Raw genomic sequence first — 226,266 nt, forward strand, 5'->3', positions numbered from 1 at the left:
GGTGACGGTGGAGTGAGGGGGGGAGCAGGGTGGGTTTTACAACTGGTTTTGAACAATATAGCTTGACACTAAACAATGAAGCTGGACACACGTAAACATAGATTGACAAAGGCTTAAACCCCCGTATCTACGGGGGTTTTTTCTTTGCAGGCTTTACCTGTGGTCTGGATTCATCGCTTCAGTTTTCAGCGGGTGTGTAGTGGTCAACTGATCCCGGATCACTGAATTGAGCTTTTCCCCCGGCAATGGCAGGCGCCAAGCCTTCATTGACTGATGCGGTCGCCGCCAGTTGCGCCAGCGCAGCGCTCATGTAGCCCATCGTCGGTATCCATTCAGTCTTTATGCTGCGAAATTGCCGTTCCTTGGGCGCATTGTCATGGCAGTTACCGCGCCGATTCATGCTCTGTGTGAAGCGGTATCGCCATAGTCTTTGCCGGAAACTTCGGCTGCCATATTGGCTGCCCTGGTCGCTGTGAAACAATACGTTTTGCGGCCTGCCACGCTGCTCGTAAGCCATGTCCAGTGTCTTGATTACCAGGTCGGCGTCGGGCTTGGGTGAGAACGCCCAACCCACAACACGGCGGGCACAAAAGTCGATGACAGCCGTCAGATAGTGCCATCGGCCTCCAGCCCAGATGTATGTCATGTCACCGCACCAGACCTTGTTTGGAGATGCGACGGTGAATCCTCGATCAAGCACGTTCGGAATATCAGGTCGCTCCACGGTCGCCTTTTTATAGGCATGGGAACCCGGCTGTTTGCTGATCAAGTTTATCTCTCGCATCAACTTGCGTACCTTGAATCGCCCGATCTGCATGCCGTCCTCTTTCATCATCAGCATGATGCTCCTGCTGCCCGCAGCGTTTCGGCTTTGCGTAAACAGCTCGTTCACGCGGCTGCGCGCACTGGCCGCAACACCGGTGCCTCTGCAGAGAAGCCCTGCTTCCTATTCCTTCCAAGTTCAGCCGCTTTCGTGCTCGTGGCTCATGAAAATATCGTAGCTACCCCTCCTGCCAAATTCTCTGTAATATTGCTGGTTTTCATAACCGAGAAATGGAGTATTCAAGGTGTATAAAAACTTAGGACTGCATCTAAATAAATACATCCCCATCCCCACGACTCTTCAACACCCCTCAAAATTGAATGAACCTGTTCCGGAGGTTTGTTTAGATCTAGCCAACCTTTACCATCATTACTATATGGATACATATGGTGCCTGCCCGCCAAACCCCGACCCTACGAGATTTGAGCACGTCACATTCTTAATGTCAGATGACCACCTCCGGTTTCAAGGAGATGGTCTTGGAGTATCTACGGCCGCACGTAGAAACAAGTCATCGGAACTCGGCCAGGCTTTTTGTCGCTGGTTTTTGCATGAGCACCTAGGTGTAAAATATTTTGCTCACATTGGCGAAATGACAGAAGGGCGGGTTCGGAAAAAATTTAATGGGTATACCATTGAACGTTCAGACGTAGGCGACATGCCAGACTATCTATGTAGTGAAGGTACAGGTTCTGTGTTTCTGGCTGAAGCCAAGGGCAGATACACGTCAGTAAGTTTCGACAGTAAGGAATTTGAAAAGTGGCGAGCTCAATTCTCACGAGTTCGGGTGCTTGATAATTCTGGGAATGCCGTTAGGGTGAAGGGGCATATCGTAGCCACTCGATTTGCTACAGAAGAAAGATCTCGCGTCAAATCAGCGATCTATGCAGAAGATCCAGAATCAGAAGGTGATGTACCCATTGAGGGTGATACCGCAAAAAGCCTGGCTGAAACTGTCGCGGCGTACCACTACAGTAGATTGCTTGAAAAGTTAGATCAGCCACTTTTGGCTGCGTCTTTAAGAAACAACGTTCGCCTTCATGAGGATATGAGGCTACCGGTTGTTTTATGGGGATCGGCTCTCAATCCGAACTCATCTCAAATTTACGTTGGTGGCTATTTTGCTGGCCCCACAGGTGAAAACGTATTTGATTTTGTGGATGGCAAGATCCAGTCAAAACGAAATGATCCACTGAGACTTGGCATTCCCCAAGGTACGTTTGTCGGCGTTCAGTTAAAAATCTTTGAATTTTTAGTCAAAGCAGCCAGAGGCTCAAGTTTTGATTTGGATTTCATGCCTGAGGTGGACCCATTAGATTTCACCTACAGCGGTATCAGCTTGCTACAAGATGGATCAATCATCGGTCCTATAGGGCTATTTCAGCCACTGGCCGGAACGACTTATTAAGCAATAGAGGCGATCGCCAGCCAATGCTCCTGCAAATTTTGGGCAATTTCCTGGGGCTTGCTGAGTTGTTTGCAAGGTCAGAAGCCAAGGGCTATTTCCTAGGACGAAGCTCCGTAATTCTGTGCTTTGTGGTAATAGCGGATGTTGGTTGTGTCGAACTATGTTATTAGAAGGTCAGTGCAGGATTCAAAAGATAAAGGTCGCTGTGTCAATCTATGTTGCTAGTCCGGCTATCGATCCGTTTCGGTTTCTCCAATGTTTTTAGTGGGGGGCTTGTGTCAAACTATGTTGTAAACGCCCAACAACATATCCTGTCTTTAGATACTCAAAGAAAGTTTAGATGAGCGAATAAAGATGGAACAAGACCCCATGGGTTTCATAGCCATTGAAATTCTAAAGGCACAGGGCGAGCACCTCATTTTCGAATGAGAAAATTTTGGAGCGTAAAGGAGACGGATTAATTATCAGGTATCTGGTCAAGGAATTGTTTCATCAGTTATTTTGCTAATAGCACTGGCCGGCAATAAAATACATAAGTCCAGTGCGTTAATCATGAAGCTTATAGGATCATGCACCATAGTGATTGCCATTAATAAAATGAAACTAGGCGTCAGTGGTTTTTTTGCACTGATAGGTTTTGCTTGCCTAATACATACCGATTCTGTGTATGCTGATCTTGCTCAATGCTCACGAGATAGCCATATTGTCACTGCATCGGGGCAAAGAGTTGATATTCAAAAGTTATGGGGATTTCATATAAGTACCGAATTCACGGATGGAACCTGTCGCGCAGTTGCGCTGGAGGGCCTTATTTGGTGGCGAAGCGGAGAATTAGCCTCTGTGGCTCCCGAAAATAGGAATGGATGGACCCCCTTTAAAATAGCATTTGGGTTTAGTCGGGAGGTACAGGATAGCCACCTTCAGGGAAAGCGCAAAATTCAAGATAAGCCACGAGGCACTTTACGCGCTCCTCAATGGAAAGGGCAGGAAATCGCACTAGATCACTACCCAGGTCTAAAAATCAGACTAGAAGAAGGACTAACAATGACTGAGGTCTCGCATTTTAATGGGGATTTTATATTGGACAATTGGCGCGGAGCGGGAGGCAATAGAAAAATTGTTATCTGCAGTACAGTGGTTACGAATCATAAAAAACCCACCGCGTCTTTGCTGTCTGGAGAAGAATTAAAAGCGTATAGATTCGAAAATGATTACGATTGGTGTGGGCTAGAGCTACCAGATTTTGCAATGCCAAGTGGGGTGGGGCGAGTCTTGTTTTCCGGCGACAAACTCAGCGAAGCCGCTGCCGCTCTGCCAAGGATCTACGAATATATCCACTCTGCTACCGTTGAAAAGGATATTTGATTATAGTTTATGAATTCGTTCATACTGCGCTTGCAACTGGTCGATATGGTCAAGGTACGGCTGTTTGACCGAGCCCCAGACATCACCGCTCTCAACCACCGCTTTCAGCGTCGCATAAGCCTCCTTGAGATACCCAGCGGTACGCACAATGCCATCAACAGTGTCGTTCAGTCCAAGCATGGCAACTGCGCCCGTGCCTATTGCAAAAATGATGTCGTGAGAGATGTCTATCACCGTCCATTTAGTAGCAATATCTGCCCTGCACACCACACTTGGACTCATCCATCTCCTTTCCTCTCTGAGCTTTCTGCTCTTTGCTCAGGTCTGGACAGTGTTCGTCCCCGCCTGCGCCCCCGTTAGGGCACCGCTCGGTCACCGCCAGCAACTCTCCCTGCCAGCCCGCCGCCACGCCTGCTCGTCCCTTCACACCGTCCCCTCAGGCTCCACCTTCGCCAAAATCCGATCCAACCGCTCGACGATCTCCTTGTCGATCTTTTCATGCAGTCGCATGATCTCCAGCTCCGCGCGCAGGTTCACCTCGAAGTCCAGGCTCGCGGCCAGGCGGTCTTTGGCTGACTGGCGGTTCTGGCTCATCATGATCACCGGTGCCTGAATGGCTGCGACGGTGGAGAGCATCAGGTTGAGGAAGATGTACGGGTAGGGGTCAAAGGCCAGGCCGAAGTGATCGAGCACATCGGTGTTGAGCAGCATCCAGCCCAGCAGGATGATGGTGAAGGCGATGATGAAGGCCCATGAACCACCGATTGCCGCTACCCGGTCGGACAGCCGTTCACCGAAGGTGGCTACCTCGTCAGAGGCGTCACCGGCATCGCGGCTGACGGGCAGTCGTTTTCTCATCTGCTCCAGCACATGGATTTCTTCGGGTTCGAGCTGATGGGGGTGTTTGCCGAGGAAGCGTCGAGCCAGCGGTTCAAGTGGGTGCTTGGTGGCCATGGGGCAGGGTCTTCAGGTGGTGAGGAAGACAGGCACTATCCCATGGAATTCGACGCTGTTGAATGCTCGAAGCTGTGGACACTCAACCCTGCGGAATAATGGCCAGCGCGTCCGGCTCCGGGCCTGCCGGCCAGCGCGCCTGCACGGACCAGGTGGCAGTGTCGATCACGGCAATCTCGTCGCCGCCGCTGATGGCGACGAATGCACGTTTGCCGTCGGGCGCCACCACCGCGCCGATGGGCAGGGCTGCGGCGCCCAGCAAGGTTTCGCGATACACCGCGCCTTTTCGGGCCAGATCGACACGCTTGATCTCGCGCCTGTTCGCCACGTCGATCACCGACAGCTCGGCAGATTTGGCGCAGCTGACCAACGCATGGTTGCCATCGGGTGTCATGACGATGCGGATCGGGAAGCGGCCGGTCTTGATCCGATCCACCACCTTCAGCGTCTGGGTATCGACCAGCGCCACCTCGTCGTCTTCACGATTGCTCACCCACACATGCTTGCCCGACTGCTCGATGGCAATGCCCTCGGTGCTGTTACCGGTGGGCACCGAGGCGAGCTTGCGGTGCTGTCCAAGGTCGACCACCGACAGGCTGCCGCCTTTGACGTGGGTCACGTAGGCGCGGCTGGCGTCTGCCGACAGCACCACCATATGGGGCTGGCCACCGCCCACGTCGATGCGCTCGAGCACCTTGCCCTGAGCCAGGTCGACCACCAGCAGGCGTTCGCTGTCTTCGGTGGTGACCACAATGCGCTGGTTGTCGGGAAAGAAGCGTATGCCGTGGGGGCGCGAATCCTGGCCCAGGTCGATGGTGCGCAACACCTTGCGGGTCGGCCAGTCGATCACGCTCAGGCTGTTGTTGGGCTTGCCCTGGGCGCCGTAATTGCCCACCACCGCCAGCCGACCGTCGCCGGCGACGATGACCTCATGGGGGCCGGTGCCGACTGGCAGCTTCAACAGTTCCTTGCCGTTGACCATGTCCAGTGCCGACACACTGGCGCCGGCCTTGTTGCCCACCAGCAGGACGTCGGCCGCATGAGCCATCGGCAGGGCGCCGAGCAACAGCCCGGCCAGGCAGGCGCGGCGCAGAGGTGTCAGCAGCGTGGAGGTCGAGTAGGGCATGGGCTGTCTCCTGAAAGTCCGTGGGCAGGGCATGGAGTTGTGACCTGCAGGAAATCATGAGAGTTCGGATCTAGAGCGGTCGGTGAGGCATCCCTTGGCTGTCTGGGTGAAGACTGCAGTCGACGGTATGGGATTTTTTTCCCGCTCAGTGAGAATCGTCCTTCAGAATCGAGAATTTGTTCTTATAGTGCAGTCATGAACGACCCACGAACCACAGGCATCGTCGACCGTGTGCTGCAGGTGCTGACCTGTGTGGCCAAGGCCGGACAACCGATAGCGGCCAAGCGCATTGCCGCGCAGGTTGGGCTGCCGCTGAGCACGGTCTATCGGCATCTGGCGTCGCTGAAGAAGTGGGGCTTGTTACAAGAGCACATGACCACCGGGCTGTACGAACCCGGTGCGACCGGGGTGCAACTGGCCTGGGGCTTCGATCAGACGTCCCATCTGATCAGCCAGAGCCGCGACGAGATCGGTGCCCTGGCTGAACGCACGGGCGAAAGCGTTGGCCTGCTGGTGTACAGCAACGGCCAGATGGTGTGCATCGCCATGGAGGAGAGCAGCAGCTCGCTGCGTTGCTCGTTCACCAAGGGCCGCGCGCATTCCATGATGCAGGGTGCGTCGGCCAAGAGTCTCCTGGCGTTTCTGCCCGAGCCGGTGCAGCGCCAGTTGCTCGCAGAGCAAGCGCAACAGGGCGCCGTGGACGTCGCGGCGCTGGAAAAGGAGATCGTCCGAATTCGCAAGAATGGCTATGCCACCAGTGACAGTGAAGTCGATCTGGGTGTCTGGGGCGTGAGTGTCCCATTGGTTTCAGCGGACGGTGGCCTGGAAGGCACCATTACGTTGATGGCGCCGTCATTGCGCGTTGGCCCACGGGAAGCTGAGCTGATCAGCCTCACCAGAAAAGCAGCCAGCCGCATCTGCAATCGCTTCTAACTGCCGCTCAATCCATGTTTCGGGTCCTGACGGACTCACCCTTGCCAAAGGAATTTGTGATGAAAGCGTTGAAGTTGTTCACCCCCCTGGCTGCCGCGCTGACGCTGATGGCCTCGCTCTGCACCTCGGCCCAGGCAGCCGATGATGTGATGCGTGTCGGCACCGATGCCACCTTCCCGCCCATGGAGTTCGTGCAGGATGGCAAGCGTACCGGCTTCGATATCGAATTGATCGAAGCCATCGGCAAGCAACTGAACAAGAAAGTCGAATGGGTCGATATCGGCTTCAAGGGGCTGATCCCTGGCTTGATTTCGAACCGCTTCGATGTCGCTGCATCGGCTATCTACATGACCGAAGAGCGTCAGAAGGTGGTCAACTTCACCGACTCCTACTATCGCGGGGGCCTGGCTGTATTGGTCCTGAAGGAGGACGCCAGCATCGACAAGCCTGCCGATCTGGTGGCGGGCAAGAAGGTTTCGGCCCAGGTGGGCACCAAGTCCATCGACTTTCTGAAAACCAACTACCCCGCAGTGACTGTGGTGGAAGTGGAGAAGAACCAGGCCATGTTCGACCTGTTGGCCATTGGCCGGGTCAACGCTGCGGTCACTGGGCGTCCGGCGGCGGTGGAATACGCCAAGCGTCAGCCCAAGGTCCGGGTGCTGGACGAAGGTCTGACCACCGAACTGTACGGTTTCGCCATTCGCAAGAATGACACCGAGCTGCAACAGCAGATGAACCAGGCGCTGCAGACCCTGCGCAGCAACGGCGAATATGCCGCCCTGACCCAGAAATGGTTCGGCACCACCAAAGAATAAGCCGCCGCTGCAGGTCCGCGCGATGCTTGCGACGGACCTGCACATCACGCCTTCAACCGTAGCCTGTGCGGAGTACTTCATGGATCTCGACTTTTCCCCGGTCTGGGACGGCTGGCGCGCGCTCGCCTCCGGCACCCTGATCACCATCGAAATCACGGCTGCGGCATTGGTGCTGGGCTGTGTGCTGGGCCTGTTGATCGGGCTCGGCCGGCTCAATCCCGATCGCAAGATCATCTATGGGCTGTGCACCACCTACCTGACGCTGGTCCGTGGCACGCCGCTGCTGGTGCAGTTGTTCATTCTGTTCTTCGGTCTGCCGCACTTCGGCATCCAATTGCCCGCCTATGTATGCGGGATCTTCGGCCTGGGCATCTACAGCGCGGCCTACGTCTCGGAGATCGTCCGCGGGTCGATCCAGTCCGTGGAAAAGGGCCAGATGGAAGCCGCCCGATCGTTGGGTCTCCCGCACAAGCTGGCGATGCGCAAGGTCATCCTGCCCCAGGCCTTCGTGCGCATGATTCCCGCCTTGGGCAACGAGTTCATTGCCTTGATCAAGAACTCGGCGCTGGTGTCGCTGCTGACCATTGCCGACGTGATGCACGAGGGCGAGAAGATCATCAGCGTGTCCTATCGCTCGCTCGAAGTGTACCTGGCCATCGCCTTCATCTACCTGATGCTGACCAGCATCACCACCTTGATCCTGCGCCGCACCGAGAAAGTGCTGCGCGCCGACGGGAGAGTGTGATGAGCACCGCCATCATCGACATTCGGAACCTGAGCAAATCCTTCGGTACCCATCAGGTGCTGCACAACATCGACTTCAGCGTACAGCCCAGCCAGGTCGTGGTGGTGATCGGCCCCAGCGGGTCGGGCAAGAGCACCTTCCTGCGTTGCATGAACGGCCTGGAGACCGCCGAAGGCGGAACGCTGCGCGCCTGCGGTCACACGGTGGTGGAGCAGGGCCGGATGATGTCCGAAAGCAAACTCGACGCCCTGCGCAGTGAAGTCGGCATGGTGTTCCAGTCCTTCAACCTGTTCCCGCACCTCAGCGTATTGGACAACATCACCCTGGCGCCCATGGCCCTGCGCGGCAAGTCGCGCCAGGCTGCGCAAGAGCAGGGCTTGCGCCTGTTGAACAAGGTCGGCCTCGAACACAAGGCCCAGGTCTATCCCGGCACCCTGTCGGGCGGGCAGAAGCAGCGCGTGGCGATCGCCCGTGCATTGGCCATGGAACCCAAGGTCATGCTGTTCGACGAGCCGACCTCGGCACTGGACCCGGAGCTGGTGGGTGAGGTGTTGCAGGTCATGAAGACCCTGGCGAACGAAGGCATGACCATGATCATTGTCACCCACGAAATGGGTTTTGCCTGGGAAGTGGCCGATGTGGTGGTGGTGATGGACCAAGGCGCCATCGTCGAAGCCGCGCCGCCAGCCCAGCTCTTCACCGCGCCTCGCGAAGTCCGTACGCGCAGTTTCCTGCAAAGCGTGCTGTCGCGAGACGCGGCGCCTGTTCTCTGATTGCCCCCGCCTGACTCACTGCCCAGAGGTTCATGTGGATACACCCTTGGATTCACCTACCAGTCACGCCCAGAGCAGCCTGTTTGCCCACAGCGCCTTACTGCCCGATGGCTGGCAGCGCAATGTGCTGCTGAGCTGGAACGGGCTCGGCGATCTGACCACCGTGAGCATCGATGCCGTGCCTGAGGCCGGCACGCCGGTGGCGCGGGGCCCGGTGATCAGTGGCATGCCGAACCTGCATTCCCATACCTTTCAGCGCGCCATGGCCGGGTTGACCGAAACCCTGGGCGACCCGAAAGACTCCTTCTGGAGCTGGCGCACCCTGATGTATCGCTTCGCCCAGCGCCTGCAGCCGCGGCACCTGCAGGCCATCGGCCGGCACCTGTACATCGAGATGCTCAAGGCCGGGTACACCTCGGTCTGCGAGTTTCACTACGTGCACCATGGCGCTGACGGCCAGCCCTACGCCAACCCCGCCGAACTGTCCCTGCGCGTGGTTCGTGCAGCCGAGGAGGTGGGCATCGGCATGACCCTGCTGCCGGTGCTGTACCAGTACGGCGGCCTGGGTCAGGCAGAACCGTTGCCGCACCAGCGTCGCTTCATCAATTCACCCGAGTGGATCTTCGAGCTGCGTCAGCACCTGCAAAAAGCCATGCCGCAGAACGGCAACCGACGCTACGGCGTAGCGCCGCACTCGTTGCGCGCCGTGAGCGAAGCCTCCTTGTCGAGGCTGATCCAGGGCTTGGACAGTGAAGACCCGCGGGCGCCCGTGCATATCCATATTGCCGAACAAACCCGTGAGGTCGATGACTGCGTAGCCATCCTCGGCCAGCGACCGGTGCAGTGGCTGTTGGACCGCCAACCCTTGGACCCGCGATGGTGCCTGGTGCACGCCACCCACATGGACGACGCCGAATACGCCGCATTGGCGCGCAGTGGTGCCGTCGTCGGTCTGTGTCCGACCACCGAAGCCAACCTTGGCGATGGTTTGTTCGACGCGCAGCGTTTTCTGGCCGACAAGGGAAATTGGGGTATCGGTTCGGACAGCAACGTGGCGGTCAATCCTTGGGCCGAACTGCGCTTGCTGGAATACGGCCAACGCCTGTTGCATCGCCGCCGCAACGTGCTGGCCAGCGCCGAAGCGCCGGTGGTGGCGGACCGACTGTTCGCTCAGGCGGTCAGTGGCGGGGCGCAGGCCACGGGCCGCTCGGTGGGCGGCCTGGTGGTCGGCCAGCGTGCCGATCTGGTCGTGATCGATTCGGACGCCGCCAATACCGCCCCGGGCTATCCGGCACAGCTGTTGTCCTCGATGGTGTTCTGCGAGCACGGCACCCAACCCGTACGCGATGTCTTCGTCGGCGGCAGGCACGTCATCGACAACGGCCAGCACGCCCTGCAGGTGGAAGCGCTGCACGGCTACCGCGCCACCCTGGCCGACCTCCTGGAGCAAACGATATGAGTCAGCAACACACGTTCGAGCTGCATGAGGGCATCGGCCCCTTGCTGATCTCCATGCCCCATGTGGGCACTGAAGTGCCAGACGATCTGAAGGCGCATTACAGCCCGGTCGGCCAGGCGGTGGATGACACCGACTGGCATATCCATGAGCTGTACGACTTCGCGACCGCGCTGGGGGCGTCGACACTGCGTCCACGCTTTTCGCGCTACGTGATCGACCTGAATCGGCCGGCCGATGGCGCCAGCCTCTATCCGGGCCAGAACACCACTGGACTCTGCCCGCTGGCCACCTTCGACGACGTGCCGCTGTATCAACCGGGGCACGAGCCTGACGACGCTGAAATCGCCCGACGCCTGGAGCACTATTGGCAGCCGTACCATCGGGCCTTGCACCAGCAATTGCAGCGAATCAAAGCCATCCACGGGTATGCCCTGCTGTGGGATGCCCACTCGATCCGCTCGGTCATCCCGCACCTGTTCGAAGGCGAGTTGCCGGTGTTCAACTTCGGTACGGCAAGCGGCAGCGCCTGCGCGCCTGGCGTTGGCGAGCAGTTGCACGCCTTGGCCGAGCAGTTGGCTCCGCAGTTGCCAGCGGTGCTCAATGGCCGGTTCAAGGGCGGCTACATCACCCGCCAGTACGGCAGCCCGGCCCATGGGGTTCACGCGGTTCAGCTGGAGCTGGCGCAGCGTGCCTACATGCAGGAAGCGCCGCCCTACGAGTTGCAACAGGCCAAGGTCGACACCTTGCGACCGGTACTGCTTGCGCTGATCGAGCGCTTCATGGCGTTCAAGCCTGCCTGACATTTCTTTGGTAGCCGGATTCCGATGACTGATTCGTACCTGTACCGACCCGAAGCGTACACGGCCATGCCTTGGAAAAACGGGGGTGGCAGCACCTTGGAGATTGCCCGGCAGCGCTGCATCGATGACAGCGGCTATGACTGGCGCCTGTCGCTCGCCCAGATCGATGTCGATGGACCCTTTTCCGTGTTTCCCGGCTACAGCCGGGTCATCACCGTGCTGCATGGCGATGGGATGGTGTTGCAAATCAATGGGGTGGACAGTGAGGCGTTGGGTCCCCTGCAGCCGCTGAGTTTCGACGGTGGAGCGACCGTGCAGTGTCGCTTGCTGGGCTCGCCGATCGAGGATTTCAACCTGATCTACCGCCCGGATCGGATCAACGCTTCCTTGCGCTGGGTGGATTGTCATCCGGCCGTGGTGTTGGGCTCCAAGGCGACTCAGGTCGTTTTCTTCAATGCGTCAGTGGGCATCGTCAACGTCACCCACGCGAGCAGTGGACAGCGCCATGAGCTAGTCCCGCGAGCCACGCTGCGGTGCACCAACGTCGGTGGTCAGTTGCAGCGCTATAGCCTGGAGGGCGCAATGGCGCAGGTCTGTGTGGTGGAGTTGGACAGGGTGGACTGATCGCCCTGCGAGCCTGATGCTTAGCATCGTCCGCTTGCTGGCAGGACTGACTTACCGGCACAAATGTGAAAAAAAAGTAAAAATCAGGTAAACGATTCTAGTTCTTGTTTGAAATTTCCTACATTATCCCCGTCCTTTTCTTCGTCTTGGGACGCCGATCTTGAAGCCTCGTATTTCCGCCACTCTGTTGCTGGCCGGCGCCTGCGGTACCTTTCCGCTGGCGCATGCCGATGATTCCCTCACGCTGCCGTCTATCCAGGTGCAGGAATCGGCCTCCGAGGATCAGTACAGAGATCCCACCGTCAGCTACACGGCCAAGCCGTCCTCAAGCACCACCAAGCTGGGGCTGAGCAAGCAGGAAACACCACAGGGCATCACCACCGTCACCCAGGCGCAGATGGAAGACTTCAAGATCCGTGGCATCAAGGATGCCTTGCGCTCTGCGCCTTCGGTGACGGTGGAGCAGAGCGAAAGCGATCGGACCGAATTCACATCCCGCGGCTTTGAAATCACGTCGTTCGAATACGATGGGATGAGCATGCCGTTTTCCCAGGCCACCTTGATCGGCGACGTCGACATGGCTGAGTACGAGCAGATCGACGTGCTGCACGGGGCCAACGGATTGATGAGCGGGACCGGCAACCCATCGGCGACGGTAAATTTCGTGCGCAAACGCCCAACCGAGACCTTCCAGGCGCAGATCGATAGCAGCGTGGGCTCCTGGGACGGCCGCCGTATCGCCGCCGACGTCTCCGGTCCATTGACCGAGAGCGGCAACGTGCGTGGCCGTTTCATCTACGCCCATGACAAGGGCAACTCATGGATGGACCGCTACAGCCACGAACGCAACGTGGCTGCCGGCCTGCTGGCGTTCGATCTGAGTGAGCGGGATACGCTCACGGTCGGCTTCTCCCAGCACAACAGCGACTCCAATGCCAGCACCTGGGGCAACCTGCCGCTGGTGGACGACGGCGGCAACCGGTTGCACTACAGCAGCCGCAGTTCCAACGTGGGCCAGCCTTGGACCTACTGGAACATGCACACGCAGCGCACCTTCGCCGAGCTGCAGCATGCCTTCGACAACGGCTGGAATGCCACGCTGACGGTGACCGGTATTCACGAATATCAGGACACCAACATGTTCTACGTGGCGGGTCTGAACGCTGATCAGGCACGGGTCTTTGCAGCAGACACCTCCGCCACGGCCAACCAGGCCATTGGTGAAGCGAAGCTGTCAGGCCCTTTCAGCCTGTTCGGTCGCGAGCATGAACTCACCTTTGGGGCCACCTACGGACGAACGCACCAGACTGCGCGTGAATATGATTCCATTGAAGGGGGCTATTACGACGCATCCTTCGCCAGCATCCTGAACGGCACTATCGCCCGTCCGTCCTTCACTGTGACCAGCGACACCAATACCCAGAACTTCGTGGACAGCCAGAAGAGCCTGTTCGCTGGCGCGCGCTTCAACCTGACGGACGATCTGCACTGGATCGCGGGTGCACGCATGCTCAGCGCCGATGGCTCAGGTGATAGCTACGGCTCGGATCATTCCCTGCGCGAGCATGGTCGGGTGACGCCGTACACCGGCCTGGTCTACGACCTGAGCCAGCAGTGGGCGGTGTACACCAGCTGGACACGGATCTTCAATCCGCAATACGCCACCTACGGGCTGGACGGCAAGTTGCTTGACCCGCTCGAAGGCAAAAGCCTGGAGGCCGGTGTCAAGGGTCGCTTGCTCGAAAACCGTCTGGACGTGACGGCGGCGGTGTTCAAGACGCAGCAAAGCAACGTGGCCGGGGCCTTCACCCAGGTGGGTTCGCAGTACCTGTACGAGACCGAGGACTACAAGAGCCATGGGGTGGAACTGGAGGCTTCAGGCGAAGCGTACCCCGGCCTGGACGTGCTGGCCGGCTATACCTATGTCGCCATCGAAGACGAGGACGGCAGTGATGCGCGCAACTATGTGCCCACTCACAGCTTCCACGGTCTGGTCAGCTACCGTCTGCCGATGCTGCCGAAGGCTCACGTGGGCACGCGCCTGAGCTGGCAGAGCGGGGTGGAGAACGACACCAACAGTGCCATTCGCCAGAATGCCTATGCCATCGTCGATCTGATGACCCGCTATGACATCGACGACCATTGGAGCACGTCGCTGAACTTCAACAATGTCACCGATCGCAAGTACCTGCGCTCGCTGTACAGCCAGACCGCCAGCAGCTACGGCGCGCCGCGCAACATCACCGCATCGGTCAGCTGGAAGTACTGACCGGGTGCCAGCGCCATGCCCTGAGAACCCAACGGTCTCAGGGCATGGCGCTTGGCCCCTCAGCCGCGGCTCATGCTCGTGCGCATGGTCTTGGCCTTGCCGGTATCTGCACGTTTGCTCTTGACCACCCACCGACTCAGCGGCCCCTGCAACAGCCACTGCCGCGTGCGGTTGCCGATCTGCTCCTGGAATATCACGCAGATGATGATGCACAGCAGCAGCAGGATAGGGTAGTACGCCAGCGACAGCGGGTGGCCCTTGGCTTGCGCAACGCAGGCCGAGGCATTGCTGAAGCACAGCGGCACATTGATGTTCGCCAGCATTTCCAGACGACGGAAGATGATGAAGATCGGTGTGTGCAAGGCGAACATCGGCAGCGATGCCGCGCCCAGCCGGCGCGCCCATTTGATGTATCGCTCGCTGCGCGGACTCGAGGCCATGGCGCACAGTGTGATCCCGCTGAGCACCAGCGGCAGCAGCAGGCCGTTATGCAGCAGCACATACCAGTGGCTGGCACCCCGCCAGTTGACCTCGGCGGCGATCGCTACACCAAAGCCCAGGGCAATCACCGCCAGCAGTTTGCCAGGGCCCTGCAACCCGACGCCCATCAGCCGATGTTCGCGAAACAGCAGGTAGGCGACGATGCCGGCGAGGAAGACCGGTAGCCGCAGCAACGGAAAGTGGTGAAGGAAACCGATCCAGATCGAGCTGTAGTCATCGTTGAGGACCACCAGCAGCGGCGGGACCAGACACGCCGCCCAGATGATCAGCAGCAACCGCACCTTGTGTTTGGCGGCCGCCAGGCGCGGCGCGAACCAGGGGAACACGAGATAGAAGAAGAACAGTGCCGAGATCGACCACAGCGGCCCGTTGTAGGCCAGGTAGACCGGGTTCCAGGCTTGCAGCAGGGTGACCTGCAGTACGGCGTTGACAGCAATCTGAAAGTCACTGAGGTGGTATTTCAGCAGCTCGGGGGCGGTGCGCTTGAGCAGGTCATCGGATCGATAGGCGACACCCAGGTCGGTGTTGCTGTCGAACAGGCCCGTGAGCGCGATCAGGATCACGCAACTGGCAAGGCCGAACAGGTGAATAGGGTAGAGATTGGCAAAGCGCTTGGTCATGAAGGAGAGAGGTGGCTCTCGAAGTTTGTTGCCGTCCAGGTAGACGTGGGTAAGGAGAAAGCCGGATAACGCAAAGAAGCTACTGGTGGCGAAAAAACCCAGTTCGGTGAACTCCACCAATCCACTGAGCTGTGTGTACTCGCTGTAGAAAGGCAGTGTGTGAAACATCACAAGGTACACGCCGAGGAAAAAGCGCAGCCATTCCAAACCTATGAATCTTTCGTTGTCTGCGCTCATGCAGGTCCATTTCCTTGATGATGTCGAAGCCCGGGCATGGTACACCAAGCGTTTCCGATGTTTCCGGATGTGTCCTGTAGCTGCCAGCGTAGCTGATGACGTGAAAATTTAATTACAGATCGAAGGATTACCGACCCACGGCACCCGACTCGATGATCGACTGGTCATCGGGGCGCCGACTTCTGAGCTAGTCTTTTCTGCTGAATCGTTCAGACAGGGGAGAACTTCCATGCTCGCGCACCTACCGCCTGTGTTGCAAAACCTGCAGCTTCCCTTACGGCTGCGTCTCTGGGACGGACATGAACTGGATCTGGGTCCATCGCCCAGCGTCACGCTCGTACTGAAAGAGCCGCAGGTCATCAGCCAGTTTTCCCACCCGAGCCTGGATCGACTGGGTAGTGCTTTCATCGAAGGCAAGGTGGATGTCGAAGGCGAGATCGGCGACGTCATCCGCCTGTGCGATGAACTCAGCCAAGCGATTTTGCACGACGACGATGGCACTGCACCCGTGCGATCGGCACATGACAAAGACACCGATGAACGCTCCATCGCCTATCACTACGACTTGTCCAACGAGTTCTATCAGCTCTGGCTCGACCGGGACATGGCGTACTCCTGCGCCTACTTCCATACCGGTCAAGAGACCTTGGAGCAGGCGCAACAAGACAAGTTCAGACACCTGTGCCGCAAATTGCGACTGCGACAGGGTGATTACCTTCTGGATGTCGGCTGCGGTTGGGGTGGCCTCGCACGATTCGCGGCGCGCGAGTTCGGCGCACGGGTGCTGGGCATTACCCTGAGCAAGGAGCAGTTGAAGCTGGCTCGGGCGCGAGTAGTGGCCGAAGGCCTGCAACATCAGGTCGAACTGCAGCTGCTTGATTATCGTGACCTGCCTCAGGACGGACGCTTCGACAAGGTCGTCAGTGTGGGCATGTTCGAGCACGTTGGCCACGCCAACCTGGGGCTCTATTGCCAGCGCCTTTGCGGCGCTGTTCGCGAGGGAGGTCTGGTAATGAACCACGGCATCACGGCCCGGCACACGGACGGCCGTCCGGTGGGCAGGGGCGCGGGGGAATTCATCGGCAAGTACGTCTTTCCCCACGGCGAATTGCCTCACCTGTCCATGGTCGACGCGCAGGTCAGCGAAGCGGGACTTGAGGTCGTGGATGTGGAGAGTCTGCGGCTGCACTACGCACGCACTCTGCAGCATTGGAGCGCGCGCCTGGAAAACCAGTTGGAGACCGCCGCCGGCATGGTATCCGAACAGTCCCTGCGGATCTGGCGTCTGTACCTGGCCGGTTGCGCCTATGGGTTCAGTCGGGGCTGGATCAATATTCACCAGATCCTTGCCGTCAAACCCTACACCGACGGCCATACCGGACTGCCCTGGACCCGAGACGATATCTACAGCAGCTGAGACGGCTAGAGGATGGGTGAAATCAGCCGCGCCACGCGCATGCCCAACTTTTGCAGGCGGTGGGTCTCCTTGCTGTCGCGTACATCGATCTCGCGCGATTGGGCGAAGTCGTCCAGCAGCATCCGTTCGACTTCGCTGGTGAAGGCTTTGTCCACGGTCAACAGCATGATTTCGAAGTTCAGGCGGAAGGAGCGGTTGTCCATGTTGGCGCTCCCGATCGCGGTGATCTCGTCGTCGATCAGCACCACTTTCTGGTGCAGAAATCCCGGCCCATAGCGGAACATCCGGACGCCCGCACGGACGGCCTCGAAGGCGAACAGGCTGGAGGCGGCATACACCACTTTGTGATCGGGACGAGAGGGTAGCAGGATCCTGACGTCTACGCCGCGCAGCACGGCCAGCCTCAGAGCGGCAAACACCGCCTCATCGGGGATGAAGTAAGGCGTCGTGATCCAGACCCGTTCGTTGGCGGCGTGAATCGACTCGACGAAAAACAGTGAGCAGGTTTCATAGGAATCCGCCGGACCGGTCGCCAGCACCTGGCACAGCACACCGTCCTCTTCGTACGCATCCGGCAGAATCAACGGTGGCAGTTCGCGTGCCGCCCAGAACCAGTCCTCCGCGAAGGACTCCTGCAGGCAGGCGATCACGGGACCGCTGATGCTCACATGGGTATCTCGCCAAGGCGACAGCTTGGGGTTGCCACCCAGGTATTCGTCACCCACGTTATGACCGCCGATGAAGCCTTTAATACCGTCCACCACCACGATCTTGCGATGGTTGCGGAAATTCACCTGGAACCTGTTCAGCCAGCCGCTCTGAGTCGCGAACGCCTTCACGTTCACTCCGCCGTCACGCAAGCGCTCGACGTATTCACGGGGCAGGGCATGGCTTCCCACCTGGTCATACAGCACATAGACCTGCACACCTTCGGAGGCTTTCTGCAATAACAGGCCTTGCAGCTGACGGCCGATATGGTCGTCGTGGATGATGAAGAACTGTACCAACACCACCTGCCTGGCCTCGCGAATGGCCGCGAAGATGGCATCGAATGTGGCGTGGCCGTTGACCAGCAGGCCGACCCGGTTGTTGGCCAGGCAGGGCATGCGACCAAGCTTGGGCATGGCTCTGAGCGAGGCGTAGGACGTCGACTTTCGTGCAGCCAGCGCTTCCTCGATCCATGGCCGCCAATCCAGGTCGGCAATGGCCGTGTGCATTTCCTTGTTGGCATGCCGACGCGCCTCGATGTAGCCATCGAACGTGCTGCGCCCGAACACCAGATAGGGGATCAATGTGAGGTAGGGAATGAACATCAGCGACAAGGCCCAGGCGATCGACCCTTGCGCGGTGCGTACGGTAAGCACGGCATGTACGGCAGCCCCGATGCCCAGTACGTGCAGCAGGCCAAATAGATACCCAAAAAAAATCGGACTGTGATAATCCATTGCACGGCGGCTCCTTGATTCGCTGTGGTAACAGACCACGTTCAGGAGCGGTTGTCGCGTTTTTATTGCCGCGCAACTCGGGTCCGGTTTCGGCGTCAAAAGCCGAGGCGCCCGCGCTTTTCCCAACGACCTTCAGGAGTGACATCAGATGAGATTCAAATGGCCGATGGCAGCATTGATAGTGAGCCTTTCGGCGACAGGCGCTCAGGCGCAGATGTTGCAGCCAGGTCTGTGGGAAATGACCACCAGCAACATGCAGGTCGATGGCAAGCCATTGCCGGACATGCAGGTCATGCTGGGCCAGCTGAAAATGCTGCCACCCGAGCAAAGGGCGATGATGGAAGGCGTATTAGCCAACCAGGGCATTACATTGGGCGGCAATGGCATTCGTTCATGCCTGACCCCTGAGCAGGTCAAGACCAACGATATCCCGCTGCAGGACCCAAAATCGGGCTGCACGCAGAAGATCACCGAACGCAACGGCAACGTATGGAAATTCCAGTTCAGCTGTCCCAAGGCCCAAGGCGCGGGACAGGCGCAATTCCTCAGCGACCGGGAATTTTTGACCACGGTCAGGGGCACCTTCAATGCCTCGGGTACGGCACAAAAGGGCAGCATGAATACCCGTGCTGTCTGGTTGGGTAACGACTGCGGTGCGGTAAAGCCCCGTACGTGAAACATAGGGCACGTGTTCCACGTGGAACACGTGTTTTTTTGACTCATGACGACTCGGTTAAGTGACAACAGATCAACGCTGTTTATGTTATGTTATAACAACAAACACCGCGTATAGCTCGTTGTAACCGTTCCTGATGAGGTCCGTCATGCCCAACCGTTTACCCGTCACTGTGCTCTCAGGTTTTCTGGGAGCCGGGAAAAGCACCCTGCTCAATCACATCCTGCGTAATCGTGACGACTTGCGCGTCGCGGTGATCGTCAATGACATGAGCGAGATCAACATCGACGGCAGCGAAGTGCAGCGCGATGTCAGCCTCAACCGCGCCGAAGAAAAGCTGGTCGAAATGAGCAATGGCTGCATCTGCTGCACACTTCGCGAAGACTTGCTTCAGGAAGTAGCAAAACTTGCCGCCGATGGGCGTTTCGATTACCTGCTGATCGAATCCACCGGCATCTCCGAACCGCTACCCGTGGCGGAAACCTTCACCTTTCGCGATGAGCAAGGCCAGAGCCTGGCCGATCTGGCGCGGCTCGACACCATGGTCACCGTCGTTGACGGGGTCAATTTCCTGCTCGACTACCAGGCCGCGGAAAGCCTGGCCACCCGAGGCGAGACGTTGGGGGAGGAAGACGAGCGGGCGATCACCGAGCTGTTGATCGAGCAGGTGGAGTTCGCCGATGTGATCCTGATCAGCAAGATCGACCTCATCAGCCAGGCCGAACGCACCGAGCTGACTGCGGTGCTGCAAAAGCTCAACCCGGTCGCACAGGTGCTGCCGATGGTCATGGGTCAGGTACCTCTGGCGCGCATCCTGGACACTGGGCTGTTCGATTTCGAGCGCGCGGCGCAGGCGCCGGGCTGGCTGAAGGAACTGCAGGGCGAACACGTGCCCGAAACCGACGCCTACGGCATCGCCTCGACGGCCTATCGCGCCCGGCGCCCGTTCCATCCACAGCGCTTCCATGCGTTCATCGACCAACCCTGGACCAACGGCAAGCTGCTGCGCTCCAAAGGCTTTTTCTGGTTGGCCAGCAAGCCCCAGGAAGCCGGGAGCTGGTCACAGGCCGGTGGGTTGATGCGCTATGGTTTTGCCGGGCGCTGGTGGCGCTTCGTGCCCGAAACGCAATGGCCGCAGGATGCTGAAAGCATCGCTGCCATCCAGCACAACTGGAACGCCGACACCGGCGACTGCCGGCAGGAACTGGTGTTCATCGGCCAGAACATCGACTTCGCTGCCTTGAGTCGAGACTTGGACAGTTGCCTGCTCGACGACGAGGAACTGGCCCAGGGCGCACGCGCCTGGACCCGTTGGCCGGATCCCTTCGGTGACTGGCACGAACAGACGCCGGCGGTGTAGCTTCGGCTATCAGGGGGTCTCCCAGTGGCCCCCACTGTTCTGTTCGCAGAATGGCTTGAGGTAAGCGGCATCGCTGGCCACACCGTAGTAGTGGATGTCCTGTTCATAGGGCATGCGCTCCACGCGCGCGCCGCGACAGACACCGTAGGCGCCCTGCGGGCATTGCTCCAGGTGTTGCACCTCGACCTTCTGGCCCGGCAAATTCGGCTGGCAGAATCCATCATGAAACAGCTTGGGCGGTATAGTGCGATTCTGCTGGCACACTTCAACGCTCACCCGCTCGGCCTGACTGTGCACCACGCAGGCCTCGGCCCATACCTGAGTGCTGGCCAGCAGGCCCAACAAAACCCACACACGCATCGTTCAACCTCCATAGACATCCGACCATGCTGCAGAACATTCCCACCCATGTCATCGCAGGCCCCTTGGGCGCCGGCAAGACCAGCCTGATTCGTCATCTGCTGGCGTGCAAGCCAGCGGACGAACGCTGGGCCGTCTTGATCAACGAATTCGGTCTGGTGGGCATAGACGCCGCGTTGTTGGCTACAGCCGACGATGGTATCGCAATCGGTGAAATCGCCGGGGGTTGCCTGTGCTGCGTGAATGGTGCGCCGTTTCAGATCGGCCTTGCCCGCTTGCTGCGCAGTGCTCGTCCGGATCGATTGTTCATCGAGCCGTCGGGCCTGGGCCATCCGCTGCAGATCCTCGCACAACTGGGTGAAGCGCCTTGGCGCGGGGTCCTGGCCGTGCAACCGCTGGTGATGGTGCTCGACGCGCTGGCTCTCAGGGCGGGGAATGCGCTACCTGCGGTTCAGCTGGAAGCCGCGCGCACGGCGGGATTGCTGATCATGAACAAGGCATCCGGTACCGATGAGCTGTGCATAAGTACAGATTTACCCACAGCGCAAATGCTGTGGCGGGAGGTCGATGAAATCCGCCTCGATCAACTGCCGATTGTGGATAAGCCTGTCGCGCTTTTTGTGGACAAGCTGATGGACAGCCCCAATGCGCTGGGTGATCTATGGGTGGATAAGTCTCGTGGCCAATGCCAAGTCCAGGATCACCCTGATGGCTGGAGCATCGGCTGGCGTTGGCACCCACAGGTGCAGTTCGACCTGCAGACCCTGGGGCGTTGGCTGGAGGATGAAGGTTGGCGTCGGGCCAAGCTGGTTATCCACAGCACGCAGGGGTGGCGATCAAGCAACTTGCTGGCAGGACAAGTCGCCCAATGGAGAACGAGCGAGTGGCGTCGCGATTCACGGGTGGAGCTGATATTCGACACACCCCAGGACGCAACGCTCCTGCAGCAAGGGTTGTTGCGAGCACAGGTGCCGGATCCGTCGCAGGACTGACACCCTCAGGGGCGCCAGCGCTTGTGTTCCTGGCGCCACTGGCTCATTTCGATGACTTCGGCACTGGTCGGCGTCTTCACTTCGAACGGGTAGGGTGCCAGCTCGATCTGCACCGCGTGCGGCCCGAACTGCGTGGCGATGCCTGCATGGCGCTGCTCGCCGGTGACGGTGAACTCGAAGTTGTACACCCGCGCCAAGCGCTTGCGGCCGTTGGCATCGGCCAGCCAGGCAAAGCGCTTGAAGGCGACGTTGTCGTCGAGCAGTTCCAGATCGAGCTTGCCGCAATGCTGCTTGACCCGCTCCAACGCCTTCTCTCGCAGGCCATGGTTGTGCCACAACCAGGCCGCACCTGCGGCCAGTAACATCAGGATGAACATATTGCCAAGGGTCAACATCAACGTGCGCTCCAACCGGTTGCTCGCAGCTTAACTGTGTCTCCGGTCTGTCGTACAGGCTGCATTTCGCGCGATACTGCGCGCCATGAAGTCCTGTCACCGGTCCGGAATCCTTGCATGAAACGTACACCACACCTGCTCGCCATCCAGTCCCATGTCGTGTTCGGCCACGCCGGCAACAGCGCGGCGGTTTTCCCGATGCAGCGGGTGGGGGTCAAGGTCTGGCCATTGAATACGGTGCAGTTTTCCAATCACACACAGTATGGTCAGTGGACGGGAGAAGTGTTGGCGCCGCAACACATTCCCGCACTGGTCGAAGGGATTGCGACGATTGGCGAGTTGGGCAACTGCGATGCGGTGCTCAGCGGCTACTTGGGCAGCGCTGCTCAGGGGCGGGCAATCCTGGGCGTGGTACGGCGGGTCAAGGCAGCCAATCCCAAGGCCCTGTACCTGTGCGACCCGGTGATGGGGCATGCGGAGAAAGGCTGCGTGGTACCGGCCGAGGTCAGCGACTTTCTGCTCGATGAAGCCGTGGCGGCAGCCGACGTGCTGTGTCCCAACCAATTGGAGCTCGACAGCTTCAGTGGCCGCAAGGCCGACTCCCTGCAGGATTGCGTGGCCATGGCGCGCGCCTTGCTGGCCCGGGGCCCGAAAGCGGTGCTGGTAAAACATCTGGCCTACCCCGGCAAATCACCCGAAGACTTCGAGATGCTGCTGGTCACCGCCGCAGGCAGCTGGCACCTGCGGCGTCCGCTGCTGGCGTTTCCGCGCCAGCCGGTCGGCGTGGGCGACCTGACCAGTGGCTTGTTTCTGGCCAGGCTGCTGCTGGGTGACGATTGGCTGGCCGCTTTCGAGTTCACGGCCGCGGCGGTGCACGAAGTGCTGCTGGAGACCCAGGCGTGCGCCAGCTACGAACTGGAGTTGGTGCGCGCCCAGGATCGAATCGTGCATCCACGCCTGCGTTTCGAAGCCGTGGCGCTTTAAATGGGTTCTTCCTTGAGATCGCGGTAGCGCTTTTCCAGCTCCTGGCGGATCTGCCGACGCTGCTGCGCCTGGATGAAGCGCCGCGTGCCCTCGGCATCCTGTGGCTTCAAAGGCGGTACGTGGGCGGGCTTGCGCTGGTCGTCCACCGCCACCATGGTGAAGAAGCAACTGTTGGTGTGGCGTACCGAACGCTCGCGGATGTTCTCGGTGACCACCTTGATCCCCACTTCCATCGACGTGTTGCCGGTGTAGTTGACCGATGCCAGGAAGGTCACCAGTTCGCCCACGTGCACCGGCTCGCGGAAAATCACCTGATCCACCGACAAGGTCACCACATACCGGCCGGCATAGCGGCTGGCGCAGGCGTAAGCCACTTCGTCGAGGTATTTGAGCAGCGTTCCTCCATGCACATTGCCGGAAAAATTGGCCATGTCAGGGGTCATCAGCACCGTCATCGACAGCTGGGCGTTTCCAGGTTCCATAGTGAACTCACGGTTGGTTGGCAGAAGTACAGGGGCATCACCTATTCTGGCGTTGGCCACTTACGACGGGTCTCGTCCACAGGCGGACGCCGAGCGAGGCTACTCCGTCACGTCTATCGTGCCATTACATAGGGCATAGCGGCGATCTGTTTCCGCATATTGCACCGACGTTTGCCCGCAATGGGCAGTGTTAACCTGCCTCCTGAAACAATTGGTACCGTAATTCTGAATAGCAAAGGAGGCTATCACCATGCATGCCATCAGTTTCATCCAGGACCTGGCAGTGATCATGCTGGTGGCCGGTGTGGTGACCATCCTGTTTCACCGGTTGCGGCAACCGGTGGTGCTCGGCTACATCGTCGCGGGTTTCATCATTGGCCCGCATACCCCGCCTTTCGGCTTGATCCATGACGAAGACACCATAAAGACCCTTGCCGAACTGGGGGTGATCTTCCTGATGTTCAGCCTCGGGCTCGAATTCAGCCTGCGCAAGTTGTTCAAGGTCGGCGCCACGGCCTTCATCGCCGCGTTCCTGGAAATCGTGCTGATGATCTGGATCGGCTACGAGATCGGCCGCTGGTTCGATTGGGGCACCATGGATTCGCTGTTCCTGGGTGCGATCCTGGCCATCTCCTCGACCACCATCATCGTCAAGGCACTCAACGACCTGAAGATGAAGAACGAGCGGTTTGCGCAACTGATCTTTGGTGTGCTGATCGTCGAGGACATTCTGGGTATCGGCATCATTGCCCTGCTGTCAGGTATCGCCGTCAGCGGTGCGGTCAGTTCCGGTGAGGTGTTCTCCACGGTCGGCAAGCTCTCGCTGTTCATGGTGATCGCGTTGGTCGTGGGGATCCTGGTGGTGCCACGTCTGTTGGCCTACGTGGCCACCTTCGAGAGCAACGAGATGCTGCTGGTGACCGTGCTGGGCCTGTGCTTCGGCTTCTGCCTGCTGGTGGTCAAGCTTGAATACAGCATGGTACTGGGCGCCTTCCTGATCGGGGCGATCATGGCCGAATCTCGGCAGCTGCTGAAAATCGAGCGGCTGATCGAACCCATCCGCGACATGTTCAGTGCGATCTTCTTCGTCGCCATCGGCCTGATGCTCGACCCTGCCATCCTGCTCGCCTACGCTTGGCCGATCGCGGTCATCACTGTGGCGGTGGTGCTGGGCAAGATCGTCTCCTGCGGGATGGGTGCATTCATCGCCGGCAACGATGGCAAGACGTCCCTTCGAGTGGGGATGGGGCTGTCCCAGATCGGCGAGTTCTCGTTCATCATCGCAGCGCTGGGCATGACCCTGCAGGTCACCAGCGACTTCCTCTATCCCGTTGCCGTGGCGGTGTCGGTGCTGACGACCTTGTCCACGCCGTACCTGATCCGCGCGGCAGATCCGCTTTCCCATCGTCTGGGCGCTTTGGTGCCGCAGCGGATGGCGCGGGTGCTGGGGATGTATGGGGAATGGCTGCGCAGCATTCAGCCGCGCGGGCAGAGCGCGATGCTGGCGTCGATGATCCGCAAGATTCTCCTGCAGGTAGGGGTCAACCTGGCGCTGGTGATCGGTATCTTCTTTGCCGGGGCCTATTTCGCCGAGCGGATCGGTGGCTACCTGACCACATGGGTGGCCGAGCCCGGTGGGCAGAAAGCTTTGATCTGGGGCGCAGCTTTGCTGCTGTCGTTGCCGTTCCTGATCGCCGCCTATCGCAAGCTCAAGGCGCTGTCGATGCTCCTGGCGGAAATGGGCGTGAAACCGGAAATGGCGGGCAGGCACACCCAGCGGGTTCGACGCATCATTGCCGAAGTCATTCCGCTATTGTCGCTGCTGATGATTTTCGTGCTGCTGGCCGCGTTGTCGGCGAGCATCCTGCCGACCCTGGAATTGCTGCTGCTGATTGCCGTGGTGGCAGCCGCAGTGGTGGCCGTGTTGTGGCGCTGGTTCATTCGCGTGCATACGCGGATGCAGGTGGCTTTGCTGGAGACGCTGGACAACAACGTCGAGCATTGAAGTTGGGTAGGCAGGTCTGGCCTCTTCGCGGGTAGAACCCGCTCCCACAGGGTTGGCGGCGCGCCATCGAGCGGTGAAAAGGTCACACCTGCCTGTACCGATCAGCTTTCCAGCCAGACATCCCGCGCCCAGTGCCAGACCGATTCCCAGCTTTCCTCGGTCACCAACTCTTCTTCGCCCGACCACAACACGACGGTGCCGTCTTCTTCGACACAGTAGTAATCGTCGCCGTCCTGACAAATCGGGATCAGCTCGCGCGGGACGCCGAGGTCCCATGCCGTCGCCGCAACGTCCGGCAGGTAGGTGTGCGATTGCGGATCGGTCACGGTAACCGGCTCCAGGCTGCCGTACACCACGTCGCTGACGGTGAGCAGATATTCCTTGAAGACGAACGGAATGTTGATGAACAACTGCTCTTCGATCTCGACCAGCAGGTCTTCGTCTGGCAGTTCCAGGGGAACCGGTACCGGTTCGTTGGCTTCTCGGAGCTGCTCGATCACTTCTTCCACGATGTTTTCCTCTGACCAGAATACGCGCTGCGGTTTATACCTTAGCTGGAAATGGATGCAACGTTCAAAATGCAAAAGCCCCGACCAGGGCCGGGGCTTTGCAAAGCGTGACGCGTATCAGTTCTGGCGGATACCGGCCACCAGCCAAGGCTGGTTTTCGCCCTGGGCGCGTTCCATGTTCCAGCTTTCGCTGAAGGGTTCGCCCTTGTCGAAGCGCGAAGTCTTCGATACGCCAACGAATGTCAGGGTAGCGATGGTCTTCTCGGCACGATCATCCACGCCTTCCAGCTGTACATGCAGATCGTCGATGTAGGTGGACTGGAAGCCATCACCCAGCTCGGCGCGTTCCTGCTTCAGCGATTGCAGCATCTGTGGGGTGACGAACTCGGCGATCTTGTCCATTTCGTTCGCATCCCAGTGCTGCTGCAGCGACTGGAAGTGGTTGCGTGCGGCGTTCAGGAAGTTCTCTTCGTTGAACCAGGCCGGCGCATTGATCACCGGACGGGCTGCGGAAGCACCACTTGCACCACCGAAGATCGAAGGCTGGGCAGGGGCCTGGTTGATGGTTTCACGCTGGTAAGGTGCACCGGCGCCGGCCATCTGAGGGCCTTGCTGCTTGCGACGGCGAGCGGCGATGAAGCGGAAGATCAGGAAGGCGATGACCGCCATGATCAGGAAGTCGAAGATCTGCATGCCCTGGAAGCCGTCGCCCATGAACATGGAGGCCAGCAGGCCACCGGCGGCGAGGCCGGCCAGAGGGCCCAACCAGCGCGAAGCACCGCTGGCGGCAGGGGCGGCACGGCCCGGTACGGCGGCTGTGGCACCTGGGGTTGCAGGCGCGGCCTGGCGCGTCTGGTGAGTCGGGGCTGCGCCCATGCTCTTGCCGCCGCCGAAGCGTTTGGCACTGGCATCCAGGCTCATGGTCAGGCCAATGCAAAGGGCCAGAGCCATGCTGAGAAATCGTTGCATAGGTTCATTCCGTTAGGTGGATTGCACGCGAGCCATGTTGCACAGGTGTGCTGTACATAGCTAGTGACAACATGTTTCGAGCTTTTGCGTAATTGCGAAAAACGGCGTAGGAAATTTCACTGCCTGTGGAAGATGCAGTGTCGGCCTTTTCGCGGCCGCCGGGCACCGCGAAAAAGCCGTCAAGCCAACCGTTATACCGCCTCCAGTTTCGCGTACCCCAGCATCAGCCACTTGCTGCCTTCGGCGAAGTTGACCTGCACCCGCGCCTGGGCGCCGGAGCCTTCGAAGTTGAGGATCACGCCCTCGCCGAAAACCGAATGCTGCACCCGCTGGCCCAGATTGAACTGGGTTTCCGGGATGGCGGCAGCCCCGAACAGGCTGCTCGAGTTCTGTGCCTGACCCCCGCCGAAAGGACGACTCACGCTGTTGGACAGGCGCACTTCCTGAATCAGTCCGGCGGGCACTTCGCGCACGAAACGCGAGACCTTGTTGTACGTCTCGCTACCGTACAGACGGCGTGTTTCAGCGTAGGTCATCACCAGGTGCTGCATGGCCCGGGTGATGCCGACATAGGCCAGGCGGCGTTCCTCTTCGAGGCGACCCGGCTCTTCCAGGCTCATCTTGTGCGGGAACAGACCCTCTTCCATGCCCACCAGGAACACGTAGGGAAACTCCAGGCCCTTGGCACTGTGCAAGGTCATCAACTGAACGCTGTCTTCGTGCTCCTCGGCCTGGGTGTCGCCAGCTTCGAGGGACGCATGGCCGAGGAATGCGGCCAGCGGCGTGAGGTCGGCGTCTTCTTCGCTGTTTTCGAAGTTGCGCGCGGCGCTGACCAGTTCCTCGAGGTTTTCCACCCGTGCCTGGCCTTTTTCACCCTTTTCTTCTTGGTGGTAGACGATCAGGCCGGACTGCTCGATGACGGTCTGAGTCATTAGGTGCAGCGGCATCTGCATGACCTTGGCGGCCAGGTTCTCGATCAGCTCCATGAACGCGCCCAGGGCGTTGGCGGCGCGACCGGTTAGGCCCTTGTTGGCCACCAGTTGCCGCCCGGCTTCCCACATCGACAGCTCGGCGTGACGCGCATGCTGGCGGATGGCTTCGACGGTCTTCTCGCCCAGGCCTCGGGGCGGGACGTTGATCACGCGCTCCAGGGCTGCATCGTTGCCGCGCCCTTCGAGCAGGCGCAGGTAGGCCATGGCATTCTTGATTTCGGCGCGTTCGAAGAAGCGCTGGCCGCCATAGATGCGGTAGGGGATGCGCTCGCGCAGCAGCGCCTCTTCCAGCACCCGCGACTGGGCGTTGGAGCGGTACAGAATGGCGACGTCGCTGCGCGCCATCCCGGTCTTGAGGGCGCTCTCGATGGTTTCGACCACATAGCGCGCCTCGTCGTGTTCATTGAACGCGGCATATAGGCTCAGCGGCTCGCCATCGTCGCCGTCGGTCCACAGCTCCTTGCCCAGTCGCCCGCTGTTGTTGGCGATCAGCGCGTTGGCGGCCTTGAGGATACCCGCGGTGGAACGGTAGTTCTGTTCCAGGCGGATCAGCTGGGAGTCCGGGAAGTCGGCGGAATACTGGTGGATGTTCTCGATTTTGGCACCGCGCCAGCCGTAGATCGACTGATCGTCGTCACCCACCACCATCAGGCTGTCGCCACCCTGTGCCAGCAGCCGCAGCCAGGCGTACTGCACGGCGTTGGTGTCCTGGAATTCGTCGACCAGCACATGGCGGAAACGCCGCTGGTAGTGCGCCAGCAGGCTGGGGTTGTCGCGCCACAGGTCGAGGGCGCGCAGCAGCAATTCGGAGAAGTCGATCACGCCGGCCCGCGCGCAGGCCGCCTCGTACGCTTCGTAGACCGAGCGCATGGTCGCCAGGAACAGATCGCCGCCAGGCTGGATGTGCTGCGGGCGCAGGCCCTCGTCCTTCTGCCCATTGATGAACCACTGCGCCTGACGCGCCGGCCACTTCTGTTCGTCCAGGCCCAGCTCGCGCATGACCCGCTTGACCAGGCGTTGCTGGTCGTCGCTGTCGAGAATCTGGAAATTCTGGTTCAGGTTGGCTTCCTGCCAGTGCGCGCGCAGCAGGCGGTGGGCCAGGCCGTGGAAGGTGCCTACCCACATGCCGGCCGGGTTGATACCCATCAACTGCTCGATGCGCTGGCGCATCTCGGCAGCGGCCTTGTTGGTGAACGTCACCGACAGGATGGAGTGGGGCGAGGCGTTTTCGACCTGGATCAACCAGGCGATACGGTGCACCAGCACTCGGGTTTTACCGGAACCAGCACCGGCCAGGACCAACTGACGGCCGACGGAGGCGGCTACGGCCTGGCGTTGGGCATCGTTGAGGGAATTCAGCAGAAGGGAGAGGTCATCGCGCATTCCGGCATTTTAGGGTGCGCGATGGAGTTGGGGCAAACAAGAGTTGTCGGTTGCGAGACAAATCCTGCGAGTGTCGGACATAAGGTGCAGATTCGACGTGTGCGCCGAGCAATGTCCGGCCGTTTTTGCCTGCGCGGCGGGTGCTGAGACGTTTAACTGGGCGATCACCAAGGCCTGTAGTATAACTACAGGCCAGCTACATCCTGGCCCCTCGACTCCTTTAGCGGAAGCTGTCCCTTGAACCTGCTGCAACACATCGACCAGTCTCGCCACCTGCTGCGCAAATCCGAACTCAAGGTTGCCGAGCATGTGCTGCTGGACCCTGCGGCGGTGATGCACAGCTCGATGGCCGATCTGGCGCACAGCGTGGGTATCAGCGAGCCGACCATCGTGCGCTTCTGCCGCGCGATCGGTTGCACCGGCTTCCAGGATCTCAAGCTCAAGCTGGCGCAAAGTCTGGCGGCGGGGGCGAGCTTCGGCCAGTTCGCCATTCACGAAGACGACTCGGTGGCCGACTACAGCCTGAAGATCTTCGACACTACCTTGCATACCTTGATGGAAGTGCGCGAAAAGCTCGACCCCGAGGCCTTGCAGCGGGCGATCAGCGCCATGGTCACGGCGCAGCGGGTCGAGTTCTATGGTTTCGGCGCCTCTGGCGCGGTGGCGGCCGATGCCCAGCACAAGTTCTTCCGCCTGCTGCTCACCGCAGCGGCCTATTCGGACCCGCACATGCAGGCCATGTCGGCGGTGACCCTCAAGCCGACCGACGTGGCCGTGTGCATCTCGCAATCAGGGCGCTCCAAGGACCTGCTGATCACCGCCAACCTGGTGCGCGAAAGTGGCGCCACGTTGATCTCCCTGTGTCCGGGGCAGACGCCGCTGGCGGAACTGGCGACGGTCAACCTGGCGGTGGATGTGCACGAAGACACCGAAATCTATACGCCGCTGGCCTCGCGTATCGCCCACCTGGTGGTGATCGACGTGCTGGCCATGGGCGTGGCGATGGCCCGTGGCCCGGACCTGGTCAATCACTTGAAGAGCGTCAAGCGCAGTCTGCGCAGCCTGCGCCTTTCGCCCAAGTCGTTGAAGGCCCACGAGGCCCACGAGGACTGAGCGAGGCGTAGTGGGTTTAACCCGATGTTCACCGCCCCGTCGCCAAACCTTCATACACCCACGCCACCCTGTACTCCCGAACTCGAACTGGGAGACAGGCAATGGCTCGTTACGTCGATGGCTCGCAAGCGCAAGGCAACAGTGCCGCCCGCACCAAACGTCAGCAGGAAGATCAGCGCCGCATGGAGTTTCGCCGTGCGATCGAAAGCTACGCCGAGCAGCGTCGCCTGCTTCAGGAAATTGGCGACGACGCCCAGCTCAACGTCTGGCAGACGGTGCCGGCGGATGTCCGGCAAAGCGCTCGACCAGCGTCGTGATCTGCGCCCGCTCGGCACGGATGAACGCGGCGAAGGCCAACGCCACCGGCGACTGACGCCGCGCCTTGGCCTGCACCACGCACCAGCTGCGCTGCAACGGCAGTTCTGTCACAGGCAACTCCCGCAGCGTGCCTGTGGATAACTCCCGGGCGACAGCGTGGCGCGTCAGCAGCGCCAGCCCCAGGCCTGCGATCACGCATTCGCGCTGGGCTTCGGCAGATGCCACTTCCAGGGTCTGCGTGAAGTGCACGCGTTTTTCCTTGAAATATTCCTCGCAGGCCCGGCGCGTGCCCGAACCCTGTTCGCGTACCAGCAACGTATAGGCTTGCAGGTCCTGCAGGCTCAGCTGTTCGAACTGGCACAGCGGATGCTCGGGCGGGGCGACGGCGACGATCGGATTGTTGAGAAAAGGCATGAAGTCCAGGCCCATGTCCTGCGGCACCATCGACATGATGGTCACGTCGTCGCGGTTGTCGCTCAGGCGGCGGATCACTTGGGCGCGGTTGACCACCGTGAGCTGCAGATTGACCTCCGGATGCAGGGTACGGAACGCAGCGAATAGATGGGGCGTGAAGTACTTGGCACTGGATTCGACCGCCAGCTTGAGCTGCCCCTGCAGGGAGCCCTGCATGTCGGAGAGCTGCATGTCGAGGTTTTCCAAGCGACCGAAGATGTCTCGGCTGGCCGCCTGCAAAGCCTGCGCTGCTTCGGTCAGGTAAAGCTTCTTGCCCACGTAGTCGAACAACGGCTGGCCGACCAGCTCTTCCAGCTGGCGAATCTGCAGGCTCACCGCTGGCTGGGTGAGTGACATTTCTTCGGCCGCACGGCTGTACGAGCGCAGATCGCAGACTTCGTTGAATACTTGAAGCTGACGCAATGTCAGGCGCATCAGTGACTTACGCATGTCCCGATCCAATGTTCAAACGGTGATCAGCCAACTATAAGCTTTAGCTAATATGTAACCCAACAAAGATTGATTTTTATTAATCCTCGTACCGCGCTAGTTTGCAGAGGCGACCAGGAAACAACTGGTTACCCAAAAGGTCGGCCACGCACCGACCCGAATGGATTCATCGGTCGAGGAAATTCCAAGTGATAAAAAAGATCCTGATCGCCAACCGAGGTGAGATTGCCGTACGCATCGTACGAGCCTGCGCCGAAATGGGCATTCGTTCGGTCGCGATCTATTCCGAAGCCGATCGTCACGCGCTGCACGTCAAGCGCGCAGACGAAGCCCACAGCATTGGCGCCGAGCCCCTGGCCGGCTATTTGAACCCACGCAAGCTGGTGAACCTGGCGGTCGAAACCGGCTGCGATGCCTTGCACCCAGGCTATGGTTTTCTCTCCGAGAATGCCGAGTTAGCCGATATCTGTGCCGAGCGCGGGGTCAAGTTCATCGGGCCGTCGGCCGAGGTCATCCGCCGCATGGGTGACAAGACCGAAGCCCGGCGCAGCATGATCAAGGCGGGCGTGCCCGTCACGCCCGGCACCGAGGGCAACGTCGCCGATATCCACGAGGCGTTGGCCGAGGGTGAGCGCATTGGCTACCCGGTCATGCTCAAGGCCACCTCGGGCGGCGGTGGGCGAGGCATTCGCCGTTGCAACAGCCGCGAGGAACTGGAGCAGGCCTTTCCACGGGTGATCTCCGAAGCGACCAAGGCCTTTGGCTCGGCCGAGGTGTTCCTGGAAAAGTGCATCGTCAACCCCAAGCACATCGAGGCGCAGATCCTGGGTGACCGCTTCGGCAATGTGGTGCACCTGTTCGAACGCGACTGTTCGATCCAGCGACGCAACCAGAAGCTCATCGAGATCGCTCCCAGCCCGCAATTGACCCCCGAGCAGCGCGCCTACATCGGCGACCTGTCGGTGCGCGCGGCCAAGGCGGTCGGCTACGAGAACGCCGGTACCGTGGAGTTCCTGCTCGCCGAGGGCGAGGTGTATTTCATGGAGATGAATACCCGGGTGCAGGTGGAGCACACCATCACCGAGGAAATCACCGGTATCGACATCGTCCGCGAGCAGATCCGCATTGCTTCGGGCCTTGCCCTGTCGGTGAAGCAGGAAGACATCGTGCACCGCGGCTTTGCCCTGCAGTTCCGCATCAATGCCGAGGATCCGAAGAACAACTTCCTGCCCAGCTTCGGCAAGATCACCCGCTACTACGCCCCCGGCGGGCCCGGCGTGCGCACCGACACGGCGATCTACACCGGCTACACCATTCCGCCGTTCTACGATTCCATGTGCCTCAAACTGGTGGTCTGGGCCCTGACCTGGGAAGAGGCCATGGACCGCGGCCTGCGGGCGCTCGATGACATGCGCCTGCAAGGCATCAAGACCACGGCGGCCTACTACCAGGAAATCCTGCGCAACCCCGAGTTTCGCAGCGGCCAGTTCAATACCAGCTTCGTCGACAGCCATCCGGAGCTGACCCAGTACTCGATCAAGCGCAAACCCGAAGAGCTGGCCCTGGCCATCGCTGCCGCCATCGCCGCCCACGCCGGCCTGTGAGGAACACAACAATGTCCAATACTCCTGTTTCCAAGCGCATATTCGTGACCGACACCATCCTGCGCGACGCCCATCAGTCGTTGCTGGCGACCCGCATGCGCACCGAAGACATGCTGCCCATCTGCGACAAGCTCGACCGGGTCGGCTACTGGTCGCTGGAAGTGTGGGGCGGCGCCACCTTCGACGCCTGTGTGCGCTTCCTCAAGGAAGACCCGTGGGAACGCCTGCGCAAACTGCGCCAGGCGCTGCCCAACACCCGTCTGCAGATGCTCCTGCGTGGGCAGAACCTGCTCGGCTACCGGCACTACAGCGACGATGTGGTCAGGGCCTTCGTGGCCAAGGCGGCCGACAACGGTATCGATGTGTTCCGCATCTTCGATGCAATGAACGACGTACGTAACCTGCGTGTGGCCATCGAGGCGGTGAAGGCGGCTGGCAAGCACGCCCAGGGCACGATCGCCTACACCACCAGCCCGGTGCACACCGTCGCCGCCTTCGTGGCCCAGGCCAAGCAGATGGAAGCCATGGGTTGCGACTCGGTGGCGATCAAGGACATGGCGGGCCTGTTGACGCCCTATGCGACCGGTGAGCTGGTCAGGGCCCTGAAGGCCGAGCAGTCGCTGCCGGTTTTCATCCACAGCCATGACACGGCCGGTCTCGCTGCGATGTGTCAGCTCAAGGCGGTGGAAAATGGCGCCGATCACATCGATACGGCCATCTCCAGCTTTGCTTGGGGCACCAGTCATCCGGGCACCGAGTCCATGGTCGCAGCGCTCAAGGGCAGCGAATTTGACACCGGCCTGAGCCTGGAACTGCTGCAGGAGATCGGCCTGTATTTCTATGCGGTGCGCAAGAAGTACCACCAGTTCGAGAGCGAATTCACGGCGGTCGATACCCGCGTGCAGGTCAATCAGGTGCCCGGCGGCATGATTTCCAACCTGGCCAACCAGCTGAAGGAGCAAGGCGCGCTCAACCGTATGAACGAGGTGCTGGCCGAGATTCCCAAGGTGCGTGAGGACCTGGGCTTCCCGCCCCTGGTCACGCCTACCTCGCAGATCGTCGGTACCCAGGCGTTTTTCAACGTGTTGGCCGGCGAGCGCTACAAGACCATCACCAACGAAGTGAAGCTGTACCTGCAAGGCGGTTATGGCCAGGCGCCGGGCAAGGTCAACGAACAACTGCGGCGCCAGGCGATCGGCAGCGAGGAGGTCATCGACGTACGTCCCGCCGACCTGCTCAAGCCGGAGATGGACAAGCTGCGCAAGGACATCGGCGAGCTGGCCCAGTCGGAGGAGGATGTACTGACGTTTGCGATGTTCCCCGACATCGGGCGCAAATTCCTCGAAGAGCGTGCCGCCGGCACGCTGGTGCCTGAAGTGCTATTGCCGATCCCCGAGGCAGGTGCCCAGGTTGCGCGCAGCGGTGAAGGGGTCCCTACCGAGTTCGTCATCGATGTGCACGGCGAAAGCTATCGAGTCGACATCACCGGCGTCGGGGTAAAGGCCGAAGGCAAGCGGCATTTCTACCTGTCCATCGACGGCATGCCTGAAGAGGTCGTGTTCGAACCCCTGAACGAGTTCGTCGGCGGCGGCATCGGCAAGCGCAAGCAGGCCAGCGAACCGGGTCATGTCAGCACTGCGATGCCCGGCAATATCGTCGACGTGCTGGTCAAGCAGGGCGATGCGGTCAAGGCCGGGCAGGCGGTGTTGATCACCGAGGCGATGAAGATGGAAACCGAGGTTCAGGCCGGTGTGGCCGGCAAGGTGGTGGCCATCCACGTGGCCAAGGGCGACCGCGTGAACCCCGGCGAGATATTGATCGAGATCGAGGGCTGACCTCGGGCTGCAAGGTTTTCCTCTGGGGGCCGGGTGGCCCCCTTTTTTTTGAGTACGGTGATCCTGAGCCAAAGCCGGGCTGGGTACTGGCACTCTGTGTTTATCCGTAGTCGGCTCCAAAGACCCGGATCAAGCGGTATGCCTATCGGCCTGTCGATGCCAATGGTCTGGCAGGTGGCACGGCGGGTGCGAGATGCAGCCAAGTACGAGGCGACTCTTGGCCGACCCTGTCCTTGCCCGCAATGCAAACCACAGCAGGCTGCGAATCGACTTCAACCTCGAATATAGGGAATCTGGGATTGATACTTATGTAGTCTTCATCGGAGTCACAATTCAACTGTGCGGGCTCGCCGAACTTGTACCGGTAAGCTGTTATGTCCAGGTCCGGAGTCACGTCTTCCAACACGAATTTATGTGTGCGGGTTTCGGAGTGGTAAGTTCTGGTGTATTGCGGCGGGATGAGCGGTGGTTGATTGATAAGCCAGCGATAGAAGATCACAACGCTATTGGAAAAATTGGGCCGAACCGGGCCGATCAGCGTTTCCAGAGGAAGGACACAGAGAAAGGTAATGCCAGGGCCTTGAGTCATTGAATTGGAAATTGTGACCAAGCCAGTCGCAGGTATTGCATCGGAGTAGTTTTCCAGTGCTGCGCAGTCTGTCGCGGAGCGGACGTACTTGTAGCGTACGCCGGGTGCATTTACCGAAAAGGTCTGTTTCCATTGCCATGGGCCATCGCCACCTTTGATGAAGCCCAGCGGTGGTTCATCACCGAGTACGAAGGTTGTCGGCGCGCCGAGTGGACAGTTCACAGAGTCGACGGTAAATCGCCCCGCCGAAAAGCACTCGGTCAGCCCTTGAGTGCTGGAGCCATAACTGGTATTGGTTTTCTTGTTGATGACGCCATTCTCCACCTCGCAGGGATCATTGAAGCTGCATCGCGACAACTTGCTCCCCCATGTGGAGGTGTTGATCACGCCGATGATCTCATTGGTATAACGGTCCAGCATCGGCGAACCGGAAATCCCGGAGTAGATGTCATGGCACCCATTGCTCCGTTCGTTGACCCATACCCATATGTGCTCGACCACCGCTGCACTGGGCTGCTCGATGCAGGCGGACATGCGCAGGTAGCCTTCGGCGCCTTGGTGTGCCAGCGGCGCGCCTACAACCAGCATGGGAAGCTGAGCCGGCGAAGGCCCTGTTTTGAGCTTGAGGGGGGGAACGCCTGACTTTATTACGGTATCCAAGTCAGGTACCAGCTCGATGATCGAGATGTCCAACCCTCGAAGGGTGCTCCAGGTAATACGCTTGACTTTGAATACCTTGCGCTGGGCTTGCGTGTCTTGGAAATAGTTGAAAGTTATCGAGCCCTCGGCGTCCACGTCATGAATAATACTTAGCGGATCATTCAATGCATGCGTGCAGTGACCCGCCGTCAGAACATAGGCGGGTGCGTCGGACGGCGCTCCAGTTTGGCGCGTGTCCAGCAACGCGCCCGTGCAGTCCATACCTCCCTCCACGGTCAATCGACCCACCGCTTCCCATGCTGCATGCTGGCCTTGGCCATTGAGCAGGGGCCGGGAAGGTTGGAAGTTGGGTATCCCTTCTCCCCAGTCGATAGCGAATGTCGGTGCGGGTAAAAGAATAAGTGTAAAAGTTAGAACAAGAGCAAGTTTTTGAAAATGAATATTCATATAAACCTCTTTTTTGCGCCCGACAGCTACCCGCTGCAGTTGTGCAGTTGTGTTATGTAGATGACATTGTGAGCGTAGTCGTTAAATAGAGGGTGCGAAGGGTTTTTAATTATTTATCATCTTCTACTGACCAACGGATTCAAGTCAGGTCTGTATGTAGCACAAAGTATTACCCTGGCGGCGTGGTTGAATCACCGCCAGGCAGGCTCTCAAAAATGCGTGCAGTTCACCGAATGATGATTGTGGCGGCTTGGATGGACCGCTGGCCGCTAGGGCTTGGCTGCCTCATCCCGCGTCGATTAGAAGCGCAGTTGCCAGTGCCCTGCCAAAGCATGATTACGGCTGTTGCTGCCCAACTCCCCGCTGTAGCCAATCCCCACGCTCTGCCGCGCGCTCACGCCCAGATCCAGCCCGGCTTCCAGCATCAGGCTGTCGCGGTCCAGGGCGCTGCCCTCCACGTTGAAGCCACTGCCGCCGCTCAGGAAAGCCTGGCGTGTGCTGTTGCCCACATCGCCATAGGTGTGACGCCAGCCCAGGCTGCCGCGTGGCGTCAGGCTCATGCCATTGTCCAGTTGGCTCAGGTGGGCCAGACGCACACCGAAAGTGCTGGTGAAGTTGTCCTGGGATTGCGATTCCACGTCCAGCGCCGCTGGGCCGCCTTTTTCCCGGTAACCGTTGCGGCTGTAGCGCTGGTAGCCGAGGTTGGCGAACGGCTCGGCACTCAGCCGGCCACTGCCCAGGTTGTAACCCAGTTCGGCAAAGGCCTGTTGGCTGTCGGCATCGTAGTCACCCTGCGGCCGGTCGCTGAAGCCGTCGAAGCTGACCGTGCGTTTGCTGCTGCCGTCATGTTTGCTGTACGCCGCGCCTAGGCGCAGGGCCAGAGGTCCGCTCTGACGCATGGCGTACAGGCCCGCGTGCCAGCTGTCGACGTTGCCGTCCACGCCGGACGCGTCCAGGTCGGTGCGTGAGTAACCGCCCAGCAGACCTGCGCGCCACTCCGGCGTCAGTGCCCAGTCGGTACCCAGCACGGCGCCCGAGGTCCGTTGCTCAAGGCCATCGCTGCCGTGTGCGCCCTCAAGCTTGCCGTAGCTGCCCAGCGCCTGAATCCATACCCGGCCACGGGCATTTGGGTCGTTCAGGTTGCGTGCCTGGTCGGGCACGCCATTGGCCGCCAGTACCGGCGTGTCCCGCTCGTGCAGGCCCACCAGCAGGCCACCGTCGCTGCCCATCTGGCGCATGGCCGACAACATGCTTTGACCGACCTGTGCAGTACCGGCCAACGTCGCAACACCCAGGCTGGCATTGCTGCTGCCAGCTAGTTGCTCGATGGCCATCCCCGCGCTGGCAGCACGGGTGCCGAGCAACGCGTTATACAGGGCGCCGCCGCTCACGGCGGACACGCTGCGCGCAGCGTTGCCGCCATTGACAGTGGTGGCGTAGTCGGCGAAGGCGATGTCGTTGCGGGCGTAGTCGAGGTCGACGGAGGTCGCGCTGTAGCTCAGGGTCGGGGTCAGAAAGGCGTAATCGCTCGTCACCGTACCGAAGCGGCCATTGACGCTGCCGGCTTGCAACACGGTATAGCGGCTCTGCCAAGGATATTCGCCGCTGCTCGGTATGATGTTCAAAGTGGCACCGTCGAGGTTGGCCGCACCACCAATCCGCAGTGGCGCACTGCTGCCATCGGCGTTGACCCCATATGCCAACGTCGCGCTGCGTGCCAGAGTCAGGTCGCCACGGACCACGGCCGTGCCCAGCCGGCTGTTGGTCGACAGGGTTCCGTTGACGAGCAGATTGCCTACCGCGCCGCCACCGGCGTAGACCCCGCCCGGGTCCACGGTCAGCGCACCAGCGATGCTACCCTGGTTGATCAGCGTGGCACCGTTGGCAATGCGGCTCTGGGCGCTGAAATCGTCGACGCTGGTCAGGGTCCAGGTACCACTCTGCACCTCCAGCGTCTCGAAGTTGCGACTGTTGCCGAAGCTGCCGCCGGCATTGCCTTGCAGATTCACCCGGTCGCTGCCGCTGCCGCCGTCCACCAGGCCGATAAAGCGGCCCGCACTGTGTACGGTCAAGCTGTCATCGCCAGCGCCCATCTGCAGCGCTTGGCCATTGCTGCCGCCGATGGTCCCGGCGTTGATCACGGTGTCGGCAAACTCGCCATTCAATTGCACGCCGAAACCCTTGAGCCCGGTGATGCTGCCGTGGTTCTCCAGGTAGGTGGCACCATGGGCCGAACCGTTGCTGCCATCGTCGATCAGAATGGCATTGTCGGCACCACTGATGGTGGCGCCCGAGGCATTGAAGATATAGCCACCGCCCATGGCGATGCCTTCACTGGCGTTCAACGGGTCGCCGGGCTTGGCGCCGGACGCGCCGGTGCCGCGAATGGTTCCGTAGTTCTCGATATGGCCGATGTAGTCGATGTCTACGCCGTCGCCGTCGCCCACGGGTTGCAGCCCGGACACATCGCCGGAAATCAGGCCTCGGTTGATCACCGTGCCATTGCCGTCCGAGCCGTAGCCGGAGCCATTGCGGCCGATCACGGTGCCTTCGTTGTAGAGCAGCGCACCTTCATCGGTGGTCACGCCGTGGCGACCACCGCTGATCAGGCCATAGTTGTACACAGAGACGCCGGTTGCTGCGGCCACGTCGATACCGTCGTATTTATCGTCCAGGCTCAGGGTGTCGCCTGTGGATATCTCGCCATGATTGGTGATGGTGGCATTGATGCCGGTTTTCATCGCGTCGTTCTTTTCACTGCGGATCAGCCCGCCCGCACGATTGTCGAGTGTGGTTGCGATGCCAGTGCTTACCAGCGCCTCCAGATCGATGGCACGCTTGTTCAGCGAGCGCAGCGTGCCGCTGTTGTCGATCACGATGGCGCCACGGTCGAAGTCATCCTTGATGCGAAAGGCGTCGGACGAACCTTGCACCAGGCCGCCCGCGCGATTGATCAGGGTATAGCTGCGTACGGCGCCGCTGCCGGAGCTGTCGATGGCCCGATTCCCGGTGGAAATCAGTCGGCCTGCGTTATCCACCACCACGCCGGTGCCCGCTGCCGCACCCTTGAGCTTGATCGCCTCGGTGCTGGCGGTGATACTTCCAGCCTTGCCCACGATCAGCCGATCGGTGTCGCTCAGGCTTTGCGTCGCCTGGGTGGCAGTGTCGATCTGCAGGTCTTTGGCGAAGGCTGCCGACATCGGCGTGCCCAAGGTGAGCAGTGCGATGGCAAGGGCAAGGCGGTGCGGAGAGTACGGCATGAGCGGACGACCTGGAGGCAGTGAGGTCGTCCTGTATAGCGGCTGGTCTTTACAGAATTATTTAACCGGCGGCGCGAAACTGCTCCAGCGCCTTCACTTGCCCCGACGCCGGCTGGTTGTCCGCTGCCAGCCACCCCTCGAACGCGTCCTCGATCGCGGGCCATTCGCTGTCGGTGATGGAGAAGTACGCCGTGTCACGGTTGCGACCCTTGACCATCATGTGCTGGCGGAACACGCCCTCCAGCGTGAAACCGACCCGTTCGGCGGCGCGGCGCGAGCGTTTGTTGGCGTTGTCGCATTTCCATTCGACCCGGCGATAGCCCTGGCTGAAGGCCAGCTTGAGCGCCAGGTAGATGGCTTCGGTGCCCTTGGGCGTGCGCTGCATGGAGGCGGCGAAGGCGACATGGCCGACTTCCAGGCGCCCGTGCGCCGGTACGATCGACATCAGGCTGAGGATGCCCTCGGCCTTGCCGGTGTGCTGGTCGACCACGCAGAAGCCGAGTGGGTCATTGCTGATCGCATAGCCATCGAGCCAGATGTAGAACAGTTCCAGGTCGTTGAACGGGCCGTAGGGCAGGTAGTCCCACAGCTGCGCGTCGGACTGCGGCCCTTGCAGGGCTTCCCAGAGGTCTTCGCCATGGCGCTTGGGGTCGAGTTTCTCCAGGCGGATGTAGCGGCCATTCATGGTGGTCGCCACCGGTGCCTTGACAGGCTTCCAGTCGATTGCGGAGGTAGGCATGGCAGCTCCTAGAGTGTCTTGCGAAATTGAATGAAGCCGGGTTGTTCGGCGACACGCTGGTACAAGCCGATGGCAGTGCCGTTGGTTTCATGAGTCAACCAGTGCACCTTGACGCACCCGGCGGCCTTGGCGGTGGCGTAGACATATTCGATCAACTGGCGGCCCACGCCTGCGCCGCGAGCCGCATCGTCCACCAGCAGGTCTTGCAGATAGCAGGAATTTTCAATGGTCCAGCACGAGCGGTGATAGATGTAGTGGACCATACCGACCGCCACGCCGTCGCGCCAGGCGAGCGCGGCGTTGATGGGTTCGGCCTCGTCTAGCATGCGCTGCCAGGTGACCTGGGTCACGGCTTCGGGGATGTCGGTCTTGTAGAAACGCTGATAGGCCTGCCAGAGGCTCAGCCAGGTGGAATAGTCGGCAGCAGTGACAGGACGAATTGCAAGGTCGGACATGCTCGGGCTCCGGTGGTGGATGACTGCCATCTTGGCAGTTCGTCGTGTTGAACGCATCCATGTGCCCGTTCGGAAATTATCCACACAGGTATCCACAGGGTTATACCCCTGTTTATGCACAGCCTTATCCACAGATGAATCCAGTCATCTGGTTTTACATACAGTAAAATGGCTTGCGGTACGATCATTGGCTAGTTTCTGACCGGCCCCCATGAAGAACGTTGCAGTAAAGTTGTTCACAAAAGGGTAAGTGCGGCAGCGGTCGGTTTCGGCCAAGGCCTGCCGGCACGGCGGTGTATTAGCTTTTATACTGGCCGATTGTTTTTCCTATCTGGACGCTTCCATGAGCTCGACTGTTTCTGTTGCCCCACGACGCGCCATGGGCGCGCCGTTGGTGGCGGTATCGCTGCTGGTGCTCGGCGCGGTGTTTCTCGCGGCCGTGGTGGGTACTCGGCAAGTGCTGTTGTGGGTGGTCGGGGCCGCCCTGGGTCTGACGCTTTATCACGCGGCGTTCGGTTTCACCTCGGCCTGGCGGGTGTTCATCCGTGATCGCAGGGGAGCAGGGCTGCGAGCACAGATGGTCATGCTCGCAGTGGCCGTGTTGCTGTTCTTCCCGGCACTGGGCGCAGGTAGCCTGTTCGGCCAGACGGTGGTGGGGCTGGTAGCGCCTGCCGGACTATCGGTGGTCTTCGGCGCCTTCATTTTCGGCATCGGCATGCAGCTGGGTGGCGGGTGCGCGTCGGGCACGCTGTTCACCGTCGGTGGCGGCAACGCACGCATGCTGGTGACGCTGCTGTTCTTCATCTGCGGCTCGCTGATCGCCACGCACCATGTGGATTGGTGGTTCGCCCTGCCATCGCTGCCGGCGATTTCGATCGTCAAGAGCCTGGGCGTCATGCCGGCGCTGGTGTTGAGCCTGGGTATGTTCGCGGTGATCGCGCTGGTCACGGTACGTCTGGAGCGGCGTCGACATGGGGATCTGGAAACGCCCGAGACCAGCGCAAAGCCCGGTTCGAACAGGTTCATCCGCGGGCCGTGGCCGCTGGTGTGGGGGGCGGTGGCGCTGGCGTTGCTGAACTTCGCGACACTGGCGTTGGCCGGGCGTCCATGGGGCATCACCTCGGCATTTGCCTTGTGGGGCGCAAAAGTGGCCAGCGGGCTGGGGGTCGACGTGGGCAATTGGGCGTTCTGGCAGGCCGCGGCCAATGCCAAGGCGCTGGCCGCGCCGGTGTGGGAGGACATCACCAGTGTCATGGACATCGGAATCGTGTTGGGTGCATTGCTGGCGGCAGGCCTGGCAGGTCATTTCGCACCGAGCCTGAAGATCCCGCGCAGGTCACTGGTGGCTGCCGTGATCGGCGGGTTGCTGCTGGGCTATGGATCGCGTCTGGCCTATGGCTGCAACATCGGCGCGTACTTCAGCGGTATCGCATCCGGGAGCCTGCACGGCTGGCTATGGCTGGTTGCCGCGTTCATCGGCAACAGCGTTGGCGTTCGCTTGCGGCCGTGGTTCTTCCCCGGCGAAGCGCGGGTGGAAAGGCTGACTGGCTGCTGAGTGACAGCAGCACCGCAGCACGTCCTTCGCAGCCAATGACCGCTCCTACGGGATCGTAGGAGCGGTCATTGGCTGCGAAGGACATGCTTGGGATTCGATCAGGCGAGTTCGCCGCACAGGTCGAGCTCCATCAGGCGACGGACCTCTGCCACGGGCAGACCGGCACCGAGCAGGGCGTGCAGCTTGCCCAGGGCCGTCTCGCGGGTCATGCCGCCGCCGGAGAGCACGCCTGCATCGCGCAGACGGCTACCGGCTTCATACACGTCCAGTTCGACCCCGCCTTCCTGGCATTGGGTCAGCGCCACCACCACGATGCCGCGCTCGTGGGCCGCTCGCAGCGTGTCCAGGAACGACGCATTGTCGGACGGCCCGGTGCCGCTGCCATAGCATTCGAGCAGCAAGGCCTGGACCCCACTGTCCAGAACGGCCTGCAACAGCGGCGCGCCCAGACCGGGATACAGCGGCACCACGCCGATGTTGGCTGGCTGGCGTGGCTGGCGGTAATCCAGCGCCTCGGGTAACGACGCAGCCCTGGCTGCGCCACCGGTGCGGCGCAGAGCGGCAAACGGATTGCGCCCCGAGCTGCGCACCTTCGCGCAGCGCGTCGGCGGCAGCAATGCGCCGTGGAAATGCAGATGAACACCCGCCTCCAGGCCGCGGGCGAGGTCACCCAGGGCGCCGTTGACGTTCTCCCACGCATCGCTGTTCGCAACCCCGGCCGGCAGCATGGACCCGGTGAACAGCACCGGTGCCTTGAGCCCCAGCAGCTGGAAACTCATCGCTGCCGCGCTGTACGCCAATGTGTCGGTGCCATGCAGAATCAGTACGGCATCGCAACCCTGTTCATCCACCGCTTGCACCACGGCCTGGCGCAGACGCTGCCAGTAGGCCGGCGTCATGTTGGCGCTGTCGATCAGCGGCAGCAGCTCTTCGAAGCTCCATTTCGGCACCACCAGATCAGGCTGGGCGCCAAGCTGTTCACGCATGCGCGCCTCGAAGCCCGAAGCCGGAGCCAGGCCATTGGCGCTGGCCTGCATGCCGATGGTCCCGCCGGTGTACAGCACCCGTACGTGACGGGCAGGGGATGCGATGCTCATGCCGATGGCTCCTTAACGCTGGACGGGCTGGGCGGCCTGGGCCTTCTCGCTGGCGGCCGAAGGATTCGGCACCGGCCAGGCCTTGGGGTCCAGGTCGAGATCAGCGAACTGCCGGGCATCGAACACCGGTACCTTGATCCCGGCACTGCGCTGCGCATCGTAGTCGCGCAACAGGCGCAGACCGATCTTGAACAGCATCGCCAGGGCGATCAGGTTGACGAAGGCCAGCAGGGTCATGGTGATGTCGGCGAAGGCAAACACCGTCTCCAGGTTTTCGATGGCGCCCCAGAAGATCAGCAACAGCACGATCGCGCGGTACACCAGCACGGCCTTGCGGTTGTCGCCAATGAGGAAGCGCAGGCTGTTCTCACCCAGATAGTAGTTGTAGAGGATCGAGGTGAACACGAACAGCGACAAGGCGACACTGATGAACACCCGGCCCCATTCACCCACCACGTTGGCCAGCGAATTTCTGGGTCAGGGCAATGCCATCGCCTTCGAAGCCCGGCGTGTAGAAACCCGACAGCAGGATTACCAGTGCGGTACAGGTGCAGATCACGAAGGTGTCAAGGAAGACGCTGAACGCCTGCACCACGCCCTGGGCAACCGGATGCTCGACCTGCGCCACCGCGGCCACGTTGGGCGCACTGCCCAGGCCCGCTTCGTTGGCGAACACGCCGCGTTTCACACCCATGACGATGGCGCTGCCGAGCAGGCCGCCGAACACCGGGTCCAGGCCGAAGGCGCTGCGCACGATGGTGGCGAGCATTTCCGGCACCTGGTCGAACTGCAGCACGATGACGTACAGGCTGACGGCGATGTAGGCCAGGGTCTTGACCGGCACCAGCAGGTCGGCGACCGCCGCGATCCGCTTGATCCCGCCGAAGAACACCAGCCCCAGCAAGGCAGCCAGGCCCACGCCGGTCCAGGTGGTGGACAGGCCGAAGGCATCGTTCAGCGAGCTGGTGACCGCGTGCGATTGCAGGCCGTTGAAGGCGAAACCGAAGGTCACCAGCAGCAATACCGCCATGACCATGCCCAGCCAGCGCTTGCCCAGGCCATGCTGGATGTAGAACGAAGGCCCGCCACGGTACTGACCGTCGGGGTCGCAGCGCTTGTAGGCCTGCGCCAGGGTACATTCGAAGAAGCTGCTGGCCATGCCCACCAAGGCGGTGACCCACATCCAGAACACCGCGCCCGGGCCACCCAGGGTCACGGCAATGCCGACACCTGCGATGTTACCGGCGCCGACTCGACCGGCCAGGCTGAGCATCAGCGCCTGGAACGAGCTGAGCTGGTCTGAACTGTTGCGCAGGCTGTCGCGGAACACACTGAACATGTGCAGGAAGTGGCGCAATTGGACGAAGCGCGAGCGCACGGTGAAATAGCCACCGAGGCCGACGATAAGCACGATCAGGACTTTTCCCGAGAGGAAGTCGTTGATGACTTCAAGCATGGGGGTTACCTCGTCAAGTTCAAAAGGGCGGCACTATACCCATAGGTGCAAGGCCGCGCAGCTTTTTGGTGCATAGGACTGGGCATATTCATCTTGTGGGATGTCTGACCCAGGGCGTTACAGCGGCACAAAAAAAGGGCTCCGAAATTGCTCTCGGAGCCCTCAAAAGGTGAGAGGTGTCTAGTCCCTCGACCTGGTGAGCGTACGGCCGGCTCAGGCCTTCAGGGGCACGAGGCGCGGCGCGATCATGTTTTCCGGGCGCAGGATGTCGGCCAGCATGGTGTCGTCCAGCAGGCCTTCCTCACGCACCAGCTCCAGCACACCGCGGCCTGTCTGCAGGGCGACGCGGGCGATGCGGGTGGCGTTTTCGTAACCGATGTAGGGGTTCAGCGCCGTGACCAGGCCGATGGAGTGTTCCACCAGCTCGCGGCAGCGCTGTTCGTTGGCCGTGATGCCGACGATGCAGTGTTCGCGCAGCATGTCCATGGCCCGCTGCAGCAGGCGGATGGAGTCGAAGATCTTGTAGGCGATCAGCGGTTCCATGACGTTGAGCTGCAACTGACCGCCCTCGGCGGCGATGGTCAGGGCCAGGTCGTTGCCCATGATCTCGAAGGCGCACATGTTGACGGCCTCGGGAATCACCGGATTGACCTTGCCGGGCATGATCGAGCTGCCTGGCTGGCGCGCCGGCAGGTTGATTTCGTTGATGCCGGTGCGTGGGCCGCTGGACAGCAGGCGCAGGTCGTTGCAGATCTTCGACAGTTTCACCGCAGTGCGCTTGAGCATGCCGGAGAACAACACGAAGGCGCCCATGTCTGAGGTCGCTTCGATCAGGTCGGCGGCAGGCACCAGCGGCTGGCCGCTGATGGTGGCCAGGCGCGATACGGCCAGGGCCTGATAACCCGGGTCGGCGTTGATGCCGGTACCGATGGCGGTGCCGCCCAGGTTCACTTCGGTCAACAGTTCCGGCGCCAGGCTGCGCAGGCGATTGAGGTCTTCGGTCAGCGTGGTGGCGAAGGCCTTGAATTCCTGGCCCAGGGTCATGGGCACGGCGTCCTGCAGCTGGGTGCGGCCCATCTTCAGGACGTGGGCGAATTCCACGCCCTTGGCGGCGAACGCCTGGATGAGGCTGTCGAGGCTCGCCAGCAGGGCGTCGTGGCCCAGCAGCAAGCCCAGGCGAATGGCGGTCGGGTAGGCGTCGTTGGTCGACTGCGCCATGTTCACGTCGTTGTTGGGGTGCAGGTACTGGTACTCGCCTTTCTGATGGCCCATGGCTTCCAAGGCGATGTTGGCGATCACCTCGTTGGCATTCATGTTGGTGGACGTACCGGCGCCACCCTGGATCATGTCGACCACGAACTGATCGTGGAAATCGCCGCGCACCAGACGGGCGCACGCTTCACTGATTGCCGCATGCTTGGCGCTGTTGAGATGACCCAGCTGGTGGTTGGCATCGGCCGCCGCCTGCTTGACCATGGCCAGGGCTACGACGAGCTTTGGGTAGTGCGACAACGGCACGCCGGAGAGGCGGAAATTGTGCACGGCACGCAGCGTTTGAATGCCGTAGTAGGCTTCAGCCGGGACTTCGAGAACGCCGAGCAGGTCTTTTTCAGTGCGCAGTGATGCAGCGGAGGACATGATAGAGAAAGTCTCTGTAGGGGCCCGGTAACCACCGGAATGCTGGCAATCCTAGGCCTGCAGAGAATTTCCGGCTAATGCTGATGCTTGCTGGGGTATGCATAATCGGCATAATGGCTAATGTGACGTGCCAGGGCGATCCGGCGTATTCAGGTGATCCCGGTGTTGTCCGCTGACGCGGCTTGCGCCGCTGCTACAAGGGATCGCATGGGCGCGTCAGGCCGTTGCACGCGGGTGAATCCATGAAACGAGAACCGACATGAACCTGGAAAGCAAATGGCTGGAAGACTTCAGCGCCCTGGCGGCTACCCGCAGCTTTTCGCAGGCGGCCGAGCGCCGCTTCGTTACCCAGCCAGCGTTCAGCCGCCGCATCCGCAGCCTGGAGGCGGCGCTGGGCCTGACCCTGGTGAACCGGTCGCGCACGCCGATCGAGTTGACCGAGGCCGGTCAGCTTTTTCTGGTCACGGCACGCACGGTGGTCGATCAACTGGGTGAGGTACTGCGTCACCTGCATCACCTGGAAGGCGGGCAGGGCGAAGTGATGCAGGTGGCCGCAGCGCATTCGCTGGCCTTGGGTTTCTTTCCCGGCTGGATCGCCAAGCTGCGCAACGAAGGTCTGCCCATCGCTACACGCCTGATTGCCACCAACGTCGGTGATGCGGTGCATGCGCTGCGCGAGGGCGGCTGCGATCTGATGCTGGCCTTCTACGATCCCGATTCGGCCATGCAGATGGACCCGGAGATATTTCCTTCGCTGCACCTGGGCACCACCGAGATGCTGCCCATCTGCGCCAGCGACGCCCAGGGCCAACCGTTGTTCGACCTGGAAGGCGAGGGCAGCATCCCGCTGCTGGCCTACACCGCGGGGGCGTTTCTTGGGCGTTCGGTGAATCTGCTGCTGCGCCAGCGCAGCCTGCGCTACACCACGGTGTACGAGACCGCCATGGCCGACAGCCTGAAAAGCATGGCCCTGGAGGGGCTGGGGATCGCCTGGGTGCCACGCCTGAGCGTGCGCGCCGAGCTGGCTCGCGGCGAGCTGGTGGTGTGTGGCGGGCCACAGTGGCACGTGCCGCTGGAGATCCGCGCGTATCGCTGCGCGCTGGTGCGCAAGGCCAATGTCCGACTGCTGTGGAAGCGGTTGGAGGGTGCGGCGGCGGGCAGTGCCTGACTCGAGTCGGCGGTGCTGCCTTCGCGGCCACTGGCCGCTCCTACGAAAAGCCATCGCGATTCCTGTAGGAGCGGCCTGTGGCCGCGAAGCATTCACCGCCGATTTCACTGACCTCAAAGTCAATAAAATCGTGCTCCGCAGCCAGTTGACGACCGGTCAAGATGGCTGCAATAAATCTTCATTCTTACGGTATACTGCGCGGCCTTCGGCCGGTCTGCTCCGGCCATTATTCGTATAACAAGCCACGCCGGTCTTCCTGCGTGGCTTGTTGTTTTTTGACGCGCCCGCGGGCGCCCAAGAGAAGAGGCTCGACGATGAGTGCATTGGTTGGCGTGATCATGGGCTCCAAGTCCGATTGGTCCACCCTTAGCCACACCGCCGATATGCTGGAAAAGCTCGGTATTCCCTTCGAGGTCAAGGTGGTTTCCGCCCACCGCACCCCGGACCTGCTGTTCCAGTATGCCGACGAGGCCGAAGGCCGCGGTATCGAGGTGATCATCGCCGGCGCCGGTGGCGCGGCGCATCTGCCTGGCATGTGCGCGGCCAAGACGCACCTGCCGGTGCTGGGCGTGCCGGTGCAGTCGTCCATGCTCTCGGGCGTCGACTCGCTGCTGTCCATCGTGCAGATGCCAGCCGGCATTCCGGTGGCGACACTGGCCATCGGCAAGGCCGGGGCGATCAACGCCGCGCTGCTGTCGGCCAGCATCCCTGGGCGCCAAGCACCCGCAGTTCCACGCTGCGCTGAAAACGTTCCGCGCCGAGCAGACAGACAACGTTCTGGACAATCCCGACCCGCGTCAGGCCTGAGGTTCTTTGATATGAAGATCGGTGTAATCGGTGGCGGCCAGCTGGGCCGCATGCTGGCCCTGGCCGGCACCCCCCTGGGGATGAATTTCGCTTTCCTGGACCCGGCCCCCGATGCCTGTGCCGCGCCTCTGGGCGAGCACCTGCGGGCCGACTACGGCGACCAGGATCATCTGCGCCAGTTGGCGGACGAGGTCGACCTGGTCACCTTCGAGTTCGAAAGCGTGCCCGCCGAGACGGTGGCCTTCCTGTCGCAGTTCGTCCCGGTGTACCCCAGTGCCGACGCGCTGCGCATCGCGCGCGATCGCTGGTTCGAGAAGAGCATGTTCAAGGACCTGGGCGTTCCCACGCCGACGTTCGCCGACATCCAGTCCCAGGCCGATCTCGACGCTGCGGTGGCCAGCATCGGCCTGCCTGCCGTCCTCAAGACCCGCACCCTGGGCTATGACGGCAAGGGCCAGAAGGTTCTGCGCAGCGCTGCCGACGTGGCGGGCACCTTCGCCGAACTGGGCAGCGTGCCGTGCCTGCTCGAAGGCTTCGTGCCCTTCACCGGCGAAGTGTCGCTGATCGCCGTGCGTGCCCGTGATGGCGAGACCCGCTTCTACCCCTTGGTGCACAACACCCACGAGACCGGCATCCTGCGCCTGTCGGTGGCCAGCACCGCGCACCCGCTGCAGGGTCTGGCCGAAGACTATGCCGGCCGGGTGCTGGAAAAGCTCGACTACGTCGGCGTGCTGGCATTCGAATTCTTCGAAGTGGACGGCGGCCTCAAGGCCAACGAAATCGCGCCACGGGTGCACAACTCCGGGCACTGGACCATCGAAGGCGCCGAGTGCAGCCAGTTCGAGAACCACCTGCGGGCCGTGGCCGGTCTGCCGCTGGGCTCGACTGCCAAGGTCGGCGAGAGCGCCATGCTCAACTTCATCGGTGAGGTCCCGGCGGTAGCGCAGGTAGCGGCCATCGACGATTGCCATCTGCACCATTATGGCAAGGCGTTCAAGGTTGGCCGCAAGGTGGGTCATGCCACCGTGCGCAGTGCCGATCGCGCCACGTTGCGGCGCCAGATCGCCGAAGTGCAGGCCCTGATCGCGGGTTGAGGAACCATTGCCGACCCGCAACCCTCTGATGGCTGTACGCCAAGGCCGCTATCGAGCCCTGGCATCAAGCCTGTTCATATCAGAGGGAACATCATGGGAATCATCGGGACTATCTTCATCGGCTTGATCGTTGGTCTGCTGGCTCGTTTTCTGAAGCCTGGCGATGACAGCATGGGTTGGATCATGACCATTCTGCTGGGTATCGCCGGCTCCCTGGCCGCGACCTACGGTGGTCAGGCCCTGGGTATCTACCAGGCTGGCGAAGGTGCCGGTTTCCTCGGCGCCCTGGTCGGTGCGATCATCCTGCTGGTGATCTACGGCATGATCAGCAAGAAGCGCTGATCCACTGCGTTCGATGCCTGTGGCGACGCCACGGGTATCACGCCGCGGGTATTGCAGCCCCCCTCGAGTTCGCCTCGATGGGGGCTGCGTCGTATCCGGGCTGTGGGTAGAATGGCCGACCTTCCATTCTGGGCCCTGCCATGCGCCGATTTCTCCTGCTCTGCCTCGTATTCGCTGCAGCCACTGCGCACGCTGAATTGCCGGAAACCGACTGGCTGCAACTGATGCCCAAGGCCGATCAGGAGGCGTTGGAGCGGATGCCCGAAATCGACCACGACTCGCCCGAGGCGCAGGGCACCTTCACCGAAAAGGGCGGGATGAAGCAGGCCAAGGGTCTGCCCGCCGTGATGTATTCCACCAAGACGGTGGCGGCCATGAACGGCAAGGACATCCGCATCGGCGGCTACCCCGTTCCGCTGGAAAGCGATGCCAAGGGCAACAGCACGCTGTTCTTCCTGGTGCCGTATCCGGGCGCCTGCATCCACGTGCCGCCACCGCCGCCGAACCAGCTGATTCTGGTGCGCTACCCCAAGGGCTTGAAACTGGCCGATATCTACACGCCGTTGTGGGTGACGGGCAAGGTCAAGGTGGAGAAGGTCAGCAATGACCTGGCCGATGCGGCCTATGCGCTGGATGCGCAGAAGGTGAGGGTGGTGAAGGAGTCGGATTTGTGAGTTTGTGAGTTTGTGAGGTTATGAAGTTGCAGGTCTGGCCTCTTCGCGGGTAGAACCCGCTCCCACAGGTCAACGTGATTACCTGTGGGAGCGGGTTCTACCCGCGAAGAGGCCAGACCTGCCTGCAAAGATCAAAGCTGTGAAGCAGTAAACCTCACACCCATGGCACAGGCCGCGCCTGGCGCCAGTGTGACCATGTCGTCCCAGACGTTCGCCGTCTCGATGCACAGCATGCCCTGCCAGCCGTCGTCGGCCATGTCCGGCAAGGCTGCGGCCCGTGCGGTCCATGGGTTCCACACCACTGCACTGCGCGAGCCGGTGGAGGCGAGGGTTACCCGACGCTGCCAGCCCGGGTCGACGAAGCTCAGCTGCGCCGGAGTGTTCAGGTAGATCCGGTCGGTCTCGCCGGCAAACCCGAGCACGCCGGCCTGCTGGCGAGGCTGCCAGTCGTCCAGGGTTTCGATGTAGGTCAGGCCGCCCAGGCACTCGACTGTGGCCTGGCGCACGTCGCTGACGGCGAAGTAACTGTGCAGCGCCTGACTCAGGGTCACGGGATGGTCGTCCAGATTGCGGCTGTGCAAGGTGATCTCCAGGGTCTCCCCGAGCACCACGCACAGCTTGACCTCGACCTTGTGCGGCCATCCCGGCAGTTCGCCGCGAGCGGCCTGCGGTACGCTCAATTCGACCTTGATGCCCGATTCGAGCTGGTCGATGCCCAGCAACTCCCAGTCCACCGTCCGCACCAGGCCGTGAGCGGGCGCTTCGTCGGTGGCGGTACGCATGGCCTGCACCGACTCGGGGTTGCGGGCCAGATTGCCGAACCACGGCCAGCACACCGGCACGCCGGTGCGAACGGCCTTGCCCGATTTGTAGAAGGCAGCGGGGTTGGGCCAGATCAGCGGCTGCTGGCCGTGGCGCTGGTAGCTGATCACCTGGGCGCCTTGCTGCGCGATCAGCAGCTCGGCCTGATCGGTGCTGATGCGCCAGCAATTGAGTTCATCGAGCTTGACCGATTCGACCTGCGGCTCAGACATGTAGAGTTCTCGCTATGGGTTCAAAAAGTCGGGTGACGCGCTGGGGGTTCATCAGCGCCGCGGCGGTACCGCGCGGGTGCGACCGCTGCCGTCGATGGCGACGAACACGAACACGGCCTCGGTGACCTTGCGCCATTCGCTGGACAGCGGATCGTCGCTCCACACCTCGACCATCATCTGGATCGAGCTGCGGCCGATCTCCAGGGTCTGGGTATAGAAGGACAACTGCGCACCGACAGCGACCGGGACCAGGAAGGCCATGCGATCGATGGCCACCGTCGCTACGCGCCCTCCGGCGACCTTGCTGGCCATGGCCGTGCCGGCCAGGTCCATCTGGGCAACCAGCCAGCCGCCGAAAATATCGCCGAAGCCGTTGGTTTCGCGCGGCAGCGCGGTGATCTGCAAGGCCAGGTCGCCTTGGGGAATGGGATCTTCTTGTTCGAGTTCAATCATGCCGGGGGGGCCTCTGACCCGTGACGCTTTATTGGAGTGGCGCATCGATCGTCGCCAATGACAAAAGCCTACACGGCTTTTCTTTCAACTGGCGCACACAGGGTACCTCTGCGAAATCGGCTACAACGCTAGCTGCGCTTTCGCACAAAACCCTTCAATAACGCCCAGTATATAGGCGCAGAACCGCTATAACGACCGTTCGCTGTTCAATTACTGCGTTTGCCAATACAGGCCATGTGCTTTTTCTAGCAATTTGCTATCGTGCTTGCACTGCCAAACCCTAAACAGCAACAAAGCTGTGGATTTGTATATAAGAGAACATCAAATGACCGCCGCGCCTTCGAGTATCGCTCCGCCTTCGCGTCCGCTGACCCGCAGTGATTACAAGACACTTTCGTTGTCCGCCCTGGGCGGTGCACTTGAGTTCTATGACTTCATCATCTTCGTATTCTTCGCCGCCGTGGTGGGCAAGTTGTTCTTCCCCGCCGACATGCCCGAATGGCTGCGGCTGATGCAGACCTTCGGCATCTTCGCCGCCGGTTACCTGGCGCGTCCGCTGGGCGGCATCATCATGGCGCACTTCGGCGACCTGCTGGGGCGCAAGAAGATGTTTACCTTGAGCATCTTCATGATGGCCGTGCCGACCCTGATCATGGGTCTGCTGCCGACGTACGCGCAGATCGGCATCTTCGCGCCGATCCTGCTGTTGCTGATGCGCGTGATCCAGGGAGCGGCCATCGGCGGTGAAGTGCCTGGGGCCTGGGTATTCGTTTCCGAGCACGTGCCGGGGCGCAACGTCGGCTATGCCTGCGGCACGCTGACCTGCGGCCTGACCAGCGGGATCCTGCTGGGGTCGCTGATGGCCACGGCCATCAACAGCATCTATACCCCGGCCGAGGTGTCGGATTACGCCTGGCGGATCCCGTTCCTTATCGGCGGTGTATTCGGTCTGGCGTCGGTGTACCTGCGTCGCTGGCTGCATGAGACCCCGGTCTTCGCCGAGCTGCAGCAACGCAAGGCACTGGCCGCCGAAGTGCCGCTGCGCACGGTGCTGCGCGACCATCGCGGAGCGGTGGCCATCTCCATGCTACTGACCTGGTTGCTGTCGGCGGGGATCATCGTGGTCATCCTGATGACCCCGACCATCCTGCAGACCCTCTACGGCTTCACCCCCAAGCAGTCGCTGCAGGCCAACAGCCTGGCGATCGTGTTCCTCAGCCTGGGCTGCATCGGCTCGGGCGCGCTGGCCGACCGCTTCGGCGCCGGCAAGGTGTTCGTGTTCGGCAGCCTTGCCCTGCTGGCCACCTCGTGGACCCTGTTCCACAGCCTGCACGATCACCCCGACTGGCTGTTCCCGCTGTATGCGGTGACGGGCCTGTGCGTGGGCGTGATCGGCGCGGTGCCGTACGTGATGGTCAAGGCCTTCCCGGCCGTGGTGCGGTTCTCCGGCCTGTCGTTCTCGTACAACGTGGCCTATGCCATCTTCGGTGGCCTGACGCCGATGGCGGTTACCCTGCTGATGAAATCCAACCCCATGGGTCCGTCCTACTATGTGGCAGCGATCTGCGTGATCGGCTTCGTGTGCGGGCTTTACCTGATGGCCAAGAAGCGCTGATTCCGACGGCCCCGTTCGCCGGTTCTACCGGCGAAAGGGGTCCCGCCGGGGATGATGGCCATTCATCCTACTGTCACAATCCTTTCATAGAGTGTTCGCACGGCCCACCGATACTGAGCGCCGATTCAACACCCTTTTCTGGATTTGCTAGGAGCAAGGCATGAAACTCACGCGTTTGATGGCCGCCATGACCTTTGTCGCTGCTGGCGTTGCCACGGCCAATGCGGTAGCCGCCGTTGACCCTTCCATCCCTGCCTACGTCAAGACCACCGGCGTGTCGGGCAACCTGTCCAGTGTCGGCTCCGATACCCTGGCCAACCTGATGACCTTGTGGGCCGAGAACTACAAGAAGGAATACCCCAACGTCAACATCCAGATCCAGGCAGCAGGCTCGGCCACCGCGCCCACGGCGCTGATCGAGGGCACCGCCAACCTGGGTCCGATGAGCCGCAAGATGAAGGACACCGAAATGGCGGCCTTCGAACAGAAATACGGCTACAAGCCCACCGCCATTCCCGTGGCCGTCGACGCCCTGGCCGTGTTCGTGCACAAGGACAACCCGATCCAGCACCTGACCATGGAGCAGGTCGACGCCGTGTTCTCGTCCACCCGCCTGTGCGGCGCCAAGGCCGATGTGAAAACCTGGGGCGACCTGGGCGTGACCGGCGACCTGGCCAACAAGCCGGTGCAGCTGTTCGGTCGCAACTCGGTGTCCGGCACCTACGGCTACTTCAAGGAAGAAGCCCTGTGCAAGGGTGACTACAAGCCCAACGTGAACGAACAGCCAGGCTCGGCTTCGGTGGTGCAGTCGATCAGCAGCTCGCTGAACGGCATCGGTTACTCGGGCATCGGCTACAAGACAGCCAGCGTGAAGACCGTGCCGCTGGCCAAGAAGGGCAGCAGCGAGTTCATCGAAGACACCGAAGAGAACGCCCTGAACGGCAAGTACCCGTTGTCGCGCTTCCTCTATGTGTACGTGAACAAGGCGCCGAACAAGCCGCTGGCACCGCTGGAGGCCGAGTTCGTCAAGCTGATGCTGTCCAAGCAGGGCCAGGAAGTCGTGGTCAAGGATGGCTACATTCCCCTGCCCGCCAAGGTCGCTGCCAAGGCACTGGCTGACCTAGGCCTGAAGGAAGGGGCCGACGTCGCCAAGCAGTGAACGACACCCTGACTTCGTAGGAGCGGTCTGTGGCCGCGAAAAGCGCGCCGCCGTGAAACCTGATGTACCGCGGTGACCGTTTCGCGGCCACGGACCGCTCCTACGGGATTAACCTACATCTATTCGCCGACGGCCCTGTGCCGGACGGCGATTTTGTCGCGTCACCTCATTGTCATGTTTCTGTCATACAGGATCGCTAGGGTGTGCGCATGAACGATCTGGCCAATTCCCCGATGACCCCGACTTCTCCACCCAAGCGCATCGATTTCAACACCCCCGAGATGCAACGCAAGCGGCGCATTCGTGCGCTCAAGGACCGCTTCACGCGTTGGTACGTCCTGGTGGGTGGCTTGGCCGTGCTGGCGGCGATCACGCTGATCTTCTTCTTTCTCGCCTATGTAGTCGTGCCGCTGTTCAAGGGCGCCGACCTGACTGTAGAGCCGCCTCTGCATCCGGCCTGGCTGCAGGACGCCGGTAAACCGCTGGTGTACGCGCTCGAAGAGCAGAACGAGGCGGGCATGCGCGTTTCGGAGCAGGGGGTCGCGCTGTTCTTCAACGCCCAGACGGGCGAAGAGCTGTCGCGCACGTCGTTGCCCATTCCAGCCGGCGTGACCGTGACTGCCAGCGCCAAGGACCAGCCCGGTACCCCGTTGGTGGTACTGGGCCTGTCCAACGGCCAGGCCCTGGTGTTTCGCCACACCTACCGGGTGACCTACCCGGGCGGCAACAAGACCATCACGCCGGCGATCGAATACCCCTATGGCGATGCCCCCATCGCGCTCGACCCCCAGGGCCGCGCCCTGGAGCGGGTCAGTCTCAATGCCAGCGACGCCAGCCTGATTCTGGCCGGCTCGACCGGTGACCAGCTCAACGTGCTGCAACTCACACGCGAAGAAAGCATGATGACCGGCGAGGTCACCAACGAGCAGAAGCGCATCGAGCTGCCGCAGATGAATCAGGCGGTGAAGGCGATCTTCATCGACCCGCGTCAGCAGTGGCTGTACGTGATCAACGGACGTGCCCAGGCCGATGTTTTCAGCCTGCGTGACCGCAGCATGAACGGCCGCTACAAGCTCAGCGAAAACGCCGACACCCAGATCACCGCCAGCGCGCAACTGGTCGGTGGCATCTCGCTGATCATCGGCGACTCCAAGGGCGGCCTGGCGCAATGGTTCATGGCTCGCGACGAGGACGGCGAGCCGCGCCTCAAGCAGATCCGTACGTTCCAGATGGGCCACTCGCCGATCGTGCAGATCAGCTCCGAACAGCGTCGCAAGGGCTTTACCGCCCTGGACGCTTCGGGCCAGCTGGGCGTGTTCCACAGCACCGCCCACCGTACGCTGCTGGTCGAGCAAGTGGTCGACGGCCCCGGTATCTACGCCCTGTCGCCACGGGCCAACAGGCTCATGGTCGAAGCCAACGGCGCATTGCAGCCGTTGAGCCTGCACAACCCGCATCCCGAGGTGTCGTGGAGCTCGATGTGGAGCAAGGTCTGGTACGAGAACTACGACAAGCCCGCCTACGTCTGGCAGTCGACGGCGGCCAACACCGATTTCGAGCCCAAGATGAGTCTTGCGCCGTTGACCTTCGGTACCTTGAAGGCCGCGTTCTACGCGATGCTGCTCGCCGCGCCACTGGCCATCGCTGCAGCCATCTACACCGCCTACTTCATGGCTCCGGGCATGCGTCGCAAGGTCAAGCCGGTCATCGAGCTGATGGAAGCCATGCCCACGGTGATCCTCGGCTTCTTCGCCGGCCTGTTCCTGGCACCCTATGTGGAAGGCCATCTGCCGGGTATCTTCAGCCTGCTTCTGCTCACCCCGCTGGGCATCCTGAGTGCAGGCTTTCTGGTCAGCCGCCTGCCCGAATCGATTCGCCTGCGCATTCCGGACGGTTGGGAAAGCGCGATCTTGATCCCGGTGATCCTGCTGGTGGGCTGGTTCGCGCTGTACATGAGCCCGTTCCTGGAAACCTGGTGGTTCGGTGGCGACATGCGCCTGTGGATCAGCAACGACCTGGGCATCACCTACGACCAACGCAACGCGCTGGTAGTGGGCCTGGCCATGGGCTTCGCGGTCATTCCCAACATCTATTCGATTGCCGAGGACGCTGTGTTCAGCGTGCCGCGCGGCTTGACCCTGGGCTCGCTGGCGCTGGGCGCCACGCCGTGGCAGACGCTGACCCGCGTGGTGATCCTGACCGCCAGCCCGGGTATCTTCTCGGCGCTGATGATCGGCATGGGCCGGGCCGTGGGCGAAACCATGATCGTGCTGATGGCCACCGGCAACACGCCGGTCATGGAAATGAACCTGTTCGAAGGCCTGCGCACCCTCGCGGCCAACGTCGCGGTGGAAATGCCCGAGTCGGAAGTGGGCGGCAGTCATTACCGGGTGCTGTTCCTCTCGGCCCTGGTGTTGCTGTTGTTCACCTTCGTCATGAACACCGCGGCCGAGCTGATCCGTCAGCGCCTGCGCAAGAAATATTCATCGCTTTGAGAAAAGGTAGCCGGCTGTGAAGCAGAACTCCCTGAAAGGCTGGTTCAAGAGCGGCTCGCCCGGTGTCTGGATCAGCGGTGGCGCCGTGTCCATCGCGGTCATCATGACGCTGGGCCTGTTGGCCGTGATCGCTGTGCGCGGTCTGGCGCACTTCTGGCCGGCGGACCTGGTCCACGCCAGCTACAACGTGCCGGGAATGGCCAATCATCTGGTCATCGGCGAGATCGTGCAGAGGGAAGAGGTACCGCGCGAACGTCTGAAAAGCGCTGGCCTGCCGGTGCCGGACGACGGCCCCGAGTTCATGACCCGGGAGCTGGTCAAGGTCGGCAACCGCGATATCAACGGCGCCGATTTCACCTGGATCGTCGGTGATTGGCTGACCGAACAGAGCACCCCACCCGAACTGCTGGCGCTGGAACGTCGCGAGTGGGGCAATTTCTACGGTTACCTGGTCAACATCAAGGAGCAGGGCAAGGTCGTGGCCGAGGGCGAGGGTGCCTGGCCGGAGCTGCAAAGCCGCATCTTGCGGGTCAGCGACCTGGCGGACGCGCTGGGCCGACTGGAAAAATCCGACATCGGCAAGGTCAACGCCGGGCTTGAAAGGCTACGTCTGCAAAGCCGTCGCCTGGAACTCGAAGGCCAGCTCAATCCAGCCGCTCAGGCCGACATGGACGCCGAGCGTGCCGAGCTCGATGCGCGCTACAAGGACATCGAAACCCGCCTGGGCGCGCTGCATGCCCAGGTCAACCGCGACAGCATCACGGTGCGCGATGCCAACGGCAAGGAAATCGAGGTCCAGCTGGGCCAGATCGTCCACGCCTATCAGCCCAACGCCATGAGCACGCTGACCAAGCTGGGTTTCTACTTCAACAAGATGTGGGAATTCCTCAGCGACGATCCCCGTGAAGCCAACACCGAAGGCGGGATCTTCCCGGCCATTTTCGGCACGGTGATGATGACCCTGATCATGGCCGTCATCGTCACGCCGTTTGGCGTGCTGGCGGCGGTCTATCTGCGCGAATACGCGAAACAGAATACCGTCACCCGGCTGATTCGCATCGCGGTGAACAACCTGGCCGGTGTGCCGGCCATCGTCTATGGCGTGTTCGGCCTGGGTTTCTTCGTCTATGTGCTGGGCGGCTCGCTCGATCGGCTGTTCTTTCCCGAAGCGTTGCCGGCGCCTACTTTCGGCACACCTGGGCTGCTGTGGGCGTCGCTGACCCTGGCGCTGCTGGCGGTGCCAGTGGTGATCGTGGCCACTGAAGAGGGCCTGGCGCGGATTCCGCGGACCGTGCGCGAAGGCTCCCTGGCGCTGGGTGCGACCAAGGCGGAAACCCTGTGGAAGATCGTCCTGCCCATGGCCAGCCCGGCGATGATGACCGGCATGATCCTGGCGGTGGCCCGTGCCGCCGGCGAGGTGGCCCCGCTGATGCTGGTGGGCGTGGTCAAGCTGGCGCCGTCGCTGCCGCTGGACGGCAACTACCCGTACCTGCACCTGGACCAGAAGATCATGCACCTGGGCTTTCATATCTACGACGTCGGCTTCCAGAGCCCCAACGTCGAGGCGGCGCGACCGCTGGTGTATGCCACCGCATTGTTGCTGGTGCTGGTGATCGCTACGCTGAACCTGTCGGCGGTCTGGATTCGCAACCATTTGCGCGAGAAGTACAAGGCGCTGGACAGTTGAGGGGTGTGTCAGCCAGGTCCTCTTCGCGGGCAGAGCCCGCTCCCACACGCCCGCGAAGAGACCCTCACATCCTTCAGAATATTTCAACTTTGCACCGAATTTGACAGCCTTTGGAGTCTGCCATGCAGCATGAAAACCCATCCCATGGCATCAACCTGTCGGCCCTGGGGCGCGACAAGCAGAGCCTGAACCTGGCCAAGGAGACCGTGGCCATCGAAGTGCCCGGCCTGAGCCTGTTCTACGGCGACAAGCAAGCGCTGTTCGACATCGCCATGAACATCCCCAAACAGCGCGTGACCGCGTTCATCGGTCCTTCGGGCTGCGGCAAGTCGACCCTGCTGCGCACCTTTCAACCGCATGAACGACCTGGTCGACGGCTGCCGCGTGCAGGGCGCGATCAACCTCTATGGCAACGACATCTACCGCAAGGGCGAAGATGTCGCCGAACTGCGCCGCCGCGTCGGCATGGTGTTTCAGAAGCCCAATCCGTTTCCCAAGACCATCTACGAAAACGTGGTCTACGGCCTGCGCATTCAGGGCATCAACAAGAAGCGCATCCTCGACGAAGCGGTCGAATGGGCACTCAGGGGCGCGGCGCTGTGGGACGAGGTCAAGGACCGCCTGCACGAGTCCGCCCTGGGCCTGTCCGGCGGCCAGCAGCAGCGTCTGGTAATCGCCCGCACCATTGCCGTGGAGCCCGAGGTCTTGCTGCTCGACGAGCCCTGCTCGGCACTCGATCCGATCTCCACGCTCAAGGTCGAGGAATTGATCTACGAGCTCAAGTCCAAGTACACCATCGTCATCGTCACCCACAACATGCAGCAGGCGGCACGGGTGTCCGACTACACGGCGTTCATGTACATGGGCAAGCTGGTGGAGTTCGGCGACACCGACACGCTGTTCACCAACCCGGCCAAGAAGCAGACCGAAGACTACATCACCGGTCGCTACGGCTAGGGCTTCGCCGCCGTTGCTGGCATCATCCCGAGCGGACGCACCAAGGATTCGACCCATGATCAGTAAAGAAGGCCTCACCCATCACATCTCGCAGCAGTTCAACGCCGAACTCGAGGAGGTGCGCAGCCACCTGCTGGCCATGGGCGGGCTGGTCGAGAAGCAAGTCAACGACGCGGTCACCGCGCTGATCGAGGCCGACTCCGGCCTGGCCCAGCAGGTGCGCGAGGTCGACGAGCAGATCAACCAGATGGAACGCAACATCGACGAGGAATGCCTGCGCATCCTGGCGCGGCGACAGCCGGCGGCCTCGGACCTGCGGCTGATCATCAGCATTTCCAAATCGGTGATCGACCTGGAGCGCATCGGCGACGAATCCACCAAGATTGCCCGCCGCGCCATTCAGCTGTGCGAGGAGGGCGAGTCGCCGCGTGGCTACGTCGAGGTGCGCCACATCGGCGACCAGGTGCGCATCATGGTGCGCGACGCGCTCGACGCCTTCGCCCGCTTCGACGCCGACCTGGCCCTGTCGGTGGCCCAGTACGACAAGACCATCGATCGCGAGTACAAGACAGCCCTGCGCGAGCTGGTCACCTACATGATGGAAGACCCGCGCTCCATTTCCCGCGTGCTCAACGTGATCTGGGTACTGCGCTCGCTGGAGCGCATCGGCGACCATGCGCGCAACATCTCCGAACTGGTGATTTACCTGGTCCGCGGCACCGATGTACGGCACATGGGCCTCAAGCGCATGAAGCAGGAAGTCGAAGGCACCCTCGACAGCGCTAATGTTCTGGACCAACCTGACGATAAGTAAGAGGGTCCGACACGAACGCCCGGCCTTTGCCGGGCGTTTTTCGTTGTGGGGCGAAGCGAGGCAGCCGTGTGGCCAGCCCCGCCGAACGGCACGTGGCCTTCGGCGAGTGGCGATGCCTGCGCGGTTTTCAGGAGCGGTCGATGAGCAAGATCAGTGTGCTGGTAGTGGATGATGCGCCGTTCATTCGCGACCTGGTGAAGAAATGCCTGCGCAATGCCTTTCCCGGCATCGTCGTCGAGGATGCAGTGAACGGCCGCAAGGCGCAGTCGCTGATGATGCACAACAGCTACGACATGGTGCTGTGCGACTGGGAAATGCCGGAAATGTCCGGCCTGGAACTGCTGACCTGGACCCGCGAGCAGGAAAACAGCAAGACCCTGCCCTTCATCATGGTGACCAGCCGTGGCGACAAGGAAAACGTCGTGCAGGCGATCCAGGCTGGCGTGTCGGACTATATCGGCAAGCCGTTCACCAACGAGCAGCTGATGACCAAGGTCAAGAAGGCTTTGGCCAAGGTCGGCAAGCTGCAGGCGCTGGCAGCCGGTGCACCGACGCGCCAGCAGGCCGCCTCGGCCTTTGCCAACGATTCGCTCAGTGCGCTGACCTCGGGCCGTGCCGAGCCTGCGCGACCTGTGGCCCCTGCGCCTCGGCCAGCCGCTGCAGCACCGGTCAGTGCGCCAGCACCAGGCACGCGAGCCAGCGCGCCCATGGGGCGTGGACAAGGCCAGCTGCGCCTGCCCGGCGGCAGCCAGCAGTGCGTGATCAAGGCCCTGAGCCTCAAGGAGGCCTTGCTGGTGGTACGGCGCACGGCCACGCTGCCTCAAGTGCTGGAACTGGCGGTGCTGGATCTGGAGCAGGGCGAGAACGCCGAAGTGGCGCGTCTCAATGGCTATCTGCATGCCGTGGCCGCGTTCGAGCCCAAACCCGACAGCGACTGGCTGCAGCTTACGTTCCGTTTTCTCGACCAGGATGCGCAGAAGCTGGACTATGTATCGCGCTTGATCGCCCGAGGCTCGGTGCAGAAGCATTTCGTGCCAGGTGCCTGACAGGTGGCACATTGCCGCTCTGCAGATACCTGCCTAATCTGGACGCACTTTTCCTCTCAGACATTGCCGCCATGATCTATCGCCTTCTGCTGATCTGCGGCCTGTTCGCGGCCGCCCCCCTGGCTCAGGCCGCGACTGTCTACAAATTCACCAATGCCGATGGCGTCACGTCCTATACCGATCGGCCCGTGCCCGGCGCACGGGTCTTCGTGATGCGCGAGCGCATCGTCGAGCGGATCGACCGGCAGGTTCGTCTGGAAGTGAAGAAAGGCAAGGGCAGCGCCAACTTCATGGTGCGCAACGATCTGTACGCACCCGTCGAGGTCGAACTCAAACTGAGCAAGTTGCGCAACGTGCAGGGTCTGCCACCCAGCAGCATCCGCCGCGTCGTGCCCGCCCGCAGCAGCGTCAGCCTGGTGACACTGACGGCCCAGCAGGTCGGCAAGCCGCTGGGCTATGCCCAGACCCTAGTGTCGTCCATCGGCGACCCGCAGGGTGAGGCGCACGGCTACCGCTACCCCTTCCCCTGGCGCGGCGGGCCCTTCCGCCTGACCCAGGGGCCCAATGGCACCTACAGCCATTTCGGCGCCAAAGGGCGCTACGCCATGGACATCGCCATGCCCGAAGGCACGCCGATCATCGCGGCGCGCGGTGGTACGGTGATCAAAGTGGAAAACAATCAGGACAACCGCGGCGACAACCCGTCGGGCAACTTCGTGCGCATCCTCCACGAGGACGGCACCATGGGTGTCTATCTGCACCTGATGCGCGGTTCGGTGAGCGTCAAGGAAGGGCAGCAGGTCAGCGTCGGCTCGGCGCTGGCGCGCTCGGGCAACACCGGCAACAGCACCGGCCCGCACCTGCACTTCGTGGTGCAGCGCAACGTCGGCCTGGCGCTGGAATCGATTCCCTACCAGTTCGACCGGCCACTGGGCGTACTGCCCAACTTCGCCGTCGGCGGCCAATAACCCCCTTGCAGCACCCCCCCTGTGGGAGCGGGTTCTACCCGCGAAGAGGCCATCGAGCCCACTGCACATCCTGATCCCCGACGCCCCCTGTGGGAGCGGGTTCTACCCGCGAAGAGGCCATCGAGCCCATTGCACACCCTGATCCCCGACGCCCCCTGTGGGAGCGGGTTCTACCCGCGAAGAGGCCACCAAACCCACTGCGCATCCTGATCCCCGACGCCCCCCTGTGGGAGCGGGTTCTACCCGCGAAGAGGCCATCAAACCCACTGCAAATCCCAACGCCCCACTCGCAGGCAGCACTGACCTGCCACAACTCACTCGATCTTGAGCACCTTGGCCAGGATGATCTTGGGCCCCTTCATTTTCTTGATGATGATGCGCAAACCTTCCACCTCCAGCAGCTCCTCTTCCTCGGGCACCCGCTTGAGGGTCTCGTAGATCAGGCCCGCCAGTGTTTCCGCCTCGATATGATCCAGGTCCACCCCCAACAGCCGCTCGACCTTGAACAGCGGCGTATCGCCCCGCACCAGCAGCTTGCCGGGTTGATAGGCCAGAATGCCGCGCTCGGCCTTGCGATGTTCGTCCTGGATATCGCCGACCAGCACTTCCAGCACGTCTTCCATGGTCAGGTAGCCGATGATCTTGCCGTCGGCTTCTTCGACCAGCGCAAAGTGCGCGCCGCCCTTGCGGAACTGCTCCAGCAGACGCGACAGCGGCATGTGCCGCGACACCCGTTCCAGAGGGCGGGTCAGCTCGGCCAGGTTGAACGACTCGGGCAGGTGGTCGAGCGCGGCCAGTTCCAGCAGCAGATCCTTGATGTGCAGCAGGCCGACGAACTCTTCGCGCTCGGTGTCGTACACCGGATAGCGGCTGAACTTGTGGCGACGAAACATCGCCAGGATTTCCTTGAGCGGCGCGTTGAATTCCAGGCTCACCAGGTCTTCGCGCGAGTTGGCCCAGTCGACCACCTCCAGTTCGCCCATCTCCACTGCCGAGGCCAGTACGCGCATGCCTTGGTCACTGGGGTCCTGGCCACGGCTTGAATGCAGGATCAGCTTGAGCTCGTCACGGCTGTAATGGTGCTCGTGGTGCGGGCCGGGTTCGCCCTGGCCGGCAATGCGCAGAATGCCGTTGGCACTGGCGTTGAGCAGGTAGATGGCCGGGTACATGGCCCAGTAGAACAGGTACAGCGGCACCGCCGTCCACATCGACAGCAGTTCGGGTTTGCGGATCGCCCAGGACTTGGGCGCCAGCTCGCCGACCACGATGTGCAGGTACGAGATAACGAAGAAGGCGCTGAAGAACGACACGCCCTTGATGACTTCCGGCGACTGCACGCCGACGGCGCCCAGCAACGGTTCGAGGATGTGTGCGAACGCCGGTTCACCGACCCAGCCCAGGCCCAGCGAGGCCAGGGTGATACCCAGCTGGCAGGCCGAAAGGTAGGCATCGAGCTGGCTGTGCACGGTGCGTAGAATGCTGCCGCGCCATCCATGCTTCTTGGCGATGGCCTCTACCCGGGTCGAGCGCAGCTTGACCATGGCGAACTCGGCGGCTACGAAGAAGCCGTTGAGCAAGACCAGGAACAGAGCGAAAAGAATCATGCCGAAGTCGGCGAACAGTGACGAAAGGGAGATGCCTGTGGAAGGGTCCATGGTGGCGTTTTACGGTGTCCGTGTGCTGGAGGGAAGTGAGGCGATACCCAGGGTGGGTAATGTGTTTGGCAATGTAACGGCTGGACGGGCCCTTGCCTAGGGGGTGTGCTGATAAGGCAGCCATATGCAGCGTTCCCCCAACACACCGCAGCGCCTGCTTCGCGGCCGATGACCGCTTCTACAGGAACACCACAATTTCCGTAGGAGCGGTCCGTGGCCGCGAAGGGCGCGCCGCGGTTCCCCCTGCACACCGCACCGCCTGCCTCGCGGCCAATGACCGTTCGCGCGACAAGGTCGATCCCCGCGCGGTTACCGAACCACCACCTGTACCAGCGAGAAGTGACACGTGAAGATACTGCCATGACCCGGCACGCTGCTGATCTCCAGCGTCGCCCGATGGCGAAGCAGCACGTGCTTGACGATGGCCAGCCCCAGCCCGGTGCCACCGGTGTTGGAGGCCCGACTGGAGTCCACGCGATAGAAACGCTCGGTCAGACGCGGCAGGTGCTTGGCATCGATGCCGATCCCCGAATCCTGTACCCGCAGATGGGCGCCCTGGGCGTCGGTCCAGCAGCGCACCCGAATGGTCCCCTGTTCCGGCGTGTATTTCACCGCGTTGAAAATCAGGTTGGAAAACGCGCTGCGCAGTTCGGCCTCGCTGCCCTTGAGCAGCACCTCGTTCTCGATGTCCAGGCTGATCGTCTGGTTGCGCGGCCCGGACAGGGCCCGGGCGTCGCTGACGATACTGTGCAGCAGGGCCGTGACCGCCACCGGCAGGTTGTCCGAGGGGTAATCGGTGGCTTCCAGCTTGGCCAGCAACAGCAGGTCGTTGAGCAGGGTCTGCATGCGCACGCCTTGCTGCTCCATCTGCTGCAGGGCACGGGTCCAGCGCGGGTTCACGTCCTCGACGTTGTCCAGCAGGGTCTCCAGGTAGCCGGTGATCACGGTCAGCGGTGTGCGCAGCTCGTGGGACACATTGGCCACGAAATCCTTGCGCATCTGTTCCAGCTGGTGGATGCGGGTCACGTCGCGCACCAGCATCAGGTGTTCGTTGTTGCCATAGCGGGTGATCAGAAACTGCACACGCAGACGATCATTGACCGGCGAGGGAATCTCCAGCGGCTCGGCGTACTGCTCCTGGGCGAAGTATTCCTTGAAGCGCGGATGGCGGATCAGGTTGGTCACCGGCTGACCACTGTCCTGTGGGGTCTTGAGCCCCAGCAGGGTCTCGGCCGCGCGGTTCCACCATTCCAGGTTGCCGTCGGCATCGAGCATGATCACGGCATCGCGCAGGGCCGCAGTGGACTCCTGCACGCGATCGATCACGGCCTGCAGACGCCCGCGCGCGCGCTGATCGCGGCGCTGCATGTGATAGATGCTGTCGAACACCTCACCCCACAGGCCATAGCCGTCGGGTGGCGGTTGATCCGGCTGGTGCTCGCGCAGCCAGCGGTGCAGACGCAGCAGCTGCTTGAGCGTCCAGGCCAGGTACACCGCCAGACCCAGCGCCAGACACCAACCGTAATGACCGGTGATCAGCCCGACCAGCAGGCACCCCGCTACCAGCAACAGCATGTGACGCACGAGGGTGGCATACCAGTCTTGTTTCACGTATCGCGCATCCTATGCTGTGAAAACCTGCCGGCTCAGCTCTTGGTGGAAAAGCGGTAACCGGTGCCGCGCACGGTTTGTACCAGATTTTCGTAGGCGTCGCCCAAGGCCTTGCGCAGCCGACGGATGTGAACGTCCACCGTGCGCTCCTCGACGTAGACATTGCCGCCCCAGACCTGGTCGAGCAACTGCCCGCGAGTGTAGGCACGTTCCTGGTGGGTCATGAAGAACTGCAACAGACGGTATTCGGTAGGGCCCATCTCGGCGGGCTTGCCGTCGATGGTGACGCGATGGCTGATCGGATCCAGCAACAGACCACCGACCTCGATCGGCGATTCGCCATCGCTGGGGCCGGCGCGGCGCAGCACGGCCTTGAGCCGGGCCACCAGTTCGCGTGGCGAGAACGGCTTGGTGATGTAGTCGTCGGCACCGACTTCCAGCCCCTGGATCTTGTTGTCTTCCTCACCCTTGGCGGTGAGCATGATGATCGGGATATCGCCGGTCAGTTCGTCGCGCTTGAGCCGGCGCGCCAATTCGATGCCCGAGGTGCCGGGCAGCATCCAGTCGAGCAGGATGAGATCGGGTTTGCGGTCGACGATGATCGCATGGGCCTGCTGCGCGTTCTCCGCCTCGAAGCTGTCGTAGCCTGCCATTTCCAAGGCTACGGCGATCATTTCGCGGATCGGTGCCTCATCGTCGACGATGAGAATGCTCCTGCCAGCCATTGTGCAAACCTCTTGTCATTACCCTGTCATGCGCCGCATTAGATAACGCAATTATTGCAGTCGTGTGACAGCTGCTCGAGCGTATCAAGTTATTCAGACTGTACTAAGCTGTAAATCCCTGTTCATTGATGACGAGAGGCACCCATGAAGACTCGTACGACTTCGGCCTGGACGGCCCTGTGTGGCGCCCTGGCGCTGACGCTGTCCGGCCTGGCCATGGCCGCCGACCACCCGCGCCTGGAGCCGGGCAAGGCGTTCGTCGACAGCCGCGGCATGACGCTCTACACCTATGCCGAAGACGAAGACGGCAAGTCGACGTGCAACGCCGACTGCGCGAAGAACTGGCCGCCGCTGATGGCCGACAAGGGTGCCGCCGACGACGGCGACTGGACCGTGATCAGCCGCGACGACGGCAGCCTGCAGTGGGCCTACATGGGCAGCCCGCTGTACACCTACAAGGCTGACAAGAAGCCTGGCGACACCAGCGGTGACGGCAAGAAAGACAACGCCTGGCAAGTCGCCCGTCCCGTCGAAGACTGAGCTGCACACCTCGATCCGGCGCGACGGCCAGGGAGGGCGTCAGCGCAGGGCGTAGTCGAGCACGATGCCCAGAAATATCGCCAATCCTACCCAATGGTTGTGCAGGAACGCCCTGAAGCAGGCCATGCGCTCGCGCTCGCGGGTGTGCCACCACTGCCAGGCGAAACACAGCGCGGCCACCGCCAGGCCCGCGTGGAACCAGCCGCCGAGGCCGAACCGTGCGCCGGCCAGCAGCAGGCAGGCCAGGGCCAGCCCCTGCAGGATGACGATGATCAGGCGATCGGCGGCGCCGAACAGGATGGCGGTGGACTTCACCCCGATGCGCAGGTCGTCATCGCGGTCGGTCATGGCATAGTAGGTGTCGTAGGCCACCGTCCACAGCAGGTTGGCGATCCACAGCAGCCAGGCGGCCGCTGGCAACTCGCCGGTTTCGGCGGTGAACGCCATCGGCATGCCCCACGAAAACGCCATGCCCAGCACCACCTGCGGGTAGTAGGTGTAGCGTTTCATGAACGGATAACTCGCCGCCAATATCAAGCCGCCTACCGACAGGCCGATGGTCTGGGCGTTGGTGCACAGCACCAGCACGAAACTGATGCCGACCAGCACCGCAAAGAACACCAGCGCTTCCTTGCTGCTGATCTTGCCGCTGACCAAGGGCCGCGCTTCGGTCCGCTTGACGTGGCCATCGACTTTGCGGTCGGCAAAGTCGTTGATCACGCAACCGGCCGCGCGCATCAGCACCACGCCAGCGACGAAGATGATCAGGTTGGCCAGCGAAGGCCTGCCTTCCCCGGCGATCCACAGCGCCCACAGGGTCGGCCACAGCAACAGGTAGACGCCGATGGGCTTGTCCATGCGCGTGAGCTGAATGAAATCCCAGGCGCGCGGGTTCATCCGGTTCAGCGACTTGAGCAGACTCTGGTACATCAACGGCGCTCCTGGTTACGAACGGCTTGCCACACAGGCGGCAGGAAGACTTCGGCGACCAGCACCGCCAGCGACCCCCGGTCGAAACGCGAGCGTCTGGCCCACAGCCCCTCGCTGGCCTGCCGGGCGGGCAGCCACCGGGCCGGGTAGCGGCAGGTCTGAATGGGACCACGAACGAAGGCCGGGTCGCAGAACAGCAACTCGCCCAGCGAACGGTTGCCCAACGCCTGCAGGTCCAGGTCGCTGACCTGCAGGCTGCTGCGCGCCGCCACGCTGCGGGCGAACACCCAGGGCTCGCCATGGCCGAGCAGACAGACCTCGCGCACCCAACCCTGGCTGCCTGACGGCACATCCAGCGCCAGGCATTCTTCATCACGCAGTGGTTGCCAGTCCTGCAGCAGCACGCGGACGCTGAAATGGTCATCGCTGAGCTGAATCAAACGGCGGGTCAGGGAGCCTGGATCGAACAGCCAGTCGCTTACCAGCGGGTCGGCGTCGGCCAGGCATTGCCAATCGGGGGAGGGGGATCCGGAATGGGGCACGGTAGTGAATCGGGTCGGCTGGAAAGACGTCGACTTTATCATGTTTGCCGGTGCCGATTGGCCGCCCCCGCCTGATGAAGCTTGCATCGCGCGACGTTGATCAGTACAAACCGCGAGAGCCGGGCGACAACGTCTTACCATCGAGCGCCCGCCAGATCGCCTGAATACCGAGGGAACATGATGAAGAAGTGGCAATGTATCGTCTGTGGCTTGATCTATAACGAAGCCGACGGCTGGCCCGAGGATGGCATCGCTGCCGGCACCCTTTGGCAAGACGTGCCCGAAGACTGGCTGTGCCCCGACTGCGGCGTGGGCAAGATGGATTTCGAAATGATCGAGATCGGTTGATGGTGACCCGCATTCGGGTGCCGCATTGCCGATAGGCGCCGTTCTGTCGGAATAACCGGCACTTTGCCGTAACAAACCCGTGGCAGACACTGGCGCGCCCTCGTGCAGCGTGCCATTCTCACTCCGTCTGCCGCAGCGTAGAGCCTGCGGCGAGTTGGGCGTTGCCGTCCACCAGGCAGTCGCCAATAAAAACAAAAACCGCCATAAGAGGCTTCACCATGCGTAAACCAGAGCTCGTAGATGCCATTGCTGAAAAAGCGGACCTGACCAAGGAACAGGCCAACCGCGTCTTGAATGCCGTACTCGAAGAAATCACCGGCGCACTGCACCGCAAGGACAGTGTCACTCTGGTGGGCTTCGGCACCTTCATCCAACGCCACCGCGGCGCCCGCACCGGCAAGAATCCGCAGACCGGCGAGCCGGTGAAGATCAAGGCCAGCAATACCGTCGCCTTCAAGCCTGGGAAGTTTCTCAAGGACAGTGTGAACTGATGCACCCGGCACCGCGCTGCTGAGCGCCGCCCGCCATGGCACCCGGTCCGCCGGGTGCCTGCGACATACCTGCCGCCATAACGGCCAGATAGCCTGCCCCGCCGTAGCCGGACTGCCGTGACCGAGGCATTGCCGGTACACTCGCCGCCACTTTCCCGCGCCGAGACTTCGCCATGAAATTCCGCTTCCTGCTCTGGGCCATGGGCCTGATGATGGCCCGCGCCAGCCGCAACAACCCAGCCTTCGCCCAGCAGCTCAAGGACAAGGACCTGGTGTTTCAGTTACAGACACTGGACGGCAAGATCGCGCGGCACTTCATCGTCCGCGATCAACGGGTGAGCAGCCGCAGCGGCAGCGTGGAACAGCCGGCCTTCGCGATTGCCTTCAAGGACGCCAAATACGGCTACGACACCCTGCAGGCCAGCAACAAACAGCTGGCGTTCATGCAGGGCATTCAGGACAAGCACATCCAGATCAAAGGCAATCCGGCGCTGGTCGTGTGGTTCCAGGGCGCGATGAAATACCTCAAGCCCAGAAAGCGCTGAGCTCGCCGCGCACCTGTCAGTCGAACTGGTGGGCCAGCTCGCGCAGCAGCGCTTCGGCTTCCAGCACTTTACTGACTACCGCTTCGGCTTTGTCTCGGCTCAGGTCCAGGCGCTCGAACAAGGCATCCGGAATGTGCTGATCGCCGCTGCCGATGCCGCGGCTGCGCAACAGGCGAATGGCCAGGCACACCAGGTTGGCATAGGCGGCGTGCTCGCCGGTGTAGTTGGGATCATGCTGGAACCGCAGCGCCGTGCTGAGTTCTTCCGGCATTTCCCAGTAGCGCATCAGCCAGGCGCCCATCTGCTCTCGCGTCACGCCCAGCAGATGCTGCTCGATGAAATCATGCTGCAGGTGCGGATTGACCTCGAGATGACGGCAGATCAGCTGGAAGTGCGGTGGAAACAGGTGGGCGAGCAGCAGATAGCCGAAGTTGTGCAACAAGCCGGCGAGGTAGGTGAGGCCCGCTTCCGGACGGCTGGCCCGAGGCATGGCCCGGGTCAGGCCCTCGATCACCGCGGCCACGTAGATCGACTGATGCCAGTGTGGCGTGGCGTGGCGCGGCTGGTCCTTGGGCATGTTCAGGGTCTTGCCCAAGGCCAGACCCAGCGCCAGATTGATCACCAGATCGAAACCGAGCACGCGAACGATGGCGTCCTCCACCGAACGAATCTTGCCGGGTGAGGCGTAATAAGGTGATGCGGCCCAGCTGACCACCTGCGCGGCCAGCGCCGGATCGGTCTCGACCACGCCGGTGATGTCGTCGATGGTGGCGTTGGGGTCGACCCGCAGCTTGATGATCTTCTGCGCCGTGGTCGCCAGGGGAGGAATCTCGATGGTCGATTCCAGGCGCTGCTGGATACGCCGTGCGGTGAAGTTCTGCACTGCGCGGGTGATTTCTTGACCGTCGTCATCGGGACGATCCAGGTTGGGACGCACATTGGCCAAGGGTTGGCCAAAGGCGCCGGAACTGGCCTTGGTCAGCATCTTGCGGAAATCATCGCCGCCAAGTTCGAGCCACCCGCCGGGTTCACCGGAGCTGACCAGCAATGTCGGTTCGAGCAGCAAGCGCTCGTCGTACAGGCAGGGCGAACTGGTCAGGATCGGCAGGCCTGGCAGCAGGGCCAGCTTATGCTTGCCCAGCATCGTGGTCAGGCGCTCCTCGGACACGGCCGCGAGCTTGCGCCCGGTCAGCTCGGTCAAGCGGTTCAGGTCCAGCAACTGACTCTGCGGAAACAGCACCATGAGTGCCCCGACTTCATCGGCCAGCAGAACCGCCTGGATCGTGCGGCCGGCATCGGCGGCGGTCACCCGTCGCGCATCCACCGCCGTCCAGGCGATGCCCGAATCGTTGAGCATCTTCTGGATCACGGCGGGGACGGGCGAAGTGACGGCTTCCAGCGCAAGTTCATTCATGGTCTGCATCCATTGTCCTACATTCGCCTCAGTATACTCAGCTTGCCCAGGAAACCGAGACCTGTATCACACAAGTTTCTGGGGTGCTTCAGACCTGACCGTATTGTTGCCCATGCCGCAGCCAGCGCTCGAGCAGCGGGGTGACATGGCCGGGCCAGCGTTCGATGAGCACCTGGGCCGCTTCGCGCACCGCCGGCAGCAAGTCGGCGTCGCGCATCAGGTCGGCAACCTTGAACTGCAGCAGGCCCGTTTGCCGGGTCCCCAGCATCTCGCCGGGACCACGCAGTTGCAGGTCCTTTTCGGCAATCACGAAGCCGTCGTTGGTTTCGCGCATGATGCCCAGCCGTTCCCGACCGATCTGCGACAGGGGTGGGTGGTAGAGCAATACGCAGTGGCTGGCGGCGCTACCGCGACCGACGCGTCCGCGCAGCTGATGGAGCTGGGCGAGCCCCAGGCGCTCCGGGTTCTCGATGATCATCAGGCTGGAATTGGGCACATCCACCCCGACTTCGATCACGGTGGTGGCCACCAGCAGTTGCAGATCGCCGGCCTTGAACCAGGCCATGACCTCGGCCTTTTCGGCAGGCTTCATGCGTCCGTGGATCAACCCGACCCGCAGCTCACCCAAGGCCAGGGTAAGCTCTTCGAAAGTACTTTGCGCGGCCTGGCAGGTGAGCTCTTCGGACTCCTCGATCAAGGTGCAGACCCAATAGGCCTGGCGGCCTTCGGCGCAGGCGGCGCGTACCCGCTCCACCACCTCTGGGCGGCGGCTGTCGGCCACCAGCACGGTGTTGACCGGCGTACGCCCGGGCGGTAGCTCGTCGAGTACGGAGGTGTCGAGGTCGGCGTAGGCACTCATCGCCAACGTCCGCGGGATCGGCGTAGCGGTCATGATCAGCTGGTGCGGACACATCGTTCCGCCCACACCTTTCTGCCGCAACGCCAGGCGTTGCTGGACGCCGAAGCGGTGTTGCTCATCGATGATCACCAGGGCCAACCGGGCGAACTGCACCTCGGCCTGAAACAGGGCGTGGGTACCCACCACCATCGGCGCGCCGCCGGCGATACGCTCGAGTGCGCCGACCCGTGCCTTGCCCTTGAGCTTACCGGCCAGCCAGGCCACTTCGATGCCCAGCGGTTCGAGCCAGCGCTGGAAGGTGATGAAGTGCTGCTCGGCGAGAATCTCGGTCGGCGCCATCAGCGCCACCTGATAGCCCGCCTCCAGTGCCTGCAAGGCGGCCAGGGCCGCCACCACGGTCTTGCCGGCACCGACGTCGCCTTGCACCAGGCGCAGCATCGGCTCGGGCTGGCTCAGGTCGTAGGCGATTTCCGCACCCACCCGACGTTGGGCACCGGTGGGCGCAAACCCCAGGTTGTCCAGGTAGCGCACTGGCAGGTCCCGGGCCATGGGCAGGGCAGGCGCGCGTTGGGCGCGCAGGCTTTCACGCAGACGCTGCTGGGACAGCTGATGGGTCAGCAGCTCTTCGAAAGCCAGGCGGTGCTGGGCCCAGTGATGACCCACCGCAAGCTCTTCGAGGTCGGCATCCGGCGGCGGGCGGTGCAGGTAGCGGATCGCTTCATCCAGAGGGGACAGTTGGTGCTCGCGCGCCAGCTCCAGCGGCAACCAGTCGGGCAGGCTGCGCGGCCCCAGCAGGTCGAGGGCCTGCTGCGACAACTGGCGCAAACGCTGTTGGGTCAGGCCTTCGGTGGTCGGGTAGATGGGCGTCAGGTTCTGCTCGACCGGGATGTCCTGCTCCCCGGTCAGGACGCGGTATTCGGGGTGGTAGATCTCAAGTCCCGAGGCGCCGGGCCGTGCTTCGCCATAGCAGCGCACATGTGTGCCGCGCTTGAGCGCTTCCTTCTGGGCATTGCTGAAATGATAGAAGCGCAGGCTCAGCGAGCCACTGCCATCGCCCAGGCGCACCAACAGGCTGCGGCGCTTGCCCATGGACACGTCGGCACCGCTGACCACCCCCTCGATGACCGCATCCTGGCCAGGGCGCAACGCCCCGATCGGGACTACCCGGGTGCGGTCCTGATAGCGCAGGGGCAGGTGGAACAACACATCCTGGAGGTTTTCGAGACCCACCTTGGCGAGTTTTTCCGCCATCGCCTCGCCCACGCCCTTGAGCGCAGTGACCGATACCTGAGCCAGCTCGGTCATGGCGCGTCGCGGCCCACCGGCTTGGCCACCGAACACAGACGGATCGAATCGGCGAGGATCTCGATGGCCTTGGGCCGGGGAAAGCTGGCGCGCCAGGCGATCGCCACGGTGCGGAACGGGGTCGGTGGGGTCAGTGGCCGGACTTCGATGACGCCAGGCGCATAATGATGGCTGTCGACGGCCGACAACGGCAGGATCGAAACACCCAGGCCGGACGCAACCATGTGCCGAATGGTTTCCAGCGAACTGGATTCGACGGTGGTGTGCTTGGCGCCTTCCGAGCCCTTGGTCAGGGTCGGGCAGGCTTCCAGAACCTGGTCTCGGAAACAGTGACCTTCACCCAGCAGCAGCAGGCTCTTGTCGTTGAGCAGGCCCGAATCGATGGTTTCCTTGCGCGTCCAGGGGTGATCCGCAGGCATCAGCACGTAGAACGGCTCGTCATAGAGCGGCAAGGTCAGTACATCGGCTTCGTTGAACGGCAGGGCGATGATCACCGCGTCCAGCTCACCATTGCGCAGCTTGTCGCGCAGGATGTGAGTGAAGTTTTCCTCGATGTACAGCGGCATCTGCGGCGCCACGCGGTGCAGTTGCGGAATGAGGAGTGTGGGAACAGGTACGGGCCGACGGTATAGATGGCGCCGACCTTGAGCGGTGCGGTGAGCTGATTCTTGCCGGCCTGAGCCAGTTCGCGGATACCCTGGGCCTGCTCGAGCACTTTCTGCGCCTGAGCCACGATGCCTTCGCCAACGGGGGTCAGGCGTACGGCGCTCTTGCTGCGCTCGAAGATCAGCACGCCGAGCTCGTCCTCGAGCTTCTTGACACCGACCGAGAGGGTGGGCTGGCTGACATGGCAGCGCTCGGCCGCGTGGCCGAAGTGTTGCTCCTGAGCCAGGGTAACGATGTAGCGCAATTCTGTGAGGGTCATAACGTGCGTCCATGAAGTTGCGAGCCCAGCATAGCGGCTGCAACCGATAGACGCACGTTATCAACGGCGCTGAAACGCATCAAATTATGCGAATCAGCGTTTGTCCAGCGAGTAAACGAAGGGCGCGACCACTTCCAGGCTGCCATTGACCAGAATCTCGGCCGGTGGCTTGGGCAAACGGTTGCGCTCGACGGATCATCTCCATGGTCGCGCGGTCCAGTGCCGCGCTGCCCGAACCTCCTGCCAGGGAATACGACAACACACGGCCTTCGGCATCCACCACGAAGCGCAAGCGGTTGACCCCGGTCATGCCGCGACGACGCGCGTCCTCCGGATACTTCTTGTACTTGGCCAGATGGCGCAGCAGATCGCCCTGCCAGCTGGGCAACGCATTGCTGTTGGACGGCGGGCTGGGCGCAGGCGCTGCCGGCTTGGCCGGTTGTGGCGGCGCCGGACGGCTGTCCACGGTCTGCTCGGCTGGCGGCTGCTCCTTGGGCGGCTCGGGCTTCTTCTCGACCTTGGGCGGCTGCGGTTTGGGCTTGGGCTTGGGCGGCGTCGGCTTGGGCACCGAGATGGTCGGCTTGGGCGCTTCGGCCAGCTTGGGCAATGGATCCTCGACCACCGGCTCGGGCGGTGGCGGCGGCGTGACGACCTGTGGTGGCGGAGGGGGCGCAGGTTCGGGCAGCGGCGCCATCTCCACCATCATGGCCTGCGGCGGCAGCTCGATGGGCTGCGGCGCGGGCCAGTTCAGGGCAACCACGATGGCCGCAGCGTGCACGCCGAGGACGACCGCCAGGCTGGCAACATAACGCGTCGTTTTCTGGCGCGTCGTGATCATTGCTTGGCTGCCGTCTCGAGGCCGACCAGGCCTACCTTCAGGTAGCCCGCGCCGCGCAGGGTGTTCATCACTTCCATCAGGTCGCCGTAATCCACGCCCTTGTCGGCCTGGAAGAAGATGGTCGTGTCCTTGTTGCCGTGGGTCTTGGCGTCGAGGATCTGGCCCAGCTGCGTGCGCTCGACCCTGTCGTCGCCCACGTACAGGTTCTGGTCGGCCTTGACGCTGAGGAACACCGGCTTTTCGGGCCGCGGCGCCGGCTTGGCGGTCGAGGCGGGCAGGTCGACCTTGATGTCCACCGTCGCCAGGGGGGCTGCGACCATGAAGATGATCAGCAGCACCAGCATGACGTCGATGAACGGCGTCACGTTGATTTCATGGTTCTCGGCGAGATCATCGCCGCCTTCGTTCAGGTGCAGGCCCATAGGTCAGCCCACCTTGACCATCTGCGGCTGAGCTGCGCGCTCGCCTGGCTGGTGATCGAGGTCACGGCTGACCAGCAGCAGCACTTGTGCCGAAGCGTCCGAGACCTGCGCCTTGTAGCCGGCGATGGAGCGGGCGAAGACGTTGTAGATGACCACTGCCGGGATGGCCGCAACCAGGCCCAGTGCGGTGGCAAGCAGGGCTTCGGCGATGCCGGGTGCGACGACGGCGAGGTTGGTGGTCTGGGTCTTGGCGATGCCGATGAAGCTGTTCATGATGCCCCACACGGTGCCGAACAGGCCGACGAAGGGCGCGGTGGAACCGATGGTGGCCAGCACGCCGGTGCCCATGCTCATGTTGCGACCGCAGGCGGCGACCAGACGCTCGAGACGGAAGCTGACCCGCTCCTTGATGCCTTCACGTTCGCGCGCGTTGGCCGACAGGTGCATCTCTTCGAGGGCATCGTGTACCAGCAGGTTGGCCAGAGTGCCTTTGCGCGACGCGGTTTCGCTCGCCTGCTTGAGGGTGGCGGCTTTCTTCAGCGCGGCGATTTCACCCTTGAGGCGACGCTTGGCGCCCAGCAGCTCGAAGCCCTTGGCGATCCAGATGGTCCAGGTGATGATCGAGGCGATGGCCAGACCGATCATCACGGCCTTCACCACGATGTCTGCGTTCTGGTACATGCCCCACGGCGACAGGTCGTGACCCATGCCCAGGGTGGTGTCTTCGACCAGCGCCTGCTCGGCCGGCGCGGGTTGCTCGGCGCTCGGTGCAGGTGTGGCGGCGGGCTGCGATGCCGGTGCGGCTTGCCCAGGCGCTGCAGTCGCGTTACTGGCAGGTGCATTGCTCGGCGCAGTGGCGTCGGCGAATGTCAGCGGAGCGATGGCCAGGCCCAGCAGCAACGCTGCGATGGCACTCCACGCGCGTGGCTGGCTTGGCGAAGCGGAAGGGTGTTTGCGAATCATGCTGGCCGGACCTGAGAAGAGAAAGAAAAGGGGGCACGTTCTTCAAGGCCTCGCGAAAGGCCGAGAACAGATTGGGGCGGTATTATTGCAAGTAATTCTTGTTAGCAAAAGTAATAATGTAACTTATTTAATACCGCTGGCCGCAAAACCTCGGCTAAGGGTAGGCTCGGTGCCTGACTTTCAGGAGCCTTGCGCATGACTTCACCCACTGTATTGATCGCCGGTTGCGGCGATATCGGCAGCCGCGTCGCACGCCGCCTGCTGGCGTCGAACTGGCGCGTGCACGGTCTGCGTCGGCACATCGAGCAGTTGCCTGACGGTGTGCTCGGCGTCGCTGCCGACCTGCACCAGGCGCAGTGCCCCGAGGCCTGGCCACGCGAGCCCGTGGATTACCTGCTGTATTGCGTGGCCGCCACGCAACACGACGAGCCGGGCTATCAAGCCGCCTATGTCGACGGCTTGCGCCATGTATTGAGCTGGCTGGCAGAGCACCGGCAGACGCCCAGGCGCCTGTTCTTCGTGTCCAGCAGTAGCGTGTATGGACAGAGCGAAGGGGAATGGGTCGATGAGACCTCGCCGGTAACGCCCAGCGGGTTTTCCGGGCGCCTGATGCTCGAAGCCGAGCAACTGGCATTGAGCGCGCCTGAACCGGCGACCGTCGTGCGCCTGACCGGCATCTATGGGCCCGGTCGCGAGCGTCTGGCTGGGCAGGTACGCGAGGGTTATCAGGTCGCGTCGCAGCCGCCGCTGTACGGCAACCGCATTCATGCCGACGATGCCGCAGGGCTTTTGACGTTTCTGCTGGAAGCGGATGCTCGTGGCGTCGGGCTGGATGACTGCTACATAGGCGTCGACGATGCCCCGGCCCCATTGCACGAGGTGGTGGATTGGCTGCGCACGTACCTGGGCGTCACCCAGCGCTCGCAGACCCAGAGCATACGCCGCACCGGTTCCAAGCGCTGCAGCAATGCGCGTGCACGCGCATTGGGCTGGACGCCGCAGTACCCCACCTATCGGGAAGGGTATGCGGCCTTGCTGAGCCGGTAGCCTCGCCTCGTCCCGGTGCTACTTGCTGAGCAACCAGCGCCGGGTGCCGGGGACCAGGTTGGGCATTTCATCGTCCTGGGCCTGGTTGAGCGCCTGGAGGATTTCCAGCTGATTGCCCTTGCGGCGGAAGATGAAGGCATTGCCGCGCTGTTGCTGTTCCAGCCACATGCTGTCGAACTCGCCGCTCATGGCCGCGCAGTCACCCGCCAGGCACAACGCGTAGCGATCCAGGCCCGCCAGGCCATCGATGCGTCCGTCGGGCAGGAAATGAGCCACGCCGCCCTGGCCCGGGCCCTCGACGACTTTCCAGTCGCCGCCCATGTAGGCGGTGTACAGCGCCTGCTCGAAGGTCGCGCCCACCGGCGTGTCCGCACGCGCCGGGGTGGCCGACTTGCTGAACGTTTGCACCGGGGTGTTATCGCTCGCTGCTTGTTGCAGGGTAGCGCCGTCGATTTTCAGGGTGTCTTCACCGTTGCCGTAGAAGTCCACCTTGAACTGGCCATCGGCCTGGGGTACCAGCTTGCCTTCACCCTCTTCGAAGCCATTGCTGAAACGAGCCTGACCGGCCACGGTGTCGATCGACCATTCCAGTGTCGGGCCGTTGGCCAACAACGCCTGGCGCAGGCTTGCGCCCTTGGCGGCGGCATCGATGGCTTTCTGATTGATCCAGACGCCGTTGGGATCGACGTTTTCGTGGCTGGCGCAGCCGCCCAGAAGCAGGGCGGCCAGAGATAGGGCGAGCGCGTGACGCATGAAGGAAGTCCTTGCTGGCGAATGGCGCTGCAGACGATTGCCGCAGCGCGCGGGGCGGCTTATTCGATGACCAGGATAGCGTCCATTTCAACCTGCGCGCCCTTGGGCAGGGCAGCGACGCCAATGGCGGCGCGGGCAGGGTAAGGCTGCTGGAATGTAGCGGCCCATCACTTCGTTGACGGTGGCGAAATGGCTCAGATCGGTCAGGAAGATGTTGAGCTTGACGATGTCCTTGAACGAACCGCCGGCAGCCTCTGCCACTGACTTGAGGTTCTCGAACACCTGCACGGTCTGAGCCTCGAAGCCTTCGACCAGCTCCATGGTGGTAGGGTCCAGTGGAATCTGGCCGGACATGTAGACGGTATTGCCTGCCTTGATGGCCTGGGAGTAGGTACCGATGGCAGCCGGGGCCTTGTCGCTGGTGATTACGGTCTTGGTCATGAACAGCTCCTTGAAATGAAGGTTCCGCGCCTTAGGCACGCACGCGCGTGAGGCGGGTGACGCCAGCCAGGGCGCGCAGTTTCTTGATGACGCGGGCCAGGTGGACGCGATCGTGCACGCTGACCACCAGCTGGACCACGCTGATGCGGCCATCGCGTTCGTCCATGCTGATCTTCTCGATGTTGCCGTCGGCGGCGTTGACGCTGCTGGCCAGCAACGCGATCAGGCCGCGCTGGTGTTCGAGCTCCACACGCAGCTCGACATTGAACTCGCCGGTGACGTCCTTGGCCCAGCTCAGCTGGATGCACTTTTCCGGGTTGTGGCGGATTTCGCTGATGTTGCGGCAGTTTTCCAGGTGAACCACCATGCCCTTGCCCGCCGACAGGTGACCCACGATCGGATCGCCGGGGATGGGCGTGCAGCATTTGGCATAGCTGAGCACCAGGCCCTCGGTACCGCGAATGGCCAGCGGCCCTTCGGGACTGGGCAACTGCTCGCCGCCATCGGTCGCCAGGAGGCGTCGCGCCACGACATAGGCCATGCGGTTGCCCAGGCCGATGTCTTCGAGCAGGTCTTCGATCAGCTCCAGGCGGTACTCGGCCAGCATGGCTTGAACGCGCTCGGCGGGAATCTTGTCCAGCGCGCTGTCGAAACCGTTGAGCACCTTGTTCAGCAGACGTTCGCCCAGGTTCACCGATTCCGAGCGGCGTTGCAGCTTCAGGGCATGGCGAATATGGGTGCGGGCCTTGCCGGTGACCACGAAGTTGAGCCAGGCCGGGTTGGGGCGTGCGCCGGGTGCGCTGACGATTTCCACCGTCGAACCGCTCTGCAGTGGCTCGGACAGTGGGGCCAGGCGTCGGTTGATGCGGCAGGCGATGCAGCTGTTGCCCACGTCGGTATGCACCGCATAGGCAAAGTCCACCGCCGTGGAACCCTTGGGCAGCTCCATGATGCGGCCCTTGGGCGTGAACACGTAGACCTCGTCCGGAAACAGGTCGATCTTCACGCTCTCGATGAATTCCAGCGAGTTGCCGGCACGTTGCTGCATTTCCAGCACACCCTTGACCCACTGACGGGCCCGGGCATGGGTGCCCTTGGGTTGTTCGTCGTCGCTGGACTTGTACAGCCAATGGGCAGCGATGCCGTTGTTGGCCATCTCTTCCATTTCACGGGTGCGGATCTGGATTTCGATCGGTACGCCGTGCATGCCGAACAGGGTGGTGTGCAGCGACTGGTAGCCGTTGGCCTTGGGGATCGCGATGTAGTCCTTGAAGCGGCCTGGCAGGGGCTTGTACAGGTTGTGCACGGCGCCCAGCACGCGGTAGCAGGTGTCGACCTTGTCGACCACGATGCGGAAGGCGTACACGTCCATGATCTCGTTGAAGGCACGGCGCTTGCCGCGCATCTTCTTGTAGATGCCATAGATGTGCTTCTGGCGGCCGCTGACATCGCCCTCGATACCATCCACCGAGAGGCAATGGGCCAGGGAATTTTCGATCTTGTTGACCAGTTCCTTGCGGTTGCCGCGGGCACGCTTGACCGCCTGGTAGATGCGCGCCGAGCGCATCGGGTACATGGCCTTGAAGCCCAGGTCCTCGAATTCGACGCGCACGTTGTGCATGCCCAGCCGGTTGGCGATGGGCGCGTAGATTTCCAGGGTTTCCTTGGCGATGCGCCGACGCTTCTCGCCGGACAGCACTTCGAGGGTGCGCATGTTGTGCAGGCGGTCGGCCAGCTTGACCAGGATCACGCGGATGTCGCGGGCCATGGCCATGGCCATCTTCTGGAAGTTTTCCGCCTGGGCCTCGGCCTTGGTCTCGAAGTTCATCTGGGTCAGCTTGCTGACCCCGTCGACCAGATCGGCCACGGTTTCGCCGAACTGGGCACTGAGTGCTTCCTTGGCGATACCGGTGTCTTCGATCACGTCGTGCAGCATGGCCGCCATCAGGCTCTGATGGTCCATGTGCATGTCGGCGAGAATGCCTGCCACCGCCAGCGGGTGCGTGACGTAGGCTTCGCCGCTGCGACGGCGTTGGCCGTCGTGGGCTTGTTCGGCGTAGAAGTACGCTCGGCGGACCAGGTTGACCTGTTCCTTGCCGAGGTAGGTCGATAAGCGATCGGCGAGGGCGTCTATGCTCGGCAAGGGGAAACCTCCTGCCGATGTGGGATAGAACCTCGCGCCGTACAGCGTCGACCAGGCATGGACTTAGACGGCCTCGTTGGCCTCGTCTTCGAACGCTGCGAAGAGGGGTTCGTCTTCAACGATTTCAGCTTCAGCGATAGCAGCATAGTCGATCAGGCCTTCGGCGATTTCACGCAGGGCTACCACGGTAGGCTTGTCATTTTCCCACGCCACTTTCGGCTCTTTGCCGCCGGTCGCCAGCTGGCGAGCGCGCTTGGTGGAGAGCATGACCAGCTCGAAACGGTTATCCACGTGTTCTAGGCAGTCTTCAACGGTTACGCGGGCCATGGTCTTCCTCGTAGCAAATGCGATTATGCGCGCGGCCCGGATGGGCGAGCGGACTCGATAGTTTAAAAAATCACCAGCGTTTAGGGAAGCTTTGTTTTCAGGCGAGCAGTTCGGCCAGCAAAGCGCCGTGCTTTTGCTGCTGTGCCTGCTGCTGCAGGCGGTTGGCGCGAAACACCGCTTTGAGGTCTTCCAGGGCCGAGGCAAAGTCGTCGTTGATGATCAGGTAGTCGTATTCGACGTAGTGGCTCATCTCGCTGACCGCTTCGCGCATGCGCGTCTCGATGATCTCGTCGCTGTCGGTACCGCGGTTGGTCAGACGCTGGCGCAGCGCCAGTTGCGAAGGCGGCAGAATGAAGATCGAGCGTGCCGAGGGCATCAGCCGACGCACTTGCTCGGCGCCTTGCCAGTCGATTTCCAGGATCAGGTCGTGACCTTCGTCGAGGGTCTGCTGCAGATGGCTCTGGGACGTGCCGTAGAGGTTGCCGAACACTTCGGCCTGCTCCAGGAAGTCGCCGTGGCCGATCATGTCGATGAAGGTCTCGCGGTCGACGAAGTGATAGTTCACCCCACAGACCTCGCCCGGACGCATGGCGCGGGTGGTGTGCGAGACCGAGACGCGAATGGATGGCTGGGCGTCGATCAGGGCCTTGACCAGGCTGGTCTTGCCCGCGCCCGAGGGAGCCGAAACGATGTAAAGGGTGCCGGTGCTGTGGGTCATGAAAGGGTGGCCTTACTCAATGTTCTGCACTTGTTCACGCATCTGCTCGATCAACACCTTGAGGTTGACGGCAGCCTGCGTACTGCGTGGGTCGAAGGCTTTGGAGCCCAGGGTGTTGGCTTCGCGGTTGAGTTCCTGCATGAGGAAATCCAGGCGTCGGCCGGCGGCGCCGCCGGCCTTGAGCACGCGCCGCACTTCGGTGACGTGGGTGGTCAGGCGGTCGAGTTCTTCGGCCACATCGCTTTTCTGTGCCAGCAGGACCATTTCCTGCTCCAGGCGCTGCGGGTCGAGTTCGGCCTGCAGGTCGGCGCAGCGGTCGAGGATCTTCTGCCGTTGCGCGCTGAGCATCTGCGGCACCAGGCTGCGCAAGGTGGCGACCTCGCAGCTCATGGCGTCGAGCCGGTCGTTGATCAGCCGGGCCAGTTCGGCGCCTTCGCGCACGCGGCCATTCTTGAGTTCGGTCAGCGCCTGGGCGAACAGTTCGTTGGCCGCCGTGCTCAGAGCCTGGGGATCGCTGGCGTCGGCCACCAGCACGCCGGGCCAGGCCAGCACTTCCAGCGGGTTGAGCGCGGCAGGCTGCTTGATCAGGGCGGCAACGGTCTCGGCGGCGGCTATCAGTTGCGTGGCGCGTTCGCGATCGACCTGCAAGGGTTGGCCGCTGGTGTCCTCGGTGTAGCGCAGGGTGCATTCGACCTTGCCGCGCGACAGGCCCTGGCGCAGTGCTTCGCGCACCGAACCTTCGAGGTCGCGCAGGGCTTCGGGGAGGCGCAGATGCGGTTCCAGATAGCGATGGTTGACCGAGCGCAGCTCCCAGCTCAGGGTGCCTTGGGCCGCGGCTCGTTCGCAACGCGCGAAGGCGGTCATGCTGTGCACCATGGGGGAGAAACCTCGCAGACGATGGACGATGAATCGAGGCGCGGGATTGTAGCGCAACCTGGCGCCGGCTCCCAATGCTGGCGCGATCTGCGGGGGCGGGACGGGCAATTCATGGTCGAACGCCCTATAATGCCCGCCAGATTTGAGTCCAGTACAGGTATCCCGATGAAACGTCCAAGTGGTCGCGCCGCCGATCAGCTCCGCTCGATCCGCATCACTCGCAACTACACCAAGCACGCCGAAGGGTCTGTCTTGGTAGAGTTCGGCGACACCAAGGTGATCTGCACCGTCAGCGTCGAAAACGGCGTGCCGCGCTTCCTCAAGGGGCAGGGCCAGGGTTGGTTGACCGCCGAATACGGCATGCTGCCGCGCGCCACCGGCGACCGTAACCAGCGTGAAGCCAGCCGTGGCAAACAAGGCGGCCGTACCCTGGAAATCCAGCGCCTGATCGGCCGCTCGCTGCGTGCAGCGCTGGACATGAGCAAGCTGGGCGACATCACGCTGTACGTCGACTGCGATGTCATCCAGGCCGACGGTGGTACGCGAACCGCGTCCATCACTGGTGCCATGGTGGCGTTGGTCGATGCCTTGAAGATGGTCAAGAAGCGCGGCGGCCTGAAGGGCGGCGATCCGCTCAAGCAAATGATTGCTGCCGTGTCGGTGGGCATGTACCAGGGCGAACCGGTCCTGGACCTCGACTACCTGGAAGACTCCGCTGCCGAGACCGACCTCAACGTGGTGATGACCAGCACCGGTGGCTTCATCGAAGTGCAGGGCACCGCCGAAGGCGCGCCGTTCCAGCCGGCCGACCTCAACGCCATGCTGGCACTGGCCCAGCAGGGCATGGAGGAAATCTTCGCCCTGCAGAAAGCTGCCCTGGCCGAGTGACGCAAGCCTCTGTGGATGAGGATTCTCTGTGAGGCGGGCTTTTTGTAGGACTGGCTTTATGTGGGAGCGGGCTCTGCCCGCGAATGCAGACACTGCGGTGCATCAGACCAACCGCAGGGGCCTGCATTCGCGGGCAGAGGGCTCGCCGCCCGCCCCGCTCCCACAGGGGATTGCGGTGCTTTTGTAGCAGCGGCGCGAGCCGCGTCGGCGGTGCATGCGGTCTGTCTGATTCACCGTTCCCACAGTGTCCAAGCTCTGCAAGAAACCCACAAAAAAGCCGACCTCGCAAGGTCGGCTTTTTTGTGCCTGGCGATCAGATCGTCAGGGTCCAGTCGTAGTCCACGATGAGTGGCGCGTGCTGGGAAAAGCGAGGCTGGCGCGGCAGGCGCGCGCTGCGCACGAAGCGTCGCAGACCTGGGGTCAGCAGCTGGTAGTCGAAGCGCCAGCCCAGGTTGAGCATCTCGGCCTGTTCGTTGTCGGGCCACCAGCTGTACTGGTCGCCTTCGCGACTGACTTCGCGCAACGCATCGACGTAGCCCATGTTGCCGACGATTTCGTCCATCCAGGCCCGCTCGGGCGCCAGGAAGCCGGGCGACTGCTGGCTGTCGCGCCAGTTCTTGATGTCGAGTTTCTGCTGCGCAACATACAGCGAACCACAGTAGATGTATTCGCGACGCTTGCGCCGTTGCTTGTCGAGGTACTTGCCGAAGTCGTCCATGAGCTTGAACTTCTGGTTCAAGTCTTCATCGCCGTTCATGCCCGAAGGCAGCAGCAAGGTGGCAATACTGAGTTTATCGAAATCTGCCTGCAGATAACGCCCGTAGCGGTCGGCTGTCTCGAAGCCCAGCCCACTGATGACCGCCTTGGGTTGCAACCGCGAGTACAGCGCCACACCACCCTGGGCTGGAACTTCTGCATCGCACGCATAAAGGAAGTAGCCGTCCAGTTGGAAGGCGGCGTCGTCCAGTTCAAAGGCGGAAGCACGGGTGTCCTGCAAGCAGATGACGTCGGCATTCTGGGCCTGCAGCCAACTGAGCAACCCGCGCTCGACTGCCGCCTGAATACCATTGACGTTCACACTGATGATCCGCATACATGGCCCCAAAAATCTTGTGCGTGTATGATACCCGAGCTCTACCTAATTAGCTAAATCCGTGGTATCCGGGACTTTTTCGATGCAGGCCTATCAGCGCGACTTCATTCGTTTTGCAATTGATCGAGGCGTTCTGCGTTTCGGCGAATTCACCCTGAAATCAGGGCGTACCAGTCCTTATTTCTTCAATGCCGGCCTGTTCAATACCGGTGCCGCACTGGCCGAACTGGCGCGCTATTATGCCGCAGCCATCGTCGACAGCGGCATTGCTTTCGACGTCCTGTTCGGACCCGCCTACAAGGGTATTCCCCTGGCGGCCGCGACCTCGGTGCAACTGGCCGAAAAGCACCAGCTGGACATACCCTGGTGCTTCAACCGCAAGGAAGCCAAGGCGCATGGCGAAGGCGGCAGCCTGGTCGGTTCGCCCCTGGCCGGCAACGTGCTGATCATCGACGACGTGATCACCGCCGGTACGGCCATCCGTGAAGTCATGCAGATCATCCAGCAGCAGAACGCGACCGCGGCAGGGGTGATGATCGCCCTCAATCGCCAGGAGCGTGGCAACGGCGAGCTGTCGGCCATCCAGGAAGTGGAACGTGACTTCGGCGTGCCCGTGGTCAGCATCGTTTCGCTGAACCAGGTGCTGGAATTCCTCGCCGACGACGCGCAGCTCAAGCAGCATCTGCCGGCGGTCGAAGCCTATCGTGCGCAGTACGGTATCTAGTCACGTGCGCTGGCGGGCAGTGGTGATCGCAGCGTTCGGCCTGCTGCCGATCGTGGCCGTCGCCGCGCAGGCACCGGTCATGCTGCTCTATCGCTATGTCGATAGCCGCGGCGTGACGGTGCTGGATCGCCAGGGCGTACCGCCTGAGTACGTGGGCAAGGGCTATCAGGTGCTCAACCAGAGCGGTCGGGTGGTACAGACCGTGCCACCCGCGCCGACTGCCGAAGAGATACGCCTCAAGCAACAAGCCCAGGTGCAGTCGCAGGCCGATGCGCAGTTGCTCGACCGTTATCCATCGCTGGAAGAGCTGGACAAGGCCAGTGCTCGTCGCAGGGCTGAGATCGATGCCCTGATTGCCGTGGCCACGGCGAACGTGCAGACCTTGCAGGGTCAGCAGACCACACTGCAGGGGCAGGCGGCGGCGCAGGAACGGGCGGGTCAGGAAGTGTCGACATCGATGCTCGACCAGTTGCGTGATGTGCAGGCTCAGATCATCGACGCCCAAGCGCGAATCGCCAAACTGCAGCAGACACGCAGCGAAGCAGACGCCGGGTTCGCCCAGCAGCGAACCCAGTTGGTCAAGCTTCTCGAATCCCCGCTGTAACCGCGTCGGGCCTCACCGCGTTTTTCCCGAAACACCGCGTGCACTGCCGACGCGGCTTGCGCCGCTGCTACAGGGATCGTGAGTTCCGTCGTTACAGGCGATCAGGATTTAGTGGCAGCGGCGCGAGCCGCGTCGGCGGTCGTCGCGGTGCTTCTGATGCACCGCGCGGTCAGGTCAACCGATCTTCTTGTTGCTGATCAGGGTGCCGACACCGCTGTCCGTGAAGATTTCCAGGAGCACAGCATTGGGGACGCGGCCGTCGATGATGTGCGAAGTGGTCACGCCACCCTGGACCGCTTCCAGCGCGCAACGGATCTTGGGCAGCATGCCGCCGTAGATGGTGCCGTCGGCGATCAGCCCCGATACCTGCTCGGTGGTCAGGCCGGTCAGCACGTTGCCTTCCTTGTCCATCAAACCCGCGATGTTGGTCAGCAGCATCAACTTCTCGGCCTTGAGTGCCTCGGCCACCTTGCCGGCCACCAGGTCGGCGTTGATGTTGTAGGACTCGCCATCCGGACCCACTCCGATGGGCGCGATCACCGGGATGAAGTCACCGTTGACCAGCATGTTCAGCAGATCGGTATTGACCCCGCTGACTTCCCCGACGTGGCCGATGTCGATGATCTCCGGCTTGGTCATTTCAGGGGTCTGGCGGGTGACCGTCAGCTTGCGTGCGCGGATCAGTTCGGCGTCCTTGCCGGTCAGGCCGATGGCGCTGCCGCCGTGGCGGTTGATCAGGTTGACGATATCCTTGTTGACCTGGCCACCGAGCACCATCTCCACGACGTCCATGGTCTGGGCGTCAGTGACGCGCATGCCGTCGACGAAATGGCTCTCGATGGACAGGCGCTTGAGCAGGTCGCCGATCTGCGGTCCGCCGCCGTGCACCACCACCGGGTTGATGCCCACAGCCTTCATCAGCACGATGTCGCGGGCGAAACCGGTCTTGAGCTCCTCGCTCTCCATCGCGTTGCCGCCGTACTTGATCACCAGGGTCTTGCCGACGAAGCGGCGGATATAGGGCAGCGCTTCGGACAATACCTTGGCGACGTTGGTGGCGGCATCACGTTCGAGGGTCATGCGGGGCTCCAGTGAAACAAGTGGTCAGAACGGTAGGTGCAGATCGGGTGCGACTTTCAACAACTGGGTACGGAAGACGCCCTGGATTCGTTCGAGTTCCTCGGCGTCTTCGGCCTCGAAACGCGTCACCAGCACGGGGGTGGTGTTGGAGGCGCGGACCAGGCCCCAGCCTCTAGGGTAGTCCACTCGCACGCCGTCGATGAGGGTGAGCTGGGCGTCACCCCACTGAGCGCCGTGGTGCAGGGCGTCGATGATGCCGAATTTGCTGTCTTCGGTCACCGCAATGTTCAGCTCGGGCGTCGACACATCATCGGCGAATGCGGCGAAGACGTCTTCGGCACTGAGGTGTTCGCGGCTGAGGATTTCCAGCAGCCGTGCAGCGCTGTAGATGCCGTCGTCGAAGCCGAACCAGCGTTCCTTGAAGAAGATGTGCCCGCTCATTTCCCCGGCCACCAGCGCGCCGGTGCGCTTCATTTCTTTCTTGATCAGGGAGTGCCCGGTCTTCCACATCACCGGGCGGCCGCCGTGTTCCTTGATCAGCGGGCCCAGGCGGCGCGTGCATTTGACGTCGTAGATCACGTCGGCGCCGGGGTTGCGTGACAGCACGTCGCGCGCGAACAGCATCAGCAGGCGATCAGGATGGATGATGCGGCCGGTGTTGGTGACCACGCCCACACGGTCCGCGTCGCCATCGAAGGCCAGGCCCAGGTCGGCGCCCGTTTCGCTGACCTTGGCGATCAACGCCTGCAGGTTGGCAGCCTTGCTCGGGTCTGGATGATGATGGGGGAAACGCCCGTCGACCTCGCAGAACAACGGGATCACTTCGCAGCCCAGGGTCTCTATCAGCTGCGGCGCTACCACGGCACCGGCACCGTTGCCGCAGTCGACCACGACCTTGAGTCGGCGGGTGAGAACGATGTCATCGCGGATCTGCGCCACATAGCGCTCCAGGATCTCGACCTTCTCGACGCTGCCCTGGCCCTGGCTGAGGTCGTTATGCAGCAGGCGCTGGTGCAGGGCCAGGATCTGTTCGTTGGCCAGCGTGTCGCCGGCGACCACTACCTTGAAGCCGTTGTAGTCCGGCGGGTTGTGGCTGCCGGTGAGCATCACGCCGGAGCGGCCGGTGAGCACGTGGTTGGCATAGTACAGCGCAGGTGTCGGCACCAGGCCCACGTCGCTGACGTGGCAACCGGCGTCGACCAGGCCCTGGATCAACGGCTGCACCAGCTCGGGGCCGGACAGGCGCCCGTCGCGGCCGACGTTGACGTTGGCCTCGCCCATGGCCAGGCTTTGCGCGCCGACGGCACGGCCCACCCAATAGGCGGTGTCGGCATTCAAGGTGCTGCCGACGATGCCGCGAATGTCATAGGCGCGAAAGATGCCGTGGGGCAGCGCCGGCGGCATGTCGCTCGCTTCGACGACAGGGTCGGTGGCGTCGAGCTCGAGCATGTCGATGTCCTGGAAGATCGGATTGGTCCAGTCGTCCACGACCGGCGCAGGCGCAGGCGCGGCCGTGCTGCTGTCGGCCGGACGCGCGGCGCCCTCGCGCAGGGACAGGCGCGCCAGGCCTTGTGCCAGGCCGTTGAGGGGCGCCAGGCTCAGGCCGAACGCCTTGACCGCCTTGCCGCCGGACAACTCCTCGAGCAACTGCTCAAGCTGCCGCGCGTCGGCCTCGATGCGTGCATACAGTTGGCGTTGGGCCAGACGCACCGCCAGCGCGGCGCAGCCGATGGCGATCGCCGCGGCAAGCATCATCAGGCCCAGTGCACTCCAGGCAAACGGCGGCTGGAACAGCGGCCCTGGGCCGAATTCCAGGCGCCAGTTGGGGTTGGCGGTCGGATACGGGTAGCGCATGGCCGACGCATTGCTGCCTTGCTCGACCAGCACCTGCGGCGGGCTGCCCAGTACGCTCTGCTGCAGGCGCAGTTGGCCGAATTCGGCGTCGGGCAGTGCCAGGGCCTGAGTCAGGGGCTGCATCTCGAAGGCCAGCACCAGCGTACCCAGCACTGGGGATGTCGAGCTTTGCTGGACGGTGGCGACGTTGTAGATCCACCAGCGCCCATTGACCTTGTAGGCCTCGGGCGCAGTGGCAGTACCGCGTTCGGCGCGGTTGATCATGTCCAGTACGGCAAAATTGATCGGCGCAGCACCCTGCTGATCGACCTTGGCCTGCCCCGGCAGATTCAGGCGCACGCCCTGCAGGCCATCGATCAAGGGCACGGCGCCAACGGCCTGAGCGATGAGCGAAGGGTCCTGGCTGGCCAGCGCAGCCGTCAGTGCAGGTGAGTGAGCCAGAGTGGCCGTTACACCGGCCTGGCGCGCGATCACGTTGTCCAGACCTGCGGTGAAAGGCGCGGCGGCGGTCGCCTCGGCGTTCTGGAAGGCACGGCCGGCGAGCGGCGCGACAACCAGGAACCAGATCAGCAGCAAGGCGACGAGCACGCCGACGACGGCGATCAGCAGTGCCTGGTTACCGGCGGTGGTCCGCGCGTTCGAAGCCTGGCCTTGCTCGGCCGTCTTGGCATTGCGAGGAAATCCTTTCACCTGTCATCTCCGCATTGAACGCTTTGAAGCGGACGGGCATCGCCACGGCCGCCGGGTCTGCATGGCCGTTTACTGGGTGCCGGAGTGACCGAAACCGCCGGTCCCGCGCTGGCTTTCGTCGAAGCTTTCGACCAGTTCGAAGTGAGCCTGCACCACAGGAACCAGCACCAGCTGGGCGATGCGCTCGCCCACCGTCAGGGTGAACTCGCTGTCGCCACGGTTCCAGCACGAGACCATCAGTTCGCCCTGGTAATCGGAGTCGATCAGGCCGACCAGGTTGCCAAGCACGATACCGTGCTTGTGGCCAAGGCCCGAGCGCGGCAGGATCATCGCCGCCAGACCCGGATCACCGATATGGATCGACAGGCCGGTAGGGATCAGCAGGGTCTGTCCGGGTGCCAGCAGCGTGTCTTGCTGCAGCATGGCGCGCAGGTCCAGGCCTGCGGAGCCGGGTGTGGCGTAGTGTGGCAGCGGGAAGTCCCGGCCCAGACGTGGGTCAAGGATCTTGGCTTGTAGGGCGTGCATGGGTGTCGTTAAACCTGGTCGAGGCGCTTGGCGATGAAGGAAACCAGCTGGCGGGCGATCTTGCCCTTGCTGGTCTGGGCGAAAGCAGTGGTCTGCAACTGGCGGTCGATCACGCTGCAGGCATTTTCTTCACTGTTGAAACCGATGCTGGGGTTGGCGACGTCGTTGGCCACGATCAAGTCCAGGTTCTTGTCCTTGAGCTTGCGCGCGGCGTAGTCGAGCAGGTGCTCGGTCTCGGCGGCGAAGCCGACGCTGAATGGACGATCGGCGCGACCGGCGATGGTCGCCAGGATGTCCGGGTTGCGGACCATCTGCAACAGCAGGCCGTCACCACTGCTGGGGTCTTTCTTGAGCTTCTGCGCAGCCACCACTTCGGGACGATAGTCGGCCACGGCGGCGGACGCGATGAACACGTCGCAGGGCATGCCAGCCTCGCAGGCGGCGAGCATGTCGCGCGCGCTGACCACGTCGATGCGGGTGACGCGGTCGGGCGTGGGCAAATGCACCGGGCCGCAGATCAAGGTAACGCGGGCGCCAGCTTCGACGGCCGCTTCGGCCAGGGCAAAGCCCATCTTGCCGGAGCTGTGGTTGGTGATGTAGCGCACCGGGTCGATATTTTCCTGGGTCGGCCCGGCAGTGATCAACACGTGCTTGCCGGTCAGTGCCAGGTGCTCGAAACATTCGGCCGCGCACAGTGCCAGCTCGGTGGCTTCGAGCATGCGGCCCAGGCCGATGTCGCCGCAGGCCTGGCTGCCAGCGGCCGGGCCGAAGACCTTGAGGCCGCGGCTGCGCAGCAGGTGCAGGTTGTCCTGTGTGGCCGGGTCGCGCCACATGGCCTGGTTCATGGCCGGGGCGATGGCCACGGTGGCGTCGGTGGCCAGTACCAGGGTGGTCAGCAGGTCGTTGGCCAGGCCCTGGGCCAGGCGTGCCATCAGGTCGGCGGTGGCCGGGGCGATGAGGACCAGGTCGGCCCATTTGGCCAGATCGATGTGGCCCATGGCAGCTTCGGCCGCCGGGTCGAGCAGGTCCATGTGCACCGGGTGGCCGGACAGCGCCTGCAGGGTCAGTGGCGTGATGAACTCGCTGCCGCCCTTGGTCATTACCACGCGCACTTCGGCGCCTTGCTCCAGAAGCCTACGTACCAGCTCGGCGCTCTTGTAGGCGGCAATGCCGCCGCCGACGCCCAGAATGATGCGTTTTCGATACAGCCGCTGCATAGGCCTGCCTTTATATCTGGTAATAACACCACGGTGAAACCGCCTTCCGGGGCCGGATCGCCGTGCAAAAAGTTGCGCTAAGATAGCACAGCGCTCGCTATGGAACAGCGAGGCACACAGACAGGGAGTGGGGATGAGTATTCGCGATTGGCCCGAGGCCGAGCGCCCGCGTGAGCGCCTGCTGGCGCATGGTCCGGGCAGTCTTTCCGATGGCGAGCTGCTGGCGATATTCCTGCGCACCGGCGTGGCCGGGCACAGCGCCGTGGACGTCGCGCGCAACCTGCTGATCCGCTTCGGTGGCCTGCGCGCCTTGCTCGAAGCCGACCAGAAAACCTTCAGCCAGCACTTCGGCATGGGCCCTGCCAAGTATGCCCAGTTGCAGGCCTCCATCGAGATGAACCGTCGCTACATGGCCGAGCGGTTGAACCGTGGCCCGGCCATGGAAGATCCATCGTCGGTGCGCCACTACCTCAAGGCCAAGCTGCGCCATGAACGCCAGGAAGTGTTCGGTTGCCTGTTTCTGGACACCAAGCATCAGCCGCTGGGTTTCGAAGTACTGTTTCGCGGCACCATCGACAGCGCGGCGGTGTATCCGCGTGAGGTGGTCAAACGGGCCATCGCCACAAATGCGGCAGCGCTCATCCTGGCGCACAATCATCCTTCCGGAAATCCGACCCCGAGCCAGGCCGATCGCTCGCTGACCCAGCGCCTCAAGGAATCATTGGCGCTGGTGGATGTGCGGGTGCTCGACCACATCATCATCGGCGAAGGCGAGCCGTTGTCGATGGTCGAGCACGGGTGGATGTAAGGGGCGAGATTCGGCTGTGCATGCACCGGCCGCTCCTACAGGGATCCGTGGTGATACGGAAATCCACTGTGGGAGCGGGTTCTACCCGCGAAGAGGCCGGTAGTGGCAGCCTATTTCTCCACCGACACCCTGGAGAAATCCTGCCGACCGAACGGGCTGACGGTGTAGCCCTCGACCCCTTCGCGAGCCAGTACGGCGGCGGTGGGGTGGGCCAGCGGTAGCCACAGCGCCTGCTTCTGGATCTGCGCCTGGGCCTGCTGGTACAGCTTGCTGCGCTGGGCCTGATCGGTCACTGCCTTGCCGTCGCTGATCAGCTTGTCCAGGCCCTTGTCGCAATAGCGTGCGAAGTTGGTGCCCGACTGCACGGCTGCGCAGGAAAACTGCGGGGTGAGGAAGTTGTCCGGATCGCCGTTGTCGCCGGCCCAGCCCATGAACAGCAGGTCATGCTCGCCAGCCTTGGCACGGCGAATCAACTCGCCCCATTCGATCACGCGGATCTCGGCCTTGATGCCGACCTTGGCCAGGTCGGCCTGCAACAGCTGCGCACCCAGGCTGGGGTTGGGGTTGAGCAGGCTGCCCGAAGGACGGGTCCAGATCGTGGTGTTGAAACCGTCCTTCAAGCCTGCCTTGGCGAGCAACTCGCGCGCCTTGGCCGCATCCTGCTTGTAGCCCGGCAGGTCCCGCGCATAGCTCCAGGTGTTGGGCGGGTAGGGGCCATTGGCAGCCTCGGCGGTGCCTTCGAAGACGGCCTTGAGGTAGCTGTCCTTGTCGAAGGCCAGGTTGATGGCCTGGCGCACTTCAGGCTTGTCCAGAGGCGGGTGCTGGCTGTTGATGGCCACGAACGCGGTCATGAAAGCCTCGGTCTTGATCACCTTCAGGCTCTTGTCGTCGGCGGCCGCAGCGATGTCCAGGGGCTTGGGCGACAGGGTCAGCTGGCACTCGTTGCGGCGCAGCTTCTGCAGGCGCACGTTGGCGTCCGGGGTGATGGCGAACAGCAAAGGGTCGACGGCAGGCTTGCCGGCAAAGTAGTCCGGGTTGGCCTTGTAGCGCACCACGGCGTCTTTTTCGAAGCGCACGAATACGAAGGGCCCGCTGCCGATCGGCTGGCTGTTGAGTTTTTCCGGAGTGCCGGCTTGCATCAGTTGGTCGGCGTATTGCGCCGAATAGATCGAGGCGAAGCCCATGCTCAGGGTCGCCAGGAACGTTGCATCGGGATGATCCAGGGTGAACCGTACGGTCAGAGGATCAGGCGCCTCGATTTTCTTGATCAGGCCAGGCAGTTGCATCGACTGGGCGTGCGGAAAGCCGCTTTGCGCCACTTTGTGCCAGGGGTTGGCCGGGTCAAGCATGCGTTGGAAGCTGAACAGCACGTCCTGCGCGTTCAGCTCACGGTCTGGCTTGAAGTAGGCGGTGTCGTGGAATTTGACCCCCGGGTGCAGCTTGAACGTGTAGGTCAGGCCATCGGCCGACACGGTCCAGCTGTCCGCCAGGCTGGGGATGACCTTGCCGGCCTTGGCGTCGAACTCCACCAGGCGGTTCATCAGCACATCGGCCGAGGCGTTGGTAGTGGTCAGCGAGTTGTACTGCACCACGTCGAAGCCTTCGGGGCTGGCTTCGGTACAGACCGTCAGCGGTGCGGCATGCACCAGTGCGGAGGCAAACAGGGGAGCAAGCAAGAACGGCAAAGTCGCAAGACGCATGGTGTGTTCCTTGGCGTGTCGAGGGCCCATCTGCCTATGCAGTCTGGAGAAAAGTCCTACCCTAGAGATGTCGAGCGGCGTTGACTATCCCTAAATCGTTTTTCTGCGCGACGAGTGGTCATGCCGCAGCACGCCCGCCAGTGCTGTGCCTGCGCCGATGCCGGCGCAGCTGGGCGCATCGATTGTGCATCTGGAGTTGTTGCGCCGCAGGCTTTCTGGTATAAAGCAGCGCTCTTTTCTAGGGCCCTGTTCCTCTGCCTTTACGGTGAGGCGGGTAAGACCCTGAAGAAACGCGGCGCCGTGCGCCAAATGACTGAGAGATAAGCGGCCAACCCATGCCGGGTTGGGCATGTGGTTTTAGAGGGCTGAGGCATGTCGAGAGTCTGTCAAGTTACCGGTAAGGGTCCGGTGACTGGGAATAACATTTCCCACGCAAACAACAAAACCCGTCGTCGTTTCCTGCCGAACCTGCAGCATCACCGCTTCTGGGTTGAAGAAGAGAAACGTTTTGTTCGCCTGCGCGTATCCGCCAAGGGCATGCGTATCATCGACAAGCGTGGCATCACTGTCGTGCTGGCCGAAATTCGCAAAGCTGGCAAGATCTAAGGGAGCTTTATCATGCGTGAATTGATTCGTTTGATCTCGAGCGCCGGTACTGGTCACTTCTACACTACCGACAAGAACAAGCGTACTACCCCGGACAAGATCGAGATCAAGAAATTTGATCCGGTTGTTCGCAAGCACGTGATGTACAAGGAAGGCAAAATCAAGTAATTGATTTTGGCGACCAGAAAAAGGCCCGCATCGAAAGATGCGGGCCTTTTTTTGTGCCCGGTTTGGCGCAGGCCAGGCTTTCGATCTAGCGATGCTGGGCTTGGGCGTTAGGGATGGGGTTCAGGGTGGTGACAAAAACCTTGCTCAGGCGCGCGTTTCCTCCTTGTGCAACAACGCTGATGCGCTCCAATGGCGATTTCGTGTAGTACAGCGCAGTCCCTGCCGCGCTGCCTGCGGCACCGAGCAGTTCCAGGCAGGAACGATCGATCACCAGGTGCATGTCCATGGTGCGGGTATCAGGTTGGAAGGCATACGAAAACCGGTCGACGAAATAGCGCTGCTCAAAGCCTGACGCACCGTGTCGGTCGATGAACAAGCCGCCGAAAGGGCCTGCGTCGAATCCGGCCTCAAGGGTTTCTCCAGCCTCGTTGGACAGACGGACCGTCACCACGGCACCTGGCTGCAATTCGACTTCCAGACGCACCTCGATTGCCTCGCCGGCGGGCAATGCGGCACTGGCCAGCGTTGCGCTGCCCCATGGTCGGGTGTCGTCGATCAGGACCTTGCCCGCCAAGGGAGCGAGGTCGACGAACTGCTGCACCAGCCGCCAGTCCTTGCCCACGCGCCGCAATCCCAGGGTGCGTGGCAGTGTCATCATGCCTCTGGATGGTGATGCAGGCACCTCGTTGGCGTACTGCCAGTTGCTGAGCCAGGCCAGGCCCACCGGTGCCCCGGAGTGGTTGGAGAAGCTTTGAAAGGCGTAGAAGTCCTTGCCGAAGTCCATCAGCCGCGTGACGCGGTCCTCGGCGGTGAACTGCCGGCCGTCGAAGTCGCCGACGAAATACTGCACTGTGCTGCCGCCCAGAGGGCCGCCGGGATTGATGGAAAGGATCAGCACCCAACGCTCGCCGCCGTTTTCGACGGGTACACGGATCAGGTCCGGGCACTCGTAGTCGATGCCCAGCAGGCCGCTGTCTGCGAATTCACCGCGCTTGTCCCAGGATTTCAGATCGACCGAGCCGTAGAACAGCACCCGATGCGAGCGTGCTTCGACCACCACCATGATCCAGCACTGTTCCGGCGCGTGCCAGAAGACCTTGGGGTCGCGGAACTGGCTGGAACCGATGTCCAGCACCGGGTTGTAAGCGTACTCGACAAAGCTGCGCCCGCGGTCGCTGCTGACGGCGATTTCCTGGGTCTGCAGGGTTGCCGAAGCGCGCGTATAGATGGCGACGATGCCGCCCGCTCGTTCCCCGGCGTCTGGTTGTGCCTGGAACAGTCCGCTCAGGTTGTGCTGGTCAACCACCGCGCTGCCGCTGAACGCCTGACCGGCCGGGGTGTTGAACAAGGCGGTGGGCAAGGTTTGCCAATTGAGAAGATCAGGGCTGACGGCGTGTCCCCAGTGCACGTTGCCCATCGTCGCCGCTGACGGGTTGTGTTGATAGTAAAGATGATATTCGCCGTCGAAAAACACCAGGCCATTGGGGTCGTTCATGAAGCCTGTGGGCGGTGCGTAATGCACCTGGGGCGTGTAGTTGCCGCCGGTGGTAGGGCGTTTTTCGTCAGCCTGGGCGAAACGATAAAAAGCCGCACCGGTAGCCAGCAGGGCGGAGCCGATAGCGAAATAACGTCGTGTCATCAACGGTTGTAGCTCCTGGATCTAGGCATGGGACGCGGTGCTTATTTGGCTTCGAACACCACGTAGATCTTGCGGCACGCCTCCAGCACTTCCCAGGTGCCGGTGAAGCCTGCAGGGATCACGAAGCGGTCGCCGGCGCGCAAGGTCTTGCCATTGCCCTGGTCGTCACGCAATACGGAAACGCCCTGCACGATTTCGCAATATTCGTGCTCGGTGTAGTTGACCGTCCATTGCCCCACCTGACCTTCCCAGACCCCCGCGTTCATCTGTCCGCAGGGGCTCTGGTAGTGGTTGAACAGTGTCTGTTCGGGGTCGCCGCCAAGGATTTTCTCAGGCGCCGGGCGGTAGCGTTCCGGGGTGACGCTGTGTTGGGCAAAGTCGACGATGCTGGTGATGTTCATGCAGGAAACCCCTCGCTTGTTGGATAAAACGCACATCCGTGGGCCTGTGTGCGCCGGGTGTCAAATATATTGAAATGCGTCGCACCGGTGGTTTAGGGTGGTTCGATGTCACCCCGCTCAGCCTTGCACGGCCGGGCTTTGCATTCAATCACAGGAGATCCGTATGACCACTCTGACTCGCGCTGACTGGGAACAACGTGCCCAGCAGCTGAAGATCGAAGGGCGCGCGTTCATCAACGGCGAGTACACCGACGCCGTGTCGGGCCAGACCTTCGAATGCGTAAGCCCCGTCGACGGTCGACTGCTGGCCCAGGTGGCCAGCTGCGACGCTGCCGACGCCCAGCGCGCGGTCGAGAATGCCCGCGCCACGTTCAACGAAGGCGTCTGGGCCAAGGCCGCGCCGGCCAAGCGCAAGGCCACCCTGATTCGTTTCGCCGGGTTGCTGCGTGAGCATGCCGAGGAGCTGGCGCTTCTGGAAACGCTGGACATGGGCAAGCCGATCAGTGATTCGCTGAACATCGACGTACCCGGCTCGGCCAATGCCCTGGCCTGGAGCGGCGAAGCCATCGACAAGGTCTACGACGAAGTCGCACCGACCCCGCATAACCAACTAGGTCTGGTCACGCGTGAAGCCGTCGGCGTGGTGGCCGCAGTGGTGCCGTGGAATTTCCCTCTGATGATGGCCTGCTGGAAGCTGGGTCCGGCCCTGGCCACGGGCAACTCGGTGATCCTCAAGCCGTCGGAGAAATCCCCATTGACCGCCATCCGCATCGCGCAGTTGGCGATCGAGGCGGGCATTCCCAAGGGCGTGCTCAATGTGCTGCCGGGCCATGGCCACACGGTCGGCAAGGCACTGGCCCTGCACATGGACGTGGACACCGTGGTCTTCACCGGTTCCACCAGGATCGCCAAGCAACTGATGATCTACGCGGGCGAGTCGAACATGAAGCGCGTCTGGCTGGAGGCGGGCGGCAAGAGCCCCAACATCGTGTTCGCCGATGCGCCTGACCTGCAGGCCGCAGCCGATTCGGCGGCCAGCGCCATTGCCTTCAATCAGGGCGAAGTCTGCACGGCGGGCTCGCGCCTGTTGGTGGAGCGTTCGGTCAAGGAGCGCTTCCTGCCCATGGTGGTCGAGGCACTCAAGGCCTGGAAACCAGGCAACCCGCTTGACCCGGCGACCAATGTCGGTGCTTTGGTGGACACCCAGCAGATGAACACGGTGCTGTCCTACATCAGCGCCGGTCAGGAAGGCGGCGCCACCTTGCTGGTGGGCGGCAAGCGCATCCTCGAGGAAACCGGCGGTACCTACGTCGAACCGACCATCTTCGATGGCGTGACCAATGCCATGAAGATCGCCCAGGAAGAGATTTTCGGGCCGGTGCTGTCGGTGCTCACCTTCGACACCGCCGAGGAGGCGGTCAGCATCGCCAACGACAGCGCCTACGGCCTGGCGGCTGCGGTATGGACCGCGAACATCTCCAAGGCGCACCTGACGGCCAAGGCGCTGCGCGCCGGCAGCGTGTGGGTCAACCAGTACGACGGTGGCGACATGACTGCGCCGTTCGGTGGGTTCAAGCAGTCGGGCAATGGTCGTGACAAGTCGCTGCATGCGTTCGACAAATACACCGAACTGAAGGCCACCTGGATCAAGCTCTGATCCACTGCCGGTCGGGCTGGTGGATCAAAGCATCTTCTCCAGCCCGATCACTTCACTGGCCCACGCATTCAGCCGACGCCACCAGTCACCCGGTTCGCGGTACAGGGTGTGCATCTGCTGGTGGTCCTCGGTGTCCCACACTACCTGGCCATTTTCCAGGCGCACCTGGTAGCTGCGTGCAGGCGACATGCCCTCACGGGCCAGGTGGCGCATCTGCGCCGCCAGTTCCGGGCTGTCCACCAGCACGCCGACCTCGGTGTTCCACAGCACCGAACGCGGGTCGAAATTGAACGAGCCGATGAAGGATTTGCGCTCGTCGAAGATCATCGCCTTGCTGTGCAGGCTGGAATCGGAGCTGCCACTGAAGCTCAATGTGCCACCCGCATCGTCACCCGGCTGGCGACGCAGCTCGAACAGCTTCACTCCGTGCTCGAGCAAGTTCTTGCGGTAGGGCACGTAGCCGCCGTGTACCGCAGGTACGTCGGTCGCTTCCAGGGAATTGGTCAGCAGGCTGACGTCGACGCCGGCGTCGGCGCGCCCGGTGAGGTAGTCGCGGCCGGCCTTGCCCGGTACGAAGTAGGCGGAGATCAGCATCAGTTCATGCTTGACCTGGGTCAGCTCCGGAGCGAGCTGCGTGGTCAGCAGCAGGTGCGGATCGGGCTCGCCTCGGGCCAGCACCTTGGTCGGCGCATCCCACAGTGCCTGGCCCCAGGCCCAGATCAACTGGCGCCGCCAGACGTCCAGCTGCGGCGCGCTCTGGTAGGTCATCAAGCGTTCATAGAGGGCGTGATGCTGGCTTCGCGAGGTGGTCAGGGACTTTTCCAGGCGCACCCGCGACGCAGCCAGGTGTTTGGCCGTCGGCACCGTGAACAGAAAATTGGCGATCGGCTGGCTCAGCGCACTGTTCCAGTACTGATCGAAGCTGTAGCCCAGCTGCTGGGCTACCGGCCCGAAGCCGAGCAGGTCGATGTCGGTGAAATTCATGTCCGGCTCGGCGTCGAAGTATTCGTCGCCCAGATTGCGTCCGCCGACGATGGCCACGCTGTTGTCGGCCAGCCACAGTTTGTTATGCATGCGCCGGTGCTGCCGAGACAGTTGCAGCAGGCGGCCCACCGCGCGCGTGGCGCCGGTTGAGCGGCCCAGGTGGGTGGGGTTGAACAGGCGGATCTGGATGTTGTGATGCGCGGCGAGGGTGGCGATGGTCTTGTCCAGGCCATCACTGGTGGTGTCGTCCAGCAGGATGCGTACGCGCACGCCGCGGTCGGCGGCCTTGAGCAGTTCGTCGACCAGGGCGCGGGTGCTGAAACCGTCGTGGACGATGTAGTACTGCAGGTCGAGGCTGACCTGGGCATTGCGGATCAGCTCGGCACGTGCGCGAAAGGCCTCGTCACTGCTCGACAGCAGACGGAAACCCGACTGGCCATGATGGGCCTGCACCTGGGCCTGTACCGACCTGCCGAAGGCCGATTGTTCGGCCGGGAGCATCTCGCTGTATTCACGCGGCGCATTCACGCTGGCACAGCCTTGCACGGCGAGGATCAGGGTCAACAGCGGCGGTAACAGCCTGGGGCAGGGCAAAGCGATCATCCTTGCAGGGAGGGCGGGCGTGCCGTTCGACCTTGGCATGGGCTCAAAGGTCGGCATCGGAGTGCGGATTATCCGCAAGCAGCTGCCGAGCGCAGGTACCCACGGTGCGTACGGCGGCCTCGATGTCGGGCGAAGGCTTGCTGGCGAAGTTCATGCGCAGGCAGTTACGGTACTTGCCCGACGCCGAAAAGATACTGCCCACGGCGATCTGTACGCCCTGGTCGAGCAGCAGGCGGTTGAGCTTGAGGGTATCGAAGCCCTCGGGCAGCTCGACCCACAGCATGAATCCACCTTGAGGGCGGCTGCAGCGGGTGCCGGTGGGAAAGTAGCGGGTGACCCAGTCGATCATCAGGTCGCGGCTGCGCTGGTACTGGGTGCGCATGCGGCGCAGGTGCGGTTCGTAATGACCACCCTTGATGAACTCGGCGATGGCCAACTGCGGCTGCGTCGAGGTCGACCCGGTGCCGATGTACTTCATGTGCAGCACCCGCTCCAGGTAGCGGCCGGGGGCGACGAAGCCGATGCGCAGGCCGGGGGCCAGGGTCTTGGAGAACGAACTGCACAACAGCACGCGACCGTCTTCGTCGAACGACTTGATGGTGCGCGGACGGGGATAGCTGAAGGCCAGGTCGCCATACACATCGTCCTCGATGATGGCCACGTCGAAGCGTTGCGCGAGCGTCAGCAGGGCACGCTTGCGAGCTTCGGGCATCACGTAGCCCAACGGATTGTTGCAATTGGGCGTCAACTGTATGGCCTTGATCGGCCATTGCTCCAGGGCCAGCTCCAGCGCTTGCAGGCTGATGCCGGTGAGCGGGTCGGTCGGGATTTCCAGGGCCTTCATGCCCAGGCCCTTGAGGGTCTGCATGGCGCCGAAGAAGCTGGGCGAGTCCACGGCGACGATATCGCCGGGCTCGCAGATGGCGCGGATGCTGGCCGACAGCGCTTCATGGCAGCCTGTGGTGACGACCAGTTCACCAATGCCCAATCGGCAGCCGGCATCCACCAGAAGCCGGGCGATCTGTTCGCGCAGGGCCTGGGTTCCATACAGCGAGTCGTAGTACAGGCCCGGCATCGCCTGGTGCCGACTCAGGCGGGCCAGCTCGCGCAGCAACGGCCGCAGGGTCGGGCTGCTGACGTCGGGCATGCCACGGCCCAGTTGCACCACGTCATCGCGGGGCGCTGCGCGCATCAGTTCGACGACCTGGTCCCACTGGGAGATATCCACAGGACGCTGCATGGGGCGGCCCACGGCGGGCAGTGCCGGCAGTTCGCGGGCGGTGGGCACGAAATAGCCGGATTTGGGCCGGGGCGCGGCCAAGCCGTGGTCTTCTAGCTGGCGATAGGCTTGCTGCACGGTGCTCAGGCTGACCCCGTGCTCGATGCTCAGGGCGCGCACCGACGGCAGGCGATCGCCAGGCCGGTAGAGACCTTGTTCGATGCGCTGGCTGAGCAGTTGGGCGAGGTTCATGTACAGCGTCATGGGCGTGCTCGAACTGATGACCATACAGATGCGTGGAAAATACAGCATTCAGACGCACTGGTCAGCCATCTGTATGAAAAACATAAGCGCTTTTTGAATCTGTATTAAGCGGTGTCGGCTGCGGCACCATGGCCTTGCTGTCCAAACACTTCAAGGAGAAAGGCCATGAACGGCTTGAGCGATGTACGTCTGCTGCTGCGCACCGAAGAATTGCTGGAAGCGCCGAAGCTGCGCTCGCGCACGCCGTGCGCACCGGCAGGCCTGGGGCGTTGGGCGCTGATGCTGCATCACTTGCGCACGCGTCCGGCCCTACTCGAACTGGACGAGGATCAGTTGCGCGATATCGGCCTGGACGCGCAGCAGGCCCGCCGCGAAGGCTTGAAGCCGTTCTGGCGTTCGTAGCGCAGCGGTCTAGCCCAGCTCCTTGAACCGGTGCCAGAGCATGCCCAGCGCCAGCAGGGGCGAGCGCAGGTAGCGGCCGCCGGGAAAGGTCATGTGCGGCACTTTGGCGAACAGGTCGAAGCCGCGGCTGGCCTGGCCACTGATGGCTTCGCCGAGCAGTTTGCCCGCCAGGTGCGTGACGTTCAGCCCGTGCCCGGAATAGGCCTGGGCATAGAACACGTTGGGCTGCTCCTTGAGCCTGCCGATCTGCGGCAGACGGTTGGCGCCGATGCCGATCATGCCGCCCCATTGATAGTCGATGCGCACATTGGCCAGTTGCGGGAACACATCGAGCATCTTGGGCCGCATGTATTCGGCGATGTCCTTGGGATCGCGCCCCGAGTAGTGACAGGCGCCGCCGAACAGCAGGCGCCGATCGGCGGACAGTCGATAGTAATCCACCGTCACCCGCTGGTCGCACACCGCCATGTTGCGGGGCAGCAGCTGCCGTGCCTGTTCGGCATCCAAAGGCTCGGTGGCGATGATGTAGCTGCCGGCCGGCAGCACCTTGCCGCTCAGCTGCGGGTTGAGGTCGTTCAGGTAGGCGTTGCAGCCCAGCACCAGGAAGCGTGCCGGCACCTGGCCTTGAGCGGTGTGCACGCGCACTTGCGGGCCATATTCGATACGCGTCACCCGTGAGTGCTCGAAGACCTGCACACCCAATTGCCGGGCCACTTCGGCCTCACCCAGGGCCAGGTTCAACGGATGCAGGTGGCCGGAGCCCATGTCGACCAGGCCGCCGTGGTAGCGGTCCGAGCCGACCACGCTGTGCATGTCCTGTGCCTCGACGATTTGCAGCTCGTGAGCGTAGCCCAGGCTGCGCAGGGCTTCTGCGTCTTCGACGAACCCCTGCAGCTGGGCCGGCTTGTTGGCCAGGTCGCAGTAGCCCCAGGTCAGGTCGCACTCGATACCATGGCGGTCGACCCGCTGGCGGACGATCTCGACCGCTTCCAATCCCATCAAGGTCAAGTCGCGCACACCGTCGTCGCCAATGATCTTGCGAAACTGTTCCAGATCGTGGCCGACGCCGCGAATCAGTTGCCCACCGTTGCGCCCGCTGGCACCCCAGCCAATCTGGTGGGCTTCGAGCAGGGCCACGCTGAACCCCCGCTGCGCCAGTTCGATCGCGGTGTTCAGCCCGGAGAAGCCACCGCCTACCACACACACATCGACGCTGACCTCGCCCTGCAAGGGCGGGTATACCGGCTGCCGATGCAGACTGGCGGCGTAGTACGAGGCGGCGTGCTCGGCGCGAGCGTTCATGTGAGTGGTCCTGGTAGCAATGGTTTGAAAGGGGTGTACGGAAAAATTCGACGCAGCATAAGCCGGGGTTTCCCATGGCGGCAACCGCGCGGCACAATGGCGCCTCGTCCACGCGGTGACCGTCATGAGCTTCAACAGCCACAAGCTTCGTTTCCTGCGCGAGCAGATTCCTTCGTTCGAATGCGTGCCGGGATGCCATGACTGCTGCGGGCCGGTGACCACTTCATCCGAGGAAATGGCGCGCCTGCCGCGCAAGACGGCCGCTGAACAGGAGGCCGCGCTGGCCCGGTTCGACTGCGTGCACCTGGGGCCGCAGGGTTGCACGGTGTATGAAGAGCGCCCGCTGATCTGCCGGCTGTTCGGAACCACGCCCACGCTGCCATGCCCCAATGGGCGACGCCCGGTGGAGATGATCGACCCCGCCGTGGAGCATCAGGTGCACAAGCTGATCGCCAGCACTCGCCAGGTGCTGGTCTGAAGCATTGCCGGGTCAGTCCGGCACCGGCAGGTTCAAGCTCTCCTTCACTTCTTCCATGACGATGTAGCTCTTGGATTCGCGCACATGGGGCAGTTTCAAGAGGATGTCGCCCAGCAGCTTGCGGTAGGAGGCCATTTCGGAAATGCGTGCCTTGACCAGATAGTCGAAGTCACCCGACACCAGATGGCACTCCAGCACGTGGGGCAGTTTGAGCACCGCGCGGCGAAATTCCTCGAAGGTGTCGCCCGACTTGTAGTCCAGGCTGATCTCGACGAACACCAGCAGGCTTCCGCGCAAATGCTGCGGATTGAGCCGGGCGTAATAGCCCATGATGATGCCTTCGCGCTCCAGACGGCGGACCCGTTCGGTGCAGGGTGTGGTCGACAGGCCAACCTTCTCGCCCAGTTCGGTAAATGACATGCGCCCGTCGGCCTGCAGGATGCGCAGGATATTGCGGTCGATCTTGTCGAGTTCGCGTTTGCTCTGGTGCTGGGTACGCACAGGCGATGCCCCTCCGTTAAAGCGTCAATGGCCGAGAATTGTCGCCAAATATAGCCTTGCATACAGTGAAAAGCACTGGCTGGACCTTTTTATACTGCCCACATCTTCGGACCTAACATCTTACGTCAGCGGATTTCCGCGATGAGGGCGACACACATGCGCGTTCTGGTACTCGGTAGTGGTGTGATCGGCACCGTCAGTGCCTATTATCTGGCCCGGCAAGGCATGGAAGTGACCGTGGTCGATCGCCAGCCGGCCGTCGCCATGGAAACCAGCTTCGCCAATGCCGGGCAGGTTTCGCCGGGCTATGCGTCGCCCTGGGCGGCGCCGGGCGTGCCGCTCAAGGCCATCAAATGGCTGCTGGAACGCCATTCACCGCTGGCGATCAAGCTGACCGGCGATGTCGACCAGTACCTGTGGATGGCGCAGATGCTGCGCAATTGCACCGCCAGCCGTTATGCGGTGAACAAGGAGCGCATGGTGCGCCTGTCCGAGTACAGCCGCGACTGCCTCGACGAGCTGCGCGCCGAGACCGGCATCGCCTACGAAGGCCGGACCCTTGGCACCACCCAGCTGTTCCGCACCCAGGCGCAACTGGACAACGCCGCCAAGGACATTGCCGTGCTCGAGCAGTCCGGCGTGCCCTACGAGCTGCTCGACCGCGAAGGCATCGCCCGCGTCGAACCGGCCCTGGCCTCGGTCACTGGCATTCTGGCCGGTGCCCTGCGGCTGCCCAACGACCAGACCGGTGACTGCCAGATGTTCACTACCCGCCTGGCGCAGATGGCCAGGGATCTGGGTGTGCAGTTCCGCTTTGGCCAGGCCATCGAGCGCCTGGACTTCGCCGGCGACCGCATCAACGGCGTGTGGATCGACGGCAAGCTGGAAACCGCTGACCGCTACGTGCTGGCACTGGGCAGCTATTCGCCGCAGTTGCTCAAGCCGCTGGGCATCCGGGCACCGGTGTACCCGCTCAAGGGCTACTCGCTGACCGTGCCGATCACCGATGCGGCGATGGCGCCGACCTCGACCATTCTCGACGAGAGCTACAAGGTGGCGATCACTCGTTTCGACAACCGCATCCGCGTCGGCGGGATGGCCGAGATCGCCGGTTTCGATCTGAGCCTGAATCCACGTCGTCGCGAAACGCTGGAAATGATCGTCAATGACCTCTACCCGCAGGGTGGTGATCTGACTCAGGCCAGCTTCTGGACCGGGCTGCGGCCGACCACCCCGGACGGCACGCCGATCGTGGGTGCCACGCCATTCAAGAACCTGTTCCTCAATACCGGCCATGGCACGCTGGGCTGGACCATGGCATGTGGTTCCGGACGCTTGCTTGCCGACCTGATCGCGCGTAAAAAGCCGCAGATCAGCGCGGCCGGCCTCGACATATCGCGCTACGGGCAGCCGCATGAAACGGTTCGCCAGGGTCAGTCCGCGCCAGCCCATTCGTAACCGTTGGCCCTGGATCGCCGCCCAGCGCGGCGATCCCTCGACCTTTTCACCCTTCAAACCTTGCAAAAGAAGCCCGCCATGCGTCCAGCCCGCGCCCTGATCGACCTTTCCGCCCTGCGCCACAACTATCGACTGGCACGCCAGATGAGTGGAGCCAGGGCGTTGGCTGTGGTCAAGGCCGATGCCTACGGGCATGGCGCGGTGCGTTGCGCCCAGGCGCTGGAAGGCGAGGCGGACGGGTTTGCCGTGGCCTGCATCGAGGAAGCCCTGCAGCTGCGTGCGGCCGGTATCACCGCGCCAGTGTTGCTGCTCGAAGGCTTTTTCGAAGCCAGCGAACTGCCGTTGATCATCGAGCATGGGCTGTGGTGCGTGGTGCATTCGTTGTGGCAACTGGAAGCCATCGAGCAGGCACGCTTGAGCCAGCCGTTGCAGGTCTGGTTGAAACTCGACTCGGGCATGCACCGTGTCGGCCTGCATCCCAAGGATTACCAGGCCGCCTATCAGCGCCTGCTGGCCAGCGGCAAGGTGGCCAAGATCGTGCTGATGAGCCATTTCGCCCGCGCCGATGAGCTGGACTGCCCCAGCAGTACCGAGCAACTGGCCGTGTTCGATACGGCGCGCCAGGGGCTGAGCGCCGAGATCAGCCTGCGCAACTCTCCGGCGGTGCTCGGCTGGCCGCAGATTCCCAGCGACTGGGTGCGCCCCGGCATCATGCTCTACGGGGCCACACCGTTCGAAACCGCGACCCCTGCCAGTGCCCGATTGCAGCCGGTGATGACGCTACAGTCCAAGGTCATCAGCGTGCGTGAACTGCCTGCCGGGGAGGCCGTGGGCTACGGCGCGCGCTTCGTCACCCAGCGGCCGAGCCGGATCGGCGTGGTGGCCATGGGTTATGCCGATGGTTACCCGCGCCTGGCGCCCAATGGCACGCCGGTGCTGGTCGACGGCGTGCGTACCGTGCTGGCGGGACGGGTGTCGATGGACATGCTCAACGTCGACCTGACCGATGTGCCTCAGGCGGGTGTGGGCAGCACGGTCGAGCTGTGGGGCAAGCAGGTGCTGGCCAGTGACGTTGCCCAAGCGGCTGGCACCATTGCCTACCAGATCTTCTGCAACCTGCGCCGTGTGCCCTTGCAGTACGTTTAGCCTGACGTTTAGGCGCGCCATGCGCCCGGGCCGACCCATCGCCCGCCAATGTGTTGTAAATCCCGAACGCTGTTGCCATGATACCGGCCATCATGAACTGCACAGCATTCCAGGAGGCTTTCGCATTGGACGTCGGCGAACGACTGCAAGCCATTCGCAAACTCAAGGGTTTGTCCCAGCGTGAACTCGCCAAACGGGCGGGCGTCACCAACAGCACCATTTCCATGATCGAGAAGAACAGCGTCAGCCCCTCGATCAGCTCGCTGCGCAAGGTGCTGGGCGGGATTCCGATGTCCATGGTGGAGTTCTTTTCCGAAGAGCTGCAGGCCGAGCGGCCAACTCAGGTGGTCTACAAGGCCAACGAGCTGATCGATATCTCCGACGGCGCGGTGACCATGAAACTGGTCGGCAAGGCCCACCCCAGCCGGGCCATCGCCTTTCTCAGCGAGGTCTATCCGCCGGGTGCCGACACGGGCATGGAAATGCTCATGCACGAGGGCGAGGAGACCGGCATCCTGGTGGAAGGGCGCCTGGAGCTGGTGGTCGGTCAGGACACCTACGTGCTCGAAGAGGGCGACAGCTACTACTTCGAAAGCAGCAAGCCGCATCGCTTCCGCAACCCGTTCGATACGCCCGCCCGCTTGATCAGCGCCGCCACGCCGGCGAATTTCTAAGGAGCCTGCGCATGGTCCACCGATGTTCCATCGAAGCGGCCGTGGACCAGGTGCTGCAGCGTTTGCCCACGCATATCCACATGGGCATGCCGCTGGGCCTGGGCAAGCCCAACCGCTTCGTCAACGCGCTGTATGCCCGAATCAAGAGCCTGCCCGAACGACGCCTGACGATCTACACCGCACTGGTGCTGGGCCGCCCGCCCTTGGGCGACGGCCTGCAGAAGCGCTTGCTCGAACCCTTCGTCGAGCGCGTGTTCGGCGATTACCCCGAGTTCGACTTTCTCGCCGACCTGCGCCGTGACGAGCTGCCCTCCAACGTCAGCGTGCAACAGTTCTTCATGCAGCCGGGCAGCCTGCTGGGCAGCACGACGGCGCAGCAAAGCTACATCAGCAGCAATTACAGCCACGCCGCGCGCGACATCAATGCCAAGGGGCTGAATCTGGTGGCGCAACTGGTCGGCCAGCACCCCGAAAATGCCGAACGTCTGAGCCTGAGCTGCAATCCGGACATCACCCTGGACCTGCTGCCGATGATCGAAAAGCGTCGTGCGGCCGGCGAGACCATTCTGATTCTGGGCCAGGTCCACGAAGCGCTGCCGTTCATGCCCGGCAGCGCCGAAATCGACAGCCAGGCGTTCGACCTGCTGATCGACGGTGCCGAACAGTCGACGCTGTTTTCCACGCCGAACATGCCGGTCGGTGTGCAGGATCATTTCATCGGTCTGCATGCCAGCACACTGGTGCGCGACGGCGGTACGCTGCAGATCGGCATTGGGGCGATGGGCGATGCGCTGAGCGCCGTCTTGCTTGCGCGTCAGGCCGACAATGCCGGCTACCGGGCGTTGCTCGATGAACTCGACCTGTCGCCCTGGCAGGCGTTGATCCAGGCAGAAGGCGGCGTCGAGCCCTTCGCTGCCGGCCTGTATGGCTGCAGCGAGATGTTCGTCAACGGCCTGCTGGCCCTCGCCGAAGCGGGGGTGATACGCCGCAAGGTCTACCCGGACGTGGCACGCCAGGCCGCGGCAAACGCCGGTGTGCTGCACGCCGATGAGGACCAGGACGGGGTGGTGGTACACGGCGGTTTCTTTCTCGGGCCGAACAGTTTCTACGAGCGCCTTCGCCAGATGCCTGCGGCAAGCCTGGCCCGCTTCGACATGACCGCGATCAGCTACATCAACGAGCTGTATGGCGACGAGCAACTGAAGCGCCTGCAACGACGCGATGCGCGGTTCATCAATACCGTGTTCACGGCTACGGTGATGGGCGCGGCCGTGTCGGACCAGCTCGAAGACGGGCGGGTCATCAGCGGCGTGGGCGGGCAGTACAATTTCGTCGTCCAGGGGCACGCCCTGGAGGGCGCACGTTCGGTGCTGATTCTGCGCAGCTGGCGTGAGTCGGCAGGCGTCATCAGCTCCAACGTGCTTTGGGACTACGGTCACTGCACGATTCCGCGGCACCTGCGCGACATTGTCGTGACCGAGTACGGCATTGCCCAGTTGCGCGGGCGCACCGATGCCGAGGTGATTGAGGCGATGATCAACATCAGCGATTCGCGCTTCCAGCCCAGCCTGATCGACGAGGCCCAGCGCGCCGGCAAGTTGAGCAAGGATTTCGTGCTCGATCCGCGCTTTGCCGACAACACCAGCGAGCGTTTGCAGGGCATTCGCGAACGGCATGCGTCGCTGTTTCCTGAGTATCCACTGGGGTGCGATTTCACCGACGAGGAAAAGGACCTGCTGCGCGCGCTGAACTGGCTCAAGAGCAAGTTCAAGCTCAGCGAGATGCTCGAGCTGGGCAAGGCGGCGCTGGAGGCACCCGAGGCCAGCCGCTACCCCCTGCACCTGCAGCGCATGGGGCTGGACCAGCCGCAGGGGTTGCGCGAGGAACTCTACCAGCGCCTGGTACTGGCTGCCCTGCAGGAGACCGAAAACCCGGCGCGCTAGGCGCTACACCGCGTGGCTTCCTTCGCGGCCGATGACCGCTCCTACGGCGAGCATCATCGGTCTGCGTAGAAGCGACCCATGACCGCTTGGCTGGCATCATCGGCCTGCGTAGGAGCGGTCATCGGCCGCGAATGGCTGGATGCGGTGGGTCAGGTCACTCCACGAAGGTCACGACGCCATTGGCCAGCGACTGTACCCGCGCCAGGGATTCCACGCGATAGCCTTGCGCGTCGAGTTCGGCGCGGCCGCCCTGGAAGGACTTCTCGATGACGATACCCAGTCCGGCCAGTTTGGCGCCGGCCTGGTTGATGATCGAAATCAGCGCCTGCGACGCCTTGCCGTTGGCCAGGAAATCGTCGATCACCAGCACGGTGTCGTTGCTGTTCAAATGCCGTGGCGAAATGGCCACCGTGCTTTCCGTCTGCTTGGTGAACGAATACACCGAGGCCACCAGCAGGTTTTCCGTCAGCGTCAGCGACTGGTGCTTGCGCGCGAAGATCACCGGCACGCCCAGGCGCAGACCGGCCATTACCGCCGGGGCGATGCCCGAAGCTTCGATGGTGACGATCTTGGTGATCCCGGCATCGGCGAACCGGCGGGCGAATTCGTCGCCGATCTGCTGCATCAAGAGCGGATCGATCTGGTGGTTGAGAAAGGCATCGACCTTCAATACCTGATCGGAAAGCACGATGCCTTCTTCGCGAATCTTTTTGTGCAGAGCTTCCACGGTGGTTCCTCGATGTACCAATGTGCGCAGGCCGGCTGTGGCCCGGGCAGGGTTGAATTCAGCGTTTGAGCATGGCGCGTATATCGGCCAATGCGGTGTTGCCGCGCACGGCTTTGACTTCCGTGGGCGTGTCGTCGTTACCTTCCCAGGCCAGGTCGTCGGGCGGCAGTTCATCGAGAAAGCGGCTGGGTGCGCAATCGATGATCTCGCCGTACTGCTTGCGCTTGGCGGCGAAGGTGAAGGCCAGGGTCTGCCGCGCGCGCGTGATGCCCACGTAGGCCAGGCGGCGTTCTTCCTCGATGGTGTCGGCTTCGATGCTGGAGCGGTGCGGCAGGATTTCCTCTTCCATGCCCATGATGAACACGTAGGGGAATTCCAGGCCCTTGGACGCATGCAGGGTCATCATCTGCACGCCCTCGGCGCCGTCCTCTTCTTCCTGCTGCCGTTCGAGCATGTCGCGCAGCACCAGCTTGCCGATCGCTTCCTCGACCGTCATGGCGCCGTCTTCGTCCTTTTCCAGGGTGTTCTTCAAGGCCTCGACCAGGAACCACACGTTGCTCATGCGGTAGTCGGCGGCCTTTTCACTGGAACTGTTGGTGCGCAGCCACTGCTCGTAATCGATGTCCATGACCATGCTGCGCAGCGCCCCGATCGGGTCTTCGCCGGCGCACTGTTCGCGGACCTTGTCCATGTAGCGCTTGAAGCGGCTCAGGCGATCGGTGAAGCGCGCGTCCAGATGCTCGCCCAGGCCGATCTCGTCGGTGGCCGCGTACATCGAGATCTTGCGCTCGGTGGCATAGTTGCCGAGCTTTTCCAGGGTCGTGGAGCCGATTTCCCGGCGTGGCACGTTAATCACGCGCAGGAAGGCGTTGTCGTCGTCCGGGTTCACGATGAGGCGGAAGTAGGCCATCAGGTCCTTCACTTCCTGGCGCCCGAAGAAGCTGTTGCCGCCACTGAGCCGATAGGGGATCTGGTGATGCTGCAACTTCAGCTCGATGAGCTTGGCCTGGTAGTTGCCCCGATAGAGGATGGCGAAATCGCTGTAGGGCCGGTCGGTGCGCAGGTGCAGGCTGAGAATCTCGACGGCCACGCGCTCGGCTTCGGCATCCTCGTTGCGGCAGCGGATCACGCGGATTTCATCGCCGTGCCCCATCTCGCTCCACAGCTGCTTCTCGAAGGCGTGCGGGTTGTTCGAAATGAGTACGTTGGCACAGCGCAGGATGCGGCTGGTGGAGCGGTAGTTCTGCTCCAGCATGACCACTTTCAGCGACGGGTAGTCGTCCTTGAGCAGCATCAGGTTTTCCGGGCGCGCGCCACGCCAGGCATAGATGGACTGGTCGTCGTCGCCGACCACGGTGAACTGGTTGCGCGTACCGATCAGCAGCTTCACCAGCAGGTACTGGCTGGCGTTGGTGTCCTGGTACTCGTCCACCAGCAGGTAACGGACCTTGTTCTGCCACTTCTCGAGGATGTCCGGATGTTCCTGGAACAGCTTCACCGGCAGCAGGATGAGGTCGTCGAAGTCCACCGCATTGAACGCGCGCAAGGTGCGCTGGTAATGGCTGTAGACGATGGCTGCGGTCTGTTCCTTGGGGTTGCGCGCCTGCTCCAGGGCCTGGGGCGGCAGTATCAGGTCGTTCTTCCAGGCGCCGATCATGTTCTTGATCTCGTCGACGCCGTCCTCGCCCGAGTACTCTTTTTGCATGATGTCGGTCATCAACGCTTTCACGTCGGCTTCGTCGAAGATCGAGAAGCCCGGCTTGAAGCCCAGCCGCGCGTGTTCCTTGCGGATGACGTTGAGGCCCAGGTTGTGGAAGGTCGACACGGTCAGGCCCCGCCCTTCGCCGCTGCGCAGCAGGGTGCCGACGCGCTCCTTCATCTCGCGCGCAGCCTTGTTGGTGAAGGTCATGGCGACGATGTACTGGGCACGAATGCCGCAGTTCTGGATCAGGTGGGCGATCTTGCGGGTGATCACGCTGGTCTTGCCGGAACCTGCACCGGCGAGCACCAAAAGAGGGCCGCCGACGTAGTTCACGGCTTCTTGCTGCCGGGGATTGAGTCGGGACATGACGGGAGTCACTGACGAAATGGCCGCGCATTTTAGCACCGCTGGTGCAACTGTGCCGCGACCGCAGATCCATTAAAATTTGCCGGTTTGTCGACTTTGCAGCAGGATGTGGTTACACGTTGACACGTACTTTGGATTGGGTCTGGCCCGAGCTGTTGCCGAGGCCGTTTTTAAGCGCTATCGAATGACTGTGAAACTGTCCCAAGGAGCTCGTTTGTCTACGCCTGTCGAACCCGCGCGGCTGTTGCTGCTGGCCCAGGATCGCACCTGGGCCACGTCGTTGCGCGAGTGCCTGGCGGCCCTTGGCGATGTGGCCACGTTGATCGAAGCGTCCTCCTGGGACGCGGTGGCCGGGCAGTTCGACAATCAGCCCGGCACTCTGTTGCTGGCGACCCCCGAGCGGCTGCCGGCACCCGGGCGCTGCGCGCTGCCGGTGGTGCTGCTGCTCACCGAGGAGCCTACGCAACCGCCGCCCGGCGCCAGCGACTGGCTGGTGCTGGGCGAGCTCAACAGCGATACGTTGCGCCGCTGCCTGCGCCATGCGCGCGAGCGCGGCGTGCTGCAGGACACCCTGCAACGCCTGGCCGAACAGGATCCCTTGACCGGCATCGCCAACCGTCCCGGTTTCCAGACCCTGCTCACCGCCCGCTTGGCCGAACAGGAAGGCCGTGGCGTTGCCCTGGGCCATCTGGACATGGACAACTTCCGTCATGCCAACGATGCGCTGGGACACCAGGCCGGCGATCGGCTGATCCTGCAGGTGGTGGCGCGTCTGAAGAAGCAGCTGGAGGCGGGTGATCAGGTGGCCCGCCTGGGCAGCGACGAGTTCGCCCTGCTGCTCGACACCCGCCGCGACCCGTCACGGGCCGAGCGCCTGGCGGCCAACATCATCGAAGCCATGGCCGAACCCTATTACGTCGACGGCGAGAGCCTGCTGATCGGCTGCAGCCTGGGCATCGCCCATGCCCGCGCGGGCGCCGGTGCCGATCCACTGATGTGGCATGCGCACATTGCCATGCAGCAGGCCAAAAGCACCCAGGGCTGCAGCTACCATCTGTTCAACGAACGCATCAACCGCCATGCGCGCAGCCTGGCCGACCTCGAAAGCGAGCTGCGCCGCGCCCTGCGGCGTGACGAGCTGGAACTGCACTACCAGCCACGGCTGGACCTGAGCGGCAATACCATCGTCGGTCTCGAGGCCCTGGTGCGCTGGCGGCATCGCGAACGTGGCGTGCTCGCACCCGGCGAGTTCGTGCCGCTGGCCGAGCAAAGCGGGTTGATCGTGCCGATGGGCTACTGGGTTATCGCACGGGCCCTGCGCGACATGCAGACCCTGCGCGAAAGCGGCTTCGAACCCTTGCACATGGCGATCAACCTGTCGTTCCGGCAGTTTCAGGACAGCCAGTTGCTCAGCACCCTGGGACGATTGATCGCCGAGCGCGGCATCGATGCCGGCTGGCTGGAGTTCGAACTCACCGAAACCGCGGTCATGCGCCGCAACGATCTGGTCAAGCAGACCATGGACGCGCTGGGCCGTCTGGGTGTGCGCTTTTCCCTCGACGATTTCGGCACCGGCTTCTCTTCGTTCGTCCACCTCAGCAGCCTGCCGATCGCCTTGCTCAAGATCGACAAGAGCTTCGTCAGCGGCATGGAGCAACGTCCTGAAAACAGCAAGCTGGTGCACGCCATGATCAACCTGGCGCACAACCTGGACCTGAACGTCGTGGCCGAGGGTGTCGAGACGCCCGAGCAGTTGGCGTTGCTGCGCGATTTCGGCTGCGACCAGGTGCAGGGCTATCTGATCAGTCAGCCCTTGCCCCTGGAGCAGCTGCAGGCATTCCTGCGTTTCGGCCAGGCTCAGGCCGTCAGGTCGCCAGCGCCGTAGGCGTGGCCAGCCGACGCAATCGGCGCATGCGCCACTCGAACGCCAGGGTCAGGGTAACGGCCGAGCACAGCAGACCCAGCGCCAACCCCCACCAGACGCCCACCGCGCCGAGTTGGAAATGGAACGCCAGGCTCCAGGCTGCGGGCGCACCGATCGCCCAGTAGCAGAACAGCCCGACCAGAAAGGTGGTCTTGGCGTCCTTGAGGCCACGAATGGCCCCCATGGCGATGGTCTGGATACCGTCGAACATCTCGAACCAGGCCGCCACGGCCAGCAGACTGATGGCCAGCTCGATGACGCCGCGGAAGGCCGGATCGGAGCGGTCCAGAAACACCCCGACCAAAGGCCCCGGCGCGAGCCAGAACAGCAGGGCGAAGCCCAGCATCACCACGGCGCCGAGGCTGATGCCGACCCGCCCGGCCAGGCGCGCGGCCAGCAGGTGCCCGGCGCCGTAGTGCTGGCCGATGCGCATGGTCACCGCATAGGACATGCCCGCCGGCACCATGAAGGCCACTGAAATGATCTGCAGGGCGATCTGGTGCGCAGCCAGCGGCGTGGTGCCCATGGTACCGATGCACAGCGCGGCGAAGGCGAACAGGCCGACCTCCACGGCATAGGTGCCGCCGATCGGCAGGCCCAGGCGCCACAACTCGCGCAGGGCGTTCAGGTTTAGCCGGGCCAGCCCCTTGAGCAGCGGGTAGGGCGCATAGGCACGGTGAAAGCGAATGTACAGAGCCAGGGCAATCGCCATCAGGGTGCTGATGATCGCCGTGACCATGCCGATGCCCACCAGACCGAGCTTGGGCAGGCCGAACATGCCTTCGATAAACGCATGGTTGAGCAGGTAGTTGGCCACTGTGGCGATGATGCTGATGACCATCACCGGCGTGGCGCGACCCAGCGCGGCGGTAAAACCGCGCAGCGCCATGAAGCTCAGGTTGCCCGGCAAGGCGAACGGCAAGAGCAAGAGGAACTGGGTAGCGAAGGCGACGTTGGCCGGGGTCTGCCCGAGCATGGACAACACCGGCCCCAGGTTCCACAGCAGCACGGCCGCCACGGCCGCCATGGCCCAGGCCAGCCACAGCCCGGCCTGGGTCAGGCGGGCCACGCCTTGCTGATCGTCGGCACCCTTGCGGATCGACACCAGGGTACCGACCGCAGCGATCACGCCGATGCAGAAGATCGACACGAAGGAATAGCTGGCCGCCCCCAGGCCGCCGCCGGCCAACGCCTCGGGGCTCAGGCGTGCCATCATCAAGGTATCGGTCAGGACCATCAGCATGTGTGCCAATTGCGAGGCGATCAGCGGCCCCGCCAGCCGAAGCAGGGCTCGAAGTTCGATACGGATGGAGGCGTGCATGATGAAGCTCGGTCGGCGGGGAGATGGGACGCTGGATTCTCGGCCTTGTGGCAGCGCAACGCAAATGTACGTGCGCCGGCCTTGCCGCAGTATCGTGCTCAAGTATTCGTTCGGATCGCCGATGTAGCAGTACCAATAAGATCAAGGATGACAGGTGCTCGACAAGTCTGGACCATCCCTGGCACTGCCGTCCGCACACGATTCTCAGGAGCTTCACATGTCGCAACCTCGCGCTCGTATCGCCACGCAACTGGGCATCGCCCTGGCCGTGATTCTCGCGATCGTCATCACCGGTAGCACGGCCTTCGCCTTGCGCTCACTGGACATCGCCAACCTGGCCATCCGCGAGCAGCACATGGCCAGCGAGGCGAGGTTGCTGGCCGACCAGCTCAGCACGTTTCACAGCACGTTGCGCGACAGTACCCAGCGCTTGAGCGGGCTGTTCGAGAAGCGCTTCTCTGGTGGTCTGAGCGTGGACACAGGCACGCAGGTCACCGTGGGCAACCAGCAGACGCCAAGCCTGCGCCTGGGCAGCCAGACGCTGAACAACGATTTCACGGAAGTCGACGACTTCAAGCAGCTCACCGCGGGCGTTGCCACGGTCTTCGTGCGCAGCGGCAGCGAATTCGTGCGCATCAGCACCTCGCTGACCAAGCAGGACGGCAGCCGCGCCATCGGCACCGTGCTCGACCATGCCCATCCTGCCTACAAGCGCTTGCTCGACGGCCAGAATTACATCGGTCGCGCGGTTCTGTTCGAACGCTCCTACATGACTCAATACACCCCGGTGCGCGATGGCTCGGGCCAGGTGATTGCAGTGCTCTTCGTCGGTTTCGACTACACCGATGCGCAGAATACCCAGTTCGCCAACCTGCAACGCTTCCGCATCGGCGAGACCGGCTCCCTGGCCCTGCTCGACGAGCAGAACCGCTGGCTGGTGCCGCCGGCCAACGTCAACGACTCGGACGCCGCAGCCAAGACCCTGGCCGATCTGGCGCTTCTGGATGGCAAGGGTCGGCTGTGGAACGACGGCAAGCAGGACATCTTCTCCGAAGCGGTGACGTTCACGGGGGGACCCTGGAGTGTGGTGGCGAGCATGCCCAAGGCAGAAATCAATGCCGTGACCTGGAACGTCGGCACTCAACTGGCGATCGGCAGCCTGCTGGCGATGCTGATCGCGGTGGGTGCAGCGATCTGGCTGTTGCGCAGCAAGCTGCGGCCGCTGGGGGAACTGGTGCGCCAGGCCGAAGCGCTGGGTGCGGGCGATCTGGATGCCCGTCTGAAGGTGTCCAGCCACGACGAGATCGGCCAGCTGGCCAGCAGTTTCAACCACATGGGTGAAGCCCTGTCGAACATGGTGGTGCACATTCGCAACGCCGCCCATGAAGTCAGCGGTCGCGCGCAAACGTTGTCGAGCCTGTCGGCGGGCGCCTATGAAGGCATGGAGCACCAGTCCGGCGAGATTTCCAGCATGGCCGGCGCGGTCGAGGAATTCAGTGCGACGTCCCTGGACATCGCCGACAACATGGGCCACACCCAGCGTCTGGCTCAGGACAATGCCCAGCAGACCCGCATCGGCCGCGCCTCGATGGACGAGGCATCCAATTCGCTGGAACAGATTGCCGGCGCGCTGAACAGCACCGCTGGGGTCATCAACACCCTGGGGCAGCGCTCGCAGGAAATCGGCGGCATCGTCGGGGTGATCACCTCGATTGCCGAGCAGACCAACCTGCTGGCCCTCAACGCCGCGATCGAAGCCGCCCGTGCCGGCGAGCAGGGCCGTGGCTTCGCCGTGGTCGCCGACGAGGTGCGTAGCCTGGCCTCGCGCACGCGCCAGGCCACCGATGAAATCTCCGGCATGATCGGTAGCATCCAGAAGGAAACCGCCAACGCCATCAGCACCATGGACCAGGGCAACGTGCTGATGCGCGAAGGCCTGACCCGCAACGCCAAGGTCGCCCAGGCGCTCGCCCAGATCGATGAGCAGAGTCGGTCGGCGGGGCATCAGTTCGATGCGATCAGCACCGCGACCCAGGAGCAGAGCAGCACGGCCACCATGCTCAGCAGCAACCTGCAGAGCATTGCCATGACCAATGGCGAGCAGCGCGAGGTGGTCTCCAACCTGGCGCAGACCGCTCGCGAGCTCGAAGGGCTGGCGGCGGAACTGCGTCAGGAAGTCAATCGCTTCCGGGTGGGCGGCGCCCGCTAGCGGCAAGATCAGCCTAGCGAGGGGAGGCCCAGTGCGCGAGCGCAGTCGTCCAGCGACCGCTGCTGGGTCTGGGCGTACAGCGCGAGCTCATCGAGCACCGCGCGCCCCAAGGCCTGATGAAACGCCTCCTGGCTCGACCCCAGACCGTATTCGGCCTGGGCATCGTCGCCCAGGTTGGACTGAAAAATGCCGGCGGCGCTGACTGGCAGGAAGTCTTCGTACACCAACGGCTCGCAGCGGATGGCACCATTGTTCAGCAGCCCCTGCAGTGTTGTTTCGCCCGCACTCGGCTGGCCGCTGACGAAGTAGCGGAAGAACGCCAGGTCCTGCTCGCGCATCTGCGTCAGGTCATCGGGAAACTCAACGAACTGCTCACCCAGAAGGTGCATGTAGTCCGAGGCGTTGGTCTCGCTGGGAAACCCGGCCAGTGCGGTGCGCGAAGCGTTCAGCAGGCGGTCGTACAGTTCGCGTCCCTTGGGCGTCAGTGCCGCGCCGCGTTGCTCGATCTCGCCGAAGCGCGCGGTGTGGCTGCCTTCGGCGCCAGCCGTTGGGTCGGTGAACGCGACTTTTTCCTGCAGCGCCTTGAAGCTGGTCTGACGCAGCAGAATGGCATGACGACGTGGTGGCGGTCCTTCGATGACGGCCTTGGGCGTGATCCCGCGCGCCGGCATCAGCGCCTGCACCGTGTCGATGTCCAGCGTACGCGGCGTCAGGTGATTGATGTGCGGCCCCTTGAAGGCCACCACGTCAGCGATCAGGCGATGGGCGTCGTGCAGGCTTTGATACTGGGCTGCGGTCACCGTGGCGTCGTGGTGCCAGCGGAAGGTTTCCAGTGCCTGCTCGACGAAGGCGTCGGAGCTGGCCTGATCGAGGCCGCCATCGCGCTCGAAGCGCTCGATCAACGCCAGGCACGGCTGGGTGAAGATCTGCCGCTGTTCCAACAGTTGCCGGGCCTGTTCGCGTAGCGCCGCGTCTTCGATCAGCTCCAGGCGCAGCAGCGAGGTGAACACGCGAAAGGGGCTCACTTGCAGTGACTGTTCGTGGACCGCCCGAAAGGCCGTCGAGTGCACCGGTACACCGGCCGACGTCAGGTCGTAGTAACCCACCGGCTGCATGCCCATGACCGCGAAAAGACGGGCGATGGTCGCCAGTTCAGCAGCGGTGCCGACCCGAATCGCGCCATGGCGCTCGGCATCCAGGCGCTCGATCTCGCCGGTACGGGCCAGGGATCGGGCCAGCTCCGGCTGTTGCTCGAGGCACTGACGATTGACCTCGCCGACCAGGCTCATCAAGTCGCCGTACAACGGCACTTCTTTCTTGTACATCTCGGACATGGCGCGGGAAAACGCGGCACGGGTCTGGTCGGGACTGACGAAGGGCATGGCGGACTCCAGGCGCAAAGGGCTGGGAGTATGAAAGCGGGGAATGACCTGAACGATCAAGCGAAAAAAAGTGCGGGGGTCATTCCTGCAAGTCGGCATTGGCTCTGATCCGCTTGGGTTGTCAGGACGGGATCTGCTCGAGGATCCAGTCGACCAGCGCACGCACTTTTGGGGCTTCCGCCGCATGCTCGGCAAACGCCACGAAATGCGCGCCCTGGCTGCTCATGGTGTGCGGCCAGGGCATGACCAGATCGCCGTTGGCCAGGTGGTTCTCCACCAGATAACGCGGCACCAGCGCCACGCCACAGCCGGCAAGCGCTGCGCTCAGGCACATGTAGAAGGTATCGAAACGGGGACCGTGATAACTGTTCTGGGCGCTCAGGCCCTGTTCCAGAAACCACTCGTGCCACGCTTCGGGCCGCGACGTGCATTGCATCAGCACCTGCTCGGCCAGTTGCTCGGCGTTGCTCAACGGCTGTTCCAGCAGGTCGGGCGCACACACCGGTACCACCTGATCGTCGAACAACTCGATGCAGGTCGCCCCGGGCCAGGTGCCCTGGCCGAAGAAGAAACCCACGTCCGCCTTGGCCTGCAGCAACGCGAACGGCTCCAGCTCGTTGCGGATGTCCAGATGAATATTGGGGTGCGCCTTGCCGAAACCCTTGAGCTTGGGAATCAGCCAACCCACACCGAAGCTGGGCTGGGTGGCTACGGTCAGCACTTCGGTTTCATCGCCGTAGGACAGGATGTAGCGGCTGGAAATGTCCACCTGGGTGAGGATCTTGTTCACCTCGGCCAGATACAGCGAGCCCGCCGGGGTCAGTTGCAGACGTCGGCGAATGCGCAGGAACAGGTGATGGCGCAACATGTCTTCGAGCTGTGCGACCTGCTTGCTGACCGCACTCTGGGTCAGGTGCAGTTCTTCCGCCGCGCGGGTGAAGCTCAGGTGGCGGGCGGCCGCTTCGAAACACTGCAGGGCCGTCATCGAAGGAACAAGGCGTTTTGACATGAAGGCATCGGCTCAAGGTCATGAGGTGAGGGAATGATATATGGAATATTGCTCCGTTGTGGTGGTCTGGCCCGCGGATTAATACTGATCTCAATTCGTTCTTATCGTTAAAGCCTTGTGAGGAGAAAACAATGGTCGATGGCCTGCTCGAAAGCCTGGGTGTTGCGGCGAGTGCATTCAAGGATGGCAACCATCCCGTGCATACCCCGATCGATGGCAGCCAGATCGCCTCGGTGAGCCTGGAATCCAAGGCGCAGGTCGTCGACAAGATCGCTCTGGGGCACGAGGCGTTCCTGGCCTGGCGCACCGTGCCGGCACCGCGTCGCGGCGAGCTGGTGCGCCTGTTCGGTGAAGTCCTGCGCGCCCACAAGGCTCAGCTCGGCGAGCTGGTGTCGATCGAAGCCGGCAAGATCACTCAGGAAGGCCTGGGTGAAGTGCAGGAAATGATCGACATCTGCGATTTCGCCGTCGGCCTGTCCCGTCAACTGTACGGTCTGACCATCGCCTCCGAGCGCCCTGGCCACCACATGCGTGAAACCTGGCAGCCGCTGGGCGTGGTGGGCGTCATCAGCGCGTTCAACTTCCCGGTGGCGGTGTGGGCGTGGAACACCGCCCTGGCCCTGGTGGCCGGTGACTCGGTGATCTGGAAACCGTCGGAAAAGACCCCGCTGACCGCGCTGGCCTGCCAGGCACTGTTCGACAAGGCCCTGCAACAGTTCGGCGATGCACCCAAAGGCCTGGCCCAACTGATCATCGGTGATCGCGAAGCCGGCGAAGCTCTGGTCGACGACCCACGCGTCGCGCTGGTCAGTGCCACCGGCAGCACCCGCATGGGCCGCGAAGTCGGCCCACGCGTCGCCGCGCGCTTCGGCCGCAGCATCCTCGAACTGGGCGGCAACAACGCCATGATCCTGGCCCCCAGCGCCGACCTCGACCTGGCCGTGCGCGGCATCCTGTTCAGTGCCGTGGGCACCGCAGGCCAGCGCTGCACCACATTGCGCCGGGTGATCGTGCACAGCTCGATCAAGGACGAAGTGCTCGCTCGGGTCAAGGCGGCTTACGCCAAGGTGCGTATTGGCGATCCGCGCAAGGACAACCTGGTCGGCCCGCTGATCGACAAGCCATCCTTCGACGCCATGCAGGGTGCTCTGGCCAAGGCGCGTGACGAGGGTGGCGAAGTGTTCGGTGGCGAGCGTCAGTTGGCCGATCAATACCCGAACGCCTACTACGTGGCCCCGGCCATCGTCGAAATGCCGGGGCAATCGGACGTGGTGCGCCACGAAACCTTCGCGCCGATCCTGTATGTCTTGAGCTACGAAGACTTCGACGAGGCCCTGCGCCTGAACAACGAAGTGCCCCAGGGCCTGTCCTCGTGCATCTTCACCACCGACCTGCGCGAAGCCGAGCGTTTCCAGAGCGCGGCCGGCAGCGACTGTGGCATCGCCAACGTCAACATCGGCACCAGTGGTGCGGAAATCGGCGGCGCTTTCGGTGGCGAGAAGGAAACCGGTGGCGGTCGCGAATCCGGTTCCGATGCCTGGAAAGCCTACATGCGCCGCCAGACCAACACCGTCAACTACTCGCGCGAGCTGCCGCTGGCCCAGGGCATCGTGTTTGATTGATTGATGGTTGAGTGATGTGGTGGCGGGGCTGGCGCTATTGCGGGTGGAACCCGCTCCCACAGGGATCTTTGCTGCAATGGATATCCCTGTGGGAGCGGGCTCTGCCCGCGATGACGACGGCGCGGTCCGAACCCGATTTCCCTGGCTTGGAATGAGTCATGAGCGAACTACGGCAACAATGTCTTTGGGAACACATCACCGCCAGGCCCCCTCACACGGCAGCTCTGGCCAGTGCGGTAAAGGCGGATGTCTGCGTGATCGGCGGCGGTATCACCGGGTTGTGCGCGGCCATCGAATTACTGGAGCAGGGCAAGCGCGTGGTGCTGCTCGATGCCAGTGAAATCGGCACCGGCGGCTCGGGGCGCAACGTCGGGCTGGTCAACGCCGGCACCTGGATCCCGCCCGACGAAGTCGAGCAGACCCTGGGCAGTGCCGTGGGCGGCCGCCTCAACACCGTGCTCGGCGGTGCACCGGCCGAAGTCTTCGCGCTGATCGAACGCTATGGCATCGACTGCCAGGCCCACAACGACGGCACCTTGCACATGGCCCACAACGCCAATGGCGTGGCCGACCTGAAATCGCGCTGCGAGCAATGGCAGCGGCGGGGCGCCGACGTGGAGCTTCTCACCGGAGCGCAATGCGTCGACTACTGCGGCACCGAAAAGATCGAGGCGGCCCTGCTCGACCGCCGCGCCGGCACCATCAATCCCATGGCCTACACCCGTGGCCTGGGCGCGGCGGTTCAGTGTCTGGGCGGGCAGGTGTTCCAGCACTCGCCGGTACTGGGTCTGGAACAACAAGCCGGGGGCTGGCTGGTGAAGACCGCCAACGGCGAAGTCAACGCCGACAAAGTGCTGATTTCCACCGGTGCCTACACCGAAGGCGACTGGTGCAACCTGCGCGGCCAATTCTTCCGCGGCTACTACTATCAGGTCGCTTCCAAGCCCCTGCATTCGGCAGCCGCCGATGCCGTGCTCAAGCATGGCCAAGGTTCCTGGGATACCCGACTGGTGCTGAGCAGCATCCGCCGCGATGACGACGGCCGTCTGTTGCTCGGCAGCATGGGCCGCGTGGACAACAAACCCGCCTGGTTCATCCGCCGCTGGGCCGACCGCATCCAGACCCATTACTTCCCGCAACTGGGCAAGGTCGACTGGGAGATGCACTGGACTGGCTGCATCGACTTTACCCCCGACCACCTGATGCGCCTGTTCGAACCCGCTCCAGGGCTGGTGTCGGTGACCGGCTACAACGGCCGCGGCAACACCACCGGCACCGTCGTGGGCAAAGCCTTGGCGCAGTTTTTGTTGCATGGCCAGGCCGACAAGCTGCCCCTGCCGTTCTGCGCGGACAAACCGGTGTCGGCAGCTGGTTTGCGTACCGGCGTCTACGAAACCGGCTTCTCCCTCTACCATGCCGGCCAGGTCCTGCGCGTCGTTCTGTAACCCCAAGCCCCGCAGGGCCTGACCGCGTCCCGACAGATACACCGCACCCACCGCCGACGCGGCTCGCGCCGCTGCTACAGGGGTATCCCAATCCTCCACCGACGTGGTGAGCCACGAACACCGCATCCATGGCCGACGCGGTGACGCACGAACACCGTGTCCATGGCCGACGCGGTAATGCATGAATGCCCGATCCCCTGTAGCAGCGGTGCAAGCCGCGTCGGCGGTATCCCCGATGGGCCTGCTGAAACGCAATCATGCTTCTCGCTACACTGCACATCCCCCGTCACGGCTCACTGCGCCGAAGGCCGATACTGCAACGCTTCCGCAACATGCGCCCGCTCGATATCTTTCGCCTGCTCGAGATCCGCCAAGGTGCGGGCCACCTTCAACAATCGATGCGCTGCGCGCAGCGACAGCGTCAACCGCTCACACGCGGTTTCCAACCAGCGCTCGTCCTCGGACGACAACCTGCAATGCTTGCGCAACCCCGGCAGATCGAGAAACGCATTGGCACAACCCTGACGCCGATTCTGCAACTCACGCGCCTCGGCCACCTTGGTGGCAGCACTGGCTGTGTTTTCACCCGCCTGTGGCTCATGACTCAGGGCCGTCGCCTCCCGCGCCACCGTGAGATGCAGATCGATCCGATCCAGCAACGGCCCGGACAGCTTGTTGCGGTACCGCTGGATCTGATCGCTGCCGCACTGGCATTTACCGCTGGGGTCACCCAGATACCCACAGGGGCACGGATTCATCGCCGCCACCAATTGGAACCGCGCAGGAAAACGAATCTTGTCCCGCGCCCGCGCAATTCACGATCTCGCCGCTCTCCAAGGGTTCGCGCAAGACCTCCAGCACCTTCCTGTCGAACTCCGGCAATTCATCGAGAAACAGCACGCCATGGTGCGCCAGGGTGATTTCCCCTGGCTGCGGCCGACTACCGCCGCCCACCAGCGCCGCACCCGATGCCGAATGATGGGGATGCCGAAAGGGCCGCTGCGGCCAGTTCTTCAGCGGCACATGGCTGGCTACCGACTGAATGGCCGCTACCTCCAGCGCTTCGCGCTCGTCCAGCGGCGGCAGCAATCCGGGCAATCGACTGGCGAGCAAGGTCTTGCCTGTTCCCGGTGGGCCACTGAACAACAGATTGTGCGCGCCAGCGGCGGCCACCAGCAACGCGCGCTTGGCCGCGACCTGACCCTGTACTTCGCTCAAGTCCGGATAAGGCTTGCTCACCAGCAGCAGCCCATTGGCATTGAAGGGGCTGATCGGGTTGCGCCCGTTGAAGTGACTGACCAACTGCATCAAATCGTCCGCAGCGATCACCGTCAGGTTCGAGGCCAGCGCCGCCTCTTCGGCGTTATCCCTGGGCACGATCAGCGTGCGTCCCGCGTCGCGAGCGGCAAGGGCAGCGGGCAACACCCCCTGCACCGGCCGCACGGCACCCGAAAGCGCCAGCTCGCCCAGACATTCCACATTATCCAGGGTGATCGCCGGAATCTGCCCACTGCCCGCCAGGATGCCCAGCGCAATGGCCAGATCGAACCGCCCACCGTCTTTCGGAAGATCCGCCGGCGCCAGGTTCAACGTGATCCGCCGCGCCGGAAACTCAAGCCCCGAATTGAGGATCGCGCTGCGCACCCGATCCTTGCTCTCCTTGACCGATGCCTCCGGCAACCCCACCAGAGTCAGCGCCGGCAGCCCATTGGCCAGATGCGCCTCGACCGTGACCGCAGGCGCACCCACACCCACCTGAGCCCGGCTGTGAACGATAGCGAGAGACATGCGTGCTCCATGCGTTGAAAGATGAACCGCTTCCTGCGGTGGTGGTGCGAGGGTAGTGGATGAGGGCGGGTATGCCAGTGGGGAAATGATTCACGGTGCTACGGAAGAAAGCAGTATGTGATCTCTCGCGAGGATCTGGTCACCTGGGCCATATTGGCCATCGCGGGCAATCTGAGCCCGTCGCCATGGATAGCTGATAGCCCATCGGAATGGCGCGGCTGAGATAGGTATGGCTGTGCACAAGGGATCTGCCATCCGCCATTCAACCGCCCTGGTCGCTGGACTATTGGCCGTCGGGCTCGGCGTAGGCTTCTGCAAGAAGGGCCTGAGCATGAACTTCGAGGAAATCAAAAACCTCCTCTTGGATATACCCGTTGTATTGCTTGCGCCGGCCTTTTGATACGACCCCGTTCTGGTCTAAACACTGCATAATCAGCTTACTCAACAGACTGCCGCGCACGTCATAGTTGTCATTAACCACCTTGAACAGCGTGTCGTACCGTTGCAGATACTCGGTTTCTTCCCTCAGCTCGACTTCCAGCGCACGCCTGGCCATTTCCAGCGTAAAGGCCACGCATTCAGTCGCATCCCAGTAGCGGTATAGGCTCGGGTCGCCCGTGAAGTTCAGCGCCATGTTGTCGGCATCGATCCAACTAACGTCCCAGAATTGCCTTGCAGGTTTCGAGAAACTTTGGAGCGCTTCAAGATAGCGTTGCTCCTCTCGTTTCATCGCCACAGATACAGGAAGTAACAAACCGTTCTCCAGCGCGCCGCTGCAGCACAATGCCTGGTGTATCAGGAAGCGTGACAGTCGCCCATTCCCATCCATGAAGGGATGCAAGAACACGAATCCGAATGAAGCAATGCCGGCGGCCACCAGCGGGTCGAGCTCCAAGGGTGCGCGGTTTGCGAACGCCATGAGTTCGAACATCAGTTCCCGGCAAAGGTCTGGAGGAGGGGGAATATAGGTGATCCCCGCCGCCCCTCGAAAGGAGTTGGTCAGGTGGTTTTGTTCGTGGCGGAACGCCACCGCCCATTCGAGCGGTTGGGAAATTGCACTGTTTTGCAGACAGACCAAGTAGTCTTCGGTGAGCGGCTGGCGGTTATGTGCCTGGCGCAGCAACTGAACAAAACGCTCTGACTTTTGCTCGCTGGGTGCTTCCTTTTCAATCGCAAATGAAGAATCTGTTTCGCTCAGGTACGCCCAGTTTATGGCGCGATCCATCATTTCCTTGGGCAAGGAAGCAATGAACTCTTTCGAACGTCCAAGAATGTCGTATTCAAGCAAAGCCTGGACCTCAGGCGTGCGTTCAACCGTCACGCAATATTGGAGCGTTCCTAGCCCATTGAAGTCCACGCGCCAGCGGCTGTTTCGCACTGACGGACCCGTGATGTAACGCTCTGGATCAAACAACATGACGCCGGGGCCACGGGGCTTTTCCGTGTAGTCCAATAAACGGTTTGAATAGGCTTCCCAGAGGAAGCAGACTTTGCGCAGATAACCGCTGCTGGGAGATTGGTCTATGGCCTCGACAAGAAGTCGGCCCTCGATGCGAGGTACAGCCTGCGCCAAAATAGACAGGTTGACGCCCTCATGTTTGAGGGCAAAGATGATGTGGGCGAGAAAATCCCCAGCCTCCGGTGCAACCGCCTGTGGCACTGCAAGTGCGCCATTGATCCGCTCAATACGGGTGATAGGTTGAACGAGCGCAGGCTTCCTTACCCCGATAGCCTTCAGGCCCATCGCATCGATCAAATGGGCGTAACCCACCAGATTTCCCATTTTGCCCCCTGTCTTCGGTCAGATTTTCTTAACGCAGCCAAGATTTTTTTAAAATATGCGCCAATCGCTCAGAAAATCTTAACCGGAAATGGCTCGCCTTCACTAAAAAGCAACAAGCCAAACCAACGCATCCCCAATCCCTACACCACCCCACCCCGATCCCCCATGAACGCCTCCAACCGTGACCTCAACCACCGCTCCGCGGGATCGGTATCGGTGATGCTCAACCACACCATCGACAGATCCAGAGTGGGCGCATCGAACGGCAGCGGTTCGTCGAACAGATTGCCATGGGCGGCCATGGCGGTTGCGGCGTAGTCGGGCAGGCCAGCGAGCAGGTCGGTGCCGGCGAGCAGGGCGGGGAGGGAGCTGAATTGGGGCACCGACAGTACCACCTGGCGTGTGCGACCTATTTCGTGCAGCCACTCGTCCGCAATGCCGCTGGTGTGCGCGGTAGGCGACACCAGCACGTGGGGGCGCGAGCAGTATTCGTCCAGGGTCAGCGGCGTGGCGGACTTGTCGGCGCGCAGTACGCGCGGGCGCATGCGGCGCAGCAGTTTGCGCTTGGCGTTGGCCGGCAGGCCGCGGGTCTGGCTGATGCCCACGGTGATGTCGCCGGAAGCGAGCAGGTCGGGGATGCGCCAGTAATCCACATGCTGCACCACGATCACCACCTTTGGCGCCTCGGTGCGCAAGGCGCGCAGCACTTGCGGCAGCAGGCCGAACTCGACGTCGTCGGAGAGCCCGATGCGGAAGGTCATGGTGCTTACGGTCGGGTCGAAATCGTGGGTCAGGCTCAGCGCGACGGACATGGCGTCCAGCGCGGGCGAGAGGTGCCGGATGATTTCCTCGGCGCGCGCGGTGGGCTCCATGCGATGGCCGATGCGGATGAACAAAGGGTCGTTGAACAGGGCGCGCAGCCGGTTCAGCGCCGAGCTGACGGTGGGCTGGCCGAGGAACAGCTTTTCCGCGACGCGGGTGACGTTGCGCTCGAGCATGAGCGCTTCGAACACCACCATCAGGTTGATATCGGCCTTGCGCAGCTCGTTGCGGTTCATCGAAGCACGTCCCTGCCGTTCAATAACATGTTCAATGGCAATGCCTGGGAGTGACGCAAAGCGGTGCAGTCGCCCCAGCGACGTGCTGCACCCCTGATGTCAGTCGGCCTTGGGTGCAGCTTTGGCTTCCATCTCGGCGACTTTGGCTTCCAGGCTCTCCAATCGCGCACGGGTACGCGCCAGGACAGACCATCTGGCTGTCGAATTCTTCGCGGCTGACCAGGTCCAGCTTGCTGAAACCGGACTGCAGCAAGGCCTTGAACTGGCTTTCGAGTTCGGCGCGCGGCTGCGCGGTGTCGCCGCTGAGCAGGCGGGATGCGTGGTCGCTCAGGGCGTCGAGAAAAGCTTTGGGCGCGAGCATGGAAAATATCCTGAGGCAGAGTGGGTTGCAGTGTATCACGCAGCCCCATGCTGAAAAGCAGGCCGGCCGCGCACGGTTTTCGAGCACGAGCGTGCCCATGGCTGCACCCTTGTTGTGCACCTGCCGGCGCGACCTGCCGGCGGAGTTGCACAAAAGCCGGGCAGGGCGGCGAAATCACGCGGTTTGCGTGACATGGCAAGCTTTCTGCTTAGAGCCAAGTGACCCAGGCACTGATGGACTCGCCGTGACGAGAGCAGTGCTGAGCTTCGCAGGATGTGTTTCGTCAGGAGCAGTTTATCTGGTGTCGGTCCGGGGCTGCGGGGTCGACGATGCGTTACAAAGCCAGGCACTGCGCTTAGACTTGATCCGGGTTTGTTTTCCTGGGGCAAGTCCACCAATTCGGGAGAGAGTTTCATGAAGCTAGTCACTGCCATCATCAAGCCATTCAAGCTGGACGACGTCCGCGAGTCGTTGTCGGAAATCGGCGTGCAGGGCATCACCGTAACCGAAGTCAAGGGTTTCGGTCGGCAGAAAGGCCACACCGAGCTGTATCGCGGCGCGGAGTACGTGGTCGACTTCCTGCCCAAGGTCAAGATCGACGTTGCCATCGACGACAAGGATCTGGATCGCGTCATCGAAGCCATCACCAAGGCCGCCAACACCGGCAAGATCGGCGACGGCAAGATTTTCGTGGTCAATCTGGAACAGGCGATTCGCATCCGTACCGGCGAAACCGATACCGACGCAATCTAAAAAAAAGCCGACACAACCCAACGCCCCAGGAGTAAACAATATGACTCTGCGTCAATTCGCAGGGCTAGGAGCCCTGTTGTCCCTCGCAATGCCTGGCCTTGCCTTGGCGGACGAGGCGGCAGCCCCCGTTCTCAACTCCGGCGATACCGCCTGGATGTTGACCTCGACCGCCCTCGTGCTGTTCATGACCATTCCTGGCCTGGCGTTGTTCTACGGCGGCATGGTGCGCTCCAAGAACGTGCTCTCGGTGATGATGCAGTGTTTTGCCATCACCGGCCTGATCAGCATTCTGTGGATGGTCTACGGCTACAGCCTGGCCTTCGACACGACCGGCATGGAACAAGGCGTCGTCAACTTCAATTCCTTCGTCGGCGGCCTGTCCAAGGCGTTCCTCAGCGGCGTCACCCCAAGCAGCATCACCGGCCCTGCGGCGCTGTTCCCCGAAGCGGTGTTCATCACCTTCCAGATGACCTTCGCCATCATCACCCCGGCGCTGATCGTCGGTGCCTTCGCCGAGCGCATGAAGTTCTCCGCGATGCTGATCTTCATGGCCATCTGGTTCACCCTGGTCTATGCACCGATCGCGCACATGGTCTGGTCCGGCAACGGCGGCCTGATGTGGGATTGGGGCGTGCTGGACTTCGCCGGCGGCACCGTGGTGCACATCAACGCCGGTGTGGCGGGTCTGGTTGCCTGCATCGTGCTGGGCAAGCGCAAGGGCTACCCAACCACGCCGATGGCGCCGCATAACCTGGGCTACACCCTGATCGGCGCAGCCATGCTGTGGGTCGGCTGGTTTGGCTTCAACGCCGGTTCCGCCGCTGCCGCCAACGGCACCGCCGGCATGGCGATGCTGGTGACCCAGATCGCAACCGCCGCCGCTGCACTGGGCTGGATGTTCGCCGAGTGGCTGACCCACGGCAAGCCAAGCGCGCTGGGCATCGCTTCGGGCGTGGTCGCTGGCCTGGTTGCCATCACCCCGGCTGCCGGCACCGTCGGCCCGATGGGCGCCCTGGTGATCGGCCTGGCGGCAGGTGTCATCTGCTTCCTCTGCGCCACCACGCTCAAGCGCAAGATGGGCTACGACGACTCCCTGGATGCCTTCGGTGTACACGGTATCGGTGGCATCGTCGGCGCCATCCTGACCGGTGTGTTCGCCGCTCCCGCACTGGGTGGTTTCGGCACCGTCGAAGACATCGGCGCGCAGGTCTGGATCCAGCTCAAGGGTGTCGGTTTCACCGTGGTCTACACCGCGATCGTGACCTACGTCATCCTCAAGGTTCTGGATGCGGTGATGGGTCTGCGAGTCAACGAGGAAGAAGAGGCCGTGGGCCTTGACCTCGCGCAACACAACGAGCGCGGCTACAACTTGTAACCGTTCGGAAAAAAATGCCCGGCTTGCCGGGCATTTTTTTGCCTGCGATTTGTCATCTGCTTCAGTCCCTGCGGGTTTACCGCCGGGGCGGCCCTTTGCCGTAGCGATCGAGGACGGCGGCTCACTGCAAAACAGTCACGAACAGGCTCTTTGCTTTTTCCCAGAGCGCGCTAGAATGCGCCCCGAACGGACGAGAACGGTATGTGGCAGCAGACCCTCATCACCTTGCGAGCCAGGCCTCGCGGGTTTCATCTGGTGACTGACGAGTTGCTTGCACAACTGCCGCGCCTGCGCGAATGCCGCACAGGCCTGCTGCACTTGTGGCTGCAACACACCTCGGCATCGTTGACCGTCAACGAAAACGCCGATCCGGCCGTTCGCCGGGACTTCGAGCGCTTCTTCAACCGTCTGGTGCCACAGGGCTCGGACGGTTTCGAACACAACGACGAAGGCCCCGATGACCTGCCTGCGCACTTCAAGGCCAGCTTGCTGGGCTGCCAGGTGACCGTTCCGGTTACCTCGGGAAGGCTGGCGACAGGTACCTGGCAAGGTATTTATTTGGGCGAGCATCGCGATCATGGCGGCGCGCGTCGGGTCCTTGCCACGCTGTATGGCGAGGACGCTTGACCGCTGGTTATCAGTGGATGTGAATTTTTTCCGGCAGCCGTCGACATAAGGTAAAGCTGGGCTATAAATAATCTGCTTTCGCAAGTCATGAGGTAGAACATGAGCGACGATGATCTGGAAAACGACGACCTCGAAGTAGGCGAAGAAGACGATACCGAGGAAACCCTCGAAGCCGCTGCCGAAGACGTGGCGGACGACGAAGGTGGCGACACGCCCGCACCTGCAGCCAAAGGCAAGGCGAAGGCCGCGGTGTCGGTGGATGAACTGCCGAGTATCGAAGCCAAGAATAAAGAGCGCGATGCGCTGGCGCGGGCGATGGAAGAATTTCTTTCGCGCGGCGGCAAGGTGCAGGAAGTCGAGCCCAATGTGGTGGCCGATCCACCCAAGAAGCCCGACAACAAGTACGGCAGCCGTCCTATCTGACGGTCTGCTGCGCTTGGCGCGCTGACGAAAAAGCCCGCGGTCGCTGCGGGCTTTTTTGTGGGTGTGAGGTGGGCAGTTTGGGCCTCTTCGCGGGCAGAGGGCTCGCCGCCCGCCCCACTCCCACAGCGCTGACTAGGCTAGCTGGGTTAGCAGCGCGGGCAGTTCGGCCAGGCTGGCCACTTCGGCGTCGGGTTTGCCTTCGGCGGTCCATGGCTTGCCCTGCGGGTTGTACCAGATGGCTTTCATGCCTGCCTTCTGCGCGCCAGCGATGTCATCGCCCGGATGATCGCCGATGTGCACCGATTCATGAGCGCCTGCGCCGCCCAGGCGCATGGCTTCCAGAAAAGGCCGCGAATCCGGTTTGCCCACACCCAGGTCTTCGGCGCACAGCGCGAAGGTGAAGAAGTCGGCCAGGCCCAGCCGGCGCACATCGGCGTTGCCGTTGGTGACCACGCCCAGGGTGTAGCGCTGACAGAGGATTTCCAGGGTCGGCTGGGCCTCCGGGAAGATCTCCACCTGATGCCGGGCATGCAGGAATACCTCGAAGGCCTTGTCGGCCAACGGCCCGGCTTCGTCTTCCGGGTAGCCGGCCTCCTGCATGGCGTGCAGCAGTACGCGGCGGCGCAGCGCGCTGATGCGATGCTTGAGCGAAGGATCGGCATCGACCAGGCGTTGGCGGATCTTGAACAGGTGTTCCACCGGCACCGGTCCCAGCTTCGGCGCCTGATCGGCGAGCCAATCACGCAGGATGGCCTCGGCGCTGACGATCACCGGGGCCGTGTCCCACAGGGTGTCGTCGAGGTCGAAGGTGATCAGCTTGATGCTCATGAGTCGCCGCCTTTGCGTTTGGCCCGTGGATGGGCACTGTCATAGACACTGGCCAGGTGCTGAAAGTCCAGGTGGGTATAGATCTGCGTGGTGGCGATGTCGGCGTGGCCGAGCATTTCCTGCACGGCGCGCAGGTCCTGGGATGACTCCAGCAAGTGGCTGGCGAACGAGTGGCGCAACATGTGCGGATGCAGGTTCTGCCCCAGCTCGCGCTCGCCGGCGGCCTTGACCCGCACCTGGATGGCGCGCGGTCCGAGACGTCGGCCCTGTTGGCTGACGAACACCGCGTCGTCGATCGGATTACTCATCGGGCGCATGGACAGCCACTGCTCCAGGGCTGCGCGCGCTTTGCGCCCGACGGGCAGCACGCGGGTCTTGCTGCCCTTGCCGTGCACCTGCACTAGCCCATCGGCGAGGTCGAGCTGGCCCAGGTCGAGGCTGGTCAGCTCTGACAACCGCAGGCCCGAGGAATAGAACAGTTCAAGAATGGCCTGATCGCGGTGAGCCAGGAAATCATCTTCCACCGCTCCTTCGAGCAGCTGCAGGGCCCGATCGGTGTCCAGCGTCTTGGGCAGGCGCCGTTCGCCTTTGGGCGGGGCCAGGCCATTGGCCGGGTCGTGGCTGCAGAGGCCTTCGCGATTGAGATAGCGGTACAGACCGCGCACCGCCGAAAGCAGGCGCGCCAGACTGCGTGACGACTGTCCCTGCTGATGCTGGCGCGCGATCAGGCGCCGCAACTGCTGGATGTCCAATGCCTGCCAACTGGCCAGGCCTTCCTTCTCGCAGAACTCGACGACTTTCGTCAGGTCACGCCGATAGGCATCCAGGGTATGCACCGACACCTGGCGCTCACTGCGCAGGTGCGTGCAGTAGGCGTCCAGCTGTTCACGCACTTCAGCGCACCGAGCGCAAGGCGCCGGTGTAACGCGGCAATACCCGGCTGAGCACTTCGCCGATGTGGCTGAGGAACAGCGTGCCCACCGAGCTTTTGTAATGCGCAGGGTCGCGGCTGCCGATGGCCAGCACGCCGTGCAGGCCCTGGTGCAACAATGGCACCAGCGCGGTCGAGCCGACCTGCGAGGCCTGATCGCTGCCGAACAGGAACGCCAGTTCGTGTTCGCGCAAGGCGCCACTGAGCGACTTGCCCTCCGACAACAGGCCGCCGATGGCTTGCTGGGCTTCGCCGCTGGTCACGCTGCGACCCACTGGCGCAGGGATGTCGTTGAACAGGATGAGGCTGACGAACGGCACCTGGAAGTCTTCGCGCAGGCTGTCCTCGACGCTGATCACCAACTCATCCAGGGACGCGGCATCGAGCATGGCCAGAATCAGTCGTCGAGTCTTCTCGAACAGGCGGTCATTGTCGCGGGCGACTTCCATCAGGTGCGAAAGGCGCTGGCGCATCTCGCCGTTGCGCTCGCGCAGCAGAGTCATCTGCCGCTCCACCAGCGACACCGTGTCACCGCGTTGGTGGGGCAGGCGCAGTTGGGTCAGCAGTTCTTCATGCTGCTCGAAGAAGGCCGGGTTGGCGGCGAGAAACTCGGCCACGGCCGAAGCCTCCAGGAGCTCCGCAGGCGCGGGTACTTGAGGCTGATCGGTCATTGGCTGTACTCGCTCATAAACGCACTTGTCCTTCGAAGACCCGCACCGCAGGGCCGGTCATGATCACCGAATGGCCTGGCCCGGCCCATTCGATGGACAGGCGCCCGCCCGGCAGATCGAGCAGCAGCGGGGAGTCCATCCAGCCCTGGCTGATGGCCGCGACTGCGGCGGCGCACGCGCCGGTACCACAGGCCTGGGTTTCACCGGCGCCACGCTCCCAGACACGGAGCTGGGCGCGGGTACGATCGACGACGTGCAGAAAGCCCACGTTCACCCGTGCCGGAAAGCGCGGATGATGTTCGATCTTCGGCCCCAGCGTGTGCACCGGTGCGTTGTTGATGTCGTCCACGCGCAGCACCGCATGGGGGTTGCCCATGGACAGTGCCGCGATATCGACGCTCTGGCCATCGACCGACAGCGCATAGCTGTGCGCCTGGACGTCAGCCTGGAACGGGATATCGGCCGGCAGCATGCGCGGCGGGCCCATGTCGACACTGATCTGGCCATCGCTGCGAACGTCCAGGGTGATGATGCCGCCCTTGGTTTCCACGCGGATGGTCTTCTTGGCCGTCAGGCGCTTGTCCAGCACGAAGCGGGCGAAGCAGCGCGCGCCGTTGCCGCACTGTTCCACTTCGGAGCCGTCGGAATTGAAGATGCGGTAGCGGAAGTCGACGTCCGGATTGCTCGGTGCTTCGACCAGCAGCAGTTGATCGAAGCCGATGCCGGTATGGCGATCGCCCCATTGCTTGGCATGCTTGGGCAGGATGTGGGCATGCTGGCTGACCAGGTCCAGCACCATGAAGTCGTTGCCCAGGCCATGCATCTTGGTAAAACGCAGTAGCATGGGATTACTCCGGCAACAGGCTTTCGCCGGCGAAAAGCTCAGCCACGGTTTCGCGGCGGCGGACTTCGAACGCCTGGTCGCCATCGACCAGCACCTCGGCACAACGGCCGCGCGTGTTGTAGTTCGAGCTCATGACGAAACCGTACGCGCCGGCCGAATGCACCGCCAGCAGGTCGCCTTCGGCCAGCACCAGTTCACGGTCCTTGGCGAGGAAGTCACCGGTTTCGCAGATCGGACCGACGATGTCGTAGGCGCGCGCCTGACCTTCACGCGGCTTGACCGGAGTGACGTTCATCCACGCCTGGTACAGGGCCGGACGGATCAGGTCGTTCATGGCCGCATCGACGATGGCGAAATCCTTGTGCTCGGTGTGCTTGAGGTATTCGATCTGGGTCAACAGCACCCCGGCATTGGCCACGATGAAACGTCCCGGCTCGAACACCAGCGTCAGCTCGCGGCCGTCCAGGCGCTCGCGCACGGCCTTGATGTAGTCGGCCACCAGCGGCGGCTGTTCTTCGCTGTAGCGCACGCCCAGGCCACCGCCCAGGTCGATATGGCGCAGGTAGATGCCGCAATCGCCCAGGCGATCGACCAGATCGAGCAGACGGTCCAGCGCGTCGAGAAACGGCGCCAGGGTGGTCAGCTGCGAGCCGATGTGGCAGTCCACGCCCACCACGTCGAGGTTGGGCAGTTGCGCGGCACGCACATAGACGTCTTCGGCTGCCGCGATGTCGATGCCGAACTTGTTCTCTTTCAGACCGGTGGAAATGTACGGGTGGGTGCCCGCGTCGACATCCGGATTGACCCGCAGCGACACCGGAGCCCGCACGCCCAGTTCGGCGGCCACTTCCTGCAGGCGCTCCAGTTCGTCGGTGGATTCGACGTTGAAGCAATGCACGCCCACTTCCAGGGCGCGGCGCATGTCGGCGCGGGTCTTGCCGACGCCGGAAAACACCACGCGATCGGCGCGCCCGCCAGCGGCGAGCACGCGCTCAAGCTCTCCACCCGAGACGATGTCGAAACCGGCGCCCAGACGCGCCAGGACATTGAGCACGGCCAGGTTCGAGTTGGCCTTCACGGCGAAGCAGACCAGCGAGGAGGTGCCCTGCAGGGCATCGGCGTAGGCGTTGTACTGCGCCTCGATGTGGGCGCGCGAGTAGACGTAGGTCGGCGTGCCGAAGCGCTGGGCCACGGCAGACAGCGCTACGCCTTCGGCGAACAGTTCACCGTCGCGGCGTTGAAAAGCGTCCATGGTGTTCCCTTAGTAATGCTTGTGCGGTTGCGACGACTTGGCTTGGTCTTCGGGGGATTTGCTGTCATCGGGCAAGTACAGCGGGCCCTTCTGACCGCAGGCGGACACCAGGCAGGCAACGGCGACGAGCGCGGCCAGGGAAGAGATCAGGCGCTTCATGGCGAAATCCTTTGTATAAGCAGTAATTGCGCCCGAGTATACCCAGCGCCCGGCATGGTGGCTATGCAGGTGGGCTGCCGGTAGTGCCATCGATCCAGACGGGTGCATTATGCTTTGCATAAACCGCTGGCTGCTCGTATCTTGCCGCCCGTAGCGCGCACAGACACTTTCCGAGGTTCCTGCAATGAGTTTGACCGAAGCCCGTTTCCACGACCTGGTCGATGCCACCCAGCAGGCGCTGGAGGAGTTGCTCGAAGGCCACGCCGACGACATCGAGATTTCCGCCGGCATGATGACCATCAAGTTCGACAACGGCAGCCAGCTGATCATCAGCCGCCAGGAGCCGCTGCGCCAGCTGTGGCTCGCCGCACGCTCCGGTGGCTATCACTTCGACTACGACGAAGAGTCGGGCAAGTGGAGCTGCGAGAAATCCGAGGAGTTGCTGGGCGAAGTGTTGGCCCGGGCCACCAAGGAACAGGCCGGCGTCGAGCTGGACTTCGAAGAGATCTGATGCCTGTGAGCCAGCCTGCACGCGCCCCCAAGCCGCTCTACAGCAATGTCAGCCCCTCGGTACAGTCGCCCTGCGTGAGCTTGTGCCGACTGGACGAAGAGCGGGTCTGTCAGGGTTGTTTCCGCCACGTCGAGGACATCAGGGCCTGGCGCTCGGCCGATGACGACACTCGGCGCGAAATCATCGCGGCTGCCGAGCAGCGCCGGTTGCAGGCGCTGTCGGCGCCTGCGGACGATCGATAAAGCCTCTGCCGCTCAGGCAGGTTCGGCCACCGTCAGGATGGTCAGCAACGACTGCGCGTGCTCGGCCGCTTCATGGCCCAGGCTGGTCAGGTAGCCGCCGTCAGGCTTGGTGATCAGTTCCTTGTCATGCAGGCGAGTGGCGGCTGCGATGGCCGCGGGCGACGCGGTGTGGTGGATTTTCAGACCTTCCATGGTGTTGCCGAGGTTGAACAGGGCAAGGATTTCCAGCTCGGCAACCAGTTCCGGGGTGTAGGACGACATAGGCGCTCCCGACTTTCTTATGGAATGAACGACAGCGCCGAATGGCGCTGTGCGCTGTACCCCTGATGCGGTGGCAACGGGGTTTTTCCAGTGTAGTCAGCCCTGGGCGAACGCGCCTGTGCAGCGTCAGACTTTTTCCGGTGGCAGCTCGGGCAGGGCGCGCAGTGCGGCTTCGTACCAGGCGGTGTCGAAGGGCCGGTCCTGCTCCAGGATGGCGTCGATCTCGATCGCCAACACATGAGCCATCATGTTGAGGATGTCCTCGCGCTCGTAACCGACCAGCGTCAGCTTGTTGAACGTGGCCTTGGCAGCCGGCGGGTTGTCGCTTTCGATCTGGTTCTCGATGGCCTGGGTGAGGGTGGCCTCGGCGAACGCTTCGTCTTCGTCTATCAGGTTGTCGCTCATGGCATGTTCTCGATGGGGGTCAATGTCGGGTTCTGTGGGGCGCCCTTCGCGGGCAGAGACCCGCTCCCACAGGATGTTCAACACCTACTGTGGGAGCGGGTCTCTGCCCGCGAAGAGGCCGGACCTGCCAGGCACACTTAGCGAGCCGCCAGCAATTCCCGGCCACGAGCCACGGCTGCACGTACCTGAGCCGGCGCGGTGCCGCCGATGTGATCGCGGGCGTTGACCGAGCCTTCCAGGGTCAATACCTCGAACACATCCGCTTCGATCTGGTCGCTGAACTGGCGCAACTCTTCCAGGCTCATTTCCGCCAGGTCCTTGCCGGTGTCCACACCGTGCTTCACCGCATGCCCGACGATCTCGTGGCAATCGCGGAACGGCAGGCCACGGCGCACCAGGTAATCGGCCAGGTCGGTGGCCGTGGAGAAGCCACGCAGCGCGGCTTCGCGCATCATGGCGTGCTTGGGCTTGATTGCCGGGATCATGTCGGCGAAGGCTCGCAGCGAGTCGCGCAATGTGTCGGCGGCGTCGAACAAGGGTTCCTTGTCTTCCTGATTGTCCTTGTTGTAGGCCAGCGGTTGGCCCTTCATCAAGGTCAGCAGGCCCATCAACGAACCGAACACCCGGCCACTCTTGCCACGCACCAGTTCCGGTACGTCGGGGTTCTTCTTCTGCGGCATGATCGAGCTGCCGGTGCAGAAACGGTCGGGCAGGTCGATGAACTGGAACTGCGCGCTGGTCCACAGCACCAGCTCTTCGGAAAACCGCGACAGGTGCATCATCGCGATGCTGGCCGCAGCGCAGAATTCGATGGCGAAATCACGGTCCGAAACGCCGTCCAGCGAGTTGCCACCGACCGCTTCGAAGCCCAGCAACTGACAGGTCAGCTCGCGGTCGATGGGGTAGGTGGTGCCGGCCAGCGCGGCGCTGCCCAGGGGCATGCGGTTGGTGCGCTTGCGGCAGTCGACCAGGCGCTCATGGTCGCGGCTGAGCATTTCGAACCAGGCCAGCAGGTGATGCCCGAAGGTCACCGGCTGGGCCGTCTGCAGGTGGGTGAAGCCCGGCATGATGGTGTCGGCTTCGCGCTCGGCCTGCTCCAGCAGGCCTTGCTGCAGGCGGGTGATTTCGTCCAGGATCAGGTCGATTTCGTCACGCAGCCACAGGCGAATGTCGGTGGCGACCTGGTCGTTGCGGCTGCGCCCGGTGTGCAGTTTCTTGCCGGTCACGCCGATGCGATCGGTCAGGCGCGCCTCGATGTTCATGTGCACGTCTTCGAGGTCCACGCGCCAGTCGAACTGGCCGGCCTCGATTTCCTGCTCGATGGTGCGCAGGCCGTCGACGATGGTGTCGCGCTCCGCATCAGTGAGCACGCCGACCTTGGCCAGCATGGTGGCGTGGGCGATCGAGCCCATGATGTCATGGCGGTAGAGGCGCTGGTCGAAGTCGACCGATGCGGTGAAGCGGGCGACGAAGGCGTCGACGGGTTCACTGAAGCGGCCGCCCCAGGACTGGTTGGTCTTGTCAGTGCTCATGAATAGGCTCGTGCAAGGCGTGAACGGGAAATTGCCGCGATAATAACAAATGCGGCCTGGGTCTGTTGGCGGCATAGTGCAGATGTCTATTGTCTGCGTTGATCTCTTCGCGGCCGCTGACCGCTCCTACACGTGATCTGCGCGGATTCCTGTGGGAGCGGTGAGCGGCCGCGAACAGGCTTGATACCTTAGCCAGAGCCAGGAATCCCCCCATGTTCAGCAAGCCGTCGAACCCTCCCGAGCCGGACTTTTTCCTGCCCGAGCTCTGCCTGCCCCAGGCACTGCTGATGCTGATCGTACTGGCGCAGTTGCTGGTTTTCGTGCTGGTGCTGGCCGAGCCCATGAATCCGGGCTTCAACTGGGTGCGCTTGGCACTGACGTCGTTGTTCGTGCAGTGGATCGTCCTGCTCTCGGCGGGCCTGCTCTGTACCCTGCGCCCCTGGCTGGCGCGGCTGCGCCCGGGCATGGCAGGTGGCCTGTGCTGCGCGTTGGTGGTGGGGCTGACCCTGACAGGCACAGCGGTGATCGACTACTTTCAATTGGGCGGGCTCGACACGCCGACCGTGGAGGTCAACCGATACCTGCGCCATGCCCTCATCGGGCTGATCATGTCGGCACTGCTGCTGCGTTACTTCTACTTGCAGAGCCAGTGGCGGCGCCAGCAGCAGGCTGAACTGCAGTCGCGCATCCAGGCCTTGCAGGCGCGCATTCGTCCGCACTTCCTGTTCAACAGCCTGAACAGCATCGCCAGCCTGGTGGTCAGCGATCCGGTGAAGGCCGAGCAGGCGGTGCTCAACCTGTCCGACCTGTTCCGCGCCAGTCTCGCCCAGCCCAACAGCCTGGTCATGTGGCGGGACGAAGTTGAATTGGCCAAACGTTATTTATCGATTGAGCAATATCGTCTCGGCGAGCGTCTACAGTTGCACTGGAGGATCGAAACAATCCCGGATGATCTGCCGATCCCTCAACTAACCTTGCAACCATTGTTGGAAAATGCGCTGGTGCATGGCATCGCCCCATTGATCTCGGGCGGGGTGGTCAGCGTGGAGGCCGACTATAAAGGGGGAGAGTTCATATTGACCATCAGCAATCCCTACCAGGAGGCCGCCGCAGGGCACGCGTCAGGCGGAACCCAGCAGGCACTGGCAAACATTGGCGCTCGACTTGCGGCACTTTTCGGTCCGCGCGCAAGTCTTAGCGTGAATCGCCGTGACGGTCGTCACTTCACTTGTCTACGTTATCCATGTGCGAGACTCACGCAGGAATCCAGCGCTATATGAATGTCCTGATCGTTGATGACGAACCCCTTGCCCGCGAGCGCCTGAGCCGATTGGTTGGCGAGCTCGAGGGTTATCATGTGCTCGAACCCGGTGCCAGCAATGGTGAAGAAGCCCTGAGCATGATCGAGGCGCAGAAGCCCGATGTGGTCTTGCTCGACATTCGCATGCCTGGCCTGGATGGGCTGCAAGTCGCCGCCAAGCTGTGCGAGCGCGACACGCCTCCAGCGGTGGTGTTCTGCACCGCCCATGACGAGTTCGCCCTGGACGCATTCCAGGTCAGCGCTGTGGGTTATCTGGTCAAGCCGGTGCGCTCCGAACATCTGCTCGAAGCGCTGAAAAAGGCCGAAAAGCCCAACCGTGTGCAGCTGGCTGCACTGACTCGTCCTGCTGCCGAGGCCGGTACCGGTCCGCGCAGCCACATCAGTGCGCGAACCCGTAAAGGCATCGAGCTGATTCCGCTGGACCAGGTGATCTACTTCATCGCCGACCACAAGTACGTGACCCTGCGCCACGAGGGCGGCGAAGTGCTGCTCGACGAGCCGCTCAAGGCACTGGAAGACGAGTTCGGCGATCGTTTCGTGCGCATTCACCGCAACGCCCTGGTGGCCCGCGAGCGCATCGAGCGTCTGCAGCGCACACCGTTGGGCCACTTTCAGCTCTACCTGAAAGGTCTCAACGGCGATGCGCTGATCGTCAGCCGCCGCCATGTCGCCGGCGTGCGCAAGATGATGCAGCACCTCTAGGGCTCCAGTGGCCGGCCCAGTCTGGCTGACTGGGCGCGGCCTGCCGCACAGCTGGTATCATCGTCCGCTAATCTTCATACGGATCGATTCATGCCCATTCGCGAAATCCGCATCGCCACCCGTAAAAGCGCCCTTGCCCTGTGGCAGGCCGAGTACGTCAAGGCTCGACTGGAGCAGGCCCATCCCGGTCTTCAGGTCAACCTGGTCCCGATGGTCAGTCGCGGCGACAAGCTGCTCGATTCGCCCTTGTCGAAGATCGGCGGCAAGGGACTGTTCGTCAAGGAACTGGAAACCGCCTTGCTCGAAGGCACGGCAGACATCGCCGTGCATTCGATGAAAGACGTGCCAATGGACTTTCCCGAAGGGCTGGGTCTGTACTGTATCTGCGAACGTGAAGACCCCCGCGATGCCTTCGTTTCCAACGCCTGGGACAGCCTGGAAGCGTTGCCGCCCGGCAGTATCGTCGGCACCTCCAGCCTGCGTCGTCAGACCCAACTGCTGGCGCGCCGCCCCGACTTGCAGATCCGCTTCCTGCGGGGCAACGTCAACACCCGGTTGGCCAAACTCGATGCCGGTGAATACGATGCCATCATCCTTGCCGCAGCCGGCCTGATCCGTCTGGGCTTCGAAGACCGCATCACCACCAACATCAGCGTCGAGGACAGTCTGCCTGCGGGCGGTCAGGGCGCGGTCGGTATCGAATGCAGGACGGGCGACAGCGAGATCCACGCGCTGCTGGGGCCGTTGCATCATCGCGATACCGAGTTCCGCGTCAGCGCCGAACGCGCCCTGAACAAGCACCTCAACGGTGGCTGCCAGGTGCCCATCGCCTGCTATGCGGTGCTCGAAGGCGAACAGATCTGGCTTCGCGGCCTGGTGGGTGATCCGGCCGGGCAGCGCTTGCTACATGCCCAGGCACGGGCACCACTGGCCGATGCGCAACAACTGGGCGTACAGGTGGCCGAGGCGTTGCTGGAGCAGGGCGCCGACGACATCCTGCGTGCGGTGTACGGCGAGGCAGGTCATCCTTGAGCCATTGGCGAGTGTTGCTGACACGGCCCACCGACGAGTGCGCGCAGCAAACTCAGGCGCTGCGCGAGGAGGGTGTGTTCGCAGCAAGCTTGCCGCTCCTGGCAATCGAGCCTCTGCCATCGAGCGATAGCCAGCGGCAACTTCTGGCCAGCCTCGATCAATACGACGCGGTGATCGTCGTCAGCAAGCCCGCCGCCCGCCTGGCGCTGGAACGAGCGCCCACCAGCCTCGGCCAGACTGTCTGGTTCAGCGTCGGCGCTGGCACGGCGGCCATTCTCCAAGACCGCGGGCTGCACGTGACGTATCCTGAAACAGGAGACGATAGCGAAGCCCTGCTGAATCTGGCCCAATTGCGCACCGCTTTGAGCGGTCCCCATCCACGGGTGCTGATCATTCGTGGCGAGGGTGGACGCGAGGCGCTGGCCGAACACTTGCGCGACCAAGGCGCAGCGGTGGAGTATCTGGAACTGTATCGACGCAGCATTCCGGTCTACCCGCCGGGTACGCTGGCGACCCGTATCGCATCGGAACGCTTGAACGCCGTGGTGGTCAGCAGTGGGCAGGGTTTTCAACACTTGCACCAGTTGGCAGGTGAGCAGTGGCTGGCGATCCGCGCCCTGCCACTGTTTGTGCCCAGCCCGCGAGTGGCGGCGCTGGCGCGTGACGCCGGCGCTTTGAATGTTGTGGATTGCCGAGGTGCCAGCACTTCGGCGTTGCTGGCGGCGCTGCACACGCAGACCGCACCCAGATCGTAAGGCGCGACCGCCAGCCAGGCGAGCGCGCCCCTATGCAAAGGATGGACACGTGAGCGAAACAGCCTTGCCCAAAGACGAGACGCAGAGCGCCCCGAAGGCGCCTTTCGAACAGCCAGCCGCCGTGCCGCCTCAGCGCTCGGCCAATGGCAATGGCTTGGCGATCATCGCGCTGCTGCTGGCCGCCGCGGGCCTCGCTGCCGCAGGTTGGGGCGTGTGGCAGGTGCGCACGCTCACGGCCGGTCATCAGCAGCAGTCGCGAGTGATCGAAGGGCTCGCCACGCAGACGCTGACCCTGGAGCACAACGAACGGCAACTCAGCGCCGACCTGGCGCAGTTGCCCGATGCCAACGAACTGGAAGATCGCCGCCGTCTGGTCGCGCAGTTGCAGGGCGATCAGCAGCGCTTGAGCCAGCGCCTGGAAACCGTGCTGGGTGCCAGCCGCAAGGACTGGCGCCTGGCCGAGGCCGAGCATCTGCTGCGCCTGGCCAGCCTGCGTCTGTCTGCGCTGCAGGATGTCACCAGCGCGAAGGCCCTGGTGCAGGGCGCCGACGAAATCCTGCGCGAGCAGGACGACCCGCAAGCCTTCGCCGCCCGCGAACAGTTGACCCGCAGCCTGGCCTCGCTGCAAGGCACGACCCAGCCCGACCGCACCGGCTTGTTCCTGCAGTTGAGCGCACTGCGTGAGCAGGCAACGCAGTTGACGGCCCTGGCCCCGGAATTCCAAGCCGCCGCCGACGCCGCGCAAGGCACTTCGCCTGAAGGCGAGACCCGCTGGCGTCAGTGGTGGAACAAGATTTCCGGGTTCTTCCGCGTCGACTTCAACCCCGATGACAGCATCCGTCCGTTGCTGGCCGGGCAAAGCCTGAACCAGGTTCGCCTGGCCCTGAGCCTTGCACTGGAACAGGCGCAATGGGCCGCGCTCAACGGTCAGGGCAAGGTCTATACGCAAGCGCTGGATGACGCACGCAGCATTCTGATCGCAGGGTTCAACCGCGAAAACGGCCACACCCAAGCCATGATCGAACAGCTGACCGCACTCAAGAGCCAGCCGGTGTCGGTCACCACACCTGATCTGGATGCCAGCCTCAATGCCATCCAGGCCTACCTGCAGCGCCGTCACACACCGGTCGAAGGCCTGCAGAAATCGACCGAAGTCACGCCAGGCGCTACGGAGAGCCAGCCATGAAACGGTTCTACGTGATCCTGTTTCTGGTGATCGCCGCCATGGTCGGGCTAGGCCTGGCCGTGGCCAAGCACCCAGGCTATGTGCTGATCGACTACCCCCATGTGATGCGCTACGAATCCGGCCTGTGGACCACGTTGCTGGCCTTGCTGGTTCTGGCGTTGCTGGTATTCATCGTCTATCTGCTGATCAGCGTGGTGGTTACCTCCGGCCGCGTGGTCAATCCATGGTCGGGCCGTAACCGCAATCGCCGTGTTCAGGCTGCCATCGAAAAGGGCCAGTTGGACCTGGCCGAAGGACGCTGGGCCAGCGCTCAGAAGCACCTGCAGCACGCCGCCGAACATGAACGCCAGCCCCTACTGTATTACTTGGGCGCAGCCCGCGCAGCCAACGAACTGGGCCGCTACGAAGACAGCGACAGCCTGCTCGAACAAGCCCTGGCACGTCAGCCACAAGCCGAATTGGCGATTGCCTTGAGCCATGCCCAACTGCAGAGCGATCGCGGTGACAGCGACGGCTCATTGCAAACCCTGCAGGCCATGCACGAGCGTCATCCGCGCAACGTGCAGGTGTTGCGTCAACTGCAACGCGTGCATCAGCAGCGTGGAGACTGGGCAGCCGTCGTCAAGCTGCTGCCACAATTGCGCAAGGACAAGGCGTTACCAGCGGCCGAACTGGCCGAACTGGAGCGACGTGCCTGGGGCGAGAACCTCAGTGTGGCCGCGCACGTATCGGCGCCGGATCAGGGTCAGGGCGAAGCGGGCCTGGCTGCACTCGAGCGCGCATGGCAGGCACTGAGTTCGGCACAGCGTCAGGAGCCTGCCTTGGTCCTCGCCTATGCAGAGCAACTGCGGCAGGTAGGCGCGCAAACCCAGGCCGAAGAAGTCCTGCGTACGGCGCAGAAGCGTCAGTACGACACGCACCTGGCTCGCCTTTACGGCCTGGTCATCGGCAACGATCCGGCGCGCCAGTTGCAGACCGCCGAAGGTTGGCTCAAGCAACACACCGATGACGCCGGGCTGTTGCTGACACTCGGCCGCCTCTGCCTGCAGAACCGCCTGTGGGGCAAGGCACGCGATTACCTGGAAAGCAGCCTGCGCCTGCAGCGCAGCCCGGAAACCTGTGCGGAGCTGGCGCGCCTGCTGGCCCAGCTCGGCGATACCGAGCGCAGCAACCTGCTGTTCCAGGAAGGTCTCGGGCTGCTCGACGAGCGCCTGTTGGCCGCGCCGCTGCCGACCACGGTTCGCCCGCTCTAAAGCACTTTCAGGCCTAAGTGCTCAGGGTGATGCGCCCCTGTTCCGCGACATGTTCGTGAAACAGGGGCGAGGCCCGCAAATCCGGCATTCGTTACGGTATTGCCACGATTAAACACTTGTATGAACTTTATCCGATGCGTACCTTGATGCCACTGGCGCACGGGCATAATCTCCCCCTGCACGTACATCGACATTCGCCATCACAGACGGCGAATCGGTCCGAGCCCTGCTTCCTGTGATACAGGAGTGCGACGCCGGGCATGACCCACAAGGGAAGCACTCATCATGTTGGAAAGCTGCAAGAATGCCCAGGAACGCTGGGGCGGAGTTCACCTGCTGATCGATCGCTGGCTGCAGGAACGCAACGAGCTGATCAAGGCTTTCGACGCACTGGGCGACACACCTCAGGCGCTGGTCGAGGATCGCAAAAGGCTTCAGGATTTCTGCGGTTTGCTGGTCGACTACACCTCCGCAGGCCATTTCGAGATCTATGAGCAACTGACCGACGAAGCCAAGGCATTCAACGACAAGCGTGGTCTGGAGCTGGCCGATACGATCTGGCCACGCATCGACGAGATCACCCAGAAAGCCCTCGACTTCAACGACTACTGCGACAAGGGCGACTGCTCCGATGCCGCCGTCATCCTGGAAAAGCTCAAGGAACTGGGAGGCTTGTTGCACGAGCGCTTCGAGCTCGAGGATTGCCTGATCGAAGTGCTGCACAACGCCCACAAGGAGGAATCCGTCGCTCAGGCGTGATTCGTCCCAGGTACGGCCCTATGGGGCCGTGGCCAACAGTTGGATATCAAAGGTGAGTGGCGTATAGGGGGGGATCAGATCTCCTGCGCCTTCCGCACCATAGGCGTGGGCCGAGGCAATCACCACGCGCCATTTCGCACCCGTAGGCATCTGTTGCAGTGCCGTACGCCAGCCTTCGATGACGCTGTTCAAGCGAAACCACTGCGGCTGGTTGCTTTGGTCGAACACGCTGCCGTCAGGCAACCTCCCCACGTATTGAACCTGCACGCGCCCATCGGCTGTGGCAGCGCTGCCTGCCCCAGGTTCGAGTACGGTTGCCAGCACCCCGTCCGAGATCTCCCGCACACCAGCCTTGGCCCGCTCGCCGGCCATGAAGCGACGCTCGGCCGCCTGCGCCTTTTCCGTATCCGCGCCGGTGTCAGCCTTGTCCGCCTGCGCCTGGTATCGAGCCAGCAGCTGGCCCATGCGCTCATCGCTCAAGGCCAGCGGCTCCTGTCGGTAGGCTTGCTGCAAGCCCTTGACCAAGGCGTCCAGTTGAAGGCCGGGGGCGTCCTGGCGCAGGCGTTCGCCCAAGCTGGCACCCACACTGTAGGCCAGATCGTGGCCATCATCCGGTGTACCCTGCGCAGCCTGCGCGTGCGACCACACCAGCGACAACGGCACCAAGGACAACGACAGCAGCAGGCGAGACAGCATTGGGTTCTCCAGAACAAGACAGACCGAGCATCGAGCGATTATGCCACCGAGTGCGCAACGGGCGCTGGCAGACATGGTCAACATGTTCTGGCGGCTCTACGGTCTCAGGTCTAGTATGAGCCTCAACCCATCGGCCCGGAGGTAACCCATGTCGGCTAACAAGAAGCCTGTAAACACCCCGCTGCATTTGCTGCAACAGCTGTCCGGCAGTTTGCTCGAGCACCTTGAAAGTGCGTGTTCCCAAGCCTTGGCCGATGCTGAAAAACTGCTCGCCAAGCTCGAGAAGCAACGTGGCAAGGCTCAGGAAAAACTGCACAAGTCGCGCACCAAAGTGCAGGACGCCGCGGCCGCTGGCAAGAAAAAGAAACAGGCCAAGGCGCATGATTCGGTAAGCGAACTCGAGGAGCTGCTCGACGATCTCAAGGAACGCCAGGCCGAAACCCGCGCCTACATCGTCGAGCTCAAGCGCGATGCCCAGGAGAGCCTGAAGCTCGCAGCCGGCGTGGGCCGTGTCCGCGAAGCGGCCAGCAAGGCCATCGAAACCCGTTCGACCAAGCCCAAGGTGACCACGGCATCCGTCACCCAGCCTGCCAGCTCGGCCGCCAAGCCTGCTGCTCGTACCCCAGCCAAAACCAGTCCGACAGCTTCGACCGCGCGTGCCGCAGCCAAGCCGGCAGCGAGCAAGACCACCCGAGCCGCTGCCGCCGCCACTGCAAGCAAACCGGCTGTTTCGCGCAGCACCACGCGCAAGGCTCTTGCCGCGCCAGGCGCAGCGGTCAAGCCCGAGGCGAAGGCACCTGCCAAGCCTGCCGCCCGGCCTGCAAGGAAGCCTGCCGCCGCCAAGTCGCTGGCGGCAGCCGTTCATACGAGCGCGACCGAGTCGGATACCCAAGGCGTGGCTGGTCAGCCAGACAAAGGTGGCGCGTCGTCCAGCGAGGCCTGAGTCTCGCGGGCTGCCACGCTCAGTGTCCGCAATGCGTCGCTGACGCCTGCAGCCGGCGCCGGTAGCAGGGCGGGCAGCCAGGTCATGTTGGACTGTTCCGCGGCAAGGAGCCACGGAGCGGCTTGGCGGTGCAGGCGCTGCAGCAACTGGTGCTCGGCATTGAGTTCCAGCGCCTTGATCGATTCACGCAGCGGCATCAGCTCGGGATCATGCATGGCCTTTGCGCGCCACTGCTGGCGAAGGTCGCGCAGAGGCCGCACGACCTCATCGTGCCAGGGCGTGGCGATCGCCTGCAGCAGCATGACGCGCTCATGCGAACAGGCCACGCCTCTGGCACCCAGCCAGGCGCCGCACAGCAGCAGGCACACATTGGCGCCTTCTGCCTGCAACTGCAGGCAGGCGGCCTCGATGCCCGGTCGGGCATAGAGCTTCAAGGCAAACTCCCACAATTCATCGTGCATCGTGCTACTCGCGCCAGTGGGCAAGGAAGCTGGTAGACTTCGCCGCCATTATGATCCGACTTCAGAACCTCACTTTACAGCGTGGCCCGCAGCGTCTGCTAGAAGACGCCGAGCTGACGCTGCACGCCGGTCAGAAAGCCGGTCTCATCGGTGCCAACGGTGCCGGCAAATCCAGCCTGTTCGCCCTGTTGCGCGGCGAGCTTGCGCCCGACTCGGGCGATTGCTACCTGCCCGCCGACTGGCGCATCGCCCACATGCGCCAGGAAGTCGATACCCTCGAACGCATTGCGGTCGACTACGTGCTCGACGGCGATGTACGTCTGCGCGAAGTGCAGCATGCCCTGGCCGACGCCGAAGCCCGGCAGGATGGCGCCGCCCAGGCCCGTCTGCATGCCGAACTCGACAGCGCCGATGGCTATACCGCCGACGCCCGCGCCCGCAAGCTGCTGGCCGGGCTGGGCTTCAGCAACGAGCAGATGGATCGTCAGGTCGGGGATTTTTCCGGCGGCTGGCGGATGCGTCTGAGCCTGGCGCAGGCCTTGATGTGTCCCTCCGACCTGCTGCTGCTCGATGAGCCGACCAACCACCTGGACCTCGACGCCATCCTGTGGCTCGAAGACTGGCTGAAAGGCTATCCCGGCACCTTGCTGCTGATCTCCCACGACCGCGACTTCCTCGACGAAGTGGTCGATCACGTAGCGCACGTCGAACAACAGAAGCTGACCCTGTATCGCGGCGGCTACAGCGCCTTCGAACGCGCTCGCGCCGAACGCCTGGCGCAGCAGCAGCAAGCCTACGAGAAGCAGCAGGCGCAGCGGGCGCACATGGAGAAGTACATCGCCCGCTTCAAGGCCCAGGCGACCAAGGCGCGCCAGGCTCAGAGCCGGATCAAGGCCCTGGAGCGCATGGAGGAGCTGTCGGCGGCGCACGTCGACTCACCCTTCGATTTCGTCTTCCGCGAGTCGGTGAAGATTTCCAGCCCGTTGCTCGACCTCTCCGAGGGTCGCCTCGGCTACGGCGACAAGGCTGTGCTGGAGAAGGTCAAGCTGCAATTGGCGCCCGGTGCGCGCATTGGTTTGCTGGGCCCCAACGGCGCCGGCAAGTCGACCCTGATCAAGAACCTCGCCGGTGAGCTGACGCCCATCGGCGGGCGTCTGGTGCGTGGCGAGAATCTGGTCGTGGGCTATTTCGCCCAGCACCAACTGGACTCTCTGGACAGCAAGGCCAGCCCGCTGCTGCATCTGCAACGCCTGGCGCCTACCGAGCGGGAGCAGGTGCTGCGCGATTTCCTCGGTGGTTTCGATTTCCGCGGTGCGCGTATCGACGAGCCGGTGCTGAATTTCTCCGGCGGTGAAAAAGCTCGCCTGGCGCTGGCCTTGATCGCCTGGGAGCGGCCCAACCTGTTGCTGCTCGACGAACCGACCAACCACCTGGACCTGGAGATGCGCCTGGCCCTGACCATGGCCCTGCAGGAATTCAGTGGCGCGGTGCTGGTGGTGTCCCACGATAGGCATCTGCTCAAGAGCACCACGGACGACTTCCTGCTGGTGGCCGACGGCAAGGTCGAGACGTTTGATGGCGATCTGGACGACTACGCGCGCTGGCTGGTGGATTATCGTCAACGCCATGCCCCGGTCAGCAACACCCCGGTCAATCCCGACAAGACCGACAAGAAAGCCCAGCGCCAGGCTGCCGCTGCCTTGCGTCAGCAGTTGGCCCCGCACAAGCGCCAGGCCGACAAGCTGGAGCGCGATCTGGGTGAGGTGCACGAGAAGCTGGCGAAGATAGAAGCCGCCTTGTCTGACAGCGCCCTCTACGAGGCCGCGCGCAAGGATGAATTGCGCGACCAGCTTGCCCAGCAGGCCAGACTCAAGGTCCGCGAGGGTGAGTTGGAGGAGCAGTGGATGGAAGCGCTGGAGCTGCTCGAAGACATGCAGGCACAACTCGAAGCACTGGGCTGACACTGCGGCGCGATGCCGGGCCGCCGTCACAGGCCCATAGCCAAATTCGCTGCGCCGCTTTACCTTAGGCTGTCCCTATTCGAGCGTCGAGGTCCGTATGTTGCTGGAAACCTGGTTGGCCTTTTTTGCTGCGTGCTGGATCATCAGCCTTTCACCGGGTGCCGGGGCCATCGCGTCAATGTCCAGCGGCCTGCAGCACGGTTTCCTGCGCGGCTACTGGAATGCGATTGGCCTGCAGCTGGGGCTGCTCCTGCAGATCGCGATCATCGCCGCGGGCGTCGGAGCCGTGCTGGCGGCGTCCGCCACGGCGTTCCAGGCCATCAAGTGGTTTGGTGTGCTGTATCTGCTCTATCTGGCCGTCAAGCAGTGGCGTGCATTGCCTGCCGACATCAGCGAAGAGACCGAGCAAAAGCCGACAGGCAAAGCGTCCAGTCTGGTTCTTGCGAGGCTTTCTGGTGAACGTCGGCAATCCCAAGGCGCTGGTGTTCATGCTTGCCGTGCTGCCACAGTTCATCAATCCGCACGCGCCGCTGCTGGTTCAATACCTGACCATTGCAGCGACCATGATCACCGTGGACCTGATCGTCATGGCCGGCTACACCGGGCTTGCGGCAAAGGTGCTGCGTCTGCTGCGCACACCGCGTCAGCAGCGACGCATGAACCGTACCTTTGCCGGCTTGTTCGTGGCCGCTGCCACGTTGCTCGCGACCCTGCGCCGGGTGCCGGCTTGAGGGGCTGTCAGGCCTGAGTGAGTTCGATCACCCGATCTACCAGCTTGTTGATCCCGGCAGCGGCCTCACTGATGGTCTTGGCGCTCATGTAGGCAGGCGTGCTGACCAGTTTGCGCGCGGTGTCCTCGACGATCTCGGTCACTTCGCACTCCTGGTGAGTGCCGCCCATCTTCTCGATGGCCTGCGCCGTGTCGGCATCGGTGCCGATGGTGCAGATCACGCCGGGTCCGTAGATCTTGGCGGCCAGAGCCGGCGAGATGCAGATCAGGCCGACCGGCTTGCGTGCTTCGGCGAAGGCCTCGGCCAGTGCCTGCACCTGCAGATTCACCGAGCAGGCGGCGCCGTCGGTGGCGAAGGAAGACAGGTTCTTTGCCGCGCCGAAGCCGCCGGGGACGATCAAGGCATCGAAGTCGTCAGCGTTGGCCAGGGCGATGTCCTTCACCTCGCCACGGGCGATCCGTGCCGATTCCACCAGCACGTTGCGTGATTCGGGCATTTCCTCGCCACTGAGGTGGTTGATCACGTGCTTCTGGGCAACGTCGGGGGCGAAGCACTGCACTTCGCAGCCGCGTTGGTTCAGGCGCAGCAGAGTGATTACGCTTTCCTGGATTTCGCTGCCGTCATAGACGCCACAGCCGGAAAGGATCACCGCGATTTTCTTGGTCATGTCGAACTCCGATTCTGTCCGCTGTTTCAGTAGCATGGATCCCGATCGGCGTCGCGTGTTCAGTTCGAGTCGGCGATCAGGGCTGTTCGTCGCTGGGCGCAGGCGTGACCGCAGGGGGTTGCAGGCGAGCCTGGCGGGCGATGCGGGCCGCTTTGATGCGGCGGCGTATCCACAGCAAGGCGCCGATCAGTACCAGCGCACCCAGCACCCACAGCTCGTATTTCTTCACGTTGCCCAGCATGTGTTCCAGGAACGAGCCGAAATGATAGGCCGCCAATCCCAGTGCGGTGGCCCACACCGCCGCGCCAATGCCATTGAGCAGCAAATAGCGTCGCGGGGGATAGCCCGACAGGCCGATGGCCACCGGCATGACGGTGCGCAGACCATAGACGAAGCGGAAGCTCAGGACCCAGATGTCCGGATGCCGGCGGATATGCTCCAGCGCGCGGTCACCCAGCAACTGCCAGCGAGGTTTGCGCGCCAACAGCTTGCGGCCATGCTTGCGGCCCATGAAATACCAGAGCTGGTCGCCTGCGTAGCTGCCGAAGAAGGCCACCACCACAACCATGTTGATATCCATGTAGCCACGGAACGCCAGGAATCCGGCCAGGACCAGAATGGTCTCGCCTTCGAAGAACGTACCGAGGAACAGGGCGAAGTAGCCAAAATCGTTCAGGAATTGTTGGAGCATTTTATCGATGCTGGCGAAGTGAATGCGCAGCCTAACCCTTCATGGGCATACATGAAAGTGTCCAAATGTGTCTTGTCGTGAACAATGCTTGTCAACCTGAGATCGTAGACAGCATGTGTATGCGGCCAGGCCTGTCATGCGAACGTCATAATCGATGCTTATAACTGTCGCGCCCCCCTTCCAAGCGTGCAGGCGCCAATGGCATCCTGACGCATTACGCGATCCGTGCCGCTCAATTGCAGAGGGCAGTTACGCCCCCGGGAACGCCAGATGAACAACGAAGCCCAGACGCAAGTCGCTCTCACTCAAGACCAGCCGGTGGTCGAAACCCCGGTAGAAGCGCCGTTGGTCATAGAAGCCATCGTCGAACCCGCGCACCCGAGCGAGGCCCTCGCGCCGGCGCCGCACATCGTCGTGCCGGGGCTGGACGACAGCAGCCTGTACATCCACCGCGAGCTGTCGCAGTTGCAGTTCAACATCCGCGTGCTGGAGCAGGCACTGGATGAATCCTATCCGTTGCTCGAGCGGCTCAAGTTTCTGCTGATCTTCTCCAGCAACCTCGACGAGTTCTTCGAGATCCGCGTGGCGGGCCTGAAGAAGCAGATCACCTTCGCCCGTGAACAGGCCGGGGCCGATGGTCTGCAGCCTCATCAGGCGCTGGCGCGAATCAGCGAACTGGTGCATGGGCACGTCGATCGCCAGTACGCGATCCTCAACGACATCCTGTTGCCGGAGCTGGAGAAGCACCAGGTTCGCTTCATTCGCCGTCGGCACTGGACGACCAAGCTCAAGACCTGGGTGCGTCGTTATTTCCGTGACGAAATCGCCCCGATCATCACGCCGATCGGGCTGGACCCCACACACCCGTTCCCGCTGCTGGTGAACAAGAGCCTGAACTTCATCGTCGAGCTCGAAGGCATCGACGCCTTCGGCCGTGACTCGGGCCTGGCGATCATACCGGCGCCGCGCTTGTTGCCACGGGTAATCAAGGTGCCCGAGGACGTCGGTGGGCCAGGCGACAATTTCGTCTTTCTGTCCTCGATGATCCATGCCCACGCCGATGACCTGTTCCAGGGCATGAAGGTGAAGGGCTGCTACCAGTTCCGCCTGACCCGCAACGCCGACCTGTCCGTGGACACCGAAGACGTCGAAGACCTGGCGCGTGCCCTGCGCGGCGAGCTGTTCTCGCGGCGCTACGGTGATGCGGTGCGCCTGGAAGTGGCCGACACCTGTCCCAAGCATCTGTCGGACTACCTGCTCAAGCAGTTCAACCTGTCCGAGACCGAGCTCTATCAGGTCAACGGGCCGGTCAACCTGACGCGTCTGTTCAGCATCACCGGTCTGGACAGCCACCCAGAACTGCAATACCTGCCGTTCACGCCGCAGATCCCAAAACTGCTGCAGAACAGCGAGAACATCTTCAGTGTGGTCAGCAAGCAGGACATCCTCCTGCTGCACCCTTTCGAGTCGTTCACGCCGGTGGTCGATCTGCTGCGCCAGGCCGCCAAGGATCCCCATGTGCTGGCCGTGCGGCAGACGCTGTATCGCAGCGGTGCCAACTCCGAGATCGTCGATGCGCTGGTGGATGCCGCGCGCAACGGCAAGGAAGTGACCGCAGTCGTCGAATTGCGCGCGCGCTTCGACGAAGAATCCAACCTGCAGCTGGCCAGCCGCCTGCAGGCTGCCGGCGCGGTGGTCATCTATGGCGTGGTGGGGTTCAAGACCCACGCCAAGATGATGCTCATCCTGCGCCGCGAAGGCGGTGAGATCGTGCGTTATGCGCATCTGGGTACCGGCAACTACCACGCCGGCAACGCCAAGCTGTACACCGACTACAGCCTGCTGACCTCGGACGATGCGCTGTGCGAAGACGTCGGCAAACTGTTCAGTCAGTTGATCGGCATGGGCAAGACGCTGCGCATGAAAAAGCTGCTGCATGCACCCTTCACGCTGAAGAAGGGCATGCTCGACATGATCGCGCGCGAAACTCAGTACGCGCTTGATGGCAAGCCGGCGCACATCATCGCCAAGTTCAACTCGCTGACCGATCCGAAGATCATCCGCGCGCTGTACAAGGCCAGCCAGTCCGGCGTGCGCATCGATCTGGTGGTGCGCGGCATGTGCTGCCTGCGGCCGGGGATTCCCGGGGTGTCGCACAATATCCATGTGCGCTCGATCATCGGGCGCTTCCTGGAGCACACGCGGGTGTTCTACTTCCTCAACGGTGGCGAGGAGCAGATGTTCCTGTCCAGCGCCGACTGGATGGAGCGCAACCTCGACAAGCGTGTGGAGACCTGTTTCCCGGTCGAAGGCAAGAAGCTGATCATGCGGGTCAAGAAGGAGCTGGAGAGCTACCTGACCGACAACACCCATTCCTGGATCCTGCAGGCCGACGGGCGCTACGTGCGCAACACCCCGACCGGCAACCAGAATGCCCGCAGCGCGCAGGACACCCTGCTGGAGCGGCTGAGCAACCCGATCCTGCCAGTGCGCTAGCAGACATCACGATCGGCGGCGCCCCCTTCGCGGGCAGAGACCCGCTCCCACAGGGATCGCATTCCAATGTGGGAGCGGGTCTCTGCCCGCGAAAGGGCCTGCGCGGTCTTCAGCGAACGGTCAGGGTAAAACCCACCTCCCACAGGGATCGCATTCCAATGTGGGAGCGGGTCTCTTCCCGCGAAAGGGCCTGCGCGGTCTTCAGCGAACGGTCAGGGTAAAACCCACATCCCACAGGGATCGCATTCCAATGTGGGAGCGGGTCTCTGCCCGCGAAAGGGCCTGTGCGGTCTTCAGCGAACGGTCAGGGTAAAGCCCACGCGGGTCAGCCATTCGGCTTCCTGGGCGAAATCGGCCTGGGTCAGTTGGTTGTTTTCCAGCCAGCCATCGGGGAACACCACGTCCAGGCTCTTGGCCTTGGCATGCAGGGAAACCGCCGGCATCGTCTGCGTGCCGCGAATGTGGTGGAACAGGATGGCGAAGCGCAGCAGCACGCACAGGCGGATCAACTGCTCACCGTCATCACCGAACTCGGCGAACTTGTCCTTGGGGATGTTGCGTCGGTGGCCACGCACCAGCAGCGCGAGCATCTGCTGGTCTTCACGCGAGAAGCCGGCCAGATCCGAGTGTTCGATCAGGTAGGCGCCGTGCTTGTGGTAATGGTAGTGGGCGATGTCCAGGCCGATCTCGTGGACCTTCGCCGCCCAGCCCAGCAGTTCGCGCCAGACCCCATCTTCCAGCCCCCAGTCCGCTGCCACCTGGTCGAAGGCATGCAGGGCCTTGCGCTCCACGCGCTCGGCCTGCTCGACGTCGACGTGATAGCGGGTCATCAGCGAACTCAGGGTGCGCTCGCGCACGTCCTCGTGGTGGTGACGACCCAGCAGGTCGTACAGCACGCCTTCACGCAGGGCGCCATCGCAGTGGTCCATGCGCTGCAGGGCGAGCGCATCGAAGATCGCTTCGAGAATCGCCAGCCCCGCCGGGAAGATGGTCCGCCGATCCGGCTTGATGCCGTCGAAATCGATCTTGTCGACATCGCCCAGCTTGAACAGCTTGCGCTTGAGCCAGGCCAGCCCGTCGGCGTTGACCTCGCCGCTGCCCTGACCGCCGGCCTTCAGTGCCAGGCCGATGGCGCGGATGGTGCCGGAGGAGCCGATGGCCTCGTCCCAACTGAGCCGATGCAGAGCGTTTTCGATGCTCATGATCTCCAGGCGCGCCGCCGTGTAGGCCTGGGCATAGCGGGCAGGTGTGATCTTGCCGTCGCGGAAGTAGCGCTGGGTGTAGCTCACGCAGCCCATCTGCAGGCTTTCGCGCAACAGAGGTTCGAACCGCTGGCCGATGATGAACTCGGTGCTGCCGCCGCCGATGTCGGCAACCAGGCGCTTGCCCGGGGTGTCGGCCAGGGTATGGGAAACGCCCAGATAGATGAGGCGAGCTTCTTCGCGGCCGGAGATGACTTCCACCGGATGGCCCAGGATCTGCTCGGCGCGGACGATGAATTCATTGCGGTTGCGGGCTTCGCGCAGGGCGTTGGTGCCCACGATGCGCACGGCACCCAGGGGCAGGCCGTTGATCAGCTGGGCGAAGCGCTTGAGGCAGTCCAGGCCGCGTTGCATCGACTCTTCGCTGAGCTTGCGCTCCTCGTCGATGCCGGCGGCAAGCTGGACCTTTTCCCCCTGACGTTCGAGGATGCGGATTTCATTGACGTGGGCCTTGGCCACCACCATATGAAAGCTGTTCGAGCCCAGGTCGATGGCGGCGATCAGGGACAGGTTCTTGGCTTTGGTCTGCGGCATGGTCAAAGGATCTCGGTCGTTAACCCCCGCATCGTGCCACGATCAGGCGACGGCGCCAACGCGCCATCCTGATCTTTGCCCCCAGGCTCGAGCTCTGGCGAGCCCCAATGGCCTTCAGGCCGGCTGCATGCCGATGAACTGCGCCAGCTCGGGTGTACGCGGATTGGCGAACAAGTCCTTGGGGTCGCCCACTTCGTGCACCTTGCCGTGGTGCATGAACACCAGCTTGTCACCGACTTCGCGGGCGAAGCGCATTTCATGGGTGACCATGATCAGCGTCATGCCATCCTCGGCCAGCTTGCGCACCACGCTGAGCACTTCGTTGACCAGTTCCGGGTCGAGCGCCGAGGTAATCTCGTCGCACAGCAGCACCTTGGGCGACATGGCCAGGGCCCGGGCGATCGCCACCCGTTGCTGCTGGCCACCCGACAGCCGATCGGGGAACGCATCGAACTTCTCGCCCAGACCGACGCGTTCGAGCATCTCGCGGGCCAGTTCGCGGGCGCGGGTCTTGGGCGTCTTCTGCACCACCTGCGGGGCGAGCATGACGTTCTCGCCCACGCTCAGGTGCGGGAACAGGTTGAACTGCTGGAACACCATGCCGACCTTCTGGCGCAGACTGCGCAAATCGGCGCGCGCGGCGTCCAGGTATTCGCCATCGACTTCGATGACGCCGTCATTGATCGATTCCAGGCCGTTCAGGGTGCGCAGCAAGGTGCTCTTGCCCGAACCACTGCGGCCGATGATCGCGACCACCTGACCTTCGTCCACACTCAGGTCGATGCCCTTGAGCACATGATGATCGCCGTAGTACTTGTGCAGGGCGGAAATCCTAAGCAGCGGCATGCAGCCTCCTTTCCAGATAACGGGCACTGAGCGACAGCGGGTAGCACAGGGCGAAGTAGCCCAGGGCGACGAAGCCGTAGACCATGAAGGGTTCGAAGGTGGCGTTGGCCAGCATGCTGCCGGTCTTGGTCAGCTCGGTGAAGCCGATGATCGAGGTCACCGCAGTGCCCTTGACCACCTGCACCGAGAAGCCCACGGTCGGCGCCACGGCGATGCGCAAGGCCTGGGGCAGGATCACGTAGCGCAGTTGCTCGGTCCGGGTCAGCGCCAGGCTGGCCGAGGCTTCCCACTGGCCATTGCCGATGGACTCCACGCAACCGCGCCAGATCTCGGCCAGATAGGCGCTGGTGAACAGCGTCAGGGCCAGGGCTGCGGCCACCCAGGGCGAAATGTCCACGCCCATCAGCGCCACGCCGAAGAACACCAGAAACAGCTGCATCAGCAGCGGCGTGCCCTGGAACACTTCGATGTAGCAGCGCGCTACGGTGCGCAGCGGGTGCATGGGGGAGATGCGCAGGGTCATCACCAGCAAGCCGATCAGCCCGCCGCCGATGAACGCCACCAGGCTCAGGGCCAGGGTCCATTGCAGGCCGGTGAGCAGATTGCGCACGATGTCCCACAGGGTGAAATCCATCAACTGTTCCTCATGATGAAACGCCGACCCAACCAGTTCAGCAGCATGCGGATCAGGATCGACATGACCAGGTACACCAGGGTGGTCAGCAGATACGTCTCGAACGCGCGGAAATTACGTGACTGGATGAAGTTGGCGTAGAAGCTCAGCTCCTGCGTGGCGATCTGCGAACACACCGCCGAACCCAGCATGACGATGATGATCTGGCTGCTCAGCGCCGGCCAGACCTTGGCCAGCGCGGGCTGCAGGACTACGTAGCGGAAGGCTTCGAACCGGCTCATGGCCAGGGCCGCCGACGCTTCGAGCTGGCCCTTGGGTATGGCTTGGATACCGGCACGGATGATCTCGGTGGAGTAGGCCCCCAGGTTGACCACCATGGCCAGCACCGCGGCCTGCCACTCGCTGATCTGCACACCCAGGCTGGGCAGGCCGAAGAAGATGAAGAACAGCTGCACCAGGAAGGGCGTGTTGCGGATCAACTCCACGTAGACCCCGAACAGGCCGGCGAACGGCTTGATCTGCCAGGCCCGCACGGCGCCGCCGACGATGCCCACGGCCACCCCGAGCAGCGCGCCGATGGCGGTCAGCTCAAGGGTGAACAGTGCACCCTTGAGCAACAGGTCGGCCTGAGCGAGTACTGGAGCGAAAGCAAACTGATAGGCCATTGCGTACGCTCGACAATCAGAGATCGGCGGGCAGCGGCTGCTTCAGCCAGGTCTGCGCATTCTTTTCCAGGCTGCCGTCTTTCTTGCCCGCAGCGATGATCTCGTTGACCTTGGCCAGAAGCTCCGGCTGTTGCTTGTTGATGCCCACGTACACGGGCGAGTCCTTGAGCTTGATCTTCAGGGCCGGAATCCGCTTGGGGTTCTTTTCCGAGATGGCCACCATCACCACGTTGCCACTGGCGATCAGGTCGGTCTGGCCGGCGAGGTAGGCGGCGATGGTCGAGTTGTTGTCCTCGAAGCGCTTGATGGTGAGGCCTTCGGGGGCGACCTTGCTCAGCTCGATGTCTTCGATGGCGCCGCGGGTCACGCTGATGGTCTTGCCCTTGAGGTCATCCAGAGTGGCCACCGGTGCTTCCGGCGGGCCGAACACGGCCAGGTAGAAGGGCGCGTAGGCACTGGAGAAGTCGATGACCTGTTCACGCTCGGCGTTCTTGCCCAGGCTCGAGATCACCAGATCGACCTTGCCGGTGGTGAGGTAGGGAATGCGGTTGGTGGAGTTCACCGGGGTGAGTTGCAGCTTCACCTTCAGTTGATCGGCGATCAGCTTGGCGGTGTCGATGTCCAGGCCACGCGGTTGCATGTCGGGGCCGACCGAGCCGAACGGTGGGAAGTCCTGCGGCACGGCGACACGCAAGGTGCCGCGTTCGGTGATGTCGCTCAGGCCGTCGGCGTGAACGGCCTGAGCGAGCATGAAGCTGGCGGCCAGGGCAGTGAACAGCAGTCTGCAGCGCGAAATCATGGCAGTACTCCGATTGCGATCGAGTCGAGGTTGCCAGGGGTGGTAGCACAGCGCGTGCCAGAATGGGGCAGGGCGCGGATTGCGCTGGCTTGCCATGGGTATTGGCGTGTGGAGGCTGCCCATCCGGGGGCACGGCGCGCACCGTTGCGGAGCGCCCTGCACCGCACCTGCGGTCATTCCTGGTGCGTCAGGCGGGGTTCCATTGGCTGTATCACCGATGTTCATAGTGATGATCAATGATCATCGGCTTCCTGTGGCGGCGCTGTGCCGCTATGATGGGCCACGTTTTTCTTTCCGAATATGACCACGGAGACACTCCATGAGCAGCGACCTTATCAAGCACGTCAGCGACGCCAGCTTCGAAGCAGATGTACTGAAGGCTGACGGTGCTGTACTCGTCGACTACTGGGCCGAGTGGTGTGGCCCGTGCAAGATGATCGCCCCGGTACTCGACGAGATCGCCGAAACCTACAAGGGCAAGCTGACCGTCGCCAAGCTCAACATCGACGAGAATCAGGAAACCCCGGCCAAGCACGGCGTGCGTGGCATCCCGACGCTGATGCTGTTCAAGAACGGCAACGTCGAGGCGACCAAGGTCGGTGCACTGTCCAAGTCGCAGTTGGCAGCCTTCCTGGACGCCAACATCTGACACCCGAAAGGCCCCGCATTCGTCGGGGCCTTTTTCTGGCCGGGATACTGGACGCCTGCAAATCCAGGTGTTACATTCGGCCTCGCATTGGTTTCTCCTCTGCCCCCTGCAAGCCGTCGCCGACGCACTCCTACTCGAATCAGTACGCGATCCTGTCGCCTTCTCTGCGGCGCGGCCTCATTAAGCCCAAAGCTTAATTTCTCCCCTCCATACACGATTACGTCATTCCCTTATGAACCTGACTGAACTCAAGCAAAAGCCGATCACCGATCTGCTCGAAATGGCCGAACAGATGGGCATAGAAAATATGGCCCGTTCGCGCAAGCAGGACGTGATTTTCTCCCTGTTGAAGAAGCACGCCAAAAGCGGTGAGGAAATCTCCGGTGATGGCGTGCTGGAGATTCTCCAGGACGGCTTCGGCTTCCTGCGTTCGGCTGACGCCTCGTACCTGGCCGGCCCAGACGACATCTATGTGTCGCCTAGCCAGATCCGCCGCTTCAACCTGCGTACCGGCGACACCATCGTCGGCAAGATCCGCCCGCCGAAGGAAGGCGAGCGTTATTTCGCCCTGTTGAAAGTCGATACCATCAACTTCGACCGTCCGGAAAACGCGAAAAACAAGATTCTCTTCGAAAACCTCACGCCGCTGTTCCCTACGGTGCGCATGAAGATGGAAGCCGGCAACGGTTCCACCGAAGACCTCACCGGTCGTGTCATCGACCTGTGCGCACCGATCGGCAAGGGCCAGCGCGGCCTGATCGTCGCTCCGCCGAAAGCGGGCAAGACCATCATGCTGCAGAACATCGCGTCGAACATCACGCGCAACAACCCCGAATGCCACCTGATCGTCCTGCTGATCGACGAGCGTCCGGAAGAAGTGACCGAGATGCAACGCACCGTGCGCGGCGAAGTGGTCGCCTCGACCTTCGACGAGCCGCCAACCCGCCACGTGCAAGTGGCCGAGATGGTGATCGAGAAGGCCAAGCGCCTGGTCGAGCACAAGAAGGACGTGGTCATCCTGCTCGACTCGATCACCCGTCTGGCGCGTGCCTACAACACCGTGATCCCGAGCTCCGGCAAGGTCCTGACCGGTGGTGTCGACGCCCACGCCCTGGAGAAGCCGAAGCGTTTCTTCGGTGCTGCGCGTAACATCGAGGAAGGCGGTTCGCTGACCATCATCGCCACCGCGCTGGTCGAAACCGGCTCGAAGATGGATGAAGTGATCTACGAAGAGTTCAAGGGTACCGGCAACATGGAACTGCCCCTGGACCGCAAGATCGCCGAAAAGCGCGTCTTCCCGGCCATCAACATCAACCGTTCCGGTACCCGTCGCGAAGAGCTGCTGACCGCCGACGACGAACTGCAGCGCATGTGGATCCTGCGCAAGCTGCTGCACCCGATGGACGAAGTGGCGGCCATCGAGTTCCTGATCGACAAGCTCAAGCAGACCAAGACCAACGACGAGTTTTTTCCTGTCGATGAAACGCAAGTAACGTCTGCTGTTCAAGAAGAGCGCCCGCGAGGGCGCTTTTTTTTGTCCCGCATTGTTTGCATCTGGATTGAAGTTTGCGCGGCTGATAACTTCGCGCCTCCAAGGAACTCTGTCTCGAGACCAGGTAAGGTTTTTTCATGCACACGTTTGGCAATCGCCGTGATATCGACGGACTACGGGCGCTGGCGGTTATCCCCGTCGTGCTGTTTCATTTTGGATTCGATGCATTCAGCGGCGGTTTCGTCGGCGTGGATGTGTTCTTCGTCATCTCGGGGTTTCTGATCACCTCGATTCTATTCCGCGAAATCAGCGCCGGGCGCTTCAGTTTCGTCGACTTCTGGGCACGCCGCGCGCGCCGCATCATTCCAGCCTTGAGCGTGGTCATTCTGGCGACCCTGGCGATGGGTTGGCTGTTGCTGACGGCGAAGGATTTTTCCGAGCTTGGCCGAACCGTGCGGTATCAGTCGCTGTTCATCTCCAACATCCTGTTCATGCGCGAGCACGGCTACTTCGAGCCCGCCTCGGATCTCAAGCCACTGCTGCATACCTGGTCACTGGCGGTCGAAGAGCAGTACTACATCTTCTTTCCGCTGATCATGGTGGTGATGATCCGCTTTTTCAGGCAATGGCGCTGGATCTTGCTGGGCTTGTTGCTGGTTTCATTCGGCCTGAACATCGCCTTCATCGAGCACAAGCCGGCATTCACCTTTTTCTCGCTGCCCACCCGTGCCTGGGAGCTGCTCTGTGGCGCCATGCTCGCGGTAATGCCTGTGCCCAAGCGGGCTGTGCGGCCTTGGGTCTACCAGCTGGTCGGGCTCGCCGGGATGGTGGCGGTCCTGCTTGCCGTGTTCACGTTCGATCGGTCTACGGTGTTTCCCGGTTGGGCGGCCCTGCTGCCGGTTCTGGGTACCACTGCCCTGATCTGGTCCGGGGCGCAGGGTCCGGGCCCGGCGGCACGGCTGCTGAGCCTGCGGCCGCTGGTCTGGGTGGGGTTGCTCTCCTATTCGCTGTATCTGTGGCACTGGCCGGTCTATGTGTATGCCAATGCCATTTCCATCGACGGGATCCAGCCGTTCGAGGCACTGGGCTGGATGGCCCTGGCACTGGGTCTGGCCTGGCTGAGCCTGCGGTATGTCGAATTACCGTTTCGAGAAAAACGTCTGCTGGCAGGGCGCACATCCATATTGGCAGGCGGCTTGGCGGCCATCGTCGTACTGGTGACGATCGGTTCGGCGATTCGCTCCGCCGATGGCGTGCCGGGGCGTCTGAGCGGCAAGGCCCTGGAGTACGCGCAGACCCGTGAATGGCGAGCCGGGCAGATGAAATGCATGGTGGTGACGCAGGACAAGTCGATAGACAAGGCGTGCCTGGTCGGCGGAGAGCAAGCCAAGCCGCCGACCCAGGCGTTTTGGGGTGACAGCCACGCCGCCGCATTGATGCCGGCCATCGAGCGCAATGCCCGGGCTGAAGGACGGTCGGTGTGGCTGTTCAGCATGAGCGCCTGCCCACCGATTCTGAGTGACGAGCCGCGTCAGCGCTGCAAGGACTTCAACCAACAAACCATGGACAAGGTGCTCAGCCTCGGTATCAAGGACGTCGTGCTGGCGTCCAACTGGAGCCTGTACGTCTACGGGCGCGAGGACGGCGACAAAAAGGTCCTGCTCAATGCCCACGACGATACCGCCCAGGCCGAGCAACGCATGGCCGCCGCCATCAAGGCACGTGTGGCTGCCTTGCGAGAGGCAGGGGTGCAGGTCTGGTTGTTCAAGGAAGTGCCGCTGCAGCGCAAGGGCATCATCGATCGACTGACCAGTCTGGCGCGAATAGGGCGTTCGGCCGATGGCCTGGGGCGTCCGCTCCAGGAGCATCTGGCGCGGCAGCGCTTCCTCGGCGACTTGTTCGCGTCCCTGAGCAAGGCCGATCCGGGTGTCCACGTCATTGATCCTACGCCGATGATGTGTACCGATGGTGTCTGCAGCATAGAGGTCAACGGAGCTTCGCAGTACAAGGACGAAGATCACTTGTCCGACGCAGGCGGCGCGCGGCTCAGCCCACTGTTTGCGCCCGTGTTGCTGGGCACGAGCCAAAACTGAGCGATGCCAGGCACTGACGGGCTGCTGTTTGCCCGTCAGAGCAGGTAGGATGTACGCTTATTTTCTAACTGGCATGGTCGATGAAATTCAAGGATCTTCGGGATTTCGTGCAGCAGCTTGAGCAGCGCGGAGAGTTGAAACGCATTCAGGTGCCCATCTCGCCGGTGCTCGAAATGACCGAGGTGTGCGACCGCACCCTGCGCGCAAAAGGGCCGGCGTTGCTTTTCGAAAAGCCCACCGGCTTCGATATCCCGGTGCTGGGCAACCTGTTCGGCACGCCCGAGCGGGTGGCCATGGGCATGGGCGCCGAATCGGTGAGCGAGCTGCGCGAGATCGGCAAGCTGCTGGCGTTCCTCAAGGAGCCCGAGCCGCCCAAGGGTCTGCGCGATGCCTGGTCCAAGCTGCCGATCTTCAAGAAGATCATCGCCATGGCGCCCAAGGTGATCAAGGACGCGCCCTGCCAGGAGATCGTTGTGGAAGGCGACGACGTCGACCTTGGCATGCTGCCCGTGCAGCACTGCTGGCCCGGAGACGTCGCGCCGTTGATCACCTGGGGCCTGACGGTCACCAGGGGGCCGAACAAGGAACGTCAGAACCTGGGTATCTATCGTCAGCAGGTGATCGGCCGCAACAAGGTCATCATGCGCTGGCTGAGCCATCGCGGCGGCGCTCTGGATTACCGTGAGTGGTGCGACAAGCATCCGGGTCAACCTTTCCCCGTGGCCGTGGCCCTGGGCGCCGACCCTGCGACCATCCTCGGTGCGGTGACGCCGGTCCCCGACAGCCTGTCCGAATACGCCTTCGCCGGACTGCTGCGCGGTAACCGCACCGAGTTGGTGAAGTGCCGCGGCAACGACCTGCAGGTGCCGGCCACCGCCGAGATCATCCTGGAAGGGGTGATTCATCCGGGCGAAATGGCCGATGAAGGACCGTACGGCGATCACACCGGCTACTACAACGAAGTCGACAAGTTTCCGGTCTTCACGGTGCAGCGCATCACCCATCGGATCAAGCCGATCTACCACAGCACCTACACCGGCCGACCACCGGATGAGCCCGCTATCCTGGGCGTGGCGCTGAACGAAGTGTTCGTGCCGATCCTGCAGAAGCAGTTCCCGGAAATCACCGACTTCTACCTGCCGCCCGAAGGCTGCTCCTACCGCATGGCGGTGGTGACCATGAAGAAGCAGTATCCGGGGCACGCCAAGCGGGTCATGCTCGGGGTGTGGTCGTTCCTGCGCCAGTTCATGTACACCAAGTTCGTCATCGTCACCGACGACGACATCAATGCCCGGGACTGGAACGACGTGATCTGGGCCATCACCACGCGCATGGACCCCAAGCGCGACACCGTGATGATCGACAACACCCCGATCGACTACCTGGACTTCGCATCGCCGGTGTCGGGTCTGGGCTCGAAGATGGGCCTGGATGCCACGCATAAATGGCCAGGCGAGACGACGCGCGAATGGGGGCGGGTCATCGTCAAGGACGAGGCCGTGACCCGACGCATCGATGAACTCTGGAATCAGTTGGGAATAGATTGATGCGTGTGACCTTGCAACCTTCGGGCGTGGTGCTGGAAACCCTGCCTGGCGAGCGGATCCTGGCTGCCGCGCAGCGCCTGGGCTACGAATGCCCGCAGAGCTGCCGCAACGGCAATTGCCATGTGTGCAGCGCGGTGCTGGTGGAAGGCAGCGTTCGCGAGGAAGGCGTCGTGATCGATCATGGCGAGTTTCACACCTGCATCGCAGAGCCGTTGGAGGACTGCGTGATCCTCTGGGACGGTGTGCTGGCCAAGGGCGAGCTGCCGGTGCGCAGCCTCGCCTGCCAACTGGTCGACTGCGTCGATATCGGCGGCGACGTCTGGCGTGTGCGCCTGCGCGCGCCGGCTGGCAAGCCGCCGCGCTACCACGCCGGGCAATACCTGATGATCGAGCGTGACAACGGCGAAAAGTCCGCTTTTTCCCTGGCTTCCGCGCCTCATAGCGGGCGCGATCTGGAGTTGCACGTGCTGGTGCGCGAGGCCAGCGCACAGAGCCTGATCGAGCAGTTGCAGCGCAATGGCATGGCCCGTGTGCACATGCCCTACGGCGATACGCACCTGTCCGAGTTGCCCGACGGGCCGTTGGTGCTGATTGCCGCGGGGACTGGCATGGCGCAAATGAACAGCCTGATCGAGCACTGCCGTTCCCAGGGCTTCAAGCATCCGGTGCATCTGTACTGGGGTGTGCGTCGCCCCGAGGATTTCTACGCGCTGGAACATTGGGAGCAATGGAAGCAGTTGCCCAACCTGTTCCTGAACAAGGTGGTGAGCGACCTGTGCGGTTGGGAAGGGCGCTGCGGCATGCTGCACGAAGCGGTCTGCGAAGACATCGCCGACCTCGGCGGGGTGCATGTCTATGGCAGCGGCTCACCGGCGATGATCTATGCCACGCTCGATGCCCTGGTCGAAGCCGGCATGGATGCGCACCAGATGCGTGCGGATGTCTTCGCCTACGCGCCGCGCCCACTCTAGTTTCTTCGCCACTGCTTCATTTCGTGGCTTGAACTTCTTCACTGCATGGCCGGCGTCGAATACGACGCCGTGTAATCGTGCACGGAGTTTTATGCCTGTACCGCTTTGGTGCTTATAACCAATCTATTTGAAGTTGATTATAAGCGCTTGTATTTATTGACCAATCTGCCATACGGTAGGGGCGCGACAGTTGCAATGCGTTAGAGTAAGGGTTCATTGCAATCTTACGGGGATAACAGGCGACTGCTTATGTCGGTACTCGAAACTGCGCACTTGAATGTGGTCTATCCACCGTCGCTCGATCTCGGGCCGCAACTGACCCACGAGCAACTTCTTCACTCACTGAATACGACGATGCGACGTCATCGTGGTGGTCCGGTCTGGCTGTTCGCCTACGGCTCGCTCATCTGGCGGCCTGAGTGCAGCGCTGCAGAGCGGCGCCGCGCTCGAGTCCATGGCTATCACCGGGGTCTGTACCTGTGGTCCCACGAGCACCGAGGCACGCCCGAGCGGCCGGGCCTGGTGTTCGGTCTTGACCGTGGCGGCTCCTGCGCCGGGTTCGCCTACCGCCTGCCGCAGGAAAATCTCGAAGACTCGCTTTTGGCGCTTTGGCAGCGTGAAATGCCCTATCCCTCCTACCGCCCGCACTGGCTCAACTGCCGTCTGGAAGACGGCACCAAAGTACAGGCGTTGGGTTTCGTGCTGGAGCGGCATTTGCCCAGCTATGCCGGCAACCTGCCCGACAACCTGCTGACACAGATTCTGGACAGTGCCAGTGGGCGCTTCGGCAGCACTCGTGATTACGTCGAGCAGACCGTCAGTGCCCTGCGCAATCACGCAATGCCGGACAAGAACCTGGAAGCCAGGCTCAAGCGTTGCCATCAGGGCAGCTGCACTCAGGCTTCGCAGCAATTCCTGCCCTGACGGCGTAGCCTGGGTCAATCAGGCATGGCGCTCGGCGCTGGCCACCTGCTTGTGCCAGAGCGTGGGGATCAGGAAGACGATTGCCAGCAGGCAGGCGCCGATCAGCAGGACGAAACCACCGTCCCAGCCGAAGTGATCCACGGTGTAGCCCATCGCGGCGCTGGCGGCGACCGAGCCACCCAGGTAGCCGAACAGGCCGGTGAAGCCGGCGGCGGTACCTGCCGCTTTCTTCGGTGCCAATTCCAGGGCCTGCAGGCCGATCAGCATCACCGGGCCGTAGATCAGGAAGCCGATCGAGAACAGCGCGATCATGTCCACGGTCGGGTTGCCTGGTGGGTTGAGCCAGTACACCAGGGTGGCAACGGTCACCAGGGCCATGAACACCACACCGGTCAGCCCGCGATTGCCGCGGAAGATCTTGTCCGACATCCAGCCGCACAGCAACGTGCCGGGAATGCCGGCCCACTCATAGAAGAAGTACGCCCATGAGGTGGTGTCCACGGTGAAGTGCTTGGCTTCCTTGAGGTAGGTCGGCGCCCAGTCAAGTACGCCATAGCGCAGCAGGTAGACGAACACGTTGGCCAGGGCGATGTACCACAGCATCTTGTTGCGCAGCACGTATTTGACGAAGATTTCCTTGGCGGTGAATTCTTCTTCGTGGCTGGCATCGTAGCCTTCCGGGTAATCGTTCTTGTACTGCTCGATCGGCGGCAGGCCCACCGATTGCGGCGTGTCGCGCATGGTCGCGAAGGCGAACAGGGCCACCAGCAACGCCACCGCGGCAGGCACGTAGAATGCCGCATGCCAATCGTTGAACAGGCCCATGCCGAGCAGGAACAGGGGGCCGATCAGGCCACCGCCGACGTTGTGCGCCACGTTCCACACCGACACCACGCCGCCACGCTCCTTCTGCGACCACCAGTGCACCATGGTTCGCCCACTGGGCGGCCAGCCCATGCCCTGGGCCCAACCGTTGATGAACAGCAATATGAACATCATGGTGACGCTGGACGTTGCCCAGGGTGCGAAGCCGAACACGAACATCACGCCGGCCGAGATCAGCAGACCGAACGGCAGGAAGTAGCGCGGGTTGGAGCGGTCGGAGACGATCCCCATGAGGAACTTCGACAGGCCGTAGGAAATGGCGATGGCAGACATCGCCAGACCCAGCTGGCCACGGGTGTAGCCTTGCTCTTCGATCAAATAGGGCATGGCCAGCGAGAAGTTCTTGCGCAGCAGGTAATAACCGGCATAACCGATGAATATCCCGGCGAAGATCTGCCAGCGAAGGCGGCGGTAGGTGCTGTCTATCTTTTCATCGGGCAGGGCGGCGCGATGAGGGGCGGGGCGGAAGAAGGCGAACATGCACAAGCTCCATTTATTGTTATTTGCTGCGGATTCGAATGTTACAGTTTCATTACCGAAAACAAAATCGATTACCGCCCAGTGGAGTGCGCGAAAATGTTGCAATGCGAACTCAAACGGTTCAGTTCTGCTCGTCATGTGGTTTCGTTTGTGGGAAGAACCGTTTCAGCTCTTCGGATTCGTATGAGCTATTGAATTGTCTATCCTGGCCGATACAGACAGGTAACAGCACTGGCCGGCACGACAGCCCGGCCAGGACACGACCTTGCGGAGAAATCAAAGATGAAAGCCTGGGTATCCATAGTGCTGGCGTTGGTCCTGCCAACCGCCGTGATGGCCAATGAGGCAGCCAAAGAAGGTGAGAATGCCGCGCCCAAGGTGGCCTATATCGGCATGACCCCACCGTTCGTGGGCAACTACGCTCTGGATGGCGGCCCCAAGCTGCACGTATACAAGGCAGACATCGCCTTGAAGGTGACCGGGACGGAGGCGGAGGCTGCGGTGAAGCGCCAGGATCCGCTCTTGCGCAATCAACTGGTGGCCTTGTTCGCGCAACAGACTTCCGACTCGATGAGCAATGTCGAGGGCAAGGAAAAGCTGCGCCAGGAAGCCCTCAAACAATTGCAGCAAGTGATGAACGACGAAGAGGGCAAGCCCATCGTGGAAGACTTGCTGTTCAATAACTTGATTGTGCAGTAACAGCGCAGACGGTCAGTCGGCACTTAAGCGACATCAATTTCAGAGTAGGCCACGGCCTATTCGAATGTTCAGCGCAACTGCATTACCAGCGCCCACTGTTCTGCCGTCACCGGCATCACCGAAAGGCGGCTGCCTTTTTGCACCAGGGGCATTTCGGCCAGACCTGCTTGCTGCTTCAGATAACCGAGCCCGAGCACTTTGCCAAAGGTCTCGACGTGCACGACGTCGACCGAGGTCCAAGGGTTCTTCTCGGCGCTGGCCTTGGCGTCGAAGTAGGGGCTGTGCGGGTCCAGGCCGGTGGGGTCTGGATAGTCGGCGGCCACGATTTTGCCTACACCGGCTATGCCAGGTTCGGGGCAGCTGGAGTGATAGAAGAAGAATTCATCGCCCACCGCCATGGCGCGCAGAAAATTGCGCGCCTGGTAGTTGCGCACACCGTCCCAGCGCGTCTGGCCAAGCGTGGCCAAGTCCTGGATGGACAGTTCGTCAGGTTCGGATTTCATCAGCCAGTAGGCCATGACAGGGGTTCCTCAGTGATACGAAATGGCCAGCTTTTTGGGGGTGGAAAAGTAGCCGACAATTGGTTGCGCACAAAGTTTGCTTGTCGTTGAAGCTTGCCCCAGAATGCGCGCAAATTTAAGCCCGGCGCTGCTGTTCGGCAGGCCAGAATACCGTTCCGTTGATTCTTGAATTGCCTTGTAGGGGGGCAGCGTCGATGCGCCGTAAGCCGGATTTGTTGTGGACATTGGTGATCTTGTTTGGTCTGGGTGTGGTCACCACCGGATACGCGCAGAGTCTGTGGGCGAGCAAGGCGGATACGGGTGTTGAGTTGACCGTGGTGCAGACTTCGGTGGTGAGCTCGCGGTAACGGCGGCGCGGCTTTCGCGGCCACTGACCGCTCCAACAGGTTTCAAGTCAGATACCAAGCCCTGTCCGTGACCGTGCCCTGCAACGGTACATCCCAACTGGCCTGCGCCAGGCGCTCCACCTTCTGGCATTCATGGGCCAGCCCCAGCAGCACCGGGGCCTGCCAGGCCGTGCGCCGAGCGCGATAGGCCAGGCTGCGGTCGTAGAAGCCGCCGCCCATGCCCAGGCGTCCCCCTTCGTCATCGAACCCCACCAGCGGCAGCAGGATCAGATCCAGCGCCCAGATGGTGCGTTGGCGGGCGCGCTGGATACGGGGTTCGGGGATGCCAAAGCGGTTGGGACGAAGCTTTTCGCCTCGGCGTACCTGCTGAAACACCATTTTAGTGCGCGGCCAATCGCTGAGCACCGGCAGGTAGGTCCGCTTGCCGCGCCGCTGGGCCTCGCGCAGCAAGGGCCGTGGGTCGATCTCGCCGTCGTTGGGCAGGTACAGCGCAATGTGCCGGGCACGCCGAAACAACGGGTGCTGAGCCAGTTGCCGATAGAGGCCCTGGGCAGCCTGACGCTGTTGTGCGGGAGTAAGGGCGCGACGCGCGGCACGCAGTTGGCGCCGCAATTGCTGACGAGACGGTTGTTGACGAGGCAGCGGCGCGGAGGCGGTCATGGGCGCGGTCGATCCTGATCACGGACGCCACCGGGGCTGTGCTGCCCAGCGACAAATGAAAAGCCCACGCCGAGTCGAGCTGGCATGGGCTGGAAATTCAGGTACTCCCCGACGAACCGCTGTCGGTGTAGCCCTTGAACCCGAAAGTTCAAGGTGGAGATCACAGGAGGTTTTAAGGCTTTCCGTCGAGCGGACATGCACACCAACCCCACGTGCAACCCCCGTGGTTGTGCGTATCGGCTCAGGGACATGACCGACTGGCAAGCACTCCAGGGAGTGGCGCCAGTATACAGAAAAGCTTTGCGGATTTCAGCCCTTGGGCGTTTCCGGATCGTTGGCAAGCACCAGATCCACGCGTTCGAGCAGATCACGGACCTGTTCGCGGGTGTTGTCATTGACCGGGAGCGGCGGTGTGTCCTGGCGGTGCAGCAGGTCGTGAGTGATGTTCAGCGCGGCCATGACAGCAATGCGGTCGGCACCGATCACCTTGCCGCTGCTGCGGATCTCGCGCATCTTGCCATCCAGGTAACGGGCGGCGTTGACCAGATTGCTGCGCTCCTGCGGCGGGCAGATGATCGAGTATTCCTTGTCCAGGATCTGAACGGTGACGCTATTGCTTGAACTCATGAGTCTTGCTCCAGGGCCTTGAGGCGCGAAATCATGGACTCGACCTTACGCCGGGCGATTTCATTCTTTTCGATGAGACTTGCGCGTTCCTCGCGCCAGGTCTTTTCCTGCGCTAATAGGAGTCCGTTTTGTCGTTTAAGTTGCTCGACTCGTCCGATCAATGATTCGAGTCGGCTCATCAGCGCTTGCAGGTCGTTGTGTTCCATGGAGTCCCGGTAGGTACGGTTGGAAAAAGTCGCCTGCCGCTGAACTGGCAGGTCCGGTGAAGATGAACACGTAGTTGGCCGCGTCGATAGTCTGGCGCGGTTGCCGGTGCTAGGATACAAGGCCTTCATTCTAGTCATTGCGCCGTCTGGCGCCTAGTTGCCCATGCCTATTCAGAATTCCCCCTATCACGCCTTCGCCACCCTGCTCAACAGCAGCGGCCACACCGTTTCGCCTGCCGAACTGCACGGCCTGTTGCTGGGGCGCAGTTGCGCCGGGGCCGGCTTCGAGGTCGAGCCATGGCTGGTCGATGCCGCCGACCTGCTCGGCGCACCCGCCGAAGACAATGTTCGCCAGGCCTTGATCGGCCTGCAGGAAATGGTCAAGGGCGAGCTCACCAGCGACGACATGACCGTGGTACTGCTGGTCCCCAGCGACGAGTCGCCTTTGCCCGAGCGGGCTGCCGCCCTGGGCGAATGGTGCCAGGGTTTCCTGGCTGGTTTCGGTCTGACCGCACGCGACACGGCGTTGAGCACCGAAGCCATGGAAGTGCTGCAGGATCTGGCGGCCATCGCCCAGGTGCAGGACGCGCTGGAAGAGTCCGAAGACGGCGAGACCGACTACATGGAAGTCATGGAATACCTGCGGGTCGCGCCGCTGCTGCTCTACACCGAGTCGGCCAAGCACCCGACCGCGGCCAGCGCCAAGCCGTCTCTGCACTGACCTGACCCCGGAGCCTGCGCCTGCCCATGAGCCACATCCCGAAATCGGAATATGCCCGCCGCCGCAAGGCACTGATGGCGCAGATGGTGCCCAACAGCATCGCCATTCTGCCCGCGGCCGCGGTGGCCGTCCGCAATCGCGACGTGGAGCACGTCTACCGCCAGGACAGCGATTTCCAGTACCTGAGCGGCTTTCCCGAGCCCGAAGCGGTGATCGCCTTGATTCCGGGGCGCGAGCATGGCGAGTACGTGCTGTTCTGCCGCGAGCGCAATCCGGAGCGCGAGCTGTGGGACGGGTTGCGGGCCGGTCAGGAAGGGGCAGTGCGCGATTTCGGTGCCGATGACGCCTTTCCCATCAGCGATATCGACGACATCCTGCCCGGCCTGATCGAGGGACGCGACCGCGTCTACTCCTCGATCGGCAGCCACCCGGAGTTCGATCGGCACCTGATGGACTGGATCAACAGCATCCGCTCCAAGGCGCGCCTGGGCGCCCAGCCGCCCAATGAATTCGAAGCGCTGGACCACCTGCTGCACGACATGCGTCTGTACAAGTCGGCGGCCGAGATCAAGGTCATGCGCCGGGCCGCCGATATTTCTGCGCGCGCCCATGTCCGTGCCATGCAGGCCTGCCGCGCCGGGCTGCACGAGTACAGCCTGGAAGCCGAGCTGGACTACGAGTTTCGCAAGGGCGGGGCGAAGATGCCGGCCTATGGCTCAATCGTGGCTGCGGGTCGCAACGCCTGCATCCTGCATTACCAGCAGAACGATGCGGTGCTGCGCGACGGCGATCTGGTGTTGATCGACGCCGGTTGCGAAATCGAATGCTATGCCAGCGACATCACCCGTACCTTCCCGGTGAGCGGTCGCTTTTCGCCCGAGCAGAAAGCCATCTACGAGCTGGTGCTCGAGGCGCAGCAGGCCGCCTTCGCCGCGATCGGTCCCGACAAGCACTGGAACCAGGCCCATGAAGCCACGGTCCAGGTCATAACCCAGGGGCTGGTGCGGCTGGGTCTGCTCAAGGGCGAGGTCGACGAGCTGATCGCCCGCGACGCGCATCGCGCGTTCTACATGCACCGCGCCGGCCATTGGCTGGGCCTGGATGTGCATGATGTCGGCGAGTACAAGGTCGGTGGCGAGTGGCGGGTGCTCGAACCCGGCATGACCCTGACCGTCGAGCCCGGCATCTACATCGCGCCCGACAACCTCAGCGTTGCGAAGAGGTGGCGGGGCATTGGCGTACGAATCGAGGACGATGTAGTGGTGACCAAGAAAGGCTGCGAGATTCTTACCGGGGCGGTGCCCAAGTCGGTCGCCGATATCGAGGCGCTGATGGCGACCGCGCGGGCTGAGGCATGAGCCGCTTCAATCTGGCCATCATCGGTGGCGGACTGGTCGGCGCGAGCCTGGCCCTGGCATTGCAGGCCGGTGCCAAGGCTCGCGGTTGGAACATCGTCCTGATCGAGCGCTTCGCCCCCGGGGACGCCTACCAGCCCAGCTATGATGCGCGCTCCTCGGCGTTGTCCTACGGCACCCGGCAGATCTATGAGCGCCTGGGCTTGTGGCCGGCGATCAGCCAGCGTGCCGAAGCGATTCGTCAGATCCATGTGTCCGACCGCGGTCGCTTCGGCACCGCGCGGCTTCGCGCCGAGGACGAAGGCGTACCGGCCTTGGGCTATGTGGTGGAGAACGCCTGGCTCGGCCAGTGCCTGTGGCAGGCGCTTGACCGAGAGGTGGTGAGCTGGCGCTGTCCGGCGGAAGTCACCGGCACCCAGGCCTTGGCCGACGGTTACGCATTGACCTTGAACGACGGCACCCAGGTGCAGTGCGACCTGGCCGTGCTGGCCGACGGTGGTCGTTCCGAGCTGCGCGAACAGTTGGGCATTGCCGTGCAGCACACGCGCTACGATCAAGACGCCTTGATCGCCAACATCACCCCCGGCAATCCGCATCAGGGGCAGGCGTTCGAGCGCTTCACCGATGATGGGCCGATGGCCTTGCTGCCGTTGCCCGACAACCGTTGCGCACTCATCTGGACCCGTACGCCCGCCGATATCCGCCGCCTGCAGGGGCTGTCCGATGATGCGTTTCTGCAGGAGTTGCAGGGGGTGTTCGGCTACCGCCTGGGCACCTTGCAACGCGTGGGCGCCCGGCACGTCTATCCGTTGTCGCTGGTACGGGCCGAGGAGCAGGTGCGTTCCAATCTGGTGGTCCTGGGCAACGCGGCGCATGCGTTGCACCCCATTGCCGGACAGGGCTTCAACCTGTCGATGCGCGACGTGCAGGCACTGGCCGATGCCTTGCTCGCCAGCACCGGCCATGTGGGCGAGCTGTCGCTGCTGCGTGGCTATGAGCAACGCCAGCGCCTGGATCAGAACCTGACCGTGGGCTTTTCGGACCAGCTGACGCGTTTGTTCGCGACACCCGATCCATGGGTCGCGGTGGGCCGCAATCTGGGCCTGCTGGGGCTCGATCTGCTGCCGCCGGCCAAGCGCTGGTTCGCACGCCAGGCCATGGGCCTGGGCACTCGGTCGGACATCAAAGGGCAATGAATACAGTGACCCATACCAACGAATTGCGCGCCGACCTGGTCATCGTCGGCGCTGGCATGGTCGGCAGCGCCCTGGCGCTCGCCCTGCGCGACAGCGGCCTGGACATCCTGCTGATCGACGGCGGGCCGCTGACCGGCAAACCTTTCGACGCACTGGCACCTTTCGAAGCGCGGGTCAGTGCGCTGTCCATGGCCAGCCAGCGCATCCTTCAGCGCCTGGGCGCCTGGGACGGTATCCAGGCGCGGCGTGCCAACCCCTATCGACACATGAGCGTGTGGGACGGCAGCGGCACCGGGCAGATCAATTTTTCCGCCGCCAGCGTGCATGCCGACACCCTGGGGCATATCGTCGAGAACCGCGTGGTTCAGGACGCCTTGCTCGAACGCCTGCAGGACAGCGGGATCCGGCTGCTGGCCAATGCGCGACTGGAGCAGCTGCGCCATTCGGGTGACGATCGTCTGTTGACCCTCGCCGGCGGTCAGACCGTACGCACCCCGCTGGTGATCGCCGCAGACGGCGCGCACTCGGCGGTGCGTCGACTGGCTGGCTGCGAGACACGCGAATGGGACTACCTGCACCACGCCATCGTCACCAGCGTGCAGTGCAGCGAGGGCCATCGCGATACGGCCTGGCAACGTTTCACCGACGAGGGCCCGCTGGCCTTTCTGCCCTTGCAACGCGGTGATGGCAAGCATTGGTGCTCGATCGTCTGGTCGACCACGCCGGAGCAGTCCGAACGCCTGATGGCCTTGGACGACGCGGCCTTCTGCCGAGCGCTGGGCCAAGCCTTCGAGGGACGTCTGGGCGAGGTTCTCGCTGCCGATCCTCGCTTGTGTGTCCCGTTGCGTCAGCGACATGCCAAGCGCTACGTGGAAACCGGTCTGGCGCTGATCGGCGATGCCGCGCACACCATCCATCCACTGGCCGGGCAGGGGGTCAACCTGGGCCTGCTCGACGCGGCGGTGCTGGCCGAAGAACTGATCCATGCCCGGCAGCGCGGCGAGCGGTTGGCGGGCATGCCGGTGCTGACGCGCTACGAGCGCCGACGCATGCCACACAACCTGGCACTGATGGCGGCCATGGAAGGCTTCGAGCGTTTGTTCCAGGCCGATCCGCTGCCGCTGCGCTGGTTGCGCAACACCGGCTTGAAGTGGGTGGAGCGAGTGCCGGAAGCCAAGGCGTTGTTCGTCCGCCAGGCGCTGGGCCTGACCGGCGATCTACCTGAGCTGGCGCGCCTCTGAGACAGCTATATGCCTGCGCTTGCCTGCAACATTTGGTAACGGCTGGCCCCCGAGTTCGGTTGAGAAGGTAAATGTGATTCACTACCATTTCGGCCTCACTCCAACGGCAAGGTTTCCCTCATGATGGTGCGCAAACGTCTTCTCGCTGCACTGGCGCTCTGTCTGCTGGGTGGCAACGCCCACGCTGCCGATGAAGTGGTCGTCTATTCGTCGCGCATCGACGAGCTGATCAAGCCGGTTTTCGACGCCTACACCGCGAAAACCGGGGTCAAGGTCAAGTTCATCACCGACAAGGAAGCGCCGTTGATGCAGCGCATCAAGGCCGAAGGGCAGAACGCCACGGCCGACCTGCTGCTCACCGTCGATGCCGGCAACCTGTGGCAAGCCGAGCAGATGGGCATCCTGCAGCCCATCCATTCCACCGTCATCGACGGCAACATTCCCCCGCAATACCGTGCCGCGTCCCACCAGTGGACCGGCCTGAGCCTGCGCGCGCGGACCATCGCCTACGCCAGCGAGCGCGTCAAACCGCAGGAGCTGAGCACCTACGAGGCGCTGGCCGACAAGCAATGGGAAGGACGCCTGTGCCTGCGTACGGCGAAGAAGGTGTACAACCAGTCCCTGACCGCCACCTTGATCGAGACCCATGGCGCGGAGAAGACCGAGCAGATTCTCAAGGGCTGGGTGAACAACCTGTCCACCGACGTGTTCTCCGATGACATCGCGGTGCTGCAGGCCATCGATGCCGGGCAGTGCGACGTGGGTATCGTCAACAGCTACTACTATGGCCGCCTGCACAAGCAGCAACCGGACCTGGGTGTGAAGCTGTTCTGGCCGAACCAGGGCGATCGCGGTGTTCACGTGAACCTGTCGGGCATTGGCCTGAACAAGTATGCGCCGCACCCTCAGGCGGCCATCGCTCTGGTGGAGTGGATGACCGGGCCGCAGGCGCAGGAAATCTTCGCCGGGGTGAACCAGGAGTTTCCGGCCAATCCGGCGGTCGCTCCCTCTGCGGAAGTCGCCAGCTGGGGCAAGTTCAAGGCCGACACACTGCCCGTGGAAGTGGCGGGCAAGCGTCAGGCCGAAGCGATCCGGTTGATGGACCGTGCCGGATGGAACTGAGCTGATATCGGTGGTGCCGCCTTCGCGGGCAGAGACCCGCTCCCACAGAAGAACAGGCGCTTTTGTGCTTTCAGTGTGGGAGCGGGTCTCTGCCCGCGAAGGCGCATGAGTAGCCCGCAATCTGAAAACCACGAGTGAGCCCATTGTCCTCTTCCGTCCAACGCCGTTGGTATCCGCTGGTCTTGGCCGTGGTCGGGCTCGTGCTCTTGCCGCTGAGTGTGCTGGCGCTGTCCTGGCAAAGCATCGACCTGCAGATCTGGTCCCATTTGTGGGACACGCAGATGCCGCGGCTGCTGGGCAACACACTGACTCTTGTGGTGGGCGTAGGTACGGGTGTGACGGTGATCGGCGTCAGCCTGGCGTGGCTCACCAGCCTGTGTGAATTCCCCGGGCGGCGCTGGCTCGACTGGGCGCTGATGCTGCCGTTTGCCATCCCTGCCTATGTGCTTGCCTTCGTGTTCGTAGGGCTGCTGGATTTTGCCGGCCCCGTGCAGAGCCTGCTGCGCGAGTGGTTCGGCAACGGCCTGCGCCTGCCGCGGGTGCGCTCCACGGGCGGGGTCATCATCGTGCTGGTGCTGGTGTTCTACCCCTACGTCTATCTGCTGGCACGGACCGCGTTCCTGGCCCAGGGCAAGGGTTTGATGGAGGCGGCGCGCATGCTTGGCCAATCACCCTGGCAGGCCTTCTGGCGGGTCGCCCTGCCGGTGGCCCGGCCCGCCATCGGGGCCGGTGTGGCCTTGGCATTGATGGAAACCCTGGCGGATTTCGGCGCCGTGGCGGTGTTCAATTTCGATACGTTCACCACCGCCATCTACAAGACCTGGTACGGCTTCTTCAGCCTTTCCAGCGCGGCGCAGTTGGCCAGCCTGCTGTTGCTGGCCGTGATGCTGGTGCTCTATGGCGAGCGTCGCGCCCGTGGCCAGGATCACGCGGCCAGTGAGCGCCCGCGCGGGCAGGCGCTGTATCGGCTGAGCGGATTCAAGGCATGGCTGGCCAGTGGCTGGTGCGCGCTGGTGTTCGCCTGCGCCTTTGTCGTGCCCATGGTGCAGTTGGTCGCATGGTGCTGGCAGCGCGGACGCTTCGACCTCGACGAGCGCTATCGTGAGCTGATCCTGCATACCCTGTACCTGGGCGCCATGGCCGCGCTGATCACCGTCGCGGTGGCGTTGTTGCTGGCGTTCGCGCGGCGTCAGGCGCCCACGCCGGGCATTCGCGCCGGTGTGGCGATCGCGAACCTTGGCTATGCCCTGCCGGGATCGGTGCTGGCGGTGTCGCTGATGCTGGCTTTCAGTTTTCTCGACCGCGAACTGGTGGTGCCAGTGTCCAGCTGGTTGGGCGGCGCCGGTCGGCCGTTGCTGCTGGGCAGTGTGGCGGCGCTGCTGGTCGCCTACCTGGTCCGCTTCATCGCGGTGGCCTACGGGCCCCTCGAAAGCAGCCTGGCGCGGATTCGCCCGTCCTTGCCCGAAGCATCGCGCAGCCTGGGTGTGGGCGGTGCGCGGCTGTTCTTCAAGGTCTACCTGCCACTGTTGCTGCCTGGCACGCTCAGCGCAGCGCTGCTGGTGTTCGTCGACACGTTGAAGGAGATGCCGGCCACTTTGCTGATGCGTCCATTCGGCTGGGATACGCTGGCGGTGCGCGTCTTCGAAATGACCAGCGAAGGCGAGTGGGCTCGTGCTTCGCTGCCGGCCCTGACCCTGGTGCTGGTCGGCTTGCTGCCGGTCATCGGGCTGATTCGACGTTCGGCGCGCCAGCTGGGTCGAACTCACTGATCCAAGCTTCAGATATCACCACCGCGACCTTGTCGCTACAGATATCACCACCGCGACCTTGTCGCGTCGGATGTCATCACGCGACCTTGTCGCTACAATGCGCCGCATCCGGCGCAGGCACCAAGGACAATCCGCCTGCGCTTTCGCCACGCCCGGAAGGAGAAACCCATGGGACAGCGTACGCCTCTGTATGACCTGCATCTTGCCCTCGGTGCAAAGCTGGTCGATTTTGGCGGTTGGGACATGCCCCTGCATTACGGCTCGCAAGTCGAAGAGCATCATCAGGTACGTCGCGATTGCGGCGTCTTCGACGTGTCGCATGTGACCGTGATCGATATCCACGGGCCGGATGCCCGGGCGTTCCTGCAACACCTGCTGAGCAACGATGTGGGCAACCTGACCGCAACCGGCCAGGCCTTGTACAGCGCCATGCTCAATGAGCAGGGCGGGGTGGTCGATGATCTGATCGCCTACCTCACCGAGGATGGCTATCGCCTGGTGGTCAATGCCGCCACCCGCGACAAGGACCTGGCCTGGCTGAGCGCTCACTCCGATGGGTTCGATGTGCAGTGGCGCGAGCGTCCCGAGTTGGCGCTGCTGGCAGTGCAAGGGCCCGAGGCGCGGCGCAAGGTCGCCGATCTGTTGGGCAGCCAGCGCCGCGAATTGCTGCTGCGATTGGAACCCTTCGAAGGGCGCCACCAAGGCGACTGGTTCATTGCTCGCACCGGCTATACGGGTGAAGACGGCATCGAAATCGTCTTGCCTGCGGCCCAGGCCGCCGACTTCTTCAACGAATTGATCGGTGCCGGCATTTCGCCCATCGGCCTGGGCGCGCGCGATACGCTGCGTCTGGAAGCAGGCATGAATCTGTATGGCCAGGACATGGACGAGGCGAACTCGCCATTGGCGTCGAACATGGCCGGCAGCGTGGCGTGGCAACCGATCTCGCGAGCTTTCATCGGGCGTGAGGCGCTGGAGCGCGAGCGGTCAGTCGGGCCGGCGATGAAACTGGTCGGCTTGGTGCTCGAGGAGCGCGGCGTGCTGCGCGCGCATCAGGTGGTGCGGATCGCCGGAGTTGGCGAAGGGGAGATCACCAGTGGTAGTTTCTCACCTACGCTGAGCAAGTCGATTGCGCTGGCGCGTGTACCCATGGCGACCGCTGACCGTGCGGAAGTCGAGATACGCGGCAAATGGTACCCGGTACGGGTGGTCAAGCCGACCTTCGTCCGGCATGGTAGCACCCTGATCTGAATCGTATGGCGGGCTGGCCGCTGACCCTTGTTGAGGACAATGATATGAGCGATATCCCTGCTGAACTCCGTTTTGCCGAAAGCCACGAGTGGGCGCGCCTGGAAGCTGATGGCACGGTGACCGTAGGCATCAGCGACCACGCCCAGGAAGCCTTGGGTGACGTGGTGTTCATCGAGCTGCCGGAAGTCGGCAAGGTGTTCGCCGCTGGTGATCAGGCCGGTGTGGTGGAGTCGGTGAAAGCAGCGTCCGATATCTACTCGCCGGTAGGCGGTGAAGTGATCGCCATCAACGAGGCACTCGCCGACGCTCCCGAGAGCGTCAATGGCGAACCCTACGGCGCCTGGTTCTTCAAGCTCAAGCCCAGCGCTGCCGGTGAGCTGGACAAGCTGCTCGATGCCGCAGGCTACAAGGCTGCCATCGGCGAATGATGGTCAGCGGGGGTGGCCATTGCCACCCCCGCCCGTTCAGAACGGTCGATCCCCCAATATCGTCGCACGATGCATCACGCGTCGCTGCGGTCGGTAGTCGTCGATCGCGTAATGCTGGGTCACGCGGTTGTCCCAGAATGCCACATCCCCTTGACGCCATTGCCAGCGCACACAGAACTCCGGTCGCGTGGCGTGGGCGAACAGCAAGTCGAGCAGCGCCCGACTTTCCGCCGCCGACAGCTCGTTGATACGGGTGGTGAAGCCATCATTGACGAACAATGCCTTGCGCCCGCTGACCGGATGGGTCCGCACCACCGGGTGCGACAGCGGCGGATGCTGCTGCCGGGTCTGCTCCCAGCGTGCCAGGGCCTGGGCATCGTTGCCGAAGCGTTCGAGCGGGAACGACTTGGCGAAATCGTGGGTGGCGGTCAGGCCGTCGAGCAGGGTCTGCAAGGGCGCGGACAAGACCTCGAACGCGGCGATACCGTTGGCCCAGCAGGTGTCGCCGCCAAAGGGCGGGACCTGTTGGGCCGTCAGTATCGCGCCCATTGCCGGTTCCGCGAGAAAGGTGACATCGGTGTGCCATATGGCATTGTCGCGCACATCGGTCACGGCGGTGTCGAGCACCAGCACTTCGGGTTGCCCCGGCACGCTGGGGTAGATCGGATGGATGTGCAGGTCACCGAACTGGTGCGCCAGCCGAGCCTGCTGGGCCGGCGTCAGTGGCTGGTCGCGCCAGAACAAGACCTGGTGGGCGAGCAGCGCAGCGTCGATCTCGCGTTGCTGCGCCGGGGTCAGTTCCCGGCTCAGGTCGACGCCTTCGATGACCGCGCCGATGGTGGGGCTCAAGGGGGTGATGTGCAGAGTCATGTTGGTCAGCTCTGTTGGTGAAATCGGTGATTCAGTGGCTCTGGCCGTGCCAGGGCACCAGCCGTCGTTGCAGGGCGCGCAAGCCCATTTCCAGGCCAAAGGCGATCAGCGCGATCACCAGGATGCCAGTACCACCACATCGGTGACCAGAAACTGCGCGGCCGACTGCACCATGAAACCCAGGCCGCTGGTGGCGGCAATCAACTCGGCGGCGACCAAGGTCGACCAGCCGACGCCCAGGCCGATGCGGATACCGGTGAGGATCTCCGGCAGGGCGCTGGGCACGATCACGTGACGAATCAGCTGCGCGCGTGTGGCGCCCAGCGACTGCGCGGCGCGCAGCCGGGCTGGATCGACATTGCGCACGCCGGTGGCCGTGGCAATGGCGATCGGAGCGAAGATCGCCAGGTAGATCAGCAGCACTTTCGAGGTCTCGCCGATACCGCACCAGATCACGATGAGCGGCAGGTAGGCCAGCGGTGGAATGGGTCTATAGAACTCGATCAGCGGATCGAGGATGCCTTGGGCAATGCGGTTGTGGCCGATGGCGATGCCCACCGGAATGGCGAACAAAACGGCAAAGACCAGGGCCAGGCCGATGCGCCCCAGGCTGGCACCCAGGTGCTGCCACAAGGTTGCGTCCATGTAGCCCTGGGTTGCCAGCAGCCAGGCTTTGTCCAGCACGGCGCCCGGCGAGGGCAGGAACAGCGGTTCGATCAATTCGGTGGCGGTGACCGCCCACCAGAGCAGTAGCACGCCGGCCAGGGTCAGTGTGCTGATGGCTCGCGTACTCAGACGCCAGGGTCGGCGCGCAGCGGGCTTGCGCGTGCGGTCGATGGCTTCGGTCGGATAGTGGCTCATGCCAGTGCCTCGCGCGCGGTGGCGCCCTGTGGAGAAACACGCTGGGCGAACTCTCGTTGTGCAGACTCTCGTTGTGCAAATACCTGAGCCAGCACGTGCTCGCGGGTCTCGATGAATCGGGGGTCGGACTTGATCGCCCGGGCGCTCTCGCCGGCGGCGTAGCGCAGGCCGAAGTCCAGGCTGAGGCGCTCCTCGACATGCCCCGGATCGGGTGCGAGCAGAATCAGGTCGGTGGCCAGAAACACCGCTTCTTCGATGTCATGGGTGATCAGAAATACTGGCTTGGCGGTCCGTTGCCAGACCTGCAGCAGCAGTTCCTGCATCTGCTCCCGCGTGAACGCATCCAATGCGCCAAAGGGTTCGTCCATCAACAGCACCTGCGGATCGGCCGCCAGCGCTCGGGCCAGGCCCACGCGTTGCCGCTGACCACCGGAGAGTTGCCACACCTGCCGCTCGGCGAAACCGGCCAGATCGACCAGCGCGAGCATCTCACGCGCCCGCGCTTCACGCTGCGGCCGGGCGATGCCCGCCAGTTGCAGACCGAAGGCGACGTTGGCCAGCACGTCCTGCCAAGGCAGCAGGGCGTCATCCTGAAACACCACGCCACGGTCCGCCCCCGGACCTTTTACCGCGACCCCGTCCAGGGTGATGCGGCCACTGCTGGGCGGCACGAAACCGGCGATCAGGTTCAACAACGAGGTCTTGCCGCTGCCCGAGGGACCCAGCGCCACGCACAGTTGCTGTGGACCCAGGCTCAGGGAGATGTCCTGCAACACCGGCTGCGCAGCGCCCGGGTAGTGGGCACCGATACGGTCGAGAATCAATTGGGCCACGGTCGTACTCCGTTGGGCGTGCGCGGGATCACTGAACGAACTTGGCGCTGACGTAAGGCGTGTAATCGGGCAGCACGGCTTCCAGCTTGCCCTGTTCCTTGAGGAACTCGGCCGTCTTGGCCACCGCCTTGGCAGTACCGCCACTCAGCAGCGCGTCCGAAGCCTGGGCCTCGGCGTCGGGGTAGGTGGAGCCGGCGAGCAGGTCGGGGACATCCGCGGCATTGGCGCCCGTGAGCTTGGCGATCTTGCGCACCGGCTCGGAGTCGGCGGTCCACTGCGCCTGGTTCTTCGCGTAGTCGGCAAAGGACTCCAGGGTGACCTTGGCGAATTTGGCGATCACTTCAGGGTGCTTCTCCGCGTAATCCTTGCGCGCCACCCAGACCTCGAAGGTCGGTGCGCCCCATTGGCCGACCTGCGCGGCATCGGTCAAGGTCTTGCCACTCTTGCGGATCTCGCCCAATGCCGGTGACCAGACGAAAGCACCATCGATGTCGCCGCGCTTCCAGGCGGCGGCGATTTCGGCCGGCTGCAGATTGACCACCTTGACCTTGCCTTCCAGGCCCCAGTGCTTCAGCGCGCCGAGCAGGCTGTAGTGAGACGTGGAAACGAAGGGCGTGGCGATGGTTTTGCCCACCAGTTGCTGGGGATTGTCGATACCGCTGCCGTTGCGCACCACCAGGGCTTCAGCGGAATTGATCTGCGCCGAAACGATGAAGGCGACGATGGGCAGTTTGCGTGAAGTGGCAGCCGCCAGCGGACTCGACCCCAGGTTGCCGATCTGCACATCACCCGAGGCGATGGCCGTGACCACTTCCGGACCGCTGTTGAAGCGGCGCCAGTCGATCTTCGCGCCGATGGCCTTTTCATAGACGCCATCGGCCTGGGGCACCTTGCTGGGGTCGATGCCGGTCTGGTAGCCCACGGTCAACGGGGCGGCCTGGATGCCCATGGCCAGGCCCGTCAGGGCCAGAGTGGTGAACAGTTTTCGTACGAAGCGCTGCTTGGCCATGGTGGTTGCCTTTGCAAGAGTCAGGGGGGCGGTGAGCGTCCAGCACACGCTTCTGGCGCGTGAAGTGAGGTGCCGGATCGGCGAATGAGAAGAATCTAAACGATATAAGAAACGGCTTTGAAATACCGTTTGGGAATTAGCTTATGTTTGACAATCGGATTGAACTTTTTTGTTTGGAAGGTTGCAGTTGTTATGCAATTAAATTCTAAAAAAACTTGAAACAATTCTTTTTGGTTTTGTGAAAATTTCGTTAATCTCGGCACCCAGAGTTTGGCTTAGACCAAGGTCTCGAATCGGCTTGTAAACATTGACTAACTGGTCACGCTTTAGCGCTAATCGCGCATCGGCGAACAAGGGGCATCAGACCCCGACCAAAGACACCACAAAAATTAGAAACCAGAGGAGCATCACATGTACAAGCAGTCGCTCGCCGTAGCCATCGCGCTCGCCAGCATCTCCACCAGTGTTTACGCCGCCGATCCGGCACCCTCGGGTTTCCTCGAAGCCAGCAAAGCAACGCTGAGCTCGCGGACCATGTACTTCCGCAACGATACCCGTGAAGGCACAGCGAACGACCAGGAAGAATCGGCCCAAGGCTTCCTCTTCAACTTCATCTCTGGCTACACCCCCGGCACCGTCGGCTTCGGTCTGGACGTACAGGCCATGAGCGGTATTCACCTGGACGGCGGCCGCGGTCACCACCCGAACAACAACAGCTTCTTCCCGAGCGATACCGATGGCTCGGCCGAGAAGACCTGGTCGCGTCTGGGCGCGAACGGCAAGGTCAAGTTCGCCAAGTCCGAACTCAAGGTGGGTAGCGCACTGCAGCCCAACCTGCCGATCCTGGTATCCAACGATGGTCGCCTGCTGCCTGCTACCTACCAGGGCGGTATCCTGACTTCCAAGGACCTGGACAACTTCACCTTCACCGTTGGTCGACTGAACAAGTCCGCGGGTCGTGCTACCAGTAACTACTCGGGTCTGGGCGTCGGCGGTGCCACTCAAGACACCAACAACTTCCAGTTCGCCGGTGTGGACTGGAAAGCGACCAAGGACCTGACTCTGCAGGTCTACCACGCGCAACTGGAAGACTTCTACAAGCAGACCTTCCTGGGCGCCGTGCACGTGTTGCCACTGGGTGAAGACCAGTCGTTCAAGACCGACCTGCGCTACTTCGACAGCCGCTCCGACGGCAAGAACGGTGACGTGGGCTACCGCTTCAACAACAACAACGGCTACGCCAGGACCCCAGGTGAAATCGACAACAAGACCTGGAGTGCCATCTTCACCTACAGCATCGCTGGTCACGCGTTCCTCGCCGGTTACCAGCAAGTGGGTGATGACGGCGGCATGCCGTTCATCAACAACGGCAGCGTGGTCGATGGCAACGGTCGCAACGAGGGCAACGGCGGTTCCAGCGTCTACCTGTTCACCGACAGCATGATCAACTCGTTCACCCGTGCTGGCGAGAACACCACGTTCGCCCAGTACTCCTACGACTTCAGCCGCGTTGGCGTACCTGGCCTGAAGGCTTCGATCGCCTACCTGCATGCCGATGACATCAAGGCAGCCGGTACCGGTGATTCGGACAACTCCGAGTGGGAACGCGACATGCGCGTCGACTACGTGATCCAGAGCGGTCTGCTGAAGAACTTCGGCGCCACCCTGCGTAACGGTACCTACCGCAGCGACGTGGGCACCAACACCGATCAGACCCGTCTGATCTTCAACTACACGTACGCTTTCAAGTAATACGTGCCGTTGGAAAAAGCCCGCCTCGTGCGGGCTTTTTCGTTTGTGGCGCAGCGTTATTCCAGATTCGCCTAGCACCAGCACCATCCATTCTTTTTGTTTCCGCGGCCGCTCGGTGCACAGTCATGCGCACAACAGTCCAGGAGCAGCACCATGACCATTCGACTCGGCGACATCGCCCCCGACTTCCAGCAGGAATCCAGCCAGGGCAGCATCAGTTTCCATCAGTGGCTGGGTGATCAATGGGGCGTGCTGTTTTCGCACCCGGCCGACTTCACACCTGTCTGCACCACCGAACTGGGCTTTACCGCCAAGTTGGCCGACGAGTTCGCCAAGCGCAACGTCAAAGCCATTGCCTTGTCGGTGGATCCGGTCGAGTCCCACCAGCGCTGGATCGGCGACATCGACGAGACCCAAGGTACTACGGTGAATTTTCCGATCCTGGCCGATGCCGACCGCAAGGTGTCCGAGCTTTACGACCTCATCCACCCCAATGCCAACGACACCCTGACCGTGCGCTCGCTGTTCGTCATCGATCCGAACAAGAAGGTCCGGTTGACCATCACCTATCCAGCCAGTACCGGGCGCAATTTCCACGAGATCCTGCGGGTGATCGATTCGCTGCAACTCACGGACAACCACAAGGTGGCGACTCCGGCCAACTGGCAGGATGGTGACGATGTGGTGATCGTGCCTTCGCTCAAGGACGAAGAAGAGATCAAGCAGCGCTTTCCGAAGGGCTACAAGGCGGTGAAGCCATACCTGCGCTTGACCCCACAGCCCAACCGCTGAGTACTGACCCTGTAGCAGCGGTGCAAGCCGCGTCCGGCATTTTGCGGTGCGTCTGATGTACCGCGTTTACAGCCGACGCGGCTTGCGCCGCTGCTACAGGGGGTGAGGTGACGTGGTTATGTTTTTATAGAATAACCAAATGAATAAATATGATTTAAAGATATAAATCCTGCCTGTTACTGTTCCCTTCATTCCGGCGACTTCTCCAGAAGCGCTCCGACTTCGCTATTCAAGGATTTGCCCCATGCTGGTCGTATCTCTGGGCGGCAGCCCAAGCGTGCGCTCGCGCTCCGGTGTACTGCTGGAACGCGGCAAGCAGTGGCTGCAGCGTAAAGGCGTCGAAGTGGTGACGTTCCAGGTACGGGACTTCCCGGCCGAAGACTTGCTGCACGCCCGTTTCGACAGCCCGCACGTACTGCATTTCATCGAGTTGGTCGGCAAGGCCGACGGCCTCATCGTGGCAACGCCGGTGTACAAGGCCTCGTTCTCCGGTGCGCTGAAGACGCTGCTGGACCTGCTCCCCGAGCGCGCCCTGAGCAACAAGGTGGTGCTGCCCGTCGCCACCGGCGGCAGCATCGCCCATATGCTGGCGGTGGACTACGCGCTCAAGCCCGTGCTGGCCTCGCTCAAGGCGCAGGAAATGCTTCAGGGCATCTTCGCCGACGACAGTCAGATCGCCTACGGCGAAGGCAGTGTCGCGGCCCAATTGGCACCGGCCCTCGAGCAGCGGCTGGAAAGCGCCCTGGAGGAATTCCACGCCTTCCTGCTGCGTCGACCCCAGACCCATGACCCGGCCTTGCTCACGCAAAGCCTGCGCAGTGCCCGCTGGAGCATCTGAACCGAACTGCCGTATCCACCTTACTCGCCCGCCAACGGGCAAGCAGGTGCAACCCAATTCCCTCTGCAAAAGGAGAGTGCCATGCGCACCCTGTTCTTGCGTCGTGGTGTGGTCGCACTGTTTGTTGCGGCTGTGTCGTTCGGCGCCATTACCCAGGCCCAGGCTGAAACCCTGCGCATCGGTTATCAGAAATACGGCACGCTGGTGCTGCTCAAGGCCAAGGGCACGCTGGAGAAGCGTCTTGCGGCACAGGGCGTGGACGTCAAATGGACCGAGTTTCCCGGCGGGCCGCAATTGCTCGAAGGCCTCAACGTCGGCTCGATCGATTTCGGCGTGACCGGAGAAACCCCGCCGGTGTTCGCCCAGGCCGCCGGTGCCGATCTGCTGTATGTGGCCTACGAGCCGCCAGCCCCGACCAGCGAAGCGATCCTGGTGCCCAAGGATTCGACCATCCGCTCGGTCAGTGAGCTCAAAGGCAAGAAAGTCGCGCTGAACAAGGGCTCCAACGTGCATTACCTGCTGGTGCGCGCGCTGGAAGAGGCGGGGCTCAAGTATTCCGACATCCAGACCGTCTACCTGCCGCCTTCCGACGCGCGCGCCGCCTTCGAGCGCGGCAGCGTCGATGCGTGGGTCATCTGGGACCCCTACCAGGCTGCTGCGGAACAGCAGTTGCAGGCCCGCACCCTGCGTGACGGTCAAGGCATCGTCGACAACCTGCAGTTCTACCTCGCGACCAAGCCCTATGCCCAGAAGCACCCGGAAGTGATCACCGCCCTGGTCGAAGAAGTCCGCGCGGTGGGTGAATGGTCCAAGGCCCACCCCGAAGAAGTGACCGCCCAGGTCGCGCCGCTGCTGGGCCTGCCGGCCGACATCACCCTGACCTCGGTGAAGCGCCAGGGTTACGGTGCGCAGTTTCTCAACCCGCAGACCGTTGCCGCGCAGCAGAAGATCGCCGACAGCTTTCACCAGCTCAAGCTGATCCCCAAGCCGCTGCGCATTCACGATGTGATCTGGACACCGCCGGCCAGTGTAGCCAAGGCGCCCTAAATCGCCCTGTTTCAACCACCGCACAATTCCACCGATGCCCCGGCACCGGTTTCGAGCCACGTCAGGAGACAACTCCATGAGCCTCAACATTTTCTGGTTTCTTCCCACCCACGGCGACGGCCATTACCTGGGCACCGCCGAAGGCGCGCGGGCGGTCGACCATGGGTATCTGCAACAGATCGCCCAGGCCGCCGATCGCCTGGGCTACGGTGGCGTACTGATTCCGACCGGGCGTTCGTGCGAAGACTCCTGGCTGGTGGCGGCCTCATTGATTCCAGTCACCCAGCGCCTGAAGTTTCTGGTAGCCCTGCGTCCGGGCATCATTTCGCCCACCGTGGCGGCGCGTCAGGCCGCGACCCTGGACCGGCTGTCCAATGGCCGCGCGCTGTTCAACCTGGTCACCGGCGGCGACCCGGACGAGCTGTCCGGCGACGGGCTGTTCCTCACCCATGAGGAACGCTATGAAGCCTCGGTGGAATTCACCCGTATCTGGCGTCGTGTGCTGGAAGGCGAAACCGTCGACTACGATGGCAAGCACCTCACCGTCAAAGGCGCCAAGCTGCTTTATCCCCCGGTGCAGCAGCCCCGTCCGCCGCTGTACTTCGGCGGCTCTTCCGACGCCGCCCAGGACCTTGCCGCCGAACAGGTGGAGATGTACCTGACCTGGGGCGAACCGCCGGCGGCCGTGGCCGAGAAGATCGCCCAGGTGCGCGAGAAGGCGGCCAAGCTCGGCCGCACCGTGCGGTTCGGGATTCGCCTGCACGTGATCGTGCGGGAAACCAACGAAGAAGCCTGGCACGCCGCCGAACGGCTGATCGCCCATGTCGACGACGACACCATTGCCCGTGCCCAGGCCTCGCTGGCGCGCTTCGACTCGGTAGGCCAACAGCGCATGGCTGCGTTGCATGGCGGCAGCAAGGACAAGCTGGAGGTGAGCCCCAACCTGTGGGCCGGCGTCGGCCTGGTTCGTGGCGGCGCCGGCACCGCGCTGGTGGGTGACGGTTCGACCGTGGCCGAGCGGGTCAAGGAGTACGCCGCGCTGGGCATCGACACCTTTATCTTCTCCGGCTACCCGCATCTGGAAGAGTCGTATCGCGTGGCCGAGTTGCTGTTCCCGCACCTGGACGTGCAGCGCCCCGAGACACCGACCGGCGCCAATTACGTCAGCCCCTTCGGTGAGATGGTGGCCAATGACATCTTGCCCAAGGCCGCGGCCAAGCGCTGAGAATCTGTCATGAGTACATCAAGCAAAATCATCCACCGGCTGGCGCCCTGGGCGCTGCCAGTGGGCCTGCTGTTGATCTGGCAGGTGGCGGTCAGCGTCGGCTGGCTGTCGACACGTATCCTGCCGGCGCCCAGCGCGGTGTTCGAGGCGGGTGTGGCGTTGTTCAAGTCCGGGGAGATCTGGACGCATCTGGCCATCAGTGGCTGGCGCGCCGGCATCGGCTTTGCCATCGGTGGCGGCATCGGCCTGGTATTGGGGCTGATCAGCGGCCTGTCGCGCTGGGGCGAGCGCCTGCTCGATACCTCGGTGCAGATGATCCGCAACGTGCCGCACCTGGCGCTCATTCCGCTGGTGATCCTGTGGTTCGGTATCGACGAGTCGGCGAAGATCTTTCTGGTGGCCTTGGGCACGTTGTTCCCGATCTACCTGAACACCTACCACGGCATCAAGAACGCCGACCCCGCATTGGTGGAAATGGCACGCAGCTATGGCCTGTCCGGGTTTCGCCTGTTCTGGCAGGTGATTCTGCCCGGAGCCTTGCCTTCCATTCTGGTCGGCGTGCGTTTCGCCCTGGGTCTGATGTGGCTGACGCTGATCGTGGCGGAAACCATTTCCGCCAGCTCGGGCATCGGCTACCTGGCCATGAACGCGCGTGAATTCCTGCAGACCGACGTCGTGGTCCTGGCCATCGTGTTGTATGCGATTCTCGGCAAACTGGCCGATCTGGCGGCGCGTGGGCTGGAACGGGTGTGGTTGCGCTGGCATCCGGCCTATCAAACCAAGGGAGGTGCGGCATGACCGTGTTCAAGGAACAACCGCAGAACCTGCGGCGCGGGATTCCCCTGGCGGTTCGTCAGTTGCGCAAGACCTTTGGCGAGCGCGAGGTGCTGCGCGACATCGACCTGAACATCCCGGCCGGGCAGTTCGTGGCCATCGTCGGTCGCAGCGGTTGCGGCAAGAGCACCTTGCTGCGCCTGCTGGCGGCCCTCGACCAGCCCACCAGCGGCCAGTTGCTGGCCGGCTCGGGTCCGCTCAGCGAGGCGCGCAACGATACTCGGCTGATGTTTCAGGAAGCTCGCTTGTTGCCGTGGAAACGGGTCATCGACAACGTTGGCCTGGGGCTTTCCGGCAACTGGCGCGAGCAGGCCCTGCAGGCGCTCGAAGCGGTGGGGCTGGCCGAACGTGCCAATGAATGGCCGGCGGCGCTGTCGGGGGGGCAGAAGCAGCGTGTGGCCTTGGCGCGGGCGCTGATCCACAAGCCGCGGCTGTTGCTGCTGGATGAACCCTTGGGTGCTCTGGATGCCCTGACGCGGATCGAGATGCAGCAGTTGATCGAGAACCTGTGGCGCAAGCACGGCTTCACCGTGTTGCTGGTGACCCACGACGTTTCCGAGGCGGTGGCGATTGCCGACCGGGTGATTCTGATCGAGGAGGGGCGTATCGGTCTGGATCTGGCCGTCGAGCTGCCGCGGCCGCGGGCTCGCGGTTCTCATCGCCTGGCGGCGTTGGAAACCGAAGTGCTCAATCGGGTATTGGCGTTGCCCGGCAATCCACCGGAGCCAGAGCCCCCATCGCCATTGCCGACCCAGTTGCGCTGGGCGCGTTGAACCGGACGCGGTACGTCAGGTAGTCCGCACGTACCGCCGACGCGGCTCGCGCCGCTGCTACAGGGACTGCATATCCAGAAGATACGGTGCTCCCCTGTAGCAGCGGCGCAAGCCGCGTCCGGGGACGACGGGGTATACCTGCTGCACCGCAGCCCAGCAAATGCGTTCGTGAACATCGCGGTATGGCAGGCATACCGCGGCACCCCGCCGTTACACCGTGTGCAGGTACCAGTTGTATTCCAAATCCGAGATGGAGTGTTCGAACTCTTCCAGCTCGCTTTCCTTGCAGGCCACGAAGATATCGATGTATTTCGGATCGATGTACTTGGCCAGCACCTCACTGTCGTCCAGCAGGCGCAGGGCATCGCGCAGGTTGGTCGGCAGGCTCTGCTCGTTCTGCTCGTAGGAGTTGCCTGTCACCGGCTCGTTGGGCTCGACTTGGTTGGTCAGGCCATGGTGCACGCCGGCCAGAACCGCAGCCATCAGCAGGTACGGGTTGGCATCGGCACCGGCGACGCGGTGTTCCAGGCGCACGGCATCCGGCGTCCCGGTGGGCACGCGCAGCGCCACGGTACGATTGTCCAGGCCCCAGCACGGGGAGTTGGGCACATAGAACTGAGCACCGAAGCGGCGGTACGAATTGACGTTCGGGCACAGGAACGCCATCGACGCGGGCAGGGTCTCGAGCACACCGCCGATCGCGTGACGCAATGCGGCGTTCTGCTCGGGATCCTCACTGGTGAAAATGTTCTTGCCGTCCTTGTCCAGGATCGAGATGTGCACGTGCAGACCGTTGCCCGCCTGGCCTGGGTAGGGCTTGGCCATGAATGTGGTGTCCATCTCATGGTCGTAGGCGATGTTCTTGATCAGGCGCTTGAGTAGCACTGCGTAATCGCAGGCCTTCATGGCGTCGGCGACGTGGTGCAGATTGACCTCGAACTGCGCCGGCGCACTTTCCTTGACGATGGCGTCGGCCGGAATGCCTTGTTCCTTCGCCCCTTCCAGAATGTCCTGCAGACAGTCCACGTACTCGTCCAGATCGTCGATCAGATACACCTGGGTCGAATGCGGACGCTTGCCGGAAATGGGTGAGCGCGGTGGTTGAGGGCGACCGTTCACGTTCTCCTGGTCGATCAGGTAGAACTCCAGCTCGAACGCGGCGCAGATGGTCAGGCCCATGGCGTCGAATTTCTCGACGACCTGGCGCAGCACTTCACGCGGATCGGCGAAGAAGGGTTCGCCTTCGAGTTCGTGCATGGTCATCAGCAGTTGCGCGGTAGGGCGCTTCTGCCAAGGCTCGTTGCACAGGGTGTCGGGGATGGGATAGCAGATCCGATCGGCATCGCCGATGTCCAGGCCGAGGCCGGTGCTTTCCACGGTGGAGCCGTTGATGTCCAGAGCAAACAGCGAGGCGGGCAGGTTGATGCCTTTCTCGTAAACCTTGTGGAGGCTGGTGCGTTCGATGCGCTTGCCGCGCACCACACCATTCATATCTGCAATCAGAAGGTCGACGTACAGAACCTCAGGATGTTCCTTAAGGAATGCGTTCGCTTCGTTGAGCTGAACGGCACGCGGGGGTACCGACATGATGCAACACCTTTGTTGTTAAAAATATCAATCATTGGGTTGAGCAGGTTTCAGTCAATCCGAAAGCCAACATGAAGTCAAGCGAGCCGGGCTTTGCCCTGAAAGGGCGCTGTTGAGCCTCTTTTGCTGCATATCAGGGCGCGTGTGACAGGCAATTAAGGCGCTTTGCAACTTCATGAAAAGTGCACGATGAAGTTTGCAGGTCGAGAGTTGTGGAAAAAAATGAACAAGGCTAAGCTCGTTTTCAACCCGTCATTTCAATAAGACCGAGGGTGAATCATGGCACGCCTGCCATTATCTGATTTCAGTCGCTGCAGCCGCCGGTTGCCAGCGGCCAGAATAATTGACAGCCCACGGCGTTGCGTCTCTGTTTTTTTGTCCGTCATGTACTGCCTTTGCCCCGAAACCGCTACCCTGAGCCTCACGTTCCGGCCGGGTATCGAAAGGCCGGGCGGGCATCGTGGTGCCCTCGCTTGACCGCTTTTCCAACGACGCCCATGCGTCAACAAGTGCCTGGCTCGCCGCGAGCCGGGTTAATGGCCTCCTGAGGTATTTATGAGTCCCAACCTCGACCAGCTCACCGATTGGTTGAAAGAACACAAGATCACCGAAGTCGAATGCCTGATCGGCGACCTCACCGGGATCACCCGCGGCAAGATCTCCCCGACCAACAAGTTCATCGCCGAAAAGGGCATGCGCTTGCCGGAAAGTGTTTTATTGCAAACTGTGACCGGCGATTATGTAGAAGACGACATCTACTACGAGTTGCTCGACCCCGCCGACATCGACATGATCTGCCGCCCCGACGAGAACGCGGTGTTTCTCGTTCCCTGGGCCATCGAGCCCACCGCGCAGGTCATCCACGACACCTACGACAAGCAGGGCAACCCCATCGAGCTGTCGCCGCGCAACGTGCTCAAGAAGGTCTTGAAGCTGTACGCGGACAAGGGCTGGCAGCCGATCGTGGCGCCGGAGATGGAGTTCTACCTGACCAAGCGCTGCGAAGACCCGGACTTCCCGCTGCAGCCGCCGATCGGCCGCTCCGGGCGTCCCGAAACCGGTCGACAGTCGTTTTCCATCGAGGCGGCGAACGAGTTCGATCCGTTGTTCGAAGACGTCTACGACTGGTGCGAGGCGCAGAACCTGGACCTCGACACGCTGATCCACGAAGACGGCACGGCGCAGATGGAGATCAATTTCCGACACGGCAATGCCCTGCACCTGGCCGACCAGATCCTGGTGTTCAAACGCACGATGCGCGAGGCCGCGCTCAAGCACAACGTGGCCGCGACCTTCATGGCCAAGCCCATGACCGGCGAGCCCGGCAGCGCCATGCACCTGCACCAGAGCATCGTCGATTCGGCCACCGGCAAGAACATCTTCGCCAACGAAGACGGCTCCATGAGCCAGCTGTTCCTGCACCACGTCGGCGGCCTGCAGAAATTCATTCCCGAACTGCTGCCGCTGTTCGCGCCCAACGTCAATTCCTTCCGCCGCTTCCTGCCCGACACCTCGGCGCCGGTCAACGTCGAGTGGGGTGAGGAAAACCGCACCGTGGGCCTGCGCGTGCCCGATGCGACCCCGCAGAACCGGCGAGTCGAGAACCGCCTGCCGGGCGCCGATGCCAACCCGTACCTGGCCATTGCCGCCAGCCTGCTGTGCGGCTACATCGGCATGGTCGAGGGCTTGAACCCGAGCGCCCCGGTCCAGGGCCGTGGCTATGAACGTCGCAACCTGCGTCTGCCGTTGACCATCGAGGATGCGCTGGAGCGCATGGAAAACTGCAAGACGGTGGAGAAATACCTGGGCAAGAAATTCGTCGTCGGCTATGTCGCGGTCAAGCGCGCCGAACACGAGAACTTCAAGCGCGTGATCAGCTCGTGGGAACGTGAGTTCCTGCTGTTCGCGGTGTGAGAAAAAGGAGCGACAGATGAGCAACAACAACCCCCAGACCCAGCATTGGCAGGACTTGAGCAGCGCCCATCACCTGGCGCCTTTCAGCGATTACACGCAGCTCAAGAACAAGGGTCCGCGGATCATCACCAAGGCCGATGGCGTGTACCTGTGGGACAGCGAAGGGCACAAGATTCTCGACGGCATGGCGGGCCTGTGGTGCGTGGCGATCGGCTACGGTCGCGAAGAACTGGTGCAGGCGGCCAGCGCGCAGATGCGTGAACTGCCGTACTACAACCTGTTCTTCCAGACCGCTCACCCGCCTGCGCTGGAGCTGGCCAAGGCCATCGCCGACCTGGCGCCCGAGGGCATGAACCATGTGTTCTTCACCGGCTCCGGCTCCGAAGGCAACGACACCGTGCTACGCCTGGTGCGCCATTACTGGGCGCTCAAGGGCAAACCCGAGAAGAAGGTGATCATCAGTCGCGTCAATGGCTACCACGGCTCCACCGTGGCTGGCGCCAGCCTGGGCGGTATGTCGGGCATGCACGAGCAAGGTGACCTGCCGATCCCGGGTATCGTGCACATCGCCCAACCCTACTGGTTCGACGAGGGGGGCGACATGACCCCCGACGAGTTCGGTGTCTGGGCCGCCGAGCAGCTGGAAAAGAAGATTCTGGAAGTGGGCGAAGACAACGTCGCGGCGTTCATCGCCGAGCCGATCCAGGGCGCCGGTGGGGTGATCATTCCGCCCGACACCTACTGGCCGAAGGTCAAGGAAGTGCTGGCGCGCTACGACATCCTGTTCGTCGCCGATGAAGTGATCTGTGGCTTTGGCCGTACCGGCCACTGGTTCGGCAGCGACTACTACGACCTGGCGCCCGACTTGATGACCATCGCCAAGGGCCTCACCAGCGGTTACATCCCCATGGGCGGGGTGATCGTGCGCGACGAGGTGGTCAAGGTGATCAACCAGGGCGGCGACTTCAACCATGGCTTCACCTATTCCGGGCACCCGGTCGCGGCGGCAGTGGGGCTGGAAAACCTGCGCATCCTGCGCGACGAGCACATCGTCGACAACGTCAGGACCGAGGCGGCACCGTATTTGCAAAAGCGTCTGCGGGAGCTGCTGGACCATCCACTGGTGGGCGAGGTCCGCGGTCTTGGCATGCTCGGGGCGATCGAACTGGTCAAGGACAAGGCCACGCGCAGCCGTCACGAGGGCCGGGGTGCCGGCATGATCTGTCGGCAGTTCTGCTTCGACAACGGACTGATCATGCGCGCGGTGGGTGACACCATGATCATTGCACCGCCGCTGGTCATCAGCCATGCCGAGATCGACGAGCTGGTGAGCAAGGCACGCCTTTGCCTTGACCTGACACTCGAAGCGCTAGGTGGCTAAATGCTAGGCTTGCCGAGGCTGACGAATTGATGCCTGCCCCTGAAGGAACAGGCTCTGCCCGCGAATGTTCGTACCCCTTGTGGGAGCGGGCTCTGCCCGCGAATGGCCGCGACACCGATTCACGCCGTTCGCAGACAGAGCCAGCGCCCACAGGGCATCGGCAGCTTCCCCAGTAATCTCGACATCGGATTTCGATAAAATTGGAGCACAACGCATGAAGATATTTGGCAAGACCCTCCTCGCCGCGGCCCTGATGGGGGCGATGGCCAGTGCTGCGCAGGCGGACGACAAGGTTCTGCACGTGTACAACTGGTCGGACTACATTGCGCCGAACACGATCAAGCAGTTCGAGGAGGAGTCGGGGATCAAGGTCGTCTACGACGTATTCGACAGCAACGAAACCCTGGAAGCCAAGTTGCTGGCCGGCAAGTCCGGCTACGATATCGTCGTGCCTTCCAACAACTTCCTGGCCAAGCAGATCAAGGCCGGCGTATACCAGGAACTGGACCGCTCCAAGCTGCCGAACTGGAAGAACCTCAACCAATCGCTGCTCAAGGCAGTGTCGGTGAGCGATCCGGACAACAAGCATGCCTTCCCGTACATGTGGGGCTCGATCGGCATTGGCTTCAATCCCGACAAGGTCAAGGCTGCCCTGGGCGCCGACGCGCCGACCAACAGCTGGGACCTGCTGTTCAAGCCTGAAAACGCGGCCAAGCTGAAGTCGTGCGGCATCAGCTTCCTCGATTCGCCGACCGAGATGTTGCCGATCGCCCTGCATTACCTGGGCTATCCGACCGACTCGCAGGACAAGAAGCAGCTCGCCGAAGCCGAAGCGCTGTTCCTCAAGGTGCGTCCTTCGATCGGTTACTTCCACTCCTCCAAGTACATCTCCGACCTGGCCAACGGCAACATCTGCGTGGCCGTGGGTTACTCGGGTGACATCTACCAGGCCAAGTCGCGCGCCGAAGAGGCCGGCGGCAAGGTCAAGGTCAGCTACAACATTCCCAAGGAAGGTGCTGGCAGCTTCTTCGACATGGTCGCCATTCCCAAGGATGCCGAGAACGTCGAGGGCGCCTACAAGTTCATGACCTTCCTGATGAAGCCGGAAGTCATGGCCGAGATCACCAACAGCGTGCAGTTTCCCAACGGTAACCAGGCTGCAACGGCATTGGTGGATAAAGCCATCAGCGAAGATCCAGGTATCTACCCGCCACGCCGACGTGCAGGCCAAGCTGTACGCCATCGCCGATCTGCCTGCGGCAACGCAGCGCATCATGACGCGCAGCTGGACGAAGATTAAGTCGGGCAAATAAGCCGGGCGCGTATTGCGCTTCGTCATTCGCGGCCGATGACCGCTCCTACGGGGGATATGAACAGTCTGTAGGAGCGGTCCGTGGCCGCGAAGGGCGTAATTCGATCTCGGCCCAGGTGAATCAGCAATTGCGGCGTGCGCGCATGGGCTGTAAGTTGCGCGCCGGTTTGTCTTATAGAACAAACGCTTGAGAGGACCTCCACTTGTCACACTCTTTGTTTCGCAAGGCCATGCTGATCGGTGCGGGTCTGACCCTGGCGCTCAATGCCCAAGCGGCAGGCACCGTGCACATCTACAACTGGTCCGATTACATCGGCGAAAGCACCCTGGCGGATTTCGAAGCCGCGACCGGTATCAAGCCGATCTACGACGTGTTCGACTCCAACGAAACCCTGGAAGGCAAGTTGCTGGCGGGCCACACCGGCTACGACGTGGTAGTGCCGTCCAACCATTTCCTGGGCAAACAGATCAAGGCCGGGGCTTTCCAGAAGCTGGACAAGACCCAACTGACAAATTACGCCAACCTGGATCCGGTGCTACTCAAGCGCCTGGAAAAGAACGATCCGGGCAACCAGTACGCCGTGCCCTACCTGTGGGGTACCAACGGCATCGGTTACAACGTGGACAAGATCAAGGAAGTGCTGGGTGTCGACAAGATCGATTCCTGGGCCATGGTGTTCGAGCCTGAAAACATCAAGAAGCTGTCCAAGTGCGGCGTCGCTTTCCTCGACTCGCCCGACGAGATGTTTCCAGCCGTGCTCAACTACATGGGCCTGGACCCCAACACCACCGACGAGAAGCTGTACAAGAAAGCCGAGGAGAAGCTGCTCAAGGTCCGTCCCTACGTGACCTACTTCCATTCCTCCAAGTACATCAGCGACCTGGCCAACGGCAACATCTGCGTGGCCGTGGGCTATTCCGGCGACGTGTTCCAGGCCAAGTCGCGTGCCGAGGAAGCGGGCAAGGGCATCAACCTGGCCTATTCGATTCCCAAGGAAGGCGGCAACCTGTGGTTCGACATGCTGGCCATCCCCGCCGATGCGCCGGATGCCAAGCAGGGCCTGGCGTTCATCGACTACCTGTTGAAACCGGAGGTGATTGCCAAGGTCAGCGACTATGTCGGCTATGCCAACCCCAACCTCAAGTCCGGCGAGTTCATGGATCAGGATGTGCGCAACGACGAGTCGGTCTATCCGCCACAGGCCATTCAGGACAAGCTTTACGTCAACGTCGAGCTGCCGCCCAAGGTGCAGCGCTTGATGACCCGCAGCTGGACCAAGGTCAAGTCGGGCAAATAAATACCCAGGGCGGCCCGATCCAGAGCCGCCCTCACTCAAGTTTGGGAGTTTCGTGAATGGCTGTTGCCTCCAGCGCCTACAAAAAAGCCCTAGAAGGCAGCCAGCAACCGAAGAAGGTGCTGGTCCGGATCGAAAAGGTCACGAAGAAATTCGACGAAACGGTGGCCGTGGACGACGTGTCCCTGGAAATCAATCAGGGTGAGATCTTTGCCTTGCTGGGCGGTTCCGGCTCCGGCAAGTCCACCTTGCTGCGCATGCTGGCAGGCTTCGAACGGCCGACCGAGGGGCGTATCTTCCTCGATGGCGTGGACATCACCGACATGCCGCCCTACGAGCGGCCGATCAACATGATGTTCCAGTCCTATGCGTTGTTCCCGCACATGACGGTGGCGCAGAACATCGCCTTCGGCCTCAAGCAGGACAAGCTGCCGGCCGCCGAGATCGACGCACGCGTGGCGGAAATGCTCAAGCTGGTGCAGATGACCCAGTACGGCAAGCGCAAGCCCCATCAACTGTCCGGCGGCCAGCGTCAGCGCGTTGCGCTGGCCCGCTCGCTGGCGAAGAAGCCCAAGCTGTTGCTGCTCGACGAGCCGATGGGTGCGCTGGACAAGAAGCTGCGTTCGCAGATGCAACTGGAACTGGTGGAGATCATCGAACGGGTCGGTGTGACCTGTGTGATGGTGACCCACGACCAGGAAGAGGCCATGACCATGGCCCAGCGCATCGCCATCATGCACCTGGGCTGGATCGCCCAGATCGGCAGCCCGATCGATATCTACGAAACCCCCACCAGCCGCCTGGTGTGCGAGTTCATCGGCAACGTCAACCTGTTCGAAGGCCAGGTGGTCGAGGACATGGAAGGCTACGCGTTGATCAGCAGCCCGGAGCTGGAACGCAGCATCTATGTCGGCCATGGTGTGAGTACCGCCGCCGAAGACAAGAACGTGACCTACGCGATTCGTCCGGAAAAGATGCTGGTGACCACCGAGCAACCGGCCACCGAGCACAACTGGTCGCGCGGCAAGGTCCATGACATCGCCTACCTGGGCGGTCATTCGGTGTTCCACGTGCAGTTGCCGTGCGGCAAGCTGGTGCAGTCGTTCGTGGCCAACGCCGAGCGCCGCGGCGCCCGCCCGACCTGGGACGACGAAGTGTTCGTCTGGTGGGAAGACGACAGCGGCGTGGTACTGCGCTCATGAAGCTGCGCAAGATCAAACGCAAGCTCAAGCGGATCATCCCCGACGGTCGCCAGATGGTCATTGGCGTACCGTTCCTGTGGCTGTTCCTGTTCTTCATGCTGCCGTTCTTCATCGTGCTCAAGATCAGCTTCGCCGAAGCCGACGTGGCGATCCCGCCGTACACCGAAATCTGGAGCTACGCCGAACAGAAATTCCAGCTGGTCTTGAATTTCGCCAACTATGCGCTGCTCACCGAGGACGACCTGTACATCTCGGCCTATCTGGGCTCGTTGAAGATGGCTTTCTTCAGCACGCTGATCTGCCTGTTGGTCGGCTACCCCATGGCCTATGCCATCAGCAAGGCGCGCAAGGACCTGCAGACGGTGCTGTTGCTGCTGATCATGATGCCGACCTGGACCGCCATCCTGATTCGCGTGTATGCCTGGATGGGCATCCTGAGCAACAACGGTCTGCTCAACGCCTTTCTGCTGTGGCTGGGGGTGATCGATCAGCCCTTGCAGATCCTCAACACCAACCTGGCGGTGTACATCGGTGTGGTCTATGCGTACTTGCCGTTCATGATCCTGCCGTTGTTCGCCAACCTGGTGAAGCATGACAACAGCCTGCTGGAAGCGGCCTCCGACTTGGGCTCCAGCACGTTCAACAGCTTCTGGAAGATAACCGTGCCGCTGTCCAAGAACGGCATCATTGCCGGTTGCATGCTGGTATTCATTCCAGTAGTCGGCGAGTTCGTGATTCCCGAGCTGCTCGGTGGCCCGGAAACCCTGATGATCGGCCGTGTGTTGTGGCAGGAGTTCTTCAACAACCGCGACTGGCCCGTCGCCTCGGCGCTGGCGGTGCTGATGCTGGCGATTCTGATCGTGCCCATCGTGCTGTTCAACCGCAGCCAGGCCAAAGAGCTGGAGGGCAAGGCATGAAGCGTTTCGGGTTCTCCAAACTGATCCTGATACTGGGGCTGATCTTCATCTATGCCCCGATGTTGATCCTGGTCATCTATTCCTTCAACGCCTCGCGTCTGGTGACGGTGTGGGGCGGTTGGTCGGTGCAGTGGTACGTCGGCCTGCTGGACAACGCCCAACTGATGGGTGCCGTCATGCGCTCGCTGGAAATCGCCTGCTACACGGCGGTGACAGCTGTGGCGCTGGGCACCATGGCGGCGTTCGTGCTGACCCGTATCAGTCGCTTCAGGGGCCGCACGATGTTCGGCGGCCTGGTGACCGCGCCGCTGGTGATGCCCGAGGTGATCACCGGTCTGTCGTTGCTGCTGCTGTTCGTGGCCATGGCGCAAGTCATCGGCTGGCCGCAGGAGCGCGGCATCGCCACGATCTGGATCGCCCATACCACTTTCTGTGCTTCGTACGTGGCGGTGGTGGTGTCCTCGCGGCTGCGTGAACTGGACCTGTCGATCGAAGAGGCCGCCATGGACCTGGGCGCACGGCCGTGGAAGGTGTTCTTTCTGATCACCATCCCGATGATCGCGCCATCGCTGGCGGCCGGTGGGATGATGTCGTTCGCACTGTCGCTGGATGACCTGGTACTGGCCAGCTTCGTATCCGGACCGGGCTCCACGACGCTGCCGATGGAAGTGTTCTCGGCGGTGCGCCTGGGCGTGAAGCCCGAGATCAACGCGGTGGCCAGCCTGATTCTGCTGGCGGTGTCGTTGGTGACATTCCTGGTCTGGTACTTCGGTCGTCAGGCTGAAGAGCGGCGCCGCAAGGCGATCCAGCAAGCCATCGAGGAAAGTGCGGCGAACTCCTGGCAGCAGCCCAAGGCACAGCGGCCGGTGGCGTCGGTTTGATGGGGTAGGGCGCTGGATCTTCACCGCCCTTGAGGGCCTCTTCGCGGGCAGAGGGCTCGCCGCCCGCCCCGTTCCCACAGGTACAGTGCGGGTTTATTGTGGGAGGGGGCCTCTTCGCGGGCAGAGCCCGCTCCCACAGGTACGGTACAGCGCGGGTTTATTGTGGGAGGGGGCTTCTTCGCGGGCAGAGCCCGCTCCCACAAGTACGGTACAGTGCGGGTTTATTGTGGGAGCGGGTCTCTTCGCGGGCAGAGCCCGCTCCCACAGGTACGGTACAGCGCGGGTGTATTGTGGGAGGGGGCTTCTTCGCGGGCAGAGCCCGCTCCCACAGGTACGGTACAGTGCGGGTTTATTGTGGGAGCGGGTCTCTGCCCGCGAAGAGGCCGGCCTGATCAGCACTCGTATTGCCTTGGAACAATCATCCATGCCCTCTGCATTCCATCCCGACACCCTACGCAATTCCCTGCCACCCTTGGCCACCCGACAGCCGCTGTCCGATGAGGCTCAGGCCTACCAGCGCTTCTATCAGCTAGACCTGCCGGTACAAAGCTGGCTGGGTCGTTTCAGCGCTGCCGGCTTCGATTTGGTGGCCCAAGTCTGGCTGCCGCAACGACCCATTGCCACGCTCTTCGTCATGCACGGTTTCTACGACCACATGGGGCTGTACCGGCACGCTGTGCAATGGGCCTTGGGACGCGGCTTCGCGGTCATTTCCTGCGATCTGCCAGGTCATGGCCTGTCCAGCGGAGAGCGGGCCAGCATCCACAACTTCGCCGATTACCAGGCGACCCTCGATGGCCTGTTCGCCGAAGCGAGCCTGCTGCAGTTGCCCCAGCCATGGCACCTGCTGGGCCAGAGCACCGGTGGCGCAATCATCATCGACCATCTGCTGTACCACGGGGCACGGTCACCGGCACAAGGGCAGGTGCTGTTGATGGCGCCGCTGGTGCGGCCGGTGGCGTGGGGCCTGTCCAAGCTCAGCTATCGTCTGCTCAAGCCTTTCGTCAACGGCATTGCGCGGCGTTTCAGCGCCAATAGCAACGACGTGGATTTTCTGCCGTTTCTGCAGGCCGATCCGTTGCAACCCCGGCGCCTGCCAACGGCATGGGTGGGTGCGTTGGTGCAATGGGTGCGACACATCGAAGCCGCGCCGCGCAGTCCGCGGACGGTGGTGATCGTGCAGGGGGATGACGATGACACCGTGGACTGGCGGCATAACCTCAAGGTACTGCGCGGCAAGTTCGATGAGGTGCATGTGTTGCAGGTGGAGGGGGGCAAGCATCATCTGGTCAATGAGGTGCTGCCGATTCGCACGCAGTGTTTCAAGTTTTTTGACAAGAATCTGTAACCCCGTCGATCCATTCGCGGGCAGAGCCCCGCTCCCACACAGGCATTAGTGGATCCGGTGGGAGCGGGGCGGGCGGCGAGCCCTTTGCCCGCGAATAGGCCCGCATGGCCACGCTAAGCCCCAGGCCGGCCCTGTGCCTGGCCGACCGCCAATCCTGCCCGTACCGCCTCCAGGGCGGCCTGATAATAAGCCTGCCCGGCGGCAGACTCGGCGAAGTCGACGAACTCTTCCAGCTCCGGATCGGACAGATCGCGGTACACGTACAGCAGCGTGTTGTTCAAATCGATGCCGATCTGCTGTTGCAGTCGCTCGCGCTGGCCATCGAGCAAACCCGCGGCCTGACCGCCTCCCAGCAGGCCTGGAATCATCGAACTGAGGCTGTCGGCGGCTACCCCGGCGATCGCCAGGCTGACCTCTGCACCGGCCTGGCGGGCGGGCAGGGCCTGGGCCAGGTGGCCGATCAACAGCGCGCGGGTGGATTCGACCTGCAGTTTCGGCAAACCTTGGGCGTTCTTGGCCAGTTGGTCACTGCGGGTGGCGAGCAGTTCGGCGGCGACGATCTTGCGGCCCAATGGCGACTCGAAGAAGGCGAGGGCAGGCTTGGGATCGGCCAACCCCTGGCGCAGCCGCGCTTCAGCACGCTGGTCCATGGCCTGGGCCGCAAAGCGTTGGTCGCTGTTGCTCACCAGTGCCTGAAACACGGCCGGTGGCAGGCTGCTCTGGTAACGCTGCTGGGCCGCCTTGAGGGCATCGCTGAAATGCGCCCTTTGTTCAGGCCAGCCGGCAGCCTTGTACAGCAAGTCGTGGTCGTCGGCCCAGGCAGGCGTCGTACTGAACATCATCAAGAACACAAGGACGCGGCGCATAGGGACTCCTGTCGGCAAGGGGCCATTGTCCGTGGCATTGCCAGGCTTTGTCGAGATGTGACACAGGCATCGCGCCTGGATGCATCGACACTGTGCAAGCCTCTGTCGGTTTTGCGGGCGTATGGATACTATGCCGGGCATGCAAATACCTTCTGACCATCCGCTGCTGCTGCGCATCGTCGACGACCTGGCCGAGCAGGGTTGGTCGCAGCAGGAACTCTTCGTGCCCCAGGCTTTGACCCTGGCGCTGGCGGCTGAATGTCGTACCCGTCATGCCCAGGGCGAGTTGGCGCCAGCGGCGGTCGGGCGTGGCCCGTCCCAGGAGATTCGCGAAGGCATTCGTGGTGATCGCATCCAGTGGATCGAGCCGGGCGAAGCGCTGCCGTGCGACACCTACCTGGCGGTCATGGACAGCCTGCGTGAAGCCCTGAACCGGGGTCTGTTCCTGGGGCTGGAAGACTTCGAATGCCACTTCGCCCTGTACCCGCCGGGCAGCGTTTACCTACGTCATCTGGACCGGTTTCGCGACGATGACCGGCGCATGGTTTCAGCGGTGCTGTACCTGAACGATGCGGATTGGAGCGAAGCGGACGGGGGGCAATTGCGCATGTACCTGCAAGGCGACACGGCGTACGACGTGCAGCCGATCGGTGGCACGCTGGTGGTGTTTCTTTCCGGAGAGGTGCCGCACGAAGTGATGCCGGCGCAGCGCAATCGGCTGTCGCTGACCGGCTGGTTTCGGCGGCGAGGCAATGAGCCGTTCTGATACACCGCCTCGCCTGGTTCGCGGCTACCAGCCGCTCCTACAGGAGATCTGGGTTGATTGCAGGAGCGGCTAGCAGCCGCGAACCAGACGACGCGGTGTGCCAGGCACACCGCAATCCGGTCGCTATCAGAACAGTACGCGGCAACGAATGGTCCCGGTGACCTGTTGCAGTTTTTCCTGCGCAAGATCCGAGTATTCGGCGTCGACGTCGATCACCACGTAGCCGACCTTTTCGTTGGTCTGCAGGAACTGGCCGGAGATGTTGATGGCGTTCTCGGCGAAGACCTTGTTGATCTCCATCATCACGCCCGGCACGTTTTCGTGGATGTGCAGCAGGCGGTGCTTGCCCGGGTGTGCCGGCAGGGCCACTTCGGGGAAGTTGACCGACGACACCGAAGTGCCGTTGTCGCTGTACTTGACCAGCTTCTCGGCCACTTCCAGACCGATGTTGGCCTGCGCTTCGGCCGTGGAGCCGCCGATGTGCGGGGTCAGGATGACGTTGTCCAGGCCACGCAGCGGGCTTTCGAAGACGTCGTCGTTGGAGCGTGGCTCGACAGGGAACACGTCGATGGCGGCGCCGATCAGGTGCTTGTCCTTGATCGCCTCGGCCAGTGCGTCGAGCTCGACCACGGTGCCGCGCGCGGCGTTGATCAGGATGCCGCCCTTCTTGATGGCGCGGATTTCCTTCTCGCCGATCATCCACTGGGTGGCGGCGGTTTCAGGCACGTGCAGGGTGACGATGTCGCTCATGCCCAGCAGGTCGGTCAGGCTGCCGACCTGAGTGGCGTTGCCCAGCGGCAGCTTGGTCACGGTGTCGTAGAAGTACACCTGCATGCCCAGGCCTTCGGCCAGGACCGAGAGTTGGGTACCGATCGAGCCATAGCCGATGATGCCCAGCTTCTTGCCACGGATCTCGAAGGAATTCGCCGCGCTCTTGATCCAGCCGCCACGGTGGCAGGAAGCGTTCTTCTCGGGGATGCCGCGCAGCAGCAAAATGGCCTCGGCCAGTACCAGCTCGGCCACGGAGCGGGTGTTGGAGTACGGCGCGTTGAACACGGCGATGCCGCGCTCGCGGGCAGCAGCCAGGTCGACCTGATTGGTGCCGATGCAGAAGCAGCCCACGGCCACCAGTTTCTTCGCGCAGTCGAACAGCTCTTCGGTCAGCTGGGTGCGTGAGCGAATGCCGATGAAGTGCGCGTCGGCGATCTTTTCCTTGAGTTCGGCTTCGGGCAGCGACTTGGTGTGGTACTCGATGCTGGTGTAGCCGGCAGCCTTGAGGACGTCCACGGCGGATTGGTGGACGCCTTCGAGAAGAAGGAACTTGATCTTGCTCTTGTCGAGGGAAGTCTTGCTCATCTGCGTAAACCTGTGTCCCGAAAAAAATGGCAGGAAGTGAAGCGGCGCGCACCGGGCCAGAGCTCGATTGGCGGGGTGCGTATGCTAGCATAGCCTCCCTGTCGTACGCCCATCCTGGGTCATGAGCCGTTCTCAGGGTGACTATGAATGGTTCGAGGTTTGACGGGCCGCGAACCGCTCGATTCGTGAAACCTTCACTTCCAGAGTCGCGTCCATGAACAGCCACGCCCTGATCGATGAACTCAAGACCCTGCTCGAGCCCGGCAAGGTCCTCACCGATGCCACCTCCCTCGACACCTACGGCAAGGACTGGACCAAACAGTACGCCCCGGCCCCCAGCGCCATCGCCTTTCCCAAGACCATCGAACAGGTCCAGGCCATCGTTCGCTGGGCCAACCAGCGCCAGGTCGCGCTGGTGCCCTCCGGCGGCCGCACCGGTCTGTCGGCGGCAGCGGTGGCGGCCAACGGCGAAGTGGTGGTGTCGTTCGACTACATGAACAAGGTGCTCGAATTCAACGCCACCGACCGCACCGTGGTGTGCCAGCCGGGTGTCATCACCAAGCAGTTGCAGAATCTGGCCGAAGAAAACGGCCTGTACTACCCGGTGGACTTCGCCTCGTCGGGGTCCAGCCAGATCGGCGGCAACATCGGTACCAACGCTGGCGGCATCAAGGTCATCCGCTACGGCATGACGCGCAACTGGGTGGCGGGCCTCAAGGTCGTCACCGGCCAGGGCGATCTGCTGGAACTGAACAAGGACCTGGTCAAGAACGCCACCGGCTACGACCTGCGTCAGCTGTTCATCGGTGCAGAGGGCACCCTGGGCTTCATCGTCGAGGCCACCATGCGCCTGGACCGCGCGCCGAAGAACCTCACCGCGATGGTGCTCGGCACCGCCGACTTCGACGCGATCATGCCGGTGCTGCACGCGTTCCAGGGCAAGCTCGACCTCACGGCGTTCGAGTTCTTCTCCGACAAGGCTTTGGCCAAGGTGCTGGGCCGCGGCGACGTGCCGGCGCCGTTCGAAACGGCCTGCCCGTTCTATGCCCTGCTGGAATTCGAAGCCACCACCGACGACATCGCCGACACCGCGCTGGCCACCTTCGAGCACTGCGTGGAGCAGGGCTGGGTGCTGGATGGGGTGATGAGCCAGAGCGAGCAGCAGTTGCGCAACCTGTGGAAGCTGCGCGAGTACATTTCCGAAACCATTTCCCATTGGGTGCCGTACAAGAACGACATCTCGGTGACCATTTCCAAGGTGCCGGCCTTCCTGCGCGAAATCGACGCCATCGTCAGCGAACGCTACCCGGCCTTCGACGTACTGTGGTACGGCCACATCGGCGACGGCAACCTGCACCTGAACATCCTCAAGCCCGAGCACATGGACAAGGACGCGTTCTTCGCCGAGTGCGCGCTGGTCAATACCGAAGTCTTCGAAACCGTACGCAAGTACAACGGCTCCATCTCCGCCGAGCATGGCGTGGGCATGGTCAAGCGCGACTACCTGCAATACAGCCGTTCGCCGGTCGAAATCCAGTACATGAAGGCCATGAAGGCCGTGTTCGACCCCAACGGGGTCATGAACCCGGGCAAGATCTTTTCCATTTGATGCGTTCATCTGAGCAGAGGTTCGAGCAATGAGCTACCAGCACCAGTACATCGATGGCACCCGTATCCACTTTCCGCTGGGCAAGGTGGTGTGCATCGGCCGCAACTACGCCGAACACGCCAAGGAACTGGACAACCCGATCCCGACCGAACCGCTGCTGTTCATCAAGCCCAGCAGCTGCGTGGTGCCATTGCAGGAAACCTTCAGCATTCCCACCGACCGCGGCGCGGTGCACTACGAGGCCGAGATCGCGGTGCTGCTGGGCAAGTCCCTGAGCACCCGGCCCAGTGTCGAAGAAGTCATCGATGCCATCTCCGGCTTCGCCCCGGCGCTGGACCTGACCTTGCGCGACGTCCAGTCACGCCTGCGCGAGAAAGGCCTGCCGTGGGAGATCGCCAAGTCGTTCGACGGCGCCGCGGTGATCGCACCCTTCGTGTCGGCGGCAAGCTTCCCTGACCTCACCAACATCCCGATACGCCTGACCATCGACGGCGAAGTGCGCCAGGACGGCAACAGCAGCCTGATGCTCAACCCCATCGTACCAATGATCCAATACATGGCCGGATGCTTCTCGCTGCAGGCCGGCGACGTCATTCTCACCGGCACCCCGGCCGGGGTCGGTCCGCTCGAAGTCGGCGCGGATATCGTGCTGGAACTGCCGGGTGTCAGCCGCTTCGAAAGCCGCGTTCAGTAGTCGCGCCGCGCCTCACTTTTTTTTGACATTCGATCTGGATAATGCCCCCACCCCAGTGGGTGCATCGTCCAGATGTGCCCGCATGAATCCATCTCCAGCAAGGGTACTCCATGGTCCGCGCCGCGCTGCATTCATCCCGCCCCCTGTACAAACGTTGGTACCTGTGGACCCTGCTGGTGCTGCTGATCGGCTACATCGTCGCCGTGATCCTGCACTGGGACGACCGGGCCGAGCTGTGGGTGCAGGAGTGGACGCAGAACAGCGCGCAGCGCAAGGCCAGCATCTGGTTGCCCGACTACAAGGCCGTGATCGACGGCAAGCACCTGCCGGGCATGGAAGGCGACGAGGCTTCGGATATCACCTATCACTCCGGCACCCGCACGCTGTTCGCGGTCATGGGCAAGAATCCCTACCTGACCGAACTGAGCCTGCAGGGCGACGTGTTGCGCAAGATGCCACTCAACGGCTGGAAAAATCCGGAGGCGGTCACGGCGCTGCCCGACGGGCGCCTGGCGATCATCGACGAGCGCCAGCACCAGTTGACCGTGGTCAAGGTCGACGCCGATACCCGCGAGCTGAACATCGCCGATTTCGCATCCTTCGACCTCGGCCCTTCGACGGACCAGAACAAGGCTTTCGAAGCGGTGGCCTGGGATCCGCACAACCAGCGCCTGCTGCTGGGCGAAGAGCGCCCGCCCGCGCTGTTCTCGCTGAAGCTGGGCAGCGATGGCCAGCCCACCGGCGAGAAGCAGCGCCTCGATGCGCCCGACCTGGACATGCGCAACCTCTCGGCGCTGGCAGTGGATCCTCGTACCGGCCACCGCCTGCTGCTGTCGGCCGACTCGCACTTGCTGATGGAATACGACGAAGCAGGCAAGCAGTGGAGCTTCATGACCCTGCTGGGCGGCATGAACGGCCTCAAGGACACCATTCCCCGCGCCGAAGGGGTAACCATCGATGACGAGGGCACCCTGTACCTGGTGAGCGAGCCGAACCTGTTCTACGTGTTGCGCAAGCAGTGAGCCTCTGGGCGTGTTTCTCGGTCCCGTGATATGGGAATATTTCCTACACGTTTATCAGTCGAAACTTAAGCTTGGCTTCATCGTTTAGTGGTTTGATGCGCACACTTCATTCAAGAGCCCGACGCAATGCGTTTCTTCGTCCGACCCATTCACCTGCTGCTGATCGCGGCACTGATCGCGCTGATCTGCGCCTTCGCTGCACTGCACCACTTTCGCTGGCTCGAACGCGCCAGTTTCAACGTAGAACGCTGGCTCGGCGGGCCCTTGCCGGGCGCCATCGATCTGGACAGCTATCAGGTGGACATCGAGGCCAAGGTGATCGAAGGCCTGGACGACGACATTTCGGCGCTCACCTTCGACCCATCGCGCAAGACCCTGTTCACCGTCACCAACCAGCGCTCGGAGCTGATCGAACTGTCGCTGCAGGGCAAAATCCTGCGGCGGATCGAGCTGGTCGGGTTCGGTGACCCGGAAGCGGTCGAGTACATCAGCCCCGGTGTCTATGTGATCACCGACGAGCGCCAGCAACGGCTTATCAAGATCAACATCGACGACACCACGCAGGTCCTCGATGCGCAGCACGCCGAGCAGTTGAGCCTCAACTTCGGCGGCCGCAGCAACAAGGGTTTCGAAGGGCTGGCCTACGATTCGGCCGGCAAGCGCCTGTTCGTGGCGCGTGAGCGCGACCCCATGCTGATCTACGAGGTGCAGGGCTTTCCGCGGGGGGTGAGTGACAAGCCGCTGGACGTGCAGGTCACCCAGGACCGCCGGCGCGATGCCGGGCTGTTCGTGCGTGATCTTTCCAGCCTGCAGTACGACGAGCGCAGTGGTCACCTGCTGGCACTCTCGGACGAGTCGCTGCTGGTGGTCGAACTGGACGTGCAGGGGCGGCCCCTGAGCACCATGTCGCTGCGCAAGGGCCACCAGGGTTTGAGCAAGAGCGTGCCGCAGCCCGAAGGCATCGCCATGGACGACGATGGCAACCTGTACATGGTCAGCGAACCGAACCTGTTCTACGTGTTCCGCAAACGCTGAGCGGTATTACCGCTCGGGGTGCAGGAATTTATCGAGAAACTGCCGGGTCCGCGCCTGCTGCGGGTTGGCGAACAGCTCACGGGCCGGACCCTGTTCCACGATCACGCCCTGGTCGAAGAACACCACGCGGTTGGCCACGTCCCGGGCGAACTGCATCTCGTGGGTGACGATGACCATGGTCCGCCGTTCCTGCGCCAGGCCTCGAATGGTCGCCAGCACCTCGCCGACCAGCTCCGGATCGAGCGCCGAGGTCGGCTCGTCGAACAGGATCACCTGCGGCTGCATGGCCAGTGCCCTGGCAATCGCCACGCGCTGCTGCTGGCCCCCCGACAGCCGTCTCGGATAGGCGTCCTCCTTGCCGGCCAGACCCACCTTTGCCAACAGGCTGCGGCCCAGTTCGACCGCTTCGGCCATGGCCGTTTTCTTGACCACCACCGGCCCTTCGATGACGTTTTCCAGTGCAGTGCGGTGGGGGAACAGGTTGAAGTTTTGAAAGACGAAGCCCACCTGCTGGCGCAGCTCGCGAATCAAGCCTTGCTGCTGTGCCACGCGGGCACCGTCGATTTCGATGTCGCCCACGCGGATGCGGCCGCTGGTGGGTGTTTCCAGCAGGTTCAGGCAGCGCAGGAAGGTCGTCTTGCCCGAACCGCTGGGGCCGATGATGGCCACCACTTCGCCGGCGGCGATCTCCAGATCGATGCCCTTGAGCACCGTGTGACCATTGAACTGCTTGGTCAGGCCCTTTACCACGATCATTGCTTCACGCCTCTTGGTCGTGGCGGTTGACCCGCCGTTCCAGATGATTCTGCAGGTGCGCCAGAATGCTTGCCAACAGCCAGTAGATCAATGCGGCCGCCAGGTACATGGTGAAGATCTCGAACGTGCGTGCTGTGATCAACTGCGCCTGACGGAAAAGCTCCGGTACCTGGATGGTCGCGGCCAGCGCGGTGTCCTTGACCAGCGAGATGAAGCTGTTGCCCAGCGGCGGCAGGGCGGTGCGCATGGCCTGCGGCAGGATGGCCCGGCGCAGGGTCTGCGCGCGGGTCATGCCGATGCTGGCGGCCGCTTCCCACTGGCCGCGCTCGATGGATGCGATCGCTGCGCGCAGGATTTCACAGGCATAGGCTGCCATGTTCAGGGAAAACCCAATCAGCGCCGCCGACAGCGGGTCCAGCTCGATACCGACCTGGGGCAGGCCGTAATAGATCACGAACAGCTGGACCAGCAACGGCGTGCCACGGAAGAACGACACGTAGACCCGCGCCGGCCAGCTCAGCAACCGGCTTCTGGACAGGCGCATGAGCGCCAGGCCGAAACCCAGCAGCAAGCCGAAGAACATGCCACCCAGGCTGAGAAATATCGTGTAGTAGGCACCCTTGAGTAGAAAGGGCGCCGAATCGAGCATCAGCTGCAGGCTGCTCTCGATCATTGGGTGACGTCAGCGCTGAACCATTGCTTGGAGAGCTTGGCCAGGGTGCCGTCCTTGCGCAGTTTCTCCAGAGCGTCGTCGATGGCCTTGAGCAGCTCCGGTTCGCCTTTGCGTACGGCGATTCCGGATTCCTGACGCGAGAAGGCGTCGCCGGCCAGGGCCAGGGTCTCGTTGGTCTTGTTGATCAGGTCGAAGGCCGCCAGGCGATCCACCAGGATGGCATCGATGCGGCCGACGCGCAGGTCCTGGTACTTGGTGGGGTCATCGTCATAAGTCTTCACGATGGCGCTCGGTACGTTTTCCTTGAGCCACTGCTCGTAGTTGGTGCCCAGGCCCATGCCGACTTTCTTGCCCCCCAGGTCCGACGCCTGCTTGATGCTGTCGGCGTTCTTCTTGGCGACCACCGCCTGGATACCGGAAATGGTGTAGGGCGTGGAGAAGTCGTACTTCTTCTTGCGCTCCTCGGAGATGGTCACCTGGTTGACCACGATGTCCAGGCGCTTGGAATCCAGCGCCGCAAGGATGCCGGCCCACGGGGTCGCCTGCAGTTTGACCTTGACGCCCAGCTCCTTGGCCAATGCCTCGGAAAGCTGCACTTCGAAACCGGTCAGCTTGCCGTTTTCATCGACGAAGCTGAACGGTGGATAGGTGCCCTCCAGGCCGACGTTGATGACACCGGCGTCCTTGATCTTCTGCAACTGTTCGCCGGCGACCGCCTGGCCCAGCAGCGAGCTGCCCAGAACCAGGCCGGCGATCAGCAGGTGTTTGCGCAATGCGGGAAAATTCATGGCGAATCCTTGTTGTAATGGATGATCGTGATGAAGGAGGGGCGCGATCGGAAAACAGGACTATAGGCACCGCCACGCTGGCCCACAAGTCCCAACGGTAGCCACGGAACGTATGACCCCGGCTTATGTTCAGATGCTCCACGATCGATCCAAAGCGTTCTTTTTGGTGCCAGGATTTTTCCCGTATGGTGGGCGCCTATCGGCGGCCATCGCTGTTTTCGCACAGGGCAGGACATAACCGTGAACGACATTCCTCAGGCACGCAAAGGCCATTGGCAGTTACAGTCCATCGTCGGCCAGTTGCATGAGGCGCGGTCCGATTGGCGTCGGCAGAACGGGCGCAGCTGCGGCATGCAGGGCGGTCGCGAGCTGCCTTCGCGCGAGGCCATGGCCCAGGTGCTCGAACAGTTGTGCGGTGCGTTGTTCCCGATGCGCCTGGGGCCGGTGGACCTGCGCGAGGAAAGCGAAGATTTCTACGTCGGCCACACCCTGGACGCCGCGCTCAACGAACTGCTGACCCAGGCTCGCCTGGAGTTGCGTTACGCAGCGCGCAACGGTGACTGCGACTTGCCAGCCGTCGACGCCAAGGCGTTGGAGTTGATCCAGAACTTCGCCGCCGCTCTGCCGGGCCTGCGGCGGTTGCTCGATACCGATGTCCTGGCGGCCTACCACGGCGATCCGGCGGCGCGCAGCGTCGATGAGGTGCTGCTCTGCTACCCCGGCGTGCTGGCGGTGATTCATCATCGTCTGGCTCACCATCTGTATCTGGCCGGCCTGCCGTTGCTGGCGCGCATCAGCTCGGAGCTGGCCCATTCGGCGACCGGTATCGACATTCACCCCGGCGCGCGGATCGGCCCGAGCTTCTTCATCGACCATGGCACAGGCGTGGTGATCGGTGAAACCGCCGTCATCGGCGAACGGGTGCGCATCTATCAGCAGGTCACCCTGGGCGCCAAGCGCTTCCCGGCAGACGAGTCCGGACAATTGCAGAAAGGTCATCCACGCCACCCGATCGTCGAGGACGATGTGGTCATCTATGCCGGGGCGACCATTCTGGGTCGCATCACCATCGGCAAGGGCTCGACCATCGGCGGCAACGTGTGGCTCACGCGCACCGTACCCGCTGGCAGCAACCTGACCCAGGCCAATCTGGTGCAACACGACAGCAGCCAGAAGTAAGCGTACACGGCGCATGGCCAGCGGCCTGTTCAACAGGACCGTTTGGCCCATCAATTGGCCATCTACCCATCACTCGTGTTTTAATTGAACGCTCGTTCAATAAAACCATGGATCGCGATTCGCGTTCAACAGGAGGCCATCCCTTGCTGAAAACGCCCAGTTTCTTCCATTTCCGAACGTGTGGAGTGCACAACGCATGAGTGCATCTTCATCGACACCCAGCGGCAACGTGCGCATGAACCCTCCGGTGTTCTACTTCGCCGCCAGCTTCATCCTGATTTTCGGCATCGTTGTCATTTCCTTCCCGCAGGCGGCCGGCCAATGGCTGCTGGCCGCGCAGAGCTGGGCGGCCAACACCGTTGGCTGGTACTACATGCTGGCCATGACCCTGTACCTGGTGTTCGTGGTGGTGACCGCGCTGTCTGGCTACGGCAAGATCAAGCTGGGGGCCGATCACGACGAGCCCGAATTCAGCTACCTGTCCTGGGCCGGCATGCTGTTCGCTGCCGGCATCAGCATCACCCTGTTCTTCTTCTGCGTGTCCGAACCGCTGACCCACATGCTGCAACCGCCGCAGGGCGAGGCGGGTACCCAGGAGGCCGCGCGCCAGGCCATGCAGCTGCTGTTCCTGCACTGGGGTCTGCACGGTTGGGGAGTGTTCGCCTTCGTCGGCATGGCCTTGGCCTATTTCGCCTATCGTCACAACCTGCCGCTGGCGCTGCGCTCGGCGCTCTACCCGCTGATCGGCAAGCGCATCAACGGGCCGATCGGCTACGCCGTGGATGGCTTCGGCATCATCGCCACCATCTTCGGCCTGGGTGCCGACATGGGCTTTGGCGTCCTGCACCTCAATTCGGGCCTGGATTACCTGTTCGGTGTGGCCCATACCCAATGGGTTCAGGTGATCCTGATCACCCTGATGATGGGCGCAGCCATTCTGGTGGCGGTCTCCGGCGTCGACAAGGGCGTGCGGGTGATGTCCGACATCAACATGCTGCTGGCCTGTGCGCTGCTCCTGTTCGTGCTGTTCGCGGGGCCGACCCAGCACCTGCTCAGCACCCTGGTGCAAAACGTCGGCGACTATCTGGGCGCGCTGCCCAGCAAGAGTTTCGACGTCTATGCCTATGACAAACCCAGCGACTGGCTGGGCAACTGGACGGTGTTCTATTGGGCCTGGTGGATTGCCTGGTCGCCGTTCGTGGGGCTGTTCATCGCGCGCATCTCGCGCGGACGCACCATTCGCGAGTTCGTCTTTGGCGTGCTGCTGATTCCACTGGGTTTCACCCTGGCCTGGATGTCGATCTTCGGCAACAGCGCCATCGACCAGGTGATCAACCACGGCATGGCCGCGATCGGCCAGTCGGCCATCACCGACCCGTCGATGACCCTCTACCTGCTGCTGGAAACCTATCCGTGGGCGCGGACGGTGATCGCGGTCACTGTGTTCATCAGTTTCGTGTTCTTCGTCACCTCGGCCGACTCGGGCACTGTCGTGCTCTCGACGCTGTCCGCACGGGGTGGCAACCCGGACGAAGACGGTCCGAAATGGCTGCGGGTATTCTGGGGCGCGATGACGGCGCTGGTCACCAGTGGCCTGCTGTTCGCCGGCAGCATCGATTCGTTGAAATCGGCGGTGGTGCTGACCTCGCTGCCGTTCTCGATCATCCTGCTGGCGATGATGTGGGGGCTGCACAAGGCGTTCCACATGGAAGGCCAGCGCAAGATCGCCCAGTTGTATTCGCTGGCCCCGGTTGCCAGCTCGCGGCCCGGACGCGGTGGCTGGCGACAGCGCCTGAGCCAGGCCGTGAGCTTCCCCTCGCGTGACGAGGTGTACCGGTTCATGGACACCCACGTGCGCCCGGCAGTGGCCGAAGTGACCGCCTCGTTCGCCGAGAAGGGCCTGGATGCGGTGACCCAGGAGGACACCAGCCACGACAACGTGACGTTCGAAATCGGGCATGGCGAGGAGCGGCCATTCATCTACCAGGTGCAGATGCGCGGTTACTTCACGCCATCCTTCGCCCGTGGCGGGATGGGCAACCAGGAGCTCAAGAACCGCCGGTACTACCGAGCCGAGGTGCATCTGTCCGAAGGCAGCCAGGATTACGATCTGGTCGGCTACAGCAAGGAGCAGATCATCAACGACATCCTCGATCAGTACGAACGGCACATGCAGTTCCTGCACCTGGTGCGTTGACGGTCATGGAGGGGCCATAGGGCCCCTCGCGCCACCCTGGACAGAAAGCTGCACGCATAAAAAAACCCTCGCACCGTTGTGCGAGGGTTTTTTCATGGCCGCGCTGTCAGTTATCGGCGACGGCGTTCTTGGCCAGGATGGCGTTGGCCAGGTCCATGTCGGACGCTTCAAGACCAGGGTTCTGCGCACGGACTTTCTGGATCGCCGCTTCCAGATACGGGCCGCGGATACCGCCTTCGCTGGCCACGAAGCTACCGGCATCGTCCTGTGCGGCGATGATCAGCTTGTGATCCTTGAAGGTCAGGTAGGAGGAGCCGGTTCGTGGCGCCCGAGGAAAGCACGTTGCGCCAGAAGGGATCGGCCATGGCCGAGCTGACGGGCAGGGACAGCAACGCGAGGGTAGCAACAGCGGTTTTGAGGCGCATGATCGAGACTCCACAGTGTGATCCGGTACGAATGTGATCCGGGGCAGTTGTCGTTCTGCTCGTTGGATAGGGTCAACGTCATTCAAGTTCCCCGGGGCGGTCGAGCGGCCCGCAGCAGCGGCTTCACATCGAGTCGATGCGCGGGGTCACGCGCAGCACTTCCTCGAGGGTGGTCAGGCCGGCAGCGATCTGCCGTGCACCTCCCAGGCGCAGGCTGCGCATACCCTCCTTGCATGCCTGACGTCTGAGCGCGGTGAAGTCGGTGTTGGCGTCGATGCAGGCTTTCACACCGTCGCTGAGCAGCAGCACTTCATACACACCGGCCCGCCCGCAATAACCGGTGTCACGACAGCGCGGACAGCCCATGGCGCGCTGCGCACCTTCCGGGATGGCCATGCGCCAGGGCGCGATGAGCGCTTGCCAGCTCGTCGGGTCGACGCGCGTCGGCGCCTTGCAGTCCGCGCACAGCGTGCGTATCAGGCGCTGCGCCATGACGCCCAGCACCGTGGCCTTGATCAGGTAATGCGCGACGCCCAGTTCCAGCAGGCGGGTGATCGCACCCACGGCATCGTTGGTGTGCAGGGTCGACACCACCAGGTGACCGGTCAGCGCCGCCTGGATCGCCATCTCGGCCGTTTCCAGATCGCGGATCTCGCCGATCATGATGATGTCCGGGTCCTGCCTCATCAGCGCCCGCAGGCCGCTGGCGAAATCCAGATCGATGTTGTGCTGCACCTGCAACTGGTTGAAGGCCGGTTCGACCATCTCGATCGGGTCTTCGATGGTGCACAGGTTGATCTGCGGCGTCGCCAGTTGCTTGAGGGTGGTGTACAGCGTGGTGGTCTTGCCCGAGCCGGTGGGACCGGTGACCAGCACGATGCCATGGGCCTGGTTGGTCATCTGCCGCCAGCGATGCAGATCGTCGCCCAGCAGACCAAGCTGGGCAAAATCCTTGAGCAGCACCTGCGGGTCGAAGATGCGCATCACCAGCTTTTCGCCGAAGGCCGTGGGCAGGGTGGACAGGCGCAACTCGATCTCCTGACCCTCGGGCAGGCGAGTCTTGATCCGCCCATCCTGAGGCTTGCGCTTCTCGGCGACGTTCATTCGGCCCAGGCTCTTCAGGCGGCTGACGATGGCCAGTGTCACCTGTTCCGGAAAGCGGTACACGCAATGCAGCAAGCCGTCGATGCGAAAGCGCAGCACACCGATGTCTCGCCGTGGCTCGACATGGATGTCGCTGGCGCGCTGCTCGAACGCATATTGAAACAGCCAGTCGACGATGTTGATCACGTGCTGGTCGCTGGCGGCAGGGGCGACCACGTCGCCCAACTGCAGCAGTTGCTCCAGATTGCCCGTGATGCTGGACTGGCCCTGGACCCTGGCGCCGCTGACCGAGCGGGCCAGTTGAAAGAACTGTTCGGTAAAGCGCTGGATATCGACAGGATTGGCCACCACGCGCCTGATCGTGCGCTTGAGCACCTGCGCCAGGTCGGCTTCCCAGTGGCGTTGCCAGGGTTGCGCGCTGGCGATGGTGACGCTGTGTTCGTCCACGGCCACGGCAAGAATGCCATGGCGCTGCGCGAAGGCCTGGGGCATCAAGGCCACCACGGTGGGTACGTCGATGCACAATGGATCGATGCGCAGGTACGGTTGGCCGGCACGCTGCGCCAGCCATTGGGTCAGGGCTTCGAGGGTCAGCAACTGTCCGGGTTGGCGGGGATCGGGCAATCGGTAGTCGGCGAGCCGTTGCAGGGGGTGAGTCTGAAGCGGCTCCTTGTAGTCGAGGCTGTCGCACAGTGCCTGGGCGCGGTCCGGCACGATGAGGCCATCAGCCAGCAGATCGTCGACCAGCTCGCGCAAGCACAGGTCGCAGTCATGGCGATGCCGCAGGGTCGTGGCGACGAGGGTCATGCGGGGGCCTCCTTGGCGGTGCGCGATCGGTCGTGCCACACAGCCTAGCCCCGTTCCGAAAATTGCCGTCATGGCAACCGTTGCCGCATTTGTCACCGACTCAAGCGTATGACGGCACCTGAACCGGATGCTGGGCATCAGCAAGTTGCACATTGAGGACACTGACCAGATTGCGCATCTTTTCCGCAATCACCTGCGCACGATGCCAGCTCAGCTCGCTCACCTGCACCTGGATTTCCAGATTGTCCGCCACCTGCCGGGCCGAAAGCTCACAGGGAATCAGGTACTGCATGGCAAACAGGTTGAGCACCCGGCACAACACGTCGGCTTCGATCTCGGCGCTCAGGTTGAACTGCACGGTGGCGGTCAGATTGCCAGCGGCCCAGACATCCGGGCGCAGCGGGGTCAGCAGTTCGAAAGCGGACATGGTTCATCTCCGTGGTTGATGCGGGAAAGCTTCCCACGTCCTTGACGGTATTTCTTACCTGAATTTTCGGATTATTGAGCTATCTTGAATCAGAAAATTTCGCAATCTGGATAATGGAGAAATAATTATGCACAGCCCGCTGGATGCTTACGACCGGCGCATTCTGGCGTTGCTGCAGGAGGACGCCACGCTGTCCAGCGCGCAGATTGCCGAGCAGGTGGGGTTGTCGCAGTCGCCGTGTTGGCGGCGCATCCAGCGGCTCAAGGAGGAGGGGGTCATCCGGGCGCAGGTGACGCTGCTGGATCGCAAGAAAATCGGCCTGAACACACAGATATTCGCCGAGGTGAAGCTCAACGCCCACGGCCGCTCGAATTTCACCGAGTTCACGGAAGCGATACGGGGCTTTCCAGAGGTGCTGGAGTGCTATGTGCTGATGGGCAACGTCGATTTCCTGCTGCGCATCGTCACACCGGACATCGAGGCCTACGAGCGTTTCTTCTTCGAGAAGCTGTCGATGGTGCCGGGCATTCAAGAGGTGAATTCGACGGTGGCGCTGTCCGAAATCAAGTCGACCACCAGCCTGCCGGTGGATCGGTGACTGGCGAGATCAGCCGCTCCTACAGGTTCATAACACCCTGTAGGAGCGGCTAGCAGCCGCGAAGAGGTCAGAACAAACACCACAAAGCTTACTTGCGCAGTAACAGTTTCCACGCGCGATTCTGACTCACGGCGATGGCCTGTTGCATCCGCGCATCCAGCACTTCATCAGTGATGTCCAGACTGGCCAGGGCGTGCAGCTTGTTCAGCTCGCCGAACAGGCGGTCGACTTCCGGCACGTCCAGCACGCCACGGGCCAGGTGCAGCCAGCTCTGGATCCGCTCGATACGGGGCAACTGCTCGGCCAGATCCTCGGGTTGCTGCTGGTAACGCGGCAGTTGCAGCGCTGCGCCTTCCTCGGCCAGCAGGTGGCCCAGCCAGCTTTGCAGCTGGGCGGCGCCCTGACGGTTGCCGCGGTTGTTGCGCTCGACCGTCCACAGGCGGCCCATCAGCCAGCGCGAGGTGTTCAGCGAGAACAGGCCCCAGCGCACGTCCAGCAGCTCTTCGGCGAACTGCTCGGGCGCGGCCTTGCGCACGTCTTCGTCTTCCTGCCCGGCCTGCACCAGAGGGCGCCAGTCTTCGAGCAGGGCGTCCAGGGCAGTGCGCAGTTCGTTGCTGCTGGCGCGCGGCGCGGCCTGGCCCAGGCTGCCAACCAACCCGCGCAACTCGATGAGCTGTTGCACCCAGTCCTGCAGCAGGCGCCAGTGGCCGTTGAAACGGTACTGCTCGGCCAGGCGCTGGCTGTTCGCCAACAGGTGCCAGGCCAGGGCGGTGAAGGCATCGTCGAGCGTCGTCTCGGCGCCCAGCTCGGGGGCGGGCAGGCTCAGCGCGTAGCTGTCCGGATCGCTCAGGCGATAGCCGCGCTCGGCCTTGCTGATGTCGCAGGGCATCAGGGGCAGTTTTTCGGCCAGCTCGGCGGCCAGCTCCAGCAATGCCGCCGGCTCGCCTTCACGCAGCTCCAGCTCCAGTTCGCAGATCTCTTCGGACTGCTTGCCGACGATGACCTTGCCCAGGTCCAGGGCCGCTTCGATCACCACCCGGGCCTTGCCGCGGCCCCAGGCGATTTCCGCGCGCTCACGGACGAAATCGGTGGTGAATACCGGCTTGATGGTCTTCTTGTCCAGCCCGGCCAGTTGCTCGGGCCAGCATTCGCCGTCGAGCTTCTTCAGGTCGAGCTTAGCCTTGGGCAGGTTCCAGTCGTATTCGTTGCGCTGCGACAGCCCGGCCACGCTGCTGCCACGGGTCTTGAGGGTCTGGATGACCTCTTCGCCATCGCGGCGCAGGCGCAGGGCGACCTTGGCCGCTGCCAGTTCGCGTGCAGGCGTGTCGAAGTACTGGTTGAACAGCTCTCGGCGCTCCCAGCCACTTTTGTTGCGCTTTTTCAGCAGGGGATGCTCACGCAGAGCAGCGAGCGTTTCGCGGCTGACGCGCAGTTTGATTTCAGTTTCTTTGTGCATGAGGGGGCAATCCAAGCGCTGGCGGACAACAACGCGCTGATGACTAGATAAGGCCGTGCAGTGTACAGCAGTCGTGCCGCGGCGGTTTATTCTTGGCGCCCGATGGCTCTATGATGGGGCTCGCCTCGGGAGGATCGCCATGCCATTGCCGTCCATGCAGGAACAATTCGCCGCCCTCATCGCGGCGCCTTCGGTCAGTTGCACCCAGCCCAGCCTGGACCAGTCCAACGGCCCGGTGATCGATCTGCTGGCCAACTGGCTGACCGAGCTGGGCTTCGCCTGCGAGATCCAGCAGGTCGAGCCCGGCAAGTTCAACCTGATCGCCACGTTCGGCAGCGGCCCTGGCGGTCTGGTGCTGGCCGGGCACAGCGACACGGTGCCTTACGACGAGGCGCTGTGGAACACCGACCCGCTCAAGCTCACTGAAGTCGATGGACGCTGGGTCGGGCTGGGCAGCTGCGACATGAAGGGCTTCTTCGCACTGGCGATCGAGGCGGTGCGTGGCCTGATCGATCAGCCGTTCAAGCAGCCGTTGATCATCCTCGCGACCTGCGACGAAGAAAGCTCGATGTCCGGTGCCAAGGCGCTGGCCGCCGCCGGCCGGCCGCTGGGCCGTGCCGCGGTCATCGGCGAGCCGACCGGGCTCAAGCCGATCCGCCTGCACAAGGGGGTGATGATGGAGCGCATCGACATCCTTGGCCGCAGTGGCCACTCCTCGGACCCAAGCCTTGGGCACAGCGCCCTGGAGGCGATGCACGGGGCAATCGGCGAGCTGATGAACCTGCGTCGGCAATGGCAGCGCGAATACAACAACGCGCAGTTCAGCGTGCCCCAACCGACCCTGAACCTGGGCTGCATCCATGGCGGCGACAACCCCAACCGCATCTGTGGGCAATGCTCGCTGGAATTCGACCTGCGGCCGTTGCCGGGCATGGACCCACAGGTCCTGCGCACCGCCATTCGCAGCAAGCTTGCGCCGTTGGCCGAGTTGCACCAGGTGAAGATCGACTATGCCCCGCTGTTCGCCGAGGTGCCACCCTTCGAGCAGCGTGCCGACACCGAGCTGGTGCGGGTTGCCGAGCGGCTGACGGGGTACACGGCGGCGGCCGTGGGCTTCGGTACCGAGGCGCCGTACTTCCAGAGCATGGGCTGTGAAACCCTGGTACTGGGGCCAGGCAACATCGCCTGTGCGCACCAGCCCGGCGAATACCTGGAAATGTCACGTTTGCAGCCTACCGTGCGTCTATTGCGTGAACTGATCGGGCATTACTGCCTCGAATCGGTGATTGCCTAAATCGGCGTGCCTGCGGGCCGTCATCCCTGCAAGGAGTGCGCGCGTGTTGCCAAGCCTGTCACGACGATAACCCTCATACCGCTGTGCGCCGAGTGATGCTTTTCGTCCCACTTTTCTACAGGCTTCTGCCGTTATGCCCGACTACGTGAATTGGCTTCGCCACGCTTCTCCCTACATCAATGCCCACCGTGACTGCACCTTCGTGGTGATGCTGCCCGGCGAGGGCGTTGCCCACCCCAACTTCGGCAATATCGTCCACGACCTGGTGCTGTTGCACAGCATGGGCGTGCGCCTGGTGCTGGTCCATGGGTCGCGCCCGCAGATCGAAAGCCGTCTGGCCGCGCGCGGCCTGAGCCCGCACTATCATCGCAACCTCAGGGTTACCGATGCGGCCACGCTCGAGTGCGTCATCGATGCGGTGGGCCATCTGCGGATCGCCATCGAGGCGCGCCTGTCCATGGACATGGCGTCCTCGCCGATGCAGGGCTCGCGGTTGCGCGTGGCGGGCGGCAATCTGGTCACGGCGCGGCCGATCGGCGTGGTCGAGGGTGTCGACTATCACCACACCGGTGAGGTGCGTCGGGTCGATCGCAAGGGCATCAACCGCCTGCTCGACGAACGCTCGATCGTGCTGTTGTCGCCGCTGGGTTACTCGCCTACCGGCGAGATCTTCAACATTGCCTGTGAAGACGTGGCAACACGGGCCGCCATCGACCTGGCGGCCGACAAGCTGCTGCTGTTCGGTGCCGAGCCGGGGCTGCTCGATGAAACCGGTCACCTGGTGCGCGAACTGCGCCCGCAGCAGGTGCCGGCGCACCTGTTGCGACTGGGCAACGATTACCAGGGGGAATTGCTCGATGCGGCCGCCCAGGCGTGCAAAGGGGGCGTCAGCCGCGCGCACATCGTCAGCTACGCCGAAGATGGCGCATTGCTCACCGAGCTGTTCACCCGCAATGGTGGCGGTACCCTGGTGGCGCAGGAGCAGTTCGAACAGGTACGCGAAGCCAACATCGAAGACGTCGGTGGCTTGCTGGACTTGATCAGCCCGCTGGAAGAGCAGGGCATCCTGGTACGCCGCTCCCGCGAGGTGCTGGAGCGCGAGATCACCCAGTTCAGCGTAGTCGAGCGTGAAGGCATGATCATCGCCTGCGCCGCGCTGTACCCGATCGCCGATTCACAGACCGGCGAGCTGGCGTGCCTGGCGGTGAATCCGGAATACCGCCATGGCGGTCGTGGCGACGAGCTGCTCGAACGTATCGAAGAGCGGGCGCGGGCGTTGGGGTTGAACACCTTGTTCGTGCTCACCACCCGCACGGCGCACTGGTTCCGCGAGCGCGGCTTCGTGCCCAGCGGCGTCGAACGCCTGCCAGCGGCACGCGCTTCGCTGTACAACTACCAGCGTAATTCGAAGATCTTCGAAAAGGCGTTGTGATAGGGCTTCTGGGAGATCGGCGGCGCCTTCTTCGCGCGCAGAGCCCGGCTCCCACATGGGATAAGCACATATCTATTGTGGGAGCGGGCTCTGCCCGCGAAAAGGGCGCTGCGGTGCAGCAGAGATACCGCAGGGTATTCAGCGCGGTCAGTTGCTGATGGCCAGGATGCTTGCCTGATAGGAACCGACGAACACATCGAAATCGCCCACTTCCTCGGCCTCGAGCGTTGCCTGGGCGGCCAATGAGTCGCGAGCCTGTTGTTCGAAGCTCGCCTGATCCTGGGGACTCAAGGGCTGCTGGCGGAAGTACTCGGCATGAGCCTGGCTCTGACTGAAGGAAAACTCGGCGAAGCTCTGTTTCTGCTCGGCCATCTTCGCCAGGACCTGCGCCGACGGCGTCAGCGAAGGGTCGCTGACTTTGGCGCGTTGCGCCGCCATCGCCTGGGCATGCTCATCGGTACCGGTACTGCGATCGAGCAGTGCAGCGACCGCGTCGATACGCTCCAGCAAATCGCCGGCCCACGTCTTGAGCTCGACCGCCTCGCCGTTGCGCTGCAATTGCAGGCCCGGCCGACGACCTTCCTTGACCGTGCTGAGGAAGTTGCCGGTACAGGCCGCGCACTCGTTGCTGTCGATCTGCGGGCTGCTTTCCAGCGCACAGAACAGCAGGAACGCATCGAGGAAGCGCGACTCGGTCAGGTCGACCCCGGTGGGCAGGAACGGGTTGATGTCCAGGCAGCGCACTTCGATGTACTGCACGCCACGCGCCATCAATGCCTGGATCGGCCGCTCGCCACTGTAGGTCACCCGCTTGGGACGAATGTTGGAGTAGTACTCGTTCTCGATCTGCAGGATGTTGGTGTTCAACTGTACCCATTCGCCATCCTTGTGCGTGCCCACCTGCACATACGGCGGATACGGCGTGGCCACCGCCTTGCGCAGGCTGTCGGTGTAGCTGGCCAGATCGTTGTAGCACGGCGTCAGGCCGGCCTGGGCATTGCTCTGGTAACCCAGGTCGCTCATGCGCAGGCTGGTGGCGTAGGGCAGGTACAGGGTCTGCGCATCCAGCTGCTCGAGCTGATGGGCGCGCCCGCGCAGAAAGCCGGCATCCAGTGCCGGCGAGGCGCCGAACAGGTACATCAGCAACCAGCTGTAGCGACGGAAATTTCGAATCAGCGCGATGTACGCGGACGACTGGTAATCACGATCGGTGCCGACATAGCCATCAGCCTGCTTGAGCACCGGCCACAGCTGCTCGGGCAGGGAGAAATTGTAGTGAATGCCGGCAATGCACTGCATGGTGCGGCCGTAACGCAGGGACAGGCCCTGGCGATAGACGTACTTGAGGCGGCCGATGTTCGAGGTGCCGTAGTAGGCCAGCGGAATATCTTCCTCGGCCGGCAACGGGCAGGGCATGGAGGGACTCCACAGGTACTCGCTGCCCAGCTTGCTGTACACGAAGCGGTGAATCTGCTCCAGGCTGTGCAGGGTCTGTGCAGGATCCTCGAGTGCGGGCGTGATGAATTCCAGCAGCGATTCGGAGTAGTCCGTGGTGACCTGTTCGTTGGTCAGC

Annotated in this window: 199 protein-coding genes, 1 other RNA gene and 16 pseudogenes (2 of these 216 cut by a window edge); 115 read left to right on the forward strand and 101 right to left on the reverse strand. The window is 62.6% G+C overall.

Going from position 1 to position 226,266, the window contains the following annotated elements:
• Window positions 1-16: pseudogene (gene glmS / locus ABMD26_RS11660) on the forward strand (glutamine--fructose-6-phosphate transaminase (isomerizing)); it begins 1,821 nt to the left of the window's first position.
• 162 nt (window positions 17-178) lie between these two features.
• On the opposite strand, the pseudogene ABMD26_RS11665 reads toward glmS, so the two are convergent.
• Window positions 179-901: pseudogene (locus ABMD26_RS11665) on the reverse strand (IS3 family transposase); the annotation flags it as partial.
• A gap of 166 nt (window positions 902-1,067) precedes the next feature.
• On the opposite strand from ABMD26_RS11665, the gene ABMD26_RS11670 reads away from it, so the two are divergent.
• Window positions 1,068-2,231, forward strand: a complete 1,164-nt coding sequence (locus ABMD26_RS11670; protein WP_354309650.1) for a hypothetical protein — start codon at window positions 1,068-1,070, stop codon at window positions 2,229-2,231.
• 579 nt (window positions 2,232-2,810) lie between these two features.
• Window positions 2,811-3,596 carry a hypothetical protein gene (locus ABMD26_RS11675; protein WP_354309652.1) on the forward strand — a complete coding sequence of 262 codons (786 nt, stop codon included), beginning with the start codon at window positions 2,811-2,813 and terminating at the stop codon, window positions 3,594-3,596.
• Here the strand turns inward: ABMD26_RS11675 and ABMD26_RS11680 are convergent, their stop codons facing one another.
• The 3 genes from ABMD26_RS11680 to ABMD26_RS11690 form a co-directional block, all read right to left on the reverse strand.
• Window positions 3,597-3,878, reverse strand: a complete 282-nt coding sequence (locus ABMD26_RS11680; RefSeq protein WP_354309654.1) for a hypothetical protein — start codon at window positions 3,876-3,878, stop codon at window positions 3,597-3,599. It abuts the gene before it with no gap.
• 141 nt (window positions 3,879-4,019) lie between these two features.
• Complete coding sequence (locus tag ABMD26_RS11685) at window positions 4,020-4,550, reverse strand: DUF1003 domain-containing protein (RefSeq protein WP_049860436.1); 531 nt, start codon at window positions 4,548-4,550, stop codon at window positions 4,020-4,022.
• Between the two features lie 82 nt (window positions 4,551-4,632).
• Entirely contained in the window at window positions 4,633-5,676 is a 1,044-nt protein-coding gene (locus ABMD26_RS11690; protein ID WP_354309657.1) for a YVTN family beta-propeller repeat protein, read from the reverse strand.
• Between the two features lie 195 nt (window positions 5,677-5,871).
• On the opposite strand from ABMD26_RS11690, the gene ABMD26_RS11695 reads away from it, so the two are divergent.
• From ABMD26_RS11695 to ABMD26_RS11730, 8 genes are all read left to right on the forward strand, one after another.
• A complete protein-coding gene (locus ABMD26_RS11695; RefSeq protein ID WP_354309659.1) occupies window positions 5,872-6,609 on the forward strand; it encodes an IclR family transcriptional regulator in 738 nt (245 codons plus the stop codon).
• Window positions 6,610-6,668: 59 nt separating this feature from the next.
• Window positions 6,669-7,424, forward strand: coding sequence for a transporter substrate-binding domain-containing protein (locus tag ABMD26_RS11700; protein WP_043192067.1), 756 nt, complete (start codon window positions 6,669-6,671; stop codon window positions 7,422-7,424).
• A gap of 79 nt (window positions 7,425-7,503) precedes the next feature.
• Window positions 7,504-8,169: an amino acid ABC transporter permease gene (locus tag ABMD26_RS11705; RefSeq protein ID WP_043192069.1), complete on the forward strand. Its 666-nt coding sequence runs from the start codon at window positions 7,504-7,506 to the stop codon at window positions 8,167-8,169.
• Between the two features lie 11 nt (window positions 8,170-8,180).
• Window positions 8,181-8,942, forward strand: a complete 762-nt coding sequence (locus tag ABMD26_RS11710; RefSeq protein WP_502948341.1) for an amino acid ABC transporter ATP-binding protein — start codon at window positions 8,181-8,183, stop codon at window positions 8,940-8,942.
• A 46-nt stretch (window positions 8,943-8,988) separates the two neighbouring features.
• Entirely contained in the window at window positions 8,989-10,401 is a 1,413-nt protein-coding gene (locus ABMD26_RS11715; protein WP_354309664.1) for a formimidoylglutamate deiminase, read from the forward strand.
• Entirely contained in the window at window positions 10,398-11,201 is an 804-nt protein-coding gene (gene hutG, locus ABMD26_RS11720) for an N-formylglutamate deformylase (protein WP_354309666.1), read from the forward strand. The genes ABMD26_RS11715 and hutG overlap by 4 nt, the downstream gene beginning before the upstream one ends.
• Before the next feature lie 24 nt (window positions 11,202-11,225).
• Window positions 11,226-11,825 (forward strand): HutD/Ves family protein, encoded by a 600-nt coding sequence (locus ABMD26_RS11725; protein ID WP_354309668.1) that lies wholly within the window; start codon window positions 11,226-11,228, stop codon window positions 11,823-11,825.
• Window positions 11,826-11,985: 160 nt separating this feature from the next.
• The gene (locus ABMD26_RS11730) at window positions 11,986-14,094 is read left to right on the forward strand and encodes a TonB-dependent siderophore receptor (RefSeq protein ID WP_354309670.1); all 2,109 of its coding nucleotides are present in this window, start codon (window positions 11,986-11,988) and stop codon (window positions 14,092-14,094) included.
• 59 nt (window positions 14,095-14,153) lie between these two features.
• Here ABMD26_RS11730 and ABMD26_RS11735 read toward each other — a convergent pair whose 3' ends face one another.
• On the reverse strand, window positions 14,154-15,452 hold the full coding sequence (locus tag ABMD26_RS11735) for an acyltransferase family protein (protein ID WP_354309672.1): 1,299 nt from the start codon (window positions 15,450-15,452) through the stop codon (window positions 14,154-14,156).
• A 229-nt stretch (window positions 15,453-15,681) separates the two neighbouring features.
• On the opposite strand from ABMD26_RS11735, the gene cfaB reads away from it, so the two are divergent.
• Complete coding sequence (cfaB, locus tag ABMD26_RS11740; protein WP_354309674.1) at window positions 15,682-16,869, forward strand: C17 cyclopropane fatty acid synthase CfaB; 1,188 nt, start codon at window positions 15,682-15,684, stop codon at window positions 16,867-16,869.
• A gap of 5 nt (window positions 16,870-16,874) precedes the next feature.
• Here cfaB and cls read toward each other — a convergent pair whose 3' ends face one another.
• The gene (gene cls, locus ABMD26_RS11745) at window positions 16,875-18,314 is read right to left on the reverse strand and encodes a cardiolipin synthase (RefSeq protein ID WP_122743038.1); all 1,440 of its coding nucleotides are present in this window, start codon (window positions 18,312-18,314) and stop codon (window positions 16,875-16,877) included.
• A 148-nt stretch (window positions 18,315-18,462) separates the two neighbouring features.
• On the opposite strand from cls, the gene ABMD26_RS11750 reads away from it, so the two are divergent.
• Both ABMD26_RS11750 and zigA read left to right on the forward strand, forming a co-directional pair.
• On the forward strand, window positions 18,463-18,990 hold the full coding sequence (locus ABMD26_RS11750) for a DUF3617 domain-containing protein (RefSeq protein ID WP_134722087.1): 528 nt from the start codon (window positions 18,463-18,465) through the stop codon (window positions 18,988-18,990).
• Between the two features lie 148 nt (window positions 18,991-19,138).
• A complete protein-coding gene (gene zigA, locus ABMD26_RS11755; protein WP_049860416.1) occupies window positions 19,139-20,350 on the forward strand; it encodes a zinc metallochaperone GTPase ZigA in 1,212 nt (403 codons plus the stop codon).
• A gap of 9 nt (window positions 20,351-20,359) precedes the next feature.
• Here zigA and ABMD26_RS11760 read toward each other — a convergent pair whose 3' ends face one another.
• Entirely contained in the window at window positions 20,360-20,710 is a 351-nt protein-coding gene (locus ABMD26_RS11760; protein WP_049860415.1) for a hypothetical protein, read from the reverse strand.
• Window positions 20,711-20,736: 26 nt separating this feature from the next.
• Here ABMD26_RS11760 and ABMD26_RS11765 point away from each other — a divergent pair, with 26 nt between their 5' ends.
• Window positions 20,737-21,702: a CobW family GTP-binding protein gene (locus ABMD26_RS11765; RefSeq protein ID WP_354309678.1), complete on the forward strand. Its 966-nt coding sequence runs from the start codon at window positions 20,737-20,739 to the stop codon at window positions 21,700-21,702.
• A 5-nt stretch (window positions 21,703-21,707) separates the two neighbouring features.
• Here the strand turns inward: ABMD26_RS11765 and ABMD26_RS11770 are convergent, their stop codons facing one another.
• Window positions 21,708-22,097 carry a DUF3301 domain-containing protein gene (locus ABMD26_RS11770; RefSeq protein ID WP_049860413.1) on the reverse strand — a complete coding sequence of 130 codons (390 nt, stop codon included), beginning with the start codon at window positions 22,095-22,097 and terminating at the stop codon, window positions 21,708-21,710.
• Between the two features lie 117 nt (window positions 22,098-22,214).
• Between ABMD26_RS11770 and pdxY the strand changes: the two genes are divergently transcribed.
• Complete coding sequence (gene pdxY / locus ABMD26_RS11775) at window positions 22,215-23,081, forward strand: pyridoxal kinase PdxY (RefSeq protein ID WP_122743034.1); 867 nt, start codon at window positions 22,215-22,217, stop codon at window positions 23,079-23,081.
• Here pdxY and ABMD26_RS11780 read toward each other — a convergent pair.
• Window positions 23,078-23,563 carry an acyl-CoA thioesterase gene (locus tag ABMD26_RS11780; RefSeq protein WP_049860411.1) on the reverse strand — a complete coding sequence of 162 codons (486 nt, stop codon included), beginning with the start codon at window positions 23,561-23,563 and terminating at the stop codon, window positions 23,078-23,080. The two genes, pdxY and ABMD26_RS11780, sit on opposite strands and share 4 nt — an antisense overlap.
• 250 nt (window positions 23,564-23,813) lie before the next feature.
• On the opposite strand from ABMD26_RS11780, the gene ABMD26_RS11785 reads away from it, so the two are divergent.
• Window positions 23,814-25,568, forward strand: a complete 1,755-nt coding sequence (locus ABMD26_RS11785) for a cation:proton antiporter (protein ID WP_056844823.1) — start codon at window positions 23,814-23,816, stop codon at window positions 25,566-25,568.
• A 101-nt stretch (window positions 25,569-25,669) separates the two neighbouring features.
• On the opposite strand, the gene ABMD26_RS11790 is transcribed toward ABMD26_RS11785, so the two are convergent.
• From ABMD26_RS11790 to uvrD, 3 genes are all read right to left on the reverse strand, one after another.
• The gene (locus ABMD26_RS11790; RefSeq protein ID WP_049860409.1) at window positions 25,670-26,077 is read right to left on the reverse strand and encodes an SMI1/KNR4 family protein; all 408 of its coding nucleotides are present in this window, start codon (window positions 26,075-26,077) and stop codon (window positions 25,670-25,672) included.
• A 117-nt stretch (window positions 26,078-26,194) separates the two neighbouring features.
• On the reverse strand, window positions 26,195-27,046 hold the full coding sequence (locus ABMD26_RS11795; RefSeq protein WP_049860408.1) for a Tim44 domain-containing protein: 852 nt from the start codon (window positions 27,044-27,046) through the stop codon (window positions 26,195-26,197).
• 191 nt (window positions 27,047-27,237) lie between these two features.
• The gene (gene uvrD / locus ABMD26_RS11800) at window positions 27,238-29,421 is read right to left on the reverse strand and encodes a DNA helicase II (protein WP_049860407.1); all 2,184 of its coding nucleotides are present in this window, start codon (window positions 29,419-29,421) and stop codon (window positions 27,238-27,240) included.
• A gap of 237 nt (window positions 29,422-29,658) precedes the next feature.
• Here uvrD and hexR point away from each other — a divergent pair, with 237 nt between their 5' ends.
• Window positions 29,659-30,534: a transcriptional regulator HexR gene (gene hexR / locus ABMD26_RS11805; RefSeq protein WP_049860406.1), complete on the forward strand. Its 876-nt coding sequence runs from the start codon at window positions 29,659-29,661 to the stop codon at window positions 30,532-30,534.
• A 101-nt stretch (window positions 30,535-30,635) separates the two neighbouring features.
• The gene (locus ABMD26_RS11810; RefSeq protein ID WP_134722084.1) at window positions 30,636-30,851 is read left to right on the forward strand and encodes a PA3496 family putative envelope integrity protein; all 216 of its coding nucleotides are present in this window, start codon (window positions 30,636-30,638) and stop codon (window positions 30,849-30,851) included.
• On the opposite strand, the gene ABMD26_RS11815 is transcribed toward ABMD26_RS11810, so the two are convergent.
• Entirely contained in the window at window positions 30,793-31,755 is a 963-nt protein-coding gene (locus ABMD26_RS11815; protein WP_134722083.1) for a LysR family transcriptional regulator, read from the reverse strand. The genes ABMD26_RS11810 and ABMD26_RS11815 overlap by 59 nt on opposite strands.
• A 188-nt stretch (window positions 31,756-31,943) precedes the next feature.
• Here ABMD26_RS11815 and ABMD26_RS11820 point away from each other — a divergent pair, with 188 nt between their 5' ends.
• The gene (locus ABMD26_RS11820) at window positions 31,944-33,359 is read left to right on the forward strand and encodes an acetyl-CoA carboxylase biotin carboxylase subunit (protein WP_043192108.1); all 1,416 of its coding nucleotides are present in this window, start codon (window positions 31,944-31,946) and stop codon (window positions 33,357-33,359) included.
• A gap of 11 nt (window positions 33,360-33,370) precedes the next feature.
• Window positions 33,371-35,194, forward strand: a complete 1,824-nt coding sequence (oadA, locus tag ABMD26_RS11825) for a sodium-extruding oxaloacetate decarboxylase subunit alpha (protein ID WP_056844818.1) — start codon at window positions 33,371-33,373, stop codon at window positions 35,192-35,194.
• A 142-nt stretch (window positions 35,195-35,336) separates the two neighbouring features.
• Here oadA and ABMD26_RS11830 read toward each other — a convergent pair whose 3' ends face one another.
• From ABMD26_RS11830 to ABMD26_RS11845, 4 genes are all read right to left on the reverse strand, one after another.
• Window positions 35,337-36,890, reverse strand: coding sequence for a trypsin-like serine peptidase (locus tag ABMD26_RS11830; RefSeq protein ID WP_354309685.1), 1,554 nt, complete (start codon window positions 36,888-36,890; stop codon window positions 35,337-35,339).
• A 299-nt stretch (window positions 36,891-37,189) separates the two neighbouring features.
• Window positions 37,190-40,150 carry an autotransporter outer membrane beta-barrel domain-containing protein gene (locus ABMD26_RS11835; RefSeq protein ID WP_354309687.1) on the reverse strand — a complete coding sequence of 987 codons (2,961 nt, stop codon included), beginning with the start codon at window positions 40,148-40,150 and terminating at the stop codon, window positions 37,190-37,192.
• A gap of 61 nt (window positions 40,151-40,211) precedes the next feature.
• Window positions 40,212-40,889, reverse strand: a complete 678-nt coding sequence (locus ABMD26_RS11840; RefSeq protein ID WP_134722080.1) for a GNAT family N-acetyltransferase — start codon at window positions 40,887-40,889, stop codon at window positions 40,212-40,214.
• 8 nt (window positions 40,890-40,897) lie between these two features.
• Window positions 40,898-41,344, reverse strand: a complete 447-nt coding sequence (locus tag ABMD26_RS11845; protein ID WP_122743028.1) for a GNAT family N-acetyltransferase — start codon at window positions 41,342-41,344, stop codon at window positions 40,898-40,900.
• Window positions 41,345-41,687: 343 nt separating this feature from the next.
• Between ABMD26_RS11845 and ABMD26_RS11850 the strand changes: the two genes are divergently transcribed.
• Complete coding sequence (locus ABMD26_RS11850) at window positions 41,688-42,899, forward strand: YeeE/YedE family protein (protein ID WP_354309690.1); 1,212 nt, start codon at window positions 41,688-41,690, stop codon at window positions 42,897-42,899.
• A gap of 98 nt (window positions 42,900-42,997) precedes the next feature.
• Here ABMD26_RS11850 and ABMD26_RS11855 read toward each other — a convergent pair whose 3' ends face one another.
• From ABMD26_RS11855 to ABMD26_RS11865, 3 genes and pseudogenes are all read right to left on the reverse strand, one after another.
• Window positions 42,998-43,996, reverse strand: a complete 999-nt coding sequence (locus ABMD26_RS11855; protein WP_134722079.1) for an asparaginase — start codon at window positions 43,994-43,996, stop codon at window positions 42,998-43,000.
• Window positions 43,993-45,452, reverse strand: a pseudogene (locus ABMD26_RS11860) (alanine/glycine:cation symporter family protein). Before ABMD26_RS11860 ends, ABMD26_RS11855 begins: the two are co-directional and overlap by 4 nt.
• A gap of 213 nt (window positions 45,453-45,665) precedes the next feature.
• Window positions 45,666-47,090, reverse strand: a complete 1,425-nt coding sequence (locus ABMD26_RS11865) for an aspartate ammonia-lyase (protein ID WP_090361541.1) — start codon at window positions 47,088-47,090, stop codon at window positions 45,666-45,668.
• A 259-nt stretch (window positions 47,091-47,349) separates the two neighbouring features.
• Between ABMD26_RS11865 and ABMD26_RS11870 the strand changes: the two genes are divergently transcribed.
• From ABMD26_RS11870 to ABMD26_RS11890, 5 genes and pseudogenes are all read left to right on the forward strand, one after another.
• The gene (locus tag ABMD26_RS11870) at window positions 47,350-48,258 is read left to right on the forward strand and encodes a LysR substrate-binding domain-containing protein (protein WP_056844812.1); all 909 of its coding nucleotides are present in this window, start codon (window positions 47,350-47,352) and stop codon (window positions 48,256-48,258) included.
• A 314-nt stretch (window positions 48,259-48,572) separates the two neighbouring features.
• Window positions 48,573-49,065 (forward strand): annotated as a pseudogene (purE, locus tag ABMD26_RS11875) (5-(carboxyamino)imidazole ribonucleotide mutase).
• Window positions 49,066-49,076: 11 nt separating this feature from the next.
• Window positions 49,077-50,159, forward strand: a complete 1,083-nt coding sequence (locus ABMD26_RS11880; protein WP_354309694.1) for a 5-(carboxyamino)imidazole ribonucleotide synthase — start codon at window positions 49,077-49,079, stop codon at window positions 50,157-50,159.
• Window positions 50,160-50,252: 93 nt separating this feature from the next.
• Window positions 50,253-50,501, forward strand: coding sequence for a GlsB/YeaQ/YmgE family stress response membrane protein (locus ABMD26_RS11885; RefSeq protein ID WP_049860394.1), 249 nt, complete (start codon window positions 50,253-50,255; stop codon window positions 50,499-50,501).
• A 140-nt stretch (window positions 50,502-50,641) separates the two neighbouring features.
• A complete protein-coding gene (locus ABMD26_RS11890; protein ID WP_049860393.1) occupies window positions 50,642-51,175 on the forward strand; it encodes a DUF3299 domain-containing protein in 534 nt (177 codons plus the stop codon).
• Between the two features lie 131 nt (window positions 51,176-51,306).
• On the opposite strand, the gene ABMD26_RS11895 is transcribed toward ABMD26_RS11890, so the two are convergent.
• Together ABMD26_RS11895 and ABMD26_RS11900 are read right to left on the reverse strand one after the other, a co-directional pair.
• A complete protein-coding gene (locus ABMD26_RS11895) occupies window positions 51,307-52,209 on the reverse strand; it encodes a D-hexose-6-phosphate mutarotase (RefSeq protein WP_354309697.1) in 903 nt (300 codons plus the stop codon).
• A 51-nt stretch (window positions 52,210-52,260) separates the two neighbouring features.
• A complete protein-coding gene (locus ABMD26_RS11900; RefSeq protein ID WP_043192132.1) occupies window positions 52,261-52,662 on the reverse strand; it encodes an acyl-CoA thioesterase in 402 nt (133 codons plus the stop codon).
• 325 nt (window positions 52,663-52,987) lie between these two features.
• On the opposite strand from ABMD26_RS11900, the gene ABMD26_RS11905 reads away from it, so the two are divergent.
• The 8 genes and pseudogenes from ABMD26_RS11905 to ABMD26_RS11940 all read left to right on the forward strand — a co-directional run bounded on the left by ABMD26_RS11905 (window position 52,988) and on the right by ABMD26_RS11940 (window position 63,403).
• A complete protein-coding gene (locus ABMD26_RS11905; protein WP_122743021.1) occupies window positions 52,988-54,277 on the forward strand; it encodes an MFS transporter in 1,290 nt (429 codons plus the stop codon).
• Window positions 54,278-54,437: 160 nt separating this feature from the next.
• The gene (locus ABMD26_RS11910) at window positions 54,438-55,436 is read left to right on the forward strand and encodes a phosphate ABC transporter substrate-binding protein PstS family protein (protein WP_049860390.1); all 999 of its coding nucleotides are present in this window, start codon (window positions 54,438-54,440) and stop codon (window positions 55,434-55,436) included.
• Window positions 55,437-55,897: 461 nt separating this feature from the next.
• Window positions 55,898-57,931, forward strand: coding sequence for an ABC transporter permease subunit (locus ABMD26_RS11915; RefSeq protein ID WP_177327961.1), 2,034 nt, complete (start codon window positions 55,898-55,900; stop codon window positions 57,929-57,931).
• Window positions 57,932-57,947: 16 nt separating this feature from the next.
• The gene (gene pstA / locus ABMD26_RS11920) at window positions 57,948-59,618 is read left to right on the forward strand and encodes a phosphate ABC transporter permease PstA (RefSeq protein ID WP_134722075.1); all 1,671 of its coding nucleotides are present in this window, start codon (window positions 57,948-57,950) and stop codon (window positions 59,616-59,618) included.
• A 122-nt stretch (window positions 59,619-59,740) separates the two neighbouring features.
• Window positions 59,741-60,575 (forward strand): annotated as a pseudogene (gene pstB, locus ABMD26_RS11925) (phosphate ABC transporter ATP-binding protein PstB).
• Window positions 60,576-60,630: 55 nt separating this feature from the next.
• Window positions 60,631-61,389, forward strand: coding sequence for a phosphate signaling complex protein PhoU (gene phoU, locus ABMD26_RS11930; RefSeq protein ID WP_043192144.1), 759 nt, complete (start codon window positions 60,631-60,633; stop codon window positions 61,387-61,389).
• 140 nt (window positions 61,390-61,529) lie between these two features.
• Entirely contained in the window at window positions 61,530-62,435 is a 906-nt protein-coding gene (locus tag ABMD26_RS11935) for a response regulator (RefSeq protein WP_192066454.1), read from the forward strand.
• A 71-nt stretch (window positions 62,436-62,506) separates the two neighbouring features.
• On the forward strand, window positions 62,507-63,403 hold the full coding sequence (locus tag ABMD26_RS11940; RefSeq protein WP_134722073.1) for a peptidoglycan DD-metalloendopeptidase family protein: 897 nt from the start codon (window positions 62,507-62,509) through the stop codon (window positions 63,401-63,403).
• A 314-nt stretch (window positions 63,404-63,717) separates the two neighbouring features.
• Here the strand turns inward: ABMD26_RS11940 and ABMD26_RS11945 are convergent, their stop codons facing one another.
• The 3 genes from ABMD26_RS11945 to phoB form a co-directional block, all read right to left on the reverse strand.
• The gene (locus ABMD26_RS11945) at window positions 63,718-65,058 is read right to left on the reverse strand and encodes a hemolysin family protein (protein ID WP_043192150.1); all 1,341 of its coding nucleotides are present in this window, start codon (window positions 65,056-65,058) and stop codon (window positions 63,718-63,720) included.
• Between the two features lie 309 nt (window positions 65,059-65,367).
• A complete protein-coding gene (gene phoR / locus ABMD26_RS11950) occupies window positions 65,368-66,633 on the reverse strand; it encodes a phosphate regulon sensor histidine kinase PhoR (RefSeq protein ID WP_240050041.1) in 1,266 nt (421 codons plus the stop codon).
• A gap of 71 nt (window positions 66,634-66,704) precedes the next feature.
• Window positions 66,705-67,394 (reverse strand): phosphate regulon transcriptional regulator PhoB, encoded by a 690-nt coding sequence (gene phoB, locus ABMD26_RS11955; RefSeq protein ID WP_043192154.1) that lies wholly within the window; start codon window positions 67,392-67,394, stop codon window positions 66,705-66,707.
• 144 nt (window positions 67,395-67,538) lie between these two features.
• On the opposite strand from phoB, the gene ABMD26_RS11960 reads away from it, so the two are divergent.
• The gene (locus ABMD26_RS11960; protein WP_056844802.1) at window positions 67,539-67,934 is read left to right on the forward strand and encodes a COG4315 family predicted lipoprotein; all 396 of its coding nucleotides are present in this window, start codon (window positions 67,539-67,541) and stop codon (window positions 67,932-67,934) included.
• Between the two features lie 39 nt (window positions 67,935-67,973).
• Here ABMD26_RS11960 and ubiA read toward each other — a convergent pair whose 3' ends face one another.
• Both ubiA and ABMD26_RS11970 read right to left on the reverse strand, forming a co-directional pair.
• Entirely contained in the window at window positions 67,974-68,864 is an 891-nt protein-coding gene (gene ubiA / locus ABMD26_RS11965; protein ID WP_354309703.1) for a 4-hydroxybenzoate octaprenyltransferase, read from the reverse strand.
• Window positions 68,864-69,406, reverse strand: a complete 543-nt coding sequence (locus ABMD26_RS11970; protein WP_502948316.1) for a chorismate--pyruvate lyase family protein — start codon at window positions 69,404-69,406, stop codon at window positions 68,864-68,866. Before ABMD26_RS11970 ends, ubiA begins: the two co-directional genes overlap by 1 nt.
• A gap of 180 nt (window positions 69,407-69,586) precedes the next feature.
• Here ABMD26_RS11970 and ABMD26_RS11975 point away from each other — a divergent pair, with 180 nt between their 5' ends.
• From ABMD26_RS11975 to ABMD26_RS11985, 3 genes are all read left to right on the forward strand, one after another.
• Window positions 69,587-69,754, forward strand: a complete 168-nt coding sequence (locus ABMD26_RS11975; RefSeq protein WP_049860547.1) for a rubredoxin — start codon at window positions 69,587-69,589, stop codon at window positions 69,752-69,754.
• Between the two features lie 218 nt (window positions 69,755-69,972).
• On the forward strand, window positions 69,973-70,245 hold the full coding sequence (locus tag ABMD26_RS11980; protein WP_049860380.1) for an HU family DNA-binding protein: 273 nt from the start codon (window positions 69,973-69,975) through the stop codon (window positions 70,243-70,245).
• Between the two features lie 173 nt (window positions 70,246-70,418).
• Window positions 70,419-70,790, forward strand: a complete 372-nt coding sequence (locus ABMD26_RS11985) for a hypothetical protein (protein ID WP_049860379.1) — start codon at window positions 70,419-70,421, stop codon at window positions 70,788-70,790.
• Between the two features lie 16 nt (window positions 70,791-70,806).
• On the opposite strand, the gene ABMD26_RS11990 is transcribed toward ABMD26_RS11985, so the two are convergent.
• The 6 genes and pseudogenes from ABMD26_RS11990 to exbB form a co-directional block, all read right to left on the reverse strand.
• Complete coding sequence (locus tag ABMD26_RS11990) at window positions 70,807-72,204, reverse strand: aminoacyl-tRNA deacylase and HDOD domain-containing protein (RefSeq protein ID WP_134722070.1); 1,398 nt, start codon at window positions 72,202-72,204, stop codon at window positions 70,807-70,809.
• A gap of 88 nt (window positions 72,205-72,292) precedes the next feature.
• Window positions 72,293-74,368, reverse strand: coding sequence for an ATP-dependent DNA helicase RecG (gene recG / locus ABMD26_RS11995; RefSeq protein WP_354309707.1), 2,076 nt, complete (start codon window positions 74,366-74,368; stop codon window positions 72,293-72,295).
• Window positions 74,365-75,293 (reverse strand): annotated as a pseudogene (locus tag ABMD26_RS12000) (hydrogen peroxide-inducible genes activator). The gene recG and the pseudogene ABMD26_RS12000 overlap by 4 nt, the downstream one beginning before the upstream one ends.
• Window positions 75,294-75,386: 93 nt before the next feature.
• Window positions 75,387-76,131, reverse strand: a pseudogene (locus ABMD26_RS12005) (energy transducer TonB).
• Complete coding sequence (gene exbD / locus ABMD26_RS12010) at window positions 76,128-76,553, reverse strand: TonB system transport protein ExbD (RefSeq protein ID WP_134722068.1); 426 nt, start codon at window positions 76,551-76,553, stop codon at window positions 76,128-76,130. The pseudogene ABMD26_RS12005 and the gene exbD overlap by 4 nt, the downstream one beginning before the upstream one ends.
• A gap of 3 nt (window positions 76,554-76,556) precedes the next feature.
• On the reverse strand, window positions 76,557-77,516 hold the full coding sequence (gene exbB / locus ABMD26_RS12015) for a tonB-system energizer ExbB (protein ID WP_354309709.1): 960 nt from the start codon (window positions 77,514-77,516) through the stop codon (window positions 76,557-76,559).
• A 195-nt stretch (window positions 77,517-77,711) separates the two neighbouring features.
• On the opposite strand from exbB, the gene ABMD26_RS12020 reads away from it, so the two are divergent.
• Window positions 77,712-78,563, forward strand: coding sequence for an SDR family oxidoreductase (locus ABMD26_RS12020; RefSeq protein WP_320523272.1), 852 nt, complete (start codon window positions 77,712-77,714; stop codon window positions 78,561-78,563).
• Window positions 78,564-78,581: 18 nt separating this feature from the next.
• On the opposite strand, the gene ABMD26_RS12025 is transcribed toward ABMD26_RS12020, so the two are convergent.
• The 7 genes from ABMD26_RS12025 to ABMD26_RS12050 all read right to left on the reverse strand — a co-directional run bounded on the left by ABMD26_RS12025 (window position 78,582) and on the right by ABMD26_RS12050 (window position 83,821).
• On the reverse strand, window positions 78,582-79,316 hold the full coding sequence (locus tag ABMD26_RS12025; protein ID WP_122743010.1) for a hypothetical protein: 735 nt from the start codon (window positions 79,314-79,316) through the stop codon (window positions 78,582-78,584).
• A gap of 59 nt (window positions 79,317-79,375) precedes the next feature.
• Entirely contained in the window at window positions 79,376-79,426 is a 51-nt protein-coding gene (locus ABMD26_RS22235) for a hypothetical protein (protein ID WP_502948343.1), read from the reverse strand.
• On the reverse strand, window positions 79,404-79,757 hold the full coding sequence (locus tag ABMD26_RS12030; RefSeq protein ID WP_502948342.1) for a Rid family detoxifying hydrolase: 354 nt from the start codon (window positions 79,755-79,757) through the stop codon (window positions 79,404-79,406). Before ABMD26_RS12030 ends, ABMD26_RS22235 begins: the two co-directional genes overlap by 23 nt.
• Window positions 79,758-79,788: 31 nt before the next feature.
• A complete protein-coding gene (gene spoT, locus ABMD26_RS12035; protein ID WP_122743009.1) occupies window positions 79,789-81,900 on the reverse strand; it encodes a bifunctional GTP diphosphokinase/guanosine-3',5'-bis pyrophosphate 3'-pyrophosphohydrolase in 2,112 nt (703 codons plus the stop codon).
• A gap of 63 nt (window positions 81,901-81,963) precedes the next feature.
• On the reverse strand, window positions 81,964-82,227 hold the full coding sequence (rpoZ, locus tag ABMD26_RS12040; protein ID WP_043192179.1) for a DNA-directed RNA polymerase subunit omega: 264 nt from the start codon (window positions 82,225-82,227) through the stop codon (window positions 81,964-81,966).
• A gap of 97 nt (window positions 82,228-82,324) precedes the next feature.
• On the reverse strand, window positions 82,325-82,945 hold the full coding sequence (gene gmk / locus ABMD26_RS12045) for a guanylate kinase (RefSeq protein ID WP_049860369.1): 621 nt from the start codon (window positions 82,943-82,945) through the stop codon (window positions 82,325-82,327).
• Window positions 82,946-82,957: 12 nt separating this feature from the next.
• Window positions 82,958-83,821 (reverse strand): YicC/YloC family endoribonuclease, encoded by an 864-nt coding sequence (locus ABMD26_RS12050; RefSeq protein ID WP_134722157.1) that lies wholly within the window; start codon window positions 83,819-83,821, stop codon window positions 82,958-82,960.
• Window positions 83,822-83,986: 165 nt separating this feature from the next.
• Between ABMD26_RS12050 and rph the strand changes: the two genes are divergently transcribed.
• Entirely contained in the window at window positions 83,987-84,709 is a 723-nt protein-coding gene (gene rph, locus ABMD26_RS12055; RefSeq protein ID WP_049860367.1) for a ribonuclease PH, read from the forward strand.
• A gap of 313 nt (window positions 84,710-85,022) precedes the next feature.
• Here rph and crc read toward each other — a convergent pair whose 3' ends face one another.
• Entirely contained in the window at window positions 85,023-85,802 is a 780-nt protein-coding gene (crc, locus tag ABMD26_RS12060) for a catabolite repression control protein Crc (RefSeq protein WP_043192186.1), read from the reverse strand.
• A gap of 82 nt (window positions 85,803-85,884) precedes the next feature.
• Between crc and pyrE the strand changes: the two genes are divergently transcribed.
• Both pyrE and ABMD26_RS12070 read left to right on the forward strand, forming a co-directional pair.
• On the forward strand, window positions 85,885-86,526 hold the full coding sequence (pyrE, locus tag ABMD26_RS12065; RefSeq protein WP_090361486.1) for an orotate phosphoribosyltransferase: 642 nt from the start codon (window positions 85,885-85,887) through the stop codon (window positions 86,524-86,526).
• 79 nt (window positions 86,527-86,605) lie between these two features.
• Window positions 86,606-87,130 (forward strand): DUF4124 domain-containing protein, encoded by a 525-nt coding sequence (locus tag ABMD26_RS12070; RefSeq protein WP_244636505.1) that lies wholly within the window; start codon window positions 86,606-86,608, stop codon window positions 87,128-87,130.
• Between the two features lie 174 nt (window positions 87,131-87,304).
• Here ABMD26_RS12070 and argB read toward each other — a convergent pair whose 3' ends face one another.
• The 4 genes from argB to coaBC all read right to left on the reverse strand — a co-directional run bounded on the left by argB (window position 87,305) and on the right by coaBC (window position 92,496).
• The gene (gene argB / locus ABMD26_RS12075; protein ID WP_049860364.1) at window positions 87,305-88,210 is read right to left on the reverse strand and encodes an acetylglutamate kinase; all 906 of its coding nucleotides are present in this window, start codon (window positions 88,208-88,210) and stop codon (window positions 87,305-87,307) included.
• A gap of 24 nt (window positions 88,211-88,234) precedes the next feature.
• Window positions 88,235-89,614: a phosphomannomutase/phosphoglucomutase gene (locus ABMD26_RS12080; protein WP_240050037.1), complete on the reverse strand. Its 1,380-nt coding sequence runs from the start codon at window positions 89,612-89,614 to the stop codon at window positions 88,235-88,237.
• Between the two features lie 1,209 nt (window positions 89,615-90,823).
• Window positions 90,824-91,279 (reverse strand): dUTP diphosphatase, encoded by a 456-nt coding sequence (dut, locus tag ABMD26_RS12085; protein ID WP_320497721.1) that lies wholly within the window; start codon window positions 91,277-91,279, stop codon window positions 90,824-90,826.
• 8 nt (window positions 91,280-91,287) lie between these two features.
• Complete coding sequence (gene coaBC, locus ABMD26_RS12090; protein ID WP_090361478.1) at window positions 91,288-92,496, reverse strand: bifunctional phosphopantothenoylcysteine decarboxylase/phosphopantothenate--cysteine ligase CoaBC; 1,209 nt, start codon at window positions 92,494-92,496, stop codon at window positions 91,288-91,290.
• A 133-nt stretch (window positions 92,497-92,629) separates the two neighbouring features.
• Between coaBC and radC the strand changes: the two genes are divergently transcribed.
• On the forward strand, window positions 92,630-93,304 hold the full coding sequence (gene radC / locus ABMD26_RS12095; RefSeq protein WP_049860360.1) for a RadC family protein: 675 nt from the start codon (window positions 92,630-92,632) through the stop codon (window positions 93,302-93,304).
• Window positions 93,305-93,414: 110 nt separating this feature from the next.
• Here the strand turns inward: radC and ABMD26_RS12100 are convergent, their stop codons facing one another.
• Complete coding sequence (locus ABMD26_RS12100) at window positions 93,415-95,004, reverse strand: ABC transporter substrate-binding protein (RefSeq protein ID WP_320497718.1); 1,590 nt, start codon at window positions 95,002-95,004, stop codon at window positions 93,415-93,417.
• Between the two features lie 372 nt (window positions 95,005-95,376).
• On the opposite strand from ABMD26_RS12100, the gene rpmB reads away from it, so the two are divergent.
• Together rpmB and rpmG are read left to right on the forward strand one after the other, a co-directional pair.
• Complete coding sequence (gene rpmB, locus ABMD26_RS12105; protein ID WP_007894701.1) at window positions 95,377-95,610, forward strand: 50S ribosomal protein L28; 234 nt, start codon at window positions 95,377-95,379, stop codon at window positions 95,608-95,610.
• A gap of 12 nt (window positions 95,611-95,622) precedes the next feature.
• Window positions 95,623-95,778, forward strand: coding sequence for a 50S ribosomal protein L33 (gene rpmG / locus ABMD26_RS12110; RefSeq protein ID WP_022960960.1), 156 nt, complete (start codon window positions 95,623-95,625; stop codon window positions 95,776-95,778).
• Between the two features lie 85 nt (window positions 95,779-95,863).
• On the opposite strand, the gene ABMD26_RS12115 is transcribed toward rpmG, so the two are convergent.
• Window positions 95,864-97,417, reverse strand: a complete 1,554-nt coding sequence (locus ABMD26_RS12115; protein ID WP_354309724.1) for a glycoside hydrolase family 32 protein — start codon at window positions 97,415-97,417, stop codon at window positions 95,864-95,866.
• A 41-nt stretch (window positions 97,418-97,458) separates the two neighbouring features.
• Window positions 97,459-97,818, reverse strand: a complete 360-nt coding sequence (locus tag ABMD26_RS12120; protein ID WP_354309726.1) for a cupin domain-containing protein — start codon at window positions 97,816-97,818, stop codon at window positions 97,459-97,461.
• Between the two features lie 163 nt (window positions 97,819-97,981).
• Here ABMD26_RS12120 and ABMD26_RS12125 point away from each other — a divergent pair, with 163 nt between their 5' ends.
• Window positions 97,982-99,475, forward strand: coding sequence for an aldehyde dehydrogenase (locus ABMD26_RS12125; RefSeq protein ID WP_354309728.1), 1,494 nt, complete (start codon window positions 97,982-97,984; stop codon window positions 99,473-99,475).
• Between the two features lie 24 nt (window positions 99,476-99,499).
• Here ABMD26_RS12125 and ABMD26_RS12130 read toward each other — a convergent pair whose 3' ends face one another.
• Both ABMD26_RS12130 and ABMD26_RS12135 read right to left on the reverse strand, forming a co-directional pair.
• Complete coding sequence (locus ABMD26_RS12130) at window positions 99,500-101,062, reverse strand: phospholipase D family protein (RefSeq protein WP_489315782.1); 1,563 nt, start codon at window positions 101,060-101,062, stop codon at window positions 99,500-99,502.
• A 43-nt stretch (window positions 101,063-101,105) separates the two neighbouring features.
• On the reverse strand, window positions 101,106-102,545 hold the full coding sequence (locus ABMD26_RS12135; protein ID WP_354311827.1) for an aminotransferase-like domain-containing protein: 1,440 nt from the start codon (window positions 102,543-102,545) through the stop codon (window positions 101,106-101,108).
• 165 nt (window positions 102,546-102,710) lie between these two features.
• Here ABMD26_RS12135 and ABMD26_RS12140 point away from each other — a divergent pair, with 165 nt between their 5' ends.
• Window positions 102,711-102,947: a DUF1127 domain-containing protein gene (locus tag ABMD26_RS12140; protein WP_320523267.1), complete on the forward strand. Its 237-nt coding sequence runs from the start codon at window positions 102,711-102,713 to the stop codon at window positions 102,945-102,947.
• A 9-nt stretch (window positions 102,948-102,956) separates the two neighbouring features.
• Here ABMD26_RS12140 and ABMD26_RS12145 read toward each other — a convergent pair whose 3' ends face one another.
• Window positions 102,957-104,249, reverse strand: coding sequence for an NAD(P)/FAD-dependent oxidoreductase (locus ABMD26_RS12145; RefSeq protein ID WP_354309732.1), 1,293 nt, complete (start codon window positions 104,247-104,249; stop codon window positions 102,957-102,959).
• Between the two features lie 124 nt (window positions 104,250-104,373).
• Between ABMD26_RS12145 and ABMD26_RS12150 the strand changes: the two genes are divergently transcribed.
• Window positions 104,374-104,727, forward strand: coding sequence for a YkgJ family cysteine cluster protein (locus ABMD26_RS12150; RefSeq protein WP_354309734.1), 354 nt, complete (start codon window positions 104,374-104,376; stop codon window positions 104,725-104,727).
• Between the two features lie 12 nt (window positions 104,728-104,739).
• On the opposite strand, the gene ABMD26_RS12155 is transcribed toward ABMD26_RS12150, so the two are convergent.
• Window positions 104,740-105,228, reverse strand: coding sequence for an Lrp/AsnC ligand binding domain-containing protein (locus tag ABMD26_RS12155; RefSeq protein WP_043192202.1), 489 nt, complete (start codon window positions 105,226-105,228; stop codon window positions 104,740-104,742).
• 156 nt (window positions 105,229-105,384) lie between these two features.
• On the opposite strand from ABMD26_RS12155, the gene dadA reads away from it, so the two are divergent.
• From dadA to ABMD26_RS12175, 4 genes are all read left to right on the forward strand, one after another.
• Complete coding sequence (dadA, locus tag ABMD26_RS12160; RefSeq protein ID WP_049860351.1) at window positions 105,385-106,686, forward strand: D-amino acid dehydrogenase; 1,302 nt, start codon at window positions 105,385-105,387, stop codon at window positions 106,684-106,686.
• A gap of 78 nt (window positions 106,687-106,764) precedes the next feature.
• Window positions 106,765-107,832, forward strand: a complete 1,068-nt coding sequence (alr, locus tag ABMD26_RS12165) for an alanine racemase (protein ID WP_354309737.1) — start codon at window positions 106,765-106,767, stop codon at window positions 107,830-107,832.
• Window positions 107,833-107,957: 125 nt separating this feature from the next.
• The gene (locus ABMD26_RS12170) at window positions 107,958-108,506 is read left to right on the forward strand and encodes a cupin domain-containing protein (RefSeq protein WP_049860349.1); all 549 of its coding nucleotides are present in this window, start codon (window positions 107,958-107,960) and stop codon (window positions 108,504-108,506) included.
• Between the two features lie 11 nt (window positions 108,507-108,517).
• On the forward strand, window positions 108,518-110,449 hold the full coding sequence (locus ABMD26_RS12175) for an acetyl-CoA hydrolase/transferase C-terminal domain-containing protein (protein ID WP_354309739.1): 1,932 nt from the start codon (window positions 108,518-108,520) through the stop codon (window positions 110,447-110,449).
• A gap of 154 nt (window positions 110,450-110,603) precedes the next feature.
• On the opposite strand, the gene ABMD26_RS12180 is transcribed toward ABMD26_RS12175, so the two are convergent.
• Window positions 110,604-111,176 carry a xanthine phosphoribosyltransferase gene (locus ABMD26_RS12180; RefSeq protein ID WP_049860346.1) on the reverse strand — a complete coding sequence of 191 codons (573 nt, stop codon included), beginning with the start codon at window positions 111,174-111,176 and terminating at the stop codon, window positions 110,604-110,606.
• 58 nt (window positions 111,177-111,234) lie between these two features.
• On the reverse strand, window positions 111,235-113,244 hold the full coding sequence (rep, locus tag ABMD26_RS12185; protein WP_049860345.1) for a DNA helicase Rep: 2,010 nt from the start codon (window positions 113,242-113,244) through the stop codon (window positions 111,235-111,237).
• Window positions 113,245-113,458: 214 nt separating this feature from the next.
• Between rep and ABMD26_RS12190 the strand changes: the two genes are divergently transcribed.
• On the forward strand, window positions 113,459-115,129 hold the full coding sequence (locus ABMD26_RS12190; protein ID WP_354309742.1) for a putative bifunctional diguanylate cyclase/phosphodiesterase: 1,671 nt from the start codon (window positions 113,459-113,461) through the stop codon (window positions 115,127-115,129).
• On the opposite strand, the gene ABMD26_RS12195 is transcribed toward ABMD26_RS12190, so the two are convergent.
• Window positions 115,110-116,489 carry a NorM family multidrug efflux MATE transporter gene (locus ABMD26_RS12195; protein WP_354309744.1) on the reverse strand — a complete coding sequence of 460 codons (1,380 nt, stop codon included), beginning with the start codon at window positions 116,487-116,489 and terminating at the stop codon, window positions 115,110-115,112. The genes ABMD26_RS12190 and ABMD26_RS12195 overlap by 20 nt on opposite strands.
• Window positions 116,490-116,844: 355 nt before the next feature.
• Here ABMD26_RS12195 and ABMD26_RS22240 point away from each other — a divergent pair.
• Window positions 116,845-117,828: pseudogene (locus tag ABMD26_RS22240) on the forward strand (Cache 3/Cache 2 fusion domain-containing protein); the annotation flags it as partial.
• 132 nt (window positions 117,829-117,960) lie between these two features.
• The gene (locus ABMD26_RS22245; protein WP_420875749.1) at window positions 117,961-118,698 is read left to right on the forward strand and encodes a methyl-accepting chemotaxis protein; all 738 of its coding nucleotides are present in this window, start codon (window positions 117,961-117,963) and stop codon (window positions 118,696-118,698) included.
• An 8-nt stretch (window positions 118,699-118,706) separates the two neighbouring features.
• Here ABMD26_RS22245 and hglS read toward each other — a convergent pair whose 3' ends face one another.
• Both hglS and ABMD26_RS12210 read right to left on the reverse strand, forming a co-directional pair.
• A complete protein-coding gene (hglS, locus tag ABMD26_RS12205; protein ID WP_354309748.1) occupies window positions 118,707-120,080 on the reverse strand; it encodes a 2-oxoadipate dioxygenase/decarboxylase HglS in 1,374 nt (457 codons plus the stop codon).
• 121 nt (window positions 120,081-120,201) lie between these two features.
• Window positions 120,202-121,089, reverse strand: a complete 888-nt coding sequence (locus ABMD26_RS12210; RefSeq protein ID WP_354309750.1) for a LysR substrate-binding domain-containing protein — start codon at window positions 121,087-121,089, stop codon at window positions 120,202-120,204.
• A gap of 131 nt (window positions 121,090-121,220) precedes the next feature.
• On the opposite strand from ABMD26_RS12210, the gene amaB reads away from it, so the two are divergent.
• Together amaB and amaA are read left to right on the forward strand one after the other, a co-directional pair.
• Complete coding sequence (gene amaB, locus ABMD26_RS12215) at window positions 121,221-122,711, forward strand: L-piperidine-6-carboxylate dehydrogenase (protein WP_122742992.1); 1,491 nt, start codon at window positions 121,221-121,223, stop codon at window positions 122,709-122,711.
• 158 nt (window positions 122,712-122,869) lie between these two features.
• The gene (amaA, locus tag ABMD26_RS12220) at window positions 122,870-124,156 is read left to right on the forward strand and encodes an L-pipecolate oxidase (protein ID WP_354309752.1); all 1,287 of its coding nucleotides are present in this window, start codon (window positions 122,870-122,872) and stop codon (window positions 124,154-124,156) included.
• Between the two features lie 293 nt (window positions 124,157-124,449).
• On the opposite strand, the pseudogene ABMD26_RS12225 reads toward amaA, so the two are convergent.
• The 4 genes and pseudogenes from ABMD26_RS12225 to ABMD26_RS12240 all read right to left on the reverse strand — a co-directional run bounded on the left by ABMD26_RS12225 (window position 124,450) and on the right by ABMD26_RS12240 (window position 129,146).
• Window positions 124,450-125,944, reverse strand: a pseudogene (locus ABMD26_RS12225) (YifB family Mg chelatase-like AAA ATPase).
• A gap of 283 nt (window positions 125,945-126,227) precedes the next feature.
• Window positions 126,228-127,727: a Fic family protein gene (locus ABMD26_RS12230; protein ID WP_134722050.1), complete on the reverse strand. Its 1,500-nt coding sequence runs from the start codon at window positions 127,725-127,727 to the stop codon at window positions 126,228-126,230.
• Window positions 127,728-127,867: 140 nt separating this feature from the next.
• On the reverse strand, window positions 127,868-128,785 hold the full coding sequence (locus tag ABMD26_RS12235; RefSeq protein WP_122742988.1) for a LysR family transcriptional regulator: 918 nt from the start codon (window positions 128,783-128,785) through the stop codon (window positions 127,868-127,870).
• A 99-nt stretch (window positions 128,786-128,884) separates the two neighbouring features.
• A pseudogene (locus tag ABMD26_RS12240) lies at window positions 128,885-129,146 on the reverse strand (accessory factor UbiK family protein).
• A 414-nt stretch (window positions 129,147-129,560) separates the two neighbouring features.
• On the opposite strand from ABMD26_RS12240, the gene glnK reads away from it, so the two are divergent.
• The 4 genes from glnK (at window position 129,561) to sutA (ending at window position 132,324) form a co-directional block, all read left to right on the forward strand.
• Window positions 129,561-129,899: a P-II family nitrogen regulator gene (glnK, locus tag ABMD26_RS12245; RefSeq protein WP_002555808.1), complete on the forward strand. Its 339-nt coding sequence runs from the start codon at window positions 129,561-129,563 to the stop codon at window positions 129,897-129,899.
• Between the two features lie 40 nt (window positions 129,900-129,939).
• Window positions 129,940-131,274 carry an ammonium transporter gene (locus ABMD26_RS12250; protein ID WP_049860330.1) on the forward strand — a complete coding sequence of 445 codons (1,335 nt, stop codon included), beginning with the start codon at window positions 129,940-129,942 and terminating at the stop codon, window positions 131,272-131,274.
• A 201-nt stretch (window positions 131,275-131,475) separates the two neighbouring features.
• On the forward strand, window positions 131,476-131,901 hold the full coding sequence (locus tag ABMD26_RS12255) for a secondary thiamine-phosphate synthase enzyme YjbQ (RefSeq protein ID WP_049860329.1): 426 nt from the start codon (window positions 131,476-131,478) through the stop codon (window positions 131,899-131,901).
• 99 nt (window positions 131,902-132,000) lie between these two features.
• The gene (sutA, locus tag ABMD26_RS12260) at window positions 132,001-132,324 is read left to right on the forward strand and encodes a dormancy-specific transcriptional regulator SutA (RefSeq protein ID WP_043192223.1); all 324 of its coding nucleotides are present in this window, start codon (window positions 132,001-132,003) and stop codon (window positions 132,322-132,324) included.
• A gap of 132 nt (window positions 132,325-132,456) precedes the next feature.
• Here sutA and ABMD26_RS12265 read toward each other — a convergent pair whose 3' ends face one another.
• From ABMD26_RS12265 to lptM, 6 genes are read right to left on the reverse strand one after another with little or no spacing between them, the layout of a single operon-like run.
• The gene (locus ABMD26_RS12265) at window positions 132,457-133,152 is read right to left on the reverse strand and encodes an HAD family hydrolase (RefSeq protein WP_354309808.1); all 696 of its coding nucleotides are present in this window, start codon (window positions 133,150-133,152) and stop codon (window positions 132,457-132,459) included.
• A complete protein-coding gene (xerC, locus tag ABMD26_RS12270; RefSeq protein ID WP_056844768.1) occupies window positions 133,149-134,045 on the reverse strand; it encodes a tyrosine recombinase XerC in 897 nt (298 codons plus the stop codon). Before xerC ends, ABMD26_RS12265 begins: the two co-directional genes overlap by 4 nt.
• Window position 134,046: 1 nt before the next feature.
• Complete coding sequence (locus tag ABMD26_RS12275) at window positions 134,047-134,754, reverse strand: DUF484 family protein (protein WP_134722046.1); 708 nt, start codon at window positions 134,752-134,754, stop codon at window positions 134,047-134,049.
• Window positions 134,755-134,767: 13 nt separating this feature from the next.
• Window positions 134,768-135,598, reverse strand: coding sequence for a diaminopimelate epimerase (gene dapF / locus ABMD26_RS12280; RefSeq protein ID WP_134722045.1), 831 nt, complete (start codon window positions 135,596-135,598; stop codon window positions 134,768-134,770).
• Window positions 135,599-135,602: 4 nt separating this feature from the next.
• Window positions 135,603-136,850, reverse strand: a complete 1,248-nt coding sequence (lysA, locus tag ABMD26_RS12285) for a diaminopimelate decarboxylase (RefSeq protein ID WP_049860324.1) — start codon at window positions 136,848-136,850, stop codon at window positions 135,603-135,605.
• A 9-nt stretch (window positions 136,851-136,859) separates the two neighbouring features.
• Window positions 136,860-137,009, reverse strand: coding sequence for an LPS translocon maturation chaperone LptM (lptM, locus tag ABMD26_RS12290; protein WP_043192229.1), 150 nt, complete (start codon window positions 137,007-137,009; stop codon window positions 136,860-136,862).
• A 184-nt stretch (window positions 137,010-137,193) separates the two neighbouring features.
• On the opposite strand from lptM, the gene cyaY reads away from it, so the two are divergent.
• A complete protein-coding gene (cyaY, locus tag ABMD26_RS12295) occupies window positions 137,194-137,520 on the forward strand; it encodes an iron donor protein CyaY (RefSeq protein WP_354309812.1) in 327 nt (108 codons plus the stop codon).
• Window positions 137,521-137,525: 5 nt separating this feature from the next.
• A complete protein-coding gene (locus tag ABMD26_RS12300) occupies window positions 137,526-137,762 on the forward strand; it encodes a DUF1289 domain-containing protein (RefSeq protein ID WP_122743121.1) in 237 nt (78 codons plus the stop codon).
• Between the two features lie 12 nt (window positions 137,763-137,774).
• Here ABMD26_RS12300 and ABMD26_RS12305 read toward each other — a convergent pair whose 3' ends face one another.
• From ABMD26_RS12305 to argH, 3 genes are all read right to left on the reverse strand, one after another.
• Window positions 137,775-138,023, reverse strand: coding sequence for a TIGR02647 family protein (locus tag ABMD26_RS12305; protein WP_049860321.1), 249 nt, complete (start codon window positions 138,021-138,023; stop codon window positions 137,775-137,777).
• A gap of 126 nt (window positions 138,024-138,149) precedes the next feature.
• Entirely contained in the window at window positions 138,150-138,428 is a 279-nt protein-coding gene (locus ABMD26_RS12310) for a hypothetical protein (RefSeq protein WP_049860320.1), read from the reverse strand.
• 137 nt (window positions 138,429-138,565) lie between these two features.
• Window positions 138,566-139,960, reverse strand: a complete 1,395-nt coding sequence (gene argH / locus ABMD26_RS12315) for an argininosuccinate lyase (protein WP_354309815.1) — start codon at window positions 139,958-139,960, stop codon at window positions 138,566-138,568.
• A gap of 212 nt (window positions 139,961-140,172) precedes the next feature.
• On the opposite strand from argH, the gene ABMD26_RS12320 reads away from it, so the two are divergent.
• The 7 genes from ABMD26_RS12320 to ABMD26_RS12350 all read left to right on the forward strand — a co-directional run bounded on the left by ABMD26_RS12320 (window position 140,173) and on the right by ABMD26_RS12350 (window position 146,968).
• Window positions 140,173-141,240 (forward strand): sensor histidine kinase, encoded by a 1,068-nt coding sequence (locus ABMD26_RS12320; RefSeq protein ID WP_122742983.1) that lies wholly within the window; start codon window positions 140,173-140,175, stop codon window positions 141,238-141,240.
• Window positions 141,237-141,983 (forward strand): LytR/AlgR family response regulator transcription factor, encoded by a 747-nt coding sequence (locus tag ABMD26_RS12325; protein WP_049860317.1) that lies wholly within the window; start codon window positions 141,237-141,239, stop codon window positions 141,981-141,983. The genes ABMD26_RS12320 and ABMD26_RS12325 overlap by 4 nt, the downstream gene beginning before the upstream one ends.
• Before the next feature lie 90 nt (window positions 141,984-142,073).
• Window positions 142,074-143,015: a hydroxymethylbilane synthase gene (hemC, locus tag ABMD26_RS12330; RefSeq protein ID WP_354309818.1), complete on the forward strand. Its 942-nt coding sequence runs from the start codon at window positions 142,074-142,076 to the stop codon at window positions 143,013-143,015.
• Window positions 143,012-143,770, forward strand: coding sequence for a uroporphyrinogen-III synthase (locus tag ABMD26_RS12335; RefSeq protein WP_354309820.1), 759 nt, complete (start codon window positions 143,012-143,014; stop codon window positions 143,768-143,770). Before hemC ends, ABMD26_RS12335 begins: the two co-directional genes overlap by 4 nt.
• Before the next feature lie 49 nt (window positions 143,771-143,819).
• Window positions 143,820-144,956, forward strand: a complete 1,137-nt coding sequence (locus ABMD26_RS12340) for a uroporphyrinogen-III C-methyltransferase (RefSeq protein WP_354309822.1) — start codon at window positions 143,820-143,822, stop codon at window positions 144,954-144,956.
• Window positions 144,953-146,209: a heme biosynthesis HemY N-terminal domain-containing protein gene (locus ABMD26_RS12345; RefSeq protein WP_134722040.1), complete on the forward strand. Its 1,257-nt coding sequence runs from the start codon at window positions 144,953-144,955 to the stop codon at window positions 146,207-146,209. Before ABMD26_RS12340 ends, ABMD26_RS12345 begins: the two co-directional genes overlap by 4 nt.
• A gap of 285 nt (window positions 146,210-146,494) precedes the next feature.
• The gene (locus ABMD26_RS12350; protein ID WP_049860312.1) at window positions 146,495-146,968 is read left to right on the forward strand and encodes an Rsd/AlgQ family anti-sigma factor; all 474 of its coding nucleotides are present in this window, start codon (window positions 146,495-146,497) and stop codon (window positions 146,966-146,968) included.
• Window positions 146,969-146,986: 18 nt separating this feature from the next.
• On the opposite strand, the gene ABMD26_RS12355 is transcribed toward ABMD26_RS12350, so the two are convergent.
• Window positions 146,987-147,661 carry an FKBP-type peptidyl-prolyl cis-trans isomerase gene (locus tag ABMD26_RS12355; RefSeq protein WP_502948344.1) on the reverse strand — a complete coding sequence of 225 codons (675 nt, stop codon included), beginning with the start codon at window positions 147,659-147,661 and terminating at the stop codon, window positions 146,987-146,989.
• A gap of 151 nt (window positions 147,662-147,812) precedes the next feature.
• On the opposite strand from ABMD26_RS12355, the pseudogene ABMD26_RS12360 reads away from it, so the two are divergent.
• Window positions 147,813-148,574, forward strand: a pseudogene (locus ABMD26_RS12360) (AlgP family protein); the annotation flags it as partial.
• On the opposite strand, the gene ABMD26_RS12365 reads toward ABMD26_RS12360, so the two are convergent.
• Window positions 148,568-149,068, reverse strand: a complete 501-nt coding sequence (locus tag ABMD26_RS12365) for a TIGR02444 family protein (protein WP_354309827.1) — start codon at window positions 149,066-149,068, stop codon at window positions 148,568-148,570. The pseudogene ABMD26_RS12360 and the gene ABMD26_RS12365 overlap by 7 nt on opposite strands.
• A 50-nt stretch (window positions 149,069-149,118) precedes the next feature.
• Between ABMD26_RS12365 and ABMD26_RS12370 the strand changes: the two genes are divergently transcribed.
• On the forward strand, window positions 149,119-151,029 hold the full coding sequence (locus tag ABMD26_RS12370) for an ATP-binding cassette domain-containing protein (protein WP_192066519.1): 1,911 nt from the start codon (window positions 149,119-149,121) through the stop codon (window positions 151,027-151,029).
• A gap of 97 nt (window positions 151,030-151,126) precedes the next feature.
• Window positions 151,127-151,760 (forward strand): annotated as a pseudogene (locus ABMD26_RS12375) (LysE family transporter).
• Window positions 151,761-151,767: 7 nt separating this feature from the next.
• On the opposite strand, the gene elbB reads toward ABMD26_RS12375, so the two are convergent.
• Together elbB and ABMD26_RS12385 are read right to left on the reverse strand one after the other, a co-directional pair.
• Window positions 151,768-152,427 carry an isoprenoid biosynthesis glyoxalase ElbB gene (gene elbB / locus ABMD26_RS12380; protein ID WP_354309829.1) on the reverse strand — a complete coding sequence of 220 codons (660 nt, stop codon included), beginning with the start codon at window positions 152,425-152,427 and terminating at the stop codon, window positions 151,768-151,770.
• A 76-nt stretch (window positions 152,428-152,503) separates the two neighbouring features.
• On the reverse strand, window positions 152,504-153,118 hold the full coding sequence (locus tag ABMD26_RS12385) for a DedA family protein (protein ID WP_049860303.1): 615 nt from the start codon (window positions 153,116-153,118) through the stop codon (window positions 152,504-152,506).
• A gap of 270 nt (window positions 153,119-153,388) precedes the next feature.
• On the opposite strand from ABMD26_RS12385, the gene ppk1 reads away from it, so the two are divergent.
• On the forward strand, window positions 153,389-155,614 hold the full coding sequence (ppk1, locus tag ABMD26_RS12390) for a polyphosphate kinase 1 (RefSeq protein ID WP_049860302.1): 2,226 nt from the start codon (window positions 153,389-153,391) through the stop codon (window positions 155,612-155,614).
• A 293-nt stretch (window positions 155,615-155,907) separates the two neighbouring features.
• On the opposite strand, the gene ppx is transcribed toward ppk1, so the two are convergent.
• The 5 genes from ppx to ABMD26_RS12415 form a co-directional block, all read right to left on the reverse strand.
• On the reverse strand, window positions 155,908-157,410 hold the full coding sequence (gene ppx / locus ABMD26_RS12395) for an exopolyphosphatase (protein WP_049860544.1): 1,503 nt from the start codon (window positions 157,408-157,410) through the stop codon (window positions 155,908-155,910).
• Between the two features lie 114 nt (window positions 157,411-157,524).
• Window positions 157,525-158,256 carry an amino acid ABC transporter ATP-binding protein gene (locus ABMD26_RS12400; protein WP_354309833.1) on the reverse strand — a complete coding sequence of 244 codons (732 nt, stop codon included), beginning with the start codon at window positions 158,254-158,256 and terminating at the stop codon, window positions 157,525-157,527.
• Window positions 158,243-158,893, reverse strand: a complete 651-nt coding sequence (locus tag ABMD26_RS12405; RefSeq protein WP_082223624.1) for an amino acid ABC transporter permease — start codon at window positions 158,891-158,893, stop codon at window positions 158,243-158,245. The genes ABMD26_RS12400 and ABMD26_RS12405 overlap by 14 nt, the downstream gene beginning before the upstream one ends.
• Window positions 158,890-159,555 carry an amino acid ABC transporter permease gene (locus tag ABMD26_RS12410; RefSeq protein WP_049860299.1) on the reverse strand — a complete coding sequence of 222 codons (666 nt, stop codon included), beginning with the start codon at window positions 159,553-159,555 and terminating at the stop codon, window positions 158,890-158,892. Before ABMD26_RS12410 ends, ABMD26_RS12405 begins: the two co-directional genes overlap by 4 nt.
• A gap of 16 nt (window positions 159,556-159,571) precedes the next feature.
• Window positions 159,572-160,354, reverse strand: coding sequence for a transporter substrate-binding domain-containing protein (locus ABMD26_RS12415; protein ID WP_049860298.1), 783 nt, complete (start codon window positions 160,352-160,354; stop codon window positions 159,572-159,574).
• A gap of 319 nt (window positions 160,355-160,673) precedes the next feature.
• Between ABMD26_RS12415 and trxA the strand changes: the two genes are divergently transcribed.
• The 6 genes and pseudogenes from trxA to ABMD26_RS12445 all read left to right on the forward strand — a co-directional run bounded on the left by trxA (window position 160,674) and on the right by ABMD26_RS12445 (window position 168,030).
• Window positions 160,674-161,003: a thioredoxin TrxA gene (gene trxA, locus ABMD26_RS12420; RefSeq protein ID WP_043192254.1), complete on the forward strand. Its 330-nt coding sequence runs from the start codon at window positions 160,674-160,676 to the stop codon at window positions 161,001-161,003.
• Window positions 161,004-161,235: 232 nt separating this feature from the next.
• Window positions 161,236-162,496: pseudogene (gene rho, locus ABMD26_RS12425) on the forward strand (transcription termination factor Rho).
• Between the two features lie 136 nt (window positions 162,497-162,632).
• On the forward strand, window positions 162,633-164,588 hold the full coding sequence (locus ABMD26_RS12430) for an acyltransferase family protein (protein WP_354309837.1): 1,956 nt from the start codon (window positions 162,633-162,635) through the stop codon (window positions 164,586-164,588).
• An 80-nt stretch (window positions 164,589-164,668) separates the two neighbouring features.
• Window positions 164,669-166,135: a 4-hydroxy-3-polyprenylbenzoate decarboxylase gene (gene ubiD, locus ABMD26_RS12435; RefSeq protein WP_192000318.1), complete on the forward strand. Its 1,467-nt coding sequence runs from the start codon at window positions 164,669-164,671 to the stop codon at window positions 166,133-166,135.
• The gene (locus ABMD26_RS12440; RefSeq protein WP_049860295.1) at window positions 166,135-167,106 is read left to right on the forward strand and encodes a CDP-6-deoxy-delta-3,4-glucoseen reductase; all 972 of its coding nucleotides are present in this window, start codon (window positions 166,135-166,137) and stop codon (window positions 167,104-167,106) included. Before ubiD ends, ABMD26_RS12440 begins: the two co-directional genes overlap by 1 nt.
• A 249-nt stretch (window positions 167,107-167,355) precedes the next feature.
• Window positions 167,356-168,030, forward strand: coding sequence for a gamma-glutamylcyclotransferase (locus ABMD26_RS12445; protein ID WP_049860294.1), 675 nt, complete (start codon window positions 167,356-167,358; stop codon window positions 168,028-168,030).
• An 18-nt stretch (window positions 168,031-168,048) separates the two neighbouring features.
• Here ABMD26_RS12445 and glpT read toward each other — a convergent pair whose 3' ends face one another.
• Window positions 168,049-169,395: a glycerol-3-phosphate transporter gene (gene glpT, locus ABMD26_RS12450; protein ID WP_049860293.1), complete on the reverse strand. Its 1,347-nt coding sequence runs from the start codon at window positions 169,393-169,395 to the stop codon at window positions 168,049-168,051.
• A 282-nt stretch (window positions 169,396-169,677) separates the two neighbouring features.
• On the opposite strand from glpT, the gene ABMD26_RS12455 reads away from it, so the two are divergent.
• Complete coding sequence (locus ABMD26_RS12455) at window positions 169,678-170,094, forward strand: flagellar basal body-associated protein FliL (protein WP_134722029.1); 417 nt, start codon at window positions 169,678-169,680, stop codon at window positions 170,092-170,094.
• A gap of 68 nt (window positions 170,095-170,162) precedes the next feature.
• Here the strand turns inward: ABMD26_RS12455 and ABMD26_RS12460 are convergent, their stop codons facing one another.
• The 6 genes from ABMD26_RS12460 to ABMD26_RS12485 all read right to left on the reverse strand — a co-directional run bounded on the left by ABMD26_RS12460 (window position 170,163) and on the right by ABMD26_RS12485 (window position 172,455).
• Window positions 170,163-170,612 carry an EVE domain-containing protein gene (locus ABMD26_RS12460; protein ID WP_354309841.1) on the reverse strand — a complete coding sequence of 150 codons (450 nt, stop codon included), beginning with the start codon at window positions 170,610-170,612 and terminating at the stop codon, window positions 170,163-170,165.
• 12 nt (window positions 170,613-170,624) lie between these two features.
• A complete protein-coding gene (locus ABMD26_RS12465) occupies window positions 170,625-170,840 on the reverse strand; it encodes a hypothetical protein (RefSeq protein WP_167649288.1) in 216 nt (71 codons plus the stop codon).
• A 164-nt stretch (window positions 170,841-171,004) separates the two neighbouring features.
• The gene (locus ABMD26_RS12470) at window positions 171,005-171,622 is read right to left on the reverse strand and encodes a 5-formyltetrahydrofolate cyclo-ligase (RefSeq protein WP_320523245.1); all 618 of its coding nucleotides are present in this window, start codon (window positions 171,620-171,622) and stop codon (window positions 171,005-171,007) included.
• 101 nt (window positions 171,623-171,723) lie between these two features.
• A non-coding RNA gene (gene ssrS, locus ABMD26_RS12475) (6S RNA) lies at window positions 171,724-171,901 on the reverse strand.
• A gap of 30 nt (window positions 171,902-171,931) precedes the next feature.
• The gene (locus tag ABMD26_RS12480; RefSeq protein ID WP_122742960.1) at window positions 171,932-172,249 is read right to left on the reverse strand and encodes a cell division protein ZapA; all 318 of its coding nucleotides are present in this window, start codon (window positions 172,247-172,249) and stop codon (window positions 171,932-171,934) included.
• Entirely contained in the window at window positions 172,246-172,455 is a 210-nt protein-coding gene (locus ABMD26_RS12485; protein WP_043193782.1) for a TIGR02449 family protein, read from the reverse strand. The genes ABMD26_RS12480 and ABMD26_RS12485 overlap by 4 nt, the downstream gene beginning before the upstream one ends.
• A 163-nt stretch (window positions 172,456-172,618) precedes the next feature.
• Here ABMD26_RS12485 and ABMD26_RS12490 point away from each other — a divergent pair, with 163 nt between their 5' ends.
• From ABMD26_RS12490 to gcvH, 8 genes are all read left to right on the forward strand, one after another.
• Window positions 172,619-173,176: a YecA/YgfB family protein gene (locus tag ABMD26_RS12490; protein WP_049860288.1), complete on the forward strand. Its 558-nt coding sequence runs from the start codon at window positions 172,619-172,621 to the stop codon at window positions 173,174-173,176.
• Window positions 173,177-173,202: 26 nt separating this feature from the next.
• Window positions 173,203-174,534 carry a Xaa-Pro aminopeptidase gene (gene pepP / locus ABMD26_RS12495; RefSeq protein WP_354309844.1) on the forward strand — a complete coding sequence of 444 codons (1,332 nt, stop codon included), beginning with the start codon at window positions 173,203-173,205 and terminating at the stop codon, window positions 174,532-174,534.
• Window positions 174,531-175,727 (forward strand): 2-octaprenyl-6-methoxyphenyl hydroxylase, encoded by a 1,197-nt coding sequence (gene ubiH, locus ABMD26_RS12500; RefSeq protein WP_310792163.1) that lies wholly within the window; start codon window positions 174,531-174,533, stop codon window positions 175,725-175,727. Before pepP ends, ubiH begins: the two co-directional genes overlap by 4 nt.
• A 23-nt stretch (window positions 175,728-175,750) precedes the next feature.
• Window positions 175,751-176,968 (forward strand): 2-octaprenyl-3-methyl-6-methoxy-1,4-benzoquinol hydroxylase, encoded by a 1,218-nt coding sequence (locus ABMD26_RS12505; RefSeq protein ID WP_354311828.1) that lies wholly within the window; start codon window positions 175,751-175,753, stop codon window positions 176,966-176,968.
• 120 nt (window positions 176,969-177,088) lie between these two features.
• Window positions 177,089-178,090 carry an extracellular solute-binding protein gene (locus ABMD26_RS12510; RefSeq protein ID WP_320523243.1) on the forward strand — a complete coding sequence of 334 codons (1,002 nt, stop codon included), beginning with the start codon at window positions 177,089-177,091 and terminating at the stop codon, window positions 178,088-178,090.
• 143 nt (window positions 178,091-178,233) lie between these two features.
• Window positions 178,234-179,859, forward strand: coding sequence for an ABC transporter permease (locus ABMD26_RS12515; protein WP_134722021.1), 1,626 nt, complete (start codon window positions 178,234-178,236; stop codon window positions 179,857-179,859).
• A gap of 168 nt (window positions 179,860-180,027) precedes the next feature.
• Window positions 180,028-181,110 (forward strand): glycine cleavage system aminomethyltransferase GcvT, encoded by a 1,083-nt coding sequence (gene gcvT, locus ABMD26_RS12520; RefSeq protein ID WP_354309847.1) that lies wholly within the window; start codon window positions 180,028-180,030, stop codon window positions 181,108-181,110.
• Window positions 181,111-181,154: 44 nt separating this feature from the next.
• Complete coding sequence (gcvH, locus tag ABMD26_RS12525) at window positions 181,155-181,538, forward strand: glycine cleavage system protein GcvH (protein ID WP_090361205.1); 384 nt, start codon at window positions 181,155-181,157, stop codon at window positions 181,536-181,538.
• Window positions 181,539-181,574: 36 nt separating this feature from the next.
• Here the strand turns inward: gcvH and tauD are convergent, their stop codons facing one another.
• The 4 genes and pseudogenes from tauD to tauA form a co-directional block, all read right to left on the reverse strand.
• Window positions 181,575-182,408 carry a taurine dioxygenase gene (gene tauD, locus ABMD26_RS12530; protein WP_354309850.1) on the reverse strand — a complete coding sequence of 278 codons (834 nt, stop codon included), beginning with the start codon at window positions 182,406-182,408 and terminating at the stop codon, window positions 181,575-181,577.
• 31 nt (window positions 182,409-182,439) lie between these two features.
• Window positions 182,440-183,269, reverse strand: a pseudogene (gene tauC / locus ABMD26_RS12535) (taurine ABC transporter permease TauC).
• Window positions 183,266-184,102 (reverse strand): taurine ABC transporter ATP-binding subunit, encoded by an 837-nt coding sequence (gene tauB, locus ABMD26_RS12540; protein ID WP_354309852.1) that lies wholly within the window; start codon window positions 184,100-184,102, stop codon window positions 183,266-183,268. Before tauB ends, tauC begins: the two are co-directional and overlap by 4 nt.
• A gap of 28 nt (window positions 184,103-184,130) precedes the next feature.
• Complete coding sequence (gene tauA / locus ABMD26_RS12545; protein WP_502948345.1) at window positions 184,131-185,051, reverse strand: taurine ABC transporter substrate-binding protein; 921 nt, start codon at window positions 185,049-185,051, stop codon at window positions 184,131-184,133.
• Window positions 185,052-185,522: 471 nt separating this feature from the next.
• On the opposite strand from tauA, the gene ABMD26_RS12550 reads away from it, so the two are divergent.
• From ABMD26_RS12550 to ssuB, 7 genes are all read left to right on the forward strand, one after another.
• Complete coding sequence (locus ABMD26_RS12550) at window positions 185,523-186,863, forward strand: OprD family porin (protein WP_134722015.1); 1,341 nt, start codon at window positions 185,523-185,525, stop codon at window positions 186,861-186,863.
• Window positions 186,864-187,016: 153 nt separating this feature from the next.
• On the forward strand, window positions 187,017-187,655 hold the full coding sequence (locus ABMD26_RS12555) for a peroxiredoxin (protein WP_049860275.1): 639 nt from the start codon (window positions 187,017-187,019) through the stop codon (window positions 187,653-187,655).
• A 244-nt stretch (window positions 187,656-187,899) separates the two neighbouring features.
• Window positions 187,900-188,493: an NADPH-dependent FMN reductase gene (gene ssuE / locus ABMD26_RS12560; protein ID WP_049860274.1), complete on the forward strand. Its 594-nt coding sequence runs from the start codon at window positions 187,900-187,902 to the stop codon at window positions 188,491-188,493.
• Between the two features lie 81 nt (window positions 188,494-188,574).
• On the forward strand, window positions 188,575-189,540 hold the full coding sequence (locus ABMD26_RS12565) for a sulfonate ABC transporter substrate-binding protein (RefSeq protein WP_354309857.1): 966 nt from the start codon (window positions 188,575-188,577) through the stop codon (window positions 189,538-189,540).
• Between the two features lie 76 nt (window positions 189,541-189,616).
• The gene (gene ssuD / locus ABMD26_RS12570) at window positions 189,617-190,765 is read left to right on the forward strand and encodes an FMNH2-dependent alkanesulfonate monooxygenase (RefSeq protein WP_134722013.1); all 1,149 of its coding nucleotides are present in this window, start codon (window positions 189,617-189,619) and stop codon (window positions 190,763-190,765) included.
• Window positions 190,766-190,774: 9 nt separating this feature from the next.
• Window positions 190,775-191,563 (forward strand): aliphatic sulfonate ABC transporter permease SsuC, encoded by a 789-nt coding sequence (ssuC, locus tag ABMD26_RS12575; RefSeq protein ID WP_049860271.1) that lies wholly within the window; start codon window positions 190,775-190,777, stop codon window positions 191,561-191,563.
• On the forward strand, window positions 191,560-192,372 hold the full coding sequence (ssuB, locus tag ABMD26_RS12580; protein WP_192066556.1) for an aliphatic sulfonates ABC transporter ATP-binding protein: 813 nt from the start codon (window positions 191,560-191,562) through the stop codon (window positions 192,370-192,372). The genes ssuC and ssuB overlap by 4 nt, the downstream gene beginning before the upstream one ends.
• A 210-nt stretch (window positions 192,373-192,582) precedes the next feature.
• Here ssuB and ABMD26_RS12585 read toward each other — a convergent pair whose 3' ends face one another.
• Complete coding sequence (locus ABMD26_RS12585) at window positions 192,583-193,959, reverse strand: glutamine synthetase family protein (RefSeq protein WP_043192283.1); 1,377 nt, start codon at window positions 193,957-193,959, stop codon at window positions 192,583-192,585.
• A gap of 555 nt (window positions 193,960-194,514) precedes the next feature.
• Here ABMD26_RS12585 and ABMD26_RS12590 point away from each other — a divergent pair.
• The 8 genes and pseudogenes from ABMD26_RS12590 to bipL all read left to right on the forward strand — a co-directional run bounded on the left by ABMD26_RS12590 (window position 194,515) and on the right by bipL (window position 204,209).
• Complete coding sequence (locus tag ABMD26_RS12590; protein ID WP_049860269.1) at window positions 194,515-195,873, forward strand: glutamine synthetase family protein; 1,359 nt, start codon at window positions 194,515-194,517, stop codon at window positions 195,871-195,873.
• 16 nt (window positions 195,874-195,889) lie between these two features.
• Window positions 195,890-197,254 carry an aspartate aminotransferase family protein gene (locus ABMD26_RS12595; protein WP_122742946.1) on the forward strand — a complete coding sequence of 455 codons (1,365 nt, stop codon included), beginning with the start codon at window positions 195,890-195,892 and terminating at the stop codon, window positions 197,252-197,254.
• A 214-nt stretch (window positions 197,255-197,468) separates the two neighbouring features.
• Window positions 197,469-198,567: pseudogene (locus tag ABMD26_RS12600) on the forward strand (polyamine ABC transporter substrate-binding protein).
• Between the two features lie 202 nt (window positions 198,568-198,769).
• Window positions 198,770-199,864 (forward strand): polyamine ABC transporter substrate-binding protein, encoded by a 1,095-nt coding sequence (locus ABMD26_RS12605; RefSeq protein ID WP_354309862.1) that lies wholly within the window; start codon window positions 198,770-198,772, stop codon window positions 199,862-199,864.
• 56 nt (window positions 199,865-199,920) lie between these two features.
• Window positions 199,921-201,063 carry a polyamine ABC transporter ATP-binding protein gene (gene potA, locus ABMD26_RS12610; RefSeq protein ID WP_049860266.1) on the forward strand — a complete coding sequence of 381 codons (1,143 nt, stop codon included), beginning with the start codon at window positions 199,921-199,923 and terminating at the stop codon, window positions 201,061-201,063.
• A 35-nt stretch (window positions 201,064-201,098) separates the two neighbouring features.
• Window positions 201,099-201,980: an ABC transporter permease subunit gene (locus ABMD26_RS12615; RefSeq protein WP_162240092.1), complete on the forward strand. Its 882-nt coding sequence runs from the start codon at window positions 201,099-201,101 to the stop codon at window positions 201,978-201,980.
• Window positions 201,977-202,861: an ABC transporter permease subunit gene (locus ABMD26_RS12620; protein WP_049860264.1), complete on the forward strand. Its 885-nt coding sequence runs from the start codon at window positions 201,977-201,979 to the stop codon at window positions 202,859-202,861. Before ABMD26_RS12615 ends, ABMD26_RS12620 begins: the two co-directional genes overlap by 4 nt.
• Window positions 202,862-203,285: 424 nt before the next feature.
• Window positions 203,286-204,209 (forward strand): phospholipase BipL, encoded by a 924-nt coding sequence (bipL, locus tag ABMD26_RS12625; protein ID WP_354309864.1) that lies wholly within the window; start codon window positions 203,286-203,288, stop codon window positions 204,207-204,209.
• 113 nt (window positions 204,210-204,322) lie between these two features.
• Here bipL and ABMD26_RS12630 read toward each other — a convergent pair whose 3' ends face one another.
• Window positions 204,323-205,075, reverse strand: a complete 753-nt coding sequence (locus ABMD26_RS12630; RefSeq protein ID WP_134722009.1) for a DUF2059 domain-containing protein — start codon at window positions 205,073-205,075, stop codon at window positions 204,323-204,325.
• A 130-nt stretch (window positions 205,076-205,205) separates the two neighbouring features.
• Here ABMD26_RS12630 and ABMD26_RS12635 point away from each other — a divergent pair, with 130 nt between their 5' ends.
• On the forward strand, window positions 205,206-205,841 hold the full coding sequence (locus ABMD26_RS12635; protein WP_049860261.1) for a 2OG-Fe(II) oxygenase: 636 nt from the start codon (window positions 205,206-205,208) through the stop codon (window positions 205,839-205,841).
• A 126-nt stretch (window positions 205,842-205,967) separates the two neighbouring features.
• On the opposite strand, the gene serA is transcribed toward ABMD26_RS12635, so the two are convergent.
• Window positions 205,968-207,197, reverse strand: coding sequence for a phosphoglycerate dehydrogenase (gene serA, locus ABMD26_RS12640; RefSeq protein WP_049860260.1), 1,230 nt, complete (start codon window positions 207,195-207,197; stop codon window positions 205,968-205,970).
• Between the two features lie 214 nt (window positions 207,198-207,411).
• On the opposite strand from serA, the gene ABMD26_RS12645 reads away from it, so the two are divergent.
• The 4 genes from ABMD26_RS12645 (at window position 207,412) to ABMD26_RS12660 (ending at window position 211,557) form a co-directional block, all read left to right on the forward strand.
• Window positions 207,412-208,806, forward strand: coding sequence for a D-2-hydroxyglutarate dehydrogenase (locus tag ABMD26_RS12645; RefSeq protein WP_134722008.1), 1,395 nt, complete (start codon window positions 207,412-207,414; stop codon window positions 208,804-208,806).
• Between the two features lie 28 nt (window positions 208,807-208,834).
• The gene (locus tag ABMD26_RS12650) at window positions 208,835-209,500 is read left to right on the forward strand and encodes a fumarylacetoacetate hydrolase family protein (protein ID WP_049860258.1); all 666 of its coding nucleotides are present in this window, start codon (window positions 208,835-208,837) and stop codon (window positions 209,498-209,500) included.
• A gap of 110 nt (window positions 209,501-209,610) precedes the next feature.
• On the forward strand, window positions 209,611-210,522 hold the full coding sequence (locus ABMD26_RS12655; protein WP_354309867.1) for an SdiA-regulated domain-containing protein: 912 nt from the start codon (window positions 209,611-209,613) through the stop codon (window positions 210,520-210,522).
• Window positions 210,523-210,648: 126 nt separating this feature from the next.
• Window positions 210,649-211,557, forward strand: a complete 909-nt coding sequence (locus ABMD26_RS12660; protein ID WP_192066570.1) for an SdiA-regulated domain-containing protein — start codon at window positions 210,649-210,651, stop codon at window positions 211,555-211,557.
• A gap of 6 nt (window positions 211,558-211,563) precedes the next feature.
• Here ABMD26_RS12660 and tcyN read toward each other — a convergent pair whose 3' ends face one another.
• The 3 genes from tcyN to tcyJ are packed head-to-tail and all read right to left on the reverse strand — an operon-like array spanning window position 211,564 to window position 213,774.
• Entirely contained in the window at window positions 211,564-212,313 is a 750-nt protein-coding gene (tcyN, locus tag ABMD26_RS12665) for an L-cystine ABC transporter ATP-binding protein TcyN (RefSeq protein WP_056844707.1), read from the reverse strand.
• Between the two features lie 4 nt (window positions 212,314-212,317).
• Window positions 212,318-212,986 (reverse strand): cystine ABC transporter permease, encoded by a 669-nt coding sequence (tcyL, locus tag ABMD26_RS12670; RefSeq protein ID WP_122742938.1) that lies wholly within the window; start codon window positions 212,984-212,986, stop codon window positions 212,318-212,320.
• On the reverse strand, window positions 212,983-213,774 hold the full coding sequence (gene tcyJ / locus ABMD26_RS12675; protein WP_134722003.1) for a cystine ABC transporter substrate-binding protein: 792 nt from the start codon (window positions 213,772-213,774) through the stop codon (window positions 212,983-212,985). The genes tcyL and tcyJ overlap by 4 nt, the downstream gene beginning before the upstream one ends.
• A 240-nt stretch (window positions 213,775-214,014) precedes the next feature.
• Here tcyJ and epsC point away from each other — a divergent pair, with 240 nt between their 5' ends.
• Both epsC and betT read left to right on the forward strand, forming a co-directional pair.
• Complete coding sequence (gene epsC / locus ABMD26_RS12680) at window positions 214,015-214,953, forward strand: serine O-acetyltransferase EpsC (RefSeq protein ID WP_122742937.1); 939 nt, start codon at window positions 214,015-214,017, stop codon at window positions 214,951-214,953.
• A gap of 235 nt (window positions 214,954-215,188) precedes the next feature.
• Window positions 215,189-217,150: a choline transporter BetT gene (betT, locus tag ABMD26_RS12685; protein ID WP_177331308.1), complete on the forward strand. Its 1,962-nt coding sequence runs from the start codon at window positions 215,189-215,191 to the stop codon at window positions 217,148-217,150.
• A gap of 106 nt (window positions 217,151-217,256) precedes the next feature.
• Here the strand turns inward: betT and ABMD26_RS12690 are convergent.
• The 3 genes and pseudogenes from ABMD26_RS12690 to ABMD26_RS12700 all read right to left on the reverse strand — a co-directional run bounded on the left by ABMD26_RS12690 (window position 217,257) and on the right by ABMD26_RS12700 (window position 219,913).
• Window positions 217,257-217,575, reverse strand: a pseudogene (locus ABMD26_RS12690) (DUF2388 domain-containing protein).
• A 123-nt stretch (window positions 217,576-217,698) separates the two neighbouring features.
• Window positions 217,699-219,486 carry a type IV pilus assembly ATPase TfpB gene (gene tfpB, locus ABMD26_RS12695; RefSeq protein WP_354309870.1) on the reverse strand — a complete coding sequence of 596 codons (1,788 nt, stop codon included), beginning with the start codon at window positions 219,484-219,486 and terminating at the stop codon, window positions 217,699-217,701.
• Between the two features lie 100 nt (window positions 219,487-219,586).
• Window positions 219,587-219,913: an ACT-like domain-containing protein gene (locus ABMD26_RS12700; RefSeq protein ID WP_354309872.1), complete on the reverse strand. Its 327-nt coding sequence runs from the start codon at window positions 219,911-219,913 to the stop codon at window positions 219,587-219,589.
• Between the two features lie 127 nt (window positions 219,914-220,040).
• On the opposite strand from ABMD26_RS12700, the gene ABMD26_RS12705 reads away from it, so the two are divergent.
• Window positions 220,041-220,511: an Lrp/AsnC family transcriptional regulator gene (locus ABMD26_RS12705; protein ID WP_049860248.1), complete on the forward strand. Its 471-nt coding sequence runs from the start codon at window positions 220,041-220,043 to the stop codon at window positions 220,509-220,511.
• Between the two features lie 88 nt (window positions 220,512-220,599).
• Here the strand turns inward: ABMD26_RS12705 and ABMD26_RS12710 are convergent, their stop codons facing one another.
• Complete coding sequence (locus ABMD26_RS12710) at window positions 220,600-221,967, reverse strand: CYTH domain-containing protein (RefSeq protein WP_134722000.1); 1,368 nt, start codon at window positions 221,965-221,967, stop codon at window positions 220,600-220,602.
• A 139-nt stretch (window positions 221,968-222,106) separates the two neighbouring features.
• On the opposite strand from ABMD26_RS12710, the gene argE reads away from it, so the two are divergent.
• Both argE and argA read left to right on the forward strand, forming a co-directional pair.
• The gene (argE, locus tag ABMD26_RS12715) at window positions 222,107-223,261 is read left to right on the forward strand and encodes an acetylornithine deacetylase (protein WP_134721999.1); all 1,155 of its coding nucleotides are present in this window, start codon (window positions 222,107-222,109) and stop codon (window positions 223,259-223,261) included.
• Window positions 223,262-223,394: 133 nt separating this feature from the next.
• Window positions 223,395-224,693: an amino-acid N-acetyltransferase gene (argA, locus tag ABMD26_RS12720; protein WP_049860245.1), complete on the forward strand. Its 1,299-nt coding sequence runs from the start codon at window positions 223,395-223,397 to the stop codon at window positions 224,691-224,693.
• Window positions 224,694-224,840: 147 nt separating this feature from the next.
• Here argA and gshA read toward each other — a convergent pair whose 3' ends face one another.
• Window positions 224,841-226,266, reverse strand: the 3' portion of a protein-coding gene (gene gshA, locus ABMD26_RS12725) for a glutamate--cysteine ligase (protein WP_354309875.1). 158 nt of this gene lie beyond the right edge of the window; the window shows 1,426 of its 1,584 coding nt (coding positions 159-1,584); the start codon falls outside the window, past its right edge — the gene reads right to left on this strand; it ends in the stop codon at window positions 224,841-224,843.

The organism is Pseudomonas sp. PvP001 (assembly GCF_040546375.1).
Lineage (GTDB): Bacteria > Pseudomonadota > Gammaproteobacteria > Pseudomonadales > Pseudomonadaceae > Aquipseudomonas > Aquipseudomonas coleopterorum.

What these genes read in the sequence shown, in the direction of transcription:
- ABMD26_RS11680 (WP_354309654.1), bottom strand. Translation starts at nt 3,878, where the DNA reads ATGAGTCCAAGTGTGGTGTGCAGGGCAGATATTGCTACTAAATGGACG.
- ABMD26_RS11685 (WP_049860436.1), bottom strand. Translation starts at nt 4,550, where the DNA reads ATGGCCACCAAGCACCCACTTGAACCGCTGGCTCGACGCTTCCTCGGC.
- ABMD26_RS11690 (WP_354309657.1), bottom strand. Translation starts at nt 5,676, where the DNA reads ATGCCCTACTCGACCTCCACGCTGCTGACACCTCTGCGCCGCGCCTGC.
- ABMD26_RS11695 (WP_354309659.1), top strand. Translation starts at nt 5,872, where the DNA reads ATGAACGACCCACGAACCACAGGCATCGTCGACCGTGTGCTGCAGGTG.
- ABMD26_RS11700 (WP_043192067.1), top strand. Translation starts at nt 6,669, where the DNA reads ATGAAAGCGTTGAAGTTGTTCACCCCCCTGGCTGCCGCGCTGACGCTG.
- ABMD26_RS11705 (WP_043192069.1), top strand. Translation starts at nt 7,504, where the DNA reads ATGGATCTCGACTTTTCCCCGGTCTGGGACGGCTGGCGCGCGCTCGCC.
- hutG (WP_354309666.1), top strand. Translation starts at nt 10,398, where the DNA reads ATGAGTCAGCAACACACGTTCGAGCTGCATGAGGGCATCGGCCCCTTG.
- ABMD26_RS11725 (WP_354309668.1), top strand. Translation starts at nt 11,226, where the DNA reads ATGACTGATTCGTACCTGTACCGACCCGAAGCGTACACGGCCATGCCT.
- ABMD26_RS11735 (WP_354309672.1), bottom strand. Translation starts at nt 15,452, where the DNA reads ATGAGCGCAGACAACGAAAGATTCATAGGTTTGGAATGGCTGCGCTTT.
- cfaB (WP_354309674.1), top strand. Translation starts at nt 15,682, where the DNA reads ATGCTCGCGCACCTACCGCCTGTGTTGCAAAACCTGCAGCTTCCCTTA.
- cls (WP_122743038.1), bottom strand. Translation starts at nt 18,314, where the DNA reads ATGGATTATCACAGTCCGATTTTTTTTGGGTATCTATTTGGCCTGCTG.
- ABMD26_RS11750 (WP_134722087.1), top strand. Translation starts at nt 18,463, where the DNA reads ATGAGATTCAAATGGCCGATGGCAGCATTGATAGTGAGCCTTTCGGCG.
- zigA (WP_049860416.1), top strand. Translation starts at nt 19,139, where the DNA reads ATGCCCAACCGTTTACCCGTCACTGTGCTCTCAGGTTTTCTGGGAGCC.
- ABMD26_RS11760 (WP_049860415.1), bottom strand. Translation starts at nt 20,710, where the DNA reads ATGCGTGTGTGGGTTTTGTTGGGCCTGCTGGCCAGCACTCAGGTATGG.
- ABMD26_RS11765 (WP_354309678.1), top strand. Translation starts at nt 20,737, where the DNA reads ATGCTGCAGAACATTCCCACCCATGTCATCGCAGGCCCCTTGGGCGCC.
- ABMD26_RS11770 (WP_049860413.1), bottom strand. Translation starts at nt 22,097, where the DNA reads ATGTTGACCCTTGGCAATATGTTCATCCTGATGTTACTGGCCGCAGGT.
- pdxY (WP_122743034.1), top strand. Translation starts at nt 22,215, where the DNA reads ATGAAACGTACACCACACCTGCTCGCCATCCAGTCCCATGTCGTGTTC.
- ABMD26_RS11780 (WP_049860411.1), bottom strand. Translation starts at nt 23,563, where the DNA reads ATGGAACCTGGAAACGCCCAGCTGTCGATGACGGTGCTGATGACCCCT.
- ABMD26_RS11785 (WP_056844823.1), top strand. Translation starts at nt 23,814, where the DNA reads ATGCATGCCATCAGTTTCATCCAGGACCTGGCAGTGATCATGCTGGTG.
- ABMD26_RS11795 (WP_049860408.1), bottom strand. Translation starts at nt 27,046, where the DNA reads ATGCAACGATTTCTCAGCATGGCTCTGGCCCTTTGCATTGGCCTGACC.
- uvrD (WP_049860407.1), bottom strand. Translation starts at nt 29,421, where the DNA reads ATGCGCGATGACCTCTCCCTTCTGCTGAATTCCCTCAACGATGCCCAA.
- ABMD26_RS11810 (WP_134722084.1), top strand. Translation starts at nt 30,636, where the DNA reads ATGGCTCGTTACGTCGATGGCTCGCAAGCGCAAGGCAACAGTGCCGCC.
- ABMD26_RS11815 (WP_134722083.1), bottom strand. Translation starts at nt 31,755, where the DNA reads ATGCGTAAGTCACTGATGCGCCTGACATTGCGTCAGCTTCAAGTATTC.
- oadA (WP_056844818.1), top strand. Translation starts at nt 33,371, where the DNA reads ATGTCCAATACTCCTGTTTCCAAGCGCATATTCGTGACCGACACCATC.
- ABMD26_RS11830 (WP_354309685.1), bottom strand. Translation starts at nt 36,890, where the DNA reads ATGAATATTCATTTTCAAAAACTTGCTCTTGTTCTAACTTTTACACTT.
- ABMD26_RS11835 (WP_354309687.1), bottom strand. Translation starts at nt 40,150, where the DNA reads ATGCCGTACTCTCCGCACCGCCTTGCCCTTGCCATCGCACTGCTCACC.
- ABMD26_RS11840 (WP_134722080.1), bottom strand. Translation starts at nt 40,889, where the DNA reads ATGCCTACCTCCGCAATCGACTGGAAGCCTGTCAAGGCACCGGTGGCG.
- ABMD26_RS11845 (WP_122743028.1), bottom strand. Translation starts at nt 41,344, where the DNA reads ATGTCCGACCTTGCAATTCGTCCTGTCACTGCTGCCGACTATTCCACC.
- ABMD26_RS11850 (WP_354309690.1), top strand. Translation starts at nt 41,688, where the DNA reads ATGAGCTCGACTGTTTCTGTTGCCCCACGACGCGCCATGGGCGCGCCG.
- ABMD26_RS11855 (WP_134722079.1), bottom strand. Translation starts at nt 43,996, where the DNA reads ATGAGCATCGCATCCCCTGCCCGTCACGTACGGGTGCTGTACACCGGC.
- ABMD26_RS11865 (WP_090361541.1), bottom strand. Translation starts at nt 47,090, where the DNA reads ATGTCCTCCGCTGCATCACTGCGCACTGAAAAAGACCTGCTCGGCGTT.
- ABMD26_RS11870 (WP_056844812.1), top strand. Translation starts at nt 47,350, where the DNA reads ATGAACCTGGAAAGCAAATGGCTGGAAGACTTCAGCGCCCTGGCGGCT.
- ABMD26_RS11880 (WP_354309694.1), top strand. Translation starts at nt 49,077, where the DNA reads ATGAAGATCGGTGTAATCGGTGGCGGCCAGCTGGGCCGCATGCTGGCC.
- ABMD26_RS11885 (WP_049860394.1), top strand. Translation starts at nt 50,253, where the DNA reads ATGGGAATCATCGGGACTATCTTCATCGGCTTGATCGTTGGTCTGCTG.
- ABMD26_RS11890 (WP_049860393.1), top strand. Translation starts at nt 50,642, where the DNA reads ATGCGCCGATTTCTCCTGCTCTGCCTCGTATTCGCTGCAGCCACTGCG.
- ABMD26_RS11895 (WP_354309697.1), bottom strand. Translation starts at nt 52,209, where the DNA reads ATGTCTGAGCCGCAGGTCGAATCGGTCAAGCTCGATGAACTCAATTGC.
- ABMD26_RS11900 (WP_043192132.1), bottom strand. Translation starts at nt 52,662, where the DNA reads ATGATTGAACTCGAACAAGAAGATCCCATTCCCCAAGGCGACCTGGCC.
- ABMD26_RS11905 (WP_122743021.1), top strand. Translation starts at nt 52,988, where the DNA reads ATGACCGCCGCGCCTTCGAGTATCGCTCCGCCTTCGCGTCCGCTGACC.
- ABMD26_RS11910 (WP_049860390.1), top strand. Translation starts at nt 54,438, where the DNA reads ATGAAACTCACGCGTTTGATGGCCGCCATGACCTTTGTCGCTGCTGGC.
- phoU (WP_043192144.1), top strand. Translation starts at nt 60,631, where the DNA reads ATGATCAGTAAAGAAGGCCTCACCCATCACATCTCGCAGCAGTTCAAC.
- ABMD26_RS11935 (WP_192066454.1), top strand. Translation starts at nt 61,530, where the DNA reads ATGAGCAAGATCAGTGTGCTGGTAGTGGATGATGCGCCGTTCATTCGC.
- ABMD26_RS11940 (WP_134722073.1), top strand. Translation starts at nt 62,507, where the DNA reads ATGATCTATCGCCTTCTGCTGATCTGCGGCCTGTTCGCGGCCGCCCCC.
- ABMD26_RS11945 (WP_043192150.1), bottom strand. Translation starts at nt 65,058, where the DNA reads ATGGACCCTTCCACAGGCATCTCCCTTTCGTCACTGTTCGCCGACTTC.
- phoR (WP_240050041.1), bottom strand. Translation starts at nt 66,633, where the DNA reads ATGCTGTTGCTGGTAGCGGGGTGCCTGCTGGTCGGGCTGATCACCGGT.
- phoB (WP_043192154.1), bottom strand. Translation starts at nt 67,394, where the DNA reads ATGGCTGGCAGGAGCATTCTCATCGTCGACGATGAGGCACCGATCCGC.
- ABMD26_RS11960 (WP_056844802.1), top strand. Translation starts at nt 67,539, where the DNA reads ATGAAGACTCGTACGACTTCGGCCTGGACGGCCCTGTGTGGCGCCCTG.
- ubiA (WP_354309703.1), bottom strand. Translation starts at nt 68,864, where the DNA reads ATGTACCAGAGTCTGCTCAAGTCGCTGAACCGGATGAACCCGCGCGCC.
- ABMD26_RS11975 (WP_049860547.1), top strand. Translation starts at nt 69,587, where the DNA reads ATGAAGAAGTGGCAATGTATCGTCTGTGGCTTGATCTATAACGAAGCC.
- ABMD26_RS11980 (WP_049860380.1), top strand. Translation starts at nt 69,973, where the DNA reads ATGCGTAAACCAGAGCTCGTAGATGCCATTGCTGAAAAAGCGGACCTG.
- ABMD26_RS11985 (WP_049860379.1), top strand. Translation starts at nt 70,419, where the DNA reads ATGAAATTCCGCTTCCTGCTCTGGGCCATGGGCCTGATGATGGCCCGC.
- ABMD26_RS11990 (WP_134722070.1), bottom strand. Translation starts at nt 72,204, where the DNA reads ATGAATGAACTTGCGCTGGAAGCCGTCACTTCGCCCGTCCCCGCCGTG.
- recG (WP_354309707.1), bottom strand. Translation starts at nt 74,368, where the DNA reads ATGACCGAGCTGGCTCAGGTATCGGTCACTGCGCTCAAGGGCGTGGGC.
- exbD (WP_134722068.1), bottom strand. Translation starts at nt 76,553, where the DNA reads ATGGGCCTGCACCTGAACGAAGGCGGCGATGATCTCGCCGAGAACCAT.
- exbB (WP_354309709.1), bottom strand. Translation starts at nt 77,516, where the DNA reads ATGATTCGCAAACACCCTTCCGCTTCGCCAAGCCAGCCACGCGCGTGG.
- ABMD26_RS12020 (WP_320523272.1), top strand. Translation starts at nt 77,712, where the DNA reads ATGACTTCACCCACTGTATTGATCGCCGGTTGCGGCGATATCGGCAGC.
- ABMD26_RS12025 (WP_122743010.1), bottom strand. Translation starts at nt 79,316, where the DNA reads ATGCGTCACGCGCTCGCCCTATCTCTGGCCGCCCTGCTTCTGGGCGGC.
- ABMD26_RS12030 (WP_502948342.1), bottom strand. Translation starts at nt 79,757, where the DNA reads ATGACCAAGACCGTAATCACCAGCGACAAGGCCCCGGCTGCCATCGGT.
- rpoZ (WP_043192179.1), bottom strand. Translation starts at nt 82,227, where the DNA reads ATGGCCCGCGTAACCGTTGAAGACTGCCTAGAACACGTGGATAACCGT.
- gmk (WP_049860369.1), bottom strand. Translation starts at nt 82,945, where the DNA reads ATGACCCACAGCACCGGCACCCTTTACATCGTTTCGGCTCCCTCGGGC.
- ABMD26_RS12050 (WP_134722157.1), bottom strand. Translation starts at nt 83,821, where the DNA reads ATGGTGCACAGCATGACCGCCTTCGCGCGTTGCGAACGAGCCGCGGCC.
- rph (WP_049860367.1), top strand. Translation starts at nt 83,987, where the DNA reads ATGAAACGTCCAAGTGGTCGCGCCGCCGATCAGCTCCGCTCGATCCGC.
- crc (WP_043192186.1), bottom strand. Translation starts at nt 85,802, where the DNA reads ATGCGGATCATCAGTGTGAACGTCAATGGTATTCAGGCGGCAGTCGAG.
- pyrE (WP_090361486.1), top strand. Translation starts at nt 85,885, where the DNA reads ATGCAGGCCTATCAGCGCGACTTCATTCGTTTTGCAATTGATCGAGGC.
- ABMD26_RS12070 (WP_244636505.1), top strand. Translation starts at nt 86,606, where the DNA reads ATGCTGCTCTATCGCTATGTCGATAGCCGCGGCGTGACGGTGCTGGAT.
- argB (WP_049860364.1), bottom strand. Translation starts at nt 88,210, where the DNA reads ATGACCCTCGAACGTGATGCCGCCACCAACGTCGCCAAGGTATTGTCC.
- ABMD26_RS12080 (WP_240050037.1), bottom strand. Translation starts at nt 89,614, where the DNA reads ATGCCGCCGGCGCTGCCCCACGGCATCTTTCGCGCCTATGACATTCGC.
- dut (WP_320497721.1), bottom strand. Translation starts at nt 91,279, where the DNA reads ATGCACGCCCTACAAGCCAAGATCCTTGACCCACGTCTGGGCCGGGAC.
- coaBC (WP_090361478.1), bottom strand. Translation starts at nt 92,496, where the DNA reads ATGCAGCGGCTGTATCGAAAACGCATCATTCTGGGCGTCGGCGGCGGC.
- radC (WP_049860360.1), top strand. Translation starts at nt 92,630, where the DNA reads ATGAGTATTCGCGATTGGCCCGAGGCCGAGCGCCCGCGTGAGCGCCTG.
- ABMD26_RS12100 (WP_320497718.1), bottom strand. Translation starts at nt 95,004, where the DNA reads ATGCGTCTTGCGACTTTGCCGTTCTTGCTTGCTCCCCTGTTTGCCTCC.
- rpmB (WP_007894701.1), top strand. Translation starts at nt 95,377, where the DNA reads ATGTCGAGAGTCTGTCAAGTTACCGGTAAGGGTCCGGTGACTGGGAAT.
- rpmG (WP_022960960.1), top strand. Translation starts at nt 95,623, where the DNA reads ATGCGTGAATTGATTCGTTTGATCTCGAGCGCCGGTACTGGTCACTTC.
- ABMD26_RS12115 (WP_354309724.1), bottom strand. Translation starts at nt 97,417, where the DNA reads ATGACACGACGTTATTTCGCTATCGGCTCCGCCCTGCTGGCTACCGGT.
- ABMD26_RS12120 (WP_354309726.1), bottom strand. Translation starts at nt 97,818, where the DNA reads ATGAACATCACCAGCATCGTCGACTTTGCCCAACACAGCGTCACCCCG.
- ABMD26_RS12125 (WP_354309728.1), top strand. Translation starts at nt 97,982, where the DNA reads ATGACCACTCTGACTCGCGCTGACTGGGAACAACGTGCCCAGCAGCTG.
- ABMD26_RS12130 (WP_489315782.1), bottom strand. Translation starts at nt 101,062, where the DNA reads ATGATCGCTTTGCCCTGCCCCAGGCTGTTACCGCCGCTGTTGACCCTG.
- ABMD26_RS12135 (WP_354311827.1), bottom strand. Translation starts at nt 102,545, where the DNA reads ATGACGCTGTACATGAACCTCGCCCAACTGCTCAGCCAGCGCATCGAA.
- ABMD26_RS12140 (WP_320523267.1), top strand. Translation starts at nt 102,711, where the DNA reads ATGAACGGCTTGAGCGATGTACGTCTGCTGCTGCGCACCGAAGAATTG.
- ABMD26_RS12145 (WP_354309732.1), bottom strand. Translation starts at nt 104,249, where the DNA reads ATGAACGCTCGCGCCGAGCACGCCGCCTCGTACTACGCCGCCAGTCTG.
- ABMD26_RS12150 (WP_354309734.1), top strand. Translation starts at nt 104,374, where the DNA reads ATGAGCTTCAACAGCCACAAGCTTCGTTTCCTGCGCGAGCAGATTCCT.
- dadA (WP_049860351.1), top strand. Translation starts at nt 105,385, where the DNA reads ATGCGCGTTCTGGTACTCGGTAGTGGTGTGATCGGCACCGTCAGTGCC.
- alr (WP_354309737.1), top strand. Translation starts at nt 106,765, where the DNA reads ATGCGTCCAGCCCGCGCCCTGATCGACCTTTCCGCCCTGCGCCACAAC.
- ABMD26_RS12175 (WP_354309739.1), top strand. Translation starts at nt 108,518, where the DNA reads ATGGTCCACCGATGTTCCATCGAAGCGGCCGTGGACCAGGTGCTGCAG.
- rep (WP_049860345.1), bottom strand. Translation starts at nt 113,244, where the DNA reads ATGTCCCGACTCAATCCCCGGCAGCAAGAAGCCGTGAACTACGTCGGC.
- ABMD26_RS12195 (WP_354309744.1), bottom strand. Translation starts at nt 116,489, where the DNA reads ATGCACGCCTCCATCCGTATCGAACTTCGAGCCCTGCTTCGGCTGGCG.
- ABMD26_RS22245 (WP_420875749.1), top strand. Translation starts at nt 117,961, where the DNA reads ATGGCCGGCGCGGTCGAGGAATTCAGTGCGACGTCCCTGGACATCGCC.
- hglS (WP_354309748.1), bottom strand. Translation starts at nt 120,080, where the DNA reads ATGCCCTTCGTCAGTCCCGACCAGACCCGTGCCGCGTTTTCCCGCGCC.
- ABMD26_RS12210 (WP_354309750.1), bottom strand. Translation starts at nt 121,089, where the DNA reads ATGTCAAAACGCCTTGTTCCTTCGATGACGGCCCTGCAGTGTTTCGAA.
- amaB (WP_122742992.1), top strand. Translation starts at nt 121,221, where the DNA reads ATGGTCGATGGCCTGCTCGAAAGCCTGGGTGTTGCGGCGAGTGCATTC.
- amaA (WP_354309752.1), top strand. Translation starts at nt 122,870, where the DNA reads ATGAGCGAACTACGGCAACAATGTCTTTGGGAACACATCACCGCCAGG.
- ABMD26_RS12230 (WP_134722050.1), bottom strand. Translation starts at nt 127,727, where the DNA reads ATGGGAAATCTGGTGGGTTACGCCCATTTGATCGATGCGATGGGCCTG.
- ABMD26_RS12235 (WP_122742988.1), bottom strand. Translation starts at nt 128,785, where the DNA reads ATGAACCGCAACGAGCTGCGCAAGGCCGATATCAACCTGATGGTGGTG.
- glnK (WP_002555808.1), top strand. Translation starts at nt 129,561, where the DNA reads ATGAAGCTAGTCACTGCCATCATCAAGCCATTCAAGCTGGACGACGTC.
- ABMD26_RS12250 (WP_049860330.1), top strand. Translation starts at nt 129,940, where the DNA reads ATGACTCTGCGTCAATTCGCAGGGCTAGGAGCCCTGTTGTCCCTCGCA.
- ABMD26_RS12255 (WP_049860329.1), top strand. Translation starts at nt 131,476, where the DNA reads ATGTGGCAGCAGACCCTCATCACCTTGCGAGCCAGGCCTCGCGGGTTT.
- sutA (WP_043192223.1), top strand. Translation starts at nt 132,001, where the DNA reads ATGAGCGACGATGATCTGGAAAACGACGACCTCGAAGTAGGCGAAGAA.
- ABMD26_RS12265 (WP_354309808.1), bottom strand. Translation starts at nt 133,152, where the DNA reads ATGAGCATCAAGCTGATCACCTTCGACCTCGACGACACCCTGTGGGAC.
- ABMD26_RS12275 (WP_134722046.1), bottom strand. Translation starts at nt 134,754, where the DNA reads ATGACCGATCAGCCTCAAGTACCCGCGCCTGCGGAGCTCCTGGAGGCT.
- dapF (WP_134722045.1), bottom strand. Translation starts at nt 135,598, where the DNA reads ATGCTACTGCGTTTTACCAAGATGCATGGCCTGGGCAACGACTTCATG.
- lysA (WP_049860324.1), bottom strand. Translation starts at nt 136,850, where the DNA reads ATGGACGCTTTTCAACGCCGCGACGGTGAACTGTTCGCCGAAGGCGTA.
- lptM (WP_043192229.1), bottom strand. Translation starts at nt 137,009, where the DNA reads ATGAAGCGCCTGATCTCTTCCCTGGCCGCGCTCGTCGCCGTTGCCTGC.
- cyaY (WP_354309812.1), top strand. Translation starts at nt 137,194, where the DNA reads ATGAGTTTGACCGAAGCCCGTTTCCACGACCTGGTCGATGCCACCCAG.
- ABMD26_RS12305 (WP_049860321.1), bottom strand. Translation starts at nt 138,023, where the DNA reads ATGTCGTCCTACACCCCGGAACTGGTTGCCGAGCTGGAAATCCTTGCC.
- ABMD26_RS12310 (WP_049860320.1), bottom strand. Translation starts at nt 138,428, where the DNA reads ATGAGCGACAACCTGATAGACGAAGACGAAGCGTTCGCCGAGGCCACC.
- argH (WP_354309815.1), bottom strand. Translation starts at nt 139,960, where the DNA reads ATGAGCACTGACAAGACCAACCAGTCCTGGGGCGGCCGCTTCAGTGAA.
- ABMD26_RS12320 (WP_122742983.1), top strand. Translation starts at nt 140,173, where the DNA reads ATGTTCAGCAAGCCGTCGAACCCTCCCGAGCCGGACTTTTTCCTGCCC.
- ABMD26_RS12325 (WP_049860317.1), top strand. Translation starts at nt 141,237, where the DNA reads ATGAATGTCCTGATCGTTGATGACGAACCCCTTGCCCGCGAGCGCCTG.
- hemC (WP_354309818.1), top strand. Translation starts at nt 142,074, where the DNA reads ATGCCCATTCGCGAAATCCGCATCGCCACCCGTAAAAGCGCCCTTGCC.
- ABMD26_RS12345 (WP_134722040.1), top strand. Translation starts at nt 144,953, where the DNA reads ATGAAACGGTTCTACGTGATCCTGTTTCTGGTGATCGCCGCCATGGTC.
- ABMD26_RS12350 (WP_049860312.1), top strand. Translation starts at nt 146,495, where the DNA reads ATGTTGGAAAGCTGCAAGAATGCCCAGGAACGCTGGGGCGGAGTTCAC.
- ABMD26_RS12365 (WP_354309827.1), bottom strand. Translation starts at nt 149,068, where the DNA reads ATGCACGATGAATTGTGGGAGTTTGCCTTGAAGCTCTATGCCCGACCG.
- ABMD26_RS12370 (WP_192066519.1), top strand. Translation starts at nt 149,119, where the DNA reads ATGATCCGACTTCAGAACCTCACTTTACAGCGTGGCCCGCAGCGTCTG.
- elbB (WP_354309829.1), bottom strand. Translation starts at nt 152,427, where the DNA reads ATGACCAAGAAAATCGCGGTGATCCTTTCCGGCTGTGGCGTCTATGAC.
- ABMD26_RS12385 (WP_049860303.1), bottom strand. Translation starts at nt 153,118, where the DNA reads ATGCTCCAACAATTCCTGAACGATTTTGGCTACTTCGCCCTGTTCCTC.
- ppk1 (WP_049860302.1), top strand. Translation starts at nt 153,389, where the DNA reads ATGAACAACGAAGCCCAGACGCAAGTCGCTCTCACTCAAGACCAGCCG.
- ppx (WP_049860544.1), bottom strand. Translation starts at nt 157,410, where the DNA reads ATGCCGCAGACCAAAGCCAAGAACCTGTCCCTGATCGCCGCCATCGAC.
- ABMD26_RS12400 (WP_354309833.1), bottom strand. Translation starts at nt 158,256, where the DNA reads ATGCCGCTGCTTAGGATTTCCGCCCTGCACAAGTACTACGGCGATCAT.
- ABMD26_RS12410 (WP_049860299.1), bottom strand. Translation starts at nt 159,555, where the DNA reads ATGGCCTATCAGTTTGCTTTCGCTCCAGTACTCGCTCAGGCCGACCTG.
- ABMD26_RS12415 (WP_049860298.1), bottom strand. Translation starts at nt 160,354, where the DNA reads ATGATTTCGCGCTGCAGACTGCTGTTCACTGCCCTGGCCGCCAGCTTC.
- trxA (WP_043192254.1), top strand. Translation starts at nt 160,674, where the DNA reads ATGAGCAGCGACCTTATCAAGCACGTCAGCGACGCCAGCTTCGAAGCA.
- ABMD26_RS12430 (WP_354309837.1), top strand. Translation starts at nt 162,633, where the DNA reads ATGCACACGTTTGGCAATCGCCGTGATATCGACGGACTACGGGCGCTG.
- ubiD (WP_192000318.1), top strand. Translation starts at nt 164,669, where the DNA reads ATGAAATTCAAGGATCTTCGGGATTTCGTGCAGCAGCTTGAGCAGCGC.
- ABMD26_RS12440 (WP_049860295.1), top strand. Translation starts at nt 166,135, where the DNA reads ATGCGTGTGACCTTGCAACCTTCGGGCGTGGTGCTGGAAACCCTGCCT.
- ABMD26_RS12445 (WP_049860294.1), top strand. Translation starts at nt 167,356, where the DNA reads ATGTCGGTACTCGAAACTGCGCACTTGAATGTGGTCTATCCACCGTCG.
- glpT (WP_049860293.1), bottom strand. Translation starts at nt 169,395, where the DNA reads ATGTTCGCCTTCTTCCGCCCCGCCCCTCATCGCGCCGCCCTGCCCGAT.
- ABMD26_RS12455 (WP_134722029.1), top strand. Translation starts at nt 169,678, where the DNA reads ATGAAAGCCTGGGTATCCATAGTGCTGGCGTTGGTCCTGCCAACCGCC.
- ABMD26_RS12460 (WP_354309841.1), bottom strand. Translation starts at nt 170,612, where the DNA reads ATGGCCTACTGGCTGATGAAATCCGAACCTGACGAACTGTCCATCCAG.
- ABMD26_RS12465 (WP_167649288.1), bottom strand. Translation starts at nt 170,840, where the DNA reads ATGTCCACAACAAATCCGGCTTACGGCGCATCGACGCTGCCCCCCTAC.
- ABMD26_RS12470 (WP_320523245.1), bottom strand. Translation starts at nt 171,622, where the DNA reads ATGACCGCCTCCGCGCCGCTGCCTCGTCAACAACCGTCTCGTCAGCAA.
- ABMD26_RS12480 (WP_122742960.1), bottom strand. Translation starts at nt 172,249, where the DNA reads ATGAGTTCAAGCAATAGCGTCACCGTTCAGATCCTGGACAAGGAATAC.
- ABMD26_RS12485 (WP_043193782.1), bottom strand. Translation starts at nt 172,455, where the DNA reads ATGGAACACAACGACCTGCAAGCGCTGATGAGCCGACTCGAATCATTG.
- ABMD26_RS12490 (WP_049860288.1), top strand. Translation starts at nt 172,619, where the DNA reads ATGCCTATTCAGAATTCCCCCTATCACGCCTTCGCCACCCTGCTCAAC.
- pepP (WP_354309844.1), top strand. Translation starts at nt 173,203, where the DNA reads ATGAGCCACATCCCGAAATCGGAATATGCCCGCCGCCGCAAGGCACTG.
- ubiH (WP_310792163.1), top strand. Translation starts at nt 174,531, where the DNA reads ATGAGCCGCTTCAATCTGGCCATCATCGGTGGCGGACTGGTCGGCGCG.
- ABMD26_RS12510 (WP_320523243.1), top strand. Translation starts at nt 177,089, where the DNA reads ATGATGGTGCGCAAACGTCTTCTCGCTGCACTGGCGCTCTGTCTGCTG.
- gcvT (WP_354309847.1), top strand. Translation starts at nt 180,028, where the DNA reads ATGGGACAGCGTACGCCTCTGTATGACCTGCATCTTGCCCTCGGTGCA.
- gcvH (WP_090361205.1), top strand. Translation starts at nt 181,155, where the DNA reads ATGAGCGATATCCCTGCTGAACTCCGTTTTGCCGAAAGCCACGAGTGG.
- tauD (WP_354309850.1), bottom strand. Translation starts at nt 182,408, where the DNA reads ATGACTCTGCACATCACCCCCTTGAGCCCCACCATCGGCGCGGTCATC.
- tauA (WP_502948345.1), bottom strand. Translation starts at nt 185,051, where the DNA reads ATGGGCATCCAGGCCGCCCCGTTGACCGTGGGCTACCAGACCGGCATC.
- ABMD26_RS12550 (WP_134722015.1), top strand. Translation starts at nt 185,523, where the DNA reads ATGTACAAGCAGTCGCTCGCCGTAGCCATCGCGCTCGCCAGCATCTCC.
- ABMD26_RS12555 (WP_049860275.1), top strand. Translation starts at nt 187,017, where the DNA reads ATGACCATTCGACTCGGCGACATCGCCCCCGACTTCCAGCAGGAATCC.
- ssuE (WP_049860274.1), top strand. Translation starts at nt 187,900, where the DNA reads ATGCTGGTCGTATCTCTGGGCGGCAGCCCAAGCGTGCGCTCGCGCTCC.
- ABMD26_RS12565 (WP_354309857.1), top strand. Translation starts at nt 188,575, where the DNA reads ATGCGCACCCTGTTCTTGCGTCGTGGTGTGGTCGCACTGTTTGTTGCG.
- ssuD (WP_134722013.1), top strand. Translation starts at nt 189,617, where the DNA reads ATGAGCCTCAACATTTTCTGGTTTCTTCCCACCCACGGCGACGGCCAT.
- ssuC (WP_049860271.1), top strand. Translation starts at nt 190,775, where the DNA reads ATGAGTACATCAAGCAAAATCATCCACCGGCTGGCGCCCTGGGCGCTG.
- ssuB (WP_192066556.1), top strand. Translation starts at nt 191,560, where the DNA reads ATGACCGTGTTCAAGGAACAACCGCAGAACCTGCGGCGCGGGATTCCC.
- ABMD26_RS12585 (WP_043192283.1), bottom strand. Translation starts at nt 193,959, where the DNA reads ATGTCGGTACCCCCGCGTGCCGTTCAGCTCAACGAAGCGAACGCATTC.
- ABMD26_RS12590 (WP_049860269.1), top strand. Translation starts at nt 194,515, where the DNA reads ATGAGTCCCAACCTCGACCAGCTCACCGATTGGTTGAAAGAACACAAG.
- ABMD26_RS12595 (WP_122742946.1), top strand. Translation starts at nt 195,890, where the DNA reads ATGAGCAACAACAACCCCCAGACCCAGCATTGGCAGGACTTGAGCAGC.
- potA (WP_049860266.1), top strand. Translation starts at nt 199,921, where the DNA reads ATGGCTGTTGCCTCCAGCGCCTACAAAAAAGCCCTAGAAGGCAGCCAG.
- ABMD26_RS12620 (WP_049860264.1), top strand. Translation starts at nt 201,977, where the DNA reads ATGAAGCGTTTCGGGTTCTCCAAACTGATCCTGATACTGGGGCTGATC.
- bipL (WP_354309864.1), top strand. Translation starts at nt 203,286, where the DNA reads ATGCCCTCTGCATTCCATCCCGACACCCTACGCAATTCCCTGCCACCC.
- ABMD26_RS12630 (WP_134722009.1), bottom strand. Translation starts at nt 205,075, where the DNA reads ATGCGCCGCGTCCTTGTGTTCTTGATGATGTTCAGTACGACGCCTGCC.
- ABMD26_RS12635 (WP_049860261.1), top strand. Translation starts at nt 205,206, where the DNA reads ATGCCGGGCATGCAAATACCTTCTGACCATCCGCTGCTGCTGCGCATC.
- serA (WP_049860260.1), bottom strand. Translation starts at nt 207,197, where the DNA reads ATGAGCAAGACTTCCCTCGACAAGAGCAAGATCAAGTTCCTTCTTCTC.
- ABMD26_RS12645 (WP_134722008.1), top strand. Translation starts at nt 207,412, where the DNA reads ATGAACAGCCACGCCCTGATCGATGAACTCAAGACCCTGCTCGAGCCC.
- ABMD26_RS12650 (WP_049860258.1), top strand. Translation starts at nt 208,835, where the DNA reads ATGAGCTACCAGCACCAGTACATCGATGGCACCCGTATCCACTTTCCG.
- ABMD26_RS12655 (WP_354309867.1), top strand. Translation starts at nt 209,611, where the DNA reads ATGGTCCGCGCCGCGCTGCATTCATCCCGCCCCCTGTACAAACGTTGG.
- ABMD26_RS12660 (WP_192066570.1), top strand. Translation starts at nt 210,649, where the DNA reads ATGCGTTTCTTCGTCCGACCCATTCACCTGCTGCTGATCGCGGCACTG.
- tcyN (WP_056844707.1), bottom strand. Translation starts at nt 212,313, where the DNA reads ATGATCGTGGTAAAGGGCCTGACCAAGCAGTTCAATGGTCACACGGTG.
- tcyL (WP_122742938.1), bottom strand. Translation starts at nt 212,986, where the DNA reads ATGATCGAGAGCAGCCTGCAGCTGATGCTCGATTCGGCGCCCTTTCTA.
- tcyJ (WP_134722003.1), bottom strand. Translation starts at nt 213,774, where the DNA reads ATGAATTTTCCCGCATTGCGCAAACACCTGCTGATCGCCGGCCTGGTT.
- betT (WP_177331308.1), top strand. Translation starts at nt 215,189, where the DNA reads ATGAACCCTCCGGTGTTCTACTTCGCCGCCAGCTTCATCCTGATTTTC.
- tfpB (WP_354309870.1), bottom strand. Translation starts at nt 219,486, where the DNA reads ATGACCCTCGTCGCCACGACCCTGCGGCATCGCCATGACTGCGACCTG.
- ABMD26_RS12700 (WP_354309872.1), bottom strand. Translation starts at nt 219,913, where the DNA reads ATGTCCGCTTTCGAACTGCTGACCCCGCTGCGCCCGGATGTCTGGGCC.
- ABMD26_RS12705 (WP_049860248.1), top strand. Translation starts at nt 220,041, where the DNA reads ATGCACAGCCCGCTGGATGCTTACGACCGGCGCATTCTGGCGTTGCTG.
- ABMD26_RS12710 (WP_134722000.1), bottom strand. Translation starts at nt 221,967, where the DNA reads ATGCACAAAGAAACTGAAATCAAACTGCGCGTCAGCCGCGAAACGCTC.
- argE (WP_134721999.1), top strand. Translation starts at nt 222,107, where the DNA reads ATGCCATTGCCGTCCATGCAGGAACAATTCGCCGCCCTCATCGCGGCG.
- argA (WP_049860245.1), top strand. Translation starts at nt 223,395, where the DNA reads ATGCCCGACTACGTGAATTGGCTTCGCCACGCTTCTCCCTACATCAAT.